This is a genomic window from Sphingobium sp. DEHP117, assembly GCF_030867385.1.
Taxonomy (GTDB): Bacteria; Pseudomonadota; Alphaproteobacteria; order Sphingomonadales; family Sphingomonadaceae; genus Sphingobium.
In genome coordinates this window covers 336205-562595 of sequence record NZ_JAPFBJ010000003.1, presented here as the reverse complement: position 1 = coordinate 562595, position 226391 = coordinate 336205, and the positions used below count along the sequence as shown (strand labels likewise).

Genomic DNA, 226391 nt, shown 5'->3' with positions numbered 1-226391 from the left:
TTCGGTCGTGAGACCTACTCCCGCGAGTGGGTCAAATACGAAATTAAGCGGAGCTACGAGCGTAAGATGGGAATCCTGGCAATCGACATCCACAACGTCAAAGACCCCCTCAGTGGCGTTGATTTGCAGGGTCGAAACCCTCTCGAGTACTGGAAAGCGGGCGAGAAACCGTTCACCGCCTTGTACCGAACATATGATTGGGTACGCGACGATGGATACAACAACATAGGCGCGTGGATTGAGCGCGCCGCACGGGATGTCGGCAGGTAGAAATGCCTGACCTGGCAAATGGAACTATCAATCAAAAAGGTCCGCGACGGGTTGCCCGACCGCAAACGGGCGAAGCTGAGGGGAGCTAAGTAGCGATGGCCTACGATGCGAAAGTGCTTGAGGTGATGATTGCATCGCCGTCGGACGTCGTGCATGAGCGAGAGATCGTTCGCGACGTCGTCGCCGAGTGGAATGCCATCCACTCCCGAAAGGACGCTCTCGTCATGTTGCCGTTGGGCTGGGATACGCATAGTTCGCCAGAGTTGGGCGGTCGACCGCAGAGCTTGATCAATGAGCGAATACTCGATCACGCAGACGTCCTGGTCGGCATCTTCTGGACTAAGCTAGGCACGCCGACCGGGGAAGCCGAAAGCGGCACAGCGGAGGAAATCCAACGCCATCATGCCGCGGGCAAGCCGGTTTTACTCTATTTTTCAGAAGTGCCGATCGTGGCAGGCAACCTCGACCTGGACCAATTCAAAGCTCTTAAGTCTTTCAAGTCCTGGGCTTACAATGAAGGCCTTGTTGAAACGTTTTCAACCAAGGAGCAATTTCGTAACGATTTTCGGCGGCACCTGCAGCTCTGCCTACAGGGAAACGAATACCTCCGCAATCTGACAAAAATCGACCCAGACACTACTGTTGAAGCTTTCCCGGGACCGCGAACTGATCGTCCGCGCTTATTAAGTGACGACGCTGTTCGCGTTCTTACGCTGACATGCGCGGACGATAGTGGAGGTCACACTGTGATGCGCCTCCGGCATCTAGGTGGCACCACCATCCAAGCCGGCAGCACAGCTCTATCTGAAGATAGCGACCGTCGGGATGTGGCGCGATGGGAGGCCGCGATTGAAGAGTTAGTCGCAGCCGACTTAATCCGCGATGTAGGCTACAAGGGTGAGATTTTCGAGCCGACCCACAAAGGCTTCCTTGCTGCTGAACACTTTAAGGGTCCGGGCTAATCTTAGGTTCGTTTACGCTAATCGACCAATATGAGGGCGCGTTGCTGCCAGACGGTTTGACGCCGACCGAGCGGCACTTGTCAGCAGTAGCCGCCGTTGGAGACCGCCCCGGCGAACGGCGCATGTCGGTCGGAACCCGCCCTTTTTCTTGAGTGCTCACTACCGTGGCAGGGGCCGCCGACAAAGCGGTCGGTCCTAATTCAATTTGGCGTTGGTAAAACCTGCTCTTCGTTTACCCGGCCATCGCATCGGAATTGATCCACCGTCAATAGTCGTCTGTTGGTCCTCACAACACCAGAGGTCCGATATTTGCTCGCACCGGCAATGCAAGCGGAGTATCATTTACCGCCCGGTTCGATCGGCGCGCGCCTTGTTGTCTGGGCGGCACTTGCCGGCAACGGCAGGTTCTTCGCGCGATCGCTGAACGGCTAGGCCGTGGTAGGAGAGGAGTGAGGGGATGCGTCAGGCGGACGAAAACCGGGAAAGTCGAAGCATCAGGGAGTTTGGCGCTTTCAGGCAATATTGGAGCCAGAGCGTTGAATATCCAGACGACAATTTCGGCAACAATCATGTCTGGATGCCGATTTCTGCTATCTATAGTTGGCCTGCAGTCCGTATGCCTCTGTCATTCCGATCGAATCTACGTGCTTATGTGGGCAGTGGCCCCGATGATGGTCAGATCGATATCGACGAAACAACGCAGGTGACAATCGACGATTTTCACATGCGCTTCCATCCACGATGGCAGGATTATCGCTTCGAGGAGAGCGACCATTCGCTGTTGATCAGCGGATCATCAGGCAAAATGGGCGGTGACTACTCAGTCAGGGTGAGGCCTATGATCGAACGGCCCCAAGACGTTTGACCGAAGGCGCTTCACCTCTCGTCGATACTGACGCTGAGCATATCGCCTGCCGCGGAGTAGATGATCAGCGAAATTGGAGATCAGTCTAGGTGCCTCACTTCGAATACGATTTCAACGATGACGGTACTATCCGCCAGGTCACAAAGGACGGTGTGCCATTAGTTCGTGAAACGACGTTGGAAATGCCGCAGGGAATAGTCCAAACATACTATATGGCGGCCTACCGTCACTTGCAGTCAATGACTTGGGAAGCGGAAGACCACGAGCTCAATCGGCATCATGGCCTCCAATGCTTCATAATGAGCCTTGTCGGCGTGGAGGCCTTCCTAACCCGGCTTATTCATCGGGCTTGGTCAGAAGGGTTGGCGGGAGTGGTGTAAGCGATTGCTTTGATGTAGGAAAATGGGTGTCTAGACCAGTCCTGCAGCGAGGCAATTTATGCCACGGGCCACACCCGCCGGGAGCGATGATAGCGCGCCGGGATTTTCGTTTCCAGCGATCGGGCGCAAGAAGATCACAGCCGCGTTCGACGGAGGTCGGCTCACCTCGGATGGCGGTGTTCTGCTGCTGGCACAGGCCGAGCGCGCGATGGGGCTTTGCCGGCGGCTTGCGGCTTGCATTGCCGATCCGCGGGACCCTGTGCGGGTGATCCATCGCCTTGATGACATCCTGCGTGCCCGGGTGTTCGCGATCGCCTGCGGCTATGAAGACGCCGATGATCTCGACGCTCTGCGCGACGATCCGGGCTTCCGCCTGGCGCTGGGCAAGCTGCCGGGATCGGGCGCGGGGCTGGCCAGCCAACCGACGATGAGCCGGTGGGAAAATGCGCCGACCACACGCGAGCTGGCCAGGATGATGGCCGCGATGATCGACATCTACTGCACCAGCTACCCCGCCGCGCCGGCGGCGGTGACGCTGGATATCGATGACACCTGTGACGTTGTTCATGGCTATCAGCAGCTCTCCTTCTGGAACGGGCATCATGGCGAGCGCTGCTTCCTGCCGATCCATGTCTACGACACTGCCACCGGCCGACCGGTGGCGATGCTGCTGCGCACCGGCAAGACACCGTCGGGCGCCGAAGCTGCCGGCCACATCCGGCGCCTGGTGCGCCATCTGCGCCGGCACTGGCCCGAAACGCACATCACCATCCGCGGCGACGGGCACTATGGCCGGCCCGAGGTCATGGCCTTCTGCGAGGCGGCCGGCGTCGACTACGTGTTCGGCCTGCCGACCAACGCCGCGCTGCGTGCTGATCCCGAAATCGTCGCTGCCGCCGATGCCTGCGCGGTTAAGCGGGCTCAGCGCCAATATCCGGTCCTGCGCAACTATGCCGAGACCCGCTACGGCGCGAAGAGCTGGAAGTGCCAGCGCCGCGTCGTCGCCCGGATCGAGGCCAGCACGCTGGGCATGGACATCCGCTATGTCGTCACCTCGCTGGCCGAAGGTTCGGCTGAGCATATCTACGACACCCTCTACTGCGCGCGCGGCAACGCCGAGAACCTGATCAAGCGCCACAAGACCCAGCTTGCCAGCGATCGTACCTCGTGCCGCTCAGCCAATGCTAACCAGATGCGCCTCATCCTGCACACCGCCGCCTACTGGCTCGTGTGGCGCATCCAGCAGGAAATCCCGAAGGCTGCCGCGCTCGCCACCGCCGAGTTCGCAACGCTGCGCCTGCGGTTGCTCAAGGTCGCCGCCCGCATCATCGAAACCGCTACGCGCATCCGCGTCGCCTTCGCGTCAGCCTGTCCCGATGCCAGCCTGTTCAGAACCATTGCCACCGGCCTCCGGCCGGCACCCACATAACCAGCGCGGCAGTGCCGCCCAAAGCCCGAGCCCTCGTCCTTCAACCTCGAAAAGCCCATCGATCCTGACGCGGTGAAAAAACCGCCGGAGGAGCTTGCTCTGATCACCCGGCGACCGACAAACCATGCTCGCACGAACCCGGAGCGGAGGCCTCATGAATAGTGCGGGCTAAACGTCTTTTTCCATCTGGTTGGGAGAGAGCGCGAGCTGTCCCGCGTCATAGAGATGGCGAACCGGACGAACATGACGATCGAGACAAAGTTAAGCAGCTTACCGCGGCATGCCTATGGAAACCCTCTACCGGCGCAAAAGCGGCTAACCAAGAAAATGCGAGAGCTATATGATCTTCGGTCGCAGATGGTGCATCCCAAATGGCAACCTTCATCGGTCGCCATCCCTGGCGTGACGATCCACGACATGGTTGAGAACGAGCAGAGACTCTTCGAAGATCGATCATTGTGCCACGACGCGTTTCGCTGGTGCCTCCTTGTCGTTGCGCGGGTAGGAAACCATGCGGCGGGCGGTGAGGTGCACCCGCAGTTCGTTTGGCAATGGACGGGGATTCACACGACGAACGTAGAATTGTCGGACGCTCTCGGAATTCCACGGAATGGTGCGTAAGCCCAAATCACAAGATTCACACGGGTCCTATGGATCCAGCAGACGCTAAAGTTGGCTGATCAAAGATAGTATGGAAAAGGTCTTCTGCGCCACAAATGGGACATTTTTCCGCTTCGGAGCGATTGGTTGCAGTGCAGCAAAGGAGTCATCAACTGTCTGGCCAGTTGGTTAGCGAGGCCGAAGTCGTAGATGCCCAGCATGACGCGCTCGTGCTGCATGTCGATATGGAGCGTTGCTATAATGCCGTCATGCCCTGACACGGATACGCTGGCGCAAGCGTTCATAGAGCGGAAGTTCCGCTTCGTGCGAAATTTCAACAGTCACTGCGAAGGACTGGTGGCCCTCATCACCGGCCCAGCCACCGGCACATCGCACCACGAGATAGTAATTGTCGCCGTAGCCCCTAATATTGCGTGAGAAGCTGATACTGGCACTTTGCAGGCTCGATTTTTCCCGCACCGTCGAACTGGGTAGCAGCTTGCAGTCGTAACGGGCTTCCATCTCGGGGAACGGAGCTTCATCGGCTGTACGCCGCCGGAAGTGCTCGAAGATCATGTCGGGTTCGCAACCCCTGATGAGCCGGAAACCCATCGATACGCCATTATAATCGAGGCGACTGTGTCGCACGGGCGGATCGAAAGCTAGGCTCACGCGGATGGTCCGGCGTCCCCGTTCGGTCTGGAACAGTTCGGGGATCGGGATCTGGTAGACCGCGAAATGATCTAACGCGAGTTCATCCTCGGCGTAGAGGATCACTCGCGAATCATCGGAAAAAGCTGCACGTTCCGGATCGACACGTCCATGGCCGAACAGCGCCCGACCAGCTGTATCTCCTAGCGAGGCCAAGCGACGGACGCTCTCGGGCGGCGCGACCGCGCTCGTAACGAGGAGGGCGCGAATGAGGTTGGCAGAAGCGTCAGGAAAGCGTGCCAGAATTCGGCTTGCTTTGAACGCAACGAGAGGCGCGGCGTGGGATGTGCCCGACCGCGCTGCGAAGAGCCGGTCGACAGGACGGTAGTGGAGCGACATCACACCAGCTTCGGGCCGCACTTCGCCGCCTTGGAGAGAGGCTGTGGGGCCATTGTAGATCAGCGTACCGCCAATGTCGGTAAAGTCGGGTTTGATCGCACCGCGCACGCCAGGTCCAGCGCGCGAGAATGGTGAAGGCTCATACGCTTCGGTGATAGGACGCACGCCGACATTGTCCTGCGCGCGGGCGCTAAGACCATTTCCGTGCGCGACAGAACCGACAGTGATGATGTTCATGCCGCCAGCCGGTTCGCACAGCCTGTTCTCCGGCTCCATGAGGTAGTCTGGATACTGGGTGACAGACTCTTCAATGCGCATTCCGCGCCGTGGCTGACGGTTGCCAGCCGCGACGATAATGACGATATCCAGTTCGCGGACCAGTTCATCGAGCGTTTGCGCCCATGGGCCAACTTTGCCGCCTTCGACAACTTTAGTGCGATCGCCCAATGAAATGACGAAAATCCGGCAACCGAAACGCTCGTGAAGACCCGTGATCGCCTCGCGCATCAGTTTTGGCGTCAGGCGGCGGTTTGGGAAATTGCCGGTGTGGTCGATCACCTTGGCTGAACATAGGCGCGCGTGCCGGACCAGTTCGCCTGCTCCCAATTGCGCTCGCAGATCGCCGAAGGTCGCGATACCCCCAACGAAGGTTCCATGCCCATGGTCGTCGGCTGTACCCATCGTATCCGGCACGGCAATCGAGCCAACGATGATATCCTCGATCAACGGATGGTCATTGATCCCGCTGTCAATGATCCCGATGAGCGGCGCATTCTCGTCGAGCTCCTCCACATCCGGGACATCCCTCAGCGAATCGTCGATGTGTTGCGCCGCGAGCAGATCCGGCTCGGGAGGCAGATCGACCTCGGCGATTTCCTCAATCGACAGAAGGGTGCGGGCAATCGCGCCATCGCACTGAAGTCGGACGAGTGTGAGGTTAGGACCGATATGCCGATCGAGTTCCTCGGCGCCCCGCGCCTCCGCGTAGCGAACAATGTCGTCAATCTTGCGCTCGCGCAAGGCCCGGGTGCCAAGATCCCAAAGCTCGATATCAACCGTGTAAGCCTCGCCGACTTGGAAATCATCGACATCGACCAAGCCCGCTTGACGGGCACGCATGCCAATCCGATCGCGCGGTGCAACTTCGGCAATCGTCTCCACATTGGCGATGAACGAGGAAAAGGCCGGGTTCTGTCGGCCAGGCTGAACACCCCGGCCATAGGCATCGAGCTTACGTTGAAACTCGGTCAGTTCATCGTTCGAGGAGAAGAGGACAAGCGTGCGATCCTCGTCGCTCGAAAGAACGGTCAGGCCGACACGATTCCATTCCTCCTCGAGCAAAGGTCCGCTCATCTTGACACGGAGGATCAACGACGGATCGACCACATCGGGTCGGCGACGCTGCCGCTGGGCGGCTACGGCCTGTCCGAGTTCCCGGCCCAGACGATCGCTGTGCCCGCGCGGATTGCGATGGGGAGGAGGCCCACCACCACCATTCTTGCGACGGGGCAAGCGCTCGGGCAGCCGCAATAGCTGCAGGTGATCATAACGCGCCACGAGGCGGGGGTCAGGCGGTCATTCGGCCGACTCTGCGCCGACGGCGGCGCTCATCGGCAATCGCATGAAGGAAATCCTGCTCCCTGACCTGTTTTCGTCTGTCGATCACGGACGCCTTGATCGCCTGGACGCAGATGCGATCCAGCTCGGCATAGGAATAGATCGAAAGTTCTCCGATATGCGCTTGCGGGTCGAAAGCCAGCGCGACATTCTTGAACTTCATCGTGAGGAAACGCGCGATCATCCGGGCATCGGGTGGATCGAACCAAATCACCTCATCGAAGCGTCGCCAGATGGCCGGATCCAGCGATTGATCGAGATTGGTGGCGGCGACCAGAAAGCCTTTGGGCTCGATACGATCAATGAAGATCAGCAGGCTGTTGACGACACGCCGCAGCTCATTGTGCTCGCCCCCGTCTTCACGGGCGCGGGCCAAGGCATCAAATTCGTCGAAAAAGAGGACCGTCGGCTGCTTTCGAGCGAACTCGAACAGCTTGCGGACATTGGTCGCTGTCTCGCCCAGATAGGAGGATATTAGGCGGTCAAGCTTGACGATGTAGAGCGGCATGCCGAGCTCGGCAGCAAATATCTCCGCGCAGAGCGTCTTGCCGCAGCCCGGAGGGCCGCAGAACAAAAGCTTGGAGCGGACCGGCAGGCCGCGACGGCGGACATCGTCGGCCCGCCGAAACTCTCGCATAAGATCAAGGAAAATACGGACATTCTCGCTTGATAGGATAATATCCTGTTTGTTGTGCGTCGGCTCTACCAATTCGATGAAGTCGCCTGCGGCTTCTGGGAAGGGAATGAGCGGGGCAAGCACCTTGGGCTTCGTCGGGCGCGAGGGCGCCGCATCCAGTGAGCGACGAAGAGAGCGCGCGAGTACGCGATTGTTTTTTTTCTCTTCCTCACTGATGATCTGCTCGGCAACGGCGCGGAACTCCTCGTCCTTGCCGTAGCTCGCCAGCAATTTCTTCATCAATTCACCGCGCGCCATGAGTCCGCATACGCCTTTCCTTGCCCTGCAAACATAACTGAATTTCCTTAATCTGCCATGATTTCCTGCATGGAAGCATGATAAATGGTGCTGTCAGTCCTATTTTAGCGACCTCGGCCATTCACTAACATGGCCGGAAGGACGGTAAGCGGTTGCTAGTCGCAGCTAAAGCCGACCTTCCTGAGCGGCAGCTATCCGCAAGTTGCGTTCTAAAACTTGCCGTTCCGGAGTGTCTTACCAGCGGACATTTCCGCTCGACTTCTGGCGCAAACCGAGCATTGGTATTCGCACTAAATCGCGCCGGGCCAGACCGGTGCCTGCTCCGACCGAGTGATCGGCGGGGCTGTGGGTGGTGGGAGCGGCATGTTGTCGCTCTGACAAGGAGACCACCACATGGATAGCATTGAACAGACCGAATCATTCTCACCGACCACTACCGCCGAGGTCGCTGCACCCAACAGCGCTCCCACCGCGTCAGCCTCCCGGTCGACAAAATCAGCGGCGGTGACCAAGCTGCTCTCGCGCAACAAGGGCGCTACGCTGGGCGAGATCATGGCGCTCACGCATTGGCAGCCGCATAGCACGCGTGCGTTTCTGACCGGTCTACGCAAGAGGGGCATCGACCTGCTGCGCGAGACGCGAAGCGGCGGCGAGACCAGCTACCGGATCGACCGCTGATGACGGGCGTGGCTGGCCAGCTTGAAACGCTGGCAGCGATGTCGCAGGCCCAGCTGCGCGCGGAGTGGCGACGCTGGCACAAGGGCCAGCTGATGCCGGTCGGGCTGGGCCGCGACCTCGCCACCCGCGCGATCGCGTGGGCGATGCAGGAGAAGGTGCACGGCGGGCTGACGCCCGCCGCCACGCGTCAGTTGCGGAGTCTTGCGAAGGAACTGGAAGAGACCGGTGATGTCGAAATCAGGAAAGGCCTCTCCCTCAAACCCGGCACGAAACTGACCCGCGAGTGGCATGGCCAGATCTATCATGTGCTGGTGCTGGAAGAGGGCTTCCAGTTTCAGGACCGGCATTACCGCTCGCTCACACCGATTGCGGGCGAGATCACCGGCGTCCACTGGTCGGGCCCGCGCTTCTTCGGCCTCAAGGAGAAGGCCAGTGTCGTCTAAAGCCAAGCGCCGCTGTGCGATCTATACCCGCAAGTCGACCGACGAGGGGCTGGATCAGGCCTTTAACAGCCTCGATGCGCAGCGTGAGGCCTGTGCCGCCTATGTGATGAGCCAATGCCATGAGGGCTGGGAGTTGCTGCCCGATCTCTATGACGATGGCGGCTATTCCGGCGGGAACATGGATCGGCCGTGTCTCAGGAATCTCCTGGATGACGTAAAGGCGGGTAGGGTCGATATCATTGTGGTCTACAAGGTGGACCGTTTGACCCGCAGCCTCGCCGACTTCGCCAAGATTGTCGAGGTGCTCGATAAGCAGGGCGCCTCATTCGTCAGTGTTACCCAGGCGTTCAATACTACCAACAGCATGGGACGTCTGACACTGAACGTGCTCCTGTCCTTCGCCCAGTTCGAACGTGAGGTGACGGGCGAGCGCATCCGCGACAAGATCGCGGCCTCCAAGGCCAGAGGTATGTGGATGGGTGGCTCGGTGCCACTGGGGTATGCGGTCAGGGATCGTAAGCTCGTCGTTGTGCCCGAGGAAGCTGACAAGGTCCGCATAATCTTCGAGCGCTATCTCGCTCTGGGTTCGGTGCTGGTGCTGGCGGAAGACCTCAAGGCGAGGGGCATCAGGAGCAAGGTACGTGTAAGCCGGACGGGTAAGCAATATGGCAACGCAGCGTTCAGTCGCGGCGCGCTTTATCTGATGCTCCAGAACCGTATCTATTTCGGTGAGGTCATGCACAAGGGAAAGGCCTATCCCGGTGAGCATGCCGCGATTATCGACACTGACCTGTTCAATCGCGCCGCCGCCTTGTTGCGGCAGAACCGCAACAATCATGTGAACGGTGTCCATGCGGAAGAGCCCAGCCTGCTCATCGGTAAGTTGCACGATGGCCTCGGCCGCATAATGTCACCCGATCACGCCACCAAACGGGGCAAGCGCTATCGCTATTATGCCAGCCGCACCGAAGGGAGCAGCAAAGAGGCGAAGGCATGGCGTGTTCCGGCAGGCGATCTCGAAGGGCTGGTGCTGAGCCAGCTATCCCGGCGCTTCGATCCCGAGACCACGTCGGCCGAAATCCGCTCGCTCTCCAATATGGCAATGAGCGAGCAGCGGGCACTGATCGGAACCCAGATCGAGCGCATCGACATCCATCTCGACCGGGTAGAAATTCGCTTCGCCAACGGTGAACACACAAGCGTCGCCGCGCCGATCATCCGTCGCGGCAAGGAAACCCGGCTTGCCATATCACCCGATCAGCGATCCCATGCACAACGGGATCCGGCGCTGATCAAGCTGGTGGTGAAAGCCCATCGCGCGCGCCACGCGGTCGAAACCAACACTGATTGCTCCATCGCGGAGCTTACCGAGGCGCATGGATACAGCCGCGACTATTTTGGCGTTCTGTTGCGTATCGCATATCTTGCGCCTGATATCGTCGCGGCGATCCTCGATGGGCGGCAGCCGGTGCAGCTCAATCGCCAACGCCTTGCCCGCACCACCAACCTGCCGCTCGACTGGCAGGCCCAGCGCGCGATGCTCGGATTTGCCTGAGCGCCCATAGCATCAAAACCGCATCTTGCTGCGCATCGCAGCGCCGTGCCGCCTTAAATGCCACTTGGAGAAAAACCCCGAAGTTGCACGCTACACGCCGCGCGAAATGCGTCTCTCGGCTCGGTGGCAGATGCTCCATCTCGCGCAAAGCCCCGGAATGTGGGGGACAATTTCGCATACCGCAAAATGTATCTAAGTTATTGTTTTTAAAGGGAAATTTGTGGTGCCCGGGGGCGGGATCGAACCACCGACACTGCGATTTTCAGTCGCATGCTCTACCAACTGAGCTACCCGGGCATCCTCGCACTTGGGGTATTCCCCGCGCGGTCAGGAGTGCGGGCTATAAGCATCAGTTGCCCTCGCTGTCCACCCCATAATCGCTGCTTTTTTGCAGCTCGTCCTCTTCGGTCGAGCGGGCGGGAATGCGATAGTCCTCGTCGATCCAGCCGATGAGGTCGCGGTCGCGGCAGCCCTTGCTGCAAAACGGCCTGAACTCCGGCACCGTGGGCGCCTTGCATATTGGGCAGCGGGTGGGGCGATGCTCAGCCGGCATGATATTCTCCCATGGCGAGCGCCGGATCGGCATGGAGTGTGACCGTGCCGCCGCGCCGCTTCTCGAGCCGGGCAATCCAGTCCGGGGCGCGGCGGATGCGCTCAATGACGGCTGGATTCGCGCTGAGCGTCACCGGCCCGCCGCCCGCCGCCTTGCCCGGGCCCTGTGCCCGTTCTGCCCGCCGCAGCAGCCCGAGGGCGGCGCTCAGTACCGGGTCTTCGCGCACCAACTCGATCAGAGAGGCGCGCTCGCGCTTGCGGATGATCTGGATGAAGCCGAATCCGTTAACGGCCGTGCGCTCGAAGGGAAGGGGCAGGATCTTGTCGATCTGCGCGGCGGCGATGGCGCGCTCATCCTTGTTGTTCAAAGTCGGCAGGTCGATGCCGATGTTGCCCGCCAAGCCCATGGCGCGGATCGCCTGCGCGGCGAGCTTCGCGCCCTTGGGGCCGAGCTGGGCGGGCGGCAGGCTGCCGTCGACATCGATCAGCACCATCGCGGGCGTGGGGAAAATGCGCAAGGCAGCGTCCTCGCCGCCCATCTCGCCGCGCATCGCGCTGTCGAGCAACTCGCTCCAGCCGTGCGCCTCCAGCCGGTCGTCCTCGTGCGCGGGGCAGGGGGTGATCGGCAGGCCGGTTTCGCGGATGCGCTGGAGCAGGCTGGGGCCGGGATGCGGCTTGGCGCCCGGCTGTGCTGCTCGGGCGAGGGCGAGCTTGTCGCGCCGTTGGCCATCCAGCCCCGCCTCGCCGATCGCCGCGCGACGAACCTCCACCAGCACCGTCCCGCCCTCGGACAGCCTGGGCGGGATCGGTTCGAGCAGCACTTCCTCGCCCGAGAGCAGGCGGACGATGCCGCGCTTTTTGGGGATGAGCACCTTGACGAGCCGCCCCTGCGCCACAGCGCCCGCGAGCGCGGCTTCGCCCTCGCGCTCGATCTGCGCCTCTATGATGCGGCCGGATTTCACCAGTGCGGCGCGGCATTCGCCGATGCCTTCCTCGTAGAGCCATTCCATCAGAGCGGATATCCAGCGGCGAGGAGCAGGGCGCGGGCCTCGTAGAGCGGTAGCCCCACGACGCCGGAATGGCTGCCGGAGAGCGCGCGGATCAGCCCCGCCGCGCGGCCCTGGATCGCGTATCCGCCGGCCTTGCCGGCCCATTCGCCGCTGGCGATGTAGAGGGCTATTTCCACGTTGGTAAGCCTTTTGAAAGTGACGATGCTGTTGGAAATTTTATTGCGCGCCAGCCCATCCGATCCAACAAGCGTGACGGCGGACCAGACATGATGCCGCCGCCCAGAAAGCAGGGCCAGGCACCGCCGCGCCGTGGCCTCGTCCTCAGCCTTGGGCAAAATCCTGCGCCCGCAGGCCACCACCGTGTCGCCCGCCAGCACCAGCGCGCCAGCGTTCCGCGCCGCCACGGCAGCCGCCTTTTCCGCAGCCATGCGCACGGCGTAATCGCGGGGCAGCTCTGCCTTCAATGGGGTTTCATCGATATCGGCGGGGTCGATAGCGTCCGCCACCACACCAATCTGCGCCAGCAGATCGACCCGGCGCGACGAGGCAGAGGCAAGGATGAGGCGCGTCACGCGCGCGCCTTCACTTAAAGCGATAGGTTATGCGACCCTTGGTCAGGTCATAGGGGGTCAGCTCGACCAGCACATCATCCCCCACCAGCACGCGAATACGGTTCTTGCGCATTTTTCCGGCGGTGTGGCCGAGTATTTCGTGGTCATTTTCAAGCTTCACGCGGAACATCGCATTGGGGAGCAACTCCACCACCGTGCCGCGCATTTCGAGCAGTTCTTCTTTAGCCATAAAGTCCTTGAATTTCGCGAATTGGCGCCGCCATAGCGACAAATACTGCAAAAGGGAAGCTTAAGCGCCCAAACGGTCGGCGGCTTCTGCAATCGCATCAAAGATGGTGCCGATCTGGTCGGCAGACGTGCAATATGGAGGCATTGCATAGATGGTGTTGCCCAGTGGGCGGAGCAAGACCCCGCGCTCAAGGCAAAAGGCGCGCAATTGGGGGGCAATGTCCGACAGATAGCCCGCCTTTTCGTTCACCCGCATATCGATCGCGGTGATCGTGCCGAGCTGGCGTGGGTTTTCGAGTGCGGGGTGAGCGGCAAGTCGATCGAGCTGGGCCGCCATATCCGCGCCCAACGCCGCGACACGCCCGCGCACGTCTTCATTCTCCCAGATCGCGATATTGGCGGCGGCGGCGGCGCAGGCGATGGGGTTGGCGGTGAAGCTGGAGGAATGATAGAACATGGTGGCGCGGTCCTCTGAACGATGCGCCTCGAATATCTTGCTTCGTGCGAGCGTGGCGGCCAGCGGGATGCTGCCCCCGGTCAGCCCCTTGGCGGCGCAGAGAATATCGGGCGTCACCCCTGCCTGTTCGCAGGCGAACACAGTCCCGGTGCGCCCCCATCCGGTCATCACCTCATCCGCTATGAACAGCACATCATGTGTGGCGCAAATCTCCGCAATGCCACGCAGCATATCCGCAGCATAAACGAGCATTCCGCCCGCCCCGAGAATGAGCGGCTCAACGATCAGCGCGGCGGGCTTTTCCGGCGCTGTGCACAGACCTTCAAGCGTATCGAGCGTGGCTTGCTCCCGCCCCGCCGCCGGATAGGGGATCGTCTCGACATCGAACAGCAGCGGCGCATAGGCGCGGTTGAACACGCCGCGCGCGCCGACCGACATCGCGCCGATCGTATCGCCATGATAGCTGTGCTCCATCACGATGATCTTGTGCCGCGCCGCGCCGATATTGTGCCAATATCCCAGCGCCATCTTGAGCGCGACCTCGACTGCCGTCGACCCGCTGTCGGAAAAGAACACATGGGCAAGTGGATCGGGCGAGGGCAGGGTGGCTTGTGTAAGGCGGATGAGGCCGCGCGCCACGTCTTCGGCGGGTTCGTGGGTGTAGCCTGCGAAGATAAGCTGATCGAGCGTGGCGGCCTGCGCCTGGATGGCGTTGACGATACGGGGGTCGCAATGGCCGTGCGTGATCACCCACCAGCTCGATATCGCGTCGATCAGTGTCGTCCCATCCGCGCAATGGAGCAACGCGCCTTCTGCCCGCGAAACGAGCGGGATCGGTTCATTCAACCCGTGCTGGGTGAAGGGATGCCAGACCGGGGAGTTTGTTTCGTTGCCGTGCTTCCTTATCGGAAAACCGGTGCCCACTTTTCCGGGAAGCACTTTTGTCACGCGAGCAGTGCCTCGATCGCGGCAATATCGACATGTGCCTGCATCGCGAGGTGCAGCCCGGCGGCGTCGATCCGTTCCAGCCGGGGCAGGCGGCCCAGCGAGGGCACATGGGCCAGCGCGGGTATGATCCGCTCATTCTCCTCATGCGCATCGCCCGAAAAGAGGATGCCGCCTATGGGAACATCGCGCGCGCGCAGGGCGGCAATCGAGAGCAGGCTGTGGTTGATGGTGCCCAGCGCCGTGCGCGCAACGAGGATCACCGGCGCACCCCACCGGGCGAACATATCGAGGTTGAGCAGATGCTCGTTCAGCGGCACCATCACGCCACCCGCCGATTCAACGATGAGCGGTGCGGTGACCTGAGGCAGGGCTAGCATTTCGGCCGCGACCTCGGTGCCGTCCAGCCGCGCGGCCAGATGCGGCGAGGCCGGGGTGGCGAGCCGATAGGCTTCGGGCAGGAAGCGTTCCTCCGGCAGCTGGGTGATGCGCTGTACCGCGTCGGTATCGGTCTGCGGTTCGGTGCCCGCCTGCACTGGTTTCCAGTATAGCGCTTTGGGCAGGCACAGCATCAGCCCGGCAGAGACGAGCGTCTTGCCGACATCGGTATCCGTGCCCGCGATCACCAGCGCGTTGCTCATGCAGCATCCTTGCCCTTGCCGATATGCAGCTTCAATGTTTCGCCGAGCGCAACAATATCCGTTTCTGCGGCATTAAGCGTGAGTGAGAGGCGCAGGCGGCTGGTCCCCGCCGGAACCGTGGGCGGGCGCACGCCACGCACGTCGAACCCGGCGCGCTGACTGGCGTTCGCCACCGCCATCGTGCGGTGGTCGTCGCCCAGTATGACGGGCAGGATCTGGCTGGCAGGAGAAGGGAGGCCCAAGGGGGCGCAGATATACGCATCCGCAACCGCGATGCGGGCACGCAACGCCGCGCGCAGAGCATCGCCATGCTCCCCCGCGATCCGCCCCAGTGCCGCGCCGACCGCCACGGCAATCAGCGGCGAGGGCGCGGTTGAGAAGATGAACGGCCGCGCCTTGTTGACGAGCGTATCTATGAGCGCCCGCGCGCCGCATACCAGCGCGCCCTCGACGCCCAGCCCCTTGCCGCAGGTGTGGAGCGTCAGCAGGTTCTCCGCGCCTTCGAGGTGTGCCGCCAGCCCGCGTCCGTCCGCGCCATAGACGCCGGTGGCGTGCGCTTCGTCCAGCAGCAGCATCGCCTCGTGCCGCTGCGCGATGTCGGCCAGCGCGGCGACGGGCGCGATGTCGCCGTCCATCGAATAAAGTGTCTCGGCGACGATCCACGGCGTGCCGGTGCCGCCGTCGGCCCGCCAGCGCGCAATCGCATCATCAAACGCCTGCGCATCGTTATGCGGCACGAACACACTGCGCGCGCGGGATTGGCGAATGCCGTCATGCATGCTGGCGTGGGCGAGTGCATCCGCGACAATCAAATCGCCCGGCCGGGGCAGGGTGGAGAGGATCGCCAGGTTGGCGGCGAAACCGTTCGCCATGAACAGCGCGGCCTCCGCGCCGAAGAAGCGCGCGGCCTGTTCCTCCAGCGCGGCATGCTCGGCCGCGTTGCCGCGCAACAGGCGCGATCCGCCCGCGCCCACCGGGACGCCGCGCGCGATTGCGTCTGTGATCGCCGCTGCAATCACAGGATCACGGCTGAGCGCAAGATAATCGTTGGAGGAAAAGTCCGCGCCCTCGGCATCGATGAGCCGCCGTGCCCGCCCACGTGCCTCCAAGGCGGAAAGTTGGCGGCGATAGGGATCGAGGAGGGTCATGGGACGAGACTATAGCGTCTCTCCCCCAAAATAAAACCGCCGGACCCTCGTTAGAAGATCCGGCGGCCAGTGGCGACCCGAAATGCTCTCCGGCTTTCGGATTCAGGCGCGCCCCCCACGATGACCTTTCGCGCCTGTTTCCGTATCGCTTACAGCCCCCCGTGAGCCAATGCCGACAAAAGCAGCAATGCGACGATATTCGTTATTTTTATCATCGGGTTCACCGCAGGGCCAGCAGTATCTTTATAGGGATCGCCCACGGTATCTCCGGTCACGGCCGCCTTGTGCGCATCCGATCCCTTGCCGCCGTGATGGCCATCCTCGATGTACTTCTTGGCGTTGTCCCACGCGCCGCCGCCGCTCGTCATCGAGATCGCGACGAACAGGCCGGATACGATCACGCCGAGCAGCATCGAGCCGAGCGCCGCAAAGCCTTCGGCCTGCCCCGCCACCGCCGTGACGATATAATAGACCGCGATCGGCGAGAGCACCGGCAGCAGGCTCGGCACGATCATTTCCTTGATCGCCGCCTTGGTGACGATATCGACCGTGCGGGCATAGTTGGGCTTGGAGGTGCCCTCCATGATCCCGGCGTTGGAGCGGAACTGCTCGCGCACGTCTTCCACCACGCTGCCTGCCGCGCGGCCCACTGCGGTCATGCCGAATGCGCCGAACAGATAGGGCAGCAGCGCGCCCAGGAGCAGGCCGACGATCACATATGGATTGCTCAGCGAGAAATCGACCGCGACATCGGGGAAATATTCCCGAAGGTCGGTCGTGTACGCGCCGAACAGCACCAGCGCGGCGAGTGCGGCGGAGCCGATGGCATAGCCCTTGGTCACGGCCTTGGTGGTGTTACCCACCGCGTCGAGCGCATCCGTGCGGGTGCGCACGTCATCGGGCAGGCCCGCCATTTCGGCGATGCCGCCTGCGTTGTCCGTCACCGGGCCATAAGCGTCCAGCGCAACAACCATGCCGGCCAGCGCCAGCAGCGAGGTTGCCGCAAAGGCAACGCCGATGATGCCCGCGATCTGGAACGTCGCCACCACGGCAACGACGATGACGAGCGTGGGCAGCGCGGTCGATTCAAGGCTGATGGCGAGGCCCTGAATGACGTTGGTGCCGTGGCCGGTCACGCTCGCCTGCGCGATGGACTTGACCGGGCGATAGTTGGTGCCGGTGTAATATTCGGTGATCCACACCAGCAGGCCGGTGACGGCAAGGCCGATCATCATGCACCAGAACAGCGCCATGCCGGTATAGCCGCCATTGCCTTCCAGATCAGCGCCCACAACGGCGTTCATGTCTCCCAGCGTGCGCCAGGTTACATAATAGATGGCGGGAACAGACAGGATCGCCGTGGTCCAGAAACCCTTGTAGAGCGCGCCCATGATGTTGTTCGATCCGCCGAGACGCACCATGTAGGTGCCGACGATCGAGGTGAGGATGCACACGCCGCCGACGATCAGCGGCAGCGACATCAGTGCCGTCAGTTCGGCCGCCGAGGCGTTCACCAGCAGCGCGATCGAGACCATGGTCAGGCCCAGGGTCACGACATAGGTTTCGAACAGGTCGGCCGCCATGCCCGCACAGTCGCCGACATTGTCGCCCACATTGTCCGCGATCACGGCGGGGTTGCGTGGGTCATCCTCCGGGATGCCCGCCTCGACCTTGCCGACAAGGTCCGCGCCGACGTCCGCCGCCTTGGTGAAGATGCCGCCGCCCAGACGCGCGAAGATCGAGATCAGGGACGCGCCGAAGGCCAGAGCGGTCAGCGCGGCGATGATCTCGCGGTCATTGGGCGCGAGGCCCGAAACCGAGGTGAGATACCAGAACAGACCGGCGATCGAGAGCAGTCCGAGGCCCGCCACCAGCATGCCGGTAATCGCGCCGGAGCGGAAAGCGAGCGTCAGGCCGCCCTGGAGCGATCCGCGCGCAGCCTCGGCCGTGCGCACATTGGCGCGCACCGAGATGTTCATGCCGACATAGCCCGCAACGCCAGAAAGCACCGCGCCGATCAGAAACGACACGGTGGAGAGCAGTCCCAGTGTGGGCGTAAGGATTACAGCAACGATAACGCCGACGATGGCGATGGTGGTATATTGCCGCCCGAGATACGCCTGTGCCCCCTCCTGGATTGCGGCGGCTATTTCCTGCATCTTTTCATTGCCGGGCGATGCCTTGAGCACCTGCTGGCTGGTAAAAGCGCCATAGAGTACGGCGATGACGCCGCACACCATGGCAATCGTAACGACTGTCATAAGATCATCCTCTCCCCCCATTCTGTTGGCATTAAGTGCGCTCCGCCGGGGTGATGCGGGCGCTGCCTATTTTTGGATTGGAACGACATAGGGAGGCGCGAATCCGCCCCGGCGCGAAAGCACCACGGCGTTCCTCTCCATCCTTCAGCGTCTTGTTGGCCATGCAAAGCCATCCTGACCAAGGCTGATTGTCGTTGGCCGAGCAACCTATCGGCGCATTTCGTCGCGTCAAGCCGGTTAATCGGGCGTTCAGGCTGGAGAGGGGGTGTGCTCGTAGCCCAGGCGAGGGGGAAGGGGCAGGGGCACACCATCGTGGCTGAGGCTAACGCCCTGGTTTGCAGTGCAGGTTCCGATCCGGGTGAGCGGAATGCCGAGGTCGGGGAGTTGCGCGATGCGCTCGGGATGGATCGAGAAAAGGAGGCGGTAATCGTCGCCGCTGGTCGCCGCGAACAGGCGGCTTTCCTGAGTGTCCTCGCGTGCGGCGACGAAGGCGGGGGAGAGCGGCACGGCATCCAGAGCCACTTCGATGCCACAGCCGCTGGCGCGCGCGATGCGCTGCGCGTCGATCAGCAGTCCGTCCGACACATCCGCCATCGCGCTGACGAGGGGGGCGAGCGCCTGCCCCAGCGCGAGGCTGGGCATCGGCCTGCGATAGGCGTCGATGAGCGCGGCGGGCTCCGCCTGCCCCGCCTGCAGCAGCGCCAGTCCCGCCCCCGCATCGCCGATCGTGCCGCTGACGTAGACGGCGTCACCCGGCTTCGCGCCGGCGCGGGATGGCGCGCCCGCTTCTGGAGCCAGCCCCAACGCGGTGAGGCCGAGGGCGCGCGGCGCGCCGTGCGGCATTGCGATCGTGTCTCCACCCAGTAGGGCTGTATCAAAATGAGACAGTGCGTTCCCCAGCCCGCCCGCAAAGCCGCGGTCCCACGCGTCATCTCCCGCCAGCGCAAAGCCGAGCAACGCCCCCAATGGCCGCGCACCCTTGGCCGCAAGGTCGGAGAGGTTCACCGCCACCAGCTTCCAGGCGACCGTTTCCGGGGGATCATCGGGCAGGAAATGCACGCCCTCCACCAGCATGTCGTGCGTGAGGACGAGCCCTTGCCCGCCAACCTCGATCACCGCCGCGTCGTCATTCAGCCCGCGTGCGCCGGGATGAGTGGCGAGGGCGCGCAGGCGCTCGATGAAGGCAGATTCGTTCACGCGCGCAGCGCTAGCACGAAATGGGGATAATGTCGGCAATGGGGTGTGGGCAGACGCTATAGCCGACTCCGTCACCCCGGGCTTGACCCGGGGTCCCGCTGCTCTTTTGGGTCAATAGATCGTACCGGAGTCACCGACAGCTTTTGACACCTGCCGCCCCGCCACCCTGTTTCTCATCTTAGCATCGCCCCGAGCACCAGAAAGCGGGACCCCGGGTCAAGCCCGGGGTGACGAAGGTGGAAATGTCCGTGAGACAGTTGCCCTAGCTCTCGCGCTTGGCGCCATCCAGCAGCTTGGCAACGCGGGTCTTTTCCAGTGCATCAGCCTGCTTCTGCGCCTTGGTGCGGCCATGGAGTGCGCGGTTGGTGGCGGCCTGCGCCTGCGCCTCCTGGCGCTTTTTCGCCTTGCGGGCCATGCGCAGGTTGACGACTTCGGCCATCTCAGCCACGCGCCGCTTTCGCCACCGCATCGAGCAGGCCGTTCACAAACCCGCTCTCGCGCTTGTCGTAAAACGCCTTGGCGACATCGACATATTCGCTGATGACAGTGCCGGTTGGCACATCCGCCCGCGCGATCAGTTCATAGGTGCCCGCGCGCAGGATCTGGCGCATCGGCTTGTCCAGTCGCTCCAGCGACCAGCCCTCGGACAGGCGCGCGACGATCAGCGCGTCGATCTCGTCCCGCCGCGCATCGACCCCGCTCACGATGTCGTCAAAGAAGCTCTGCTCCGCCGGGGCGTAGGTCACATCCTCGATCGTCGCGCCGAGGCGATGCTGGTGAAATTCATGCAGCAACTGGGCGAGCGGGGTGCTCTCCATCTCCTGCTGATAGAGCGCCTGCACCGCGGCAAGGCGCGCGGCGGAGCGAGACAGTGCGCGGTCGTTGGCCTTGGCGGTCATGCTGGCGCTTTGAGGCGCGGCACGCCGAGAAAATCGCGTTTGCCGATGTCGACGCCTTTGTGGCGCAGGATGTCGTATGCCGTTGTTGCGTGGAAATAGAAGTTTGGCAGTGAGAAGGACAGCAGGAAACTCTCGGCCGTGAAGTCCATTCGTACGTTCATCGCGGGGACCTCGAACACCATATCCCGCCCGACGAAGCTCTCGATCTCTTCAGGCGCGATGGCCTTGAGGGCGGCGATAGTGGCGGACATCTGTTCCCGGAAAGCGGAGAATGTTTCGGCAGGAGCCGAGCGCTCCGGCGAGAATTTGCCCGCGCGCACGCCTTCGATTGCGCCGAGCGAGTGGGTTGTCATCCACTTGAGCTGCATCGCGAGCGGGAGCATGTCGGCCCCGAAATGCTCAGCGAGCAATGCCTCCTCCGCCACATCATTATCGGCGCAAAAGGCCTGTGCCTTGTCGATCAGGCCCAGTCCGGCCTCAAGAATCTGAAGATAGCAAGGGATAGTGGCGTCATAGAGGAATATGGGCATCGTCAGTCTTCCTTGTGTGCAGCCTGATGGCTCAGGCGGTTCGCTACACTATTGGCATGGGCGGGCAGCCCTTCCGCATTGGCCAGCGCCACCGCCGCCGGGCCGATAGCGTTGAGCGATGCACGGTCAAGCGCGAGGAAGCTCGTCCGTTTCATGAAATCCAGCACCGAAAGGCCAGAGGAGAAGCGTGCGCGCCGCCCGGTGGGGAGTACGTGGTTTGGGCCGGCCACATAATCGCCCACGGCTTCGGGCGTCATCCGCCCCATGAAAACGGACCCGGCGTGCCGCACGTGTGCGAAAAGCGCGTCCGGATCATCGACCGCGAGTTCCAGATGCTCGGGCGCTAGGCGGTTGATGAGGGGCATCGCCGCCGCAAGGTTCGGCACGGTGATGATCGCGCCGTTCTCTTCCCAGCTTTCGCGCGCCACCGCCGACGTGGCGAGCAGCGGGATCTGCCGCTCGATCGCGGAGGCGACCTGGCCGGAAAAGCAATCGTCATCTGTAAACAGGATCGACTGGCTGGTGGGATCGTGCTCCGCCTGGCTGAGCAAATCCGCCGCGATCCATTCCGGATCGTTCTTGCCATCCGCGACCACGACGATCTCTGACGGACCCGCCACCATGTCTATGCCGACGACGCCGTAAAGCTGGCGCTTGGCCTCGGCCACCCAGGCATTGCCCGGCCCCACGATGACATCGACCGGCGCAATCCGCTCCGTGCCATAAGCTAAAGCCGCGATGGCCTGCGCCCCGCCGATGCGCCATACCTCGCTCACCCCGGCGATCTTGGCGGCTGCCAGCACCAGCGGGTTGATCTCGCCGCCGGGCGTGGGCGTGACGATGACAATGCGCTCCACGCCTGCGACCTTGGCGGGGATCGCGTTCATCAGCACGGAGGAGGGATAGGCCGCGCGCCCGCCGGGCACATAAAGGCCCGCCGCATCGACCGCGTTCCACCGCGCGCCCAGCCGAACGCCTGCGGCGTCAGTCTCGTCGCGGTCCTGCGGGCGCTGCGAGGCGTGATAGGCGGCGATGCGCTCTGCCGCGAGCTCAAGCGCGGCGCGCAGGTCAGGCGCGAGGCCGGCAAGCGCCGCGTCCATCTCCGCCGCCTCCACGCGCCAGCCGGTGGCATCGAGGTCATGCTTGTCGAACCGCGCGGTCAGATCCTTGAGGGCCGCATCGCCCTCATCCCGCACGCGTGCGATGATGGCGCGCACGGCATCCGCCACGTCGGCATCCGCCTCGCGCCGCGCGTTCACCAGCGCATCGAACCGTGCGGCGAAATCCGCCGCAGCCATGTCAAGCAGCTGCATCGTCCGCCTCCACCGCCCGGCGGAAGGCTTCGACCAGCGGCACAATCTCGCCCGCCCGCATTTTGAACGCGGCGCGGTTGACAATGAGGCGGGCCGAAATCTGCATGATCACGCTGGTTTCGACGAGGCCGTTGGCTTTCAATGTCGCGCCCGACGAGACAAGATCGACGATCCGGCGCGAGAGGCCGAGCGAAGGGGCCAGCTCCATCGCGCCGTTCAGCTTCACGCACTCTGCCTGTATGCCCTGACGCTCATAGTGGCGGCGCGTGAGGTGCGGATATTTGGTGGCGACGCGCACATGGCTCATCGCCGCCTCGTCTTCGCTCGCGGCCTCGACCGGCTCCGCCACCGACAGGCGGCAATGGCCGATATTGAGATCGACCGGGGCGTAGATCTGCGAATAGTCGAATTCCTCGATCACGTCCGAACCGACGATGCCGATCTGCGCCGCGCCATGCGCCACGAAGGTCGCGACATCGAACGCGCGCACGCGGATGATGCTGGTGCCCGCCCGGTTCGTGGCAAAGCGGAGCGCGCGGCTGCTCTTGTCGTGAAATTCCGCGTCCGGCTCAATCCCTGCGCGCGCGAGCAGCGGCAGGGCTTCGTCCAGTATGCGCCCCTTGGGCACGGCGATGATGAGCGGCGCTGTCATGACGGCCCAGCGCTTAGCTTGGGGCGCTTCAAAGGGCAAGGAGAGTCGCTTTTGCATTGCCGGTCGTTTATCGTGCGGGCGCCGGGGCCGAGAAGGAGCATGAGACGATGAAACGCCGCACCAAATGGATCGCCGCACTGGGCGTAATCGCCGCCACTGCCGCGCTGATCATCCCAAGGGCCGCCACCAGCGCCCTGCCCGTAGGTGCGAAGGCGCCCGACTTTACCACGCGCGGCGCAATCGCGGGCAAGGTGTTCACGCTCAAGCTCTCGGACTACCTGAAGAAAGGCCCAGTGGTGCTCTATTTTTTTCCGGCGGCGTTTACGCCCGGCTGCACGGCGGAAGCGCATGAATTTGCCGAGGCTACGGACGAGTTCAAGGCGGCGGGAGCGACCGTGATCGGCATGTCGGCGGATCCGGTCGACAAGCTTGCCCGCTTCTCAAGAGAGGAATGCCGCGACAAGTTTGCCGTCGCCTCGGCTGGCCCTGCCGTCGTCAAGGGTTATGACGTTGCGCTGCCTGTGCCGGGCGGGATGACCAACCGCACCTCCTATGTCATCTCGAAGACCGGGCGGATCGTCTATGTCCACAGCGCGATGAGCTATAAGGAGCATGTGAAAAACACGCTCGCCGCGGTGCGCGAGATGAAGTGAGGGGTCGTTAAAAGCTTGGCCCCTGCACCGGGCCGGACGCTGGCTTCTTGGGCTGCGCGCTCTTGAAGATATCGAGGATAGCCGGGCTGCGGCCATCGCGCACGGCATATTCCCTTGCCGAAAGGCCTGCCATCAGATCCTTCTTGTCCGGGCTCGCGCCTTTGGAGACAAGCAGGCGGACCATCGCCACGTCATTGAGGTGCACCGCGCGGATCAGCGGGGTCTCGCCGCTGCTGTTCGCCTTGTCGACCTGCGCGCCGTTTTCGAGCAGTGCCTGAGCGCCCTCGACGAACCGCAGCTGTGCCGCCAGCATCAGCGGGGTGGAGCCGGTTCCGTCGGTCAGATTGGGGTTTGCGCCCTTGGCCAGCAGGAACTGGATCCAGCTCGCGTCACGCCGGGCGGTGACGATGTGCAGCGCCGTCTGGCTGGTGCTCACGTCGCGGGTGTTGACGATGGTGGAACCGGGCTTGCCCAGAAACTCCATCACCTTGGCGCCATCCTGATCCCGTATGGCCTTGAGGAAATTATAGCTGTCCGAAAATTGCGCCTGCGCCAGCGTGGGCCACAGCAGCAGTGGCGCCAGTGCGGCAAATAGCGCGCGGCGCGATGCGGAAAGGGAAAGCCGGATGGTCATGGGTCTGTTATGCCGCTTTTGATGCACGATTGGCAATTGCCAATCGCTCCCTGCCATTGCAAGGCTGGCCCGATGATGAACAGAGTGATTTTTTCCGCCGTAGTTGCAAGTGCCCTGGCTCTGGCCGGGTGCGATAAGCCGGATACCGGCGCGAACCAGACGGTGCCCGCTGCCGCCGAGACAGACCTGCGCGGGGCAAGCATCGGCGGGCCGTTCACGCTCACCGATCAGGATGGCAAGCCGCGCAGCTGGGCGGACTTCAAGGGTCAGTATCGCATCGTCTATTTCGGCTATACCTATTGCCCCGATGTCTGCCCGCTCGATCTGCAACGGGTGGCGCAGGGGCTGAAGCTGTTCGAGAAAAAGGACGTGAAGCGCGCAGCCAGGGTGCAGCCGATCTTCATTTCGGTCGATCCTGAGCGGGACACGCCGGCAACGCTCAAGACCTATGTCGCGGCCTTCCACCCGCGCCTTGTCGGCCTCACCGGCACGCCGGACCAGATCGCCGCCGTCGCCAAGCAGTTCGTCACCGTCTATTCCAAGGAGCAGCAGAAGAGCGCGACCGACTATCTGGTGAGCCACACGCGCACGCCCGCGCTGTTCGATCCCAATGGCGCGCCGCTGATCATGCTGCCGATAGACGACAACACCACACCGCAGGCGGAAGGCACGCCGCAGCAGATCGCCGACGCGCTCGATCGCTGGGTAAAATAAAGTGGCCGACGTCCTGCGCGCGCGTTTCTGGGAGCTGCCGCTCAGCGCGCTCACCAAGGCGGAGTGGGAGGCGTTGTGCGACGGCTGCGGCAAATGCTGTCTCCACAAGGCGGAGGACGAAGAGACCGGCCGGGTCTATTTCAGCAATATCCGCTGCAAGATGCTGGATGGCGACTGCGGCGGCTGCACGGACTATAAAAACAGGCGCGTCCATGTGCCCGACTGCGTGACACTGACCCCCGAAACCGTGGGCAGTCTCGCCTGGCTGCCGCGCACCTGCGCCTATCGGCTGCGCGATGAGGGCGAGGCTCTGCCCGCGTGGCATTATCTTGTGTGCGGAGACCGCGAGGCGGTGCACGCGGCGGGGGAGTCGGTGCGCGGCTGGACCGTGCCTGAGGCGGAAGGGCAGGACATTGAGGATCATCTCGTTTCGCGCGAAATCTGAGGAGGCATCGCCGCCGCCGGTGCTGCGCGTGGCGGGGCGGGAGCTGCCCGTCATCGTGCTTCGCAATGCGCGGGCGAAGGGATACCGGCTCCGCTACGATACCGCGCGATCTGAGCTGCGCCTTTCCATCCCCGCGCGCGGGCGGCTGCGCAACGCACTCGACTGGGCAGCGACGCAGGAAGAGTGGATAGGGGCGCAGCTGGAGAAGGCGCCAGCACTCGTGCGGCTGGTGCCAGGCGCGGTTGTGCCGGTGGAGGGGCTGGAGCGCGTTATCGTCTGGGACCGAGCGGCCCCGCGCAAACCCCATCTTGAGGATGCGCGCATCGTGTTGGGCGGGCCGGAGGAGACGGTGGCTCCTCGCCTGATCCGATGGCTCAAAGCCCTTGCGCTGGAGCGGCTGCGCGCCGAAACCTATGATATGGCCGACGGGGCGGGGTTGACGGTGGCGTCCGTCTCGATCGGCGATCCACGCGGGCGCTGGGGCAGCTGCGCATCGTCGGGCGCGATCCGCTATAGCTGGCGGCTGATCCTCGCCCCTGCCGAGGTACGCCGCGCCATCGTCGCGCACGAGGTGGCGCACCGGCTGCATATGGACCACAGCCCCGCCTTCCACGCCGCGCACAAAGATATTCTGGGCGAAGACCCGGCACCCGCGCGCCAATGGCTGCGCAAGCACGGCGGCGCGCTGCACCGGTTTACGGGATAGCCTGTTTACGGCTTGGGCTGGCGGGGCCGACCCAGCACATCGTCGATCCAGCGCTGATCGAGGCGGCCCGGCGGCGGTTCGTCCCCTGATGGGTCGATACTGTCAGGATCGCGCGGATAGCGGTCTTGCGGGCCGTTGGGCAGCGGGTTGCCGTCCTCGTCCACATATTGCACATCGTCGGCATTGCCATAATAGGCTTCGTTGTCCGGCTCCAGCTGCCATTCGGGCAGCGTGACCTCAGTCTCGAACTGCTCGACCGGGCGTTTCGCCACTGCCGTGCGCATGAACTGCGCAAAGGCGCGGGCAGGGGCCGCGCCGCCCTGAAGGCCGGGGATCGCCTTCGCCTTGTCGTTGCCCATCCAGACGCCGGTGGTGATGCCGCTGGAAAAGCCGAGGAACCAGCCGTCCTTGTTGCTGCTCGTCGTGCCGGTCTTGCCCGCCACCGGGCGGCCGATCTGCGCGGCGCGGCCGGTGCCGATGTTGACGGCGGTTTGCAGCAGGTCCGTGATCCCCGCCGCCACCCATGGCGCGACGAGCACGCGGCTGGTGTCGTCCTGATGGGTGTAGAGCAGCCGCCCGTCCGCCGTCGTTACCTTGGTGATGCCATAGGGCGCCACCGCAATGCCCTTGCGCGCGACGGACGCGAAGGCGCGGGTCATGTCGATAAGCCGCGCGTCTGAGGAGCCGAGCACCATCGAGGGGTGGGTGTTGACCTCTGTGCTGATGCCGAAGCGGCGCGCCATGTCCGCGATGGTGCCGAAGCCGACCTCCTGCCCGAGCTTGGCCGCCACGGTGTTGATCGAATAGGCAAAGGCGGTGCGTACGTCGATCTCGCCCGCGTTCTTGCCGTTGCTGTTGCGCGGGGACCAGCCGTCAATCTCGACCGGCTCGTCCACAACATGCGTATCCGGGCTGTATCCGCCTTCGAGCGCAGCAAGATAGACGAACAGCTTGAAGGCGGAGCCGGGCTGGCGCACGGCGGTGGTCGCGCGGTTATAGTTGGAGCTGACATAATCCAGCCCGCCGACCATAGCGCGCACCGCGCCATCCCGGTCAAGCGCCACCAGCGCTGCCTGAGCGTTCTTCGGCGCGTTGCGGGTGAGGGACTGGGTCGCCGCGCGCTGCATAGTGAGGTCTATCGTCGTGTAAACCTCCAGCGGCTCAACCGGCTCGTCAATCAGCATATCAAGCTGCGGCAGCGCCCAGTCGGTGAAATAGCGCACGCTGTTCTGCGGCGCTTCGGGCGCGAGCGAGACATGATCGAGCTTGGCGGCTTCCAGCTCGCGCTGGGAGATGACGCCGTTCCTGCGCATGACATCGAGCACGACAGAGGCGCGGTCCACCGCCGCCTTGGCATCCGCCGTCGGGCTATAGTTGGACGGTGCCTTGACCAGCCCGGCGATGATCGCCGCCTCGGGCAGGCTCAGGGTCGTTCCGGGGTGGCCGAAGAACTTGCGGCTCGCCGCATCCACGCCGTAGGCGCCGCCGCCGAAATAGACCTTGTTGAGGTATAGCTCCAGGATCTGGCGCTTGGAGAATTTGCGCTCCATCGCCAGCGCGAGGATCATCTCGCGCGCCTTGCGGCCGAACGAATAGCTGTTGTTGAGGAAGACGTTGCGCGCAAGCTGTTGCGTGATGGTGGATGCGCCCTGCAACCGCCGCCCGGTGCCGCGATGCTGGACCGCAAACCAGCCCGCGCGCGCCATGCCGACCGGGTCGATACCGGGGTGATAGTAAAAGCGCTTGTCCTCGACGCTGACCATCGCGTCCTTCATCACCGCCGGGATCTGATCGACGGAGAGCCAGCGGCCGAAGCTGGGGCCGAGCGAGACGATGACCGTGCCGTCCGCCGCGTGCACGCGGATCATCTGGCCGTTGGGTGAGGATTTGAGGCTCTCGAAGCTGGGGAGCGACTGCATCGCCACAACCACCGCCGCGACCAGCGCGATGAAGCCGGCCGCAGCCGTAATTCCCCCGATTTTCAACAGCCGGACGAGCCAGATTTTCACAGTGTGCGCCTTCGCCATGCCCAACCGTCTCGCACTCTCATCCTGCCAGCGGCTTACCCGTTAGCGGAATCCGCCGCAAGCAGATATGGTCGGCACTATGAACGCGGCTTGAATTCGAGGGCGGCGCTGTTGATGCAATAGCGCAGGCCGTTCTCGCCCGGCCCATCCGGGAAGACATGGCCGAGATGCCCGTCGCAGCGCGAGCAGCGCACCTCCACACGGCGCATGCCGTGGCTGTTGTCCTCGTAATTATCGATCGCCTCGCCATCGACCGGGGCGGTAAAGGCGGGCCAGCCGCAGCCGCTGTTGTATTTCTCGCCGCTGGTGAACAATTCGGAGCCGCAACCGGCACACAGGTAGGTGCCATCCGCGAACAAATGGTCATATTCGCCGGTAAACGCGCGCTCCGTGCCTGCCTGGCGCAGGATGTGATATTGCTCGGCGCTGAGCTTCTCGCGCCATTCTTCGTCGGTGAGGGTGATCTTGTCCATGCGCGACAATATGGTTGCGCATAGGAGAGAGCGCAAGGGATGGCACAGGGCCAGAACACCGTCATCCCCGCGAAAGCGGGGATCCAGACTCCCACGGATAGCGCCCGCTACCCGGGATTCCCGCTTTCGCGGGAATGACACCCAGTTTTATCAGACTTATCTGCTGCGGGCGGCCTGCCGTGTTATCGTCAGCAATTCCTGCCGCACGGCGGCGTCGCCGGGGCCGGTGGAGCTGCGGGTCAGACGCTCGGCCTCCAGCAGGCGTTCGATCAGCCTGCCGGCCTTGTCGCCGCTCCAGATGCGCGCCTGTTTCTGGACCGTGCCCTTTTCTTTCCAGAATACCGCCTTGCCCTCTGTCTCCATAGCCTTGTCCATGCTGCCGCTGCGCTCGAACGCGGCGCCGATCTGCGCGACGAGTAGCGCGCGGTTGAGCAAGGGGCGGGTTACGCTGGCGAGCGGCGTCGCGCTTGCCTGAAGCTGCGCCAGTTCATGATGCAGGGCGGCAGCGTCTCCGCCGAGCACGGCATTGACCAGCGGGCCGACATCGCTCTCGCTCGCCCCGGCGGAAAGGGCGTCGAGCGCCTCGGCCGTGGCTTCGGCGGGGTGCTCGGGCGTGGCGTCGAGATAGAGCGCGATCTTCTCCACCTCGCCCGCCATCAGCGCGCGGTCGTTGCCGCAAAGGTCGGCGATGCGCCGCGCAAGTTCGGTGGAGAGGCGCAGCCCGCGTTCACGCGCCTGGGCCTGCGCGATCTGCGCCGCCTCCCGCTCGTCCGGCGCGTAGCTGGCGAAGGCGAGAGCATGGGGAGAATCGAGGCACAGCTTGGCGAGCTTCGACGTGCCCTTGATCGCGCCCGCGACCGCCACGACCGGGTTACCCGCCTGAGGAGCCTCCAGCAGCGCGGCGATGGCGGACACGCTTTCCTCGCCCGCGCCCATTACGCGCACCCAGCGCTTGTCACCGAACATCGAGAAGGACGCGGCCTCGTCCGCCAGCCGAGCGGGGTCTGATTTGAGCGTCGCGCCGTCCAGGTCTATGCGCTCCGCGCCCTCGCCCATTGCGCGCTCCAGCCGCTTGAGCAGCGCGAGGCTGCCTGCCTCGTCAGGTCCGTAGAGCAGGACGATGCGCGTTTCGGGGGAGGGAGCGTCGAGCGCCTTTTCGATCTGCGCCCGGTTGGCCTTCATGGCGTAGTGGCTTGGGGGGCCGGGGCGGAGGAAGCCGCCTGCTCATTTGCCAGCTTCTGCGCCATGCGCATGACGATCTGGTCCGCGACAATCTCGGACAGGCGTTCGAGCGCGGTGTCTTCCGCCGCGATCGTCGCAAATTCGCTGCTGGCGACATCGAGACCGGCGTCAGACCCTGCGGTTGCGTCCATCACCAGCGCGCCGGTCGCGCCGTCGAACAGCTGATAGCGTGCGCGCAGCGTGCGGCGCTCGCGCGAGACGGTGTCGCCTGCGCGCACACCAAAGCCGGTGATCTGGTCGTCCAGCTCCACATGCAGGCGATAGCTCGGCCCCTCTCCGCCCGAGATGGCGGCGAGGCGTTCATTGAGGGCGTTAGTGACAAGCCAGCCCGCCTTGCCCTCGATCGCATCGACCTGCACCGAGCCGATGGCGCGGGCGACCGTGCCCTGCGTGCCGCTGCCATAGAGCGGGCGCAGGCCGCAGGAGGCAAGCGCGGGCAGGGCGGCGAGAGCCAAGGCGAGGGCGGCGAGGCGTTTCATATCACTATGTTGACCAGCCGGTCCGGCACCACAATGATTTTCTTTGGGGCCGCGCCATCCATGATGCGCGCGACATTGGGCGCGGCAAGCGCGAGGGCTTCCAGCTGATCCTTGGGCAGCCCCTTCGCCACCGTGATCGTGTCGCGCAGCTTGCCCATCACCTGGCAGGCGATGGTCACTTCATCCTCAACGAGCAGCGCGGGGTCGACCTCGGGCCAGATGGCGTCGGCGATGAGGCCTGTCTGCCCCATGTCCGCCCAAGCTTCCTCGGCCAGATGCGGCACCATCGGCGCGACGAGCAGCGCGAGCGCGCGGATCGCGGCGGCGCGGCTGGCGGAAGGCGCGGCTTTCTCGATCGCGTTCGCCAGCTCGTAAATCTTCGCCACCGCCTTGTTGAACGACAGCGCCTCTATGTCCTTCGCCACGCCGTCGATGGTCTGGTGCAGCTTGCGGTCGAGCGCCTTGTCTTCTGCGCCGTCGCCCGTCTCATCCGCAGCGCCGAACAGTCTCCACAGCCGGTTGACGAAGCGCCAGCTGCCCTCGATGCCGCTCGCCGTCCACGGCAGATCGCGCTCGGGCGGAGAGTCGGACAGCATAAACCAGCGCACCGCGTCCGCGCCATATTGGTCGATGATGTCATCTGGATCGACGACATTCTTCTTCGACTTCGACATCTTCTCGACACGCCCCAGCGTGACCGACGCGCCACCATTGACCATCACATAGCCTTCGCCGCGCTTCTCGACCTCTTCGGGCGCGAGCCATTTGCCGTCCGGAGACTTATACGTCTCATGCGTCACCATGCCCTGGGTGAACAAGCCGGCGAACGGCTCCTTCACATCTATCTTGCCGCAGTGGTTCAGCGCGCGGGTCCAAAAGCGCGCGTAGAGCAGGTGGAGGATCGCATGTTCGATACCGCCGATATACTGGCCGACGGGCAACCACTGCTCGGCCACCGCCTTGTCGAACGGCTTGTCATCGGGCTGGCTGGCGAAGCGGATGAAATACCAGCTTGAGTCGACGAAGGTGTCGAGCGTGTCCGTCTCGCGCCGGGCGGGTTTGTCGCACTTCGGACAGGGGGCGTGCTTCCATGTCGGGTGCCGCTCCAGCGGGTTGCCGGGAATGTCGAAGCTCACATCTTCGGGCAGCACCACGGGCAACTGGTCCTTCGGCACCGGCACCACGCCGCACTCGTCGCAATGGATGAACGGGATCGGCGTGCCCCAATAGCGCTGGCGCGAAACGCCCCAGTCGCGCAGGCGCCACACGGTCGTGCCCTTGCCCCAGCCCTCGCTCTCGGCGCGCGCGATGACGGCGGCCTTGGCGACTTCGACATCCATGCCGTTGAGGAAATCCGAATTGATGAGCGTGCCCGGCCCGGTATAGGCTTCGTCACTGACCGGCGCATCCTCGCCATCGGCCGAGACGACGCGCGGCGTGGCGAGCATATATTTGCGCGCGAAATCGAGGTCGCGCTGGTCATGCGCGGGCACCGCCATCACCGCGCCGGTGCCATATTCCATCAGCACGAAATTGGCGACGAACAGCGGCAGCGTGGCTCCCGTGAAAGGGTGGATCACCGAAACGCCGGTGTCGTATCCCAGCTTTTCCTGCGTCTCGATCTCGGCGGCGGCGGTGCCGGTCTTGCGGCATTCGTCGGCAAAGGCGGCGAGGTTGGCGTCGGTCTTGGCGAGTTCGAGCGCGATCGGATGATCGGCGGCGATGGCGGCAAAGCTCGCCCCGAAGATGGTGTCGGGCCGGGTGGAGAAGACCTCAAGGCTGTTTGCATCGCCAACCGCGCGGTCCAGCTTGAACGAGAACTGCAGGCCGACCGACTTGCCGATCCAGTTCTCCTGCATCAGCTTGACCTTGTCCGGCCACTGATCGAGGCTACCCAGCCCATCGAGCAGATCGTCTGCGAACTGGGTGATCTTGAGGAACCACTGGCTGAGCTTGCGCTTCTCCACCGGCGCGCCGGAGCGCCAGCCCTTGCCGTCGATCACCTGCTCGTTCGCCAGCACGGTCATATCGACCGGGTCCCAGTTGACCGCGCTCTCCTTGCGATAGACGAGGCCCGCCTCATAGAGATCGAGGAACAGCGCCTGCTCCTGCCCGTAATAGTCCGGCTCGCAGGTCGCCAGCTCGCGGCTCCAGTCCAGCGCGAAGCCGAGGCGCTTCAGCTGCGCCTTCATGTTGGCGATGTTGGATCGGGTCCAGTCGCCGGGATGGACCTTTTTCTCCATCGCGGCATTTTCGGCCGGCATGCCGAACGCGTCCCACCCCATCGGGTGCAGCACTTCGTAGCCGCGCATGCGGCGAAAGCGCGCCAGCACGTCGCCCATCGTGTAGTTGCGGACATGGCCGATGTGGATGCGGCCGGAGGGGTAGGGGAACATCTCCAGCACGTAGGAACGCGGCTTGGGCGAAGCGTCGTCAGCGCGAAAGCTCTGTTTCTCGTCCCATATGCGCTGCCATTTGGCGTCCGCGTCCAGCGGGTTGAAGCGCCTTTGCATTGTTCGTCATGCTCCCCGCCGGGCGCATCCGCCGACGCCCCGGCTCATTGTAACACTGGTGGATGCTGGCCGATCAGTCCTGCTCGCCGATCGCCATGCGGCGCAGGTCACGCGCCTTGGTGAGGATGATCTCCTCCAGCTTCTGCACCGTGGCGGCCTGAACCGGCACCTCGACCCACTGGCCGTTCTGGTTCACCTGGCGGCTGGCGGCGACGCGCAGCGCATCGGCGCGCAGATCCTGATCGAGGATCGTCACCGTCACCTTCATGCGTTCACCCACCGCATTGGGGTTGGCGTACCAGTCCGTCACGATCACGCCGCCATTCGAATCGGTCTGCACCAGCGGCATGAACGAAAGCGTTTCGAGGCTCGCGCGCCACAGATAGGCGTTGACGCCGATCGTCGTCACCTTCGATGCCGCCAGATCCGCCTTGGGGCGCTTGTTGCCGCCCGAACAGGCGGCAAGCCCGCCGAGCGCGAGGACGATCGCGGCAGAGGCAAGGAGACGGGCGGGGAACTGCAATGTCATGGCGCACTTTCCAGTCTTGGCGGCGGACGCGACGATGCAGCCGCGGCACGGATGTCGTGCTTCTATAGCCACCCTGCGCCATTCGGCAAGATATTCAAAAATATTAGGGGTAAAGCTGGAAATTTTCACGGGAAAGGCATATGATAGCGCCATCAAAGACAATAAGAGTCGGACTGGGAATGGCCGGGTTCAGGGAGCATGTCGGATACACGCTGGTTGCGGGGCTCGCGCTTGTCGCGGCTGTGCCTGCGCTCGGCGCCGTGGGTGACTTGCTCCGTCTGCGCAGCACCGTGCCCGTGTCGCTGGGTGAGCTGGGCAGCATCGCCTCGTTCACGCCCGCGATCCACGATCCCAAGCTCTCCTCCGCTTATGCCCGCGCGGTGTTGAAGCGCGGCGGCAATCAGTTCCGCTTCACGCCGACCAGCGGCTCCTTGAGCGGCCGCCGCTCGATCACCGTGCTGGTGCGCGCGGATCAAGGCGCCGCGCGGGGCGAGGAGCGCGCCGCCGGGCCGCTCAGCATCGCGCCGCTGGCCTTCAACCTCGATGCATCGCGCGGCTGGCGCAAGTTCGCCCTGCCGGACAAGGTGGGCAGCAAGTCTCTGGACCCGGTTTTCATCGACATGCCCGTCGCAGGCAATTTTTCGCTGGAGAGCAAACCATCCCGCCTGAAGGCGGACGTACAGCTTGACGCCAAGCGCGATGCCGGCACCGCGCCGCAGACGCTTGCCGGCGAGAGCAAGCTCAGCGTCGCGATCGGCAGCAGCTATTCGCTCACCCGCAACCTCAACGTTACGGCGGGTGTACGCTATAAGGGGCCGGACAACCGCCTCGCGCCGATCACTGATGGCAAGCAGGATGATCAGGCTGTCTACGTAGGCACCAAGTTCAAATTCTAGGGATTTGGCCCAGGCCGGGCTGCAAATGGCGCCTTTCTGCGCTTCCGGTGCTCACGTACTGAAAGTACGCTCCGCGCCGGTTCTCGAAAAACACCATTTTCGCCACGCCCTGAGCCAAATCTAACACAGCGCATCTATAGCGGCCCAGCCGTGGGCGCCGAGCGGTTTGAGGCGGCGGAAGCGCGCGGGGGTCATGCCGCCAAGTGCGATGACCGGGCAGCGCGCGCGCCTTGTCAGCGTGGCGAAATGCATCGGCCCGAGTGTTTGCCCCCCGGGGTGCGAGCGGGTCGGAAAAACGGGCGAGATGAAGACGATGTCCGCGCCCGCGCGATAGGCGGCGGCAAGCTGGCGCATATCATGCACGGCTGCTGAGACGAGGCCGAGCAGGACCTTGCGGCGGGTGGCCGCGTGAGCCGGGCGGTGAACGCCATGCGCGCCTCGGCCCGGCACATCACCTGCCGCCAGCAGGAGCAGGCCATGCCGCCGCGCCAGCGTCACTACCTTGTCAAACAGGTCACGTCGCGCCTCGCGCTCCAGCCCATAATGCCTAAACACCACGCCTGCCCCGCGCGGCAGCCGGGCAATCGCGCGCAGCAAGTGGGCTTCCTCTACCCGTTCATCGGTAAACAGCCACAGTCGCGGCAGGGATGAAGGGGGCTGGCGGCGGAGCATGTCGCCCTCTATAGCGGCGCGCATGGACCAATCCACTCTCGAAACGCCCGCCCAGACCCCGCTTGCCGAGGTGCGCGGCCGCATAGCGAAAGCCGCCGCGCTCGCCGGGCGCAGCGCCGACGACGTGACGCTGATCGCCATCTCCAAGACGCATGGGGCCGACGCGATCCTGCCCTTGCTGGAGCAGGGGCAGCGCCATTTCGGCGAAAACCGGGTGCAGGAGGCGCAAGCCAAATGGCCCGATCTGCGCGCGCGCTATCCCGACGTTACGCTGCACCTCGTCGGCCAGCTTCAGAGCAACAAGGCGGCGGAGGCAGTCGGGCTGTTCGATGTGATCCATTCGCTCGATAGGCCGTCGCTGGTCGCGGCGCTGGGCAAGGCGATGGCGGCGGCGGGGCGGCAGGTGCCGTGCTTCGTCCAGGTCAATATCGGCGAGGAACCACAAAAGGGCGGCTGCGCGATTGCCGATGTACCCGCCCTGCTGGCCGCCGCGCAGGAGGCCGGTATTCCCGTCATCGGGCTGATGTGCGTGCCACCGGCCGATGTCGAGGCGGTGCCCTATTTCGCGCTGCTGGCAAAGATGGCGCGGGATGTCGGGCTCGAAGGCCTCTCCATGGGCATGTCGGGCGACTATGAGACGGCGGTGATGCTCGGCGCGACCCATGTGCGCGTCGGCTCCGCACTGTTCGGCGCGCGGGGTTAGCCGAAACCGAAAAGGCCGCCCCGATGTCGAGGCGGCCTTCCCAAATCCTAGAGCGCGCTGCGCTAAATCTGGATCGGTCAGCGCGCTCTAAGTTTTTGTTTTACCGCATCGTTTTGGCGCAAAACCGGTCCCCACTTTTGCGCACGATGCTCTATGACGTCAAGTCAGAACTTGCCGCGAATGGTGATGCCATATGTGCGCGGCTCAGCCAGATAGGCGGAGAACAGCTGCGTCGCGCTGGTCGCGCGGCCAGCCTGGACATGTGCGATGGAATTGCTGCCCTGCAACGGGGTGTTGAACGCCACCTGGGTATATTTGGTGTTGAACACGTTCTGGCCCCAGAACTCTACCGCCCAGCGCTGCTCTGGCCCGCGGATGCCGATGCGCGCGTTCCACACATCATAGCCATCCTGCGTTTTCTCGGGGAACAGGTCTGAGCCGGTATTGTAGTCGCCGGTCATACGGCCATCGAAATAGAGCAGGCCGGAAACCCCGCTGGAGCCGATGTCGGGCGTCCACGCAAAGCTCATGGTGGTAACAAATTTCGGTGCGTTGCTGTTGATGCGGCCGGGCAGCAGGAACAGCGCCGAGTCCAGCGGAGTCTGCCCATCGCCGCTGCCGACCAGCCGCTTGGCGAACTTTGCCTCGGCATAGGTCAACCCGCCGCTTACCCGGACATTACGCACCGGCGAGGCATTCAGCTCCAGCTCAATGCCCTGGCTGACGAGGCCGGGCTTCACATCGCCCTTGGCACAGGTGCCTGCCGAGAGCGTGCCGTCGCAGCCGTTGATGTTCTGCACGACGAAGCTGAAGCCGTTATAGGTGTTCAGCTGGAAGTTCTTGAACTCCTGCCTGAAGGCCGCGATGTTAACGCCCCACTGCCGGGTGCTGTATTTCATGCCGACCTCGAACGCATCGACCTTTTCCGCCGCAAAACGGAGCGAGGGGGAGTCTGCGGCGCTGCGCGGGGTGAAATATGTCGCGGGCGCGGTGTTGCCACCATTGGTGCCGTAGTTGCCCAGCTCGAACCGGTCGAGGTTATAGCCACCCGCCTTGTACCCGCGCGAATAGCTGGCGTAGATCAGCATCTCGCGCGTCGGCTTGTAAGACAGCACAGCGGTGCCGGAAAGCTCGTTGTCGCTGATGCTGTCATTAAGGGCGAGGGCATTGAGCGCCGGGCTGCCGTTACCTAGACAGCCGAGGGCGAGAATGCCTTGAGAAAGCTGGGCGGCCGAAGCGCCAAATGCGCCCGATGTCAGATCGACAAGATCATTCGGAGCGCCCGCTACCCTCGTTTGCAGGGCGGTGCACGCCGCGTTGTCATTGTTGAAAGTGGCAGAAAGTTTTTTCTTTTCATGCGTGTATCGCAAGCCGACGGTAAGATCGAGCTTGTTGGTGATATGGACGATGTTGTGTGTGAAGGCGGCGATGCTCTCGCTGTCCTGTTTGTACTGCGCATCGCGGTCTCCAGCAGTGCCTGTCGCGCCGATATTGACCAAAGTACGCAGTGCGCCATTCAATATCGGGTTAGTTGTGACTTGATCAATCACGCCGACCGTCGGTGCCAGGAAGGATGCCCGGCTGTTGCACGGCAGGCTGGCCGCCGGAAGGCTGCCTGAAAGAATTCGGCACGTCGCGAACAGGCCATAATCCGCGCCAAAGCGGATATTGTCGACCAGCGTCAGCTTCTCGTTGGAATAATAGCCACCTACCAGCCAGTCGAGCTTGTTGTCGAACGCCTGTCCCTGAAGCCGCAGCTCCTGCGTGAAGGTCTTGAACTGGCGATAGGTGTTGGGATCGCGGTACACGATGTCCGCACGGTTATAGTCATAGTCGCCATAGTCGCGGGATTTATAGTCGCGGTAAGCGGTGATGCTGGTGAGCTTCGTGTCACCGAAATCATAGTTGATTTCACCCGAAAGGCCCCAGTCCTTAAGCTTTGAAACATAGTCGCGGCCCGGGGTAATGCTGGTGGTGCGGCTATAGGGATCTATGGTGATGGGCACGCCGCTGATCGTCTGAAGGATGGTAGCGATGCGGCTTGTGGGGTTGACCGTGCCGGGCGCGGGAGCGAGCACTTCGCGCTTGGAGATATACACCGCCGCGCAACAGCTTTCATCGCGGTTGGTATAGTCGCCGATCAGGCGGATGGAGAGCGCATCGTTCGGTTCCAGCAATGCCTGCCCGCGCAGGAAATAACGGTCGCGGTCGTTGGTATCGCCCACCTTGTTGCCCGCAGCGTCTACAAGCTTCATGAAGCCGTCGCGCTGGCTCCACACGCCGTCCATCCTCAGCGCGATCTTCTCGCTCACCGGGCCGGTGACGCTGCCCGACACGCGCCAAAAATCATAGTTGCCGTAGGTGATTTCACCCTTGGCGCCGAATGTGAATTCCGGGCCCTTGGAAACGATGTTGATGAGGCCCGCCGAGGCGTTGCGGCCGAACAGCGTGCCCTGCGGCCCGCGCAGCACCTCGATCCGCTCGATCTCGCCAAGGTCGGTCAGGCCCGCGCCGGTGCGCGAGCGGTAGACGCCATCGATGAACACCGCGACCGAGCTTTCCAGGCCGGGATTGTCGCCCACCGTGCCGACGCCGCGAATGCGCGCCGCGCCATTGGCTTCGGAGCCGGTGGAGGAGACCAGCAATGAGGGAGCGAGTTGATTGAGCTGGCGAATGTCGTTCGCGCCGCTGTTCTGCAGGGAGGCGGCGGTGACGGCGGAAACGGCGATCGGCACATTGGCCAGCGGGCTGGCGCGGCGGGTGGCGGTGACGATGATGAGGCCTTCCTCCTGCGGAGCTTCATCAGCGGCGGCAGGCGCGGCCTGATCAGCAGCCGGGGCGGAGTTTGTTTCCTGTGCGTGGGCCGAAAGGCTGAAGGCAATGGCTGCCACCGCAGCGCCGGGAGTGAAAATTTCAAGGCTCTTCTTCATGATGCACCCTTCCATTTTACATGATCTCTGACGGACCGTTGGTTATGAGACAAATATGACCCATTTTAGCAGGAGTGCAACCTTGCTGTCTGAATTTTACAGCATTTTTACTCTGCATTTTCTGCGGAACGTGCAGATAAGCCACACCTGCTCAGGCCATATTGCCAGCACATGGCAATAAGCCGTAACGGAACAGGCATGACAGCAATCGATACGCCCGAAAAGCCGGTAACACCCCCTATCCGCATCGCCGCGCTCTATCGCTTCGCCCGGTTCGATGACCCCACCGCGCTGCGGGCGGAAATCAGGGTCTGGTGCGCTGAGCTGGATGTCCGGGGCACGCTGTTGCTGGCGCGGGAGGGCATCAACGGCACGGTGTCCGGCACGGAACCCGCCATCGACCTGCTGGTGACGCGGCTGCGCACCCTGCCGGATTGTTCGGATCTGGAGGTGAAATACGCCTGGGCGGATGCGCATCCGTTCGGGCGCATGAAGGTGAAGCTCAAGCGCGAGATCGTGACGATGAACGCGGGCGAGGTCGACCCTGCGCGCAATGCGGGGCTGTATGTAGAGCCGCAGGACTGGAACGCCCTGATCACCGACCCGGACACGATCCTGATCGATACGCGCAATGACTATGAAGTTGCGATCGGTTCCTTCGCGGGTGCGATAGACCCGGCTATCCGCAATTTCAGCGAATTTCCCGGCTGGCTGGCGCGCGAGCAGGCGCGCTGGGCGGAGGAGGGGCGGGCGGCGCCGAAGGTCGCCATGTTCTGCACAGGCGGCATACGATGTGAGAAGTCAACGGCGCTGGCGCGAGCCATGGGGCTGGGCGAAGTCTATCACCTCAAGGGCGGCATTTTGCGCTATCTTGAGGCAGTGCCAGAAAATCAAAGCCTTTGGCAGGGCAACTGCTTCGTGTTCGACGAGCGCGTGTCTGTTGGCCACGGGCTGGAGCCGTCGGGCGACCGTATGTGCGCCTCCTGCGGCTGGCCCTACCACATGGGCGAGACGCATCACTGCGCGCCGCAGCATGGCCAAAAAAAAGCCGCCCCGGAGGGCGGCTGAAAGTTTTTAGGAGAGGATGCCTGAAAGGCACTCTCTATGTGCGTCGGGGAGGCTTATTTCGCAAGTGCGAAACAACGCCTCGCGATTGCAAAAAATGCACTCGCCCCGATTTTCTTGCGTTTCCGTAGAGTTATCGCGGAAAAAAATGCGTAAGGCCGACTTAACAAGCCGTTAAATTTCGCACCATTTTGGGGCCGAGCTCGGCTGACACGCGGCCCCGACTCGCGAATCAATGCCCCGCCTGTGGCCCGCGCTTGATGCCCGAAAGGCCAAGCTGCTCGTCTATCTGCGCCATCAGCCGCTCAAGACCCGCCTCGTCCTTCGCCTCGGCCCGTGCGACCAGCACGTCCTGCGTGTTCGACGCGCGCAGCAGCCACCAGCCATCCGCAGTGTTGACGCGCGCGCCATCGGTGTCGTTCACTTCAGCGCCCGCCGCTTTCAAACGGGCCAGCACTTCGTCTACGGCAGCAAACTTGCGGCTTTCGTCCACCTGAAAGCGCATTTCAGGCGTGTTCACCATGGCGGGCATCTCGCCGCGCAGCTGGGTGACGCTCTTGCCGAGCGTGCCTGCCGCCCGAATGAGGCGCACGGCGGCGTAGAGCGCGTCGTCAAAGCCGTAATATTCGTGCTTGAAAAAGATGTGGCCGCTCATTTCCCCTGCGAGGGGGCTTCCAGTCTGCTTCATTTTGGACTTAATTAGGCTATGGCCCGTCTTCCACATCAGCGGTTGTCCGCCCAGCTCCGCAACGCGGTCATACAGCGCCTGGCTGGCCTTCACATCCGCGATAATCGTGGCGCCGGGCACCTCGCGCAGCACCGCCTCGGCATAGATGGCGAGCAGCTGGTCGCCCCAGATCACCCGGCCCTCGCCGTCGATCGCGCCGATCCGGTCACCGTCGCCGTCAAAAGCGACTCCGAAATCGAGTCTTTTCTCCGCGACAAGCGCCTTCAGGTCCTCCAGATTCTTCTCTTCGGTAGGATCGGGATGATGGTTAGGAAAATTGCCGTCTACATCGGTGTACAGCGTGAAATGCTCGCCGGGCAGCAGCTTGACCAGCTTCTCGACCACCGGTCCGGCCGCGCCGTTGCCGGCGTCCCAGCCGATGCGCAGCGCCTGCCCGTCAAATCCTTCGATCAGGCGGGCGACATAGCGGTCCATGATGTCGATCTGGGTCGATCCGGCGCTACCGGAGACCCAGTCTCCCTCCGCCGCCATCTTGCCAAGGCCGAGGATGTCCGCGCCGAAAAACGGGCGGCCCTGAAATACCATCTTGAAGCCATTGTAATTGGCGGGATTGTGGCTGCCGGTTATCTGGATGCCGCCATCCACCTGCTCCGTAGCCTCGCCATAATATAGCATCGGGGTCGGCCCCATGCCGACGCGCACCGCGTGAATGCCGCTGTCGTTGAGACCACGCACCAGCGCCGCCTCCAGCACCGGCGAGCTGACGCGACCGTCATATCCCACTGCCACGCTCTTGCCGCCCGCGCGGGCGATCAGCGTGCCAAAGCCCCGGCCGATGGCATAGGCGTCATCCTCGCCCAGCGTCTCGCCGATGATACCGCGGATGTCATATTCACGAAGGGTGGTGGGGTGGAAATTGTGGGTCATCGAAATCCTGCATGGTCTTGGTGAAGGTTGGCGGATGCGACTTGTCTTTATTGAATGGCGTCAAACGTCTCTCGCGGAGAGATGTTGCAGCAATATGGACCGGGCCTCGTTAATTTTCTCTGCCAAAGCCTCCGTGCCCCCGGCATCGGGGTGGATCTTGGCGATAAGGCGGCGGTGGGCGGCGCGGATATCCTCTGCGGTGGCGCCCACGCCCACCCCCAGCAATGCGCGCGCTTCGCTCACGGCCTGCGGCTCGGCGATCACGGCGCGCGGGCGGACTGCGGACCAGCGCCGCAGCGCATAGAGAGCAGCAATGCCGAGCGGGATCGCGCCCCAGAACTTGCCGCCGCGCGCAATCATCACCGCGCCGACGATGGCCAGCCCCAGCATCATGCCGTCCTTGCCGGTAAGCCGCGCCAGCCTGCCGGTGAAGATCAGCCAGCCCGCAAATCCGATCAGGACCAGCGCGAGGAAACCCATCAGGCGGCGCTCATCCCGGCTTCGGCGCGCTGCTCCACCAGCGGCAGGGCAAGGCCCGTCACCATCTCGCGCAGCTCCTGCCGCGCGGCGAGGTGGCTGAAACCCAGATCACCCAGATGTCCCTTGTCGAGCAGGGTGAGGCCCGAGGGGAACAGCTCGCGGAAGATCACGCGCTCGGACAGGCCGGGGATCACGCGGAAGCCCACGCGCTTCGAAAGTTCGATCAGCGCCTCACCCACCCGGCGCATGTTGCGCGCCTCCAAATGTTGCAGGCGGTTCCTCAGCACGACCCAGTCTATCGTCACGCCATCCGCCTTGGCGCGGGTCTTGCGCGCCTCGAAGATCAGCTCGGCATAGAAGGACAGGCGCTTCACCTTGAAGCTCTCGGCATCGACCTGGCCGATAAGGTCGAAATCGACGAAGCTGTCGTTCATCGGCGTGACGAGCGTGTTGGAGCGCGCGGCCATATATTTGGCGTAGGCGTCGTCGCGGCCCGGCGTGTCGACGATCAGAAAGTCCATGCCCTCGGCAAGGTTCTTGTAGGCCGAATCGAGGTCGTCCTCGCGCGATCCATCGAAAACGCGGAAGATCGGCGTCGGCAGGTCTATCTCGCGGCGGCGCGCGGTTTCGGTGCGGTTTTCGAGGTAGCGCGTCACCGTGCGCTGGCGCGGATCAAGGTCCAGCATCGCGACCTTGTGGCCCATGGCTGATAGCGCGACGCCGGTGTGCACGGCGGTGGTGGACTTGCCGGTGCCGCCCTTTTCATTGGCGAAAACGATGATATGCGCTTGCGGACCCGACATGCTGACTTCCGTCTCCCCCCGGTGATGGCTATGCAGTGCGACGGCACTGTGTCAGACCCTTAACGGAGGCAAATCGCCCGTGCAAATAGTCCGTGACGTTCCCGCGCTCCGCTCGGCTATTTCCGCTCTGAAGGTTGGGGGAGGGCGGGTTGCGCTGGTGCCGACCATGGGCGCGCTGCACGAAGGGCATATGAGCCTTGTACGCAGGGCGCGGGACCATGCGGACCATGTCGTCGCTTCCATCTTCGTCAACCCCATGCAGTTCGGCAAGAACGAGGATCTGGATGCCTACCCCCGGCAGGAGGCGCGCGACGCGGCGATGCTGGAGGCGGAAGGCGTTGCGATACTCTGGGCGCCCACGGTTGAGGCGATGTACCCCGCAGGCTTCGCCACCACGATTTCAGTGAGTGGCGTGAGCGAGGGGCTGTGCGGCGCGGCCCGGCCCGGCCATTTTGATGGCGTGGCAACGGTGGTGGCGAAGCTGTTCAATCAGGTGCGACCTGACGTTGCGCTGTTCGGGGAGAAGGATTTCCAGCAGCTTGCCGTGATCCGGCGGATGGCGACGGACCTCGATATGGGGCTGGGGATCATCGGCGTGGAGACGGCGCGGGCGGAGGATGGCCTCGCGCTCTCATCCCGCAATGCCTATCTGACAGCCGAGGAGCGCGCCCGGGCCGTGGCGCTGCCCGATTCGATGCGCGAAGCGGTGGCCGTGCTGGAAGCAGGGGCGGAAGTGGATGGCACGCTCGTTGGGGTGAAAAACCGGCTGGCAGCGGCGGGATTCGGGCCGATTGATTATGTCGAGCTGGTTGATGCCGGCAGCCTTCAGCCCGTCCGCAGAATCGGCGGACCTGCGCGCCTGCTGGTCGCCGCGCGGCTGGGAACAACGCGGCTTATAGACAACATGGCCGTGAGCGCGCCCGGCATTCGTTCACTTTAATGTAACACTTTCAGGTCATTGCGACGAACCGTTGGGCGTTCACCGTGTCGTTAACCTTATCTTAGCCATGATTCGCAAATCTTCACCTCAATCGGGGTCGAGGAGACGCTTGTGGCAAATAGCATAAAGTCCGCACAGTTCCTGATAGAAAGCCGTCTGGCGGAGGCGGCGCGCGGAGACGCGCAGGCATGTTATGAACTGGGTATCGCATATAGTTGCGGCACCGGGGGGGTCGATATCGACCTCATCGAGGCGCACAAATGGCTGAACCTCGCGGCGCTTGCGGGCAGCGAAGAGGGGCAGGCCATGCGTGCCGAAGTCGCCGAGGAAATGACCGCGCGGGAGATAGCCGAAGCGCAACGCCTCGCCCGCGCATGGCTGGGCGCGACATCGGCCACCCGCTACGCGGCCTGATCTTCTAATCTTCCCGCCGAAACGGCGTTCGCTCTGCCAGCCATTCCCGGTCCTGGCTGACCGCCGCGCGCTCTTGGCGCAGAAACTGCGCCACCGCCCGCCGGAAATCGGGGTGGGGGATATGATGGGCGGAAAAGGTCGGCACCGGCGCGTAGCCGCGCACCAGCTTGTGCCCGCCCTGCGCGCCTGCCTCCACCCGTTTCAGGCCCCGCGCCAGCGCGAAATCGATCGCCTGATAATAGCATAGTTCGAAATGGAGGAAGGGCACGTCCTCCACGCAGCCCCAATAGCGGCCATATAGCGCCTCCGCGCCGATGAAGTTGAGCGCGCCCGCGATCGGCTGTCCGCCGCGCAGCGCGAGGATGAGCAGGATACTCTCGCCCATGCGCGCGCCGATCAGGTCAAAGAAGCTGCGCGTGAGGTAAGGCCGCCCCCATTTGCGGGATCCGGTATCCTGATAAAAGGCCCAGAACGCGTCCCAATGCTCCGGCCGGATCGCATCGCCGGTGAGGTGCACGATGTCCAGCCCCTCCTGCGCCCGCGCCCGCTCCTTGCGCAGCGTCTTGCGCTTGGCGCTGGAAAGGCGGGCAAGAAAGTCGTCGAAATCGGCATAGCCCTCGTTGGTGAAGTGAAACTGGCTGTCTTCGCGGATCAGCCAGCCCGCCGCCTCGAACAGCGGCACTTCCTCTGGCGCGATGAAGGTGGCGTGGGCGGAGCTGAGACCCTGTTGCGCCACCAACTGCTCGGCGGCGGCGATGAGGCCGGAGGCGATGGCCGGCGCGGCGTCATCGCGCAGTAGCAGGCGGCGGCCGGTCACCGGCGTGAACGGCACGGCGATCTGGAGCTTGGGGTAATATTTGCCGCCCGCCCGCTGCCAAGCGTCCGCCCAGCCATGGTCGAACACATATTCGCCCTGGCTGTGGCCCTTGAAATAGGCGGGCAGGGCGCCGAGCGGTGCTCCGGCGGCGTCCTCGATGGCGATGGGCGAGGCTTGCCAGCCGGTGCCGGGGCCGACGCTGCTCGACTCTTCCAGCGCGGAAAGGAAGTTGTGGGAGAGGAAGGGGTCGTCTGTCTTCGCACAGGCATCCCAGAGCGCGGCGTCGAGCGCGGAAACGCCCTCCAGCGTGCGCGCGATGAGGCCGCCTTCGGGGATCGGTTCTCCCTCAGCCATGGCGTGGCTGCACCTCGCCCTCGAAGATCGCTGCGTCGGCATGCTGGCGCACCGTCTGCCACTGCTCCGCAGTGCGCACGGTCCAGCTCAGCACCGGGACGCCCTCCAGCCGGGCGCGCGTGGCGAACGGGCTGGGCAGATCGCGAATATCGTAGGCGAGGAAGTCCGGTTTCGCGTGAAGCATCGCCAGCGCGCGTTTCAGATGACCCCACCAGCCTTTGCCGCCCTCCTCGGTGACGACCAGCCCGCGCACGACCTGCGGCGCGTGGGTGGCGAACCAGCGCCCCACGCGCGGATCGAACGACATGATGGCGACCGGCCCGGCGTATCCGCGCAGATCCGCCTCCACCGCCGCGCACAAGGGGGAGACCGGCTCGACCCCGTCGATCTTGATCTCGATCAGGAGCGGCTGGCGCCCTCCGACAGTTTCCAACAGCGCGCGCAGTGTTGGAATAGTGCCGCCATTTCTGTTGAGCGATATTGCGGCCAGCTCTTGCGCTGAACACCGCCCGAAAGCACCGGTTTTCGCCGTAAGCCGATCCAGCGTTTCATCGTGGAAAACATAGACGATTCCATCCGCAGAAAGGCGCACGTCGCATTCCATTCCGAAGCCCGCATCGAGCGCGGCGGCAAAGGCGGGCAGGCTGTTTTCGATGAGGCCTTGCCCGCCGCCATGCAGCCCGCGATGGGCATAATCGCATTCGGTCAGGAACGCCGCCCGTCCGCTCATGCCGCCGCCCTGCCTTGCGCCAGCCGCTCCCTGATCCAGCCCTCTGCCGCCGCCCAGGAGTCGATCCGCGCATGGGCTGCGGGGGCCGGGGGGATATGGCGCGCCATCAGCGGCTCGCCTACCATATGCAGCCGCCAGGCCTCGGGCGCATGCTCCGCCACTGAGTCGTGATGCTGGGCAAGGTCATCAACGAAGAGCACGGCGCTTGGCGCATATTCATCGATCAGGCGGCGGGCAGGCGCGCCCTTGCCTCCCTGGTTCCAGTACACCGGATGCTCTACGCCGAGCTTGCGCAGCTGCGCGATCCGCCCCTCATGCTCCGCCTCGCCGATATTGGTGAGCACGACGATGTCTGCGATCGCAGACAGACGCGCGAGCGTCTCCAGCGCGCCATCGATCGGATATTGGCGGTGCATCTCAGAGCCGAAGAAGGCGCGCAGCATCGTCCACACTTCCCCCACCTCCAGCACCGTGCCGCAGGCCTTGCGGCGCAGCGCATCGATGAAGCTGTGGTTGGAAAGATCGAAATGGATGTCGTGCACCTCGTCCAGCCAGTCACGGAAGGGTACGACCATGTGGAGCAGCACCTCGTCGCAATCGGTGATGATGAGGGGGCGGGTCATGCCTTCAGTTCCCGCTCGAGGTTTGCCAGCCGCTCTGGCGCGACGCCCAGCTCCTGCGCGCATGCCACCAGATCCGGCTCATGCGCCCGCAGAAAGCCGATAACAGCGCGCAGCGTCGCCGGCTCGCCGGCATGGCGCCGCAGGTCTTCCGCCTCAAGGCCCGTAAGCGCCAGTAGCCGCTGCGCACGCCGATCGTCGCACAAAACCCACCCAAGGGCGCGCAATGCCAGTGTTTCGCCCTCCTCCGCATTGCCATTCCCTATTTCCGCGCGCATGAATGCCTCTCCATCGTGTGGCGTAGATCGCGGCATCGCCGCCTTAATCCGGGTGACAGGTGACGAAACGCATTCTTGTTGTCGAGGACAACGAACTTAACCTCAAGCTCTTTTGTGACCTGTTGAAGGCGCATGGGCACGAGACGCGCGCTGTGTCAGACGGACGGGCGGTGCTGGACGAGGCGCGCTCCTTTCAGCCGGACCTCGTTATCATGGACATCCATCTGCCCCACATCAGCGGGCTGGACCTGATCATCGCGCTGAAAGACGACGCGGAGCTGGCCAGCGTGCCGGTGATGGCGGTGACGGCTTATGCGGGCAAGGGCGACGAAGACCGTATCCGCGCCGCCGGGGCGGAGGCCTATGTCTCCAAGCCGATCTCAGTGATGAAGTTCGTCGACACCGTAGGCGGGCTGCTGAACCTCGTATCATGAAAAAACCCGGCGCGGCGGCCGGGCTTTCGTCGTTTGGCAAGGGGCCAATCCGTCTTACTTGATCTTGGCTTCCTTGAACTCGACATGCTTGCGCGCGACCGGATCATATTTGCGGAAGCTCAGCTTCTCGGTCTGGGTGCGCGGATTCTTCTTGGTAACATAGAAGAAGCCGGTGTCGGCGCTGCTGACAAGCCGGATCTTTACGGTGGCTGGCTTCGCCATGACCTGATTCCCTCTGATAAACCGTTCGAAAAAATAAGGCGGCAAAGCCAGCCGCCCGTTTCAGCGCGGGTCCATGCGGCAGAATCACCGTGATGTCAACCGGCAGACGCTCCGCCGCGCCGATTTGCGAGAAATATTTGCGGTGCAACGCTGCGGTAACTCTCGGACTTTACGGGCCGTTAACGCTTTGGTCGCATTCTGCGAATGGGGCAGGGAGGCAGTGGTGATGCAGCACGATGCGATGAACATGGTCCGGTCCGGCCTGATGGCGCGAATCGACGCGCTGGCGGCGCAGGGCGGGACGATCAGCCTTCCCCGCATGTGCGAGCAGATCGACATCATTCGCCATGATGCCCGCGCTTATGGGCTGGAACCTGTCGAGCGTATTGCCTCCACACTGGAAACTGCGCTGGCCCGTCATGGCCTCGGCCCGGTGGTGCTGTCTTACCTCGACATCATGCGCGACGCGGTCGAGAGCGAGGACACCAGCCCGGAAGCGAGCCAGATATTCCTCGCCGCGCTGTCGCTGCGCATCGGGCATTAACCGATCCTCCTTTCCTCGTTATAGCTGCGTGGCATGGACGCGCTGCTTTTATCCCTGATCCTGTGCGCGCTGGTAGAAGGCGCGGGCAAGGGCGCGAGGGTATATCGCGATCTTAGCGCGGGTGGGGTGCGGGAGAGCCGCCTGATCGCGGGTCTCATTCTCGCCTGTGCAGTCAATGCGCTCATCGCCGCGCTTGCAGGCTACTGGATTGCCCCGATGCTGACGCCCGAGGCGCGTATGCTGTTTTTCGCCGCGGCGCTGGGATTCGCGGGGGGAGGGCTTTTCTTGGCCCCCCGAAGCGGTGCCCGGGCTGGAAGAGCCCCCGGTTTCAGCCGGATAACGGCGGCATTTTTCGTTGCTTGTTTCGGTGGCAGTGCGCCCTTGTTGATCGCTGGCATATCGGTGCTGTTCGCGGATCCTTGGATGGCAGGCATCGGCGGGGGCATCGGCTGTGGGATAGGCTGTTGGGCGGGTAGCTCGATAAGCGAGGTTGTATGGCGCCGCCCTGTAAGCATAGGGCTGGGCAGCGTGATGCTGCTCTCTGCCTTCTTGACGACTATGGCGGGCCTGCGCCTCTTCTAATCGGCCAGAACGATTACAGATACCATTTTAACTCATTTTACCGATGAAACGGTTCGTCGCATAAGCGTGTTCACGCAACGACGCATCACCCCTCATCGCGAAAGGAAGAGCTTATGGCCAGGCAAAAGCGGGCCGCCGTCCCCGAGGCACTGAAAACCCCGACCGATCTAAGCGGCAACGATACGCTGTCAGTCGCCGACGCGCTCAACCGCGTGTTGGCAGACAGCTATGCGCTCTATCTCAAGACCAAGAATTTTCATTGGCACGTGTCAGGCCCGCATTTTCGCGATTATCATTTGCTGTTCGATGAGCAGGCTGCACAGATACTTGCCGTGACTGATCTGATTGCCGAGCGCGTGCGCAAGACCGGCAATGTCACGCTGCGTTCGATCGGGGACATAACACGCCGTCAGACAATCAGCGACAATGATGCTGAGTTCGTCAGCCCCAAGGATATGCTGGACGAGTTGCGGGCGGACAATCTGGCGCTGGTCGAAGGCTTTCGCGCTGTAAAGCAGGCAGCGACAGAAGCCGGTGACAACGCCACCGAAGGCATTGTCGATGACTGGACCGACCAGGCCGAGCAGCGCGCCTGGTTCCTGTTCGAGGCAGGGCGGGGTGCCTGATCACATTTCTTAGAGCGCGCTGCGTTAAATCTGGATCGGTCAGCGCGCTCTAAGTTTTTGTTTTACCGCATCGTTTTGGCGCAAAACCGGTTCCCACCCTTCGACAAGCTCAGGACAGGCTTTTGCGCACGATGCTCTAGTGACAAACAAAAGGGCCGGGACTTGCTTAAAGTCCCGGCCCCTGATCTTTACTTGCCCTTAGAGGCGCAAAGCCTGATTATTCCGAGCGCGCCTGAAGATTGACGGCGGCATATTTGCCGCGCTGATCGACCTCGATATCGAAGTCCAACCGGTCGCCCTCGTTGAGGCTGGAAAGGCCTGCACGCTCTACGGCGCTGATGTGCACGAACGCGTCGGGCTGGCCATCGTCGCGTTGAATGAAGCCGAAGCCCTTCATCGCGTTGAAGAACTTGACCGTGCCGCTGGAATGCTCGCCGGTGAGCTGGCGGCGTGGGCCGCGATCACCGCCGCCAAAACCACCCGGCCGAGGCTCACGCGGTTCGCGCGGGCGATCCACCACCGGGAGCGGTTCGCCGTCGATCTTGAGATCGGTCGCGGAGATCTTGCCGCCGCGATCGACCAGCGTGAAGCCCAGCGGCTGACCCTCGGCGAGGCCGGTCAGGCCCGCCTGCTCGACCGCACTGATATGCACGAACACGTCCTCGCCACCGTCATCGCGCACGATGAAGCCGAAGCCCTTCTGCCCGTTGAAGAATTTTACGACACCGGTGCCTTCGCCCACAACCTGGGCCGGCATGCCGCCACGGGCACCGCCACCGCCACCGCCGCCGCCGCGAAAACCGCCGCCAGCGCCGCGATCACCAAAACCGCCGCCGCCGCCAAACCCGCCGCGGTCACCGAAACCGCCACGGTCACCAAATCCACCGCCGAAGCGGCCACCGCCGTGATCGGGGAAACCGCCAAAATCGTCGCCGCCGAAACCGTCCCGCTTATCCTTGCCGCGTCCGCGGCGTCCCCTGTCGAAACTCATCCCTGATAGTCACTTTCGCTTCGCCCAAATAAAAGCCGGATGAACATGTCGGACGAAGAACATGCAGAATCCGCCGCACAATACGGTCAGAGAATCACTATAAACATGATTCTTGCCAAGAGCGAACTATTTTCTGCACGAAAGCGGCGAGTTATGATGAGAAGACTACGGTCTCGTCTGGCCCGTGCCTCTGACGATCCACTTATAGGTGGTCAGCCCTTCGAGCGCGACCGGGCCGCGCGCGTGCAGGCGGCCGGTGGAAATGCCTATTTCCGCGCCCAGGCCAAACTCGCCGCCGTCGGCGAACTGCGTCGAAGCGTTCCACATCACGATGGCGCTGTCGACGGCGTTGAGGAAGCGCTCGGCAGCCTGCGCGTCTTCGGCGATGATCGCATCGGTATGATGGCTGGAATGCGCGGCAATGTGGGCGAGTGCCTCATCAAGGCCGCTCACCTGCGCCGCAGAGACGATGGCGTCCAGATACTCGGTATCCCAGTCCTCCTCGCTCGCCTGGGTGACGCGCGCGTCCATCGCCTGCACGGCGGCATCTCCGCGTACGGCGCACTTCGCGTCGAGCAAAGCCGCGACGATCTCCGCGCCTTTGGCAAAGCCAGTGTCGAGCAGCACGGTCTCTGTCGCGCCGCAAATGCCGGTACGGCGCATCTTGGCGTTGAGCACGAGCGCGCGCGCCATCTCCGGATCGGCTGATGCATGGACGTAGGTTGTGTTCATGCCGTCGAGATGCGCGAGTACGGGAACACGCGCTTCCTCCTGCACGCGCGCGACGAGCGACTTGCCACCGCGCGGCACGATGAGGTCTATGAGGCCCGCCGCGCGGAGCATCGCGCCCACTGCCGCGCGGTCGGTCGTTGGGACGAGCTGGATGGCGTTTATCGGCAGGCCCGCCGCGCCGATCCCTTCCACCATGGCGGCATGGATCGCACGGTTGCTCTCTATCGCCTCGCTGCCGCCGCGCAATATTGCGGCATTGCCAGCGCGCAGAGACAAGGCGGCCGCATCCGCCGTCACATTGGGGCGGCTCTCGTATATGATGCCAATCACGCCCAGGGGCACGCGCACGCGCTGGAGCGTCATGCCATTGGGCCGCCGGGTCTCGTCGATGATCTCGCCGAGCGGATTGGGCAGATGCGCGACCTGATCCACGCCCGCCGCCGTCGCCTCCACGCGAGCGGCGTCTAGCCGCAGCCGGTCCAGCATCGCAGGGGAAAGGCCGTTGGCGGCGGCGTTTTCCATATCCTGTGCATTGGCGCGCACGATGTCTCCCGCATGATCGCGCAGCGCCTGCGCCGCCAGCTCCAGCCCGCGCGCCTTGTCCGCATCATCCGCGAGGGCGAGGGCTGCCCCTGCCTCCCGCGCACGCGCGGCCATCGTGCCGATCAACATTTCCGGGGTTTGTGTCAGGTCGTTCATGGTGCGCTCGTAATCCTTATGTGGATGCCGCTCTACCATGTCCCGTCCCCAACCGAAAGAGCGCAACGGATGGACATTGTCCCGTTGAGTCTTTCCCTTTGGGCGGATAAGGGGATGGGATGACAGTCCATTTCCACGAAGAAGATCTGCCCGCAGGCGTGCTGGCGGACGGCCCGGTCGCCATCGATACCGAGACGATGGGCCTCATCACCCCGCGCGACCGGCTCTGTGTAGTACAGATCAGCGACGGCAAGGGAGATGAGCATCTGGTGCGGTTCGCGCCGGGTAGCGCTTATGACGCGCCGAACCTCAAGGCGATTATCGCGGATCCCACACGTCTGAAGATTTTCCACTTCGGTCGCTTCGATATCGCCGCAATTCGGCATTATCTCGGTATCGAAGTGGCGCCGGTCTATTGCACCAAGATCGCGTCGCGTCTGTGCCGCACCTATACCGACCGGCACGGCCTCAAGGAAATCGTCAAGGAGCTGCTGGGGCAGGAGATCAGCAAGCAGCAGCAAAGCTCCGACTGGGGTGGGCCGGTGCTGTCCGATGCACAGCGGGATTATGCGGCCTCGGACGTGCGCTATCTCCATGCGCTTCGGGAAGAGCTGGACCGCCGTCTGGTGCGCGAGGGGCGGATGGAACTGGCGCAGGCATGTTTCGATTTTCTCCCCGCGCGTGCACAGCTCGATCTCGCCGGATGGCCAGAGATCGACATCTTCTCGCACATCTGATCCGGTCGTGTCGCGCCTAGCCGATAGCCAGCGCACGATCCGCCAGCAATGGGCGCTGCCCGGCGGATCGCACGACAAGACGGTGCGGCTGCTCAAGAGCGCGCTGCCGATTGCGGTGGGCGTGCTGGCCGCCTTCCTCGTTTCTGCGCCATTTGCGATGCAGGGCGAGGTCAGTTTCCTGCTCGACAAGCGCGAGGTCGATCTGGCGGGTGAGCGCCTGAAGGTGAACGAGGCGCTCTATCGCGGGCAGGACAGCAGGGGCCGTCCGTTTTCGCTCCGCGCCGGGTCCGCCGTTCAGAAAACCTCTCGCGAGCCGGTGGTGGAGATGAAAGACCTCTCGGCCCGTATATTGATGAGCGACGGCCCGGCGGTGATGACGGCCGGGACTGGACGCTATTTTATGGACACGGAGCAGGTCGGTGTTGTCGGCCCGGTGCAGATCGACTCCGCAGGCGGGTATCGGCTGACCACGCGTGATGTGGACATTGACCTCAAGCAGCGGACGATGAACAGCCAGGGCGCGGTCAACGGTCGCATGCCACTCGGTACCTTCAGCGCCAACCATCTCCAGGCCGATCTTGAGGGGCGAACCGTGACGCTAAACGGCAATGCCCGCTTGCGTATAGAGCAAATTCGCCGCAAAGGGCGTTGATCATGCTCAGGTCATTCTCGATCGCCTCTGTCTCGCTTGTGCTCGCTGGCGCCCTGTGGATCGGCCCCGGCGGTGCAGGTAACAACGCCGCGCAGGCGCAGCTCATGCGCGGACATGACAGCAGCGCGCCGGTCGATTTCTCGGCGGACCGCATCGAGGTGCAGGACAGGGCGGACCGGGCTATCGTTTCCGGCAACGTGCATGTGACGCAGGGCAATCTTGTGCTGGATGCCGCGCGCATGACGATCGCCTACACCAACGCGGGCGGGGTCGAAATCCAGCGCATTGACGCGTCCGGTAATGTGCGCGTCACGCGCGGGCAGGACCGCGCGACGGGAGATGTCGGCATCTATGATCTCAACCGCCGCATCATCACCCTCTTGGGCAATGTGCACCTTTATCAGGGCACGAACAATCTCGCGGGCAGCAGGCTGGTGATGGACCTCAATACCGGCCTCTCCAAGGTCGATGGGCGGGCGGCGGGCAGCGGCGGCGCAGGTGGCGGCGGCCGCGTGACCGGCACCTTCACCGTCCCCAAGCGTCAGGAAAACGCACCCAAATAAGCGGCTTCTGTGTCATCTGGCCGCATTCTTTCCTGTGAATCGGGGCGGCGGGGTTGACTGGCTGGCTCAGCCATGCACAAAGCTTGCCAGTTTTCTCAAAGTCCGCAGATTTTTATTTTTCCTTTACCAACTTTATGCGAACAGAGACGCGCCATGGATGATGTTGCAGTGATTGACAGGCTGAGCCAGACGGGTGCGCAGGCGGACGCAGCACTGAAGGCGCGCGGTGGGCTTGAGGTCGTTTCGCTCGCCAAAAGCTATGACCGGCGCCCGGTGCTCGCCGACGTGTCACTAACCGTCGCGAAGGGTGAAGTCGTAGGCCTGCTCGGCCCCAATGGCGCGGGCAAGACCACCTGTTTCTATTCGATCATGGGCCTTGTGCGGCCGGACAGTGGGCGCATAGCACTGGACGGGCACGACATCACCGGCCTGCCGATGTATCGCCGCGCCATTCTGGGGTTGGGCTATCTGCCCCAGGAAACCTCGATCTTTCGCGGCATGACGGTGGCGCAGAACATATTGGCGGTGCTTGAGCTTGCCGAACCGGATGAGGCGGAGCGCGCCCGCAGGCTGGAGGAGCTGCTAGGAGAATTCGGCCTTATCCGCCTGCGCGATTCCGCCGCGATGGCGCTGTCCGGCGGGGAACGCCGCCGTTGCGAGATCGCCCGCGCGCTTGCCGCCAATCCTTCGATCGTGTTGCTTGACGAACCTTTCGCGGGCATTGATCCGCTGTCCATTTCCGACATTCGCGATCTGGTGAAGCAGTTGCGCACCCGCGGCATTGGCGTGCTCATCACCGATCACAATGTGCGCGAGACGCTGGAGATCGTCGATCGCGCCTGCATCATCTATGATGGCAAGGTGCTGTTCGCGGGCAGTCCCGAAGAGCTGGTTGCCAATGCCGACGTCCGCCGCCTGTATCTGGGCGAAAGCTTTTCGATGTAATATGGCGGCGGGGGGCGCTGACCGATGGCTTTGACCCCCCGCCTGGACCTGCGGCAGAGCCAGTCGCTGGTGATGACGCCGCAGCTGCAGCAGGCGATCCGCTTGCTCGCGCTGTCGAACATCGAGATCGAGGCCTATATTGCGGGCGAGCTCGAGAAAAACCCGTTGTTGGAACTGGCGCGCGCCGGCGCAGGCCAGGAAGGCGAGGCGACTCCCGGGTCGGAATCGATCCCGGATCCTGCGCCGTTGAACGCGGAGGCCGCCAGCGACGCGATGATGCGCGACGACGCCGTTTCCGCCGACAATCCGCTCGACAATGACGGCGCCTTCGAGGGTCGGGGCGATAGTGGCGAGCCGCCTGTTCCTGCGCGCGGAGAGGGCGGAGGCATCTCCGCCGCGGGGATGGATGGCGCGTCCCAAGGGTTCAGTGAGGATGGCCCGGACTTCGAGAATTTCGCGGGTGGCGGCATCGGGCTGCACGAGCATTTGATGGATCAGGCGCGGCTGCGGCTTTCCGGCGCCGACCTGCTGATCGCCGGTCAGCTCATCGGCCAGATCGACGAGGCGGGCTATCTGGAGGCAGAGCTGTTGCCGCTGGCCTACGCGCTTCAGGTCCCGCTGGCGCAGGTGGAGGCGGTGCTGGGTGTGATCCAGAGTTTCGACCCCATTGGCGTGGGTGCGCGCTCGCTGGCGGAATGCCTTGCGCTCCAGGCGAAGGAGGCGGACCGGCATGACCCTGCGATGGCGGCGCTGCTCGCCAATCTCGATCTGCTGGCCAAGGGGGCTTTGCCTCAGTTGCGGCGTATCTGCGGCGTGGACGAGGAGGATCTGGCGGACATGATCCGCGAGCTGCGTGGCTATGACCCCAAGCCCGGCCTGCGCTTCGCTTCAGACGAAACTCACGCGGTGGTGCCCGATATCTTCGTAACGCCACAGGGCAAGGGCTGGGCGATCGAGATCAACAGCGCCACCTTGCCGCGTGTGCTCATCAACCGGAACTATTACACCGAGCTTGCGGGCGGGGTGCAGGACAAGGCGTCCAAGGCCTGGCTTTCCGACTGCCTGACCAGCGCCAACTGGCTCGTGAAGGCGCTCGATCAGCGGCAGAAGACCATCATCAAGGTCGCGACCGAGATCGTGCGAAGCCAGGAGGATTTTTTGCGCCATGGCGTCGCGCACCTGAAGCCGCTGACCCTGCGCGCAGTGGCAGAGGCGGTCGGCATGCACGAGTCCACGATCAGCCGGGTCACCAGCAACAAATATCTCGCCTGCCCGCGCGGCCTGTATGAGCTGAAATATTTCTTCTCCAGCGGTATCGCCTCCGCCAGCGGCGGTGAAGCGGTATCGGCCGAGGCGGTGAAGAGCCGGATCAAGGCGCTGATCGGCGCGGAGGACCCGCGCAAGATCCTGTCCGATGACACGCTGGTCGATATGCTGCGCGCCGAAGGCTTTGACCTCGCCCGCCGCACAGTCGCCAAATATCGTGAAGGGATGGGCATCGGTTCCTCGGTGCAGCGGCGGCGGCAAAAGGCGCTGGCGGGGTAGCCCAGATTGAGAGTGCGGGAAAAAGCCCGCCGCGAGGTGACCTGCCGCTTGCCAGCACGCCGTTCACCCGTTAGACGCGCCACTTCCAGTGCGATTTGATGATCGCCTGATTCCTGCCTCTTGCCCTCCGGTACGAAGCAGTCAGGCAATATGCGGAGCGGTGGCCGAGTGGTCGAAGGCGCTCGCCTGGAAAGTGAGTATACGTCAAAAGCGTATCGAGGGTTCGAATCCCTCCCGCTCCGCCAACATCTCAATACGAATCAATGAGATGGGCCTCAAGGCGCCAGAAAATCCCCAGCTTCCGCGCCGTTTTGCCGATGGCATATAAACCCCGGAGACTGGCGGGACCGCCAAAATCAGTCTCCGATCGGCTTTTGTCTCTTTTCACCTAAACCTCGCCCGAAAAGGTTCAGGTCCAGAAAATGGCTGATTTTCAATACTTTTCCGGATCGCCCCACCTAAACATTTTCGGCCATATCCCGGCAGTCAACGCGCCCGGAGAATCCGAGGTTTACGTTCTGGAGCGCAGTTGAGCGGTGGCCTATCTGAACGTGGAATACACGGTGCTCGAAGGCCCCTTGGCCGGTATCACCAATGCCTCGATCACACGACATTCGGCCACGCGGCCGCGGCCGCACTCGCTGACCATGCGACGCAGTTCTTCACGCAATTTGATTAAGCGGGCAATCCGGCTTTCAACTGCTTCAAGCTGACCCTGTGCAATTCGACTTGCGTCATCGCAGGATGCCTCGGTCTGTTCCTGCAAGGCCAGCAACACTTGAATACTCTTCAGGTCAAAACCAAGGTCGCGGGCGTGCCGGATGAAGCCAAGACGGTCTGCGTCGACTGAACCATAAGTGCGCCGCCCGTTCGACTGGCGGGCAGGTTTCGGCAGAACCCCGATGCGCTCATAGTAGCGGATCGTTTCGATGTTCACGCCCGACTGTCGAGATAAATCGCCAATCTGCATTTCTCGTATTGCTCCTGTAGTCGCTACAGGTTGTAACATGGCGGCAATAGGATTTCGAGGATCGATAAATGGCCGCCGCCGCAACCGACACAATTCGCTATCAAGTTACCGGCATGGACTGCTCATCCTGCGCGGCGAAGATCGAGGGTGCAGCCCGCAAGATCGAGGGCATCAACAGCGTGAAGGTGTCGATTGCCTCGCAGATCATGACGCTCGAAGTCGATGATCCCGGGCTGCGTCTTCCCGCCCTGGAATCCGCCGTGACAGGCCTCGGCTATCAACTCGACCGCGTAGGCGCACCGAAAGCTGCGAGCGCTGACAGTGACGACGACCATCATATCCCCGATCTGTCGCATGTGAGCCCTGCCTATAAGCGGGCGCTCTGGATCGTCGTGCTGCTCAATGCCGGCTACGGTATCATCCAGACTGGCGGCTCGATTCTGTCGGGATCGCAAGCCCTACAGGCTGATGCCCTCGATTTCATCGGGGATGGCCTGATTTCCTTTCTCGGCCTGATTGCTGTTGGCTGGGGTCTTGCGGCCCGCGCCAAAGCAGCCTTGCTTCAAGGCATCTTTTTGGCCCTGCTCGGCCTTGGCGTGATCGGCACCACGACCTACCGCGTCTTCGTCGAACATGAGCCGCAAACCCTGCTCATGGGCGGCTTCGCCCTTGTCGCCTTCTTCGTCAATGTGCTGGCTGCCGTGGTGCTTGTTCCGCACCGTAAGGGCGATGCCAACATGCGAGCCGTCTGGCTGTTCTCTCGCAATGACGCCATCGGCAATCTGGCCGTGGTCGCCGCTGCTGTCCTCGTCTGGTGGCTCAACAATCCGTGGCCGGATTTGCTGATGGCTTTTGTCGTGGCGGCCCTGTTCCTGCACTCGGCGTGGTCGATTATAAAAGACGCGCGGCAAGACCTCGCACAGGCTCGCCGTTCGTGAGGGGGCAGCCGCACTGGTCGCCAAGATTGAAGTCAGGTTATGGTCCAAACACAGTCGCAGGCTGCTCTGCCCATGGGAGGTCAGCGATGCGCGCGAGGTCCTTCACCGACACCGCCGGCGCCACGCGATCGATCAGCAGCTTTTCCAGCACGGCCGGTGCCAGCCAGGCCAGCCTCAGCATGCGGCCGACATAGGCTGACGACACATCCTCGGCCTTGGCAATGTCGGAAACGGTCCCCACCGCGCCGCTCTCCATCTTCCGCCGCCAGCTCCACGCCTTGGCGATCGCCTTCAGCACATGCGGATCCACGCCGCCGGCTTCGGGTGCCATGTCGGCGGGCGGCACGATCTTCGGCCGCCCGTTGCGCTTGCGGATGGTGAGCGGGATGAACACCCGCATGATGGTGGGGGCGCTCATGCTGCCAACTCCTGCTTCGGGGTGACCATTTCCCGGATGACCGATCCGAGGCCCTCGGTGCGCAGGTCGACCGCAAGACCGTCGGCGCTGACAGTGACCCGTTCAATCAGCAGCCGGGCGATGCGGGCCTGCTCGGCCGGGAACAGCGATTCCCACAGTCCGTCAAAGCCAGCCAGTGCGGTGACAACATCCTGCTCATCGATGTCCGGTGCCGTTCGGCGGGTCGCTTCCATCGCCCGTGCCGCGATTTCCGGGGTGCGCAGCAGCGACCGGATGTGCTGGACGACAGCGCCCTCGACCATCCCGGCATTGAGCCGGACGAAGCTGTCGCGACCTTCGCAGGTGCGGTTCCGGATCGCATCCATCGAGGTGTAGTAGCGGTAATGCCGGCTGCCCTTTTTCGTCACCGTCGGCGTCATGGCGATGCCCCGATCGGTGAAGATGAGCCCCTTCAGGAGTGCCGGGGTCTGGGTGCGGGTGTTCGCCGCGCGCTGCCGTGGGCTCTCCTGCAGGATGGCATGGACCTGATCCCACAGCGGCTGGTCAATGATGGCCTGATGCTCGCCGGGATAGCTGATGCCCTTGTGCACGGCCTCGCCAAGATAGAGCCGGTTGCGCAGCAGCTTGTAGAGGAACCCCTTGTCGATCGGCTTGCCACGCTTGTTCAGGGTGCCTTTGGCCACCAACTCCCGGGTCAGCAGGGTCGCCGATCCCAGTTCGACAAATCGCTGGAACATATGCCTGACCGTGGCGGCCTCGGCCTCGTTGATGACCAGCTTGCGGTCAACCACATCGTAGCCCATCGGCACGAACCCGCCCATCCACATACCCTTGGCGCGGCTGGCAGCGAACTTGTCACGGATGCGTTCGCCGGTGACCTCGCGCTCGAACTGGGCGAACGACAGCAGGATGTTCAGCGTGAGCCGACCCATGCTGGTCGTGGTGTTGAACGCCTGCGTCACCGACACGAAGGTCACGTTGTTCCGGTCGAAGGCCTCGACCAGCTTGGCGAAGTCCATCAGCGAGCGCGACAGGCGATCGATCTTGTAGACTACGATCACGTCGACCAGACCGGCCTCGACATCTTCGAGCAGGGCCTTGAGCCCGGGCCGTTCGAGCGATCCGCCGGAATACCCGCCGTCGTCGTAACGTTCGCGCATGCAGACCCAGCCCTCGGCGCGCTGGCTGGCGATATAGGCCTCGCAGGACTCGCGCTGGGCATCGAGGCTGTTGAACTCCATGTCCAACCCTTCCTCGCTGGATTTGCGGGTGTAGACGGCGCAGCGCAGGCGGCGCCGGGGTGCCGTATCGGTCATGCCGCGTCCTTCCGTTCCCGCAGGCCAAAGAAGCGGTAGCCGTTCCACTGGGTGCCGGTGATGTCGCGGGCGATGGCCGACAGCGACTTGTAGCGGCGCCCCTGCCAGTCGAACCCGTCCTTCAGCACGGTGATGACGTGCTCCGCCCCGTTCCATTCGCGCACCAACCGGGTGCCGATCACCGGGTTGCGCGGGTCGCTGATCACCGATTTGCGCACCTTCTTGCCCTCGACCTCGTCGGCAAGGGCATCGAGCAGCTGGCGTGCCGGTTTCGACAAGCCGCCGAAGGTCAGCTCCTGGATCCGGTAGGTCAGCCGCTGCTCGAGGAACGAGCGGCTGTTGTTGGGCGCCTCGCTGCTGAACAGCTTCTCCCATTCGGCCTTCAGTTCCCTGACCGTCATCTCCTTCAGCGCCGCCAGCCTGGCCAGCACCTGCGCATTGTCATCCTGTTTGTGCATCATTGTCCTCCATTCCGGGCTCGTGCCCGGGGACGACTGACGCTCCTGGTGGGCAGGATTGCGAGTGAACTATCTCCGCTCGCGGCAGATAAAGGACTGGACTGTTCGCGCATGCGCAGCATGCCGGCGGCGACGATGCGACCCAGTTCTGAAAGCCGGGCGTCTGACGACATCTTGGAGGGGCAGAGCCCATTTGGACTGGATGTATCGCAGGACATGGAGACCGTTCGCAGTAAAGTTGGATTGGCGCGACGGTAAGCGAGGGAATCTCATATAAACAAGCATTATCAAGTAGTTGTAGTATAGGAGCGAAATCATTAGAAAGCGCGAGCCTTCTCGCGTTACGCTTCCGCTTGATTCTTTTGATTTCGTGAACGAAATCAGAACATCTGTGTGTGATCCGATAAAGCGAGGCTGGGAGGTCCGCGCGGTCGCTACCTGTGCGAGGGAGCAGGACGTGATTAAGCTGTTTAGAGCGGACGAAATTTCTTGGTCGAATGTTTGTTTGCAACCAGCGCAATCTGCTGGAGGCTAGGTGCGCGGTGGGACATCAGCGGCTTGGAAAGCTTCCAGCACACCGCCTTCTGCCGGACATCGTCAAGTTTCTGGTTGATGGTGGCACTCCTACCGATGACCTGGTCGACCAGGTGACCGAAGTCGGGCGCGACGCATTGAAACTCGCGCTGAAAGACGACGTCTTCATTGAGGCCCTTTGGCTTCTTGTCAGAATGCCTCAGGCGGTGGCCTCCGACGATTTTCCAGCCAGTCTTGGAGAACTCGGCATGGCGGACATGGCGCCGACCTCGCAATCAAATGTGCTTGTCGGTTACGACCGAGCTTTGGAGACGGTCCAGAGACGACTTCATTCGGGAGCCACAGACCTTGGCGAAATAGCGCGCCGTGCCGGCCTGTCGGCTCTGGGCGAGGCGATGCGAGCATCATTGCCAACACTATGGACGCCCACGGCGATCGATGTGCGTACATCGGTCGCGGCGCTTAAAGGAACCGAACAATTCGCGGCGCTGGCCCATCGTTTTTACGCGAACTTCGTCGAACGCGTGATCCACTATTATGTCGACCGCAATCTCCACAACATGGTCGGTGCCGGTCGGGTCGCCAAATCGGTGCACGATCTCCGGGCTTTCAACGATGCGATCCGGCGCCACTGTGACGAGTCGGCACTCATCATGCGCGCCTTCGCTAAAGATTGGCTGGGTAAGAACCACTACAGGGACGGCAAGCAGGTGTCGAAGGCTGACGTCCGTCGGTTCTCAGCCCATGCGGTCGAAAAAATGCGGATTGAGCTTGAAATGAGGAAGGGGGCACCGTGAAACGGTTTCTGATCGAATGCGGAGTGTCTCAGCCCTCAACTCAAGAGGCTATCGCCCTGGACGTCCATGGCCCATCCAAGAACGTCAATCTACGCATCGACTATATCAGCCGGACAATGCTCGGGAATGTGCCCGATCTGCTGATCGATCTCCTCGAGGTTGCGGCTTACGTTTATTGCGCGGATCAGCGTCTGATCCGTGGGTCTGACAAGCTGACGAATTTCGGGGAGAACTGGCGCCGAAGCCTGCGGTTTTCTATCCCGGTGCGCGAGATCGAGGTCTGGCAGGACCCAGAGGTTCACAAGATCCTAGCGGATACCTTGGGCTTCCTGTCGGATGACAGTTACGAGTTTGATTTTCGAAAGACGGAAGCTCCGTTCCAGCCGGGGGAACTGTACTTTTCCGACCTCATCGACGCATCCGCGGAGCACGACGAGGTCGCCTTATTCTCTGGGGGTGTCGACTCGTTTGCGGGAACCGTCAACGACATCATAACGCGCGGGAACTCGGTCACGCTCGTTGGACACTACTCTTCCACCAAGATACGCGCCGTTCAGGAAAACCTGATCGAAGGCCTGAAACAGAGGGGTTTTGGTCAGAAGGTTTCGTACATACCGGTTTGGGTCAGCAACGAGAATGTACGGGCGCGTGAATTCACGCAGCGGACACGGTCGTTCCTATTTGCCTGCCTCGGACTTGTGGTAGCGAGGATGACCGGCAAGGACAGCTTCAGCTTTTACGAGAACGGTGTTGTCAGCATCAATCCGCCTTTGTCGGGCGATGTTGTGGGTGGTCGCGCCACGCGTACTACACACCCGAAAGTGCTGCGTGGACTGGAGTCGCTGTTTTCACTGCTCTTAGACCGACAGATCGAGATCCAGACCCCTCTGCAATGGTTGACGAAGGAGGAGGTGACCCGGAAAATCGCCGAAGCGGGGGTCGCCGACATGCTCGAGCAGACCGTGAGCTGTACGAGGCCGCGGATCTGGACCGAAAAGCAGAAGCACTGCGGGGTCTGTTCGCAATGCATCGACCGACGCTTTGCGGTTCTTGCCGCCGGCATGGCTGACTATGAGCCATCTGAAAATTACATGCGCGACCTCCTTTTGGCCGATCGCAGCGCAGACGACGATCTGCGGATGGCCTTGGGCTATGTTTCGACATTTCAGCGAATTGCCACGACAACCAAAGAGCGGTTTCTCGTAGACTTTCCAGAGGTCGTGTCCTCGTTGGACTACTTTCCCGGTCTGACGACCGGTGATGCTGGTGATCGGATTTTCGACCTTTTCCAACGCCACGCGAAGGCGGTCGAGGACGTGATCACCGCTGCAGTTTCGTCCCACATCGGGCCGTTGTACCGAAACGAGCTTCCGCCAGGTTCTCTGCTGGCAACCTGCTTCAGTCGAGGACACATAGAAGCGGTCGCGGCTTCCGACTACGATGCACAGGCCAAGGCGTTCATGGATCGCCTTGGCACCCCAGTTCTTGAATTTGCGTTGGATGAAAACAGCCAGCACATCGTGTTCCAGGGCGGCCATCATCTGGACGGTGCAAATTTTCGCGTGGTCGAGGTGCTAATCGAGAACTTTCGGAACGCAAAGAGACAAAGAGCGGATGTTCCGTTCCTGCCGGCAACCGAATTGGCAGACCGGCTTAGCATCAGCGAGCAATCGATGCGCCAACAACTGGGGCGGTTACGCAAGGCCCTCGATCCGCTCGCCGTGATGCTCGGCATCCCAGTGGATCAGGACACCTTCATCGAGACGAAAGAGCGCGCTGGCTATCGCCTGAATCCGGAATGCCGAGAAATCTCGTTGGGCGATATTCAGGCCGAGGGCGCGGCTACATCACAAGCCTGAGTCTTTCGCGTCACGCCATACGCCGCCAGACGTCACAATCAGCCTAGTGTTAGCCCCGGAATCCGGGGCTTTTTCGTTGGCGCATGTCACAAGAAAGATCGGGGCTGATTATATCGAAGTCAGCGTAACCCGTTGAAAATGCGCGCATCCCCAAGGGCCAGCAGGAAGCTGGATGATGGGGAAAGCGCATCAACGGAGTTACGCTCATGTCACTCAGGCATTTGAACCAGATCGATCTCGCTGATCGCTGGAATATCTCCCATCGCACGCTCGAGCGCTGGCGGTGGACGGGCGAAGGCCCGCAATTCATCAAGCTCGGCGGTCGCGTCGTTTATCGCCTCGAAGATGTCGAGGCGTTCGAAGCTGCCCAGGCCCGGCACAACACCGCCCGCGCTGATGCGCAGGCCGTGGCGTGAGGGCGGCCGACATGATCATCCCCAACCACATCAGCGTGGACGACTTCGTTCACATGGCCGTGGGCGAGATCGTCGCCCTGCCGGCCGAGGTGCTCGCCCATCTCCAGCAGGAGATCGAGGAGCGCCTGCGTTTTGCCAAGATGGCCAGCGACTGGCTCAATGGCGCGCTTGCCCTCAAATATGCCGATCGTGCTTCGCAAGCGCGCGGCGATGCCGGTAAGGATTTTGGCGCCGCGCGCTTCGCTGACGGTGACGTGACGATCGTCGCCGACCTGCCGAAGAAGGTCGACTGGGATCAGTTCGAACTGGCCCAGCTGGTCGAGCGCATCAAGGCGGACGGCGAAGATCCCCGCGAATACGTCGACATCAGCTTCAAGGTCTCCGAGCGCAAGTTCGCAGCCTGGCCCAGCCATATTCGCAGCGCCTTCACTACCGCCCGGACGGTGCGCAGCGGCTCCCCCAGCTTCAAGCTCAAGCTGGAGGGCGCAGCATGACTCTCCCGATCATTTCGGCGGATCAGCGTCTCGCGGAAAACCGCGGCATCAAGGGCGTGATCTTCGGCAAATCCGGCATCGGCAAGACCAGTCTGCTCTGGACTCTTCCTGCAACGACGACCCTGTTCTTCGACCTCGAGGCGGGTGACCTCGCCATCGAAGGGTGGACCGGCGACAGCATCCGTCCCCGCACCTGGGAGGAATGCCGGGACTTTGCGGTGTTCATCGGCGGGCCGAACCCGGCGCTGCGCGACGATCAGGTCTACAGCCAGGCGCATTACAATGCGGTGTGCGCCCGGTTCGGCGATGCCGCGGCGATCGACCGGTACGAGACAGTCTTCATCGACTCGATCACGGTTGCCGGGCGCCTATGCTTCCAATGGTGCAAGGGGCAGCCCGAGGCATTTTCCGACAAGACCGGTAAGCCTGACATGCGCGGTGCCTATGGTCTGCACGGCCGGGAAATGATCGCCTGGCTGACCCATCTCCAGCACACCCGGACGAAGAATGTCTGGTTCGTCGGCATCCTCGACGAGAAGCTGGACGACTTCAATCGCAAGGTTTTTCAGCCGCAGATCGACGGTTCCAAGACCGGACTCGAGCTGCCGGGCATCGTCGATGAAGTCCTGACGATGGCCGAGGTGAAGGACGAGGCCGGAAACGCTTCGCGTGCCTTCATCTGCCAGACGATCAACCCGTGGTCCTACCCGGCCAAGGACCGGTCTGGCCGCCTCGCGTTGGTCGAGGAACCGCACCTGGGCCGGCTCATGGCCAAGATCCGTGGTCCCGTCACGCCCGCCAGCGACCGGCTGGAATTCGGCCTGCCCGACGTGCCGGCAGCCAACACCCAATCCCCCCAAAACTGACCTGAACAAGGAGACCCATCATGGGTAGCTGGAACGATTTCAACGACGCCAAACAGACCTCGAACATCATCCCCAAGGGCACTCTCGCCAAGGTCCGCATGACCATCCGGCCGGGCGGCCATGACGATCCCAGCCAGGGCTGGACTGGTGGTTATGCCACCCGTGGCACCACCGGTTCGGTCTATCTGAACATCGAATATACGGTGCTCGAAGGTCCCTTCGCCAAGCGCAAGGTGTTCGGCATGATCGGGCTCTACAGTCCGAAGGGGCCTGACTGGGCCAATATGGGGCGCGGTCTGGTGCGCTCGATGCTGAACTCGGCGCGCGGGATTTCCGACAAGGACAACAGCCCGCAGGCCCAGGCGGCACGCCGCATCAGCGGCTTCGGCGACCTCGACGGACTGGAGTTCGTCGCCCGCATCGATGTCGGCACCGACAGCAACGGCGATGACAAGAATGACATCCGCACCGCCGTCACCCCGGACCACCGCGAGTACTCGGCGCTGATGGGTTCGGTCGCGGCCACGCCGGCGGCTGCATCGCCCCAGTTCTCCTCAGCGCCTGCAACCGGCGGTCGCCCCGCCTGGGCACAGTGAGGAGCACGCCATGATCCTTCGTCCCCGACAGTCCCTTTTCGTCGAGCGCAGCCTGTCTGCGCTCGACACTCACGGCAACACGCTCGGTGTGGCTCCGACCGGCACGGGCAAGACGATTATCCTGTCCGCGGTCGCGGGCCAGATGATCGGCGACAGCCGCGCCAAGGCCTGTGTCCTGGCCCACCGCGATGAACTGACAGATCAGAACCGGGATAAATTCGCCCGGGTCAATCCGGGCATGACCACCTCGGTTGTCGATGCTGGCACGAAGAACTGGAGTGGCCAGGTCACCTTCGCGATGGTGCCGACCCTTTCCCGGCCGGCCAATCTGGATGCCATGCCAGCGGTCGATCTGCTGGTAATCGACGAGGCGCATCATGCGGTCGCCGACAGCTACCGTCGTATCATCGATCGCGTTCTCCACCTCAATCCGATGGCGCGCATCTTCGGAGTCACCGCCACGCCCAATCGCGGTGACCGCAAGGGACTGCGCGAAGTATTCACCAACGTGGCGGACCAGATCCGCATGGGGGAACTGATCGCCTCGGGCCATCTCGTGCGGCCGCGCACCTTCGTCATCGACGTCGGGGTTCGCGAAGATCTCGGCAAGGTTCGCAAGACGGCTGCCGATTTCGACATGGGCCAGGTCGACGCCATCATGAACAAGGCGCCTGTGACCGACCAGGTCATTGCGCATTGGCGGGAGAAGGCCGGCGACCGCCAGACGGTCGCGTTCTGCTCGACCGTCAGTCATGCCGAGAATGTCGCGGACGCCTTCAATGCAAACGGCATTCCCGCAGCAGTCGTACATGGCGATCTGGATGACGCGACACGTCGTGCCACCCTGGCCGCCTATGACGCCGGTGACATTCAGGTGGTCGTCAATGTCGCAGTGCTGACCGAAGGCTGGGATCACCCCCCGACCTCCTGCGTCGTCCTGCTGCGCCCCAGCTCGTTCAAATCGACCATGATCCAGATGATCGGTCGTGGCCTGCGCACCGTGAACCCGGAAGAATATCCCGGCATCGTCAAGACGGACTGCATCGTCCTCGACTTCGGAACGTCGACCTTGATCCATGGCTCGCTCGAGCAGGACGTCGATCTGGATGGCAAGCAGGCCAGCGGTGATGCACCGACCAAGGAATGTCCTGAATGCGGTGCGGTCGTACCGGCCGCCGTTACCGAATGCCCGCTGTGCGGCCATATTTGGGAAGGTAGCGGGCGTGACCCAGCCGAACCGCTCGGCCAGTTCATCATGGCCGAAATTGATCTGTTGAAGCGGTCGAGCTTCGAGTGGGTGGATCTGTTCGGGGACGATGCTGCGCTCGTCGCCAACGGTTTTCACGCATGGGCCGGCGTCTTTTTCCTGAACGGTCGCTGGTATGGCATCGGTGGTCAGCCCAAAAAGCCCGCACATCTGCTGGCCATGGGTGAGCGCAGCATCTGCCTCGCTGCCGCAGACGACTGGCTCAACACCCATGAGAGCGACGAGTCGGCCCACAAGAGCCGTGGCTGGCTGCGGCAACCGCCAACCGACAAGCAGCTGGCCTTCCTGCCGCCGTCTTATCGGACCGACTACGGCCTGACGCGTTACCACGCCTCCGCGCTGCTCTCCTTCCGCTTCAACCAGTCAGCCATCCGCGGCCTCGTGATGGGCGCGGATCCGCATGCTTTGCGGGAGGCGGCGTGATGGATACCGCCCATGGAAAAATCGCCCTCTGCCGAAAAGCGACTGCGGTGCTGGCATCCACGCGGATTGCTGTGTGCAGTCTGCCTTCGTCCAACCTCTGGCTTCGGCTGGTCGGGCCCGCAACGTACGAAACGATCGGGCCCCTCTGTGTGGTTCTGCTCAATCAGCTGCCAGCGCTTCTTCTGGCTGCGGGCGCGCAAGGTGCAGGACATGGTTGATCTGACCGCCCAGGAAGAGGCCGCAATCCGCGTCGCGCTGGAACCTGTCGCAGCCCTGATCGACACGATCGGCTGGCACTCCCCGCCCAGCGAATGGTCGCAGGAGCAGATGCTCCAGCTGATCACCGTCGCGATCGATGGCTTCCAGACCGCGATGCATCAGGCAGCCGTGGATGACTCCATGGAGGTGCCGTTCTGATGTTGGACTTCAATCACCGTCCCGCATTCGGCGAACGTCTGAACGCCCTCGTGGATAGCCATCTCGTGGCAGACAACGCCGCGCGCAGCCCCCGGGATTATCTCGGCGGTTCGCGGGTGGGCGTTTCCTGCGAGCGCGCGCTCCAGTTCGAGTTCACGGCCACGCCCAAGGACGAAAATGCGGAATTCTCGGGCCGAACCCTGCGGATTTTCGCAATGGGTCACGCCCTGGAAGATCTGGCCATAGCCTGGCTGCGCGGTGCCGGCCTCGATCTGTTCACCCGCAAAGGCAATCGTCCGGACGGCGAGCAGTTCGGCTTCTCTGCCGCTGGGGGGCGACTGCGCGGTCACGTCGACGGGATCATCGCCGGTGCTCCTGCGGCGCTTGGACTTCGTGTCCCCGCGCTCTGGGAATGCAAGACCATGAACGCGAAGAACTGGCGGGAGACAGCGTCGAAGGGCGTTGTGCTGTCGAAGCCGGTCTATGCCGCCCAGATCGCGCTCTACCAGGCCTATATGGAAGTCAGCGTGCCGGGCATCTCGGCCGCCCCAGCGCTGCTTACCGCGATCAACAAGGACACGGCCGAACTCCACCACGAACTGGTCCCGTTCGATGCGGAGCTGGCCCAGCGCATGAGCGACAAGGCCGTGCGGATCCTGTCAGCCACCGATGCCGGGGAATTGCTGCCGCGCTTCACCCGGACACGTGAGCATTTTGAGTGCCGCTTCTGCTCGTGGGCTACCCGTTGCTGGGAGATGCCCCAGTGACCGAAGACAATGTCGTCCACTTCAACCCCTGGCGGGATTTCAATGATGCCGCATCGCTGGAAGAGCTGTTCCTGGAGCCAGATCCGGCCCAGATCGTTGCCTTCTTCGACGTCGTCTTCGATTATTGCGACGGCCTGATCCCGGTCCGCAGCTTCATCGACAAGGGTCAGGGCATCGAGGGCAAGCCCCATAACATCTGGATCGATGCGGATGCGTCCGCACCGGAAAAGCTCACGACCTTTGCCCATTGGGCAGGCCGCGAAGGCGCGGCAGTTTACGTGATCCCCGGCACGGTGGCGGAGAGCGGTCAGGCAAAGTCTGCCGACATCACCGCGATGCAGGCGATCGTCGTCGACATCGACACCGGCGATATCGGTGCCAAGGTCGCCCATCTCACCCGGCATCTGGGCGACCCCACTCTGATCGTGGAAAGCGGTGGGCGAACGCCTGAGGGTGCGCACAAGCTCCATGTCTGGTGGAAACTCTCGGAGCCTGCGACCGATGCCGACGTCGAGCAGGTTTGCGCTCTGCGCGGTGCCATTGCCGCCAAGGTGGCCGGCGACACCCATTTCCGCTCCGCGCACCAGCCTATCCGTGTCCCTGGCACCATTTATCACAAGGGTGGCAGCCAGCGCATGGTGCAGATCCTGCAGCACGCCGCCAAACGTGAAGTGGACCTTGCTGATTTTGCCGAGATGGTTTCGGCCATGCCGCCCATGCCGGGGATTGGCGCGGCTTCTGCCTCATCGCCCGAAAAGCCTGCTCTCGCCGATGTGCTGACGACGCCGGTCCATGAAGGCGGGGCTGATGCCTGGTCCCGGTTCGAAGGCGCGAGCGCTGCCATCGGACACTATATCCGCCAGGTCCATGATGGTCGCATCAGCCTGGACGAAGGCTGGGAAGCGATCTGCCAGTACAATGCCGCAATGCTGCGGCCGAGCTGGCCGCTCGATCGCCTGAAGGCGGAATCCGATCGGCTGTGGCGCTTGCATGTCGAGCGCAATGGCCCGCCGCTGCTCCGTTCTGCTGAAACCGCACGCAGGGCAGACATGCCCGCCTTCACCTTTGGCGCGTTGTTGGATGACGCCAGCCCGATGCCCGCTGACATCGTCGCACCCCGGCTTTTGACACCCGGCGGTCTGCTCGTGCTCGGCGGCGCACCCAAGGTCGGCAAGAGCGATTTCCTGATCTGCTTTCTCGCGCACATGGCTGCGGGCGTGGCGTTTCTTGGCTTCACACCGCCGCGCCCCCTGCGGATCTTCTACCTCCAGGCAGAGATCCAGTACCATTATCTGCGCGAGCGGTTGCAGGCCATCCGGCTCGATCCTGCCGTCATTGCCGCCGCCCGCGACAACCTGGTGGTCACTCCCAAGCTGCGTCTTCTGCTCGACGAGCGCGGCGTGGCGCTGGCGGTCGATGCCATCAAATCCCATTTCCCGGACGATCCGCCGGACATCATCTGCATCGATCCGATCCGCAACGTGTTTGACGGCGGGCCCGACGGCGGCGGCGAAAACGACAACAGCGCCATGATGTTCTTCCTGCAGCAGCGGGTCGAGCAGCTGCGCGACGCCGTCGCCCCTGATGCCGGCTTGATCCTCGCTCACCACACCAAGAAGCTGAACAAGAAGCAGGTCGCCGAGGACCCGTTCCAGGCGCTTTCCGGTGCCAGTGCGCTGCGTGGTTTCTATACGTCCGGCATCATCATGTACCGGCCCGAGGAGGACATGCCGGCGCGCAAGCTCGAGATCGAGCTGCGCAATGGTCCAGCGATCGGCCCGATGCTGGTGGACAAACGCAGCGGGCAATGGGTCGAGCTCGACGCAAGCAGCGAACGGCTGATCCGCAAGGACGTCGGCGCCAGACTCGATGCTGAGCGGGTGCGCAAGCATGATGTCATTCTCGGGATCCTGCTCGACGAGGCCGCTGCCGGGCGGCTCTATACGTCACTGCAGTTCGCGGAGAAGTTCGAGAACAAATGCGGCCTTGGCGGGACCTATACCATCAGGGACCGCATCTCGGTCCTGGCGACCAAGGGCTACATCAAGTTTGTCCGCGATGGCTCGCCCTACGGCATGGCCAGAACGACATCGAAGTTCGGCTACCTCTGCACCGAAGGCATGGTCATTCCCGGGAACGGCGAAACGGCGGATCCCGACACCGGCGAAATATCCCCCACGATGCTGGAGGTGCTGCCCAGCCACTTCAAATGCCCCCAGTCAGGCGGGTCCCTGCCGGTCGAGAACCCCCGGGTCTGGGTCTATCCGGAGGACGAGCAATGATCCTCGGGCCGGCCATTCCGGGCTACGCATGGGCACGCACAATCCAGTTGGGGAAGCTGCGGACGATTTCCGCAACTGGGTCCGCACAAACACCCGTGCGCCCGCGTGGATACGCACAATCCAGTTGCGGACGATTTTCCCAACTACCCCCGCATGACTTCGCACGGGCACGCTGTGCCACCCGCAATCCAGTTGCGGAGGGATCGACCATTCCCAACTGCCACAACTTGAATTTCTGGAAGTTTTCCAAGGCGTTGAGATCCACCCCAAGTTGTGGGTGTGAAACCCCCATCCTAAAGGATGGGGACGCACCCCGTGGGGTGTGCGTCCACCTTCAGCATGGGAACCCGCGGGCCGTCGCTCCAAGGCAGCAGCGCGCACCACCCTGATCCCTGATCCCGATCTTCCGCAAACATCATTCAGACATTTCCGAACGGAGACCATCATGGCTTCGAATACCCTCGCTTTGCCTTCAGGTATTGCACCCCCTGCAACAACTCCGGGGCTGATCGCCCCGTCTGCCACCATGCTTGCGCTGGATCTGGGGACCACCACCGGTTGGGCCATGCGCCCGACAGCAGGTCCGATCGTCAGTGGCACCCTCAGCCTCAAGCCTTCCCGCTACGACGGTGGCGGCATGCGGTTCGTCCGGTTTCGCAAATGGCTCGATCAACTGGATGTTGATGCCGGGCCGATTGCGACCGTCCACTTCGAGGAGGTTCGACGCCACCTCGGGACCGATGCTGCCCACGTCTATGGCGGCCTGCTTGCAGTGCTTACTGCCTGGGGCGAGGAATTGGGAATTGCCTACCAGGGCGTGCCAGTTGGCACGATCAAGCGGTTCATTGCCGGCAAGGGCAATGCCGACAAGGCAGCCGTGATCGCGGCCGTTCGCGCCAAGGGTTTTGCGCCTGCCGATGACAACGAAGCTGATGCCATCGCCATCCTGCTTTGGGCTATCGAGACCCGTGGAGGCGTGAAATGAGCGCGGCCAATTTCCTGAAGCGCGTGGCGCAGGTTCTGGAAGATCGCGGTGCTGCCTACGGCGATCCCAAGACCCAGATGGAGGCTATTGCCCGGCGCTGGTCGATCACCCTGGGAACGCCAGTGACGGCGCAGCAGGTTGCGCTGTGCATGATCGACCTGAAGTTGGCTCGGCTCGCCCACGACCCCAATTATGCTGACGGTCCGATCGACGTGATCGGCTACGCGGCGCTCATTCCGGAGATCATCCGTGGCCCGCGGTCGTAAGCGCAAGGCGGGCCGCCGCCACCCCTGCGGCAAGCTGGTCCCTGCCAGCGTGGGCGAGACCCAGCGTGAAGTCGTGGCAACTGTGCTAGAAGCCCGGCAGCGCCATTACGGCGTGACGGCCCGGCAGGCGAAGGACGACCGGTTGGGCACGGCGCTTGGCCGGGTCGCCTTTGCGGGCAAGATCACAGCAGACCAATATGCGGCAGGCGAGATGTACGGTGAAATCATGGCCCGCAATCGTGCGGTCATGGGCCTGCCCATGGATCAGCCGCGCTCTGTCACAGCCCTGCTTATCAACGAGGGTATCTTCGGTGGTAGCGCGCCTGACCATGACCCGGACCTGGTCGAGAAGGTTCGTCGTCGCGCTGCCGCAGCAATCATGATGCTGCGCGCAGCCGACCACGATGCGCCCGGTGCGGTTGGTCGCGAGCCCAGCGTCCTGGTTCATGCAGTGGTTTGCCACGAGGTCGAAGCATCGAACTGGTCGGCAGCAGACCTCGTCAACCTTGGCCATGGTCTGGATGCCCTGTGCCGTCTTTTCCGTATTGGCAGCGACAGTTCGTGACCAGATTCACTCGCCCATCAAGTGAAGTAACGAACTGAATCTATTGTATTATTGCTGAATTTCGCATTGACCGGACTTGCCCGATGCTGTAGACCTTCCGAAATAGAGGATTGAGAACTGCGCCCGGAGCCCACCAGCTTCCGGGCGTTGTTCGTTTCAGGCGTTGCGCATGGCTGAACGGCAACGGGGACGTCGGGCAGTTGCGCAGCGTCTGCGACGATTACGGGCCGAACCGCTCTGCCGGGATTGCGCCGCCAAGGGCATCGTTCGCGAGGCCACCGTCCCCGACCACATCGTGCCGCTCACCAAGGGTGGCAGCGATGACGACAGCAACATCCGCTGCCTGTGCGCCGACTGCCACCAGGCCCGCACGGCCGAGCAGTTCGGGCTTCGCCGGAGGGTCGGCACCGGCCCCGATGGCTGGCCGATCGGCTGATCCCCCGGGGGCGGGTCGAAACTCTGGGGCCTTGGGAGGGGAAACCGCGCCTGGCCCAAACTTTTCACGACCGCGAGTTAGCAACCGGGGGTCATATGATGGATTGGCCGGCAGACAAGGTCGAGCGCAAGAGCGTCTCGGCACTGGTGCCCTATGCCCGCAATGCTCGGACCCACAGCGAGGAACAGGTGGCCCAGATCGCCGCCTCGATCCGCGAATGGGGCTGGACGGTGCCGGTGCTCGTCGATGAAGATGGCGGCCTGATCGCAGGCCACGGACGAGTGCTTGCGGCGCGCAAGCTGGGCCTGACCGAGATCCCCGTCATGGTCGCGGCCGGTTGGACCGAAGCCCAGAAGCGGGCCTATGTGCTGGCCGACAACAAACTGGCGCTAAACGCTGGCTGGGACGCGGAATTGCTGCGTGTCGAACTGACCGACTTGCAGGCCTTCGACTTCGACCTGGGGCTCACCGGCTTCTCCGATGACGAACTGGCTGCGCTGACCGCGGTGAAAACCGAGGGCCTGACCGATCCCGACGAGGCTCCCAACCCTCCGGAAATTCCGGTGAGTTGCCCGGGCGACGTCTGGTTGCTCGGCAAACACCGGCTGATGTGCGGCGACAGCACCAGCGTCGATGACATGGAAAAGCTGACCGCCGGGCAGATGGTCGACATGTGGCTTACCGATCCACCCTACAATGTCGCCTATGAGGGCGGCACCAAGGACAAGCTGACCATCCAGAACGACAACATGGCGGACGACGAGTTCCGCCAGTTCCTGCGCGATGCCTATGTAACCGCCAGCACGGTGATGAAGCCGGGCGCGGTGTTCTACATCTGGCATGCGGACAGCGAGGGCTACAATTTCCGGGGTGCGGCGCGCGATGCGGGTTGGAAGATCCGCCAGTGCCTGATCTGGGAAAAGTCATCGCTGGCCCTAGGCAAACAGGATTACCACTGGCAGCACGAACCCTGCCTCTATGGCTGGAAGGACGGCGCCGGGCACCTGTGGGCCAGCGACCGCAAGCAGACGACCATCCTCAAGTTCGACAAGCCGTCGCGCAATGGCGAACACCCGACCATGAAACCGGTCGCCCTGTTCGAATATCAGATGCTCAACAACACCAAGGGCGGCGACATCGTGCTCGACAGCTTCGGCGGATCGGGCACCACCCTGATTGCCGCCGAGAAGAACGGCCGCATTGCGCGGCTGATGGAACTCGATCCGCGCTATTGCGACGTGATCATCAAGCGCTGGCAGGACTTTACCGGCCAGGCCGCCACCCTCGAAGCCGACGGGCGAACCTTCGCCGACGTAAGCGAACAACCGCGGTAACAACGTGCATGACCTGGCTCTATCTCCCCCCGGATACGATCCGGGGCGCGATGACGCATGCCTGCACGGACTTTCCCTATGCGCCGGCGCTGGCGGGCTCGACCTCGGACTCCACATCGCCTGTCCCGGATACAGGACTGTGGGTTACGTCGAGCGGGAAGCCTTCGCAGCAGCCACTCTCGTGGCGCGGATGGAAGACAAGGCCCTGGATCCGGCACCTGTCTGGGACGACCTTAACACCTTCGACGGCCGACCATGGCGCGGACTCGTGGATATCCTCACTGCGGGCTACCCGTGCCAGCCATTCTCGGTTGCCGGGCGGCGTCTCGGCGAAGCTGATCCGCGCCATCTCTGGCCCCATGTCGCGCGCATCATCCGGGAATGCGATCCCCCGATCGTTTTCCTCGAAAATGTCGCCAATCATCTGCGCCTCGGGTTTCCCGAGGTCGCCCGAGAGCTGGTCGGCATGGGCTACGTCGTTGCGGCAGGACTGTTTACGGCGGCGGAAGTCGGCGCCCCGCACCGGCGCGAGCGCCTGTTCATCCTTGCAATGCGCGAGGGTGACGAGCTGGCCGACGCCGCAGACCGACAGCTTTCGCAGTCGGGGCGGCAACCGGAAACACGAACTGGGTCTGGACCGCATGGCGCGGGACTGGCCGACTCCCAAGGCAATCACGGGCGGAGCGAATTCGAAACGGGCGGAACGTGGTGCGGGCGGCCCGGACCTGCAGGAGGTTGCGGCCCAGTGGCCGACGCCGATGGCCAGCGACGGGAGCAAACCGAGTGCGGGCAACCGCAGGACGGCGGACCTTACCCATGTGGCGGCCATATGGATGACCCCGACGGCCCGGGACTACAAGGATGGGTCGACCAGTCTTGCCAATGTGCCGGTGAACGGCCTGCTTGGCCGCCAGGTCCTGACGACACCGCCGCGTGGGACAGATACCTCGGATACGCGCCGGACCTTGAACCCGCTGTTCGTCGAGGCGCTGATGGGCTGGCCCACCGGGTGGACCGGCTTCGACTTTGCGGAAACGGAGTGGTCCCCCTGGTTGCGGCGCATGCGCTACGAACTCTCGCGTCTGAACTCGTCCGGCATCGGGAAACCCAAGGTATGACGGATGAAACCCGGAACGAAACCAAAACCAACCCATCTGAAGCTGATTGAGGGCAACCGCGGCAAGCGCCCGCTCAACCGCAAGGAGGCCGCTGTGCCTGCGGCACTGCCGGCCCCGCCGCCCCACCTGACCGCCGATGCGCTCGAGGAATGGAACCGGGTCGCCCACTGGCTGCACCGGATCGGCCTCCTGTCCGAGGTCGATCGGGCCGCCCTCGCTGCCTACGCCCAGGCCTATGGCCGCTGGGTCCAGGCCGAGCGCGCGATCGCCAAGATGGCCGAGAAGGACCAGCTGACCGGCGGCCTGATGATCAAGACGTCCAACGGCAACGCCATCCAGAACCCGCTGGTCGGCACCGCCAACAAGGCCGCTGCGGACATGATGCGTTACGCTGCAGAATTCGGGATGACGCCCAGTGCCAGAAGCAGGATCTCAGCCGAGGCGACGTCGGAAGGCGCCGACCCCGCCGACCGCTTCTTCAGCTGACCGGACGACCGATTACGCCCGGGCCGTCATTGCTGGCGAGATTGTTACCGGGCCGCATGTGCGCAATGCCTGTCGCCGGCATCTTGATGACCTGAAACGCACCGACGGCATCCGCTTCGATCTCGAGGCGGCAAACCACGCCTTCGGGTTCTTCGAGGAGGTGCTGAAGCTTTCCGAAGGCCAGTTCGAGGGCCAGCCCTTCCGGCTGGAGCCGAGCCAGGCCTTCATCATCGGCAGCCTGTTCGGCTGGAAACGCGCCGATGGCCGCCGGCGTTTCCGCCGGGCCTACATCGAACAGGGCAAAGGCAACGGCAAATCGCCGGTCGCTGGCGGCATCGGCCTGTTCGGGATGACGGCGGCCGAGGAAGCCGGCGCCCAGATCTATGCGGCGGCGGCCAAGCGCGAACAGGCGGGCATTCTCTTCGCCGACGCGGTGAAGATGGTCCGCCAGTCGCCGGCATTGGCGCGGCGGCTGGAGTTCTCGGGCGGTCCGGGACGCGAATTCAACATCGCGCATCTGTCCTCGGGCAGCTTTTTCCGACCGGTGTCCCGCGATACGGGGAAAACCGGCTCGGGACCGCGGCCGTACTTCGTGCTGGCGGACGAGGTCCACGAGCTGCCCGACCGCTCGATCATCGAGATGCTGGAGCGTGGCTTCAAGTTCCGCCGCGATCCGCTGCTGTTCATGATCACGAACTCTGGCTCTGACCGCAATTCCGTTGCCTGGGAGGAACACGAACACGCCATCCGGGTCGCAGCTGGCAATCCCGACGCGGTGACCGACCCGACTTTTTTGGGCCAAGTCATCGACGACACGACCTTCAGCTACGTCTGCGCGCTCGATGATGGCGACGACCCGCTGACGGATCCCAGCTGCTGGATCAAGGCGAACCCGCTGCTCGGCGTCACGATCACCGAGCAATACCTCTCGGAAGTCGTGGCGCAGGCCAAGGCTATCCCGGGACAATTGAACGGTATCCTGCGGCTGCACTTCTGTGTGTGGACGGATGCCGAGACCGCTTGGATGGCGCGGGCAACGCTGGAACCGCTGCTAGCGGAGTTCGAGCCAAAAGCAGGTGCCAGCACCTGGCTCGGGCTCGACCTAAGCCAGAACCGCGACCTGACCGCGCTGGCAGCCGTCCAGCGCAGCGGCGAGAAGGACGGCAAGCCCTGCTTTGACGCATGGGTCGAAGTCTGGACGCCGGGCGACACACTGGCTGCCCGGGTACTGCGCGACAAACAGCCCTACGACCTCTGGGTCGCAGACGGATTTCTGAATGCGCCAGCGGGCGAGAACATCAGTTTTCGCCACGTGGCGCAGGCGCTGGCCGAAATGGTGTCCGACTACCGCGTCGAGGCCGTGGCCTACGACCGCTATGCCTTCCGCCGGTTCGAGGAGGAGGTCGCCGAACTCGGGCTCGACCTTGCCTTTGTCGAACACCCGCAGGGTGGCACCAAGCGGGCCAAACCTGCGGGCGAGATGACCGAAGGCCTCTGGATGCCGGGTTCGCTCCGGCACCTGGAAGAACTGATCCTCGAGGGCCGGATCCGGCTCAAACGTAACCCGGTCCTTATTTCGGCAATGATGTCAGCGGTCACCGAGACCGACCGCTGGGACAACAAGTGGCTCTCCAAGCAGCGAGCCATCAACAAGATCGACGCAGCCGTGGCGCTGTGCATGGCAGTGGGGGCGGCAATGGCGGGCGACACCACCGGCTCCATCGATGACTGGCTGAAGAGCCTGGCCACATGAACCTCTTCCAGAAGGCATTCGGCTACATCGCGCGCTCCATCGGCCTCACCGACCCGCGGCTGGTGCAGGCCGTCGGCGGCCGTACGGCGACGACCGGCGAAGTGGTCTCGACCAGCTCGGTACTGGGGCTCGCCTCAGCATGGGCCTGTGTCAATCTGCTGGCCGGCACGATCGCCTCACTCCCGCTCATGGTCTACCGGACCCGGGGCGGAGCGCGGACGGTCGCGACCGATCATCCGCTTTACCGGATACTGCACGACAGCCCGAATGCTGACCAGACCGCGGTCGACTTCTGGGAGTTCATCTGCGCGAGCATTGAATTGAACGGCAACGCCTATGCCGAGATCATCCGGGGCAGCAACGGCCGGGTCGTGGCGCTCAGCGTTCCGATCGCGCCGGAATTGATGACGGTTCGCCGTCTGCGCGACGGCAGTCTTGAATACGAATGGTCGGATGACGGCATTCGCAGCATCGTCAGCCAGGACAACATGCTCCACATCCGGGGCTTCGGCGGCAACCCTCTTGGCGGGCTCTCGACCCTCTCGTTCGGCCGCCAAACGTTCGGCCTCGCACAGGCGATCGAGCGCGCTTCGGGCGATACCTTCCGTAATGGGGTGCGGCCTTCGGGACTTCTGAAGACTGCCGACAGCCTGACCCTCGACCAGCGCAAGCAGGCCGAGGAACTGCTGCAGGAGAAGTTTGCCGGTGCGATCAACGCCGGGCGGCCAATGCTGCTCGACCGGGGCATGGACTGGGTCCAGCTATCGATCAGCCCGGAAGATGCACAGATGCTTCAGAGCCGGGCATTCTCGGTCGAAGAGGTCTGCCGCTTCTTCGGCGTGCCGCCGTTCATGGTCGGCCACACCGAGAAGACGACCAGCTGGGGCACCGGGCTCGAACAGCAGACCCTTGGGTTCCAGAAGTTCACGTTGCGTCGGCGCCTGAAGCGCATCGAACAGGCACTGGCCAAACAACTGCTCTCGCCCGCCGACAGGCAGGCAGGGCTTGTTATCGAGTTCAACCTTGAAGGCCTGCTGCGCGGTGACAGCGCTGCGCGGGCCTCCTTCTACCAGCAGATGCTGACCAATGGCGTGATGACCATCAACGAGGTCCGCGCCCTTGAAAACCTGCCGCCGGTCGAAGGCGGCGATGTCCCCCGCATGCAGATGCAGAACGTACCCATCGCGCAGGCCGGTGCCCCTGCTGGAATTCTGCCGCCAACCGGAGCGAATGCCCCATCGGAGCCCCTTAAATGAAACATCTCACCCTGACCCTCAAATCCAGTGACCTTCAGGACACCGGGCAGTTCGAGGGCTACGCCTCGACCTTCGGCAATGTCGACCAGGGCGGCGATCTCATCGAACCGGGCGCTTTCCGGGAGAGTGTCGCCAAGGCCCGTGCCGAAGGCTGGGGCATCCCGATGCTATGGCAGCACGACCAACGCGAGCCGATCGGTGTCTGGCGCGACATCTTCGAGGATGATCGCGGCCTATTCGTCCGCGGCCAGCTGATCCTCGACGGCGATCCGGTCGCCCAGCGTGCCTATGGCAAGCTGAAGCACGGCGCGCTTGGCGGCCTTTCGATCGGCTACACCATCCCCAAGGGCGGTGCCGCTCCCGACCCCTACAAGGCTGGCGTCCTGCGCCTCAAGAAGATCGATCTTCGCGAAATCAGCCTCGTCACCATGCCCATGAACACTGAGGCGAAGGTGACGGCGGTCAAGACCGTCACCGACGGGCAGACGATGCCGACGCTATCCGATTTTGAGAATTTCCTGCGCGAGGCAGGGTTCTCGAAAAGCCAGGCCACCGCAATCGCGGGGAAAGGCCTCAAATCGCTGCTCCGGAGTGAGTCCGGCAGTGAGTCCAACACCGACTTTCTGTCGGCTCTTGCCGCGCAAATCCGCGGCTGAACCCACCTCCTACGGAGCAATCCCATGACCGAGACCAAGAGCGCCGATCAGTTGGCGCAAGAAGTGAAGGCTGCGTTCGATACGCGCCATGACCAGGTAAAAGCCATCGCCGAAGAGGCGCTGGGCAAGGCTGCCAAGGGTGAAGAGCTCTCGGCCGCGACCAAGCAACTGGCCGACGAGGCGCTGACCGCGCTCAATGAAGCCAAGGCTCGCCTCGACGAGGTCGAGCAGAAGCTCGCCCGCAAGAAGCAGGACGACGAACGCTCCGACTATCGGACCATCGGTGAACGCGTCGTTTCGTCCGACACCATCAAGCCGTTCCTGAACAGCAAGACCGCCCGCGGCCGCGCCAGTGTCGAGGTCAAGGCGATCGTCTCTGCCCTCACGACCGATGCCAACGGCTCGGCCGGCGACCTCATCGTGCCCGATCGTCAGCCGGGGATCATCACCCCTGGCCAGCGCCGCTTGACGGTCCGCGACCTGCTGACCCCGGGCCGCACCAACAGCAACGCCGTCCAGTATGTGAAGGAAACCGGCTTCACCAATGCAGCGGCGACCGTTTCGGAAACGGCAGGCGCCACCAAGCCGCAGACCGACATCAAGTTCGATGTCGTGACCAGCAGCGTCACCACCATTGCCCACTGGGTTCTGGCGACCCGGCAGATCCTCGACGACGTGCCGATGCTGCAGTCCTACATCGACGGCCGCCTGACCTATGGTCTGGCGCTCGTTGAAGAGAACCAGCTGCTGAACGGCGGCGGCACAGGCACCGACCTGCACGGCGTTTACACTCAGGCGACCGCCTTTGCGCCGCCGATCACGATCCCAGCGCCTGTCACCCGGATCGATGTCCTGCGCCTCGCCATGCTGCAGACGGCTCTTTCCGAGCTGATGTCGACGGGCGTCGTGCTGCATCCGTCCGACTGGGCGGCGATCGAGCTGCTCAAGGACACGACCGGCCAGTTCATCATCGGCAATCCGCAGGGCAATCTGTCGCCGACGCTGTGGGGGCAGCCGGTAGTGGCAACGCAGTCGATGGCGACGGGCAAGTTCCTGACCGGTGCCTTCCAGCTTGGTGCGCAGATCTTCGACCGCATGGACGCCATGGTCGAGATCTCGACCGAGGACGACCAGAACTTCCGCAAGAACCTGGTGACGGTGCTGGCCGAAGAGCGCCTCGCGCTCGCGGTTTACCGGCCCGAGGCTTTCGTGAAGGGCGACTTCGCGGCAGCTGCCACCGCGGCAACGGCCGCCTGATGATGATGGGGCCGGCTCGTTCCGGCCCCTCTCATCCACCGGAAGGGATAACCCATGATCCTCAAAGCCCTTGATACCCTGCACATCAGCTCGGTCAGCTCCAACAACATTCTGGCCGGCCAGAGCTTCGAGCTCGACGACCACTTCGGCCGCCAGCTGATCGAACGCGGGCTCGCGGTGGAAGTTGCATCCGACGAACCTGCACCGACGGTCACGCGCAAATCGGGATCCACGCACCGCACCAAGGCGGAATAATGTCCGAGATTGCAACGATCGAGCCGCCCCAGGACCGTCCCGTGACGCTTGAGGAAGCACGCCAGCAGCTGCGTCTCGACGCGCATGACGAGGACATGCTGCTGGCTGTCCACCTCGACGCAGCCCAAGCCGAACTCGAACGGCTCGCGGATGTCAGACTTTGTCCGCAGACGCTCGCCATGGTGCTGGAGGACTGGCCTGAGGAATTCACGGTGCCGGTCCGGCCGGTGACGATTGCGGCCATCACCTACACTGCCACCGGCGGTGCGACGGTCACCTTGCCCGAGGCTGCTTATGTTGCCCGGGCACGTCATGGATTCGTGCGCATTCGGCCAGCTGCCGGCACATCATGGCCCACGCTGGCGCCCGATGGGCAGATCACCATCACCTTGTCGGCCGGTTTTGCCGAAGATCACCCGGACCTGGCGATCGCTCGGGCCGCGATCCTCGTGAAAACGGCCTCCCTGTTCGAAAACCGCGAGGGTGCAGGCTGTCTCGCCTTCGATACCCTCGTCAACCAGCTGGCCGCGCGATGGGTCTAGCTTCCCGGCTCGACACCCGGATCCGGATCGAGCGCAAATCCGTCACCTCTGACCCTCTCTATGGGACGGAGACCATAACCTGGGTGGAATTCGCCACGGTGTGGGCGGAAGTGCAAGACGTCCTGCCAAGCCGGGCTGAACGCCTGGCGGACAGCATTGTCGTCGCCAACCGCCCGGCACGGATCCGCATGAGGCATCTGGCCGGGGTCACCCCGGACATGCGGGTGATCATCGGGACCCGCACCCTGCAGATCGTGTCGGGACCGGCGGAAATCGGCCGCCGGGAAGGCACAGAACTCATTGTCGAGCAGCACAGCAGCGAAGGAGCCGCGCCATGACGATCCGGCTCAAGGGCGGCCCTGAACTGCTGCGCCTGCTCGATGAACTGCCCAAGAACCTCGAGCGCAACGTCATCCGCGGCGGGCTGCGCGCCGGGGCCAAGGTCATCCAGCAGCAGGCCAAGGCCAACGTGCCGGTCCGCACCGGCCAGCTCAAGAAGGCGATCGGGATCGGCACCCGGACGGCCGGCAGCAGGCTCAGTTCCTACGTCAAGCTGCGCGGGTCTGGCTCCTATCTCGGCCTGTTCATTGAATACGGCGTCGCGCCGCACCTGATCTCGGTCGCCGAGGCGGACAAGCCGGTGCGCAATACCCGCCGTGGCCCGCGCAAGGTCAGCATTGGCACGATCAACAGGATGGTGAAGCGCGGCAGCCTGAAGATCGGCGAGAACTTCGTCGGTCCAGTCATCATGCATCCGGGCCATGCGGCCAAGCCGTTCCTGCGTCCGGCGCTGGACCAGAAGGCCCAGGAAGCCGTGAACGCCGTGGGCGCTTACATCGCGCACCGGGTCCAGATTGGGAACCTGAAGGCGCCGACACTCGAGGTCGATGACGAATGAACGGAGTGATTGCGGTCCGCAGTCTCTTGGTGGCTGACACCGGGGTGACAGTACTCGTCCCTGCGGTGCGGATTGTCGCTGGAATGCTGCCGCAGGGCACATTGCTCCCGGCGATCTCGCTCATGTCGGTCAGCAGCACCGACCGCAATATCGCCGCGCCCGGTCCGAAACGCAGGGTGACCGAGCGGGTGCAGGTGACGGTGCTCGCCGCCAGCTATCCGGCCGCCAAGGCCATTATCCGCGCGGTCCGGGCAGCAGCGGCTGACCGCATGCCCGCAATCGACGGGCTCACCGACGTCACCGTCCACACCGACTCCGCCGGGCCTGATTTCCTCGACGAGGAGACCGGCATCCACATGCAGACGCAGGATTTCCGCGTCTCATTCAACGAGGCGCGCTGAGGCCTCACCTTCAATAAGGAACCACTGCCATGACCGTTCGGACTTCCGCCGGCACCACGTTGAAGGTGTCGGCCTCTACCCCTGCGACCTTCGATCCTACCGGCTACAATGCGCTGACCATGACGCTGGTCGGCGAGGTGTCGGACCTTGGCGAGTTCGGCCGGGAATACAATCTCGTCACCTTCAATCCGGTCGGCAGCCGCGGCGTCGTCAAGAAGAAGGGCAGCTTCAACCAGGGCACCATGACCATCCAGCTCGGTCTCGATACCGACGATGCTGGCCAGATCCTGCTGAAATCCGCCTCCACCTCGGACAGCGATCACAGCTTCCTCGTGACCACCCAGAATGGCGACAAGTACTATTTCCAGGCCCAGGTCATGAGTTTCAAGGTGAACGTTGGCTCGGTCGACCAGATCACCACCGCCACCGTGACGCTGGAACTGACGACCAATTCCGCCGGGGTCGGCGTGGTTGAAGTTCTGGCTCCCTGATCCCTGCCACGTCCCTGACGGAGACCACTCATGTTTGACATTACCAAGCTTGCCGCGACCGAAACCTCGATCGTCGAACTGGTCGGCGGCGATGACGCCCCGCTGTACGACGACAAGGGCCAGCGCCTCTCCATCACCGTCTATGGCCCGGGCACCAAGGCCTATCAGCGCGCGCAGTCGCGCCAGCAGAACCTGCTGGTCGACAAGATCAAGAAGCGGGGGAAAATGGACCAGACGGCTGAGGAAAAGCTCGCCGAACAGGCCGAGTTTCTCGCGGCCTGTACGGTCAGCTTCAACCATTTCACCTATCCGCCGGCCGAGGGGCAGGAAGGCGCTGCCCTGTTCCGCAAGGCTTATGAAGATCCCTCGATCGGCTTCATCGCGGCTCAGGTCGCAGCGCATATCAATGACTGGGCAAATTTTACGACGAGCTCGGCCGCGAGCTGAGCCTCTTTGTCCGGCAGCTGGCCTGGCTCGGCACAGCGCCGAAGCCGCGCCAGTCTTCGACCAAGACAACGGAAGAGTCTGACCCGCAAACCCGTCTGCAGCGCATGACGGCGGACGGCATCGTTCCCGACATGCCGCCGATCCGGGCTCCATGGATCATCGACACTCTGATGGACATCGGCGCATCCGAGCCGGGCGCCATGGGACCGGTGCCGTTGTCATGGGCGACCATCGCCCAATGGCAGTCGTGCATGGGCGTTGACCTCGCGCCCTGGCTCTGCCGGCTGCTCCGCCGCCTGTCGGTCGAATTTGTTGCCGAAAGCCAGAATGCCCGGGAGCCCGATTGCCCGGCGCCCTGGACTGCCGTCACTGACGGCACCAATCGCCCCACTATATCCCGTAAAGTCTCCCAAGCTTTCCGCGCGCTGATCAACTCGAAGGAGTGAACCGATGAAAGCCGGCACCCTCGAGATCGAGATGATCACCAACATCGCCCGTCTCCAGAAGGAGATGGCCGATATGAAGCGGACCGTGGGCGGCGCGATGAATGATATCGCCGCGACCGCCGGGCGTGCAGACCGGGCCATCGAGGCGGTCGGCACGCGCGGCATCACCCGGATGGGCGGTTCGGCAAAGCTTGCCGGGCACCAGATGCAGAACCTTGTCTACCAGCTGAACGACGTGGTGGTGAGTCTCGCCTCAGGCCAGAAGCCGATGACCGTGTTCATGCAGCAGGGCTCGCAGATCGGCCAGATCGCGATGCAGGCTGGCGTCGGCATCGGCGGCATGGCCCGGGCGGTATTGGGGCTCGCAGCCAGTGCAGCGGCTGCCGCGCTCACCAATCCCTATCTGCTGGCGGCAGCGGCTGCGGCCGGGATCGCCTTCGGCGCGTTCAAGCTGTTCCAGTCGAGCGTGAAGCAGTCAGGCGAACTCGATCGCTATGCCCAGAGCCTTGGCCTCACCGCCAAGGAGATGGAGAAGCTGGGCCCGGTCGGGATCACGGCCGGCGACGTCATGCGCGGGCTGTGGCGCACGATCAGCGACGGGCTCAACCTCGGCCCGGTCTTCTCCAGCCTCAAGGACTGGGCGGTCTGGGCGTTCCAGAAGGTGCTCGAGGTCGGCAAGATCAGCATCGCGGTGATCTATGCCGGCTGGGTCGGCGGGTTCAGTGCGATCCGCACCGTCTGGCAGGCGCTCCCCGGCGTGATCGGCGAGGCCGCCGTTGGTGCCGCCAATCTTGCCATCAGCGGGATCGAGTATCTCGCCAACAAGGCCATCGCCGCGCTCAACTGGCTGGCAAGCTGGGTCAACCCGGTGCTCGATCGGGTCGGCCTCGCCACCATCAGCCAGATCGAAACGGTCGCCTTGCCGCGGATGGAGAACAGCTTTGCCGGCTCGACCGCCCGCATGGGCGCAACGGTGCGCGACGAGTTCACCTCGGCCTTTGGCGATGCCATGGGCATGATGGATGCGTTCTCCGCCCAGTGGCGCGAGAACACCCTACAGGCTGCCCGCGATCGGCTCGCCGCCGACGCTGCCGGCATCCGCGCTGATCGTTCGGACCGGGCGGGCCGCGCCGGAACTGGCCGCAACAGCCGTGAGGAAACCGAAGCCGAGCGCGCCTTGCAGGCTGCGCAGGAGTTTGCGGCCAATCTTGCGCTGGAAACCGCGAAGATCGGCAAGACGCCGATCGAGATCAAGCGGATGGAAGTAGCCATGGCGGCGCTCAAGGCTCCGACTGATGAAGCGCGTATTGCCATTCTCGAAGCTGGCGAGGCCTGGGAGCAGGCCACCCGCGCCTTCGCGACCTCGGAGTTCCTGCGCCAGACGGTCGCCCCGCTGGAACTGCAGGTCTCGCTGCTCGGCCAGTCGGCCCGGGCACAGGCGCTGGCCAATCTCGAGGCCGAACGCGAGCAGATCGTGCTCGAGCGCGGGGTCGAGGCCTGGGAACGCTATCGCGCCGCGCGCACCCAGCTGATCGAGCATGATTTTGGCCTGAAAGAACAGGAGCAGTATCTCGATACGCTCCAGGAAATGGCGGACCAGACCCAGACCGCGGCGCAGGGCATGGCCGAAGCCTTCGGGAGTGTCGGCGGCGCGATCGGGGCAGTCGCCGCCGAGTTTGCCCGCTATGCCGCTGACCAGGAGGCTACCACCCGGCGCATCGCCGAAGCCGAGCGCGAATATGGTCGGTCTTCGTTCCAGTATGCTGCTGCGCGTACTGCGCAGGCGGCGGCCGAGATCAACCACTACGGCAATCTCGCCAGTGCGGCTAAGGGCTTCTTCAAGGCGGGCTCGAAGGGCTTCCAGGCGCTGGAGGCGGCCGAGAAGGCTTTCCGGGCTTATGAACTGGCCGTCGCGATCAAGAATGCCGCGGTAAAAATCGGGCTGATCGGCGCGCAGACGACCGCCAAGGTCGCCTCGGACACCGCCATGGCCGCTTCCGATACGGCGCGCGCCGGTGTCGAACAGGGCAACTCGATCATCACCACCGGCATCAAGGCGGTGGAAGCGGTCGTGAACGCCATCCGTTCGCTGCCGTTCCCGCTCAACATTGCTGCTGGCGCAGTCACGGCCGGTGTCATTGCCTCGCTCGGCGTCGCGATCGGCGGGGCGTTTGGCGGTGGCGGAGCCAAACCCGAACCTGCCAATGAAGGTGGCGGCACGGTGTTCGGCGATACGGAAGCCAAGTCCGAGAGCATCGCCAGGGCCATCGATCACCTGCGCGAGGTCGACACCCTGACCATGCGCTATTCGGCGGCCATGCTGGCATCACTGCGCAGCATCGAAGCCAATATTGGCGGTCTCACTAATCTCATCATCCGCACCAATGGCGCCGAGGATCTCGCTGCCGGCGTGCAGACCGGGTTCAAGCCGACTGGCGTCACCGCCATTCTGGGCGGCGCGATGCAGAAGGTGGGCTCGGTCCTCGACAAGATCCCGGTGATCGGCGGCATTCTTGGCGGTGTGGTGGGCGCAGTCGGCAAGCTGATCGGATCGCTGTTCGGCACCAAGACCAGCGTCGTCGGCCAGGGCATTTACGGCGGCGCCCAGTCTCTCGGCGGCATCATGTCTGGCGGGTTCGAGGGTCAGTATTACACCGACATCCAGAAAAAGAAGAAGTTCCTCGGGATCACCACCAGCACCCGCTACAGCACGCAATATTCCGAGGCGAGCGGCGAGCTCGAGCGTCAGTTCAGCCTGATCTTCACTGGCTTCTACGATGCCATCTCGGCCGCTGCCGGACCGCTGGGTCTGTCGCTGGACGAGGTGCAGGCCCGGCTCGACAGCTTCGTCATCAATATCGGCAAGATCGACCTCAAGGGCCTGACCGGCGCACAGATCCAGGAGAAGCTGGCGGCCGTGTTCGGCGCCGCAGCCGACAATCTCGCCCGCTACGCCATTGCGGGGCTCGACCAGTTCCAGAAGGTCGGCGAAGGCTACTTCGAGACCCTGATCCGGGTCGCCTCCAGCGTCGAGGCGGTCACCAGCGCCATGAGCATGCTGGGCCGCTCCACCAATCTGACGATCGCCGCGTCCATGAACCTCGTCGAGCTGTTCGGCACGGTCAGCGACATGACCGCGGCGACCGGCGAATATTTTGCGCTCTATTACACTGGCACCGAACAGGCCGCCGCGCGCACGGCGCAGATGACCTCTGCGCTCGCCGGCATGGGTCTCGCCATGCCCGACAGCATCGCGGGCTTCCGAGCGCTGGTCGAAGCCCAGGACCTCACCACCGAGGCCGGCCGTGCCGCCTATGTCGCGCTGATCCAGCTGGCCCCGGCCTTCGCGGACTTGGTGGGTGCAGCGCAGGATGCGGCCAGCGCGGCTGCCATTGCGGACGAACGCGCCTCGCTCGAGCGGCGTCTGCTGGAACTGCAGGGTGATACGACGGCTCTTCGCGCGCTCGACCTTGCCCAGCTTGACGCCTCCAACCGCGCGCTGCAGCAGCAGATCTGGGCGCTCGAAGATCAACGGCAGGCGGCCGAAGCGGCAGCCAGTGCCGCCGAGAAGCTGCGCTCGGCCTGGGCAGCGATCACTGATGCACTGATTGCCGAGATCGAGCGGATCCGCGGCGTGATGGGCACGAGGTCAGGCAGCTACGCCGAGGCACTGGCGAAGTTCAACAATGCCTCCATGCTGGCCCGCGGCGGTGACCAGGAAGCCGCCAAGACGCTGCCGGGTCTCAGCCAGGCGCTGCTGTCGCAGGCTGCCGAAACTGCCCGCTCGTCGGAAGATCTGGCGCGACTGCAGGGCCTGACCGCGGCCAGCCTCGAGCAGACGCTGGCGATCATCGCACAGGCTGCCGGCACCAGTGTAGATGCAGGAACGACTGCGACCGCATCCACCGCAAACGACTGGTGGGAGCAGTTCGCCGCCAACCAGATGGGCACGGCGACCATTCCGGCCAATGATGACCAGTCGGCGCTGCTCGATGAGCTACGGGCTCTGCGGCAGGAAGTGGCGGACCTGCGCGGTGAACAGCGGATTGCTTCGGCCGCCATTGCTTCGGGTACCACCAAGACCGCGCGGATCCTCGAGCGGGTGACCCCGGACGGCGACGCCCTGTCGACGAGGACTGCGGCATGAAACTGCTGCGGCCCGTCACGATCACCGACGCCATGCTGACCAGCAGCACCGTGCCTGAAAACGATCATCCGGCCTGGAGTGCGGGCACCGCCTATGTGACCGGCAACCGCGTGATCCTTGCCTCAACCCACCGGCGCTACGAGGCACTGGCGGCCTCGACCGGGGTCAACCCGGCGACCGATCCGACGAAGTGGCTCGATCTAGGACCCACAAATCGCTGGGCGATGTTCGATGCGCGGGTTGGCACGGCCAGCACCCGGGCGGCGTCACTCCAGGCCGTGCTGGCGCCGGGTGCGGTCGATGCCGTGGCGCTGATCGACACCGATGCCGAAAGCGCCACCGTCACGCTGACCGTTGATGGCGTCACCAACTACACGAGCACGCAGAGCTTCAACCTCGGCGGCAATGCCATCGACAACTGGTTTTCGTGGTTCTTCGAGCCGATCGGCCGCAAGTCGACGCTGCTGTTCCTCGACGTGCCGGTCTACGCCAATGGTGTCGTCACCGTCACCATCGCCCGCGACAACCCGGCGGATATCGTGGCGTGCGGGTCGCTGCTGCTGGGACGTCAGCTTTCGCTGGGAGACACCGAGCACGGCGTGGACATCGGCATCATTGATTACAGCCGCAAAGAAGCCGACCAGTTCGGCGTGATCTCGGTGGTCGAGCGCGCCTTTGCCAAGCGCATGACCGCCCGCGTCGTCATGCAGACCGATGCGGTCGACGACATTCATCGCAACCTTGCCGCGCTCCGTGCCACGCCGGTCCTGTGGATCGGCTCCGAGACCTTTGAAAGCCTGACCGTCTACGGCTTCTACAAGGAGTTCTCGATCGACCTTGCCTACCCGACGGTCAGCTACTGCAGCCTGACCATCGAGGGGCTCACCTGATTTTTCTGGCCTAAACCCTTCCGAGGGAGCTCCCATGCCCATCACAGATCTGCCCACGCCGCCGTCCCGGACGGACGCGGCGAACTTCAACGTGCGCGCCGAATCCTTTCTGGGCGCGCTGCCGACTTTCGTCACCCAGGCCAATGCACTCGCCACCGAGACCAATGGCTATGCCGCGAGCGCCGCTGCCAGTGCTGCCACCGCCATCAACGCGCCCGGCACCAATGCCACCAGCACGACCAGCCTCGCGATTGGCACCGGCTCGAAGTCGCTGACGATCCAGACCGGCAAGGCCTTCGTGATCGGCCACTGGGTGACGATTACCAGCACGGCGTCGCCTGCCAACTGGATGCATGGCCAGATCACCGCCTACACCAGCGGCACCGGCGCGCTCGTCGTCAATGTCGGCATGACCGGCGGCAGCGGCACGATCGCGGCCTGGACCGTGGGTCTCGCTGCACCATCGCAGGGTACAAACGCGCTGCTCGCCACTGGCAGCTATGCCGATCCTGCGTGGATCACCTCGCTGGCGGCCGCGAAGATTACCGGCTCCATCGGCATCGCCAGTGGCGGTACCGGCGCCCCGGATGCGGCGACGGCGCGCACCAACCTTGGTCTTGCCATCGGTACCGACGTTCAGGCGTATAATGTGACGCTGACCTCCTGGGCCGGCAAAGCCGTGCCTTCTGGCGTAGTGGTCGGTACGACCGATACGCAGACCCTCACCAACAAGACGCTGACCAGCCCGGCGATCAATGGCGGCACCTTCAATGCGGCCTCGACCGTCAGCGACAGCGGCACGATTGCGACCGGCAGCGTCGGCTTCCGGGGCGTTCCCCAGAACAGCAGGACCGCTGCCTATACCCTGGCGCTGACCGACAACGGCAAGCACATCAGCATCACCACCGGCGGGGTCGTCATCCCGGCCAATGCCTCGGTCGCGTTTCCGATCGGAGCGACCATCGTCATCTACAATGACAGCGCCACGGCCCAGACCATATCGATCACCACCGACACGCTGCGCCAGGCCAGCACGGCCAATACCGGCAGCCGCACGCTCGATGGCTACGGTCTGGCGACCCTCGTCAAGGTCGCCGCCACCACTTGGGTCATCACCGGGGCGGGTCTCAACTGATGGCTGGCGTGCTCATGACCCTGCTGGGCGCTGGCAGCGGCGGGCTGCAGGTCGCGCTGCCGGTCAACTATTACCAGTGGGCCGACAAATACAGCGCGGTCGAGCAGTACGGCGCTGATGGTGGCTTCTTCTCCAACCTGTCCGGTGGGAACTTCGCGCCCGCCAGCTGGCAGGGCCGCGCCATCCGCGCGCTGGTTCACAGCTACGACTTCTACGCCGGGACCTCGACCACGCTGATCGGCATCGACGGTTACAATGCGACGCCGGCCCCGCAGCGCCTGCGCATCAATGGCACGAACTTCACCCTCGGTGCGGGCTCCGTCTCCTGGCTCACCAACGTCACCGGGATCACCTTCAGCCCTTCGCCGACCAACAACATCAACTGGACCTCGCACGGTCTGGCCGTTGGCGATCCGGTCCAGTTCTACTGCACCGGCGGCATGCCCACCGGGATCACGGCGTTCACCATTTACTTCGTACAGTCGGTGGTGAGCGCCAGCGCGTTCAAGATCGCGGCCACTCCGGGCGGCGCGGCGATCAGCTTCACCGGTTCCGGATCCGGCACGCGCTACGGCTACAAGAACCCGATCTCGTCTTACCAGGCTTATGGCGCGCTGAGTGGCAACCCGTTTGCCAGCATGTTGCCACGCGCGGCGACCATCACCATTGCCAGCCCGGCAACGGTCACCGCAACCGGGCACGGCCTCACCAACGGCAAGCGGGTTCAGTTCACGACCAGCGGCGCGCTGCCAACCGGGATTCTCGCCAACACCACCTACTTCGTCATCAACGCCGCGACCGACACGTTCAACCTCTCCGCTACGCAGGGTGGCGGCGCGATCGGCACCTCGGGCGGCCAGTCGGGCAGCCATGTTGTGCGCGAAGTCGTGTCGGTCACGGTCAGCTAGAAGGAAAACTGCTATGCAGGCAGATCGCCGGCCCACGGTCACCGACGAGGTGATCGCCATCAACGACGACCTCGACATCAACTACGGGGTGTTCAGGAACGGGTTCACCTTCCGCCGGGCGGCCAACTCCTGGCGGCTTTGGCCGATGTTGGAGTTCGTGGCCCCGAGGCTGAACCCCACCATCGCCGAGATGTACGATGCGGGCGTCGCCTGGACCCTGTACGAGCATGTCTCGGTCGTGATCAACGGGTGGGCTGATTACGTGTTCGAAGGGCCCAAGGGGCCCATTACCCAGCGCTGGATGCACGGATTGCACAATGTCGAGAACGGGGGCGGCTACCTTCCGGCCGGCGAGTTTACCCGGCGCTTCCATGACGACTTCACGCTGTGCTGCGTGGTGCAGAAGTTCCGGCGGACGCCCGGTGTGCAGTACCACTTCGAGGTGCTGACCGGGCCGGCTGTTCTCGATCGCGAGGCGCTGTTCGTCCATTACGCGACTGGCGCCCGGCAGCGGCAGACGGACTTCGATCTGCCGCCCGGGCACACCCTCGACTTAGCCGCGGGCGACATCGCCATCATCGGGAGGCTCCGCTGATGGCAGACAATCCTGATCGCGATTCCGCCGTGGAGATCGCCCTGATCCGGGCTGATCTCGAGGCCATGCAGGAGGACCTGAAGGCCGTCCGCAAGGAGCTGAAGGATCTGCTCGAGGCCTGGAACACCGCAACCGGCATGGTCCGGTTCGTGAAGTGGCTGTCGACCTTCGCGACCGCGCTCGCCGTCCTCTATGCCACCATCAAAGGCCTGTCCGGCCGCTAACTTCCCGGGAGACATCCATGAAACCGCTGCCACCGGCCTATGGCTGGATCGATGACCTGCGTCCGCTGCCCAGGATGCTGGAAGAGGCCCGGAAGCTCTACGGCACCTTCGAGGTGGCCGGGCCCGCCGACAATCCCGTGATCCTCGGCTGGGCGAAGGAGACGGGACTCGCCAAGTCCTACAATGACGACGCTATTCCATGGTGCGGGCTGTTCATGGCGGTGGTTGCCAAACGCGCGGGCAAGCCGGTCGTCGAGGGTCCCCTCTGGGCGCGCAACTGGGCGAAGTTCGGGAAACCGGCAGAGAGGGCCCAGCTGGGCGATATCCTGGTGTTCCGCCGCGCGCAGGGTTCCGGCCATGTCGGGCTCTATGTTGGCGAGGATTACGGCGCCTACCATGTTCTGGGCGGCAACCAGTCCGACGGCGTGACCATCACCCGGATCGCCCGGGACCGCTGCATTGCCATTCGCCGACCGGCCTATCGCAAGGCGCCTGCAAGCGCGAAGTCGGTCCAGCTCGCGGCCAACGGCGTGCTGTCCACCAACGAGGCCTGACCGGCCACCACCATCAAGAACCGTCCGCCCGCAACTTTCGCGGGCTTTTTTGTGGAGAAACGACATGGAAGATCTGAAACCCTGGTGGGCATCGAAGGCCATCTGGACCGGCGTCATCGGCAGCCTGTGGGGCATCGCCGCTGCGCTCGGCATTCTACCCGAAGGGCTGACCCAGGCTGATGTCCTGACCGTCGTGCTAGCACTGACCGGCATCGGCAGCGTGGTGTTCCGGAAGACGGCCAAGGCGCGGATCGGCTAGCACTCCGGTTCTGGATTGAGCGGAGGAGCGCTGTTTTCAGCCTCCTCCCATTCCGCAAAGGTTCTGCCGTCCGGCAGTCGCCAAAGGATCCGGCCATTTGCTGCGGCCCCGGTCACCGTAGCTGCAGCGGCCGAAACCGATGAAAAGATGTAATCCGAGGTGAACAGAAGCCCTCCGTCCTGCTCTACCAAGATGCCCTTGGCCAGCAGATCGGAGCGCAAGCCGACAGTCCCCTTGGGAATCGTGTTCGTCGTTTTGATACGGGCAACGGATCCCTTCTTCACTACGAACTCGCCGCTGGCCGTGATCGACATCTGGGCGGCGAAGCCCTGACCACGATACGCGAAAACAACATTCGGCGCTGAGACCGAAGCAGGGATTTCCAGCTTGTTACCGTTGGTCAGATCGCCAGATACGACCTTGAAAAGATCACAGCCAAGTGCGCCAACCAGCGTCTTGGTCTGGTCGATGAACTCTTCCATGGCTGCCCGGTCCGGCAACGGGAGCTTGCCCACCTCGCTTGCCTTCTGGGAATTGAGCAGGGTCCAGCGTGGGTTCAGTCCTGCATCCGCGATCAGTCTGGCTTCAACATAGCGGGCATGGGATTTGGTGAGGTTCTCGTCCTTGCTCACCAAAACAATTGTCTCAGTCCAGAAGGGCTTGCTGTCCACGCCCTTGTCGTTCCCGGCATGATATTGCAGCCGGCTGGCCACACCCTCGGACTCCCCGATATAGGCCATGAGGCGGTCGGGCTGCGCCTCATCGAAGCCCAACAACAGGTACACGCCCGGCCGCCCAAGCTCTGGAAATGTCGCCCGCACCTGCTTCATCTGAAGCTTTCGGAACGCGATCGCCTGGATCGTCGACATCGAGATTTGGGCCACCCGGATGCCATCAGGATCACCATCGAGCAGGAAAATGTTGATGGAGCGAGGGCGCATGGAAAATCGCTTTGCATTTGTGGCCACTTTGGCCAAAAGTAGCAGATCGATAGCGGGCGTCAAACCATGCAAACAATATCAGCCAAAGAAGCGAAATATCACTTCGGTAAGCTTATCGACATAGCGCGGGCGGAGCCTGTTACTGTCGAGAAGCATGGGCGAGCAGTTGTCGTGGTTCTGGCGGTTGAAGAATATGAGCGCTTGAAAGCGATCGAAGCGGGGCAGAATGGTTGATCAGGCGGACAAGGACAGGTTTCTGGAAGTGCTGGCCGAGCTTGGCGGCTCTGCGGGCAATGTGCGTCTGCGCGAGACCCTGCAATGGGACGAGGATGCCTATGCTGCCGTAAAGAACGCGCACATAGAGGCAGGCGTCATCCTGACTGGTCGTGGCCGTGGTGGCTCCGTCTTGCTGGCATCCGGTGGAACCGAGCCGCCTCAGGAACGCCCTGCATCCGCGCCCAAGCAGGCAAAGGCAAAAGCTGCCAAGGCAAGCGGCAACACCGGTGGCGACCTTGGCTTCGAGGCGGACCTGTTCAAGGCTGCTGACAAGCTGCGCGGCAATCTTGAGCCTTCGGAATACAAGCATGTCGCGCTTGGGCTGATCTTCCTCAAATACATCTCCGAAGCCTTCGAGGCCCAGCATGCACGGCTGGAGGCTGAGGATTATGCCGATCCGGAAGATCCGGAAGAGTATCTTGCTGCCAACGTATTCTGGGTGCCCCCCGAAGCACGCTGGGCGCACCTGCAGGCCAATGCCAAGCGGCCGGAAATCACTTTCGTCGATGTCACCACCGGTCGCGAAAAGAAGGGCGACATCGGCGGCCTGATCGACAACGCCATGGAGGCGATTGAGCAGGCCAACATCAAGGTCTTGAAAGACGTTCTGCCCAAGAACTATTCGCGCCCCCAGCTCGACAAGACAATGCTGGGGGAGCTAATCGATCTGTTCTCCAACGTCGATATGCGCGGCGATCATGGGCAAGCGCGCGACCGGCTGGGCCGTGCCTATGAATATTTCATCTCGCAGTTCGCGGGCGCCGAAGGCCGACGCGGCGGCGAATTCTACACGCCGCGTTCGGTCGTGCAGACCATCGTCGAGATGCTCGAGCCGACGCAGGGCCGCGTTTATGATCCCTGCTGCGGATCAGGCGGCATGTTCGTGCAGTCCGAACGGTTCATCGAGAGCCACCAAGGCCGCCGGTCAGACATTGCCATCTATGGGCAGGAGCGCAACCACACCACCTGGCGCCTGTGCCGCATGAACCTGGCGGTGCGCGGGATCGACGCCGACATCCGCTGGAACAATGAAGGCAGCTTCCTGCGCGACGAGTTTGCCCAGACGAAATTCGACTTCATCATGGCCAACCCGCCGTTCAACATTTCCGACTGGTGGCAGCCGCAGTTGGACGGTGACGCGCGCTGGACGCATGGCACGCCGCCGCAGGGCAATGCCAATTTCGCGTGGTTGCAGCATATCATCCACCACTTGGCCCCGCGCGGCACGGCGGGCGTGGTGCTGGCCAATGGCTCGATGTCATCACAGCAATCGGGCGAAGGCGAGATCCGCAAGGCCTTGATAGAGGCGGATCATGTCGATTGCATGGTCGCCCTGCCGGGACAGCTGTTCTACTCCACCCAGATCCCGGCCTGCCTGTGGTTCCTCGCCCGCGACAAGAGCGCCAATGGCCTGCGCGATCGCAGGGGTGAAATCCTGTTCATCGATGCGCGCAAGCTGGGCCATTTGGTGGACCGCACCCGGCGGGAGTTCTCGGACGAGGACATTGCCCTGATCGCGGACACCTACCATCGCTGGCGTGGCAGACCGGAAGCGGTCGCGGCGGCGGGCCTGGAACCTTATGCCGACGAGCCGGGCTTTTGCCGTTCGGCGACACTGGCTGAGGTGCGCGGCCATGGTCACGTTCTGACGCCGGGCCGCTACGTCGGCGCAGCGGATGTGGAGGATGACGGCGTAAGCTTCGAAGAGCGGTTCGGTGGTCTGAAGGCTAAGTTGGCGGAGCAATTTGCCGAGAACATTACGCGGCAAGAGATGATTTCCAGTCTTCTGGGATTGGTGTCTGCCAATGATTGAGCGCGTCCGATTCACAGATCTGCTATCGAAGATAGTGGATAATCGGGGCAGGACTTGCCCGACAGCAGATCAAGGCATGCCGCTCATTGCGACAAATTGCGTAAAGAACTCGACGCTGTACCCCGTCTTAGAAAAGGTTAGGTATGTCGATCGGCATACCTACGAGACGTGGTTTCGCGGCCATCCGGAGCCAGGAGACTTGATCTTTGTATGCAAAGGCTCGCCAGGCCAAGTTTGTCTGGCACCTGATCCTGTTTCATTCTGCATAGCTCAAGACATGGTCGCCATACGCGCGGACCCCAAGCGCGTTTATCCCGCGTATCTCTTTGCTGCCCTTAGATCCCCGGAAGTGCAGTTCGACATTGGTAATATGCATGTGGGGACACTGATCCCGCACTTCAAAAAAGGTGATTTCGATAAGCTTTCGATACCGCTGCCCCCTCCTGCGCAGCAGCGTATAATCGGCGATTGGCACCTCGCAATTGAAAGTAAGATCGATCTCAACCGGCGAATGAACGAGACTCTGGAGGCGATGGCGCAGGCGATCTTCCGCGACTGGTTCGTCGATTTCGGCCCCGTCCGTCGCAAGATGGCCGGCGCGACAGACCCGGTCGCGATCATGGGCGGCCTGACCCCCGATCCCACCCGCGCGGCGGAACTCGCGGCTCTGTTCTCGGATGCACTTGGTGACGATGACTTGCCGGTTGGCTGGAGCGATGCTCCACTATCGGCTCATCTTCAGATTATCGGTGGCGGCACGCCCAAAACGAACGTCCCCGAATTTTGGGACGGAGACATACCTTGGTTCTCGGTGGTTGATACGCCTCCTGGAAGTGACGTGTTCGTTTTTGACACAGAGAAGTCCATAACTCCTGAAGGAGTTGCCGGAAGCTCTGCCCGGCTCATTGCGGCTGGCACCACGATCATTTCTGCTCGTGGAACTGTTGGCAATCTAGCGATGGCAGCGCGTGAGATGACCTTCAATCAGTCATGTTACGCGCTTCAATCATCGCGTGGAGACCATGCCTGCTTTGTTTATCTGCTTGCGGCTCATGCTGTTGAGCAGCTTCGGGCCATGGCGCATGGCTCTGTGTTTTCAACGATTACCCGCCAGACCTTTGATGCGATGTCGTTCCCTACCGCGCCATCAACGGTATTATCAGCTGTCGAGTCCCTGCTTAGGACGCTGTTCGATCGTGTAAAGGCGGCCGTCGACGAAAACCGTACTCTCGCTGAAACCCGCGACTACCTGCTGCCCCGCCTGATGTCGGGCGAAGTGCGCGTGGGCGATGCCGCGCTGGAGATTGCCGCATGACCGAGCAGAGCATCGTTTCCCAGGACATGACGCTGAAGCGCCTGTTTCAGGACTTTTATCGCGTGCCCGATTATCAGCGCGAATATGTCTGGGGCGAAAGCGATCCCAAGGGTGATGGCGGCGATCAGGTCAACCAGTTCCTCGCCGATATCCATACAGAATATGAAGGGGCGACCCAGCATTTCGCGCCGGAATATTTCATCGGCACGATCGTGGTATGCGCCGGGCAGGATCAGGTGTTCGAGCTGATCGACGGGCAGCAGCGCACCACCACATCCTATCTCACGCTGTGCGCTATCCGCGATGCTCTGCAGGAGCTTGGCGGCAATCTGCCGGACGATCTCTCCAGCCAGATCGCGGCCAGTTCCACCGACTGGCAGGGTGTGACCACCCACCGCTTCCGGTTGGAGGTCCAGTATGACGATGCCGGCGGCGTGCTGGCCGAATATGCGCAGGGCAATGCCGCGCAGACCGTTAGGGATGGCTCCCGGTCAATCCGCAATCTGGGCGGCGCCTATGACACGATCCGGGAATTTCTTACCACTACGTTCGGAACCGACAGGGCCGCGCTGCTGCGCTTCTATGGCTATCTGACCAACAAGGTGAAGGTGATCCGGATCGAGACGCCGACGATCACCAAGGCACTGAAGATCTTTGAGACGATCAACGATCGCGGCGCCGGGCTTGATGCCATGGACCTGCTGAAGAACCTCTTGTTCATGAACGCCAAGGGGCATGAGTTTGCCGAACTCAAGAGCGTCTGGAAATCTCTGACCGATGAAATCTATGCGGTCGGCGAAAAGCCGCTGCGTTTCCTGCGCTATTATCTGCTGGCGACGTTCGATCTCGATAATCGCCTGCGTGAAGATGCGATCTATGACTGGTTCCAAAAGAACCCCGGCCTGACCGGCCACACCACTGAGCCACTGGCCTTCGCCAAGCGCCTGCAGGCCGCGGCAAAGGCCTATGCCCACTTTGCAAAGGGCAAGAATGCGGCGGGCAGCCCGGAGCCTGGAATCGAAAATACGCGCCTCTTGGGTGGCCAGTCGATCAAGCAGCACTTCATGTTGCTATTGGCCGGGCGCCACCTTCCGGCGCCGCTGTTTTCGCGGCTGGCCGCGGAAATCGAGAAGATCATGTTCGTCTGGCTGATCACCGGAACGCCGGGCAAGGATTATGAGCGCAAACTGGTGGATGCGGCCCACAGGCTCAGGACTGTCAGTCAGGACAATTTCGATGGATTTGTCGACGACGTCTTCGCCAAGGAACGCGCGGAACTGGCGCGCAGCTTCTTCCGCGCCCTCAAGGAGCTACGGGCGAATGATCTGAGGCAGTTCCGACTGCGTTACCTGATCGCCAAGATTACCCAATATGTCGATCTGCAGGCCTACGGTTCCAGCGATTCTCGCGACCGCCTGATGGACTATACTTCTGGCGGCAACGACATCGAGCACATCTTAGCCGATAATGCGGATGCCGACGCGCAGCAGGAGTTCGGTGATCGCGCGCAAGATCAGGAAGTGATCCAGAGCCTGGGTAACCTGCTGCTGATCGAGAAGTCGATCAATCGTTCCATCTCAAACACCCGATATTCGGAAAAGATCAAGGGCTACGGACAGTCCAAGTTCCTTCTGACCCGCTGCCAGGCTGACACGCAGGCCCAGCTTGTCGGGGTGGCAGATCAGATCACCAGGACGGTGCAGGCGCTTGAATGCTGGCCCAACTGGACCGTGACGGATGTGGAAGCGCGTCAGCTTTTCCTGACCAGGCTTGCATGCCGCGTCTGGGACGTCCCGGTGGTTGAAGAGGCCGTCCCTGCATGAGCAGCTTCTCAGAGGATGTGGTTGAACAAGCCAGTATCGAGATCCTGCAGGATCTGGGTTGGAACTACCTGCACGGCACGGTCATTGCGCCAGACGGCGTGGCGGCTGAACGGCAGGCTTTTTCCGATGTTATCCTGCTGCCGCGCCTAGAAAAGGCCGTTGCCGATCTCAACCCAACGTTGCCCGAAGCGGCGCGGTCGGAAGCCATCCGTCGGCTGCTGACAAGCGAGACCGGTTCGCTTGTCGAGGAAAACCGCCGCATCCATCGCTTGCTGACCGATGGAGTCCCGGTGGAATACCGCAATACCGATGGGCGCATTGTCGGCGACAAAGTCTGGCTGCTCGATCTCGATAAGGTAGAGGCCAACGACTGGCTGGCGGTCAACCAGTTCACCGTCGTGGAAGGCAGCCAGAACAGGCGGCCCGATGTGATCCTGTTCGTCAACGGCTTGCCGCTGGCGGTGCTGGAACTGAAGAATGCAGCGGCAGAAAACGCAACGATCGTTGACGCCTTCCATCAGCTGCAGACCTATCTCGCCCAGATCCCCAGCCTGTTTCGCACCAATGCTGTGCTAGTCACATCGGACGGTATCGAAGCTAGGATTGGCTCACTGACGGCTGATCAGGAACGTTTCATGCCGTGGCGGACAGTGACGGGCGAGGACTTTGCCCATCGCGGCCAGCCCGAACTGGAAACTCTACTGCGCGGCGTTTTTACCCGCGAAAACATCCTCGCCCTGATCCGCGATTTCATCGTGTTTGGTGATGCAGGCGCAGGACCATTCAAGATCGTTGCCGGCTATCACCAGTTCCATGGCGCCCGCAAAGCCATCCGCGAGGCCGTCGATGCGAGCGGCCCGTGCGGCGACCGCAAAATCGGCGTCATCTGGCACACGCAAGGCTCGGGCAAAAGCTTCCTGATGGCGTTCTTTGCCGGGCTGGCAGTCAAGTCACCAGAGCTTGAAAATCCAACTATCGTTGTTCTGACCGACCGCAACGACCTGGACGACCAGCTCGCTTCCACCTTCAGCCTCTGCAAGGATCTGCTCAGGCAGAATCCCGAGCAGGCCGAGAGCCGCGAAGACCTGCAACGTCTGCTTGCCCGCAGTTCCGGCGGCGTCATCTTCACCACCGTGCAGAAGTTCTCGCCCGAGCGCGGCGAAGAGAGCTTCCCCATGCTGACGGATCGCCGAAACGTGATCGTCATGGCCGACGAAGCCCATCGCAGCCAGTATGGCTTCGATGCCAAGCTGGACGCGAAAACCGGCGCGCGGCGCTATGGCTATGCCCATTATATCCGCCAGGCCATGCCGAACGCATCGTTCATCGGCTTCACTGGAACCCCAATCGAAGCTGCCGACGTCAACACGCCAGCGATCTTCGGTCAGTACATCGACATCTATGACATCAGCCGCGCCGTCGAGGATGGTGCGACGGTACCGATCTACTACGAAAGCCGTCTCGCCCGCATCGAGCTGGACGAAGACGAGAAGCCGCTGATCGACGCCGAGATCGAGGCATTGGTCGAGGATGACACTCTGACCGAGGCGGAAAAGGCAAAAGCCAAATGGTCAACCGTGGAATCTCTGGTCGGCTCGAAAAAGCGCCTTAAGCAGATCGCCGCCGACATGGTGACGCACCTTGAGGCGCGCACTGACGGCACCGAATACAAGGCGATGGCCGTCTGCATGAGCCGACGGATCTGTGTCGACCTTTACAACGAGATTATCGACCTGCGCCCGGACTGGCACTCTGACAATGATGCAGCCGGCGTCATCAAGATTGTCATGACCGGGGCAGCGTCAGACCCGCTCGACTGGCAACAGCACATCGGGAACAAGCGTCGTCGCGACGGGCTCGCTAAACGGGCCCGTGATCCCAAAGACCCTCTGCGGCTGGTGCTGGTGCGCGACATGTGGCTGACAGGCTTCGATGCGCCGTGCATGAACACCATGTACATCGACAAGCCTATGCGCGGCCATGGCCTGATGCAGGCAATCGCCCGAGTGAACCGGGTGTTCCGGGACAAACCCGGCGGCCTGATCGTCGATTACATCGGAATCGCGCAGAACCTGAAGAAGGCGCTCAGCGACTACACCGACTCCGATCAGGAAAAGACCGGCATCGATGAAGCTGAGGCCGTTGCCGTCCTGCTGGAGCGGTACGAGATCGTCAGCGGAATATTCCACGGTTTCGACTACAAGCCCGGGATCCACGGGGCGCCGATGGAGCGGCTGACATGCCTTGCTGGCGCTATCGATTGGGTCTTGAAATGGGCCGAGGCCCAAGCCAGCAAAGCCCAGTCCCCTGAAGATAAGAAGAAGGCGCATCGGCGCTATCTCGATCTGGTCCTTGAATTGACCAAGGCCTATGCGCTGGCCTCCGCCAGCGACGAAGCCCGCGAGATCCGCGACGAGATTGGGTTCTTCCAGGCAGTCCGTGCTGCCATCGCCAAGAAGACCGCCACGGGCAAGCTCAGCCAGGCTGACAAGACGCTGGCCGTGCAGCAGCTGATCGACCGCGCGGTCGCCTCGGCTGAGATCGTCGACATCCTCAAGGTGGCGGGCATAGACTCGCCTGATATCTCCATCCTGTCCGAAGAGTTCCTGTTGGAAATCCAGGGTATGGAGAAAAAGAACCTCGCTCTGGAGGCCCTGAAAAAGCTTCTGGCTGGAGAGATCACCAGCCGGATGCGGACCAACGTAGTTGAGAGCCGAGCATTCTCCAGGCGGCTGGAAGATGCAGTGGCCCGCTACCATGCAGGCGCTTTGTCGGCTGTTGAGATGATCAATGAACTGATCGCACTCGCAAAGGACATGAAGGCGGCGCAGCAACGCGGCGAGGATCAAGGCCTCTCGCCAGAAGAGGTCGCATTCTATGATGCCCTTGCCGAGAACGAGAGTGCTGTGGAAGCCATGGGCAGCGAACAGCTGCGGCTTATCGCACACGAGCTGCTGGAACAGCTCCGTCAGAACGTCACCGTCGATTGGCACCACCGGGAAAGCGCACGTGCCCGGATGCGGGTTCTGGTAAAGCGCATACTAAAGCGGTTTGGCTACCCACCCGATCTTGCTGACGAGGCGGTCCAAACGGTGCTGGCCCAGGCCGAAGTTCTGCTCAGGGAAGTCGCTCAATGACAAATCAAAGGCGACCCCTCGGGCCACTCGACAGCTTGGATCAGACGCTGGGCTGCCGGCACTCCAACCCAAACATCTGCAAGAATAATGCGACCCCGAACAAATGTGCTTTTGTGCGTGAAGATGGCGTCTGCCTCACACCGCCGAAATCATGGAAGCGGATCTTTCAGGAACTCGGCGGACATCTGGAATAACAGCCTCAGGGGGCAGATCGGATAAGACGCTGATAACTTGCACTCCACCTATAGATTTGGTCAATACTCCGCGGCATCGGGCATTCCGTGTCAATAATTCCCCGGCGGGACATATGTGACGGTGCATTGCCGTTTAGGGTTGTACAGCGCCTCTAGACCTCGTCCGATCGTCAGTTCATGGCGCTTCACCGCACCGCCTGAGTGCCTCACGTCCACCTCGATGAAGCGATCATGGAAATCGTCATCGCGTGCGCGCTTGCTCCGGCGAGCAAGAACGAGCTTGGGCAGTGCGCCGGCGAACTCCGTGGCAAAGGCCGAGCCGAACTCTCTCCTGCAAGCGAGTTCTTCGAGATCGCCGTCGATCTCCGGAGCATATTCGATCAACACATTATCAAGAGCGATGGTGCATTTCTGCAAGTCTTGGAGGAATTGTAGCTGAGATCGCCGGGCTTCGTAGGTGCCCAAGGCATACGGATCACGGATCGAGACCTGAACCAAATGCCGCCCGGAGAAGAGCGCGAGGATTTCCTCAGTTGGGCGCGGCTCTCCAGCTGACCGGCGCCAAATCCTTACCTGAGCTTCAGCCGCGACTTTCGGTAGCGAAAGTCGCGGCCGTTCACGCTTATCCCTTGAGGTTGCTTCCGAAGGCTCTGCACCGCTCGTCGCAACGATCAGATTTTCAGTGTCGGCTGGAGAATCCTTGCTGCCAGCTGCAGGTGTTGCTGCCTCGTCAGTAGCAGGCGCGGTCGGTTCCGGACGGCTCTCGGCTGCTTCTGCATCGTCAGCATCGTCAGCCTCGACCGGCTCAATTGGGCTTTCCAGCGAGACTTCCCTGAACAGCTCCCCGATTTCGCCATCGCTGGCATCGGGCGGGAAGAACAGGTCGCGAGTCAACTTGCGCTTCCGCTCGATGAGGGCGTTTAGGCGCAAATCGAAGCTAGAGGAGGCGAGGTCCGGATCGGGATGGACCGCCATGGGCAGATAAACGTGGACGTCGCGCGTCTGGCCAATGCGGAATACGCGGTCCGTCGCCTGATCCTCGACAGCAGGATTCCACCACCGTGAAAGATGGATGACGTGATTGGCCGCCGTCAGCGTCAATCCAACGCCGCCCGCTCGCGGCGACAGGATCATGACATCGAAGCTTCCGGGCCGGGATTGGAAGGTATCAACCAGTGCCTGGCGCTTATGACCGGGTATCCCGCCATTGATGCGTGTGGGACGTGAGGACAAATCAAAGTGCTGCTGGATGAGCCCAGCCAAGCGGTCCTGCATCGCCAGATCTTCAACGAAGATCAGCGCCTTCTCCTTGGCGTCGGCTATCTTCTGGAGGATCGCCAACGTTTGTGACAGACGTGCCGAGTCCCGCGCATAGGAATCGAGCTCGTTAGGAGCTTCGCGCGGGTCAAGTGGATGAAGCGAGACACCCCGCATATTTGCGAGTGTGCTCAACATCCCACCCTTGCCCAAGGTCCCAGCCGCACCCGCAGCAGCCGCGCGGACAACAAGGTCACGATAGGCGCTCGCCTGGGCCGGAGGCATGGTCATCTCAAGCGGATGCACGTGCTTGACTGGCATGCCGTCAAGTACGTCGCCCTTCATGCGCCGCAGCATATAGGGTGGCCGACCCTTTATCGGATCGGTGAGCTGTGCTTTCAGGTGCGCTAAAGCTTCGACGTTATCGGCAGGATGGCGTTTCTCGAAGTCACGGCTGGCGCCCAAGAAACCTGGCGCGACCACGTCCATGATCGACCAGAGGTCCTGCAGCCGGTTCTCGACCGGTGTCCCGGTCATGCCGAGGGTGAACTCGGCATTCAGCGCCTTTGCCGCTCGGGTCATCTGGCTGCCGGGATTCTTCAGCTTCTGAATTTCGTCGAAGATGATCAGCCCGAAGCGCGTCCTGGCGAAGCTGAAATGGTAGTCGCGAAGGGTTTCATAGGTGGTGAGGACAACGCCAGCATCCCGCCAGTTGGCGGCATCCAGCGATGCTTTCCCGGTTTCGATATCGCGCGCGCCAAAAGTGTCCTCGTCCTTAAGGAGGCGCAGGTTTCCGCCAAATGCCGGGACCAGGGGGCCAAGTTGTGGATCGTGGAGGTGCTTCTCGATTTCGGCACGCCAGGTACCCAGCAGCCCAGTTGGGGCGACGATCAGAAATGGGGTGCGATGACGCCTTCCTGCGTTGGCCTCATCCTGGAGCCATGCCATGAAGGCGATCGCCTGTAGCGTCTTGCCCAGGCCCATATCGTCGGCAAGCAATGCGCCCGGACGTCCGACAAGAGCGTTCTGGGCGAGCCAATTCAGACCATCGACCTGATGTAGCTTGAGCGAGGTGTTGAGCCGCTCCGGCGCAGAAATGGCTTCATAGGGTTCGCCATCGAGAGATTCTGTCAGGCCAAGCGGCGCAAACTCAACCTCTTCGAAATTGTCTCGAACAACGAGGAACAACTTGCCCTGGGTAGCAGCATCCCATGCTTGCTCAGTTTCTTCTGCCTCGTCCGCACCCTCCTCGATCGGGCCCTGGGCAAAAGGCTCAAGACTGGCCAGGGCCGCCCGGCTTTGCTCATTGACGGGAATTCTGTCTGGAGGCGGCGGACCATCATCGTCGATGGGGTCTAATAGCCCTGAGACATCGGCATCGCGCTCGCCAGCGTCAGCTGCCTTATCAACCCGTTTGATGACCTCAGCGATGTTAGGGCTGGAAATCCCGTAGTAGTCTTCGCCCACCCGAAGCCCGAATTTCTCGGGAATCCACTTGTTCTTTTCGGACGGGACGATCCAAGGCATCACGGGTGCACGCCATACGTCCACCCCAGCAACGCGGTCGGAAAACTGCTCGGTTTCGATGAAGAGCTCTTCAAGACCTATCCGCTCAGACGCCTCCTCGCCGATGGTCTCCCGCAACACTTTTCGTGGATTGAGGACGAAGGCGCGTCTTTCTGACTCCGGCGCATCCTGGAGGTGACGCACGGCGCTCAGCGCGGGCCGCAGCGCCTGGTCGATGAACAGGTACTCGCCGTTTCTGAGCACATAAACCGGTCGTGCCTCGCTCTCGCGGCGGAACCGATCGGTGGCAAACAGCTTTTGCGTGGATGGCGACAGGATGCTGTCGGCATCTTCATCGACCGCCTGGCCGCTTTCCCCGGCTTCAGCAATCGCGCGCGCACTGAACAGGACCGGATCAAATTCTGTTCGATCAGGCGTCAGAGTCTTCAGCTTGAGCGACAAGCTCGATGCATAGTGAACCCGAATGTCCTGCAGATAGCCTTCGCTCTCGACGGCAAGCCTCGGGTCCTCAGGCCAGTGCTCCTTCAGCCTGGCGAGTGCCTCGAAGCGCTCCGGTTTCTCGAGCGCGCGTGTCAGGGGTTGCGCCGACGAATAGAGCGACCACAACGGTTCGGGAACGCGCCGTGGGCCTGCGTCCGTCAGCAGCATCGCGCCCCTCATCTGCGCACGCACGGGCTGTCCGCCAGGGCGCACCCAGCGAACGGTCAGACGAAAGTCATCCTGATCGATCCGGTTTTGCGCCCGGAGATCGAGCGCCAAGGGCGTGGGGGCCGGTAGTCCCAGCAATGCAGCCGTGGCCGTATCGAGGCCTGCCAACACCCTCGGCGCAAGCCGGAGATGATCATCCCCGATGGCGAGCGGTTGATCGGCTGGATCGTCATCCAGGTCGTTTGCCGCGCAAAGTTCGCTCAAGGCATGGGCAGCGTCCGGTCTGGCAGTCGCCCAACTGCTGAAGGGCAGTTCTTTGCCTGACTGCGCAAGAGTAATGATGAGATGATCGCCATCCTCTCGCCATGCGAACGTGGGCTGATCCGCTTTGCCGAAGAGACGCTTAAGCACGCTTGGGTTTCCACGTTGATTTGGGGGAGTAGAACGCACGTCCCTCGATTATCTGAGCTAGCCGCTTCTGCCAGGTGTAGGTCGATGGTGACGAATGGCTTTCCTGGATCGGCGCGCAGTAGAGGGCACCATAGGAGTAGCTTGGCCTGAAGAGCTCTGGAATGCGTGGATCGCCGCGTTTCCATACCTGGTATTTTGCCGAGTGGCTCCAATCGACGATCGTGAGATCACCCATTTGCAGGATCAGGGCAGCGTGCTGCGGAGATTTGTCATGTTGCTTGCCGAAGGCAGCAAACGAGCTGTCCCCACTTTCTCTGGCAGCACGTTTGGCCAGCCGCTCGCCTTCGTCGCCGAAGGCAACCCATGCGGCGTCAATTCCCGGCGCGTTGCCATCACTGAGCAAGTAGGACATCCAGAAAGCTCGTCGGTACGCCCACATGAGCTTGGCTGCGGAATCGGGCATCAGACGATCGACGATATCAAGGAATTGCAGGACTGAAGCGCGCGTGAGCCAGCGCATTAGCACCGCATAAGCGCCCGGGGCCTTGTCCATCACCGTGCGCCAGCGCGCCGGTTTGGCGCGCGGGTCTCCCTCGCCAAAACGCTGGAGCATCTCGAGAAGTGCGGACTTGTGTGCCTCGCTGGGCTCGACCACCTCCCACGGGACAAGGCTGGCTTCAACAAATTCGGGCCACGCCCGCTGATAGGCGAACTTACCCGCGTCATCCGCAGCCCATGCGATCAGCGTTCTCTGGCCATCGACTGCCTGCTGCCCTTTCATTCCCATGACGAGACGACATGCGAAACGGAACGCTGCTTCTGCCAAGCCCCCGAAACGGCGTCCGGGGGTATCCAGGCCTGCTTCCCTGAAAACGTCCCGAGGGTGGCTCCCGCTATCGAGTATCCGCCGCGCCAGTAGTTGCGGTGCACGGGTCGGATCAAGGAGCGCAAACTCGCCAATTTTTGCAGGCCAGTGGTCTGCCTCACGCCACGGCCAGGTCGCGGCCATTGTCTCAAGCTTCTTGGCTAGCGAAAGGATCGTTTCATCCTCAGACGCGAACCCATCGAGATAGGCATCGATAACAGCAAAGAACGCCGCTCGCCGCTTGTTTCGTGCAACTACGGCCAATAGCCCGTTCCGAGTAGCTTCGTTGGCTGCCGGTGGATGGGGCGGATGGAGGATCGCCTTGCAGCCAGCGCGCAGGTCTCGGCGGCTGAGGCCGTCTAAGGCATCTTCTGACACAAGGCTTGCAATGCGCTGCTGGAGTTCGGCGACATCCGGGTCCGTGCTTGTTCCTTCAGTTCCCTCCCGCATGTCCAGGGCGGCAACGGCACGGCGAAGCGCAACTGGCTCAACCTGGCCCACCCGCATTCGCGCAGTGAGGGACTTGGGGTCCGCTGCAAGCCTTGCCAGGAAGGTCATTTGCGATTGATCCGATTGGCAACCGCGCGCTCGGCCTCCCCGGAGTCTGGCGTCATCATGATCAGCCGCAGGTCGATGCGCCGATTTTGCTGCTTGCGCTCCTCCTCTGTTCCCTGCCCATCCGGGACTGGTCGTTGCGGACCGTAGCCACTGACACTGAGGATCGGGTCGCACCTTCCCTGCTTGGGAGCACACAGACTGCTCAGACCCGGTTGATACTCGATCAGGGTTCGATAGGTGTTCGTCGCGCGCACTACTGACAGGTCCCAGTTATCCTTGAGGCCACCACTTCCGGCATAGCGATCGCTGTCTGTATGCCCTTCGATATAGACCGATTCGAGCTTGTGCTTGCTTTGGGGGCAAGATGCTGGCTTCGCGATACCGTCGCTGTAGCATGGCAGGATATCGATCAACGCTGCAGCAAGATGCTCGACGTTTGTTCGCCCCTGGGGCTTTAGCTCGCGCTGCCCGCTGTCGAACAGGACTGAGTCGGGCAAACGCAGGACACCATTTTCGCTATCGATGATGACGGGTACGCCCTGTTCCTTGAGCTTGCGCTGAAGTTGCTCAAGGATTTCTGTGCGCGTCTTGTTCGCCCCGGTCAGCTCCTCGGTAACATCCTGAAACTGCAAGGCGAAGTACATGAGAAGGATGATGAAAACGAAAACCAGACCGACCATGAGATCGGTCATGGAGACGAAGTAGTTCTCCTCTTCAGCGACGAGCTCCTGCGCCTCTTCGAGGATCATTCAGCGGCCTCCCGCTGGTTGCGCGTTTGTTCGACGTACTCGTCAAGCGACTCCGCATACTCTTCGATCTGCGTCATGGTGTTGCCGAGCCGGCCAACTGCTGCGGCCATTTCGCGGTCCACATTCTGGGCGAATTCGCGGAACTCAGTGAGGCTGTCGGCCAGCGTCTGGGCCAGCTTTTCCGTGGCCTCGGAAAGCGCTCTGTCCACACCTTCGAAACGCGCGCGATAATCGTGCCAGGCCTGTCCAGCCGCGTCCTGGGTTGCGCGAACCCCTTCAGCCAGCGATTTCATTTCGCCGAGCGCCTGCGTGCCGGCCGCACGATCGGCGGTTATTGTCTGAGCGAGTTGGTTTGCGGCCTGATTGACCGAGCGTGCAGCATCGGCAACCGGTCCAGCCGCTTGGCTAAATCCTTGGGCAGCATCACCGAGCGACGTGGCCACAACGCGGGCGTTGTCGGTAACCGATCGAATAGCCTCGGCGGTGCGCTCGGCGTTGTCGCCGGTCCGGGCAAGTCCGCTTGCAGCTCTCTCGACTTGCTGTGCAGCTTCTCCGACTGCCTGGCTTAGGCTGATGGTCGTGTCCTTAAGCGCTTGCCCCGACTCTTGGATCGCAATCCGGAAGGTCTCCTGACTGGCTTCCACGCCGGACTTGAGCACGCTGCCCACCTCTTCCTGCATCTTGCCTGCAGCACTAACGCTGCCATTTTTGAGGGCTTCCAGGATCTCCGTTACCATGGTGACAGACCTCGTTTGCGCGACCTCAATGCTGCCAAGGATGGTCTCAAGCGCTTCCTTCTGCGCTGCGTTGGCCGCCTCGCCCCGTTCAGCCATACCTTGGCCGATCCCATCGACCTGGGTGGTCAAATTGACGAAGGCATCGCGGATATCACTGGCCGCCTTGGCAAAATCTTCACCAGCCAGACGAATCTGCCGGGCAGCGTCGTCACTCGAACTCCCCACAGCCTGGCCAATCGCATCGAGACGCCCGCGAAGATCGCCCAAGGTTTCGCTGAGGCCGCGCAACTGCTCGCCACTGACCTTCTCGATGGCTTCGCGCGCACCAGCCCCGATTCCTTGCGTTACAGAGGCCATGTTGTCGTTCAGTGCCGTCAGCGATGCCGTCACCGGCGCGATTGCCTGCGTGAACTGAGCTCCGATCCGTTCGGACAACTGCAAGGCCACGTCGGTGTTGAAAAACTTGAGCTGATCGCGTTGTTCGCGCAGCACCTCGAGTTGTTCAACCGCCAAGCGCTGAGGCGAGACGTAGAGCAGTCCGCGTTCGAGAAATTCGCAAATGAGGTCGGTCTCGCGGCGCACTTTGAGACTGAGGCTGTGCTCGGCAAAACGAAGCCATATGGAGGCGCCAAGGCCCGCGACCGACGTGAAGAACTTGGCGCCTGCGACCACCAAGAGCTCCTGGAGCGACTGCTTCGCAACAGACACGTCCTGTCCCGCCATGCCATTGGCAGCCGTATTGAGCGCGACAATCAGCCCCAGAAAGGTGAGAATGAGACCTGCACCGACAAAGATGTTGGAAGCAAATGTCAGCATCGTCAACTTCGGTGCCGCGCGGTTGAAGAAGGCAGCAGGCCGGTTGGTGTTGCGAACCGGGGAAGTGCTCTCATCCACCATAGATTCCTGGAATTCCCGCCATGCGAGAACGAGACTGTGCGCCCCCTTTTGATCATCGCTCATCACGGCTGATACAGGTATGTAATTCTCGGCAAACGCCGAGCGTTCGGCGACAGGGTCACTATCGCTTCCCAGCGCATCCTTGAGTGTCTGAACTCGCCGGCGGGCTGCATCGAGATAGGGCCTGGTGGTGACGATGGCGCGATGGCGCACATAAGCCGCAAGAGCGAACATGATCGGAAGCAGGACGAACGGCGCGACCCAGCGTTCTCCGTATATAATATTGAGTGCGCCGAGGATCAGGTCGAGTATGTCGTTCATCTAGCCCCCTAGAAGGTATTTCGTTCGCAATCGCGCTTCACTGAATCGGAAGATCAGTTCAATCTCCGCGTAGTGAGATTGGATTAATATGCCTCCCAAGAACAGGTCGATTCGTCGCAGGGGTCATCTGGTTTTCGATTCATCGGCCTGAGAGCCGTAAATCCGCTGCTCCACAGATGGCATTTTTATCAATGGGGGGCATTGATCACCTCCAATTTAGGTGATTTGCGGTGCTTCGGACAAGGGTCAATCTCGTCCGCCTTCGAATCTCGCACATCCTGGTCAAACCTGGCCCGGAAGACTAACAATATCGAATGTCTGAAGCCTGGAGCGAAACCGAGATCGATCTGGTCGTCGCTGACTATTTCGCGATGCTCGGCGCGGAGATTGAGGGGCGCCCTTTCAACAAGGCGGAACGGAACCGTGCGCTGCAAGAGCTCCTCCCTCGCAGTCGGGGCTCAATCGAATTCAAACACCAGAACATCAGCGCCGTCATGCTCGGCCTCGGACAACCGTGGATCACCGGTTACAAACCGGCAGCCAATTTCCAGAATGCCTTGGTAGACGGGGTCCTCCGATGGCTCGACGCCCATCCGGATTGGCTGGCGCCCTCTAATCGACCATCGCGGACCGTGCCGCAAAATGCGCTACTCCTGCAGTTCGGTCCGCCGCCAACCCAGCGCAACGAACCATATCCTGTCGATCCTGAATTCATTGCAGCGATGGGGCGGAAGTTCGATGTCGCGGAACGCGACGCGCGCAACCGAGCACTTGGCAAAGCTGGTGAAGAACTCGTCCTGCACAGCGAAAGGCAGGCATTGCAATTGGCTGGCCGGGAGGATCTGGCAGGCAGGGTACGTTGGACATCGGTTCAGGATGGCGACGGCTACGGTTTCGACATTTCCAGCTTCGAACCTGACGGCCGTGAACGCCTGATCGAAGTCAAGACGACCAATGGCTGGGAACGCACCCCTTTCCATATTTCCCGAAATGAACTGGCCGTCGCCGATGCTCGCCGTGACGAATGGCATCTCATTCGGGTCTGGAGCTTTGCCCGTGTGCCACATGCCTATATGCTGCGTCCTCCGCTCGAGGCGCATCTCGAGCTGACCGCTACAAGTTTTCTGGCGGGGCTGCGATAGAAGGCGGCGAGATCGCCTTGGGCGGTTGGGCGTGCCGACAGTCCCGAATATGTCGACACGCCCTTGCCTGACATGCGCAATACTGCGGCATGCAGCCGGTCCATATGACGGCCGGCCTAGTGGGCTACATGCGGGTTCGCCGCCATTCCCACCACCATGCTCGATCCGCCCCACAGTGCGGCTTCTCCCATGGTCCCCGCGCTTATCGGGTCCGGGTCCCCATCATATTCATTCCTGCCCCAGTGCGGGCGGTGACACTGGCGCGATCGTTTCGATCTCGGCGATGCGCTGGAATTCGCCGAGGTATTCGTGTCGGTTCTGAGAGAGCCATCGGACAATCAGGGCGTTACCCAGCAACTTGGCGATGTAGCCCCGGGCTACCGTGAGATGCAGGTTGTCGATGCCGTAGCTGTCCTCGACCGATTTCACCTGGGTCTGCAGCGCCGCCAGTTCGCGCTCCATACGGGCAATCTGCTGGGTGGTCGGGCCATTCGCGTCACCCTTGCGGCCCTTCCTCGGCTGCTTGACGAGCTGATCATCTGGCGTTGCAGCCAGGAGGGCCTTCGCAAACATCAGGGAGAAGTTGTTTTGCCCAACCATGAGGTCGGCGGCCTCAATCTGGCGCATCGTCGACATGCGACGCAGCACCTCGAACACGTTCATCGGGCAGGTGGTGTCTTTGAGAATATCCACCGCTTCCGGACAGATTCCGTCCAGCAGACGAAACTTGCGGTGCACCGAGCCGACCTCCAGCCCCAAGGCTTCGGCGATGACAGCCGGAGCCACCCCTCGCTCTACAGCCCGCGCAATCATGCGATGCTCCTGCACCGGCGGCAGGCGGTTGACCCGCTTGTTGTAGGTGTAGGTCTCGTCGTCCGTTGCAACCAGGCAATCGACGGTCTCGGTCCCGAGCTGTTTCAGGGCCTCGATGCGCAGATGGCCATCGAGCAGGAAATACTGCCCGGGATGCTGGGTGTCGGCGATGACGACCGGCGCCTCGACTAGTCCGATCGCCTCGATGGAACTGACAATCTGGGCGTACTTCTTGCTCTCGCGCACGCCCTCGCGAAGTGATTTCAGAGGGACGAGAGCCGATATCGCAATCGTGATGGTCTGGCGCTCGAAGGCCAGATGAACGTGCGGATCGCCACCCGGTTCGATTGCGTGCTCGGGTTGCCAGTCAGCCATCCAGGCCTCCGGCGATCTTGATCGCGAGGGCACGCGGCATGGTTTCCAACCCCTCGGCCCGCAGCAGGGTGACGAACCCTTCGTCGCCAAGGAGGTCCTTAATCGCCTCGACAACGAACAGCAGGCGCGTCTGGGTAAAATCCGACTTCTTGACAAGGATGCGCTGTTTCTCCGCCTCGCGTTGATAGACCTGCAGCAGGTCGTTTGCCGTGATGCGGCGATTGCCCGCGCGAGGTCCCATGCGGCTGGAGCCGATGCCCTTACTGCGGCTGCGAAGGCGATGATCGAGCAGGCGGCGGACGGAGGCGAGCTTCTTTCCCTTCAGCTTACCGGTCTCGTAAGCCTCCAGCAGCAGGTTCTGGGCTTCCTCGGTTTCGGCGCGAGCGACCTCGATGGCCATGGTGACGGGGATCAGGCCGGTTTCGACTGCGGCCAACAGCCGTTCCTCGCCGCGTTCGAGCAACGACACCACCATGCTGACCCACGAGTTATGGACACCGATCTTCCGCGCGATGTCCGCCTCACTGTACCCGCGCTTCCGGAGCTCACCGATCTCGCGCATGACATCGATGGGGCGCTGCACCCGGCGGGCAATATTCTCGACCAGGCTCATGACCAGGCATTCGTCCTCGGCCGCCTCAATCACAACGGCCGGGATCTCCGTCTGCCCGAGCATCTGAAAGGCCTCGAGGCGTCCTTGCCCGCATACCAGGTCGTACCGGGGGCCGCCGGGCCCCTGGCGCCGGCTTACGGTAATTGGGCGCTTGAGGCCGATCGCCTCGATGTTGTTCACGATCTCCCGGTGCTGACGCTTGTTGCGCGAACGCGGGTTGAGCACGGTGATCCGTGATATCGGGATCATTTCGATCTGCTGGGGGCGTGATTCCGTCATCAGGCGGCCTCCGCGATGCGCACTGGGGCGGCGATGTCATAGAGGTAGTCGAGGGTGTCGAAGCGGTAGGCGTCGAGACTGAGGCCATTGTCTTCGGCCAGTCGCACCCGGTCGGACGCGACATCGAGGCGGGGGAACAGGTAGAAATCGAGCGGCGCCCGGTTTTCGGTGTCCATGCGTACCACGATGGTAATGTCGGGCATGACCGAAGTGTCGAACCGCAGCTTCCAGCGCAGCAGACCCGTCGGCGTGGTCAAACAACGCACGATGACCACCGACAGGCTGAACTCGCCGTTGACGATCACCTGATCGGTCTCGAGATCCTGCCAGGCTTCGCTGCCCTGTTCGCGCAAACCGTCGAGCACTTGCCGCAGGACATCGGGATGCAGATCTCGCAGGGCTCTGTTGATCGCGACGTAACGGTAGTCCCGGTCGGGCGTGAACCCCACCAGGCTGTAGGCGCGCAGGAGGCTGCCGAACCGGGAACTGTATGCGCTGCTCGACGGCAGGCCATCGCATTCATCGATGATGATGCCGGACAGCAGGCCCTTGCTGGCGTAAAGGCCCCGAAGCGCTTCCAGCATTTCCTCGTCGGACAGGCGGAACGAGCGCGCCGTGATGATCGAATGGGCCGCCTCGAACAGGTCCCGCTCGACGATCCCCTCGAATGCGCCCTGTGACCGGATCCACATGTCCGGGGCGTTGCGTACCCGCTTCTTCTTCAGCTTGAACGAGCGGCGGTTCCAGACATTGTCGCCGACATACTTCTCGTTGATCAGGAGCTGGTGGACGGTCCCGCGCGTCCATGGGCGTTCAAGATCGGTGAGAATGCCGCGGGCGTTGAGTGCCTCGGCGATCTCGCGCTCGGTCTGCCCATCATGGACGAAGGCTCGGTAGACCTCCTGCACGACGGCAATTTCCTCGTCCGGCCCGGGAGTCAGGATCACGCGGTCGGTCTGCAGGCACTTTTGCTCTCCGCGGCCGAGCACCGCCTTGGTCGCGCCGTGTTCATCGATCAGCGTCCGGCGCAGGCCGAAGCCGGCGGGGCCGCCCTGGCGGTAGCCTTTCTCGATGAGCCGCCCTTGGCCGGCAAAAACCTTGACCGAGAGCTCTCGGCTGTATTCGCCAGCCATGGCCCGCTTGAAGCCCTTGAACATGGTGCTCATCGGTGAGCCGTCGTTCTCGAACTGCTCGGCGCAATAGGCGATCTGGATCCCGGCCCGGCGGCAGATGTATTCGTAATAGGCGCTTTCGTCGGCGTCCTGGAAGCGGCCCCACCGGCTGACATCGTAGACCAGGATCATCTCGAAATCGGCAGCGCCGGATTCGACGTCGGCAATCAGGCGCTGCAGCGAAGCACGTCCGTCGATCGACAGGCCGCTTTTGCCGTCGTCAGCATAGGTGCTGACGATCTCAATGCCCCGCGAGGATGCATAATGGCGGATCGCATCGGCCTGGTTCTCGGTCGAGTATTTCTGGTGATCGGTGGACATGCGGACGTATTCGGCGGCCCGCACGACGCGGGCTGTCGGGTCATGGTTGGGTTGGTCCTTTTCGTTCTGCCAATCCTTCAAGCGTCGCCCTTTCCGGTTCAGCCGCTGCAGCAGTCCAGGGCATCCACCAACTGCAGCCCGAAGAGCACCTCTGCCTACCGTTCCGCTCGCACGTGAATGTAGCGGTGGAAGGAGCGGAGGATGTTGCCGAAAAAGGGCAGAATGTTGCACCCATGGAACGGGCTGGCGAAGTCGGCGAAGGACTATGCGGAACTCATCGCGGATGCCTTGCGCCGCGAGCATGATGAGACCCACCGAACGGTCAAGACCGTCATGCGCTGGACCGGTGCCAGCGAGCGCAGCGTAAAGAACTGGGTGAGCGGGGTTTCCGGTCCAAGCGGTTATTTTCTAATGAGACTTTGCATGAAGTCTCCGGCTGTTCGCGAGCTGGTTCGGCAGTTCCTGGCTGATATGGATCCATCAACGGCACCGGCTGAGGCACTCCCGAATGGCACGGCTGCGTCTTTCGCGCACGGCCCGGCCGGGTCCGGATCGGGAGCGCAATTGGGCCTCTTCAACGGCGTTAATGGTGACACGAATGGTGACATTAATGGTGACATCCATGTCACCATTAATTTGCCGCTGAACGAGCGTCAGGAGTGGCTGCTGGCGCGAGTCGCGCAGGGCGACCGATGCACCGTTGAAGACGTCGTCGTGCACTGGCAGGTCAGCAGCCGCACCGCGAAACGCGACATTGCCAACCTGAAGGACAGAGGGCTGATACGATATTTGGGCCGCCATCGGCGGGGATTCTATGTGGCAAGCCGACAAACCTAGCCGCGCGCGAACACCGGCGGGCTGACGGAATCGGCACTCTTGAAAAAACACCACAGTGGTGTTATCAAGGGCAATGACCGAGAAGCGAAAGCCGACCTATGACATTGAAGCGGTCAAAGCCGTTTTCTCAACGGTCGAGAAGCTCAATGTCACAGGTTCCGCTCTGAGAGGAGCGGCTTCGCTTGGTTTTGGCCGAAACGAGATCGTTGCAACCATCCAGACGATCGAGCGACGCCATTTTTATAAGTCCATGACATCCTTTGCCGATCATCGGGTCTGGCAGGATGTCTACCACGTTCCCTCGGAACAGGGGGCTTTGTACGTCAAGTTCACGGCCGATGCCGTGACCGAGTTTTTGCTTCTGTCGTTCAAGGAGAAGGGCAATGACTAACCCCACCTGCCCGGAAACGGGCCAGCCGATGTTCCGCGACGTTCGGCCGATGACCATCACCTACAAGGGACACGAGTCCACCTTCGACATGCCCGGCTGGTATTGTGATGCAAGCGACGAGAGCATTCACACCGGCGACGACATGAAGATTTCCGATCGGGCTCTGAACCGGCTCAAGGCCCAGGTGGAGGGCTTGCTCGATCCCGAGGCGGTGCGCCGCATCAGGAAGCGCCTGCACCTCACGCAGAAGGATGCTGGTCGTCTCATTGGCGGTGGGCCCAACGCTTTCCAGAAATACGAGAGCGGCGATGTGGTTGTCAGCCATGCGGTGATGAGCGCCCTGCTGCTGCTCGACAGGGATCCGTCCGGGCTCTCGGTTCTGAAGCAGCGGGTGCACCGGAAGGAAGCCGCATAGGCCTGTTGCGATTGCTTATCCGCAATAGCCGACCGCAACTTTTCGCAGGCTCACTGCCTGTTTAGATGCCCTTCGATGAGAGAGTTCGTCCGCAGGCTCTCTCCCACCGCCATTTAACCCATTGGAATCTTTCTATTCCTTGGGTTTGGCGCCAAAAATCCGGTGTGTTTCAAGGGTTATCGGCAGCAACCTCTCCACTGCTTGTCAGCGAGGTAAGCCAAATTCCGCCCTCTTGCGGCCAATATTCTCTGAAGCTCTCGACCGCACCGCGTTTGGTGGATGAACATATGTACTTGTTTTAGTAGTATTTATTCTACGGAAGGCTATCAGTTCGATGCAGGTCACATCAATCGCAAATGTTCCATCAGCCAACTCGGGTTAGCGCAGGCACTTCAACGTTGGGGCAGATTAGAACTTCCCTATTCCATATCCGGAACGGCCTCAAACTTTCCTGCAAAAGATTGGAAGGGAATAAGAACGCTTTGCCAAATTCCGGCACCACAATCCTTTGCCACGTGCGCATCGATCTCGTCGAGGTGAACAACGGCTAGCAGAACAGCATTCGGGGTTAGAGACCAAAGGTGGAATTGATGAGACAGTGATGAAGTTGCAGTCTCCCACTCGTTTCGGGTTAGATAAAAAGAGGCATGCTCAACGCGACGCTCGCTTGCCTTGACTTCAATTGTCAATCTTCGGCTATCTGACATTGAGATGCGAGACAGCACGTCATAGCCATCTGACGAGCTGTCCAATGCAACCCATTTAGGTTCAAAGCCTGTGCGATTGCGCTCATACCGCAGAGTATGCCGCTCGCCCTGACGGCCAATTTCGGTCAAAACTCCATCCCGCATGCCTCGTGCTCGCGCCGCAAGCCCATCCCAAAAGCGAACAGTTTCGTCATCGTCTCCGTATGCAAGTCCGGCTTCAACGAAAACTTGGCGGATGCTGGGCGGAGCTTGAAGGAGGGTCTCCCTTCGTCCGTATGGAACCAATTGCAGCCATGGAGGCTGATCTATCTCAATATAATCGTTTAGCATCACGCGGAGCCCCGCCTGGGGACTGCCGGCCTGCGTGGCTCGTTCTCCTCGAACTGTTACAGCTAAAAGCCCGTTTTCTCGAACCTCGAGCCAGGACAGATCGTGACATGCTCGATAGATCAAAGCAGATGAAACGGAGCCGAGTGATAAGGAGTGGACCCCGCTCGGCGTCAGCTCGTTCCGGTGGATTACGGCAAGAAGCTCAATGCAACCGAATGCTAGGCCTGGAGAAAGAGGTTGCAAGGCTAACCTCCAAGAGCATCAAGAAGCGCCTGCACATCGCCTTCGTCGAGAGTGCCAGCGCCGTAACCTTCATCTTCTTCATCGGCAGCGATCTGCACAGGAGAAATTCGCAGGCCGGAATCATTCAGCGCGGCCCCCATCTGGCCCACCTTGAACTCCAACCTTTGACGGACGGCCTCATCTACGCTCCCTGCACATTCGACAATCTCGATAGTGGTGTCTTGGTCCTGTGAAAGGCCGAGCCGATGAATACGATCTTCAGACTGGAGATACTGAGCAGCATTAAAATTACGATCTAGATAGATTGCATGATGACAAACGGTATGGAGACTGATTCCTTCCCCTGCCGCCGCAGGATTTGCTACCATGACCATTACGTTGGGATCGTCGTGGAAGAGGCGAATCTGTTGATTGTCGCTGAGAGTTGACCCGGGAGGGTTATAAATTTCCACTGAGATTTGACCCATGTTGAACTCATCCCTGGCTTTGATGAGCGAGGGATCATGGAGTGTTGGACATGGCGTTATTGAGCATTATTCGGCGCTGGCATTTGCGCGATCATTTACCGATCCGGGAGATAGCGCGACGCACGGGACTATCCCGTAATACCATCCGTAAATATCTGCGTGCAGGGACTGTGGAGCCCCGGTTCAAGGTGCCGGAGCGGCCGAGCAAGCTGGATCCGTTTGCCGAACGATTATCGGCATGGCTGAAGCGGGAGATGGGACGCCCGCGCAAGCAGAAGCGCACGATGAAGCAGTTGCACGCCGATCTGGTCGCGCTGGGTTATGACGGTTCCTATGGCCGGGTTGCTGCCTTTGCACGAGCCTGGCGCGACGATTACCGGCAAGCGCAGCAGATGAGCGGTCGCGGCACCTATGTGCCGTTGGCGTTCGCGCCGGGAGAAGCGTTCCAGTTCGACTGGAGCGAGGACTGGGCGATCATCGACGGGGTACGCACCAAGTTGCAGGTGGCGCACTTCAAGCTCAGCCACAGCCGGGCCTTTCTGGTGCGGGCCTATTTGTTGCAGACGCACGAGATGCTCTTCGACGCCCATAATCACGCGTTCCGTGTGCTGGGTGGCGTTCCGCGCCGGGGCATTTACGACAATATGCGCACCGCCGTCGACAAGGTCGGGCGCGGCAAAGAGCGGACCGTCAATGCCCGCTTTCTGGCGATGGTCAGCCACTACCTGTTCGAGGCCGAGTTCTGCAACCCGGCAGCAGGATGGGAGAAAGGCCAGGTCGAGAAGAACGTTCAGGACGCCCGCCATCGCCTGTGGCAACCTGTCCCTCAGGCTGAGAGCCTTGATGCGCTCAACCTGTGGCTCGAACAGCGCTGCAGGGCCTTGTGGCAGGAGATACCGCACGGGATCGAGCCGGGTTCGGTCGCGGACGCGTGGGCCGACGAAGTGCAAAGCCTGATGCCGATGGGCAGGCTGTTCGATGGCTTTGTGGAACTGGGCAAGCGCGTCTCGCCGACCTGCCTCGTCCATCTGGACCGGAACCGCTACAGCGTACCGGCATCCTTCGCCAATCGGCCCGTGTCATTGCGGATTTACCCTGACCGTATTCTGGTCGCTGCCGAAGGTCAGGTGATATGCGAGCACCAGCGCATCATCGATCGGTCGCATCATCTGCCGGGCCATACTGTCTATGACTGGCGCCATTATCTCGCCGTCGTCCAGCGCAAGCCCGGAGCGTTGCGCAACGGTGCGCCGTTCCTCGAGATGCCCGATGCCTTCCGGCGGTTGCAGACGCATCTGCTGCGCACCCCTGGTGGCGACAGAGAGATGGTCGAGATCCTGTCACTGGTGCTCCATCATGACGAACAGGCCGTGCTGACTGCGGTCGAACGGGCACTGGAGGCTGGCGTCCCGACCAAGACCCATATCCTCAACCTGCTGCATCGGCTGCTCGACGGAAAGCCCACCGCTACGCCGCCGGTGACGGCACCGCAGGCATTGAGGCTGGTCAGTGAACCAATGGCCAATGTCGAACGCTATGATGCGCTGCGTCGGGAGACACGCCATGCGTCATGATCCTGCCAGTGGCGCTATCGTCGTGATGCTCCGAAGCCTTAAGATGCACGGTATGGCACAGGCCGTTACCGATCTCATGGCACAGGGATCGCCGGCGTTCGAAGCCGCCGTGCCCATGCTCTCACAGTTGCTCAAAGCCGAGACGGCCGAACGGGAGGTGCGCTCCGTCGCCTATCAACTCAAGGTCGCGCGGTTCCCGGCCTATCGCGATCTTGCCGGCTTCGACTTTGCCAGTAGCGAGATCAACGAGGCGCTGGTTCGTCAGCTCCATCGTTGCGATTTTATCGACGTTGCCGACAATGTCGTGCTGGTTGGCGGCCCGGGCACCGGAAAGACCCATGTCGCCACCGCGCTCGGTGTGCAGGCCATCGAACATCACAGGAAGCGGGTGCGGTTCTTCTCCACTGTCGAACTGGTCAACGCCCTCGAACAGGAAAAAGCGCAAGGCAGGGCCGGACAGATCGCTAATCGGCTCGTGCACTCCGATCTCGTGATCCTCGATGAGCTGGGCTATCTGCCGTTCAGTGCATCAGGCGGCGCATTGCTGTTCCACCTGCTCAGCAAACTCTATGAGCGCACCAGCGTCGTCATCACCACCAACCTCAGCTTCAGTGAATGGGCCAGCGTGTTCGGCGATGCCAAAATGACCACCGCTCTCCTCGATCGCCTCACCCATCACTGCCACATCCTCGAAACCGGAAACGACAGCTTCCGCTTCAAAAATAGCTCTGCCCAGCAGGCAAAACCAGAAAAGGAGAAAACATCATCTTGACCCACAGGACGTAACCGAAACATATATCCGAGACGGGTCACTTCTCAGTGAAAATCCCGGGTCAACTCTCAGCGACCATCAACAGTGTCTCCGCTTACTGGGCCCAGAACGGCGCGCCGCCGTTCGAGGGAGCCATGGCCGGCGCGCTGGCGGCAGGCGCGTATGCGCCGGGCGTGGTGCCCATCAGGGCTGCGTATTCAGGATGCTGGGGGCCGATGGCGGCGACGATAACGTTGCGGCCCTGGTCGCTGGGATCGTTCTTGTCGCGCTCGATCCCGATCTTGGCGATGAAGGTCAGGCCGCTCATATCCCCGAAGCTGCGGATCGTGCGCTTTGCACGGGCCTGGTCCGAGGTGTCGTCGGAGCGGACGCCATGCGCGGACTCGAGGATGCCGCGCAGGAGGGCCCTGCCGCGGTTAGCATAGGTGTCCTCGGCCCCGGTATCAGCGTTGCGACCGCGGAAGCCGATGCGCGTATAGATGCGACGGCGCGCATGCGGGCCTTCTTCGATGACGCCTTCGGTGTTGAGGTAAAGGGCGGAGCTGCTCTTGCTCTGGGTGAGCCAGCCTTCGGGGCCAGCGCCACCAGGGCGGATGGTCAGGTGAATGCGGACCAGCGTGTTGGCGGGAATAAGGGCAAAGGCCGAATCCTGAGTGTCGGCGCTGTTGAAATCCATGTCGATCATGTTGTTACGCTCCAGCTTGCGCGGTGTTGGTGTCGGGAAGTTCGAAGTCGAGGCGGTTCGCCGGCGGCGCGGAGAGCGGGCCGCGGATCTTGTCCATCAGGCGCCCGAGATGAGCGGGTTCGATGGTGGTGAGACGACCGGACCGGTCCTTGGCGGGGAAACCGAACTCGTTGAGGGTCGTGCAGATGAAGGCGCGGTACGGAGCCCCTTCGGCCGGACGGATGTCAGCGAGGGTCACGATCTCATCGACGATGCCGGGGAGCTCGAGACCGGTCTTGCTGCCCTCGATCTGCAGGGAGAAGAACGGACGGTTGAAATCGTCCAGCCGCTTGTCGAGCAGCCCAACCAGCCACACGTTCTTGTCCGGGGTGTGCTGCAGATGGGTCAACCAGCCGATCATCTCCTGACCGAGCAGGCCATAGGCCCCGCGCATGTCAGCCTTGCCGCTGCGATCGGAAGTCGCCTGCGGCTGGCCCTTGGCCCACTGCAGGCAAAGACGCGACGCCACGGTGATCGAGTCCACGAAGATCGTGTCGTACTTGGCGAGGACGTTGGGCGGGCCGAAGGCATTGCACACCCGCGCGTAATCGGCGCGGCTGTAGCTCTGGTCGTCACGCATGGCCGGATTAGGGCCTCCGATCCAGCAGGCCAGGTCGCGTGCACGGTCCCAGTCGCGGATACGGATTTCATCGCCCGGCCAGCCTTGGACGGCGAGTTCGCCGGCTTCGAGGTTCAGGAAAAGCGTCTTGTCCGGGTCGAGCGTCCAGAGCTGCGACGTCTTGCCGATACCGGAGGTGCCCGTAAGCACCCCCTTGATACCGCGACGTTCCTTGAGGCGTTCGTCGGCCGTGATGATCTGGAGCGGCCCGCTGCTGAAGGCGGCGCTCACTTGCCGCTCTCCAGTTCACGCAGCGCCGCCGCGACCGCATTGTCGTAGCCATGAGCCCCCTGGCGACGCGCGAGTTTGATGATCTCGTTAAGTGCGGCAGAGATGCGGTTGAGAGCGGATGCCTGACGGGCCACTGCCACTTCCGCGAATGCCACTTCGTCGAGCGTGGCCTCCTCGGTCGAGACGTATGCTGCGGGTTCGTCACCGATCGCAGGCACGTTCAGAATATCGGGCACGTCGTGAAGCCACATGGACTTGCGAAGGCGCTTGAGAGGCGAAGTCGTAATCATTTCGAGGGTCTCCCCGTTTCGTCGGTGGGACCAGGGTTCGTCAGGCAAACATCTGCCGGGCCCGACGCCGCCCTGGAGCACGCGGTCGGGTTGTTCCCCACTGGGGGTGTTCTATTCGCCCGAAGGCCCGGCATGATTTGGCGAGGTTGCGAGCGGCGCTGCCGTCGTCCTCTGCTGGTCATCTACCGGGGGCGATTCCGAACTGTCGGGATGAGGCCGAGATAATCCGCGAGACCCCAGTCCTCGGCGGCGCGGCGGATCTGTTCCTTCCGTTCGTAGATTGTCGACCGGTGCAGTCCGGCCTCACGCGCGGCCTCGCAGACGTTGTCCGCAGCCAGGATTGCGACGTAGCGCTGCAACACCGGCGGCAGGTCGCCGAGGAAACGAGCGACATCGCGGGCGAGCCCGATCTTCAGTTCGTCGAGGGCACAGGGGTTTTCGAGGTCGTCCAGCTTGTCGATCAGGCTGGCTCCCTCATCCTCTTCGTCATTGGCGACCACGAAATCGAGGGAGATGGTAATGCGTTCGGCACGCAGCTTGTGCGTCGATGCGGTGAGGCTGGCGACGCGGTTGGTGATGACGCGGTCAGCGAAAGTGTCGAAGGATGCACGGTCAGGATCGAACCTGTCACGACGACGCAGAAGGTCGAGCATCAGCTCCTGCTCGATGTCCTCTTTGTCCATGCCGGGCAGCGAGCTGCTGCGTGCCAGCCTCGCGGCCTTGTATTTGATGTTGCGCACGACGCGCGATGGCATTCCGGTGTAACGGTTTTCGAACTCCATGTGTTTTCGCCCAATCCATGTTGGCGGGCACGACGGCCCGGACATGGCGGCGGGTGAAATTTCACGATGAAGCGCTCGGCTGGACGTGGCGCAAACAAGACGCCCCCGGAAAACAGCCGTTTTCCGGGGGCGTCACTGCGAAAAAAATTTTCGTAGTTGTTCTTTTCTAAAGGTGAAATTTCACCAGTTCTGGTCCTCGCGCCCCTGCCGAAGGGCATCCGATCGGACAACGAAGAGTGGACGGTAGACCTTTTCGCGATAGTCGTACTGGAAAGGGTCGCCGGGGATCGGGACGACCTCTTGAAGCGCCTCTTTCAGTTGCTTTTTTGTTTGCTTGAATGCCTCATGGCTTTGCCTGCGAGCTTTGTCATTCAAGGGTCTCAAGATGCCGCCGTTCTCGGGGATTTTGGTGAGCACTTCCCAGCCTGCTTTAGGGCGACCTGATTCAAAATCCCAAAGCCGCAGGTCCTGAGGCGCAATTCTTTTAGGCTTCACGCCGTTATACTGAAGCTCAATTTCTTGCAGTTCACGGAACTCTATGGTGACCTTGGACCAAGTCGCGTCGGCGGGCAGTCGCCACTGCTTGTTGTTATCAGAAGCTTCAAATTCGGCTCGCAAGGCTCCGAGTATCTGTTCCGCTGGGGCAAGTGGTACCAGGCCATTAGCATTGACGCCGACAATGTTGTCGAGATGCATGACGACGGCACCTATCTTGGCAAGGTAGGTCATTGCCGCCGGCCCCAGACTCGCTTCAGTCAGTGTGAGAACAAGCTTGGCCCCCTTATAGGCCTCTACGTCTGTGAAGAGCGCCGCTGCGTCGTGGAATCTGCCGTCGCTCAGCAGCAAAAACACCGGAAAGCCAAGACCCGCATGAACATAGTGATGGCCAAGATTTATTAGGTTTTGTGACGCCGGCGGAAGCTTGCCGTTGGTGAGTTGGAGGGCACCCGCCAGTCCCTGAGCCAGCTTTACCCGATCAACAGCGAGGGCGTCGGTTTCCGCCGCAGTGAGTTTCTCACTTTTGCATAGCGAATCCGTGTCCCCGCAAACCGCGCGGACGTTGTCGACCGAATGCCGGACAATTCGACGAATACAACCGCCTGGTTGAACCTTGAAGCAGGGGATGGTTTCCGCTTCCAGGCCCGTTGCGCGGAGCAGCGGCGAAAGCGCTGACCAGTCAGCGCCTGACATAACCTCCCAGTGCTTCCGGGTAGCCCCAGCCGTGGGGATTGCCTCAATCGCGCGCCAGATCTTCGTCGCCATCATCTTCCCCGCCGGCCGCTTCAGAAATGTCGAAACCACGCTTCTTAAGCCATTCCTCAACAGCCGGACTGTCTCCCTTCTGCGTGTAGCGTGCGACACTGGATGGGAGAATGTTCAATGTTCGTGGATTCTTAGTGTACCTGAACTTCATCTTGAAGCTGGCCCTCGTGAAAGGTGCGCCAGTCGCAAGCATCGCGCTGATGAATGCAGATTCCGTGCTAAATACGTCGTCATGTTTGTAGATCAGGAATCCGCCGCCATGGGGGATTTGGATCTCCGTAAGGCGGACCCACTCAAGTCCATCTACGTCCCCACAGGCTAGAGCACTCGGCCCAAGAGACGCCAAGGGTGCCAAGGTATATTTCTTGGCTGTGTCGAAATAGTACCTGTCACCGAACAGAACCTCACCCATCACCTCGAGGTAGTGGTCCCGCAAAGGACGTGAGCTGCAGTTCACGCCCATTTCATCGTGCTTCCGGTCATAGACCAGAACATCGTGTTCCTGAGGACGATAGAAGGCGATCCCGGTGGTGCCATCCTCGTTATGACTGCCCTCGCGCTGCATGGGCTTCCCGTGCCGGATAACGATCCAGACCTTCTTGTCGTTCTTGAAGAAGAAAACCCTGCTTCCACGCCCCCGACGCTTTTGGGCAAACCAGTCATCGACCTTCGACTGGATAGCCAAATCCTCCTGAGGGGTATGCTTCATCAGGTCGCGACGGTTCGTCTTCTTCCCGGCATAGTACATGAAACTCTGCTGCTTCAGCGCCAGCGTTTCCGCATGGACCTCAATCAAGAGGTCGGGGTTCGCTTGCCAGACCTGGATGGCAGCGTCGGCAGGAGAGCTGTCTTCGGTGACGGTGATTGTGTGGCCGTCATCCTCAGCCCGCTCAAGCAATGCGTCGATTGCGTCATCTCGCGCCATTTCGTCGATGTAGTGGAGCGCATCCACCATATCAGCCGGCATGGTACCGTCAGACGCCAACAGGACTTCAGCCACTTTTTCATAATGCGGCTTGCTGGAAGTCAGGGGCGTCAGGTCAAACGACTTTCCGTCAAAGAATGACTGCCACTTACTCAGGAACTGAAACAGAAGATCCGGAGAAATCGTGCTAAGCCGATCCGGGTTAAGAAAGGTGCGAGGATTGAAAGTAGACATACCGTTGGCCCCCCAGGTCGACGAACAATAGGATCAGCCTATCGCCCCTAATGGACTTGCCAAGGGGATAAGTTCCTTTTCTGTTCTCCCGACAGTCCGGCGCCCCCGCCGGTAAGTGACAGGACCATCTGGAGTCCTGTCAAATGCCCCACTTTTCCGAGCTTTTCAGCAAGCTGCGGGCCCGCACACGGGTCGCAGGCTACCGTCTTGCAATCCACATAAATCGATCCACAGACCCCACCATCATCGTGGTCGGCACCGTCGCGGCGGCGAATCACCTGCCGGCTCTGACGCTGGTCGTCCTGACCGGAGTCGCCGGTCATGGATAATACCGCCGAACGCGAACGCGCGGCCAAGGTGGCTGCGCTCAAATCCATGGCTTCCGTGCTGGGCCAGATCGGCTGGCACCGGCGCTTCAACGAACTCACCGATCAACAGGCGGCGGCCCTCGCTGAGGCTGCGGTCGCCGGTTTCCAGAAGTCGATGTGGGAGAGCGCGCCGGAGGTGCCGTTCTGATGCACGGCCCGCTCGACTTCAATCACAGGGACAAGCCCAACACCTTTGCCGATGTCGTGAATACGCGCATCGACGATGCACTCACCAAGGCCAACGGCGAGCGCGAGCCCCGCTCCTATCTGGGCGGCAGTCGTCTGGGCGAGAGCTGCTCCCGCAAGCTGCAGTATGAGTTCCTGAAGGCCCCGCGCGACCCCGGTGAGGAGTTCTCCGGCAAGACGCTGCGCATTTTCGCGGTCGGTCATATCTTCGAAGACCTGGCAGTCGATTGGCTGCTCAAGGCCGGTTACGATCTGCGGACCCGCAATCGCGACGGCGACCAGTTTGGCTTCTCTGTCGCCAACGGCCGGGTGCGCGGACATATCGACGGCGTCATTGTAGCCGGGCCTGAAACACTGGCCGTTCCCGCCCTCTGGGAGTGCAAGTCAGCCAACGCGAAGAACTGGCGCGACATCGTCAAGCGCGGTGTGACAGTTTCGAAGCCCGTCTATGCGGCCCAGATCGCACTTTATCAGGCCTACCTCGGCCTGACCGAAAACCCGGCCGTCTTCACCGCCATCAATAAGGACACCTGCGAGCTCTGGCACGAACTGGTGCCGTTCAATGGCGCGCTTGCGCAGGCCTGCAGCGACAAGGCGGTCAGGATCCTTCAGGCCTGCGACGCCAACGAGTGGTTGCCTCGCGTGTCGGCTGATCCCGATCACTTCGAGTGCGCATGGTGCCCCTGGAAACAGCGGTGCTGGGCATGATTTCGGCTGAACCGGAAGCGCCGAGCGCACCTGTAACCCCCGATCACGCGATGCTCGCAACCTACGCTGATATCGTTTTCGGCTACTGCGACCACCTCGTGCCCGTCCGCGCCCTCGCCGAAAAGGGCGGCGCCGATCAGGTCCCTCACACCCCATTCATGGAGAACGACGCCGAATTCCCGGCGAAGTTGGCGGTGCAAGCTGGCTGGGCTGCGGACAACGGCATGGCGCTGTTCGTAGTTCCCGGCACCGTCATTGCAGCGGGTGAGGCCAAGGCAGATCAGATTGTTCAGACCCAGGTGATCCTTGTGGATCTGGATCACGGGGACATCACGGCCAAACGTGATCATCTGGCAACCCACCTTGGTGAACCCACGCTCGAAGTCGCCTCGGGCGGGGTGACCGCCGAAGGGCAGCGCAAGCTGCACCTGTACTGGCGCCTGTCTGAGCCTGCCGAGGGAGATGACATCACGACCGTCTGCCGGGCGCGGTATATGATAGCCTGCAAGGTCGGCGGCGACACCTCGTTCCGTTCGGCCCACCAGCCGATCCGTGTTGCAGGGTCTGTTCACGCAAAGTCAGGCCACCGGCGGCTCGTCGAAATCCTCCAGCACCGCGAAAAGGATCATGACCTCGGCGATCTGGTCGAGGCTGTGATGGCCATGCCCCCGATGGAGGGCGAGGTCCCCGATGCTCTGGACTTCAACGATGCCGGTTCCGGGCATGGTGCAGTAACCGAATTGTTCGGGCGGGTTGTCCGGGAAGGCGGAATAGACGGCACCACCCGCTTCGAGGCCCTGACACGGATCATCGGCTACTGGATCCGCCGTTGCCGAGAAGGTCATGTCACCGCGCAGCAGGCGTGGCAGGAAATCGTCGATTACAACAACGCCCGGATCGATCCGCCTTGGGGGGAAGCGCGCCTTCGCTCGGAAGCTGAGAAGATCTGGAAACTGGACGCTACCCGTTACGGCGAGGACTATCTCGATGCGGCTGGAGGTGGAGCCCCGCCTGCAGGCGGCGGTCAGAGCGGAGGCAGCTCAGCACCGGTCCAACTGACCGAGGACGCGCTAGCTGAGACCTATACCAAGCAGCATTCAAATGACTGGCGATACGTCGCGCCGTGGGGGCAATGGCTGACCTGGACAGGTTCTGTCTGGCGCAAGGAAGAAACGCTGCAGGCGTTTGAATTGTCGCGGCAGGTTTGCCGGGCAGCGGCGCGGCAGGCCGCCAGCGCCAAGCTCAAGGCCAAGCTTTCGTCCGCATCTACCATTGCGGCCGTCGAGCGCATCGCCCGTGCTGACCGACGGCATGCCGAAACGACCGAGGTCTGGGATCGCAACCCGTGGCTGCTGAACACACCGGCCGGGATTGTCGACCTGCAAACTGCGGCCGTCGGGGCCCACGATCGCCCTGCCTACATGACGAAGATAGCGGCTGCGTCCCCGCGGGGCGATTGCCCGGTCTGGCTCGCATTCCTCGACACGGTCACCGGAGGTGACTTCGAGTTGCAACGCTACCTTCAGCGGATGGCGGGCTACTGCCTGACAGGCGTTACCACCGAACACGCCCTGTTCTTCCTCTACGGCACCGGTGCGAACGGCAAATCGGTCTTCGCCAACACACTGACCGCCATCGTGGGCGACTACGCGACGGTCGCGGCCATGGACATGTTCATGGCAAGTCACGGGGATCGCCATCCGACCGACATGGCCGGGTTGCGGGGCGCACGGGTCGTTTCCGCGATCGAGACCGAACAGGGCAGCCGCTGGGCTGAGAGCAAGCTCAAGGCGCTGACGGGCGGTGACAAGATAACGGCCCGCTTCATGCGGCAGGACTTCTTCGAGTTCATCCCGCAGTTCAAGCTGCTGGTAGTCGGCAACCACAAGCCCTCGATCCGCAATGTCGACGAGGCCATGCGGCGACGTCTGCACATGATCCCGTTCACGGTCACCATCCCGCCCCACAAGCGGGACAAGCGACTGGCTGACCGGCTGCTGGCAGAGCGCGACGGCATTCTCGCCTGGGCGCTTCGGGGATGCCTTGAGTGGCAGCGCATAGGCCTCAAGCCCCCGGCGTCGGTTGTGGCTGCCACCGAGGAATATTTCGAAGCCGAGGACGCCATGGGGCGCTGGCTTGAAGAGCGCTGCGATCAGGCCGCTCACCTCCAGGAAACGTCCCAGCGGCTCTACGCAGACTGGAAGAACTGGGCCGATGCCAACGGCGAATTCGCCGGCTCGAACAAGCGGTTCTCCGAGACCCTCGCGAACCGCGGATTTGAGCGCGCCAACACCAACAAAGCCCGGGGTTTCCGGGGTCTCGCCCTGCGTCAGGCCCAACCCCAGACCAGCCCGATGGAGTTTTGAAAAATGTCTGCAAAATCAACATCGGTGACGGATGTGACGGATAGTCCCCTTATAGGCGTTACACGCGCACACGCGCGCGCCTCTGGGAGTGATAACGGACAACCCGTCACATCCGTCACCATCCGTCACGGCGCTGTCCTGGCCCTCGATCTCGGCACCAGTGCTGGCTGGGCCCTCCAGTCCCCCGGCGGCCAGATCACGACCGGCACAGTCTCGCTGAAGCACACCCGCTACGACGGCGGCGGCATGCGCTACCTCCGATTCCGGCGCTGGCTCGAACAGCTCGATCTTGATGCCGGGCCGGTTGAGGCGATCTACTTTGAAGAGGTCCGTCGTCACGTCGGCACCGATGCAGCGCACGTCTATGGCGGCCTGCTGGGGATGCTGACCTCGTGGTGCGAAGAGCATCTGGTCGCCTACCAGGGCGTACCCGTCGGCACGATCAAGCGGTTTATTGCCGGCAAGGGCAATGCCGACAAGGCAGCTGTCATCGCGGCCGTTCAGACAAAAGGATTTGCCCCCGCCGACGATAACGAGGCCGACGCCATCGCCATCCTGCTCTGGGCCATCGAGACCCGTGGAGGTGTCCGGTGAGCGCGGTCGGTTTCTTGAAGCGCGTTGCGCAGGTGCTCGAAGATCGCGGCGCTGCCTACGGCGATCCCAAAGCTCAGATGGAGGCCATTGCCCAGCGCTGGTCGATCACCCTGGGAACACCCGTCACGGCACAGCAGGTCGCTCTGTGCATGATCGACCTGAAGCTGGCCCGGCTTGCCCACGACCCGAATTATGCCGACGGCCCGATCGATGTGATTGGCTATGCGGCGCTGATCCCGGAGATCATCCGTGGTTCGCGGTCGTAAGCGCAAGGCGGGCCGCCGCCACCCCTGCGGCAAGCTGGTCCGGCCGGGCAAGGCTGAGACCCTGCGCGAAGTGACCGCGACCGTACTTGAGGCACGCCAACGCCAATATGGGGTGAGCGCGCGGCAGGCGAAGGACGAGCGCCTCGGTTCCGCAATCGGGCGGCTGGCGTTCGCCGGCAAGATCACCCCGGAGCAGCTGGCAGCAGCGGAGCTCTATGGTGACCTCATGGCCCGCAACCGGGCGGTCATGGGGCTACCGCCACTCCACCCGCATTCAGCGGGAGGTCTGCTGCTGGATGAAGGGATCTTCGGGCGCAGCGTCACGGAATACGACCCGGACTATGTGGCGAAGATCCGTAAACGGGCGACAGCGACGATCCTGATGCTCCGGACTGCCGACAGCGATGCCGTAGCTGCGACGGGTCGGCGCCCGAGTGTCCTGGTTCATGCTGTGGTTTGTTACGAAGCCGACGCTTCGGCTTGGGGCGATGCCGATGTGCGCAATCTGGGGCACGGTCTCGAGGCGCTGGTTTCCCTGTTCGGGATCCGCGCTTCTTGCAAGATTTAGTGGTTTGCACTAAATTGGTCCTCATGGAACGCGCAATCAGTGCCAGCGACGCCAATCAGCACTTTTCGGAGATGCTCCGCGATGTGCAGGAAGGCGAGAGTTATGTGGTCATGTCCCGGGGACGTCCTGTCGCCCGGGTCGTGCCTATCGACCGTGACCGTCAGCGCCGATCAGTCGGCGCGCTGCTGGAGTTCGTCCAGAAGCTTCCCCACCGTCATGCCGGTGCCTGGACCCGCGACGACCTCTACAGCTGATGTTTCGTATCGCGCTCGATACCAACGTCCTCGCCTATCTCGCAGGCGTGGACCGTTCGCCGCAGGACGGCGCGAAGATCGACGCAACGCGCGATCTGATCACCCGGCTCAACGATCAGGCAACGCTGATCGCACCAGTGCAGGCGCTGGGTGAACTGTTCGTGGTGCTCTCCCGCGCCGGTGTCAGTGCTGACGAGGCACGCACCATCCTGCTCGAATACAGCCAGTCGCTTGAGACGGCCGACAGCAGCACGGTGATCATGGCGTCGGCCCTCGACCTCGTTGTCGACCACCGCCTGCAATATTGGGATGCGCTGATCCTGTCGGCATCCGCCGAGGCAGGCGCGACGCTCGTGCTAAGCGAGGACATGCAGGACGGATTTGTCTGGCGTGGTCTGACAGTCGTGAACCCTTATGCGGCGACCATGCACCGTAAGCTGGCGGCGGTAATCCAACCCGCCAAATAACGGAATGTTCGATGCCAGTATCTCCCGCCTATCATCTGAATAACAAACTGTTATTAAAAGATAAAAGATCAATTTTGCATTGACGAGAGCCTTGCTCTCATGTAGATGTTTCCGAAATGTAGAGATGCGAGTTGCGCCCGGGGCCGACAGGCTTTCCGGGCGTTTCTCGTTGCAGGCGCTACGCGATGGCTGAACGACTTCGGGGACGCCAAGGCATGGCGCAGCGCCTGCGTCGATTAAAGGCCGAACCACTTTGCCGCGATTGTGCCTCCGCCGGGATTGTCCGCGAGGCGACCGTACCTGACCACATTGTGCCGCTGGTCCATGGCGGATCGGACGAGGACAGCAACATTCGCTGCCTGTGTGCCGAGTGCCATGCCAGGCGGACTGCCGAACAATTCGGCAAACGCAGGACGGTCGCCGTCGGCCCCGATGGGTGGCCGATCGGCTAACCAGGCCGGGGGCGGCTCGAAAGTCTGGGCCCTCGGCGAGGGACACCGCGCTTGGCCCAAAATTCGCGCAACCGCGAGTTAGCGACCGGGGGTCAAACCTCATCAAGGACACTTATGGATCAGGACTGGCCGGCCCAGAGCAGCGAGCTCTGGCCGATAGAGAAAATCACGCCCTATGCGCGCAATTCCCGTACACACTCGGACGAACAGATCGCGCAGATAGCGGCATCGATCCGTGAGTGGGGTTGGACCAATCCGATCCTCGTTGACGACGAAGGTGGCCTGATTGCTGGCCATGGACGTCTGCTCGCTGCCCGCAAGCTGGGCCTGACCCAGATCCCGACCATGGTCGCCAAAGGCTGGAGCAAGGCTCAGAAAAAGGCCTACGTCATCGCCGACAACAAGCTGGCGCTGAACGCCGGCTGGGACCTCGAGCTGCTCGCGGTCGAACTTGGCGATCTGCAGGGCTTCGAGTTCGACCTGATGCTGACCGGGTTCTCTGACGACGAACTCTCGAAGCTGCTGGCTGAGAAGACTGAAGGCAACACCGATCCCGATGAGATCCCGGAAGCACCGATCGACCCCATCGCCAAGCCCGGCGATGTCTGGCTGCTTGGCAAACACCGGCTGGTCTGCGGTGACAGTACCGATGCCGATACTGTCGCCAAGGCTCTGAACGGCGTCTCGCCGCATCTGATGGTCACCGATCCGCCCTACGGCGTCGAGTACGATCCTGCCTGGCGTGAGAAGGCTGGCGTCGCCGCTTCGGGCACTGCCAAAGGCAAGGTGCTGAACGACGATAAGGCCGACTGGCGCGAAGCTTGGGCCCTGTTCCCGGGCGATGTCGCCTACGTCTGGCACGCCGGGCTCTACGCGGGCGTTGTCGGCGATAGTCTTGCCGCCTGTGATCTTATGCTCCGCTCCCAGATCATCTGGGACAAGGGGCAGCTAGTGCTCTCGCGTGGCGATTATCACTGGGAGCATGAGCCCTGCTGGTACGCCGTGAAGAAGGGCGCGAAAGGCCACTGGGCCGGCGATCGCAAGCAGACCACTGTCTGGCACATCGCCAAGCCCAAGAAGAATGAAACGGGCCACGGCACCCAGAAACCGGTCGAGTGCATGAAGCGTCCGATCGAAAATAACTCCAGCCCGGGTCAGGCCGTCTACGAGCCGTTCTCGGGTTCGGGCACCACCATCATTGCCGGTGAGATGACCGGCCGCTCGATCCACGCGATCGAGCTCAACCCGGCCTACGTCGATGTGGCGGTGAAGCGCTGGCAGGATTTCACCGGCCAGGCGGCCACCCTTGAAGGCGATGGCCGGACCTTTGCCGAAATCAGCGAACAGCAGCGGTAACAACGTGCATGACATGGCTCTATCTTCCCCCGGGGGCGAACCGGGGACCGACGACGCATGCCTCCATGGCATCTCCCTATGCGCAGGCGCAGGCGGCCTCGACCTTGGCCTCCACATTGCCTGCCCCGGATATCGCACTGTGGGTTACGTCGAGCGGGAAGCCTTCGCAGCAGCCACTCTCGTGGCGCGGATGGAAGACAAAGCCCTGGATCCGGCGCCTGTCTGGGACGACCTTACAACCTTCGATGGCCGACCGTGGCGCGGCTTCGTGGATATCCTCACTGCGGGCTACCCGTGCCAGCCATTCTCGGTCGCTGGCCGCCGTCTCGGTGAGGCAGATCCCCGCCACCTCTGGCCGCACGTCGCTCGCGTCATCCGTGAGTGCAAAGCTCCCATCGTCTTCCTCGAAAATGTCTCCAATCATCTGCGCATCGGATTTCCCGAAGTCGCCCGAGAGCTGGTCGGCATGGGCTACGTCCTTGCGGCAGGACTGTTTACGGCGGCGGAAGTCGGCGCACCGCATCGGCGCGAACGCCTGTTCATCCTCGCCATTCGCAAGGGTGACGAACTGGCCGATCCCGCGCGCCTGCTCGGGGGCGAGATCGAGTGGCTGCAACCGGACCGAGTTTTTGAGGCTCTGGCCGACGCCGCAGACAGACAGCTTCCGATCCAGGGGTGGCGAGAGGAAGGACGAGAAAGGTCTGGACCGGCTGGCCCGGGACTGGCCGACCCCAAAGGCGATAACCGGCGGGGCGAATTCGAAACGTGCGGAGCGCGGGGCCGGTGGCCCCGATCTGCAGGAGATGGCGGCCCACTGGCCGACACCGATGGCGAGCGATGGAGCGAAGCCGAGTGCGGGCAACCGCAAGACTGCGGATCTGACCAATGCCAGCAGGATGTGGATGACCCCGACGGCACGGGATCACAAGGACGGTGCGACCAGCCTTGCCAATGTGCCGGTGAACGGCCTGCTTGGCCGCCAGGTCCTGACGATTCCGACGGCTGGGTCCGATACCTCGGACACGCGCCGGACCTTGAACCCGCTGTTCGTCGAGGCTCTGATGGGCTGGCCCACAGGGTGGACCGGCTTCAACTTTGCGGCAACGGAGTGGTCCCCCTGGTTGCGGCGCATGCGCTGCGAACTCTCGCGTCTGAACTCGTCCGGCATCGGGAAACCCAAGGTATGACGGATGAAACCCGGAACCAAACCCAAGCCGACCCATCTGAAACTGGTAACGGGTAATCCCGGCAAGCGGACACTGAACCGCAAGGAGGCCAAGACCAGGGCGGCGATCCCGGCACCGCCGCCCCATCTCACGGCTGACGCGGTTGAGGAATGGAACCGGGTCGCAACCGAGCTCTACAACCTCGGGATCCTCTCCGAGATCGATCGGGCAGCGCTCGCTGCCTACGCCATGGCCTATGGCCGCTGGGTTCAAGCTGAACGAGCCATCGCCAAGATGGCCGAGAAGGACCAGCTGACCGGCGGTCTCATGATCAAGACATCAAACGGCAACGCGATCCAGAACCCGCTGGTGGGTACTGCCAACAAGGCGGCGGCGGACATGATGCGTTACGCCGCAGAATTCGGGATGACGCCCAGTGCCAGGAGCAGGATCTCGGCCGAGCCGCCGCAAGAAAGTGGCGACCCCGCCGACCGGTTCTTCGCCTGACCGCACGCTGGCCTATGCCAAGGCCGTGGTGTCGGGCGAGATCGTCGCCGGGCCGCACGTTCGCAATGCCTGCAAACGGCACATTGCGGATCTCGCGCGCAAAGATGGCATCTGGTTCGACCACGAGGCCGCAAACCACGCCTTCGCCTTTTTCGAGGAGGTGCTGAAGCTTTCGGAAGGCCAGTTCGAGGGGCAGCCCTTCGAGCTCCAGCCCAGCCAGGCCTTCATCATCGGCTCGTTGTTCGGCTGGAAGCGCAAGGACGGACGTCGCCGGTTCCGCCGGGCTTACATCGAACAAGGCAAGGGCAACGGGAAATCGCCGGTTGCTGGCGGTATCGGCATTTACGGGATGACCGCCTGCAAGGAGGCTGGCGCACAGATCTATGCGGCCGCGGCCAAGAAGGAGCAGGCGAACATCCTGTTTCGCGACGCGGTGCGGATGGTCCGCCAATCACCGGCCTTGGACAAGCGGCTCAACTTCTCAGGCGGCCCGGGGCGCGAGTTCAACATCGCGCATCTGGCGAGCGGAAGCTTCTTTCGCCCAGTGTCGCGCGATACCGGCAAGACCGGCTCGGGGCCTCGGCCCTACTTTGTGCTGGCAGATGAGATCCACGAGCTGCCCGACCGCTCGATCATCGAGATGCTGGAGCGCGGCTTCAAGTTCCGCCGCGATCCACTGCTGTTCATGATCACCAATTCGGGCTCGGACCGTAACTCGGTTGCCTGGGAGGAACACGAACACGCCGTCCGGGTGGCGGCTGGTAATCCGGATGCGGTGACTGATCCGACATTTCTCGGGCAGGTCATCGACGACACCACGTTCAGCTACGTCTGCGCGCTCGACGAGGGCGACGACCCGCTGACCGATCCGAGCTGCTGGATCAAGGCCAACCCTCTGCTGGGCGTCACGATCACCGAGCAATACCTCACCGAGGTTGTAGCCCAGGCCAAGGCGATCCCGGGACAGCTCAACGGGATCCTCCGGCTCCACTTCTGCGTGTGGACCGATGCCGAAACCGCCTGGATGGCGCGGGCCACGCTCGAACCGCTCTTGGCGGAGTTCGAACCGAAGGCCGGCCAGTCGGTCTGGCTCGGGCTCGACCTCAGCCAGAACCGGGATTTGACCGCACTCGCGGCGGTCCAGCGCAATGGCGAGAAGGATGGCAAACCCTGCTTTGATGCCTGGGTCGAAGTCTGGACGCCGGGGGATACGCTTAGCGCACGCGTGCTGCGGGACAAACAGCCCTACGACCTCTGGGTTGCCGACGGTTTCCTAAACGCGCCGGCCGGCGAAAACATCAGCTTTCGCCATGTGGCGCAGGCGATGGCGGAGTTGGCCTCGGACTACCGGGTCGAGGCGGTGGCTTACGACCGCTACGCCTTCCGCCGGTTCGAAGAGGAAGTCGCCGAACTCGGCCTCGACCTGACCTTTGTCGAGCACCCGCAAGGCGGCACCAAGCGGGCCAAGCCGGCGGGCGAGATGACAGAGGGCCTGTGGATGCCGGGTTCGCTTCGGCACCTCGAAGAACTGATCCTTGAGGGCCGGATCCGCCTGAAGCGTAATCCGGTTCTGATTTCGGCAATGATGTCGGCGGTCACCGAGACCGACCGCTGGGACAACAAGTGGCTCTCCAAGCAGCGGGCCATCAACAAGATCGACGCAGCCGTTGCGCTGTGCATGGCAGTGGGGGCGGCAATGGCGGGCGATACCAGCGGCTCCATCGATGACTGGCTGAAGAGCCTCGCGCCGTGAACCTTTTCCAAAAGGCGATCGGCTACATCGCGCGCTCCATCGGCCTCACCGATCCGCGGCTGGTGCAGGCGGTGGGCGGGCGCACGACGACGACCGGTGAGCTGGTCTCGACGACCTCAGTGCTGGGGCTCGCCTCGGCCTGGGCCTGCGTCAATCTGCTGGCCGGCACGATCGCCTCGTTGCCGCTCATGGTCTACCGGACCCGGGGCGGCGCACGGACGGTTGCGAGTGATCACCCGCTCTACCGCATCCTGCATGACAGCCCCAATGCCGACCAGACCGCGGTCGACTTCTGGGAGTTCATCTGCGCCTGCATTGAACTGAACGGCAATGCCTATGCCGAGATCATCCGGGGCAGCAATGGCCGGGTGGTGGCGCTCAGCGTGCCGATCGCGCCGGAACTGATGACGGTGCGCCGCCTTCGTGATGGGAGCCTGGAATATGAGTGGTCCGATAATGGCGTCCGGTCCATGGTCGGCCAGGACAATATGCTCCACATCCGGGGCTTCGGCGGCAATCCGCTTGGCGGGCTTTCTACCCTCTCGTTCGGCCGCCAAACCTTTGGCCTCGCGCAGGCGATCGAGCGGGCCTCGGGCGACACGTTCCGAAACGGGGTGCGTCCCTCAGGCCTTCTCAAAACTGCCGACACCTTGACCCTCGACCAGCGCAAAATGGCCGAGGAACTGCTGCAGGAGAAGTTTGCGGGAGCTATCAATGCTGGACGCCCCATGCTGCTCGATCGCGGGATGGACTGGGTCCAGCTCTCGATCAGCCCTGAAGATGCGCAGATGTTGCAGAGCCGGGCATTCTCGGTCGAGGAAGTCTGCCGCTTCTTCGGTGTGCCGCCATTCATGGTCGGTCACACCGAAAAGACCACCAGCTGGGGCACGGGCCTCGAACAGCAGACGCTGGGGTTCCAGAAGTTCACGTTGCGGCGGCGTTTGAAGCGCATTGAGCAGGCACTCGCCAAGCAGCTGCTCTCTCCAGCGGATCGTCAGGCAGGGCTCGTCATTGAATTTAACCTCGAAGGCCTGCTGCGCGGCGACAGCGGCGCGCGCGCGTCCTTCTACCAGCAGATGCTCTCGAACGGAGTGATGACCATCAACGAGGTCCGCGCCCTTGAAAACCTGCCGCCTGTCGAAGGCGGCGATGTCCCCCGCATGCAGATGCAGAACGTACCCATTACGCAGGCTGGAAATGGCGCTCCGCCAGCAACGCTCCCGCCTGCCGATCCCGGAGCTAATCCATGAACCATCTCGACTTCGTCCTCGATACCAAGGCCGTCACCGAAGACGGACAGATCGAGGGCCTCGCGGCTGGCTACGGCAATATCGATGCGGGCGGCGATGTCATCGTGCCCGGCGCGCTCGCCCGGTCATTGAAGGGCCGTAAGTCAGTGCCGATGCTGATGTACCACGACCAGACCCGTCCGGCTGGTGTGTGGACTGACTTTGCCGAGAGCCGCGAAGGGCTGGTGGTCAAAGGCCAGCTCTCGCTCTCCTCCCGGATTGGCCAGGAAGCACACGGACTGGTGCGCGATGGCGCGATCGGCGGCCTCTCGATTGGCTACCGGACTATCCGCGAGCAGCTGGTCGGCAAAACCCGTCAGCTTCTCGAACTTGCCCTTTACGAGGTGAGCCTGGTCACCATCCCGATGAACGAGCGCGCGGTGATTACCAGCGTGAAGTCGATCGTCGAGGATGGACGGCTCCCGACGCTTCCCGAATTTGAGAATTTCCTGCGCGAGGCAGGGTTCTCGAAAAGCCAGGCCTCCGCAATCGCGGGCAAAGGCCTGGCACCGCTGTTCCGGAGTGAGTCTGGCAGCACCCCTTCCGACTTCCTGTCGGCTTTGCAGGCGCAGCTTCGCGTCTGAACCCACTCCCACACAGGACAACTACCATGAGCGATACCAAGACCGCCGAGCAGCTTGCCGGCGAAGTGAAAGGCGCGCTCGATGCGCGTCTTGGCGAAGTCAAATCGACCATTGATGCCAAGCAGGCTGAACTGCGCGGTATTCTCGATGCCCGCCACGACGAGATCAGATCCGATCTCGAGGGCAAGCACGACAAGGTGAAGGCTCTTGCCGAAGAAGCCCTAGGCAAGGCGCAGCGCGGCGAAGACCTCTCCAACGCCACCAAGCAACTGGCCGATGAAGCTCTCACCGCGCTGAATGAAGCCAAAGCTCGGCTCGATGAGGTCGAGCAGAAGCTCGCCCGCCGCGTGACTGATGAGGCATCGCCGGAGTTCAAGACCATCGGCGAACAGGTCGTGGCTGACGAAGCGATCAAGGCCTTCCTTGGCAACAACACCGTTCGCGGCCGCGCCAGCGTGGAGGTGAAAGCGATCATTTCTGCGCTCACCACCGATGCTAATGGTTCGGCCGGCGACCTTATTGTCCCTGACCGCGCCCCTGGCATTATCATGCCCGGCCAGCGCCGTCTGACTGTGCGTGATCTGCTGACCCCGGGGCGGACGGCCAGCAATTCGGTGCAGTACGTCAAGGAAACGGGCTACGCCAATTCGGCCGCGACCGTTTCGGAAACCACGGGCCCGGCCAAACCGCAGTCCGACATCAAGTTTGATGTTCTGACCAGCAACGTCACCACCATCGCCCACTGGGTTCTGGCGACCCGCCAGATCCTCGACGATGTGCCGATGCTCCAGTCCTATATCGACGGTCGCCTGCGCTACGGTCTGGCACTGGTTGAAGAAAACCAGCTGCTTAATGGCAGCGGCACCGGCACGGATCTTGCCGGCATTTACACGCAGGCTACCGCGTTCACCCCACCGATCACCATCCCGGCGACGGTGACCCGGATCGATGTGCTGCGCCTTGCCATGCTGCAGACCGCCCTGTCCGAACTCATGTCGACCGGCGTGGTGCTGCACCCGGCAGACTGGGCCGCGATCGAGCTGATCAAGGATGAACAGGGCCAGTTCATCGTGGGCAACCCGCAGGGGACGATTACACCCACGCTCTGGGGCCAGCCGGTGGTGTCGACCCAGTCGATGGCGACGGGCAAGTTCCTGACCGGTGCCTTCCAGCTTGGCGCGCAGATCTTCGACCGGATGGACGCGGTGGTCGAGATCTCGACCGAGGATGACCAGAACTTCCGCAAGAACCTGGTCACGGTGCTCGCCGAAGAGCGTCTCGCCCTCGCGGTCTATCGCCCTGAGGCCTTCGTGAAGGGTGACTTCGCGGCGGCAGCAACGGCAGCCACCAAGGTCTGATTAATGAGAAGGGCGGCCGGCTTCGGTCCGCCCTTCCTTTATTCTGACGTGCTTGCAGCAACTTGGGATCACCTGCATGATCCTTTACGAAATGCTCGTGTCACTCAGAGCCTGGGCGAAAAACCTGAAGCAAGACGTCATCGCCTTGTGGCTGGCTGCGCGTGACCCTCGTGTTCCGCGGCTTGCAAAGTTTTTGGCGGGAGCTGTGGCAGCCTATGCTCTCAGCCCCATAGACCTGATACCCGACTTTATCCCGGTGCTTGGTCTTCTCGACGATCTCCTGATTGTCCCGCTCGGCATTTGGCTCGCGGTACGACTGGTAGAGCCAGGCCTTATGACCGAACTGCGCAGCAAGGCGGCGGGGATGATGGTCACAAGGAGCTGGCGCGCGGCCATAGTGGTCGTGCTGTTATGGCTGGCAGCTCTCGGTGCTGTTGCCCTTCTCCTGTCGCGCGCAGGCTGAACCTTTCCCTTTTTTCCGGAGGTGAGCGATGTTCCTTCGTGCACTCGATACCATTCACGTTAGCTCGGTGAGCTCCGACAACATCACTACCGGCGAGATCTTCGGGATCGATGATCTTGCGGGCAAAAGCCTGATTGAGCGCGGACTTGCCATTGAAGTCGATGGGGCGCCGACCACCAAGTCTAAGCCGGCTGCAGCACCTGAGTCTGAGGCTCCGGAAACCGCTGAACCTGCCCAGCAGCCGCCGATTGCCAACAAGGCCGGCGCCAACCCCCGCACCAAGGCCGAATAATGTCCGAGATTGTCACGCTCGAGCCGCCTCAGGACCGGGCCGTGACGCTCGAGGAAGCGCGCCAGCAGCTGCGCCTTGATGCCCATGACGAGGACCTGCTGCTGGGCGCGAAGCTTGATGCCGCCCAGGCCGAGCTTGAGCAGCAGACGGGCCTGAAGCTGTGCGAACAGACTCTCGAACTGCAGCTCGAAGGCTGGAAAGACGAGATCACCGTGCCGGTCCGGCCCTGCACGGTGGCAGAAATACGTTACATGGCAGCCAGCGGGGCAATGGTTACACTCCCAGAAACGGTCTATGTCACCCGCCGGCGGCATAGGTTCACCCGTATCCGCCCGGCATTCGGAAAATCATGGCCGGAACTGCGCGCAGACAGCCTGATACGGATCACGCTGTCGGCTGGATTTAGCGAGAACGACCCTGATTTGGCGATCGCCCGCGCCGCGATCCTGGTCAAAACCGCCGCGATGTTCGAAAACCGGGAAGGCGGTCCCTGTCTCGCCTTCGATACGCTGGTGGGTCAGCTAAAATGTCGCTGGATCTAGCCTCCAGGCTCGACACCCGGATCCGGATTGAGCGGAAGCTAGTCGCCCACGATCCGCAATACGGCACTGAAACTGTCACTTGGACCGAATTTGCCTGCGTATGGGCCGAGGTGAAGGACATTCTGCCCTCACGGGCTGAGCGATTGGCGGACAACATCCAGATCGGACGCCGGCCTGTCCGCATCCGCATCCGCTATCTCGCCGGTCTTTCGGCGGACATGCGAATTATCATCACTAACCGCACCCATCAGATCATTTCTGGCCCGGCCACACTGGGTCGGCGGAAGGCCATGGAGATCTTGGCCGAAGAACTCTCCAGTGAAGGAGCAGCCCCATGACCATCAGCCTCAAGGGCGGCCCGGAACTGCTGCGTCTGCTCGACGAACTGCCCAAAAACCTGGAGCGCAACGTCATCCGTGGCGGTCTTAGAGCCGGGGCCAAGGTGATCCAGCAGCAGGCCAAGGCCAATGTCCCGGTCCGCACCGGCAAGCTCAAGAAGGCGATTGGGATCGGTACCCGAACAGACGGATCCAAGCTCTCGTCCTACGTCAAATTGCGCGGGAGCGGCTCTTATCTCGGCCTCTTCGTCGAATATGGCGTCGCGCCCCACCTGATCTCGGTGTCCGATGTCGACAAGCCGGTCCGTCAGACCCGGCATGGTCCCCGCGCGGTCTCGATCGGCACGATGAACAAGATGCTGAAGCGCGGCAGCCTCAAGATCGGCGAGAACTTTGTCGGGCCCGTCGTTATGCACCCCGGGCATGCTGCCAGACCTTTCCTGCGCCCCGCGCTCGACCAAAAGGCGGAAGAAGCCGTCAACGCGATGGGGGCCTATATCGCCCACCGCGTCCAGATCGGCGACCTTCGTGCCCCGACCCTTGAGGTCGATGACGAATGAACGGGGTTATTGCCGTCCGCTCGCTCCTGGTGGTCGACACCGGGCTGACGGCGCTCGTGCCGGAGGTGCGGATTGCGGCCGGTAGCCTGCCGCAAGGCACAGTGTTCCCCGCAATCTCGCTGATGTCGGTCAGCAGCGTTGATCGCAACATCCCCGCGCCGGGCCCCAAGCGCCGCGTGACCGAACGGGTCCAGGTGACTGTGCTGGCGCGCACTTATCCTGAAACCAAGGCCATTCTTGCCGCGATCCGCAAGGCGGCCGCCGACAAGATGCCCCAGATCGATGGGTTGAGCGACGTCACCGTGCACACCGATTCCGCCGGACCTGATTTCCTCGACGAGGAGACCGGCATCCACATGCAGACGCAGGACTTCCGCGTCTCATTCAACGAGGCCCGCCCGTAGCCTCACCTTCATAAGGACCCATTGCCATGACCGTTCGGACTTCCGCTGGCACCACGCTAAAGGTGTCGGCCTCTACCCCTGCGACCTTCGATGCCACCGGCTACAACGCGCTCACCATGACAGTGGTCGGCGAAGTGTCCGACCTGGGCGAGTTCGGCCGCGAGTTCAATCTTGTGACCTTCAACCCTGTCGGCAGCCGCGGCGTCGTCAAGAAGAAGGGCAGCTTCAATCAGGGGACGATGCAGATTCAGCTCGGCCTCGACACCGATGACGCGGGCCAGATCCTGCTGAAATCTGCCTCGATCTCGGATGCCGATCACAGCTTCCTCGTCACCACCCAGAACGGGGACAAGTACTACTTCCAGGCTCAGGTGATGAGCTTCAAGGTCAACGTGGGCTCGGTCGACCAGATCACAACCGCCACGGTGGCGCTGGAACTCACAACCAATTCCGCCGGTGTGGGCATCGTGGAAGTGTTGGCGCCTTAAGGTTTCTTGGCTTCAGGCTGCTCGCGGCGCGAAAAGAATGATTGCGGCACCGGCCAGACAAACCAGCGCCCCCATCAGATCCCATCGATCCGGCCTCGCGCCTTCGACAATCCAAAGCCACAAGAGCGAAGATACAATATAGACCCCGCCATAAGCAGCGAAGGCACGACCCGCATAATCACTTTCGACGTGGGTCAGCAGGTAGGCAAACAGACACAACGATGCCACGCCCGGAATGACCCATAGCGGTGATTTGTCCAGCCGCAGCCATGCCCAAAAGGCAAAGCAGCCTGCAATTTCAGCGAAGGCGGCCAGAAAATAGATAGCGGCTGTCATCCTGCAACTCTCTGCCAGAGGTGATGACTGCCCGCAATTGCAGGGCACAACCCGGGATAAAACCAACAGGCAAAGGAACACCAATGTTTGACATCACCACGCTTGCCGCGACCGACACCTCGACCCTGGAACTGGTCGGCGGCGACGATGCCCCGCTGTTCGACGACAAGGGCAAGCGCCTCTCGATCACGGTCTATGGTCCGGGCTCGAAGGTCTACCAGCGCGCCCAGGCCCGCCAGCAGAACCAGCTGATGGACAAGATCAAGAAGCGCGGGAAGATGGACCAGTCGGCCGAGGAAAAGCTCGCCGAACAGGCCGATTTCCTCGCCGCCTGCACGGTGAGTTTCAACGGCTTCACCTATCCGCCAGCAAACGGCCTCGACGGTCAGGAACTGTTCCGCAAGGCCTATGCCGATCCCTCGATCGGGTTCATCGCCACTCAGGTTGCCGCGCACATCAATGACTGGGCAAATTTTACGAAGAGCTCAGGTCTGAGCTGAGCCTTTACGTCCGCCAACTGGCGTGGCTTGGCACGGCGCCCAAGCCGCGCGCTACCAAGCACACCAGGCCGGAGACAGACGCTGAGCCGCTGACCCGGCTGCAGCGGATGGCAATCGACGATCTTGCTCCCGACTTTCCACCGATCCGTACCCCATGGGTAATCGACTGGCTCATGGAGGTCGGGCCAACCGATCCCGGCGGCATGGGCGCAGTTCCCATTTCATGGGGCTCCATCGAGCACTGGCAGCGCTGCATTGGGCACGACCTACCGCCATGGATCGCCAGGCTGCTGCGCCGTCTGTCAGTCGAGTTCGTCGCAGAAACCGTCCGGGCCCGCGAGCCTGACTGTCCGCCGCCCTGGACTGCCACATCCAGTCTCAACCGTGATGAAGTCTCTCGGAAGGTCACCAATGCCTTCCGAGCGATGACGCTGTCGAAGGGAGAACAGCCTTGAAGGCAGGAACCCTTGAGATTGAGATGATCACCAATGTCGCCCGTCTTCAGAAGGAGATGGCCGACATGAAGCGCACGGTGGCTGGCGCGATGGGCGATGTCGCGGATTCCGCTGCCCGGGCAGACAAGGCGCTGAATGCGGTCGGCGGCGGCGGTGTCACCCGTATGGGAGGCTCTGCCAAGCTTGCCGGACATCACGTCCAGAACCTCGTCTATCAGCTCAATGACATGGTTGTCGGCCTGTTCTCGGGGCAGAAGCCGATGACCGTGTTCATGCAGCAGGGCACGCAGATCGGTCAGATCGCCATGCAGGCGGGTGTCGGGATCGGCGGCATGGCCCGGGCGCTGGTGGGCCTTGCGGCAAGTTCGGCCGCGGCTGCGCTGACCAATCCCTATCTGCTGGCAGCTGCCGCGGCTGCGGCGCTGGCATCCGGCGCATTCAAGATGTTCCAGTCGAGCGTGAAGCAGTCGGGCGAGCTCGACAAATACGCCCAGAGCCTCGGTCTCACCAAGAAGGAGATGGAGAAGCTGGGCCCAGTCGGCATCACCGTCGGTGATACCATGAAGGGTCTCTGGAAGACGGTGTTGGATGGTCTGGGCCTCGGCTCGGTGTTCTCGACCCTCAAGGACTGGGCGGTGACCGCCTTCGATGCCGTGATGACGGTCGGCAAACACGCCATCGCCTTCATCTATGCCGGCTGGGTCGGCGGGTTCAATGCGATCAGGATTATCTGGTCCTCGCTGCCGGGCGTGATCAGCGAGGCCGCTGTAGGCGCCGCCAATCTCACGATCAGCGGCGTCGAATTCATGGCGAACAAGGCGATCGCCGCGATCAACTGGTTGGTCGACCGGGTAAACCCGCTGCTCGATCGGGTCGGGCTCTCCTCCATCTCGCGGATCGAGAGCGTTGCTCTGCCGCGCATGGAAAACAGCTTCGCCGGTTCCACTGCGCGCATGGGTGCCCAGGTGCGGGGCGAGTTTGCCTCCGCGTTTGGTGATGCCATGTCGATGATGGACAGCTTCTCTGCCAAGTGGCGCGAGAACAGCATCGCGGCTGCCAAAGCCCGGCTTGCTGCGAAGGCGGACGAGATCCGGGGCGACAAGACTGACAAGGCCGCCAAGGGATCCAAGACCACCGAGGCTGAAAAGGCCCTGAAGGCCGCACAAGACTTTGCCCGCAATCTCGAGATGGAGACTGCCAAGATCGGCAAGACCCCGATCGAGATCAAGCGCATGGAAGTTGCTTTGGCCGCACTCAAGGCGCCGACCGACGAGGCACGGCTTGCCATCCTTCAGGCTGGCGAAGCGTGGGAACAGGCGACCAGGGCGCAGGCTGAGAAGGAGTTCATCCGTAATTCCGTTGCCCCGCTCGAGCTGCAGGTCGCGATGCTGGACAAGTCGACGAAGGCACAGGCGCTCGCCAATCTCGAAGCCGAGAAAGAGCAGATCGTGCTCGAACGCGGGGCCGCTGCCTGGGAGCGATACCGGGAAGCCAAGACCGCACTTATCGAGGCGGATTTCGCGCGGAAGGGCCAGGAGGACTACCTCAAGAGCCTCGAGGACATGGTCTCGGCAACGGAAGTAGCTGCGCGCGGCATGGCCGATGCCTTTGGCGCGGTCGGCGGCGCAATCGGTGGCATCACGGTCGAGATCACCCGCTTTGCCTCCGAGCAGGCGGCGGCCGCCAAGCGCGTGGCCGATGCGGAGCGCGAATACGGCAAGACCTCGTTCCAATATGCCGACGCGCGCACAGCGCAGGCCTCGGCCGAGATCAACCACTATGGCAACCTCGCGTCCGCCGCGAAGGGCTTTTTCAAGGAAGGGTCCGACGGCTACAAGGCGTTGCTCGCCGCCGAGAAGGTGTTCCGCGCCTTCGAATTGGCCATCGCCATGAAGAATGCGGCAGTGAAGATCGGGCTGATTGGCGCGCAGACCGCAGCCAAGGTCACCAGCGACACCGCCATGGCGGCATCCGACACGGCACGCGCCGGGGTCGAACAGGGCAACTCGATTATCACGACCGGAATCAAGGCGGTTGAAGCGGTGGTGAACGCCATCCGCTCGCTCCCATTCCCGCTCAACATTGCCGCAGGCGCCATCACGGCAGGTGTCATCGCCTCGCTGGGTGTTGCGATCAGCGGCGCCTTTGGCGGCTCACAAAAGCTACCGGCGGCCAATGAAGGCACCGGCACGGTGTTCGGCGATGCCAGCGCCAAGTCCGAGAGCATCGCAAACGCCATCGACCATCTGCGCGAGGTCGATACGCTGACCATGCGCTATTCCGCCGCAATGCTGGCGGCGCTCAAGAATATCGAGGCCAATATTGGCGGGCTCACCAATCTCATTATCCGCACTGGCGGGATCGAAGCATCTGCCGCCGGGATCCAGACCGGCACGAAGCTGACAGGCCTGCTGGGAGCGACCAATTCGGTCCTGACCGGCGTCTCGAACTTCCTGGGCTCCAAGACCGGATCGCTGATCGGTGCTGGCATTGGCATGGCCATTGCCGGACCCATTGGCGCGGCAATCGGGTTCCTTGGCGCCAAACTGCTTGGCGGTCTCGGCAAGGTTCTCGGCAGCGTGGTCAATGCGCTGTTCGGTACGAAGACCAGCATTGTCGGTCAGGGCATCTACAGCGGCGCGCAGTCGCTGGGCTCGATCCTCTCGGGAGGGTTTGACGCAAGCTATTACAGCGACATCAAAAAGACGAAGAAGTTCTTCGGGATCAGTGTCGGCTCCAGTTATTCGACCCAGTATTCTGCGGCGAGCGCAGAGCTCGAGCAGCAGTTCGGCCTCATCTTCCGGGGCTTCTATGATGCCATCTCGGCGGCGGCCGGTCCTCTGGGGCTATCGCTTGATCAGGTGCAGACGCGGCTCAACGGCTTTGTCATCAACATCGGCAAGATTGATCTGAAGGGCCTGACCGGCGACCAGATCCAGGAGAAGCTGACAGCGATATTTGGCGCGGCGGCTGATAATCTCGCCCGCTACGCCGTGCCCGGCCTCGAGCAGTTCCAGAAGGTCGGCGAAGGCTACTTCGAAACGGTGGTCCGCGTGGCCTCCAGCATCGAGGCGGTAACCTCGTCGCTGAGCCTGCTTGGCACCTCGGTCGAGGGCCTGTCACTCTCGGCCAGGATGAACCTGTTCGACATGTTCGGTTCGGCCAGCGACATGGCGTCGGCCACCGGAGACTATTTCTCACTGTTTTACACCAAGGCCGAACAGTCTGCTGTCCAGACGGCGCAGATGGCGAGGATCTTCGAAAGCCTGGGACTGACCCTGCCTGACAGCATCACGGGTTTCCGCTCGCTCGTCGAAGCGCAGGATCTCACCACCGAGGCGGGCCGTGCAGCCTATGTCGCGCTGATCCAGCTCGCGCCTGCCTTTGCCGATGTGATCGGCGCGGCGCAGGATGCGGCAAGTGCTGCGGCCATTGCCGATGAACGTCTGTCGCTCGAACGCCAACTGCTCGAACTTCAGGGCGATACGGCCGCGCTGCGGGCGTTGGATCTGGCTCAGCTTGATGCGTCCAACCAGGCGTTGCAACAGCAGATCTGGGCACTGCAGGACCAGCAAAAGGCGGCAGATGAAGCAGCGGCTGCGGCTGAGAAGCTCCGCTCCGCATGGTCGCAGATCACCGACAGCCTGCTTTCGGAAGTCGCGCGAATTCGCGGGACCATGGATGGCGGGACGAAGAGCTACGCCCAGGCGCTCTCCGAGTTCAATACAGCGACGATCGCGGCGCGGGCTGGCGATCAGGAGGCGGCCAAGTCGCTGCCGGGCCTCAGCCAGAGCCTGCTCACAGCGGCCGCAGATGCCGCAACCTCCGCGCAGGATCTGGCCCTTATTCAGGGGCAGACGGCGGCCAGCCTTGAGCAGACCGTGGCGATCATCAACGCCATGGCAGGTCTCAGCACGGACACGGCAACCGCTGCGGCCGCCACTTCCGCCACGCCCTCTTGGTGGGAGCAGTTTGCGAGTACCCAGACCGCGACAGCGACGTCTGCCGCCAATGACAGCGCGACCGTGCTGATCGATGGACTGGCGGCGCTCAAACAGGAACTGTCGGATCTGCGTGATGAGCAGCGGATTGCGTCCGCGACCATTGCCTCGGGCACGAGCAAGACCGCCCGCATTCTCGAACGGGTTACACCGGATGGTGATGCGCTGGCGGTGAGGACTGCCGCATGAAGCTGATCCGTCCGACCACGCTGACGGATGCCATGCTCACCACCAGCACGGCTCCGGAGAACGATTATGTGGTGTGGAATTCGGGCACGGCCTATGCGGTGGGCGCCCGGGTTATCCTGACCACGACGCACCGCAAATATGAGGCCTTGGCAGCTTCGACCGGCGTGAACCCGGCAAGTGATCCGACCAAATGGCTGGATCTCGGGCCGACCAACCGCTGGGCCATGTTCGATGCGCGCGTGGGCACGGCCACGACACGAGCCGGAAGTTTGCAGGTCGTCCTGGCACCCGGTGCAACCGACGGTGTGGCGCTGATCGATACCGATGCCGAAAGCGCGACCGTTTCTCTCACGGTCTCGGGCACGCAGCTCTATTCGAAGACCCAGAGCTTCAATGTCGGCGGGACCGCGATTGATAACTGGTTCAGCTGGTTCTTCGAGCCAGTGGGCCGCAAGTCCAGCCTGCTGTTCCTTGATGTGCCGGTCTACGAGGCTGGCGTCCTCACCGTCACCGTTTCCCGTGACAATCCAGCCGATGTGGTCTCTTGCGGAACGCTGCTGGTTGGCCGCCAGTTCACGATCGGCGAGACCGAGCACGGCGCGGACATCGGGATCATCGATTACTCCCGCAAGGAGACCGATCAGTTCGGCGTCACCTCGGTGGTCGAGCGGGCCTTTGCCAAGCGCATGACCGCCCGAGTGGTCATGCAGACCAGCGCCATTGACGACGTCCACCGCAACCTTGCCGCGCTTCGCGCGAGCCCGGTGTTGTGGATCGGCTCGGAGAGCTTCGAGAGCCTCACCGTCTACGGCTTCTACAAAGAATTCTCGATCGACCTTGCCTACCCGACGGTCAGCTACTGCAGCCTGACCATCGAAGGGCTCACCTGATCCACCCCGAGGGGTAATTTCATGCCGATCACAGCACTGCCCACGCCGCCGTCCCGGACGGATGCGGCGAACTTTTCCGCGCGCGCGGACGCCTTCCTCGGTGCGCTGCCGACCTTCGGCACCGAGGCCAATGCTCTGGCGGTCGAGGTCAACGGCTATGCGACCAACGCTGCCGCCAGCGCCTCCACCGCCGTCAACGCTCCCGGCACCAGCGCCACCAGCACGACTTCGCTTGCGATTGGCACCGGCGCGAAATCGCTGACCGTCCAGACCGGCAAGGCCTTTGTCGTCGGGCAATGGGTGACCATCACCAGCACGGCGACGCCGACAAACTGGATGCATGGCCAGATCACGGCCTACACCACTGGCACCGGCGCGCTGACGGTCACCGTCGGCATGGTCGGTGGCAGCGGCACCATTGCCGCGTGGACTATCGCCCTGTCGGCCCCCTCGGTATCCGGCAATGCCGTGCTGACGACCAGCACCTATGTTGATCCTGCCTGGATCACCTCGCTGGGCGGCTCGAAGATTACCGGCACCGTTGCTGTTGCCAACGGCGGAACCGGTGCAGGCGATGCCCTGACGGCCCGCACGAACCTTGGTCTCGCCATCGGTACCGATGTTCAGGCTTACAGCGCCAACCTTGCCTCTTGGTCCGGCAAGTCCGCACCGTCCGGTGCGGCGGTGGGCACAACTGATACCCAGACGCTTTCCAACAAGACGATCTCGGGCGCGGCGACCGGTTCGAGCGTCAACGACGCCGGTGGCTCAGCCTGGGCGATCGGCTTCCGGGAAGTGCCGCAGAACGCCCAAAGCGCGTCCTACCAGTTGGTCGCAGCTGACAATGGCAAACACATCTATTCGCTCAATTCCGCGTCCCAGACCATCACCGTGCCCCCCAATGGCACGGTCAGTTTCCCGCTTGGGACGACCGTCACCATCGTCAACAATGGTGGTGCAGCCATCACGATCGCTCAGGGCTCCGGCGTGACCCTCTGCCAGGCAGGCACCACCAGCACTGGCAACCGGACACTCGCCGTGCGAGGCCTTGCCACGCTGATCAAGGTCGAGACCAACGTCTGGTTCGTCTCCGGCACCGGGATCAGCTGATGTCGGGCGTGCTGGGCATCCTGCTCGGATCGGGAGGTGCAAGCCGCTACCAGATGGCGGTTGGCCAGTATTCTGACGGCTTCAAAGGTGCCTGGTGGACCTACTACGGGTTTGGCATTGCCAGCGCATACTATCCGATCGGCGGGGCGCTGAGTCCCACGACGTTTAAAGGCCAGACGATCCAGGGCGTCTACTCGGTCGAGGATAATGTGGGCTCGACCTGGCCTGTTACCCTCCAGCTACAGGGCGACCAACCGGCAGGGTTCGCCGCTGCTCTCACAATGGGCGGCACCAAGTACAGCTTCGACACCTGGGCGCAGGACTATGCATCAAGCCTGACCGTAACCATCGCTATCGCGACTGCTACATTCACGGTGAGCTCAACCAGCAGCATTACCAACGGCACACCTGTCCAGTTCACAACCGGAGGGACATTGCCGTCAGGCCTTGTCGCCAGCACCAAGTATTATGCCCGTGATGTAACCGCGACCACGTTCCGGGTCGCCGCCACGCCTGGTGGCGCGGCCATCACTTTGACCGGCAGCCAGTCGGGAACGCACACCGTCTACTTTGCGATCTTCACGAAGTTTTCTGCCGCGACGCCAACACCGAGCAACAAGACCGGCGCGCGAATACCGTTCTATCCCACAATCAACATCGCGAGTCCGGCAACCATCACCAGCAGTGGGCATGGTCTCACCAATGGCCGGCGCGTGCTGTTCCAGACGAGCGGCGCCCTGCCGTCCGGCATTGCGGCAAACACCATCTATTTTATCGTCAACGCAGCCACGAACTCGTTCCAGGTTGCGGCCACTTCAGGGGGCGCGGCGATCGGCACCTCAGGCACACAATCGGGCACACACACCTGCTTCGAGGTGGTCGATGTGACTGTGGAGTAAGCAGATGAATCAGCACATCAACCCGACAGCACGCGAGGACGTGCTGCCGATCAACGACGACCTCGAGATCCGCTACAGCCTGTTCCTCGACGGCACCACCTATGTGCGTCCCTTGGGAAGCTGGCGGCTCTGGACGCCGCAGATGTTCGTGCCGCCGGACACCAACCGTGTGATCGGTGCCATGTATGATGCCGGGGTCGAGTGGGACCTCTATGAGCATGTCTCACTCGCGGTGGCTGGCACGGCCGACTACATTTTCACGGGCTCCGCCGGTGAGATCAGCCAGACATGGCAAGCGGGCTACCACAATGTGGAGAACGGCGGCGGCTATCTTCCGCGCGGCAGCTTCACCCGGCATTTCCGCAACGACTTCGAGCTGTGCTGCGTCATCCGCAGGTTCGGCCGGTCGAGCGGCACCAACTACCGGTTCGACGTCATCACCGAACCGACAGCGCTTTCCGAAGCCGCGCTGTTCGTCCACTATGCGGCCGGCCCCCGGCAGCGGCAGACCGACCTGAATACGATGCCCGGTTACGCCGTCGATCTGGCGGCCGGCGGCATCGCCATCATCTGCACCACGCGCTGAGGCCTGCCATGTCGGAACAGGATCCCGCCATCGAAATGGCGCTCATTCGCGCTGACCTTGAAGCCGTCCAGGAGGAGCTGAAGGCCGTGCGCAAGGAACTCAAAGACCTCCTTGACGCCTGGAACACCGCCACGGGTGTGGTCCGCTTCGTCAAATGGCTCTCAACCCTGGTCGCAGCAATCGCCGTGATCACGGCTGCCTTCAAAGGCTTTGCAGGCCGCTAACCTCCCAGAGGAGAAAATCCATGAACCCGCTACCGCCAGCCTATCGCTGGCTCGATGACCTGCAGCCGCTGCCCAGGATGGTGGCGGAAGCTCGAAAGCTCTTTGGCACTGTCGAAGCGCAGGGCTCAGCAGATAACCCCGTGATCCTTGGCTGGGCCAAGGAACTGGGCCTCGCCAAGGTTTACAACCATGACGAGATTCCCTGGTGCGGACTGTTCGCTGCCATTGTCGCCAAGCGTGCTGGCAAGGCGCTCCCGAACCAGCCGCTTTGGGCGAGGAGCTGGGTAAACTTCGGCAAGGACGGGAGCGCAAAGCCGCAGCTCGGCGATGTGCTCGTTTTCCGCCGCGGTGAGGTCTCTGGCCATGTCGGGCTCTACATCGGCGAGGACTATGGCGCCTTCCATGTGCTGGGCGGAAACCAGTCCGATGGTGTGACCATCACCCGGATTGCACGGGAGCGCTGCATCGCCGTCCGCCGCCCCGTCTACAAGGCTGCGCCCGCGAGCGCGAAGCCGGTCGAACTCGCTGCAACCGGTGCACTCTCCACCAACGAAGCCTGACCCACCCATCCATTGCGCATCGCCGCTGGATCATCCCGCCCGCCTTTTGGCGGGTTTTTTTGGAGAAATGACATGGAAGACCTCAAACCCTGGTGGACCTCGAAGGCTATCTGGACCGGCCTCATCGGCAGCCTCTGGGGCGTTGCCGGCACGCTTGGCGTTCTGCCCGACGGGCTCGATCAGACAGACGTCCTGACCGTGGTCCTGGCGCTGACCGGCATCGGCGGCGTCCTGTTCCGCAAGACGGCCACGGCCCGCATCGGCTGATGCCCCAGGGCGGGGGCTGCGGCTCCCGCCACCCTCTTTTCCAATCAGGTGCAGGCATGACCAGGCTGACCATTCGCCGGGGCGGCACCAAGCGCGTGCGCGCCACCTTCTTTGTCGACCAGAGCGCAGGGGTGGCCCGGGATCTTACCGGGCTTGCGCTCATGGTCATCGACCAGAGTCCGAACATTGCGCCGCCAGCGCTTACCATTCTTTCACCGGCAACGGGTGGACAGATCGAGGTTCTATGGACCGACGAGCAGACTGCTCCGCTTGCACCCGGTGCTGGCCGGGTTTGGCTGACGCTGGGCTTCGAGAATGACACCGGGGAGCGTGAGGTGCTGCCGACCCTCACGTTCGATGTCGAATGACGGCCGCGATCCAGATCGTCGAGGCGGTCCAGACCATCCTCGTCGAGAGCGATGGGGCCAGCTTCGTCCTTGATATCGCCAGCGCGGGCATTGCCGGCCCGCGCGGATTTACCGGGCCTCAAGGGCCGCCGGGACCGCCTGGACCACTCAGTGCTCTGAAGGACCTGTCCGATGTGGCGCTCAGCCTTCCCGAGGGCGGCGACGTCCTCACGTACTCATCCCCCACCAACACATGGATCAACGAGAAAGCGGCCAGACTGGTCGACGGAGGTAATTTCTGATGGCCAATACCCTGCGTATCAAGCGCCGGGCCGCAGGCGGTGCGGCCGGTGCTCCTGCATCGCTTGCCAATGCCGAGCTCGCGTTCAACGAGCAGGACAACACCCTCTACTACGGCACCGGCACGGGAGGCGCTGGCGGCACGGCCACCTCAGTAATTGCTATTGGCGGTTCCGGTGCTTTTGTGGCGACGACCGGCACACAGACCATCGCCGGGGCCAAGACTTTCACCTCGACGATCTCGGGCTCGATCGACGGCAATGCCGGAACCGCGACCAGGCTTGCGACAGTGCGGACCTTTTCGATCACGGGCGACGGCACGGGCTCTGCGACTTTTGATGGCTCTGCCAATGCTGCAATCGCGCTGACTCTCGCCAATAGTGGCGCCACCGCCGGGACTTATGGCTCCGCTACGCAAGTCGGTCAGGTCACGGTCGATGCCAAGGGACGCATTACGACCGCCAGCAATGTCGCGATCACGTTCCCGGTGACCTCGGTTGCTGGCCGGACGGGCGCAATCACGCTCTCGACCAGCGATATCGCGGAAGGTACTAACCTCTACTTCACCGATGCCCGTGTGCGCGCCAACCGGCTCGATCAACTGGCCGCGCCCACCGCAGCGGTGGACTTCAACAGCCAGCGCATCACCGGGTTGGCGGATCCAACCGCTGCGCAGGATGCCGCCACCAAGAACTACGTCGATCTGACTGTTCAGGGGCTCGATCCCAAGGCCTCGGTCAAGGCAGCATCCACTGCCAATATTGCTTCGCTTTCCGGGACCATGACGATCGACGGGGTCGCGCTTGCCGTCGGCGACCGTGTGCTGGTGAAAGACCAGACCACAACTTCGGCAAATGGCGTCTATGTCGTTGCCTCTGGCGCCTGGTCCCGGGCCATCGATCTCTCGACCTGGGACGAGCATGTCTCAGCCTACCTGTTTGTCGAACAGGGCACGGTGAACGCCGACATCGGCTATCTCTGCACGGTTGATACCGGCGGTACGCTCGGCACGACTGCGATCACCTTCGTCCAGTTCAATGGCGCAGGCCAGATCGTTGCCGGCAATGGCCTCACCAAGACTGGCAACACGATCGACGTCGGTGCCGGGACTGGCATTGCTGTGGCTGCCGACGCTGTTGCGCTGAGCGGTCAGGCGCTCGCACTCCATAACCTTGCCGCCAACGGGATCATCGCCCGGACAGCTGCAGGAACTGTGGCAGCACGCACCCTGACGGCCGGCTCGACCAAGGTCGCCATTACCAATGGTGATGGTGTCGCGGGCAACCCCACCTTGGATGTCAACGAAGCCAATCTGACCCTCGGCAATATCGGCGGAACGCTCGGCGTGGCCAAGGGCGGCTCGGGTGCGACGACGCTGACCGGCTACCTCAAGGGCAACGGAACTGCCGCGTTCACCGCCTCGGCCACCATCCCCAACACCGATATCTCGGGGCTCGGTACCATGTCGACACAGGCTGCCAGCAGCGTTGCCATCACCGGTGGCTCGATTGATGGCGTGACGCTGGATGGTGGAACCTTCTGATGCCGAGCACCATCCTGCTTAAACGGTCCTCGACCGCAGCCAGCATCCCTGCCGCCGCTTCGCTGCAGGCGGGTGAACTCGCGGTCAATCTGGCCGACCAGAAGCTCTATTCGAAAACGGCAGGCGGCACCGTCGTGCAGGTAGGCTTTGGCAATCTGACCTCGGCGATGGTGACGACCGCGCTCGGCTTCACGCCCTACAATTCAACCAATCCCAACGGCTACATCACCAGCAGTGGATCGATCACCGGCTCATCCGGCTCCTGTACCGGCAATGCCGCGACAGCGACCAGGTGGGCGACCGGGCGGACCATTGCGCTGACCGGAGACGTAACCGGCACCAGCGCGGCATTCGACGGATCCGCTGCCCTGTCCTTTGCCGCGACGCTGGCAAACTCGGGCGTGGTTGCCGGGACCTACGCCAAGGTGACGGTCGATGCCAAAGGCCGGGTGACGACGGGCGCATCGCTCGCATCCGGAGATGTGACCGGGGCGCTGGGCTTTACCCCTGCCAACAAGGCGGGCGATAGCTTCACTGGCAGCATTTCGGTGTCGGGATCGATCACCGCGACAGGCGACATAACCGCCTATTCCGATGCCCGCCTCAAGACGGATGTTGAGACAATCGCCGGTGCTCTGGACCGGGTCCGCAGCCTGCGCGGAGTTACCTTTACCCGGCGCGACACGGGCAGCCGAGGCCTCGGCCTTATTGCCCAGGAACTGGCGCCAATCGTTCCCGAGGCAGTCATGGCCCACGACGACGGGCTGCTGTCTGTCGCCTATGGCAATCTCGTCGGCGTGCTCATAGAGGCGGTGAAAGATCTGGCGGACAAGGTCGATCGCCTTGAGGCCCGCACATGACCCTTCAGAGCTCAGGGCCGATCTCGCTTGGCAATGTCGCGGTCGAACTCGGGCGGACATCGACCACCACAACTTCCCTTGGCGAGGCTGCCGTCCGGACGCTGGCTGGCGTCGCATCGGGTCCAATCTCGCTCTCGAACCTCTACGGCAAGTCGAACGAGAGCTTTTGGTATGCGACCTTCGGCTCGACCGTGGTCAATTTCCAGATCCTGGGCACTGACAGCAGCGGCAACATCTACGCCAGCGCCTCGGGCGCGGTGTTCAAATGGAACCGGGATGGCGCGCTGATCTGGGCACAGAACGTGTCTGGCCCTTTCATCAACGGCGGCTGGGTCGATACCAGCGGCAATGTCTATCTCGCCGGGGCCTACTACTCGAGCAACTACTATGCCTGGCTGACCAAGCTCGACACCTCGGGAACCCTGCAATGGCAGCGCAGCCTCAACAGTTCGGGTCAGGAACTCTGGTACAATGCGGCAGTCGATGCTGCCGGCAACATCTATGTCGCCGGCTACTCTACCTCGAGTGGCGGTTCCGGCAATGCCGACGCGCTGATCGCCAAGTACAACAGCCTGGGCACCTTGCAGTGGCAACGGTCGATCGGCGGCTCCGGTAACGAATATGCCAACCAGATGGCCCTCAGCCCGGATGGTAGCCTGCTGGTCCTGTCGGGCAACACCTCGACGTCGACAGCCGGCAACACCGATGCCCTGATCACTGTCATCAATACTGCGACCCCGTCCGTCAGCTGGCAGCGCTCGATCGGGAGCACAGGCTACGATTACGGCTATGGCGTTACAATCGACAGCAGCAACACCATTTACTGGCTGGCCGGTATCAATGGCACGCTCAGTCTGCTCAAGATCAGTTCGGGCGCTGTTATCCAGTGGCAGCTGTCACTGCCACCAAGCAATGGCAGTGGGACAGTGAATCTGGGGCCGGACGGTAATCTCCGGGTCTTTGCGCGGATCTATGCCGGGGCGGACATCTATCAGTTTTCGACCGATGGCACCTTGCTCCTGGCACGATCCATAAGCCTCGACACGAGCAATGGGGCAAATTCGTTCAGCCTTACCGGTCTCGCGGTCAGCTCTACGGCCATGACGTTCTCGATCTACACGATGATGGACTTCTCGCCCTACGGGTACACGGATCTGTGCGGCGCCATCTTCAAAGTGCCGATCGATGGCTCGAGGACCGGTACATGGTCTGTGGGCGGTGCCTCGGCCCAGGGCGTGACCTACAGCGCATCCTCGCCGAGCATCAGCTCCTCCTTCTGGTCACTCACCCTCCGCAGCTTCTCGCTGCTGAGCCGAACCCTGTCCGCTGGCACACCGTCCTACGCCCCTGCGGCCGGGTCTTACGCCAATACTACCACCGGGATCTGACCCATGATCATTTCGCATGACCGCCAGACGCTGTTTATCGGCGTACCGAAGAACGGGTCACAGACTGTACGCGCCGTCCTGGGGCAGATTGGGGTAGATCTGGTTGGCGAGATGGGGCGGCATCCAACCGTGCCGGAAGCGATCAGGCTGGCTGAGGCGCGATTTCCCGGAGAAGCAATTGCGCCGACGGCTATCTATGCCTTCAGGCGGGGTCCGGTTGAGCGGTTTTGCTCGGCCTTGGAATTCCACAAGCGGTGCCTACCGAACTCGTTCATTCAGCTGTTCCCGGAGCGGTTCGTCGGTATCGAGCCCCATCCGCGATGGTTTGAGCCTGATCCCGAAGCCATCGCTCCAGCTTTGCGTGCAGTGATCAAGAGCATCCCGCCACTAGATATCATTTCGGCATTGCCTCCGCCGCGCGTTCCCGGTGCATCGTTCCATCCGCGGGGTGGCAATCTCAGCTTTTATCGGTCGCAGTCGCAATGGCTGGATGGCGCTACTGTAACCATGCTGCCGTTTGCCGACTACGTGGCTGGGCTGCGCGAGGTTGTCGATCAGTTTGGCGGCAATGGGGCGTCAGTGGAAATCCCGCAGATCAATGCAGCAACCAGCCCGTTGCCCGTGCTGAGCCTTGATGACGCCGAATTGGTTCAGGCGTACTATCAGAGGGACTTGGCGCTTTAGTGCGGCCATGTTGAAATTTCAGCTAACCCGTTTATCTGGAGTGAGCGGGCCGGGCCCCTCTGGCGACATGGTGTCGTGATGTCGGACCGCATCGGGTGAGCCCGATGCCGGAACTAGAAAGCATACCCGGCGGGCCCACCCGTTTCGATCAAGGAACGGGATATGCCTCCAGTAGTCACTGCCACACCGATCAAGACCGTGATGCTCTATGCGACCGTCGACGCATTCGAATTGTCTCGTGGCCCGGGAGCGCTCGCACTGGCCATTACGGAGACTATCGGCGGGGCACTGACAGGTGTCCTGGCCAACCTCGATGCGAATGTTCCCCCCAGCAAGGAAGGGCGCAGTTATGCGCAGATGGAAGAGGACTTCCGCCTTCGGGAGCAAACCAACCATCGCAATGCGCAGGACATGCAGCTTGAGGCGGAACGTCGCGGCTTAGATTTTGAAGCGGTGACCGAATTTGATCACTCCCGCGGCTTTCTTGCCTGCATTGCCGATCGCGCCCGGCTGCACGATCTGGTTGTCGTCGGCGCTGATGGTGCGGGCATGATGAGCGATCGCATCATTGCACAAAATCTCTTGTTCGAAATAGGCCGGCCTATGCTGGTCACGCCGTCAGATTGGGCGGGCGCATTTCGCTGTACCCGGATCGCCGTGGCCTGGGATAACAGCCGGGTCGCGGCCCGTGCTCTGGCGGATGCATTAGCGCTTTTTCCTTCAGTCGAAGAAGTCGTCCTGCTCACGATTGGCGGCGAAAAGGCCATCAGATCATCCCTGGAAGACGACACCACTACCAGGATCCTTTCGCGCAAGGGCATCGCGACGCAGGTGGTACATCGCGAACTGGACGGACGCTCGATTGGCGATGCCTTGCAGCAGGAGGCCAAGGCGCTCGACACCGACATGTTGGTCATGGGTGGTTACGGGCACTCGCGGCTGCGGGATTTCATTCTTGGAGGAGCAACCCTCGGAGTGGTCGACAAACCGCAGATGCCAGTCCTGCTTTCTCATTGACGACAACCGGGAGGTTTCGCGTTTCGTGTCTGTTCTGTGGCCAGCCTCGACATGCTGGCCACAACAGGATCAATGAACCATCAGGGTCGCCGTCCCGGGTTCATTTAATACGGTCCTGGTGGCCCCGCCCAATACAAACTCGCGCACCCTGGAATGTCCGTACCCTCCCATGACGAGCAGGCTGGCACCATTTTCCTTGGCCCGTTCAAGGAGGACATCGCCCGCATTCCGGCCCGCCGACGGTATCTCCTCGATCGAGCTGATAACCGAGTGATATTCGAGATGGCGTTGGGCTTGCGAAAGGGCAGCGATCGGATCGAATGCCTTGTCCCCCGACACGGCAACGAGCCGCACAGTCTGCGCCATACGGCAGAAAGGCAATGCGCCGGCAAGTGCCCGGCTGGCAGACCGGCTTCCATCCCAACCGATAATTATATCGTCGAACCGGGTCTGCTCCGAATTCGATTGAGGGAGTAGCAAAACGGGCCTGCCGGAATCGAAGACAAGACCTTGTGCCGCTAGTTGCCACGCGAATTCCGGCCAGACCGGCATTACGGTAAGATCATGCGTCCGCGCCAGATGCGCGGGCTCGATCGGGTCGCCGATAGGGCCGTGGTCTATCAGGAACTGCTCCCCAAGCCGGCACGCAGGCAAGATTCCGGCGATCTCCTGGAAAAGTGCCAGGCCTGCTTCCCGGCTTCGCGCATTTTCAGATGCAATCAGGTCATCCGCATGAACAAGCTTGCTGGCCAACCAGTTGCTGACCGGTGGGATATGGGTTTGGCTCAGGACAGTCGACAGGCGAGCATCGCACCATTCCGCGAGATCCCTGGATGCCCGGAGCGCCCAGGAAGGCGTAGGCTCGGGATGGCTGACCATGTACAGAAGTATGTCGCAAATACCGCAAGTCATGGTTCGCTTGTCCCGGGCATTCTATTGATCGTCTCCGGGTGCGGCACCCGTCCAGGTGCGGTAGCCGACACTGCCGGTCGAATTTCAATGTCCATCTCTGACAATGACCGGAGAATCTTGCGCCGCCGAAGCAAGGGCTGCCGTTCGTAAAGAAAGAAGTGAATCGGTTTCCAGTTGGCTACCCAGCCGATGATTAGAAACCCCTCCCGAAAGAAATCGCCGTACGGCTCCGGGACGAAATCCATCGCTATGAGACCTAGACCCCAACAGGCTAAAAGGAACAATACCCCGGTGAGAAGCGATCTCCGCCCATCCTGCATCGCAAGCCGCAGATGCATTTCATAGACTTCGAGTTTGTAGTGGAAATACTGACGAATGGCGTCAGGGATCTGCGCCACTTCAGGGGCGTCAATGGTCCCTGACGGCGCATGCAGCACAAGCTGATAATGGGAACGCGGCGCCTCCAGCGCGCTCTCCAGAATATATTGCTCGACCTCATCGTTGAGATCGCGGCTGACCAGCGGCGAGGGATCGAAGGCGTGAAACAGCTCGGACGGGTTTGCAATATTGAGGCCGATCAGCCCAGGCTCCGGTCTTGGTGGCGGTTTTCGCATCTCCATGTGTTCCCACTGGTGCCCGTGGCACCTCCTACTCAACTTCATCGCATTTGAAACGACAGCTAGCGTCCGACATTGACCGTTGTCACTTACGTTTCGCTCCGATGACGTATAGCTTCCTTATGCAATGCCAGTGCGAGAATCGCATGCACTCGCCGGCAATCATCAGGAGCACGCCATGGCCAGGATGAAAGCAGCGATTTTCGTCGAACCCGGTCGAATCGTTCTCGACGAAAAACCCATTCCCGATGTCGGTCCCCTCGACGCACTGGTGCGTATTACCACGACCACAATATGCGGGACCGATGTGCATATTCTCAAGGGCGAGTATCCAGTCGCCAGGGGACTGACCATCGGGCACGAGCCGGTCGGCATCATCGAGAAGCTGGGCTCTGCAGTGCAAGGTTTCGCGGAGGGACAGCGGGTCATTGCCGGAGCAATCTGTACGTCCGGGCACAGCAATGCTGCCCTTTGCGGTTGTCATTCTCAGGATGGACCGGGCACCCCGCATGGCTGGAAGCCGCTCGGTGGGTGGAGATTTGGCAATACCATCGATGGCACACAGGCCGAATACGTCCTGGTGCCCGACGCCATGGCCAACCTGGCGGCTGTACCCGACGGGTTGTCGGACGAACAGGTCCTGATGTGCCCCGACATCATGTCGACCGGCTTTTCCGGCGCGGAGAGCGGTGCAGTGCGAATCGGCGATACCGTTGCCGTCTTTGCGCAGGGGCCAATTGGGCTGTGCGCGACAGCAGGTGCGCGACTGATGGGCGCCACCACCATCATAGCTGTCGACAGCGTTCCGGCGCGCATGGAGATGGCGCGCAAGATGGGTGCCGATCATGTGATAGATTTCAGCCGGGGCGATCCGGTGGAGGAGATCATGCGTCTCACCGCAGGTCGGGGTGTCGATGTCGCAATCGAAGCGCTGGGCGGGCAGGCAACCTTCGAGGGAGCGCTGCGGATATTGCGGCCTGGGGGCACGTTGTCTTCGTTGGGGGTCTATTCCGACGATTTGAAGATACCGCTCGGTGCGTTTCATGCCGGGCTGGGCGACCATACGATCCGAACAACGCTGTGTCCCGGAGGCAAGGAGCGCATGCGGCGATTGATGGAAGTCATCGCGTCCGGGCGGGTCGACACCCGTCCCCTCGTAACTCATCGGTTCAAGCTCGATGACATCGAGGCAGCCTATGACCTTTTCGCGAACCAGCGAGATGGAGTGCTCAAGGTCGCTATCACACCGTGAACGTTGATACAGGCGACAGCCACGAAAGCTGGAGAGTGCAAGCCAGTCTGGCGGCGCCGAGCCACGCATTGCCCCTCGACCAGATTATCGATGGCTTGTCAGCATCTCCGACCCTGGGCCTGACCGCAGCGGAGGCTGCGCGCCGGCTGGAGCTGGCTGGACACAACACACTGGATGAAGCGCCGCCGCGCGCGGCGCTGTCCGTGCTACTGGCGCAGTTCCGCAGTGTCTTTACCGCAATCCTGCTGATTGCCGCGAGTGTCGCATGGATCACCGGCGATCTGAAGAATGCGCTGGTCATCCTCGCTGTCGTGGTTCTCAATGCCGCGCTCGGTTTCTATCAGGAATATCGCGCGGAACACAGCCTGGCGGCGCTGCGCCAGATGCTGCCGAGAACCGCGCGTGTGCGCCGCGAGGGGCGCATCCAGGAAATACCGGCGCACCGGATCGTGCCCGGGGACATCCTCATGGTGGAGGCCGGGGAGCGCATTGCCGCCGATACGCGTATTGTGGCAGCGCATGGTCTCGAGATCGACGAATCCGGCCTTACTGGCGAATCCGTACCTGTCCGCAAGGACGAAAACGCCCACCTCGTTGCCGAAACGCCGATCGCGGACCGCATCAACGCCGCTTTCATGAATACGGTGGCGACGCGCGGGCGTGGAGAACTGCTGGTCACCGCGACGGGCATGGCTTCGGTGATGGGCCAGCTCTCCCGCTCACTCGAGCAAACCAAGGAGGCACGCAGTCCGCTCCAACGCCAGCTGGACGACGCTGGCCGCCGCCTTGGAATAGTCGCCATCGTACTCGTCGCTGTGCTTTTCACGTTTTCGATTATGCGCGGTGAAGCATTGGCCCACGTAGTCCTGGAATCAATCTCGCTGGCAGTTGCGGCGATCCCCGAGGGTCTCCCTGCGGTGGTTACCGTAACACTGGCCATCGGAATGCGGCGCATGGCGCGCCAACAGGCGCTGATCAAGCGGCTCGCCAGTGTCGAGACGTTGGGATGCACGACGGTCATCTGTTCTGACAAGACAGGAACCCTGACGGTCAACGAGATGACAGTCCGCGCCTTCACCCTCGGTGCGGAACAATTCAGGGTTTCGGGCGAAGGTTATGCCACAGTGGGCGAGATCGCGCCTGCGCCCCGCGCCGACCAGATTGAAGCGTTCGATGCATTTCTGATGGCCGGTGTATTGTGCAATGACAGTCAGCTGCACGACGGGCATTTCACGGGCGATCCCACCGAGGTGTCGCTGCTGGTCCTCGCTCAAAAGGCCGGACGCGACCCAGCTGCCATTCGGGCCCGGTTTCCGCGAATTGGCGAACTGCCGTTCGACTCCGCGCACAAGTACATGGCAACGGCTCACCGCGACGGCGCTGCAATTCACGTGTTCATCAAGGGGGCGCCCGATGTCGTGCTGCCCTGCTGCGCCGGGGAAATTGCGCAGCAACAGGGCCTTTCCGAGCAATACGCCGAGATCGCAGCGCAGGGCATGCGCGGCCTTCTGCTTGCTCATGCAACGCTGAGCGGAGAACAATTCCAGGTCGAGCGTCTGAGAATAGAGCATCTGCCAAACCTTCGGACACTCGGACTGGTTGGCATTGTCGATCCGCCGAGGCCAGAAGCACGCGACGCCATCGCACGCTGCCGGGATGCCGGGATCGAGGTCAAAATGATCACGGGCGATCATCCCGATACGGCCGCCGCCATAGCCCGCGACCTGGGCCTTGCAGGCGGCGTTCTGGCTGGTGGCGACCTCGCACGCCTCTCTGCGGAGGAGCTTGACCGGGCGACCAGCGAAACTGCCGTCTTTGCCCGCGTGGCGCCCGAGCACAAGGTAGCCATCGTGCGCGCCTTGCAGGACAGAGGCCATGTGGTTGCCATGACGGGCGACGGGGTGAACGATGCACCTGCCCTGAAGGCGGCCGACATCGGCGTCGCAATGGGCCGCAAGGGATCGGATGTCGCCAAGGAAGCGGCTGCGATGATCCTGACGGACGACAACTTTGCAACGATCGTTCGTGCGGTACGCGAAGGCCGGGCACTTTACGACAACATCATCAAGTTCGTACGTTTCCAGCTGTCAACGACCATCGGCGCGATCATGACAGTCTTCCTCGCGCCGCTGCTGGGATTGCCGGATCCCTTGACCCCGGTTCAGATTCTCTGGGTGGCCATGATCATGGACGGGCCGCCTGCGGTTGCTCTCGCCCTTGACGCCCCGCGCCCGGGGCTGATGCTCGAGCGTCCCCGCAAAGCGGATGAACCTATCCTTTCACTGCGCCGAATGGGCAGGCTGCTGGGTTACGGCGTAGTCATGACGGCGGGCACTTTGGGAATGCTGCAGTACGGGCTGGCCAAGGGCGGAACCGCCTATGGGCTGACGCTCGCTTTCACCACGTTCGTGCTGTTCCAGGTGTTCAATGTGTTCAATGCGCGGGTCGAGAACAGCACCACGTTCAACCGCAGGTTCTTCAGCAACCGGCTGCTGTGGTCATCCCTTGGGGGCGTGCTGCTTCTCCAGTCGCTTGCGGTCTATTGGCCGCCGGTTTCGATGATTTTCGGCACTGTTGCCCTGGACGGGCGCGATTTCCTTGCCGCAGTCGGTATGGCCTCGCTGATCCTGATCCTTGAGGAAGGGCGCAAGCTTCTTGTCGGATTTGCGTCGCGTTAGTGTTCAAGCGGTTGGGATCAGCCCGGACACTCAGGGTGCGAGTGAGCCAGGAGCAGCATTTGCACCTTACAGCCTGTTTGCGCGGCTCACCAACCCGGCTCCAGAAGCCCCAGCCATGCCACTACGGCGAGGATTGCCAATCCGCCAAATAATTCCAGACTCAGGCTCATTCTGAGCTTGCGACGGGCCGCCCGGATCTGTCCAGATTCCACGGCCGCTTCGAGCCCGGGAGCGAGCCGGAACCGGTGCAGCGCCGCGAGGCCCAACATCATTGCAAAGACGACCAATTTTGCGGCGAGCAGCAAAAGCCAGCGGGATTGCTCAGGCTCCTCGGGATCGGCGGCGACGAGAAGCGCTCCGGTATTGACTGCCCCGGTCAGGACAAGAAGTGCTACCAGCCAGGTTCCAACCGGGGCGAATTCGACCAGGCTTTTGCGTGCCGCAGATAGATCGGCATGGGTGATCCACTGCCGTGTCACGAGAGCGAGCAGGCAAGCAATTGCTCCGAGCCAGGCGCCAGCGGTGAGGAGGTGTACTACGTCGGCGATCAAATGCGGCCACGCCATCCACCCTTCGCTGGCGGCACCATGGCCGTTCCAGGCAAGTGAGCCCAAAGCGGCTCCGGTCAATCCGGTTGTCGCCAGTTTTGCAGCGCTGCTGGTGCACTCGGTTGCGACAACCACCACGGTTGCCAAGCCGAGCGCGGCCATTCGCACGAGGAAGGCTTGGCCGACTGACGTATCTCGCAGGATGGAACGAGCTAGTTCACGATCTATGTCACTGACGGTAGTCCCGGCCATCCCGGCGACCATCAGCGCAAAGCCCGCCATACTGAACGCTAAGGCGAAGAGCGCCATCACTACGAGTAGCCTCTTCGCGTTCCGGACCTGCCGTGCCGGCGAAGAGTAAAGGTTGAACCCCGCAATCCCGAAGAACAGCCCAAGCGAACTGTAAATGCCCCAGCGGACCGCGACGAACGACCAATCTTCCACTTCGTGGCTACCTTACCACGAATTCAAACTGCCCCTGCACGCGGTGCGTGTCAGCGGCCACCGCGTGCCACTTCAGCAGGTACGTTCCGGTCGGCAGTGGAGATGCGAAGACCGCGATGAGCGTCTTGCCATCCCGCGAGTAGCTGGTCCTCACGGAAGGTGTGGGCATGTGATGCCCTGAATGTTCGGCACCGTTGCGCCGGTTCTGCGCCACCGGCGCAACCTCGATGCCGGTGAGCTGTGGCAAGAGGCGTTCAGAAAAGCGCAAGACGACCTGACCCGTAGGCGCTGCGGTAGCCTTTGGTGCTGGCGTCGAGGATAGGAGCCTTGGATGAGCGAATGCGGTTGTGGCGTGTGCCGCCAGTAGCGCCGCAAGGCCGAAGGTCACTGTTTTGTACGGTTGCACGGTCAACTCCGTATTTGTGTTGCTTGATGATACGCAGCGGGAGGCGGTCACCCTCATTCGCCGAGGCTCTAAAATTTTGAGGGCGAGGGCATGATTCCCGCGTATGTGCACGCAGGGGCAGTAAGTAATGGGACAGGAGTGGAGATCTGTAATGGCTGATATCGATGCGCGCCTCGCTGAGTTGCGCGAACTGTCGGTTCCACCGGCTCTAGGAATGATCGACGGTCTCGTACTGGATAAGCTGGACGAGAAGTTGGCGCAAACCAGCGCGAAAGCAGGCGGCGTTTATGCATTCGCAGCGGGTCTGGCGCTTCTAACGGGCTTTCTTGGGGCCGCATTACCGAGTGCAACGGCGCAGGCCGCCTCTACAATGGTCTCGCTGGGTGATGCCGCGAACCTGACACCTTCCGCATTGCTGGTTGGCGCGGAATGAAAAGTGCGAAATTGCCTTTGGTTGCGTTGATAGCGTTTGCTGCGGCGTTGGCCGGGTTGTTTATCGGCAGACATTTCATTCTGCCGGCGCCGCCCGTTGAGTCCGAGTTGCACGAGTTCCTCCATGAGGAATTGCACCTCGATGAGGCTCAGGAAGCGAAAGTCGAGGCGCTTGAGGCCCAGTTCGCTATTCAGAAGCGCGCACTCGAACTGGAACTGCGGTCGGACAACGCGCGATTGGCGCAGGCTATTCAGGCCGAGCATGGCTACGGCCCACAGGTCGCTGCGGCGATTGACGCCTCGCACGCGGTGATGGGACGACTTCAAAAAGCAACGTTGGAACATGTCTTCGCGATGCGCGGTGTGCTCAGGCCCGATCAGACCGCTCGCTTCGATGCCGCGGTGGTCAAGGCTCTTACGTCCGAGCCAAAATGAGTTTCGAGCTTGGCGATTGCACCGACGGAGAGCTTGCTGCCTTGGCCATTGCTGGACGTCAGACGGCCTATGGCGAGCTGATGAAAAGGCATCGCGCAGCCGTCTTCCGCGTGGCGCGTCTGCATACTGCTGACGATGACACCGCCCTTGATATTACCCAGCAGACCTTCATCGCTGCCTTTACTGCCATTGCCCGGTTCGATGTCAGTCGCCCGTTCAGGCACTGGGTGCTCCGGATCGCATTGAACAAATGCCGCGACGAGGCTCGTCGGCGAAAGGTCCGGACCCTGTTCGCCGTCGCCATGCCGCTGGATAGTGCAGCTGAACCCGCCGACCCCCAGGTGAACATCGAACGTGAGGTCGCCAGCCGCGAGGAACTGCTGAGAACCCTGAATGCAATGAAGGCCTTGCCGGTGCGGCTGCGTGAAGTGCTCTTGCTCAGAACAGTCGAAGGCACGTCACAATCGGAAACGGCGGCAATTTTGGGGGTAACCGAGAAAGCCGTTGAAACCCGGCTGCGCCGTGCGCGTAACAAATTGCGGGAAATTTTGAGGTCGATGGAGCGCTGATGCGTATCACCTGAAGTATTGCAGAGGATCCATCCATGACCGTTGAATTTGCCAGTCCTTCCGCACTTGATCGACGCACCTTGCTGCGCGGAGCGGGATTGGCAGGCGGGGCGCTTGGGCTTTCGGCATGGCTGCCGGCCTGGGCCCGGCCAGTTTCGGCCGGAATTGCTCGACCTTTGCCCCAACTGTCCGGCGAAGCGATAACGCTGCGGGTTGCGCACGAAACGATAACGGTCGATGGACGGCCTGCAAAAGCCATCGCCATGAACGGGACGGTCCCTGCGCCGCTGCTGCGCCTGCGCGAAGGACAGACTGTCAGGATTGCCGTTGAAAATGCACTGGACGAGGAAACGTCGGTCCATTGGCATGGCCTTTTGGTGCCCTTCCAGATGGATGGCGTTCCGGGGGTAAGCTTTCCGGGGATCAAGCCGCGCTCGACCTTCACTTACGAATTTGCCCTCGAGCAGTCGGGAACCTACTGGTATCACAGCCACTCCGGTTTGCAGGAGGCGATGGGCCATTATGGTCCAATCGTGATCGACCCGAAGGGTGTCGATCCAATTGCCTACGATCGCGAGCACGTGGTGGTGCTGTCCGATCATAGCTTCATCCATCCCCATAAACTGTTCACGAAACTCAAGCAGGAATCCGGATACTTCAATCGCCAGAAGCAAACGCTGGCAGGATTGGCTGCGGGCAAAGACCAAAGTCATGCGGAACGCCTGGAATGGGCGCGGATGCGTATGGATCCGACAGATATTCTTGACGTCACAGGGTCGGTCTACACCTACGTTACTAACGGACATGGACCTCGCGACAACTGGACGGCGCTGTTCAATCCTGGCGAGCGGGTGCGATTGAGGTTCATCAATGCCTCCGCCATGACAATTTTCAACGTCCGGATACCCGGGTTACGGATGACGGTCGTCGCAGCCGATGGATTGCCGGTGCGACCGATCTCCGTAGACGAATTCCAGATGACGATCGCCGAGACCTATGACGTGATTGTCACGCCAGGGGATGATCGGGCCTACTCCATCATCGGGGAGGCGGCCGACCGCTCCGGGCTCGCACGGGCCACCTTGGCCCCCCGGCCCGGGATGGTCGCGCCGGTGCCCGCGCTACGCGAACGCCCCCTCCTGACGATGAAGGACATGGGCATGGGCGGCATGGGTGACGAGGCGGCAACATCTGCGTCTTCATCTGCCGCAGCCAACCAAGGCGGAGCCCATGGTGGACACGAGATGGCGGGTATGAACATGCCCCATTCAAGTGGTTCAACGGAGCATGGCGGGACGACGCATGGTGAAGCGGCCCGCCATGCAATGGCGATGCGGGACGGTGCTAACGCGCCGCAGGTCAAGCTTGGGCCCGGTGTCCAGTCGATCGCCCCGATGCCCGTGGACCGTACCGGCGAGCCGGGAGTGGGCCTCGAGAATGTCGGCCATAAGGTTCTGGTCTACCGAGACCTGGTCGCACTGGAGCGAAATCCCGACACGCGCGGGCCCGCGCGCGAAATCGAAGTCCACCTGACCGGAAACATGGAGCGATACATGTGGTCGATGGATGGCCAGACCTTGTCTGAAGCAAGGACGCCAATTCCGTTGCGAACCGGCGAGCGGGTGCGTGTCACCCTGGTGAATGACACCATGATGAGCCACCCGATCCACCTGCATGGGCATTTCTTCGAACTCGTAACCGGGCATGGCGCGCACAGTCCGCGCAAGCACACGGTGAATGTCGCCCCGGGTGGAAAGGTCAGTTTCGATGTCACCGGAATTCATGGAGACTGGGCATTCCACTGCCACATGTTCTTCCACATGCATGCCGGGATGATGCGGGTTGTCCAGGTGCGTGACAGTGGAGACCTGGCATGATCCGGCTTGCGCTTCTGGGAGTGTCCCCTTTCGTGCTGGCTGCGCCTGCTCTCGCACAAAACGGGGCCATGGATCACGGGATGCATCACGGCCATTCGATGCCCGCAATGCCAGACGTCGCTCCTCCACCGCAAACTGTGCCGCAGCCTGAACCCGCGCAATCTCCATCAGTGGATGATCCGCATGCCGGGCATGACATGTCGGACATGCCAAACATGGAGACTGCCGCGTCCGAGCCGCAAAACAACGCGGACAAGATGGGAACAGATATCGGGCCTGGATACGCGTCTGTACCGCCGGTTGCCAATGATCGAGCCGCTGATGCGTATTACGACCCTGCGGCCATGGCAGAGGCGCAAGCCACCCTGATGGGCGAGCATGGCGGAATGACCTTTCACAAGGTTCTCTTCAACATTGCCGAATACCAAGTGCGGAACGGCAGAGACGGCTATCGCTGGGATGCCAGCGCGTGGTTCGGTGGCGATATCGACCGTCTGGCCCTCGAATCCGAAGGCGAAGGCAGCTTCGGCGAAAAAAGCCATCATGGCGAAATCCAAGCCCTCTGGTCCCATGCGGTTGATCCTTACTGGAACCTGCAGGCCGGCGTTCGTCAGGATCTGGGGAAAGGGCCGGATCGCACTTATGCCACGATCGGTATCGAGGGGCTGGCTCCGTACTGGTTCGAGGTCGAGGCGGCGACGTTCCTCTCCACCAAGGGCGACGTGCTGTTTCGGCTGAAGGGAGATGTGGACCAACGCATCACCCAGAAGCTGATCCTGCAGCCCCGCCTGGAAGCCAATTTTGCTGCGCAGGATGTCCCGGAAAGCCTGATCGGCTCCGGATTGTCGAACCTCGAGTTAGGGCTGCGCCTGCGTTACGAATGGCGCAAGGAATTTGCGCCTTACGTGGGCGTCTCCTGGGAACGGAAGTTCGGCGATACGGCCAGATATGCGCGCATGGCAGGAGATGATGTGCAATCCACAAGTCTGGTTGCCGGAATCCGCTTTTGGTTCTGAAACACCCATATGGATAGCGCCTCCTGCGCAAGAGGAACGAGCGCTGGTCTGTAATCGCCTTTTAGAAAAGGAAAGGAGGATGAATACATCCTCCTCTGAGGCAGAAGAATAAGAAACGCCGTCGCTCACGCTTGCTCTGGGGCTCGAAACTGCGAATGCCGCCAGATTGCGTAGGCGGCGGGAATGACCAGAAGCGTCAGGAACATGCAGAACCAGAGCCCCCCCACCACAGGGGCGGCTGTACGGGCGGAAAGATCGGCGCCTACGCCTGACTCCCAAAGGAGGGGCATCAGGCCGAACACGGTGGTCGCGACCGTCATCAGCATCGGGCGCAGACACCGTGCGGTCCCCTCCATGATAGCCGTGTCGATCTCCCCGATAGAGCCAAGACGTCCTTGCGCGGAGGCTTCTGAATAGGCCTGGTCGAGATAGACAACCACAACTGTGCCGGTCTGCGCAGCAACACCGCCGACGGCGATCAGGCCCACCCAAACGGCCGTCGACAGGTTGTAATCAAGTAATGCGAGCAGCCAGATGCTGCCCGCGATGGCGAAGGGCAGGCTCAGCATGACCAGCAGAGTTTGCTGCCATCCACCCATCGACAGGTACAGCAACAGGCCAACAAGAACGATCGTCAGCGGAACGACGGTGCGCAGACGCGATGTCAGCTCAGCCATGAACTCGTACTGACCGGTCCATTGCAGTTGATAGCCAGGCGGGACAGTGATCTGATCAGCAACGACTTTTTTCGCGTCATCAACCCACCCGCCCAAATCGCGCTGCGAGGAATCGATATCGGCGAAGACATAGCCTACCAGAGTGCCGTTCTCGTTCTTGATCATTGGTGGTCCGGTAACGACCTTGATGTCAGCCAGGGCGCCGAGCGGGACCACCGAGCCCGCCTGTTGACCGCTGTTCCATTTCTCGTCGCTGGGCGCTGACCCACTCATCGGAACTGCTGCAGAGGCCATGGCGCCACCCGTGCCGCCGCTTCCGCCCCCACCCATCGAATCCATTCCACCGCCGTCACCGGATTGCATCTGGCTGGGCGCATCCGCCGAGGCTCCTGCGCCCGCAGTGCGAGCGTCGGTAAAGGACAAGGTTTTCGGCGCCGGAATAGGCACAAGGAGCTTGCTCAGCGCCTCTGGATCGTTGCGGAAATCAGCTGCGTAGCGAACATTGACGGAATATCGCGCCCGCCCATCAATCACAGTCGAGACCGGCATCCCGCCGATTGCGGCCTCGACCAGGTCCTGAACGTCGCGGACTGTCAGGCCGTAGCGGGCAATCTCGTCTCGTCGCGGTACTATATCGATATATTCGCGCCCACTTTGCCGCTCGGCGAAAGTGCTGCGGGTACCTGGCACGGTCCGCAACTGCCCCTCCAGTTCAACGCTGAGACGCTCGATCCCTTCCAGGTCGGGGCCGAACACCTTGATGCCCACGGGCGTGCGGACCCCGGTCGTCAGCATGTCGATCCGGGTGCGGATCGGGGGAGCAATGGCCATCTGGTAGCCCGGCATGCGCAAGGCTGCATCCAGGTCGCGCGAGAGCTCCCCGACCGTCCGTTGCTGGCGATCCGGCCAGATCGGTCTCAGTCCGGCCTTCAACCAGTCTGGCGCCCAGCTGCTGTACCAGCGGCTAACCGGGATGGCAGGCCACTCGTCGTGAGGCTTGAGCGTGATCACGGACTCGCTCATGTCGAGCTGTGCCGGATCGGTCGCAGTTTCCGCCCGTCCAGCCTTCCCATGCACCATCGCAACTTCACCGAAGCTCATGATAATCTGGTGCTGGGTATTCAGCGCTCTTCTGGCTTCTTCGATGGAAATGCCCGGGAAGGTGGTGGGCATCACCAGCAATGCCCCCTCGTCAAGCGGCGGCATGAATTCCGAGCCGAGGCGGGTGAAGACTGGCACTGTCCCCACCATCACCAGCGCGGCGATGCTGACCACAACGATCCGCCATCGGATGATGAAGCGGACGATGGGGCGGTAGAAATTGGCCAGCCAGCGGTTAAGCGGATTTTCCGCCTCGGTACGGAACCGGCCGCGCAGCAGCCAGATCATCAGTGGCGGCGCGAGGGTAATCGAGAGGATCGCCGCGAAGAACATTGCGAGCGTCTTGGTGTAAGCCAGCGGCATGAACAATTTGCCCGCCTGCCCGGTCAGCGTGAAGATCGGCAGGAAGCTGACCGTGATCAGGAGGAGCGAGAAGAAGATCGGCTTGCCGACCTCCTTGGACGATTCCACGATCACCCGAATGCGGTCGTCCGGGTTTGTGTTCTCGGCAAGCCGCTTGTGCGCGTTCTCGATCATGACGATTGCGGCATCGCTGAGTTCGCCCACTGCGATCGCGATTCCGCCTAGCGACATGATATTGGCGGAAATACCCAGATAACGCATCCCGATAAACGACAAGAGCACCGATGTGGGCAGGATGATGAGTGCGACCAGCGCCGAGCCACCATGCAACAGGAAAACGAGGCAAATTACGGCGATGATCGCCCCTTCGATAATCAGGGTGTCCTTGAGGGTCTTGATCGAACCGGTAATCAGTTCGGATCGGTCGTGCGTCGTGATGATGCGGACGCCGGGAGGCAGCGCCAGCTGACCCATCTGCTTTTTCAGCGCCTCAATCACTTCCTGGGCATTTGAGTCAAGGCGCATGACCACGATGCCACCAACCGCCTCTCCTTTACCGTTGAGGTCGGCTGTGCCGCGGCGAATTTCGGGTCCAAACTGTACGCTCGCAACGTCGCGCACGCGGATCGGCGTCCCACCATCGGCAACCGTGATGACGCTTTGCTCGAGGTCCTGGAGGGTCTTGGCATATCCACGCCCGCGCAGGACATATTCCCGCCCACTCATCTCCAGAACGCGGGCGCCTACTTCGGAATTCGCATCACGCACAGCACGAGACACGTCCGAGGGTGTGATCCCGAAGGCCGCCAATTTGTTGGGATCCAGCGAAATCTGGTACTGCCGCTCGAACCCGCCCATCGTTGCGACTTCGGCGACGCCTTTGACGCCTTGGAGCGCAGGCCGCACGGTGAAGTCCTGCAGCGCACGCAGCTCGGCATCGTTCATCCGACCGGTGGTGTCTTCGAGGACGTATTGGTAGATCCAGCCTACGCCGCTTGCATCCGGGCCGAGGGTCGGGACGACGCCGGGCGGCAATTGCTGCTGGACCCGTCCGATCTGCTCGAACACCCTGGTGCGCGCCCAGTAGATATCCGTGTCATCACCGAAGATCGCGTAGACGAAACTCATTCCGAACATCGAATATCCGCGAACGGTTCTGACGCCGGGCGTGCTTTGCAGAGCCCTGACCAGCGGATAGGTGATCTGGTCTTCCACCAGGTTGGGGCTGCGTCCCATCCAGTCCGTGAACACGATCACTTGCGGATCGGAAAGATCTGGAAGTGCGTCGAGCGGCGTCTTGCGCATCGAATCGATCGCCCAAGCCGCAAGGACCAGCGTAATCGCCAGCACCAGCCAGCGCCGGCGAGCGCACCACTCAATAATGCGCTCGATCACCGCTGATGTCCGCTATGCGCGCCAGCCGAGGCGCCAGGCGAACCTTCACGTGGCGCCTCGCTCGGCATGGCCTTGCCATCTTTCTCTCCGGAAGCGCCACCGCCATGACCGCCGTGGCCAGTGGCTCCGGACGCCCAAAGGCGGCTCTCGGAATCGAGCAGAAACACCCCGGCGGAGACCACCTGCTCACCTGCAGCGAGGCCTTGTAGAATTTCGACGCAATCGGCCGTCTTCGCGCCAAGCTTGACCTGCCGGGGCTCGAAGCGATTGGCTCCAGTTCGCACGAACACGTGTTGGGAGAGCCCTGTATCGATCACTGCATCGCGACCAACGGTAATGGCTTCACGCGGCGCTGCGGAAATCTGCGCGGTCCCATACATGCCCGGACGGAGCGCCCCACCAATGTTGGGCACGGACATGCGGACCCTTATCGACCTGGTTCGCTCGGTCAGGGTCGGGTAAATAAAGTCCACTCTCGCAATGAACGGGGGGCGACCCGAGAGTGGAAACGAGAGGGAGGCGGTCGAGCCAAGCCGCACCCGGCCAGCGTCAGCTTCCGCGATCTCGGCAATCACCCAAAGCTGTCCCGCGTCCGCGATGGACAGGATATTGGTCGAAGGATCGACAGAAATGCCCTGCGTGACACCCCGATCGAGGACAAAGCCGCTTTTCGGCGCAGTAATAGTGACCAGACGGTTGGGGCGCCCCGTGTTTTCAAGACGCCTTATTTCGCCCTCACTCATGCCCAGCACCCGGAGTCGGGTCTTGCCCGCTGCCAGGACAACACTGGCGGGCGCGGTGTTTTTCCGCCGCAGCGCAGCCAGATACTCCAGCTGAGAGGCATAGAGTTCCTGCGAGAATACTGCGCCAAGAGCCTGTCCGGCGCGAACGGTCTGACCGGTAGTGCGCACGTACAGCTGCTCTAGCCATCCCGACACGCGCGGATGGACTTCGACTATCCGGGACTCGTCGATGACAGCGGCCGCGACGCCCGAGACCGTTTCGTCGAATTGCCGCACTTCGGCCGTTTCAAACTTGATCCCAAGCATTTCGGCCTGCTTGCCTGTCAACTCGACGGTCGTCCGCACGGCGCTGCGGTCGGTGGCCTGGCTGCCGGGCGCATGGGATTTGGAATCCAGATCGCTATTGCCAACCGAATGTGTCGGCGCAAATGGCCACTTCTCCCGCTGAGCCTGGATGGCCAGAATTCCCACCAGCAATCCGACAGGAATGACGGCGCTCGCAATCAGTGCGCGCCTCGAATAGGTCTTCATGAGCGCCCCCCGGTTGCTCGTTCCAGCTTTGCCCAAGCCTCACCCAAGGCCGATTCGGCCATGACTTCGTCCCCCTGTGCCTGCCACAGTGCCTGTGCGGCATCGATCACCGTGAAAAGCGTTCCCTGGCCTGACGAATAGCTGCCAAGCGCAGCATCGAATGCGACTTTCGCGCGCGGGAGCACGTCCTGACGGAGCAGATTGACCTGCACCTGGGCGGATACGACTTCTTCACGGGCTGCGAGTGCTTCGCCGGCGACCATTCTGCGCATCGCGGCAAGGTCGGCATCAGCCATGCGCTCCATGGCTTGCGCCTCTGCTACGCCGCTGCTCAGTCGCTTCCGCCAGATCGGAATGCTGACCCCCACCATCAGCATTGCGCCCGGTCCCTCAGCCATGGTCTCGGCATAGCCTGCCTTTACGGTCGCCATCGGCTTGTACATCGATCGCATCACCCGCGATTCTGCACTTGCGCGCCGAACTTCCGCAGTTCCTGCCGCCAGTTCTGGCCGGCCCTCTGCAAGTTCAAGCACCTCGGCAATCGACCCTGGGCCATCCAGGCTTGCGCGATACGCCAGCTCTGGAATTTCAGCGGCGATCGGACGACCGAGCGCTGCATTGAGCATAGCTTCTGCACCCCGGATCTGGGCATCCAAGGCCTGCCGCTTCGACTTGATTCGGGCGAGCTCGGCTTCTGCTCTCAGAACGTCAGCCTGTGTCCCACGGCCACTTGCATAACGACTAGCCGCGACATCAACCAGCAGAGCGGCCAGGTCGATCTGCTCGTCGATAACTGGTTTCATGCGTCTGCGCTCCAGCAGCATGAAAAATGCGCGCTGTGCGCCGAGCACCACATCCAGTTCAGTAACCGCTGTGAGCGCGTTTGCCCTGTCGGCGTCCGCTACGGCTGCGGATCGCCGGTGTGACAAGACGCCCGACAGCGGGAATTTCTGTTCGACGCTGATGCTGCGATCATAGCGACGTCCACCTTCCATCATTCCCTGGAAGGGATAGTGATCAACGGAAACAGAGACCATTGGGTCTTCAAGCGCTGACACGATTGAAGGGCGCTGCGCCAGCGCGTCGGCACGCGCTTTTGCCGCGGTTATTTCTGCGCGATTTTCCAACGCGATTGTGGTGACATCGGAAAGCCGCAACGGGGAGCGCAGGCGGGTTGTAGCGTCATTTGTCGCGGACTGATCCGTGGTCTGGGCAACGGCATCGAGCGGAATGGTCTGCGAAAGCGCGATCGCTATCACTATCGAGAGCCGAAGGAGCGAGGGGGCACAATGTCTGGTCACTTTGGTCTGTACGTTGCTCGCCAAACGCCCAAGACCAGTTGATTTTTTCGAACCGGCCTGCCTCATTGCCCCCCTCCTTCGACAGAAGGGATACGCAAGCATTCGCGGCATCCCTCATTTTCAAGCGCATGCCTTGGAAGATAACAAGAAAGCAGTCGCTGGCATCACGAAATTGCGGCCACCCAACGGCGCAGGGTTGTATGGCCTCGATCGCACCGCTACGTAGACGGCGGACCCTCATTGTGTTTTCTGAATTCAAGCCGGCTCCAGACCGGCCACGTTCGCAGGAGTGAACACTTTGAGAAAGGTGCGACAAATGAAGAAAATCTCGGTTCTGGGTATTGTCCCGGTAATCTTTCTTGGTGCCTGCGCGACGGTTCCGCCAACCAGTGCGGAAATTGAAAGCTGCCGCAAAATGGAGAGCGAGATGGGTGTCGGTCAGGTCCATGATCACAACGAAATGAAAGGTCGCGGGCTCAACCCGATGAACCTCTCGCATGCGCGCTGCATGGAGATCTTGAAGAATTAACTTGGAGCTCGTCGCCGGATTGGAAGTGCACTTGCCATCCCTTCCGGCGACAGGTTTGCTGAACATCCGGCGGCTCGAGGCTCAGCCGACGAACGTCGGACGGCCCAAGCACAGCAGATGTTTCAATCCCGGGCCGGACGTCGGAGTTCTACGATGTCGTGCTTCTTGGGCCGTCCATCAAGCACGCGTACGTGGGCGAAATGATCGTCAAAGACATGCTCGATCTGGACATGTCCCACGAGGTCACGCCGGAAATTGCTCGCGCCCTTGGAGGGGCCGGGCCGCTGGGTCACCCGGTAGACGTCAAGCGTCTGGCCTACTTCGGCGCCGTCTGCACGGCCGATGCACACGACAGTGCCACTTGAATCATTCGCGACAATCGATCCGCGCATGAAAAAAGTATGGCCGATGCCTTGGGCATGAGCATTCACCGATGTTATCAGTGCGGCAGCTGCGAGTGATGCCAGCATGGTTCTTCTCAACATATCGTACACCCCTTCTACGGTTGCTCAGTTAGTGACGCGAATAAATTGCAGGCGCGTTGCTGCCAAACGACAGTACTGCGAAGTTGTGCGGTGCCATTCCAGGAACCTCCATGCCAGGTGACCCGAGCGGCATCCCTGGAACGGCCAGACCACGGACGCCGCGCGGCTTGGTCGCCAGCAAGCGCTTGACGTCAGCGAACGGAACATGACCCTCAAACGCCAGACCGTCTATCAAAGCAGTATGACATGAGGCGAGGTTGGCAGGCATCCCGATCTGGCGATGTAGCGCGGCTCGGTTTGGATCTTCGATTACTCGTATCGGTCGACCGAGTATGCGCCGGGCCATTCCGGTCCATTTTTCGCAGCACCCGCATCCAGGGTCGCGGTGCACAATGATTGGCGATGCAGCTTGCGCCGGGACGGCGACCAGCGCGAGACCAGCCAAAAGGTGCCGACGCGATAATTCAAACCCCATGAAACAGCCTCCGACACATGATCTCACCCTTCCGATACGCGTCAAAAGGCAAAGGCCCTCAAAAAGGTTTCACCGCCCGCCGGGTGCCAGTCGGCCTTTCGAGATTGGGCGGGGAAAAACGGGAGTGATCAGCCAATAGCTCGGGGATCGGATTTTGGTGCCGCGAGTGAGGGGGAACGCATTGCGCCGCGTATCGTCACTGAACGCCTTTCTTTTCAGTGGAGGTTCTTTATGAAAACCGCTCTTTCGACTGCGACCGTAATTCTGCTGGTCGGACTTGCCAGCCCGGCTTTTGCCCAAGCTGCGCCTGACCCCCATGCCGGGCATAGCCATGGCTCCGCTCCTGCGGTTGCTGCGCCTACGGTAACGCCTTCGCCATCCGCCAGCCAGGATGCGAAAGGCTGCGATCCCGCGAAGCCAATGGCGGGCATGGCCAATATGCAGGGGAAAGATGGAAAGCAGATGGACCACCAACACATGTCTGACTGCAAGATGCCTTGCTGTGAGCACATGAAGCACGGTGCCACTCCTTCGACACCGGCACCAACAAAGCCATAGCCTGAGTCACTGCCGGGATGCGGGTCCTGCAGGGTTAAGGTGACAATCGAAGGGGTAATCTCATGTCAGCAAAGCTCGATATGTTTGTGAGGTTCCTGATCGGGGCACTGCTTTCAGCGCTCGCCTTCTGGGTGCTTGAAAATCACTGGCAGCATGCACTTGGTCTTCTTCCTTACGCGCTTTTTCTGACCTGTCCCCTAATGCACTTGTTCATGCATCACGGTCATCATGGCCATCACGAACATAGCGACAGAGCAGGGAAGCCATGAATATGGCCGTGCGCTCAGATGGCGAACGCTTTGACCGCATCCTGCGCCATCATTCTGACGCACCAACGGGCATAAAACCGGCCAGCAATCAGTCCGAGCGGGCGGAACGGCCAGCGCGGCAATTCATAGTCTATGAAAATCGTCAGCAGCGAGCGAGTTCTGTCTGGCTTGATCTCGAAGCCCATGCGGTAGGCTCCGATGACCCAAAGGCGCGGCGTTCCCCGCGTCGTCCAGGTTTTAAGGCGGGGCGGCTCACGCTTGGTCACGACTTCATCGACCTCGATTTCAAGACCAAGAATTCTTCCACGCATGCTGATCCTGGAACCATGCTCACGGCCCCGTCCGGCATCAAAGGTCACGTTCATTGCGCTCCAGCCCATCATGGCCGACGGCTTCATCATGTGCGTGGCAAGGCGGTCGTGGTCGTCGAGCAGTGCGAACAGGGCCGTTGGTGTTGTTGCCACGGCCACGGTCTCGGACATGTGATGGCGGTAGGTCTGCGGGAGCTCGTTAACCATCTCAGCGTCTCCTCACCAGCTTTGACAGGCTCGCCCCTGTTACGCAAACCGGCAATCTATCCCTCTCTTCGCCACTCGCGCCTTCGGGCAAATCCGGGAAGCTCTCGATGAATGACACCCATGTGCATCATCATGACCACGGCCATGCCGACGGCTCAATAGTGGCCACTGACCCGGTTTGCGGGATGAAGGTGAATCCAGCGACAACTCCGCACCATGCCACCCATGAGGGTCGTGAATGGCACTTCTGTAGCGCAAAGTGCCAGGCCAAGTTCGTCGCAGACCCTGAACACTATCTGGTACCGGCGGAACCGATAGATGCACCGCCGGGAACGATCTGGACCTGTCCCATGCATCCGGAAGTGCGGCAGGATCATCCGGGAGCTTGTCCGATTTGCGGTATGGCACTCGAACCGGCGGAAGTAAGCCTGGAGGATGGGCCGAGCCCCGAACTCGCCGATATGTCCCGCCGGTTCTGGATCGGCCTGGTCCTTTCCGTGCCGGTCCTCGTGCTCGAAATGGGCGGGCACATCTTCCCGGTCATTCACAACGTCGTGTCAATGCGGCTGTCAATCTGGATCCAGCTGGTTCTCGCGACTCCCGTCGTGCTCTGGGCTGGCTGGCCATTCTTTTTGCGAGGATGGGCTTCGCTCAAGAGCCGCAACCTCAATATGTTCACGCTGATCGCGATGGGCACGGGGGTGGCTTGGATCTACAGTATGGTCGCCGCGCTTGCGCCCGCTCTGTTCCCGCCCGCGTTTCGTGATGCCGATGGCAGCGTCGCGGTCTATTTCGAGGCTGCCGCTGTTATCACCGTGTTGGTCCTACTCGGACAAGTCCTTGAACTGCGGGCACGCGAGCGCACATCCGGTGCTATCAAGGCGCTCCTGGGTCTCGCGCCCAAGACCGCGCGCCGGCTTCTCGCTGACGGCAGCGATGAAGAGGTCAGCCTCGAGGTAATTAACGTCGGAGATCGCCTGCGCGTTCGCCCTGGCGAGAAGGTGCCGGTGGACGGCAACGTCGAAGATGGACGCTCCTCGCTCGATGAGTCGATGGTTACCGGCGAGTCGATGCCCGTTACCAAGTCGATCGGCGATACCGTAATAGGCGGTACGCTTAATCAGACGGGTGCGCTGATCATTATCGCAACCAAAGTCGGCCGTGACACGATGCTCGCGCGCATCGTCCAGATGGTCGCCGAGGCGCAGCGTTCGCGGGCACCGATCCAACGAATGGCCGATCAGGTCTCGGGCTGGTTTGTGCCAGTCGTCATCGCCATCGCGGTCCTTGCGTTCGCCGCATGGGGCATCTGGGGACCGGAGCCCCGATTTGCTTATGGCCTTGTTGCCGCAGTTGCGGTCCTCATCATCGCCTGCCCATGCGCCCTTGGACTGGCCACCCCAATGTCGATTATGGTCGGTGTTGGCCGCGGAGCCGGCCTTGGCGTGCTCATCAAGAACGCCGAGGCGCTCGAGCATATGGAAAAGGTCGATACGCTCGTCGTCGATAAGACCGGAACTCTGACGCAAGGGCACCCGGCGGTTACAGCCATCATCCCTGCGCAAGGTCAGACTGAAGAAAATATCCTGCGTCTCGCCGCTGCAGTCGAACAGTCGTCGGAACATCCGCTTGCCCTAGCCATTGTCGAAGGCGCGAAGGCACGCAGCCTCACGCTGGCTCCCGTCAGCGAGTTTGACTCTCCTACTGGTCGCGGCGCTCTTGGCACGGTTGAGGGTAAACGCATCGTTCTTGGAAACGCCCGGTTTCTGTCGGAGCAATCCGTCGACACGGTATCACTCGCGTCTGCGTCGGATGAGCTGCGCCGCGAGGGCGCAACGGCAATCTTTGTCGGCATCGACGGGCAGGTCGGCGGCGCAATCGCTATTGCCGATCCGGTAAAGCAGACGACACCCGAAGCTCTCAATGCCCTGCGGAGCGAAGGCATTCGGGTAGTGATGCTTACCGGCGATAATCGCACGACCGCGGAGGCTGTTGCGCGCCGGCTCGGGATCGATGAGGTGGAGGCCGATGTCCTGCCTGATCAGAAAAGCGCGGTGGTGGCGCGGTTGAAGCGCGAAGGACGGGTCGTGGCCATGGCGGGCGACGGCGTCAATGATGCCCCCGCGCTTGCTGCGGCTGACGTTGGCATCGCCATGGGCTCTGGCACGGACGTCGCCATCGAGAGCGCAGGCGTCACGTTGCTGAAGGGCGACCTGACCGGTATAGTGCGTGCCCGCCGGCTTAGTCAGGCGACCATGCGCAACATCCGGCAAAACCTCGTCTTCGCCTTTATATACAACGTTGCTGGGGTGCCGGTCGCAGCTGGGTTGCTCTATCCCTGGTTCGGCATTCTGCTCTCGCCAATGATTGCAGCGGCGGCGATGGCCTTGTCGTCGGTTAGCGTGGTAACCAATGCCCTGCGTTTAAACCGGCAGATACTCTGATGGCCGAAGGTCAGGCTGTAGCGCAAACAGCCCGACCTTCGAAGTGCCGTATTGGTCAGAGCAGTCCGGCAGTCCATCCGGCCGTTTGGGCAAGCACCCACAAGCCGATCAACAGGAACAGACCAGCCGCGATTAGGCGCACAATGTTCAGCGGAACGTACTTCAGCACCTCGTGTCCAAGGAATACCGCCGGCACATTCGCGAGCATCATACCAAGAGTGGTGCCCATGGTGACCGAGAACACATCATGGAACCGTGCGCCCAGCGCGATAGTGGCGACCTGGGTCTTGTCGCCCATCTCCACCAGGAAAAAAGCAATCAGGGTGGTGATGAATGCGCCGAAGCGCGCTGGCTTGTGCTCGTCGTCGTCAAGCTTGTCAGGAATCAGGGTCCACGCGGCCATGGCAATGAAGCTGGCTGCGATGGCATAGCGGAACCATTGGCCGTCAAGGATCGAGGCCACCTGTGAGCCTACGAGCGCCGCGAGGAAATGATTCGCTATGGTAGCGGCAAAGATGCCGGCGACGATCGGCACGGGCTTGCGAAATCGGGTGGCAAGCACGATCGCCAGTAATTGTGTCTTGTCGCCGATCTCGGCCAAGGTGACGACCGCTGTCGACGTGAGCAATGCTTCGAACATGGAAACCTCCGGGGCCGGGCGCAGATCAAAACCAACAGACACCGATCCTGCCGCCCGGCCCGGGCGCAGGTTCGATGCCATTGGTCTCGCCCAAGCGGGTGCCCCGCTTCCTGCGCGCCACGGCCTCTCGACCGAGTGTGTTGACGCGGAGGCTCGTCCTTGCGGACGACTGGCTACTCCCCAGATGACGTTGGCTGGCTAGCCGGATGAAACAGCCGGTGCAAGCACGAACTGCCCCCGCCATTAGGAAATGGCGGGGGAAGCTGGATCAGAACTTGATCCGGGCGGACAAGCGTGCGTTCAGCGGCGCACCCGTCGAGATGTTGTTGTTGTTATGGGCATCGGCGAAATAGGTGGTGTCGAGCAGGTTCTCGACATTGACCTGGAATTGCACCTTTTCACTCGCATTGAAGAACAGCGCAGCATCGACACGGGTAAAGCCCGGCAGGCGCGTGACCGACGCGGTGGTGCGGTTGGCTGCGAACTGGCTGGACTGGTGGATCACACCAATACCGGCACCGACGAAGCGATTGAAATCGTATCGGTTCCACAGGGCGAACTGGTGTTCCGGCACCTGTCCCAGTCGAACGAAGTCGTTACCGCGCAGCTTGGCGTCCTGGTAGGTGTAGCCGCCGCTCATCTGCCACTTGTCGGTCAGGCGACCCGTCAGGGCCAGTTCGATGCCGCGTGTGCGCGTCTCGCCGGCGTTGATAGTCGTTGCCGGGTTAAGCGGATCAGGCGTTGTGGCGTTGGTGCGATCGAGCTGGAACAACGCCACCGTGGCCGACAGGCCGGGGTGGATGTCCCACTTGGCGCCGATCTCGTAGTTGGTGAACTTCTCAGGTGCGAGGTTCTCCTGCGTCGTGGTCATGGTCAGGAACTGGTCGCCCGAGCGTGGCAGGAATGACTGGCTGTAGCTCGCGTAGGCGGAGATGTTCTCGCGCGGTTTGAAGATCAGGCCGATGCGCGGACTGACCTTCTCGTCGACGCGCGCGAAGGGGCGGTCGGGGGTGACGGCAAAGTCGGTGCCCTTGATATCGAAGCGGTCGAAGCGCAGGCCGACGACGAGGTCGACATGCTCGCCGATGCCGATCTGGTCCTGGGCGTAGGCCGAGAAGAACTTGACCTTCGAGGCCGTGTCGCGATTGACTGCCGGGAAGGTAACCGTCGGATAGACGATGTTGGCGAGGTTCAGCGTCGAACTGCTGAGCACAGCATTGCGGCGCTGGTTGGTCGAATCCTGCTCGCCGTACTCGAGGCCGAGCAGGATCTTGTTTTCGATAGCGCCGAGGGCGACGTCCCAGACGAGATTGGTCTGGGCGATGAAGTTCTCGCGCTTGGTCGGATCGATGTAGCCAGCCAGCGCCACGGTGCCGCTGGGCGCGGTGGCGCCGCCGTTTGCATAGACGTTGGTGTAGTACTTGTCGTAATCGCCATAAAGAACTGTGCTCGACCAGTTCAGATTGTCGGTCAGCTGGCCGTCGAGCCGCGCCTTTACGATATGGGCTTCGAGGCCCGTGCGATTGACGCCGGGGACGCCGAAGAAGGTGTCGCGGTGTCCCGGCAGCGGTCCCGGCGTGCAAGGCTGGGTGCAAGCCAGCGAAGGGATGCCCCGGTCTGTCACGCGGTCATCCTTGACGTATTCGTAGGACAGACCGGCCTTCCACCCGCCGCCGAGATCGAAGGCGAGGTAGGGGTTGATCGCATAGCGCTCGCCGTCGAAGTGATCGCGGTGGTTGGCGAGGTTCTCGTAGAAGCCGTTGACCCGCAGCGCGCCGCCAGCGGAGACGGGCAGGTTAACGTCGGCGGAAGCGTCCCACGCGCCGAAGCTGTTCACACTCCCACCGGCCGAGGCGAAGAAGCGCTCATTGCTTGGCGCCTTCTGCACGCGGTTGATGATGCCACCGCCGCCGCCGCGACCGAAGATCAGGGCATAGGGGCCCTTCAGAATCTCGACCCGCTCGATGTTGTAGAGACTGCGGTAGTACTGGACGTCGTCGCGCACCCCATCAAGGAAGAAGTCCGAGGTGGAATTCTGGCCGCGGATGGTGATCTGGTCGCGGTTGCCTTCGCCCTGGCCGACGGTCGTGCCCGGGATGTAGCGCAGGACATCGGCGATCGAGTGCTGGGCCTGGTCGTCGAGTTGCTGGCGGGTGACGACGCTGATCGTCTGCGGCACATCGATCAGCGGGGTGTCAGTCTTGGTCGCGGTGACGGAATCGGTCGCGGCGTAGCCCACGGACTTACCGATCACCAGGATCGTATTGGTATCGTCTCCTGCCGCTTCCTCTGCGGCCGCCATGGTAGGAAACGCCAAGAGGGCTGTGCTGAGCAAAAGTGCGAACTTCATAATTTTCCCCTGTCTGCGGTTTCAGGTTCGGCCGGATTCGGCCGTTAACCTCGCCGGTATCGAGGGATAACCGCTATTGCAAGTCATTCGCAGCTAATTTGATGCAGATCAAATGGGCGCGTCACGCCCCCCGCAATCGTCGAAGCAGGACGCGACAGAGGGTAAAGCGGCCAAGCCCTGACCGCTCAGATGCAAGGGTAGACGTCAAGCTCCCTGCTGTGCTCTGAGGGGTGCAATCTCGTGTACCTAGCGGAGCGCGGGCGCGCGCTATGTCGCTTGCGATTCTTCTTCCGCGACGCTTGGATCGGAACCAACCGCCAGCGACACACTATCATTCCAAACAAAAATGCCGATCAGGCTTGGAACGCCTGAACATCGCCGGGCTTGCGAAGCATCTTGTCCACTTCGTCGAGGTGCATTTCCTCAAGCATGATCATTTCCCGGGCATATTCCTCAAGCAGGACGGAACGATCTGCTGCCAGTTTGAGCAACTCATAATAAAGGCCAAGCGTCATTTTCTCGTGCTCAAGGCTTTCGCGCAGGATGTCACCGATATCGTGCTTCGCCGTTTCAAGAAGCGGCCCGATCTGCAAGGACGGGTGTCCGCCCAGCAGGGTGACAAGTTCACCCGCTTTGCGTGCATGCGCCAGACCTTCTGAAGCATTGCCTTCGAGCCAGGACACGATCGGAATGCGGTTGTAGCCGTAGACCATCAGCGAATAATGCGTGTAGCGGACGACTCCCGCCAGTTCCGCCTCCATGATCCGGTTCAGAACTGCGATAGCCGATTTCTTCTCTTCGTCGGTCATGTGAGCCTCCTGTGTCTGCCGAGGCATGCAACGCCTTCACCGCCACCTTGGCACTGCAGACCATAGCTGAAATGCCCGTGCGAAGCCATTACGATGTCGAAATGCGTGTCTATTTGCGTCAGGGAACGGTCAGTCAGTCCACCGGGTTCAGGATGGCGGCGCTGGCCTCCAATGCGCCAATGATGGCATCCATGACGGCGCGGGCCCGGGGCATGTGGCGCATGTCGCTGTGCACCCCCAACCAGATATCGCGCACCAGCGGTGGCTGGTCTGGGCACAGCCGCACCAGTCCTGGTTCTGTGTCTGCGCGGTAACGCGCAAGTGCGGCGATTCCGCCGCCAGCGAGTGCTGTCTGGAGCTGCACCTCCCGGCTGTTTGACCGGAAGCCAATGGCAGCGTCGGGAAATATCTCGAGCAGCCATTTCGCTTCAGGCAAGTGGGCCTGATCGTCCAGTGTAGAAATCAGTCGAACCTTCTCCTTGCCAATGCGCTCGCGCCAGTCAGGGGTTGCGTATATGCCCATGGCAAGGCGGCCGGCTCGCCGTGCAACGACCTCATTGCCCTCGAACCGCGACATGCGCAGCGCAATGTCCGCCTCGCGTCGTGACAGGCTGAGCGACCGGGTATCCGGCACCAGTTCGATGACAATGCCCGGATGCCTGCGCTGCAGAGCGGCGAGCGCGGGGGCCACAATCCGGGCAGCGAGCGTGTCCACCGTGGTCAACCGCACGACGCCTTCCAAGGCGGCGTCGCGACCGGTAATCGCGCGCTCGGCCGCGAAAACTTCGGCTTCTATCCGTTCGGCATTTCCAAGGACTGCTTCGCCCAAAGGAGTAAGCGCGAAGCGACCCGGATGGCGCTGAAGCAGGCGCGCGCCAATGCGCTCCTCCATCACCGCCAGCCTGCGGCCCATCGTAGGCTGGGACACCCCGAGTGCGCGAGCGGCGGCCGACAGAGTGCCGTGGCGGGCAATCACCAGAAAAGTGCGCAGATCATCCCAGTCCATCTCAGGAATATGCATAAACGCATGGGCGTTCGTCAAGTTTGGAGAATTCCATACATCGATGCGCCAGCCTAAGGTGTGGCCAACGAACAAAGGAACCCGCCATGAACACCATCGACCGAACTGCCATTGCCACCACGGTGCTGCGCGTCACCAGCGGTGGCTTGCTCCTCACACACGGGCTTATCAAGCTCATCGTCTTCACCCCCGCCGGCACAGCCGGTTTCTTTGAAAGCATCGGCTTTCCCGGCATTGCCGCCTATCCGGTACTGGTCGGCGAGATTGGCCTTGGCTTGGCGATGATCCTGGGGATCTACTCACGCCTCGCTGCGCTTGCCGCACTGCCAATCCTGCTTGGCTCGATCATTCCGCACGCCGCCAACGGCTTTACCTTCTCGAACCCCGGTGGTGGCTGGGAATACCCGGTCTTCTGGTCGCTGGTGCTGGTGGTGCAGGCGCTCCTAGGCGATGGCGTCTATGCCCTCCGTCCCCACCCAGCCAAGGACTGAACGTCATGCTGCGCCCGATCTTCCTGTCACACGGGGCGCCGACCTTGCCTTTCGAGGACGTGCCCGCCCGGCACTTCCTCGAAGGCTTGGCCGCTTCAATCGATCGGCCGCGCGCGATCCTGACGGTTTCTGCCCATTGGGAAACGCGCCTGCCTACGGTCAACGCCGTTGCCCGTAACGCCACGATCCACGATTTTGGCGGGTTTGCGCCTGAGCTTTATCAACTATCCTACCCCGCGCCGGGTGATCCGGAACTGGCGACCCGCGTTGTGGAACTGCTTGGCGATGCGGGCCTTGCCGCGGCAACGGACACCGCGCGCGGGCTCGACCACGGTGCATGGGTGCCGCTGATGATCGCCTGGCCGCAGGCCGACATCCCGGTTGTCCAGCTTTCGGTCCAGCGCCACCTTGGCCCGGGTCACCATCTCGAAGTCGGGCGCGCGCTCGCTCCGCTTGCGCATGAAGGCGTGCTGGTGGTCGGCAGTGGCAGTTTCACGCACGATCTGTCGAGCTGGCGCGGCCAGCAAGGCATGGCAGAACCAGAGTGGGTGAGCGACTTTGCCGACTGGTTTGACCGCGCGCTGACCGAACAACGCACCTGCGACCTGCTGGCTTATCGCCACCTTGCGCCCAATGCCGAGCGCAATCATCCGACCGAGGAACACCTGCTGCCTCTGTTCGTAGCGCTTGGCGCAGCGGGAACGGACACGAAGGCGACACGGTTGCACAGCAGCACCACTTACGGCGTCCTGCGTATGGATGCCTACGCCTTCGGTACCTGATTCCGTATCCCCCAAGAAGGAGACACCACATGAGCAAAGTTCTCGTCCTCTACTATTCGACCTATGGGCACATTGAAGCTATGGCCGAAGCCGTGGCGGAAGGCGCACGGCAGGCCGGTGCTACTGTGGACATCAAACGAGTTCCGGAAACCGTTCCCGAGGATGTCGCCCGCGCCAATCACTTCAAGCTCGACCAGCCCGCGCCGGTGGCCGCGATTGCCGATCTGGAGAACTACGACGCGATCGTCGTCGGAACCGGTACCCGCTTTGGGCGGATCTCGTCGCAGATGGCGGCGTTCCTCGACCAGGCGGGCGGCCTGTGGGCGCGCGGCGCGCTCAACGGTAAAGTCGGGGCCGCCTTCACCTCGACAGGCACCCAGCATGGCGGACAGGAAACCACACTGTTTTCCGTGATTACCAACCTGCTGCATTTCGGGATGACGATCGTCGGCCTCGACTACGGCTTTGCGGGTCAATCAGGACACGACAAGGTACGCGGCGGTGCTCCTTATGGTGCGACGACCATTGCCGGGGCGGACGGCAGCCGCCAGCCTGATGAAGACGAGCTCGCCGGCGCCCGCTATCTCGGCGCGCGGGTCGCCAAGACTGCGCAAAAGCTGTTCGGCTAATCACGCGGATCCAGGTGAAGCGCGGGTTGGCTGTGCCGGCCCGCGCTTCGTGGATTTCAGCGCCGTCGCTTCATTGACTGATGCTCAGCTTCGGGCTGGAGCGCATCGCCTGGGCGAGCTCGCTGATGGAACAGACGAGGTCACCAACCCATCCCTCTTCGACCAGGCATTCGAGCGTGCCAGGCAAAGACCTTTCGCAACGAAGCCCTGATGCGATCACTCCAAGAATTATGGCTTCGCCTTCTGCGATGTGATTGCACCCGAGTTTGCAGAATTCGAGATTTGTCAGACCATGGCGGTTCAAGAGTGCCATGATGCGAAGAAATGGATGGAGTCCCCGTAGCATTCCCCAGCGGGCAAATCCCTCGGCTATGCGGCTGCCGGGGCACTGGCGTTCGGCGCAGGCAGCAACCCAGTTCCGCATCGACCAGACCAGAAAGCGGCTACCATTGTCCAAGCTGGTGACCGGCCGGTCGACAAATTCGTACATGGCAAGCCGCTCCTCGTTGGTGTTTCTCTGCTGAATTTTACCTGGTTCGCGCCTCACATATCGAGGCGCAGGGTCGCCATGACCGTCCGTGGTGCCCCCGGCAGGTTGAGGTTCGGGGAAGTCCCGTGCCCGGAGACGATATAGCGTCGGTCGAACAGGTTATAGGCGTTGAGTTGCAGGCGGGCCTTACCGAGCTTGACCCAGGCAAGGGCGTCAATCGTCACATAGGAAGGCAGTGTCACCGTATTTCCGGGGTTGGCGAAACGGTCGCCTACGTAATTGCCGCCGATTCCGAGGCCAAACTGATCAGCGAAGGACTTGGTAATGAACAGGTTGGCGCTGTGCCGCGGTGTGATAGTGGCTCGCTTGCCCTCGACCGGTTGCCCATCGTCAACGGCGACGGAGCGGATAACGCGCGCGTCCAGATACGAATAGCCCGCCACTGCCCGCCACCCGGAAGGAAGATCAAGGTTGGCAGTGAGTTCCAGACCGCGCGTCCGCTGCGTGCCAATCGGAATCAGCGTCGTCGTGCCGGGGACCGCCGACTTGATGCCCGTCCGTTCGAGCTCGAACAGCGAAATTGTTGTGTTCAAATGACCGTCCAGGAACGTGTACTTGGCGCCGACCTCCTTGTTGGTGGTTTTTTCCGGTTCGATCCCGGCGTTGTTGGTTGCAAGGGCAAAGCCTTCACCAGAAGGCTGGAAGGACTTGCTCCAGGATGCATAGTAACTTTGCGTTTCGTCCGGCTGGAACACGACGCCGGCCCGTGGACTCCATTCACTGTCCCTGCGCGCAAGGTTGGGAAGCGCAAGATGCTGGATGGTGCGTTGCTCAAACCAGTCATGGCGAATTCCGACCAGCGCCTTGAAGCCCGATCCGAAGTCGATCATGTCCTGGAGGTAGAGCCCTTCATTCTTGAAGCGGCCTTCATTATCGGTGGCTGGCGAGCCGCCGAGGTCGACAGGCACGGTTGGAAGGACCGGTGCGTACAGATCGACCGTGGCAATGGCGCTTCGCGAATAAAGCAGTTGGCGCTTGATCTGACGGGCAATCTCGAAGCCATAGAGCAGGGTGTGCTTTGTGCCGCCCACTTCGACCAGATGGGTGAGTTCCAGTTGATTCGACCAGCCGGTTTCGTCGCGGAAAAAGTTTGACCGGTTCAACGACACCAGCGGCTTGGGCCGCGTCGCCGTGACCGGAAGGACTGCGCCAGGCAGCGTGTTGCGGCGGTCGAGGTCGTAGTCGTACCGGCGGAAGCCATTGCGTAGGGTCAGATTGTCCGAGAAATGATGGATCAGGCTCACGGCTTGAGATGAAACCTTCGACCGGCTGGTATCGGCATCCTTGGCGTTGGCCGCGCCGTAGTAGGTTTCGGGAGCCACATCGACTGGGCGACCCTGGTAGGCGGGAATGCCGAAGTCCGTGACACGTTCGTCGCGCAGATAGTCGGCCTGGATCAGGATTTCGGTCTGCGCGCCCGGCCGCAGGAGCACGGACGGCGCGATGGTCTCCCGATCGAGGAATTGGTATTGTCGAAAACTGCCACTGCGCTCGAGCGCTCCGGTGAGCCGGAAAGCCACCGCACCATCGCTGATGACGCGGCCCACATCGAACTCACCGCGCTTGGTGTCCCAACTTCCCGCTGTCAGCACGACCGAAGCGACATTCTCGCCCGGCTTACGGGTTACCCGGTTGATCAGTCCGCCCGAGGAGCCGCGACCGTAAAGAACGGCAGCGGGTCCCTTGATAACCTCGATCCGGGCGATGTTCGAAAGGTCGCGGAAGTAGAGAGCATCGTCCCGAAAGCCATCGACAAACTGATCCGAAATCGCGCTGAACCCACGAATGGTGACCTGGTCCCGCTGCCCGTCACCGTGGCTCAGGCCGACGCCGGGCACGTTCTTCAACGCATCCTGAATGGAAAGAGCGCGCTGGTCGCGCAGTATCGCTTCCGGGACAACGTCGACCGTCTGCGGAATGTCGCGCAATTCTGCCGGAATCTTCGCAGCGCCGGTCGATGCGGGGGCATATCCCGACTCCCGGACGCCGGTAACGACAATGGTGCGGCTCTGCTCTTCGGTATCGGACCCGCTGCTCTCGGCTTCATTCGCATGTGCCCCGGTGCTTATCGCGCAGGCAATGCCAATGACGGCGGCGGCGGTCGGTATTCTGATTCGCATGAGGGTCCTTCCTGAGATGTGGGCCCCAGCTATCGATAATGCGAGTGACTCGCAATAGCGTTTTACAGCTTTTGATTTTCCGCTAGGAGATCCGCCTCAAACATGAGGAACGTCCATGGACCAGACTACCCACAAGGGCACCGACCAAGGCATTTGGTTGCGCAAACTCCTGAAAAACGGCCATCTTTGGTTTGGTCTCACGCTTGGTCTTGTCTGGGCATTGCAGGGTCTGACCGGCGCAATCCTCGTCTTTCACCGCGAATTGGATCGCGCGATGCTGGCTTCGTCCGGAGCGGAAACCGTTGGTTCGTCGAAATACCTCCCCCTGAACCAAATTGTCGCGACTGCGCGGAAAAGCCTCTCGGTCGACCCGGAGTCGATCGGGGTGATAGATGGTGATCCGTCGATCCTGGCGCTTAACTACATCGATGCAGGAGGAGCCCGGCGCGGCCTCCTTATCGAGGTATCAGGCGGTCTGATCCTGCACGACCGCAACTGGCGACCAAAGCTCCCCACCGACGGCGATCTGACGCGCTGGATATATGACCTCCATCACCACCTTCTGCTGGGAGAAACTGGTGGCCTTCTGCTTGGCCTGTCGGGTCTGTTCCTTGCTCTGAGTGCCGGATGGGGCGTCTACCTCGGCTGGCCGCGACGCGCGCGATGGAACGAGATATTTGCATTGCACAAATTGCGGAGCTTGCGCCAACGCATGTGGGGCTGGCACCGCTCCACCGGCCTTGTTGTCGGTTGTGTGCTGATCCTCCTGGCCCTTTCCGGAGCAAGTATGGATTTCGGTAAGGAGCTTCGGGCATTCAGCTCCTCATACCTCCCTTATCGCGAGGCGTATGAAGCTGTTCCGGTTAAAAAGATGCCTTCCCCGATCACCCCGCAACGGGCGTTGGAGATTGCCAGCGCGCAATTACCCCGCGCCGCCTTCGTCACGCTCACGCTACCCAGCGAAAAATCGCCGGTTTTCCGTGTGCGGCTCCGTCAGCCCGGCGAATGGAGAAGCTGGTCCGGCACCAGCGTCGTGACAATCGCCCCTGAAGGAAAAGTGCTCGACGTATACGATGCGGCTGCCGCACCCTGGACGAATCGCATCCTTGAAAGTGCATTTGCGATCCATAGCGGAGAAGTGGGCAACATGCCGGGCCGCGTGCTGGTTGCGGTCGCGGGAATTGCGTTGCCGGTGCTGTATGTCACCGGTTTGTGGACATGGCTGCTGCGCCGAAAAAGACGCAATCCAAATTTTCCGAAAGATGCATAGGTGGCTTTCCCGCGCGCCGGGGCTGTTAGCCTCAGCCTCATAAAATCTACGACCGTTATTTTAATATACGCGGCGGGCTTGACTGCCACCGTAATTGCCTGAAATCTGGGCCACTTTATTCTCGGAAGAGCCGCAAAGTCGTCCACCATCGAGTGGCTAATCTCCTGATTGAGCGAGGGGCACATGCAGCATCTAACGACGTTTGACGCGACGCGTTGGGGCCGCACCCCTTTCCAGCGCTCAGTCGTGCAGCTTCTGTTCGGGGTTGGTTGCGCCGCCGTGATGATCATGGTCCGCGCCTTGTTGGATGAAATCGCCCCTACCGCGGGTCCCTTCGCGCTGGTCTATCCTGCCGTGATTGTAGCAACTTTATACGGAAGATTGCATGCTGGACTGGTTGCCCTTGCCATTTCCGTCCTTTGGGCGTGGTGGTGGGTACTTCCGCCCGTGCGATCCTTCGAGACGCCAAGTGCGACAGAGCTCTGGCGGGTGGCCATTAATGTTGCCTCAGCGCTGCTGGTAATGGTTCTGGCAGAAAGTTTTCGCGGCGCCGTGGAACAGGCCGCCCATCAAAAGGGAGAGGAAATTGCCAGGCGGAAGTTGATTTTCGCCGAGTTCGAGCACCGGACCCGGAACAATTTCTCGCTGGTTCTCTCGCTTCTGGAGATACAACGCCGCCGGGAGACTCCGGATGGTATCCGTGCACTTGATGAGGCGAAAGGCCGCATCAGTTGTTTTGGCGACATCTACAGCCATGTATTGCTTGATACAGATGCAGAACAACTGGTCGCTATCAAGCCTTATCTTGAAAACCTTGTCGAGCGCATATCAACGGCGATGTTTTCGCCGGAGGTTCAGATCACAACAGAAATTGAAGAACTTCATCTGGGAGCAAACGTCGCTGCCTCGATGGGTCTTTGGCTGAACGAGGCACTTACCAACTGCGCGAAGTATGCGTTTCCGGAACAAGCCGATGGCAAAATCGCGGTTTCCTTAGTCGCCCGGGACGGGCGGTGGATCCTGACAGTCAAGGACAATGGCATAGGCGACGGGGGTCAACCGATGGCAAAGCCATCTTCCGGCCAAGGCCGGCGGATTATGGACGCTTTTGCGCAGCGCGCTGGCGCCAGCCACCAGATCGCTCTGTCTCCGTCAGGTTGTAGCGCCGAACTTGCCGGTGCGCTTTAAGTAATCCGCAAAAATATGACGCTCAGCCAGAGACTTATAGCGTTTCGCGCGAGAGCGCGTTGACCGCAGGCCCATTAAGCACCTGCCCTTCGGTAGAAAACTGCGAGCCATGACACGGGCAATCCCAGCATTTTTCGAAGGGGTTCCAGTGCACGATGCAGCCAATGTGCGTGCAAAGTGCAGAGCAGACCGAGAGTGCGCCGTTTTCATCCTTGTAGATGGCCAGCTTCTTCGCAGAGCCGTGCCGCATGATCGCACCGCTTCCTGCCGGTATTTCCTCTACCGATTCGACTTCGCTCGGCCCCAGATGTTCGGCAAGGTTTTTGAGCGCTCCCGCCTGACCGGAGGCGAACTCCGACAGAGCGGGTACCCCAAGAGGCTTGCGGTCTGGTCGGACGATATCTGCAAATCGCGCCTCCTGGCCGCAGATCAGGGGCGCTATGACCAGACCGGCAAGGACGCCGTTGGTAATACCCTGACCGGAGTCCCCGGTATGGACATAGATATTGTGGTCACCGGGGTTGCGGCCCGTAAATGGCATGAAGTCGATCGGTTCGAGAACCTGACCCGACCACCGATAGTCGATTTGCATCAGCGACGGGTAGCGTTCGCGAGCCCACGCTTCGATGGCAGCGAGGCGCTTGTCCATGTCCGCCGCTTCGCCCGAGCGGTGATCTTCCCCGCCGACAATCAGCCAATCATGTGCTTCATCTGCCGGCTGGAGGCGGACATAGTGATAGTATTCCAGCGTATCCCACACCAGCGCATCGGCAACGGAACCCTTGGGCACCTTTCCCGCAAGCGCATAAGTGCGGAACGGAACCTGCTTGGTGTGCAGCGCAACCTTGTCGTTGACCGGAGAATTGGTGGCAAACACGGCGTGTGCTGCGCGGATCGTCTGTCCGCCTTCCGTCTTGATCAGGACAAGTTCGCCCGACTTCTCGTGGCCGACATATGCGGTATCGGCAAACAGCCGGCCCCCACGCGCGCTGATGCAGCGGGCAAGGCCAGCCATGTACCTGGCTGGATGCATCCGGGCCTGACGCGGAAAGCAAAGCGAGCGGCCCGGGGTGGCAATTGGGGGCAAATCGGTCCATTCAACATCAACGCCAATTCGGCGGCAGGCGTCGAACTCCCGGGCCAGTTCGGACTGGTGATCCGGTGAAGCCGGGATCAGGAAGCCGTCCAGCCGCGCAAAATCGGCATCGATGCCCTCCTCCTCGCAAATGGCGGCGATCCGGTTGATCGCGGCGACCTGGCTTTCATGATATCTGCGGGCCGTGTCCTCATCATGGGTCCGGATAAGTTCGCTGTAGTAGTCGTCCAGTGCGGAGGCCAGGTGCGCTGTCGTGCGCGAGGTCATACCGCCGCCGATCCGGCCCCGATCGATCACGGCGGTTGAATAGCCGAAACGGGTCAGTTCGTAAGCGCAGGACAGGCCCGCGACGCCGCCGCCAATGACGACCACGTCGCACTCGATGTTTTCCCGCAGGGGAGGCGCCGGGATGTCCGGACCTAAATCCATCCAGATGGAATGGCTGCGCTCCTGACTGACGTTGGACATGCTGGTGGCTCCTTTGAAGAAGAAACAGCAAGCCCGACTTTGTGGTTCCTCCCGTAGGCACTTGGGCAACCATATTAGGATTGTCGCATCAGCTCTTGACCCGGTAGCGTCTACAGAGTGCGGGGCCCCATAGTGCCGTTCCGTAACGGTCGGGGCCTGAACTGGGTGATTCGAGAAGCTGCTTCAACCGCAGAAGGCTTTATGCTGAATGCTGAGGCGCGCTTTCACTGTGGCGGGCACTGGCCAATTCCTGCCTTGCATGCGCGATAATCTGAATCCCGCCGCTGATCCCGAGACCCGAGAGGATCAGGGCGACAATCAGATCTGGCCACAACGTCCCGGTTCCAAACACCCCGAGCGCAGCCAGCATGACGGCGACATTACCAATTGCGTCGTTGCGCGAACATATCCAGACAGACCGGCGGTTGGCATCCCCCCCACGATGGCGCCAGAGCATAACGGCACAGGCCAGATTAGCGACAAGCGCCATTACTCCAACCACGCCCATCGTCTCCGCTGTCGGTACCCGCCCGGCAAGAGCAAGAATTAACGCACTTCCCAGCGCCCAAAGCCCAAGCACCAGAAGTGAAAGGCCCTTCACAAGCGCAGCTCTGGACCGCCAGACCAAGGCCATTCCCGCGACGCCGAGACTGATCGCATAATTGGCAGTGTCCCCAAGAAAGTCGATTGCGTCGGCACGTAGCGACGCAGAGTGCGCCGTGACGCCAGCTGTGATCTCGACCAGGAACATCCCGGCATTAATCAACAGCGCAATCCAAAGAACCCGCCGCCATGTCCGGTCAGTGCTTACAGCGGCCCCGTTGTGATCACCGCAACATCCGCCAGCCATTTAACCTCCTCGATTCTTCAACCATCCAAGCCCATATGGGGCCTGTAGCAACTACAGGGTCAAGGTCATGGGACTGACAATCGGCGATCTGGGCAAGGCAACGTCTACCAAAGTGGAGACCATTCGTTATTACGAACGGATTGGACTTCTGCCGAAACCGGTCCGAACGGCAGGAAACTATCGCGCCTACAGTGAGGCTGACCTTGATCGGCTCTCATTCATTCGCCGCGCTCGCGATCTCGGGTTTCCGCTGGAACAGGTACGGGAACTGCTCAGTCTTTCGGACGACAAAAGTCAGCCCTGTGCGGCAGTTGATCGAATCACCAGCGCGCATCTGCGTGATATCGACCGCAAGATCGGCGATCTCCTCGCCCTTCGCAGCGAGCTGTCGCGAATGCTGACCACTTGTCGTCAGGGCACTATAGCGGACTGCCGGATCATCGAGACGCTCGGTCCGGCACTTCCGTAAAAATCGCTATGACTGAATTGGCTACAGGCTTATTCCGCCGTTGCGCCCGAGGCTCCGCACGCGAAACATCGCTGGCATAGCTAGAGCGCGAAAAAATCAGCTTCTCGCGGCACGATACCGCGCATCCACCACAGTCCAGTCGAGATTGCGCATGAAGGCGTCGATATATTTTGCCGCGGCTGTGCCGTAGTCCATTGCGAAAGCATGTTCGTACATGTCGAGCACAAGCAAGGGCGAGCCGGTTATCGGCCCGTTGGTGTGGTCCCAGGCCCAATAGTTGTGAAGTGAGCGAGTGTACTGGTTCCAGGCGAGGATAGCCCAGCCCGATCCACCCGCAAGCGCCATCGCTGTGCGGCGGAACTCTGCCTCCCATGCCTCAAACGAACCGTGACTTGCGGTGAGCGCATCGCGGATGCTCCCCGAGGGCTGGCCGTTACCACCAAGTTGGTCGAAATAAAGCTCGTGCAGGATCACCGAGCCAGTGCGGTGCAGCTCCTCGCGCTTGAGCCCGCCATAGACCACCGGCGGCAGGTCCTTGTCGGCCATCGCGAGGGCAAGGCGCCCCTCGATCATATTGAGGGCCTTCACGGAACCTTGGTAATTGTTTTCCCAGTGCGAGCGGATCAGCTTTTCGGTGAGACCGGCTAGCTTCGTGGGATCGAACCCGAGCGGTTTGACAGCGTGCCCGCCAGCGAAGGCGGGAACTGGCTCGTTCATCGCGGAACGTCCGGATGCCGGTGCTGCTGCAGTCGCGGCGCCCGGAGCTGCAGTGGCTGCCACACCAAGTGCGATGCTGCCGAGGGCATGGCGGCGAGATATGTCGTTCATGGGATCGAACTCCTTTTAAACGAACTGACCAAGGACGAGGCCCCCAACGGCGCAAACCGTCAGCACGCGAATGACGTTCCATTTCAGCCGGAAGATCAATGTGGCCGCAGTCACCGCCAGAAGCGCTGCGCGCCAATCGAAACTGGCGAGATCGGGGACCGTCAGAGTGAGACCGCCAAAGCGTTGCTCCAGCACTCGCGAGAAGAGCACGTGAAGGGCGAACCAGGCGGACAGATTGGCGATAACCCCCACCACAGCCGCGGTTACCGCAGCAAGGCCGCCCTTCAGGCGATGGGCGTGTTCCAGTCGCTCCACCCACGGCGCGAGTGCAAAGATCCATAGAAAGCACGGAACAAAGGTGACCCAGGTGGTCAAGAGTGCGCCGAGCACCCCTGCGAGAAGCGGGAAAAACGGATCCGGCGCGCGGAATGCAGCGAGGTAGCCCACGAACTGGGTGACCATGATCAAAGGACCCGGGGTCGTTTCTGCCAATCCCAATCCATCGGCCATTTCACGTGCACTGAGCCACCCAAAAAGGTCAACTGCTTGCTGGGCCATATAGGCGAGGACGGCGTATGCGCCTCCGAAGGTCACCACCGCGAGCTTGGAGAAGAACAAGCCAACATCCCAGAGGACATGATCCGGGCCGAGCAGGGCGAGCACTGCCCCCATAGGTGCGACCCACACAATCAGACCGATGCCGACCGCGCGGAAGCTCGCGCCCCAAGGTCTGGGCGCGGTAGGAGGCGGACTATCGTTCTGCCTGAGCGCAAACAGTTCCGGCCGGGTTGCCGCAATCACCGTGCCGATTACACCTGCGCCCAGCACCACCAGAGGAAACGGGAGATTGAAGAGGAACAGCGCCACAAAGGCAGCGACTGCCAGGGCTTTCTTGGATGGCGTGTTAAGGGCTCGCCCCGCTACGCGCAGCAAGGCCTGAACGACAATCGCGAGTACTGCAGCCTTGATGCCGAGGAATATGGCCGCGAACCAGGGAAGCTCAGCCGCATAGCCGTACAAAATCGACAAGGCGAGGATGACCAGAGCCCCGGGAATGACGAACAGTAGCCCGGCCGCAAGGCCCCCGCGCAGGCCATGAAGCTTCCAGCCAATCCAGATTGCGAGCTGCTGGGCCTCTGGTCCTGGCAGAAGGTGACAGAGATTGAGTGCGTGGAGGTACTGGTCCTCCGTTACCCACTGGCGTTCCTCCACCAGTTCGCGATGCATAAGCGCGATCTGACCGACTGGTCCGCCAAAACTCAGGCAGCCAATACGGGCGGAAATCCGCACCAGTTCGCTAAAGCTCGGGTGATTACCTTCATTCGGCACAGCCAATATACACCTTTCCATCCGCAACGCGGACCAAGAAAGGCAACACTTGGGCTGGCGCCTGACCGGGAGGTTGCTCGATCCCGATCAGTTCATAATGCCGCAAGCGCTGATCCCCTGCAACCCGCTTTGCCAAGATGCCAGCGAAGACAGGAGGCAAGCCCCTGGCCCTCGCCAGTATCATTTCTCAGCTTGGAGCGTCGCCTGCGATCTCAGACTACTCGTTTGATCGCAGAATAGGCACCTGATGTTCGGAGCGTGATGACCACGGTGGCACCGGAGCGGTTGCGCCAGTACCAGCCATGCTTGCCGTCGAATGCAGCGGTCAGCGTGCCGCGCTCGCCCTGTGATTCCTTACCTTTGCCATAGCCATGGTATTCAATCCCCGGCGCATCAGCATGAGTGTCGTAGTTGACGTGACCACCGGCGACAGACCAATCGAAGTTGATCTTCGCGCCTTTTGAGGCGGCCAATTTGATCTCGGATGCCTCCCCGGGCTCAAGCGTGACCGTTGTGGTGTCGCTGCGCTCGCCTTGGGGCACGGTGTCGGTGATCGGTTGTGCAGCTTGGGCGGCAACTTCCGTGGGTTTGTCTGCCCCGTCGGCCACCCCATCAGCAGCGATATTCTGTTCGTTCTCGCTGGCCAACTGAACCTTGATCTTGCCCATGTCGGTCAAGCCAAGGACGTGCCCGACACCTGTCGGATCAACCCCGTATTCGGACGGCAGGACTACCGTCGTCAGCAAGGCAGCAGCGACGCCAGCCGCGATCAGAGTGGAACGGACAAGCTGGCGCGATGTTGGCAGCTCTGAGAGCGGCGGCAATTGTGAATTGAACATGCTTCAAGCTCCTTGAGCAATAACGAATCCGGTGAGTTGGTAGCCGACCAGCAGGAACCCGGCGGTCATCAGCGCGACGTTGGCCGCGAAGGCATGGCGTCCGAAGCTTTTGGTCCGGCGCCAGAACCCCATCAGGATGAGGATCGCACTCAGAGCGAGGATCTGGCCGATCTCGACCCCGAGGTTGAACGCGATCAGGTTGGGCAGCAGCCCATCGCGCGACATTTCGAATTCAAGCACCTTCGTGGCCAGGCCGAAGCCGTGAAACAGCCCGAAGACCAGCGTCGCCGCCTTGGTGTTGGGTTGAACACCAAACCACCGACGAAACGCTCCGAGATTGTCGAGCGCCTTGTAGACGACCGACAAGCCAATGATCGCGTCAATCAAGTAGGCGTTTGCCGAGACTCCGGTCAGCACACCGAACAACATGGTCGTCGAATGGCCAATCGCGAACAGCGTCACATAAGTGGCAATGTGCTTGAGGCGATAGAGAAAGAAAATTACCCCAAACAGAAAGAGCAGATGGTCGTACCCGGTGATCATATGCTTTGCCCCCAGGTACATGAACGGGATGAACTGCACCCCGCTCACTTCCTGCACGTAACCTTGGTCGCCTTCCGCGACGCCGTGGGCCTGAGCAACAGAGGAAATGATCAGTGCGAACATGATCGCGCAAAGAGCCATGACTGGACGGGTCCAGGTCTGGCGTTGTGCCAATGTCAGGATGGTCATTCTATTTTCTCATTGCGAAGAGGGGGCAGCGTACGCCGTTTCAATCGGGTCGGCGGACTGAGAGCGACGACCGTGGACCAGCCGGTAAAGCGCGGGCAGGACGAGCAGCGTGAGGATGGTCGAGGAAATAATTCCTCCGATCACCACCGTTGCCAGCGGACGCTGCACTTCAGACCCGGCCCCGACGTTGAGCGCCATCGGCACAAAGCCGAGGGAGGCGACCAGCGCGGTCATCATCACTGGCCTTAGCCGCGTCAGCGCGCCTTCCCGGATCGCTGCGTCGAGCGCCATGCCCCGTTCGCGCAGGTCACGGATGAACGACAGCATCACGACACCATTCAGCACAGCGACCCCGGACAGGGCGATGAAGCCTACTCCTGCCGAGATCGACATCGGGATCCCGCGCAGGGCCAGAGCCGCAACGCCGCCGGTCAAGGCCAGAGGCACGCCCGAGAACACGACGGCCGCATCCCGGGCAGAGCCGAACAGGGCAAAGAGCAGGCCGAAGATCAGCAGCAATGCCAGCGGCACCACCAGCTGCAGCCGCGCGGAAGCCGACTGAAGCTGCTCGAAGGTCCCGCCATAGACGACATAATAGCCCTCCGGCACGGTCACCTGGGCACGGACCTTTTCCCGCAATTCCTCGATGAACGAGCCGAGGTCGCGGCCGCGTACGTTGGCGGTGATCACCGCCCGCCGCTTGCCGTTTTCGCGGCTGATCTGGTTCGGCCCCATCGCCATTTCGATGTCGGCGATTTCGGACAGAGGCACGAAGCCCGCACCTTCCCCGGGGAGCCCGATCGGCAGGTTGGCCAGAGCATCGAGATTGGTTCGGTTGACCTCGGGCAGGCGGACAACCACGTCGAACCGGCGATCACCCTCGAATACTTCGCCCGCCTTGCGGCCGCCCATCGCCGTTGCAACCGCGTCCTGCACGGCAGAAACGTTGATGCCATAGCGGGCCAGCATCTCACGCTTTGGCGTGACCGAAAGCACCGGCAGGCCCGTGACCTGTTCCAGCTTGACGTCCTCGGCTCCCTCGATCGACTTGGCGACCTTCTCGATGGCCTTGCCGCTTTCCAGCAGCTGGTCGAGGTCATCACCGAACAGCTTGATGGCAACGTCTGCCCGAACACCGGCAATCAGTTCGTTCATCCGCATCTGAACAGGCTGGGTGAACTCGTAATTGTTGCCGGGTATCTGCCGGACAGCTGCGTTCAGTTCCTCGACCAGCTGCTCACGCGGCTTTCTGGGGTCCGGCCATTCGCTGCGATCCTTCAGGATAATGTAGTTGTCGGCCACTGAGGGCGGCATCGGATCGGTTGCAATGTCGGCGGTGCCGATCTTGGCAAATACGCGCTCGACCTCAGGGAACTTGCGGAGCCGGTTCTCCAGCCCCTCCTGCATGCTTATCGCCTGGCTGAGGCTGGTGCCTGGAATGCGCAGCGCATGGAGCGCAATATCGCCTTCCTCAAGGTTGGGGATGAATTCCGAGCCAAGCCGCGTCGCGCCGATGGCGCTGATCGCCACCAGCGCCATAGCCCCGCCGATCACCAGCTTGCCGCGCGCCATGACCCAGTCGAGCGCCGGGGCATAGCGGGCGTTGAGCCAGCTCATCACCCGGTTTTCCTTTTCCTCGACCTTGCCCGTGACGAACATCGCGACCGCTGCGGGCACGAAAGTGAGCGAGAGGATCATCGCGGCGGTGAGCGCGAGGACAACGGTGATCGCCATCGGGTGGAAGGTCTTCCCCTCGATGCCGGTCAGCGCGAAGATGGGCAGGTAGACGACCGTGATGATGACGATGCCGAACAGGCTGGGGCGGATTACCTCGGCGCTGGCCTTGGCGACGAGCCCGAAGCGTTCGTCCCGATCAAGCAGCCGTCCCATGCGGTGCTGAGCTTCGCCAAGGCGCCGCAAACAATTCTCGACGATGATAACCGCACCGTCGACGATCAGGCCGAAATCGAGCGCGCCAAGGCTCATCAGGTTGGCCGAGACCCGCCCCTGGACCATGCCGGTCAGCGTCATCAGCATCGAGAACGGAATGACCGCCGCCGTGATCAGCGCCGCGCGGATATTGCCGAGCAGCAGGAACAGCACGGCGATGACAAGGATGGCCCCTTCGACCAGGTTCTTCTCGACTGTGGCGATGGTGCGATCGACCAGTTCGGTGCGGTCGTACAGTGGTTGGGCAATGATGCCCGAAGGCAACGACGCTTGCACCTGTTTCAGGCGTTCGGCGGCTGCTTGCGCGACAACGCGGGGATTCTCTCCCGTGAGCATGACAATCGTGCCCAGCACGATTTCCTTGCCATTCTGGGTAGCTGCCCCGTTGCGCAATTCAGAACCGATGACGACATCGGCAACGTCGCCGACCCGGATCGGTAAGCCTCCCCGCGTGGCAACGATGATCTGCGCAATGTCCGTTTCATTCGCGGCCCGGCCCGGCACGCGGATCAGGATCTGTTCTCCTGCCCGTTCAACATAGCCAGCGCCTCGATTGGCGTTGTTGGCCTCAAGCGCCTCAACGACTTCGGTAAGTGAGATGCCAATAGCAGCGAGCCTGCCGGCATCCGGGGTAACATGGTACTGGCGTGAATAGCCACCAATCGAGTTCACCTCGGCAACGCCCGGAATGGTCCGCATTTGTGGGCGGACCACCCAATCGTTGAGCGTGCGCAGATCTGTTGGGGTCCATTCGCTACCATCGGGCTTCCTGGCACCGACACGGGATTCGACGGAGTAGATGAAAATCTCGCCCAGCCCCGTGGCGATTGGACCCATCGTGGGCTCCAACCCAGGCGGAAGCTGCGACTTCACCGCCTGGATTCGCTCGTTCACAAGCTGGCGGGCGAAGTAGATGTCGGTGCCGTCCTTGAACACCACCGTCACCTGACTGAGACCGTAGCGCGAGACGGAACGGGTATAATCAAGCCCCGGAATACCGGCGATCGCGGTTTCGACCGGGAAGGTCACGCGCTGCTCGGCCTCAAGCGGGGAATAGCCCTCGGCCTCGGTATTGATCTGTACCTGGACGTTGGTGATGTCGGGAACGGCGTCGATGGGCAGGCGCGTTGCGCTCCAGATGCCGAGGGAGGCGAGCATGGCGACAAGCGCCAGCACCATCCAGCGCTGCCGGATGGAGAAGCCTATGATGCGGGCAAGCATGGTTCAGATCCTTCCCGTATCAGTGATCGTGGCTCGCGCCGGACTTTTCGATGTCGGCGCGAATGAGGAAGGAGCCCTTGGAGGCATAGCGCGTGCCCGACTTCAGCCCGCCGAGAACTTCGGTCCATTCCGGCGACCTGCGGCCCAGCTCAAGCATCCGCACTTCGTACGTGTCACCAAAATTGGCGAAGACCACGGTGAAGTCGCGGAACGGTTGCAGTGCCTCGGTCCGGACCGCCAGCGGCACGGTCACGGCATTCACCGTAACCTTTCCGCGCAGCGCCATGCCCGGGCGATAGCGGCCATCCCGGTTGGGCAGGTTGGCACGAAGCAGAGCGGTGCCGGCTGCGGCATTCCCTTCGGGCAGATAGTCGCCCAGGACCGAATCCGCGACAGGCTGTCCGTCTGCCGTTTCGATCGTGACACGCTGGCCCGGGCGAACCGCGGCAAGATCGCGCGGGAACACGTTGAACACCACCGTCGTCTGTGCCGGGTCCGTGATCACGTAAAGCGGTCGATCGAAGGTGACATCGCCGGGGTTGCCGTTGCGTTCGGCGACCATGCCGCTGACGGTCGCATAGACCGGATAGACCTGCAGGCTTTCGCTGGATTCGATACGCGCCAGCAATTCACCCCGGCGGACATAATCGCCCACCGCCTTGGTTACGCTGACAACTCGGCCGGGGAATTGACCCCGGATTTCAGAGCGCGCCGTGCTGGCGAGCTGGACCGTGCCGTAAAGCTCCCGGGTTTCGCCTATCACTGCGGGACCTGCGGTTTCGATCACCACGCCGTTGGCCTTGGCGGTTTCGGTTGGGATCTTCGTTTGTCCTTCCGGATTGGCGTATTTCCACTGGTGTCGTTTGCCATCCACCAGGGCCACTACCTCAACGTTGAAGCTGTGCGGCTCGACAACAGTTCCTTGCCCGTCGAGCGCTTCGCCATTGGGCTTGAACTTGAACACATTCACCTCGCCGTCGAGGCGGCGCAGGGTGACAGTGAGGTCAACCTTGGCCGGATCAAGCTTCTCGCCGGCCATCGTCGGAAAGACGCGGAACATCGGCGGCACGCCATCCTCGAATACGGTCATCTCCAGCGCAAAGTCGCCATCGCGGAGCATCCGGCCATTGTGCGGGCCCTTTTCGGGCACAGCGGCCTCGCCATGTTCACCGGCAGGCTGCTCGGCTCCGCCACCACAGGCGGCCAGAGGCATCACCGCCAGCAAGGCGGTCAGAACAGGGATAAGTGAACTCTTGCGGGTCATTGATCGGTCTCCCCCCGGGCGGGCGCATCGAAGCGTCCCGACAGCCGGTCAATTTCGGTCTGCAGATCGCGCCAGCGGTTGGCGGCGGCGATCCATTGTTCCTGAACTTCGATGATGGCGTCGGCCGCATCCTGCACGTCGCGGAATGTAAATCCGCCGCGCCGGTAACCATCGCGGACCTGATCCAGCGTTCGCACCGTTCGCGGCAGAACCTCGGCTTTGATGGCATCAGCCCGCAAACGTGCTGCATCGGCATCCGCTCTTAGCGCTGCCAAGCGGCGGAGCCGCTCAAGCCTGTCCGCCTCGGCCTCGAATTCGAGACGCCGGCGTTCTGCCTGCGCCCGCTCGATATTGCCCTGGTTCCGGTCGAAGCGACCGAGCGGAATAGTAATTCCGGTTACCACCGCGACATCGCCCGTATCTCGCAGATACCGGACCCCCCCGGATACCGTGTAGTCCTGGACACCACGGGATTGCTCGACCGTGACGGCCGCCTTCGCTCGGGCGACCCTTGCTTCCTCGTAAGCCTCGTCGGCAGGGGCAATGACCAGAGGTTGCCCCGCTTCGATCAGGACATTGCCGCTGACTTCCAGCCCTTCGCCGGTCCCACCCCAGAAAGAAGCAAGGATATTGCGTGCCGAGACCTGCTTTCGCTTGGCTTCCGCCAGATAGATTTCGGCCTGAGCGACCCGGGCAGCCGCGCGTGTTTCGACGAACAGCGGGTCTTTATACCCGCGCACCCGCCGCAGGGCCTCAGCCTGCATCTGGCGCTCGGTCTTGAGGCGGTACTCTGCCGCCCATGCGATCTCATCGGCGATGATAACATCGTAATACGCGCGCTCAACTTGCGCCGCCAGATCCAGCCTGGCCACTTGGGCCGATGCAGATGCAACGCCAATATCGCGCTCAGCCAAGGCGGTACGTGCTTCACGCTTTCCCCCGCGTTCAAGCGTCTGGCTATAGGAGGCAGTGACTTCCGACTGAGACAGAACGTTATAGCGCCCGCTCCCGGCGAGATTTTCACCGGTGACCGTGACGGTCGGATTGGGGCGTACGGCTGCCTGTATGCGGGCTGCGCGCGCAGCGTCTATCGCGGCATCGCCTGCCTGAAGCCGGGGAGCGCCTTCGCTCGCCCGTTGGATAGCCTGCTCGAGCGTCAACGGCTCGGCCAGCACCGGCATCGCCGGCAAATACAGCGCGCCCGCCAACAGGGCCGCTGTCATCAATCGTGACATGGATAATCTCCTGATCGAAACGCGTATGGCGCGCCCCACGGGGGACGCGTCACAAGACGTCGATCAGGCGGCCGGAGGTTCGGGCGGTGGGGCCGCCGACCAAGAGCCCAAGGCGTCTGCATTGCTCAGGCGGTAGGTGCTTGAGACATACTCCATCGGCATGTCCACGTAGGGTGCCGCGACGGTCATGGCAGTCGGCCCATGATGATCGTGGGCGAGCGTCCCACGGTCCATATCAGTCCCACGGTCCATATCGTGGGTCTGGTCGCTGGCCTGCTTCTCGTGATCTGAGTCCGCAGCTTCGCCATGATGGCTGTGCTCTGTCTCTTGCGCATGCAACATCGATGGCGAATGCAAATTGCCAATCGCCAGGGTGAATATCATGCAAAGATGCAGAACTATCCGCTTCATCAGCCGCCGGTTACCATCGGACGTGTCGAAACACAATCTTGCAGCATCTGATCGGGGCCTGATCGAACTGGGCTATCTTGCCCGAGCAATTGAACAGGCGCATCTCGACTAAATGTTATCGATTCTGCGCAACCGAACTTACCGCCATCTGCTGACGGCCCAGATTATCGCGTTGGTCGGGACGGGCCTCGCGACAGTCGCTCTAGGTCTTCTGGCCTATGACATAGCTGGCGGAAATGCAGGGGCGGTGCTGGGAACGGCACTGGCGATCAAGATGATCGCCTATATCGTAGTCGCGCCCATTGTTGGCGCTTTTGCTGACAGGTTGCCCCGGCGAGCATTTCTCGTCGCGATGGACCTGGTCCGGTGCGGGGTTGCCGTCCTGTTACCCTTTGTCACGCAGGTCTGGCAGGTCTACCTGCTCATCTTTCTGCTTCAATCCGCTTCCGCCGCCTTCACGCCGACCTTTCAAGCCACGATACCCGACGTCCTGCCTGATGAACGGGACTATACCCGCGCCCTATCCCTTTCGCGGTTGGCTTACGATCTCGAGAGCCTTCTGAGCCCACTGCTGGCTGCAGCCCTGCTGAGCGTGATGAACTTCCATTGGCTGTTCTCCGGAACGGCGATGGGCTTCATCGGATCGGCACTGATGGTCCTGTCGGTCAGGCTGCCGGCGTCGCCCGCCAAACCCCGCGCAGGTGGAATTTACGCGCACACCACGCGCGGTATCAGGTTCTATCTCAAGACACCGCGCCTGCGCGGCTTGCTGGCGGTAAATCTCGCAGCCGCCGCCGCAAGCGCGATGGTGATTGTGAATACCGTCGTGATCGTGCGCGAACTTCTAGGCTTTGGGCAGCGCGAGGTTGCCTGGGCACTCGCGGCCTACGGCGGTGGCTCTATGCTGGTGGCCTTTGTTCTTCCTCGCATTCTGGATCGTATCGCGGATCGATCGGTAATGCTTGCCGCTTCCGTGATGCTGACGGTTCTGCTTGCAGTGAGCAGTTTCGGATTGTCGCAGGTTGGCGCCAACTTATGGGCTTTCCTTCTTGTTGTGTGGTTCCTGCTTGGGGCGGCCTATTCGATGAGCGTCACGCCTTCCGGGCGCCTGTTGCGGCGCTCGGCGGCGGAAAGCGACCGGCCGGCAATCTTCGCCGCCCAGTTTGCCCTCAGTCATGTCTGCTGGCTGATCGCCTACCCTGTCGCGGGACAGATTGGAGCCGGTTGGGGCCAGAGCGCAGCGTTCGGCGTTCTGGCAGTTCTAGCTGCAATAGGCGTGGTTGCGGCTTACTCGACATGGCCGGTAGAGGATCCAGACGCGCTGGCACATGACCATGCAGATCTGGAGAATGGTCACCCGCATCTTCAGGATCATGGGGCGGGCAGCGAGCACAACCATCCCTATTTCATTGATGACTTGCATCAGAGATGGCCCTCCAACTGAGAGAAAAGGCGGAATTGGGCCTGTGTTGCTGAGGTAGACGGCGCGGGTTGTTGCAAACATCCAAACCATAATAAGTGACACGGGTGGGATTCGACCTCGTCGCGATTACATAGTAATCAAATGCTTACGACCCAGAGAAGGTTCGATGCGGGTCGACTTCCCACCGCCAGCCAGTCCGTGGCGTTCCCATTCTCTGTTGAAAGTGCCTTAAAAGTGGTTCAGTTCTGCGCCGTTCGAAGGGTGTTGTCAGGGTAAATTTTCGAGTGCGCGGTTTTCCTCCGACTGGCGAATTCATGCTGCTGCGACGGACGCGGCGTTCCACTCCGCCATGGCGGCGGTTCGCATGTCTCGCATTGTGTTTCTGGAAGTGAGATGACGCTGGATATTGAAGGTGTTGTATATTGCTGAGTGGGTGGAAACGAAACGTTGGGCCTGACCCTGGGATTTGAAACGCTGCATCTTCCGCTCTCGTCGTCGGACGGGAAGATGTGAGTTTTTGACCCGGTTGTTATCTCGCAATCGACCGGGTTGATGAAGGTGTTGGCAACCTAGGATCTTCAGTGCTGCCTTGTATGATGCAAGACCATCAGTCACAATTTGCTCACGAACTGCATCTTGGTTCTTCAATAGTTTCCGCAGCAATTTCAAAGCTGCGGCTTTGGTTCGGCGCTTCTGGACCAGCACATTTAGAACCTCGCCTTCCTTGTCTACAGCACGCCACATATACATGCGCTCGCCTTTGATGCGCACCACCATTTCATCCAGATGCCATACACGATCTGCTCGTGCACGACGTCGGCGAATGCCGGACCAAACTTGTTTACCCAGCATCGAACCGTCTCATAGCTCACCGAATGTCCGCGTTCCGCGAAGCATATCTTCAACGTCACGAAGACTCGCCGTGAAACGGAAATAGAGCCAAACTGCCAGCCGGATCAGGTCGGGTGTGATGGATGACGCTTGAATGAAATGGGTTTCATGCGGCTCCTTCTATGCAGCAAAATGCCGCATGTGGAGACAAGTTTGCACTAGACCGACAGCACCCATGGCATGTTATCGCGCTTTCGAGGCCTTGTTTCCGTCTACCTGGCGCTTGGCTTCGCTGGCGACATACGCGCGGATGCTTTCCGCAGTCGCTTCATCGAAGTACTTTGCGAACGACACCATACCCAAGTCTGCCAGCGCTCCGCCGATCACTACGGATTTCCAGCCGTCTCGACTACCGAGATATGCAGAGCGTTTGAGGTCCGGGAATATGCCCGCGCTGTAGGTTCCGAACCCGTGACACGCGGCGCAATATTTGCCGAAGCTCTTCTCGCCCTTGGCGATTTGCGCCGCGCTGAAGCTGTTGTCGGGCACCACGATAGAGGCGAGTGTGCGATCCGTCTTTGGCAACGTGCTTTTGGCGCCGAGCGCAAAGACCAGCAAGCGGCCCGGTGGGTGGGCTACGGGTCCGTCAAGCCGACCCATTGCGGGGGTGCCCGCCGAGCCGCCGACCGTCACCGCAACATACTGCGTATCGCCGACCGAATAGGTGATGGCGCCGGCCAGGATCGTGTTCTGCGCGTCAAAGCGCCACAGTTCCTTGCCATTTTCCGAAGCATAGGCGCGAAAGGTGCCATCGGCCAGACCCTGGAAAACGAGGCCGCTGGCGGTCGAAAGCACACCGCCGTTCCACGCGCTTGTGTGCTCTACGGTCCATCGCGGTTTGCGCTTCACCGGATCCCACGCGACCAGCGAGCCCTTGCTCGCGGACTTGGCCGCCGCGATCTGTTCCTTGGTCTCGGGCATGCCGCCATAGGTCGGGTCAATGCCCAGATTCCACAGACCCTCTGTGAATGCGAAATTGGGGTCGCGGGCGTAGTATTGGGGCACCTCCTGCGCGGGCAGAAACACAAGGCCGCGCTCGGGATCGAATGACATCGGGTGCCAATTGTGGGCGCCCGTCGACCCTACGGTGGCCAAAAAGGGCTTGTCGATATAGCGTGCGTCGGGGTTTTCGACCGGGCGACCGGTATCGAGGTCGACTCTTTCCGTCCAGTTGGCGTTGGCAAACTTGTCGGCAGAAAGCACCTTGCCGTCGCGACGATCGATTACATAGAAAAAGCCGTTCTTCGGCGCATGCAGCGCGACCGGCCGCTGTTTGCCGTCTATCTCCATATGGCTGAGCGAAATTTGCTGGGTCGAGGTAAAGTCCCACGAGTCGCCCGGCGTTTCCTGATAGTGCCACTTGTAGGCACCCGTGTCGGGATCAAGCGCCAGGACGGAACCAAGGAACAGATTGTCGCCCTTGTTCTCGGAGCGATAGAACCGATCCCAGGGCCCGCCATTGCCGACGCCGACGATCAGCTGGTCGAGTTCCTTGTCATAGACGATCGAATCCCAAACGGTGCCGCCACCGCCGGCCTTCCAGTAAACGTTGCCGTGCCATGTCGGGCGGGCCAGCTTCTCCAGTATGCCGTCCGATGCGGCCCGGTCGCGTTTGCCCGGCTCCCCGGGGACGGTGTAGAACCGCCAGACCATCTTGCCCGATGACTGATCGTAGGCCGAGACATAGCCGCGCACGCCATATTCCGCGCCGCCATTGCCGATGAAAACCTTGCCCTTGGCTACGCGTGGGGCACCGGTAATGGTGTAGGGTTTGGACTGATCGACCGTGACCTCCGACCACAGCTGCCTGCCGTTCTTCGCATCTACCGCGATCAGCCGACCGTCTAGCGTGGCGAAGAAGATGCGGCCCTTGTCATACGCGATGCCCCGCGTCACAGCGTCACAACAGGCAGAGAGCTGGGTATCGCGCGGAACCTTGGGGTCGAAGCTCCACAGCTGCTTGCCGGTCGCGGCATCAAGAGCGTAAAGCTTGTTCCACGCGCTGGCCACGTACATTATCCCGTCGATCACGAGGGGTGTCGCCTCCTGCGCGTGGGAATTGTCGAAATCGAACGACCATGCCAGCCCGAGCTCGCCGACGTTGCTGGGATCGATCCGGGTCAGCGGCGAATGACGGGTTTCGTCGGCATCGCGGTTGTACGATGGCCAGTCGCCAGCGGAGATACCGTCCGAACTCGAGCCACCGCCTTGTCCGCCGCAGGCGGCCAGCGTGAAGGTTGCAAGGGCGGCCAGTACCGCGGCAAAACCCGATAGTCGTGCCATTATTGGCCCACCGGGCTGCTCAGTGCGACGAATACCGATTTCTTTTCGGTATATGCGTCGAGCACGTCACTGCTCATTTCCCGACCCCAGCCCGATTCTTTCATTCCACCAAAGGGCATGGCCGGGTGCGTGATGCCGTAGGTGTTGACCCAGACGTTGCCTGCGTCGATCCGGCCGGCCAGCCAGTGTACCTTGTTCACATCGCGCGTAAACACGCCCGAACCCAGGCCATAGCGAGTATCGTTGGCCAGACCCACGACGACGTCAAGATCGTCAAACGGGGTGGCGACCAGAACCGGGCCGAAGATTTCCTCGCGTGCGATCTCGCGGTCTTGCGCAACGTTGGCGAAGACGGTCGGTTCAACAAAGAATCCAGGTCCCGTCGGAGCGGTGCCGCCTGTCACGATCTGCCCGCCGCTTGTGCGGCCGCTTTCCAGATATCTTGTCACCTGGTCGCGTTGTTTCCCCGAGATGAGCGGCCCTAGGTTTGTCGATGGATCGAAACCGTTGCCGATCTTGAGACCCTTGGCGAACTCGGCGACCCCCTCGATCACCTTGTCATAGACCCGCGAGTGCACGAACAGGCGCGAACCGGCAAAACAGATCTGGCCGGAATTGGCGAAGATGGCATTCGCGACCGCCGGTATAGCCAGGTCGAGGTCGGCGTCGTCGCACACGATCACAGGCGACTTTCCGCCGAGTTCGAGCGTGACGCGCTTGAGATTGCCGGCAGCGGCGGCGACGATGGCCTTGCCGGTCGCGGTCGAGCCTGTGAACGATACCTTGTCGACGCCGGGATGCGCTGCGAGGCGTGCGCCTGCCTCGCGCCCGGTACCAACAACCACGTTGACCACGCCTTCGGGCACACCCGCTTCCAGGCACAGCTGTGCGATGATGGTCGAGGTGAGGGGGGTCTCTTCGGCCGGCTTGATGATAACAGAGCAACCCGTGGCCAGCGCCGGGGCAAGCTTGATCATCATGTTACCGGTCGGTGCGTTCCACGGCACGATCAGCGCCGCGACACCCACCGGCTGTACACTGGTATAAGCGTGAATGTCGGTGCCGCCGCCGCTAAGCGCCGCAGAAGCATTGATGCCATGTATCTGTGCCGCCTGGCCCGCGAAGTGGCGCAGCCATTCGGTGCAGGCACTCATCTCCCACTTGGCAAAGGCCAGCGGCATTCCATTGTCGAGCACATCCAGCTCGGCCAGTTCATTTGCGCGCGCCGCGATAAGATCGCCCAGCTTCCACAATATATCCCGCCGGGCCTGCGGCGCGAGGCCGCGCCAGCGCCTGTCATCGAAGCTGCGACGCGCCGCCGCGACCGCGGCATCTACTTCCTTGGCGCCCGCAGCCTCGATCGAAGCCAGCTCCTCCTCGGTTGCGGGATCGATGACGACGATCGTTTCACCGGCGGTGCCGCGAACAGCTTTTCCGTCGATGAAAGACCCTGGCTCGCTCATAAGGAAGGCGTCGACCGCTGCGCTGCGCTGCGTAAAAGGCATATTCTCTCCTGTCATAGTCACCGGCGTACAGACACATTCGGCAAAGACGTGTCAGCTAGCTCCAATTTAGCTGTTGATTAATATAATGATCATAGATATGAAGGCAACTGTCGTTGTGATCAAACACAGAAAAATCAGGAGAGATGAAGATGACAGGGGCTGAATTCCAAGATTCGTTGATCAATGAACGTGTGTCCGCTGCCGAAAAGGGCGCGCGCTTCACGAAATTTCGGGCCAGTGCCCTCTGCGGTGCCGCCCTTGCGATGTTTCTTCCGGTTGCGGCCATGGGGCAGAGCGCCGTTGAGGCTGATACGAATCCGGCTGCGCGCACCGGAGGTCTGGAGGAAATCATTGTTACAGCGCGCAAGAAAGAAGAAAGCATCCAGAACATTCCGATCGCTGCAGAAGTCTTGTCGGCAGAGCAGGTCGCGAATTACAAGGTCGACTCGATCGAAGCAGTTTCTACGCTGGCCCCGCAGCTGATCGTCGGCCGAGCCGGGGCGGGCAATGGTGCAAGCATCGGCCTGCGCGGTGTCAGTGTTCCAAATACCTCCGTCAGCCTTGAACAGTCGGTCGCTACGATCGTCGACGGGGTTTATATCTCGGGTGGCCACGCGATCAACGAAGGCCTGTTCGACATTGCCCGGATCGAGGTTCTGAAGGGCCCGCAGGCGTTGTTCTACGGTAAGAACACGACCGCCGGTGCCATCTCCATCACTACGGCAGACCCGGCCCGAACCACCGAAGGCATGATCCGGGCCGGCTACGAATTCAATGGCAGTGCGCCCTCTATCGAGGGTAACCTCTCACTGCCGCTCAGCGATACGCTGGCGGTGCGCTTCGCTGGCTTTTACAGCAAGCAGTTCGGTTCGCTGTTCCGCAATCAGTCCGTCGATCATATCGACAGCACGTTCGATATTGCGACAGGCCAGACGACGCAGCGGCTGGTGCCCGCCGAAGACGGTGACTCGCCGGGCGAGCGCAACATCATGGCGCGCACCACCTTGCTGTTCGAGCCCAGCAGCGATCTCACCGCGCGCGTCAAATTCACCTTCACAGATTTCCACAACCTGTCGCCCGCAGCCAATCTGGTGACTTATTTCTGCCCTGTCGGCGGTGTGGCGCAAAACGATCCGACCCTGTCGTGCGGGAAGAAGTTCAAGATCTCCCAGAGTCCGATGGCCGCTGCCGAGGCAAGGACGAACCCTCTGTTCGGTCGTCACGGAGGTTCGACCTATCAGGACTACAAGTCCTACAACGTCAGCGGCGATCTGGAGTGGAAGGGGGATGCCGTGACGCTGAGCATCGTTCCCGCCTACGTTCGCTGGGACAACTGGTTCATGGGCGACTTCGATTATACATCGAACTTCCTGTCGCCCGGCGGCAAGGGCAACCATAGCGCCGAACACACCACACTCAGCGCCTTTTCGACCGAAGCGCGCCTGCAGTCCGACTTTGACGGTCCGCTCAATTTCATGATCGGCGGCTATTTCCAGGACCAAAAACTCGACTTCTATCAGGAAGTTCTGTTTCCTGGCGGCCCATCGGACAGTTCGGTCCTCGATCCGACAGCAGAATTCGTGACGGTTCGCAAGGAAAGTTTCTCGAACGGCAAAACCTACGCCGGCTTTGCTCAGCTGCAGTTCGACGTGACCGACCAGCTGAATATCACAGGTGGCGCGCGCTATACGCATGAGAAGAAGGAATCCGAGTTCGCTCAGAGCTACGTCAACGCGGCGTACCAGGCTGTTTTCCTGCCGACGTCGATCGGCGCGAAGCAGTCGTTCAACAACTTCTCTCCTGAAGTGACGTTGACATACCGGCCCAGTACCAACGTGACCGCCTACGCCAGCTTTCGTACGGCCTACAAATCGGGCGGCTTCGACATCTCGGGCTTGATCACGCCGGGCACCACGCCCCAGGGTGCGTCCTACAGGCCTGAAAAGGTCAAGGGTTTCGAAGGTGGCGTGAAATCCATCCTAATGGATAACCAGCTGCGCCTGAACGCCGACGTGTTCTGGTATACCTACAACGACCAGCAGATCAATTTCCTGGACGCAGCGTCGCTCCGCTACTTCACGCTCAACGCAGCCCGTCTGCGGACGCGCGGTGCGGAACTTCTGTTCGAATACGCGCCCCGGTCCGCCAGCGGCCTGACCGTGAACGGGTCAATCGCCTACACCGATGCGAAATACACGAAGTTCCCATTTGCACCGTGCTTCACCGGCCAGTCGATCGCCGAGGGCTGCACCGTCGGGCAGACCGATACGATCGTGCGTCCTTACCAGAATCTGGCGGGCCAGCGCCCGGCCCAGGCACCGGAATGGACCGCGAACCTGCAGGTGAATAAGGAGTTCGAGGTTGGCAACGATCTTCTGCTCACGCTCTCAGCCAACGGTCGCTACAGCTCCAGCTACTTTGGCAACGGGTTCGTTTCGCTTTCGGGGAACGAATATAAGCAGAGCGCATTTGCCACGATCGACGCCGGTGTCCGCTTCGGCCCAGCCGACAAAAGCTGGCAGATCGGTTTGCTCGGAAAGAACCTCACCAACAAGTTTGTGTTCACCGATGCGCAGGCCGTTCCTTTCAACGGCGGTGGAGAGGGAACGCTCGCGGCCGCCCCGGCTGACGTCTACGGCGCAGTCAACGATCCCCGCACGGTTGAAGCGCAGGTTACCTTCCGCTTCTAAAGGTTGCGCATAAGGAATAGCCCCGTCACCCGGCTTCGGGCCGAACCTCCCATGGTGACGGGGCACCTGCCGATCGAGGGAGAAGCGATGTCATGAATGTCGAGAACCAGCCACGTGGACTTCATCCGGTCGCCAGCGCGTTCAGGGCCATACTGCTCGATTCGGACATGGCATTTGAAAACATGTCGATCGGCGAGGCCAGGCAAGCGGCCAAGGCCTTTGCAGATGCCTTTCCCGCACCGCGCGAGGAAGTCGGCAAGGTAATCGATGAAACAATCGATACAGGCGAAGCATCGCTCGCGCTGCGCTGGTACCATCCGGCAACGCCGGACCCGGAGGTAGACGGAGCGGTTATCCTGCACCTGCATGGCGGTGGCTGGGTGATGTGCGATCTCGAAAGTCACGATGCGATCTGCCGCGCGCTGGCCAATGCCAGCGGGGCGACGGTGCTGGCTGCGACTTATCGGCTCGCGCCCGAATATCCGTTTCCCGCAGCGCATAACGATGCCGCCGCTGTTCTCGATTGGCTTGCGAGCCAAGCAGACGCCCGCAGGATTGATCCAAACCGGATCGCAGTGGCGGGCGATAGTGCCGGGGCCAATTTGGCGGCTTCCTTGGCGCTTGCGGGTGCGGTCAGGGCTGGGCCGGCGATTGCCTGTCAGGCCCTGTTCTACCCGGTTACCGACCTGTCGGGAGAGAGCCCATCCTATGCGCGCTGCGAAAGCGGGCTGCAACTCACGGCGCCGGCGATGCGCTGGATGCGGAACTTGTACGTAGCTGGCGAAGCCGACCGCGCGGACCCGCGCGTGTCGCTGCTGCACGCAGAAGGAATGTCCGGAATGCCGCCGACCTTCATCCTGACTTTGGAGCACGATCCGCTGGCCGACGAAGGCAAGACATTGGCGGAGCGGCTTTCGCAGGAAGCCGGGGCGGTGACTCATGTGCACATGTCCGGACACATGCACGGTTTTCTTAATTATGGCCCCGCCTGGGCGGAAGGGCGCGCAGTCATCGCGATGGCTGCCGCGTTTCTCAAGGCATGGTTGCATAAGAACGACTAAGGAGTACCAACAGGATGGCGCGGCAAGAAAAGTTCGATGCGGTGGTAGTGGGTGCGGGCTTTTCAGGCCTCTACATGCTGCATCTGCTTCGCCAACAGGGCCTTAAGGTCGTCCTGCTCGAAACGGCGCCCGAGGTGGGCGGTACCTGGTATTGGAACCGCTATCCGGGTCTGCGCTGCGATATCGAAAGCATGCAGTATTGCTACACCTTCGATAAGGGACTGGACGAGAAGTGGCGGTGGAGCGAGCGTTTCCCCCGTCAGCCCGAGATTCTCGAATATCTCAAGTTCGCGGCCGATCATCTCGACCTGCGCCGAGATATCCGATTCGAAACCCGCCTTTCAGCCGCGACCTGGATTGAAGACGAAGGCGTCTGGCGGCTCGAATCCGAAAACGGTGACACGATCGAATGCCGCTATTGTGCGATGGCGACCGGGCTTCTGGCCGAACCGGTCCTACCCGATATTCCAGGGGTGGGGGATTTCGAGGGTCAGTCAATCCATTCGGCGCGCTGGCCCGAGGGACTGAACGACTTCACCGGCAAGCGCGTCGGCCTTGTCGGGACGGGATCTTCCGGCGTCCAGCTTGTGCCCGAGCTGGCCAAGACAGCGAAGTCGTTGCACGTACTCATCCGCACGCCACCATTCGCGCAGGAATCGCACAATCGCTCCCTTGAAGAAGAGGAAATCGCATCGGTCCGCGCCGAGATCGATGTGCTGCGCGAGCGTGCCCGTCACAATGCGACCGGGGTGTGGTTTCGCCGGTTCAGCGACGCCTATCCCTACAGATCTGTCCCTCTAGAAGAGCGCCAGGCCGAATTGAGCCGTTGCTGGGGCGAAGGTGGGAACTCGGTTCTCAATCGGTTCAACGACGTATTGATAGATCCTGATGCGAACGCGGAAATCGCCCAGTTCATGCGCGACCGCATTGCCGAAATTGTCGACGATCCCGAAACTGCCCGCCTGCTGAGTCCGCACGGGGTGTTCGCGGCCAAGCGCTTGCCGATCGGTACCGGGTATCATGCGGCGTTCAATCGCGACAACGTGCATGTCGTCGCGTTGAAGGAAGAGCCGATCGAGACGATCCATGCGGGCGGTGTACGCACGACCAAGGCGGATTATCCGTTCGACGTGCTGGTCTATGCCACCGGTTACGATGCCGGCACAGGTGCGCTGTCGAAAATTAAGATCAGCGGCCGAAATGGCGCGGACATAAACCAACGCTGGGCTGATGACGGTCCAGGCGCCTTCATGGGCATTATCGCCGCAGATTTCCCGAACTTCTTCATCCTCACCGGGCCGGGAAGCCCCGGCGTTCTATCCAACGTCGTCGTGATGATCGAGATGCACTGCGAGTGGACCGCCGAATGCATCGACTGGATGGAAAGGAACAACGTCCGCACCATCGACGCCCGGCAGGAAGACCAGGACGCGTGGATGGATGACATCCACAGCATGGCCGAGGGGACGCTCGTGATGAAAGAGGACAACTGGTATACGGGGTCCAACATTGCCGGGAAGAAGCGGGGCATGATGTTTTACATGGCTGGCCTCGGCACATATCGTAAGGCAATCTACGACGAGGCGGCGAAAGGTTACTCGGACTTCGTGCTCGAACGCGGCGAGAGCTGATCGGGCCGGAAACCGCCATCCTCATCAAACAGGAAGAGCCGCGCCGATCCATTTTGAACGGCGCGGCCTTTTGTGCATTTGGTATACTGGAGGGAGCGGAACAGTTCAGGCGAGCTTGCGCTTTAGGGTATTCGCCATTGCACGTGCTGCGGCTCCAGATATTCCATTAGCCCGAAATCGCCGTATTCGCGGCCAATACCGCTCTGCCCAAGGCCGCCCATCGGCGCATCCATTCGGATCGTGCCGCCGCCGTTGACGTAGACGGTGCCGACGCGCAGATCCCGGGCGACTGCCATCGCCTGCTCGTGCGGGCCGAACACAAAGCCAGACAGACCCAGTTCACTCTCGTTGGCCATGGCCACCGCTTCGTCGGGCGTGTCGTAGGGGATGACCATCGCGACCGGCGCGAAGAGTTCCTCGCGCGCAAGTTCGGAATGGTTGTCCGCGCCGATCAGCAGCGTCGGGTTCACATAGTGCCCTGTGGCATGATCGGGGGCGCCGCCGCCAGCGGCGATTTGGGCGCCATCAGCTACGGCGCGTTCGATACAGGCCAGCACGCGCTTCTTGTGCGCTTGGGTGATCAGGGGACCGACCAACGTGCCTGGGCTGGCCGGATCGCCGGTTTGCACGCGTGCGAAATACGCTTGCGTCGCGGCGACAAAATCGTCGACTCGCGACCTGTGCACGAAGATGCGCGTGGGCGAGGCGCAGCCTTGTCCGGCATTGCGCAGATAGCGGATGTGGCAAGCCTCGATCTCGTCCTCAAACCGGAATTCGGGCAGGAGGATCATGGCATTCTTGCCGCCCAGTTCCAGCGTTACGCCCTTGATGCCCGCCGCTGCCTGACGCATCACCAGCTTGCCGATGTTGACCGATCCGGTGAAACTGACCTTGTCGACCTGCGGATGTTCAGTCAGCGCCCTAGCTGCCGCGGCATCGCCGGTTAGGATGTTAACCGCCCCGGCGGGAGTGCCCGCCTCATCAAGGATTTCGCCCAGCAGTAGCGTTGCAAGAGGGGTCAGCGGAGACGTAAAGGCGACGACCGTGCAGCCTGCGGCAAGCGCCGGGGCTACCTTCAGCGCGAAAAGAAGCAGCGGATAGTTGTAGGCCGTGATCGCAGCGATGACCCCGGCGGGCAGGAATCGGACCAAGCTCTCGCTGGGGGCGAGCGCATTGTTGTCTGGGCCGAGTGAGATCGTACGATCCTTGCGGGCGCGTGCCGCATAGTCGCGAAACAGGGCGATGGGAGCGCCGACCTGAAGCGGATCGACGAGATCGACGGGCGTGCCAACCTCTGCCACCAGCAGGGCGCCGAGTCGTTTGCGATGTGCCTCGATCCGGTCGGCAATATGGTCGAGCAGGTTAGCCCGCAAGTCGGCATCTGCCCACGACCGGTCGGCGAATGCCTTGCGCGCTGCGGCCACCGCAGCGTCGACCTGTTCCGCAGTCGCTCCGTTCAGGCTGGCGATGACTTCTTCTGTCGCCGGGTTCTCAACTTCGAAGCGCTCACCCCCGCCGGTAACGTAGCGACCGTCGATGAAGAGCTCGGTCCTGCCAGTATCCATCATGTCGCCATCCGTCATGCGGAGGCCGGCTCCCGAGCCGCACGGAACGCGATGTAGCTTTCCTGCTGGTCGGGTACGTCGGCCCTCTGCCAGTTGCCGTTACGGAACACCCGCTCGCTTGATGAGAGAGCCTCGCTGAGCCGCGCAATGGGCAGGAAGTACATAAATTCGATGAACCGGCGCGCGAACTTCCATTCGTCCGCGACGCGGCGATACGTGTCGGTATAGCGAAGCGCGGTGATCCACGTCTGGTCATCGATCGCCATCTCGCAGTGCCCCTGTACGATGCCGGTGGCCAGATTGTGATCGTTTTCATCCACGTTGATCATTCGATCGTGCGACCAGTGATAGGTCGCGCCCATTTTGGTGAGCGTGGTGTTGAAATGCTTGAACAGGCCTACGCTACCTTCGATCGTCGGGACACCGTTCATCTCGATTGTCGCATCTTCCGTGAACAGCGATGCCAGCTCGTCGAGCTTGCGATCATCGCACGCCATGCAATAGCGGGTAATGAGGTTTTCGATTTCGTGGCGCGCCGAAAGGCGCACCCAGGTCGCTTCATCCAGTTTCATTGGGCTATCTCCTATGGGGCCGCCCCGTGGGGGCCAGTAGTGTTGCGCTCCAGAATTAGGTCGGAGCCTTTTTCCGCAATCATCATGGTTGTCGCGGCGGTGTTGGCGGAAACTATGGTGGGCATGATGGAGGAATCGATCACCCGGAGGGCCTCTAGGCCGTGAACGCGCAGCTCCGGGTCGACGACCGCCATCGTGTCACCCTTGGGCCCCATCTTGCAGGTGCCGACGAGATGGTAGCTGGTCGCGCCTTTTTCGCGGGCGAACTGCAGCAGCTCCTCATCAGTTTCGCAACCGCGGCCGGGGAATATCTCGTCATCGATCAACGAGGCAAGCGGATCGGTCGCATAGATATTGCGCGCAGCCCGCAGCGCCGCAAGCACGACCTGCTGGTCGCGCTGCGCGCTGAGCCAGCGGGGGTTGACGCGCGGGACGCTGTCGAAGCTGGGCCCGGTGATGCGAACATAGCCAGTGCTTTCGGGTCGCTGCTGCCACACGCCGCAGGTCATCCCTGGAAAGTCGTCGAGGACGCCGACCAAGCCAGCCTTGAAGCTCGCGGGTGCGAACATCATCGCATAGTCCGGGTGGGACATGGCTGGATCGCTCTTGCCGAACAGATGGATGCGCGCCGGGCTTGTGGCCAGCACGCTTGGCCTACCCAACAACCACAGCGCCAGTTGTTTCAACAGCGGAACGCCGGTGACATGCAGGTTGATCGAGTTCACGCCCTTTTTCGCGCGCGCGACAATGCGCGGGCTGTAGTGGTCGCGGAAATTTTCACCGACACCGGGCAGCTCATGAGATACCGGGACACCCGCCTCCTGCAGCACTTTGCCGGGACCGATCCCGCTCGATTGCAGTAGACGCGGCGAGTTGACCGCACCGGCACACAGGATCACCTCGCGGCCGGCCTGGACGGCATATTCCGTTTCGCCCCGGCGATAGCGGACGCCGGTAGCGCGCCCGTTCTCGACTACGATGCGGTTGACGGTGGCGCCCGTCATGATCTTCACGTCGAACTGGCGGCTCGCAGGGTGCAGAAACGCGGTAGCGGTGCTGACGCGTCGTCCATTGCGAATCGCGCTCTGATACTGACCGACACCTTCCTGTGTTGCGCCATTGTAGTCGTCGTTGCGCAGGTGTCCGGCGTTGACGGCGGATTCGATGAACGCGGTTTCCAGCTCATTGGGCCAGGGTGCGTTGGTTACCGTCAGCCTTCCGCCAGAGCCGCGATATTGCGGGTCTGGCGCAACAGTGGGCGCGATTCGGTGCTCGGTCTTGCGGAAATACGGAAGGACTTCGTCGAAGCTCCACCCGCGGTTGCCCATCTGGGCCCAGCTGTCGAAATCCTGCGGTTGGCCACGGTTGTAGATCATCCCGTTGATAGAACTCGACCCACCCAGCGTTCTGCCCTGCGAATAGGGTGCCGAACGATTGCCGGTGGCCGGGTCCGGATCGGTCTTGAACTGCCAGGTCAAGGTGGGATGAAATAGTGTCTTGCTGAACCCAGCGGGAATGTGGATGTAAGGGTGGCGGTCGGACGGCCCGGCCTCCAGCACGCAGACGCTGTGCCCGGCCTCGCCCAAGCGGTAGGCGACGATCCCGGCGGCGGTGCCGCCGCCCACAATTACATAGTCAAATCTCTCGGCCATAACATCGCCTCTGAATTTGCAACTGATAGGCGAACGAGCTGTCCGTCTGACGGGCCCGAAACTCTCAGACCACTTCGGCCCGCCTTAGCATCATGCCATTGCGCACTGCGGTCATGATCACCTCGTTGCGCTGATTATATCCGACGTGGCGGAACGTCACGATGCCTGCTTCGGGGCGCGACTTGCTTTCTCGGCTGGCGACGATCTCGGTTTCGCCATGCAGGGTATCGCCGATCAGCACCGGACGGGGGAAGCGTACCTCCTCAAACCCGAGGTTGCCCAGGGTCGTGCCCGATACAATGTCGTGCGTCTGCAGCGCGAGGATGAAGTTCATCGTCCACATCGAATTGACGATGCGTTCCCCATAGATCGTGTTCTTGCAGAATTCCATATCGAGGTGGAGCGGTTGCATGTTGCAGCCCAGCGCCGTGAACAGGAGATTGTCCGTTTCGGTGACCGTGCGGGTGATGTCGTGTTTGAACACCATTCCGGGCTGCAGGTCTTCGAAGTATTTGCCAGCCATCCGGCATCATCCTCTGTATATATTACTATCATGAGCATAGATGAGCGTCTCGCTTTGTCGAGTCAAGTGTGATAATCATATGCTCGGGGCGTGTTGACGCCCGTGTGGCACGGATCGCTGAGAGGACAATGGAAGTAAGTGCGTAAACTGAAACGTGGGGCAAAGATTGCGGAGGATGTCGCGCGAGATATCCTTTCGCAGATCTGTGAACAGGGGCTCGAAGTCGGTACGCAGTTGCCGAGCGAAGCTGCAATGCTTGCCGAATATGGCGTTGGCCGCGGATCGCTTCGTGAGGCGCTGCGGTTGCTGGAAAGCCACGGTATCATTCGCATCAAGGCGGGGCCGCGCGGCGGACCTGTGATCGTCGGCGCGACGACGCAGGATTTCGGTCGCATGGCGACCCTTTTCTTCCAGGCTGGCGGCATGACTTTCCGCGAAGTGATCGAGGCGCGGCTGCTGTTGGAACCGATGATGGCACGCCTGGCCGCGAACAGGCGAGACCCGAAACTGATCGACGAACTGATGCAGGTGCAGACGCTGACTGACAGCGATGCATCTTATCTGAAGAGCAGTTCGAACTTTCATTACCAGGTCGGATCGATGTCGGGCAATCGCATCCTGAACCTGATCAGCCATGCGTTGGAGGACATTTTCCACGCCCGCGTTGTTGGCCTTCTTTTCCCGCCCGAACGGCGCGACGAGGTAGTCAAGGCGCACGATGCGATAGCGGAAGCGATTGCCGCAGGCGACGGCGACCTTGCCGAAAAGTTGATGCACGGACACATGGTGGAATACGCCCGTTATGTCGAGGAACGTCACCCTGCGTTGATCGACGAAGTGGTGGAGTGGCATTAGAGGGCGCTGCGTTAATCTGACGCGAGACGCGCTCTCGATCTTATTTTGGTGTCGCGTTGTTTTTGCCAAAAAACTAGTTCCCACTTTTTTGGCACGATGCTCGAGGCACGTGCTTCACGTGCCGCTGACCTGACCGGTTTCCCAATATGTACCGACACCACCGGCACACGTCTGCCGGAACGAGTGCTTGCGACCTTTCAAATTAGATGATAACTATACGCATATTAAGGAATCGATCTGCATTGGCAGAACGGCCCGGTGATAAAAAGCAATGCGGAGAGTTGTTCTGTGAAAGATGGGGCTGTGAGCCTGGAACCGGTTCCAAATTGGGCGACCAGAAGCACACCAGCCACCATCGGCAGGCGCTCGCTCGTTACGTATTCTCCTAAGGTTTTCATCCCTTTAACCAGGCTGTGTCGCGACGTCTGCTCGTACTGCACATTCGCGCATCCGCCTCGCAAGGGCGAGCGTTGCTTCATGCATCTTGAGGAGGTGCGCGCGGTCGCGCGCGCGGGTGCGCTTGCGGGGTGCAAAGAGGCATTGTTTACGTTGGGAGACCGGCCCGAGAAGCGCTATCGGCTCGCCCGCGAGGAGCTAAAGTCGCTGGGATGTGAAACAACAGTTGATTACCTTGACAAGGCTTGCCGCGTCGTTTTGGAAGAGACCGGGCTGCTTCCCCATATCAACGCCGGTGTGCTGACCTACGATGAAATGGCCCGATTGCGCGCAGTTTCTGCGTCTCAGGGTTTGATGCTGGAATCGCTATCGATGCGTCTGTGCGCAAAGGGCGGTCCGCACTACGGCTCGCCTGATAAGAATCCTGAAGTGCGGCTGCGCTGCCTTGAGGATGCGGGGCGGCTGGCGATCCCGTTCACCACCGGAATCCTGATCGGCATTGGCGAAACGCGCCACGAACGCTTGGAGGCACTTGTCGCGATCAACGAAAGTCATCGCCGGTACGGGCATGTGCAGGAAGTCATCATCCAGAACTTCCGCGCCAAGCCCGGAACGCGGATGGCCGATGCGCCTGAGCCGGATGCGGAAGACCTGCTGTGGACAGTGGCCGAGGCACGTCGCATCCTTGACGACGATGTGGCGATCCAAGTGCCGCCCAATCTCAATCCCGATGTCCTTGTCGAGCTCATCGGTCAGGGTGTGACCGACTGGGGCGGCGTGTCGCCCGTTACCCCCGACCACGTCAATCCTGAGGCACCCTGGCCCGAGCGCGAGCGTCTTCGCGAGGTGACCGGCAAAGCGGGACATGTTCTGCTCGAACGGCTAACACTGCACCCCCGCTACGCCCGCGATCCTGAACGCTGGGTCGATCCGGTGATGCAGCCTTTCGTGCTGCGCCTTTCGGATGCCGAGGGCTATGCGCGAAAGGGCGCGTGGACCCCAGGCAAGCCGATCGCCTTCCCTGGCATCGGTGACCGGTACGGCGGTATTGGTGCCGACCTGCGCGAGATCGTCGATCGTGCGTGGGATGGAGAGCGGCTCAACGAAGCCTCTATCACGCGCCTGTTCGGGTCACGGGGCGACGAGTTTGCCTACGTCTGTGCGACCGCCGACGAAATGCGCGCCCGTATAGCGGGCGAGGCGGTGTCGTGGGTGGTGACCCGTAATATCAACTATACCAACATCTGCGCTCACCGCTGTACTTTCTGCGCCTTTTCCAAAGGTCGGGGGCGTACCTCGCTGCGCGGCCCGGCCTATGATCTCGACCGCGAAGAAATTGAGCGCCGCGCAGCCGAGGCTTGGGCGCGCGGGGCAACCGAAGTGTGTATGCAGGGCGGCATCCACCCTGCCTACACTGGCGACACGTATCTCGACATCGTGCGCGCTGTGAAGTCGGCTGCGCCGGAGATGCACGTCCACGCATTCTCGCCGCTTGAAGTTGCGCATGGCGCGCGGAGCATGGGCCTGTCGGTAGCGCATTATCTGGAACGTCTGCAGCAAGCGGGGCTGGGCAGTTTACCGGGTACAGCGGCGGAAATTCTTGACGAGCGGATCCGCCCGCAGCTTTGTCCCGACAAGCTGACGACTGCCGAATGGATCGATGTTATCGAAACCGCCCACCGGGTGGGCCTGCGCACCACATCGACCATCATGTTCGGCCATCTCGATCGGCCAGTCCACTGGGCCAGCCACCTGCTGGCTCTGCGCGATCTGCAGGAACGCACAGGCGGAATCACAGAATTCGTGCCGCTGCCCTTCATCCATGACGAGGCGCCGCTTTATCGCCAGGGACTGGCCCGACGCGGGCCGACCGCGCGGGAGGCGATTCTGATGCACGCGGTGGCGCGGATCGTGTTCGGGGCGCTGATTCCCAACATACAGGTGTCGTGGGTGAAGCTGGGTCCCGACGGCGCGGCACGGGCCTTGCGCGCCGGGGCCAATGACCTGGGGGGGACCTTGATGAACGAGAGCATCTCGGCCGCCGCAGGCGCGGCCCACGGGCAGGAAATGAATCCTGCCGGTATGCAGGCGATAATCGCCTCACTCGGTCGGCCGTCGCGTCAGCGTACGACGCTCTATGGCGATGTCACCAGCGAGAGGGCAAGGGCAGGCACGATTGCCGATCCGCTCGAACCCCTGCGGTTCGGCTTGCAACGAGAATCCAGAAGTATCGACCTGAGAGAGGCATTCGCATGAGCGAGACTATGATTATTGGCGTAATCGGCGGCACTGGGAATGAAGGCGGCGGCCTTGCCATGCGCTGGGCCGCAGCCGGTCACAGCGTCCTCATCGGCAGCCGCGACGCCGCCCGTGCGCGGGAAGTTGCTGCTGAGATGAATGCGGAGTTGGGGAGCGCCAAGGTGTCTGGCGGGGACAATGC

At 62.0% G+C, this 226391-nt stretch carries 226 protein-coding genes, 2 tRNA genes, 3 pseudogenes and 1 riboswitch (2 of these 232 only partly in view); of the genes and pseudogenes, 140 read left to right on the top strand and 91 right to left on the bottom strand.

Going from position 1 to position 226391, the window contains the following annotated elements; all coding sequences use genetic code 11:
- The 4 genes from OOT33_RS15305 to OOT33_RS15290 all read left to right on the top strand — a co-directional run.
- Nucleotides 1–270, top strand: the 3' portion of a protein-coding gene (locus OOT33_RS15305; RefSeq protein ID WP_307750899.1) for a TIR domain-containing protein. The gene continues 204 nt to the left of window position 1, outside the view; the window shows 270 of its 474 coding nt (coding positions 205–474); the start codon falls outside the window, past its left edge; it ends in the stop codon at nt 268–270.
- A gap of 95 nt (nt 271–365) precedes the next feature.
- On the top strand, nt 366–1232 hold the full coding sequence (locus OOT33_RS15300) for a hypothetical protein (RefSeq protein WP_307750897.1): 867 nt from the start codon (nt 366–368) through the stop codon (nt 1230–1232).
- A gap of 457 nt (nt 1233–1689) precedes the next feature.
- A complete protein-coding gene (locus OOT33_RS15295; protein WP_307750895.1) occupies nt 1690–2097 on the top strand; it encodes a hypothetical protein in 408 nt (135 codons plus the stop codon).
- Between the two features lie 438 nt (nt 2098–2535).
- Nucleotides 2536–3906, top strand: a complete 1371-nt coding sequence (locus OOT33_RS15290) for an IS1380 family transposase (RefSeq protein ID WP_307748129.1) — start codon at nt 2536–2538, stop codon at nt 3904–3906.
- 867 nt (nt 3907–4773) lie between these two features.
- Here the strand turns inward: OOT33_RS15290 and OOT33_RS15285 are convergent.
- On the bottom strand, nt 4774–7113 hold the full coding sequence (locus tag OOT33_RS15285; RefSeq protein ID WP_307750894.1) for a S8 family serine peptidase: 2340 nt from the start codon (nt 7111–7113) through the stop codon (nt 4774–4776).
- 10 nt (nt 7114–7123) lie between these two features.
- The gene (locus OOT33_RS15280) at nt 7124–8107 is read right to left on the bottom strand and encodes an AAA family ATPase (RefSeq protein ID WP_307750892.1); all 984 of its coding nucleotides are present in this window, start codon (nt 8105–8107) and stop codon (nt 7124–7126) included.
- A 393-nt stretch (nt 8108–8500) separates the two neighbouring features.
- Here OOT33_RS15280 and OOT33_RS15275 point away from each other — a divergent pair, with 393 nt between their 5' ends.
- The 3 genes from OOT33_RS15275 to OOT33_RS15265 are packed head-to-tail and all read left to right on the top strand — an operon-like array spanning nt 8501 to nt 10783.
- Nucleotides 8501–8785, top strand: coding sequence for a DUF3489 domain-containing protein (locus OOT33_RS15275; RefSeq protein WP_307750891.1), 285 nt, complete (start codon nt 8501–8503; stop codon nt 8783–8785).
- Complete coding sequence (locus OOT33_RS15270; RefSeq protein ID WP_307750890.1) at nt 8785–9228, top strand: DUF2924 domain-containing protein; 444 nt, start codon at nt 8785–8787, stop codon at nt 9226–9228. Before OOT33_RS15275 ends, OOT33_RS15270 begins: the two co-directional genes overlap by 1 nt.
- Complete coding sequence (locus OOT33_RS15265) at nt 9218–10783, top strand: recombinase family protein (RefSeq protein WP_307750889.1); 1566 nt, start codon at nt 9218–9220, stop codon at nt 10781–10783. Before OOT33_RS15270 ends, OOT33_RS15265 begins: the two co-directional genes overlap by 11 nt.
- 221 nt (nt 10784–11004) lie before the next feature.
- Here the strand turns inward: OOT33_RS15265 and OOT33_RS15260 are convergent.
- The 16 genes from OOT33_RS15260 to hisG form a co-directional block, all read right to left on the bottom strand.
- Nucleotides 11005–11080, bottom strand: a tRNA-Phe gene (locus tag OOT33_RS15260).
- Between the two features lie 52 nt (nt 11081–11132).
- Complete coding sequence (locus OOT33_RS15255; RefSeq protein ID WP_307750888.1) at nt 11133–11336, bottom strand: DNA gyrase inhibitor YacG; 204 nt, start codon at nt 11334–11336, stop codon at nt 11133–11135.
- Nucleotides 11326–12348 carry a ribonuclease gene (locus tag OOT33_RS15250; protein WP_307751017.1) on the bottom strand — a complete coding sequence of 341 codons (1023 nt, stop codon included), beginning with the start codon at nt 12346–12348 and terminating at the stop codon, nt 11326–11328. The genes OOT33_RS15255 and OOT33_RS15250 overlap by 11 nt, the downstream gene beginning before the upstream one ends.
- Nucleotides 12345–12917: a Maf family nucleotide pyrophosphatase gene (locus tag OOT33_RS15245; protein ID WP_307750886.1), complete on the bottom strand. Its 573-nt coding sequence runs from the start codon at nt 12915–12917 to the stop codon at nt 12345–12347. Before OOT33_RS15245 ends, OOT33_RS15250 begins: the two co-directional genes overlap by 4 nt.
- Nucleotides 12918–12927: 10 nt before the next feature.
- On the bottom strand, nt 12928–13146 hold the full coding sequence (gene infA / locus OOT33_RS15240; protein ID WP_123152747.1) for a translation initiation factor IF-1: 219 nt from the start codon (nt 13144–13146) through the stop codon (nt 12928–12930).
- A 60-nt stretch (nt 13147–13206) separates the two neighbouring features.
- Nucleotides 13207–14541, bottom strand: coding sequence for an adenosylmethionine--8-amino-7-oxononanoate transaminase (locus OOT33_RS15235; RefSeq protein WP_307751016.1), 1335 nt, complete (start codon nt 14539–14541; stop codon nt 13207–13209).
- A gap of 5 nt (nt 14542–14546) precedes the next feature.
- Complete coding sequence (gene bioD / locus OOT33_RS15230) at nt 14547–15188, bottom strand: dethiobiotin synthase (RefSeq protein WP_307750884.1); 642 nt, start codon at nt 15186–15188, stop codon at nt 14547–14549.
- On the bottom strand, nt 15185–16336 hold the full coding sequence (locus OOT33_RS15225; RefSeq protein ID WP_307750883.1) for an aminotransferase class I/II-fold pyridoxal phosphate-dependent enzyme: 1152 nt from the start codon (nt 16334–16336) through the stop codon (nt 15185–15187). Before OOT33_RS15225 ends, bioD begins: the two co-directional genes overlap by 4 nt.
- Before the next feature lie 149 nt (nt 16337–16485).
- Complete coding sequence (locus tag OOT33_RS15220; RefSeq protein ID WP_307750882.1) at nt 16486–18597, bottom strand: sodium-translocating pyrophosphatase; 2112 nt, start codon at nt 18595–18597, stop codon at nt 16486–16488.
- Nucleotides 18598–18628: 31 nt separating this feature from the next.
- Nucleotides 18629–18760 carry a hypothetical protein gene (locus tag OOT33_RS15215; RefSeq protein ID WP_307750881.1) on the bottom strand — a complete coding sequence of 44 codons (132 nt, stop codon included), beginning with the start codon at nt 18758–18760 and terminating at the stop codon, nt 18629–18631.
- Nucleotides 18761–18846: 86 nt separating this feature from the next.
- Nucleotides 18847–19794, bottom strand: coding sequence for a thiamine-phosphate kinase (thiL, locus tag OOT33_RS15210; RefSeq protein WP_307750880.1), 948 nt, complete (start codon nt 19792–19794; stop codon nt 18847–18849).
- 262 nt (nt 19795–20056) lie between these two features.
- The gene (locus OOT33_RS15205) at nt 20057–20233 is read right to left on the bottom strand and encodes a DUF4169 family protein (RefSeq protein ID WP_307751015.1); all 177 of its coding nucleotides are present in this window, start codon (nt 20231–20233) and stop codon (nt 20057–20059) included.
- 1 nt (nt 20234) lies between these two features.
- Entirely contained in the window at nt 20235–20693 is a 459-nt protein-coding gene (nusB, locus tag OOT33_RS15200; RefSeq protein WP_307750879.1) for a transcription antitermination factor NusB, read from the bottom strand.
- Nucleotides 20690–21223: a DUF1993 family protein gene (locus tag OOT33_RS15195; RefSeq protein ID WP_307750878.1), complete on the bottom strand. Its 534-nt coding sequence runs from the start codon at nt 21221–21223 to the stop codon at nt 20690–20692. The genes nusB and OOT33_RS15195 overlap by 4 nt, the downstream gene beginning before the upstream one ends.
- A gap of 2 nt (nt 21224–21225) precedes the next feature.
- Nucleotides 21226–22536, bottom strand: a complete 1311-nt coding sequence (hisD, locus tag OOT33_RS15190) for a histidinol dehydrogenase (protein ID WP_307750876.1) — start codon at nt 22534–22536, stop codon at nt 21226–21228.
- Nucleotides 22523–23188, bottom strand: coding sequence for an ATP phosphoribosyltransferase (gene hisG / locus OOT33_RS15185; RefSeq protein WP_307750875.1), 666 nt, complete (start codon nt 23186–23188; stop codon nt 22523–22525). The genes hisD and hisG overlap by 14 nt, the downstream gene beginning before the upstream one ends.
- Before the next feature lie 107 nt (nt 23189–23295).
- Between hisG and OOT33_RS15180 the strand changes: the two genes are divergently transcribed.
- Entirely contained in the window at nt 23296–23841 is a 546-nt protein-coding gene (locus tag OOT33_RS15180) for a redoxin domain-containing protein (RefSeq protein WP_307750873.1), read from the top strand.
- Nucleotides 23842–23848: 7 nt separating this feature from the next.
- Here OOT33_RS15180 and OOT33_RS15175 read toward each other — a convergent pair whose 3' ends face one another.
- Nucleotides 23849–24475 (bottom strand): ankyrin repeat domain-containing protein, encoded by a 627-nt coding sequence (locus OOT33_RS15175; protein ID WP_307750872.1) that lies wholly within the window; start codon nt 24473–24475, stop codon nt 23849–23851.
- Nucleotides 24476–24550: 75 nt separating this feature from the next.
- Here OOT33_RS15175 and OOT33_RS15170 point away from each other — a divergent pair, with 75 nt between their 5' ends.
- The 3 genes from OOT33_RS15170 to OOT33_RS15160 are packed head-to-tail and all read left to right on the top strand — an operon-like array spanning nt 24551 to nt 26340.
- A complete protein-coding gene (locus OOT33_RS15170; protein ID WP_373690588.1) occupies nt 24551–25189 on the top strand; it encodes an SCO family protein in 639 nt (212 codons plus the stop codon).
- Between the two features lies 1 nt (nt 25190).
- Nucleotides 25191–25634, top strand: a complete 444-nt coding sequence (locus tag OOT33_RS15165; protein WP_307750870.1) for a YcgN family cysteine cluster protein — start codon at nt 25191–25193, stop codon at nt 25632–25634.
- Complete coding sequence (locus OOT33_RS15160) at nt 25603–26340, top strand: M48 family metallopeptidase (protein WP_373690587.1); 738 nt, start codon at nt 25603–25605, stop codon at nt 26338–26340. Before OOT33_RS15165 ends, OOT33_RS15160 begins: the two co-directional genes overlap by 32 nt.
- A 5-nt stretch (nt 26341–26345) precedes the next feature.
- Here OOT33_RS15160 and OOT33_RS15155 read toward each other — a convergent pair whose 3' ends face one another.
- From OOT33_RS15155 to OOT33_RS15130, 6 genes are all read right to left on the bottom strand, one after another.
- Nucleotides 26346–28367 (bottom strand): PBP1A family penicillin-binding protein, encoded by a 2022-nt coding sequence (locus OOT33_RS15155; RefSeq protein ID WP_307750869.1) that lies wholly within the window; start codon nt 28365–28367, stop codon nt 26346–26348.
- Between the two features lie 77 nt (nt 28368–28444).
- Nucleotides 28445–28840, bottom strand: coding sequence for a peptide-methionine (R)-S-oxide reductase MsrB (msrB, locus tag OOT33_RS15150; protein WP_307750868.1), 396 nt, complete (start codon nt 28838–28840; stop codon nt 28445–28447).
- Between the two features lie 156 nt (nt 28841–28996).
- A complete protein-coding gene (gene holA, locus OOT33_RS15145) occupies nt 28997–30022 on the bottom strand; it encodes a DNA polymerase III subunit delta (RefSeq protein WP_307750867.1) in 1026 nt (341 codons plus the stop codon).
- On the bottom strand, nt 30019–30561 hold the full coding sequence (gene lptE / locus OOT33_RS15140; protein WP_307750866.1) for an LPS assembly lipoprotein LptE: 543 nt from the start codon (nt 30559–30561) through the stop codon (nt 30019–30021). Before lptE ends, holA begins: the two co-directional genes overlap by 4 nt.
- Complete coding sequence (gene leuS / locus OOT33_RS15135) at nt 30558–33074, bottom strand: leucine--tRNA ligase (RefSeq protein ID WP_307750865.1); 2517 nt, start codon at nt 33072–33074, stop codon at nt 30558–30560. The genes lptE and leuS overlap by 4 nt, the downstream gene beginning before the upstream one ends.
- A 73-nt stretch (nt 33075–33147) precedes the next feature.
- Nucleotides 33148–33603, bottom strand: coding sequence for a DUF3576 domain-containing protein (locus tag OOT33_RS15130; RefSeq protein WP_307750864.1), 456 nt, complete (start codon nt 33601–33603; stop codon nt 33148–33150).
- A 179-nt stretch (nt 33604–33782) separates the two neighbouring features.
- Between OOT33_RS15130 and OOT33_RS15125 the strand changes: the two genes are divergently transcribed.
- A complete protein-coding gene (locus tag OOT33_RS15125) occupies nt 33783–34499 on the top strand; it encodes a hypothetical protein (RefSeq protein WP_307750862.1) in 717 nt (238 codons plus the stop codon).
- A 120-nt stretch (nt 34500–34619) separates the two neighbouring features.
- Here the strand turns inward: OOT33_RS15125 and OOT33_RS15120 are convergent, their stop codons facing one another.
- Nucleotides 34620–35195: a thiamine phosphate synthase gene (locus OOT33_RS15120; protein ID WP_307750861.1), complete on the bottom strand. Its 576-nt coding sequence runs from the start codon at nt 35193–35195 to the stop codon at nt 34620–34622.
- Between OOT33_RS15120 and OOT33_RS15115 the strand changes: the two genes are divergently transcribed.
- The gene (locus OOT33_RS15115; RefSeq protein ID WP_307750860.1) at nt 35194–35874 is read left to right on the top strand and encodes a YggS family pyridoxal phosphate-dependent enzyme; all 681 of its coding nucleotides are present in this window, start codon (nt 35194–35196) and stop codon (nt 35872–35874) included. The two genes, OOT33_RS15120 and OOT33_RS15115, sit on opposite strands and share 2 nt — an antisense overlap.
- A gap of 164 nt (nt 35875–36038) precedes the next feature.
- Here OOT33_RS15115 and OOT33_RS15110 read toward each other — a convergent pair whose 3' ends face one another.
- Nucleotides 36039–38804: a TonB-dependent receptor domain-containing protein gene (locus tag OOT33_RS15110; RefSeq protein ID WP_307750859.1), complete on the bottom strand. Its 2766-nt coding sequence runs from the start codon at nt 38802–38804 to the stop codon at nt 36039–36041.
- Nucleotides 38805–39002: 198 nt separating this feature from the next.
- Between OOT33_RS15110 and OOT33_RS15105 the strand changes: the two genes are divergently transcribed.
- Nucleotides 39003–39872 (top strand): rhodanese-related sulfurtransferase, encoded by an 870-nt coding sequence (locus OOT33_RS15105; RefSeq protein WP_307750858.1) that lies wholly within the window; start codon nt 39003–39005, stop codon nt 39870–39872.
- Between the two features lie 229 nt (nt 39873–40101).
- On the opposite strand, the gene pgmG is transcribed toward OOT33_RS15105, so the two are convergent.
- The 3 genes from pgmG to OOT33_RS15090 are packed head-to-tail and all read right to left on the bottom strand — an operon-like array spanning nt 40102 to nt 42767.
- Nucleotides 40102–41484, bottom strand: a complete 1383-nt coding sequence (gene pgmG / locus OOT33_RS15100) for a phosphoglucomutase/phosphomannomutase PgmG (RefSeq protein ID WP_307750857.1) — start codon at nt 41482–41484, stop codon at nt 40102–40104.
- A gap of 60 nt (nt 41485–41544) precedes the next feature.
- Nucleotides 41545–41964, bottom strand: a complete 420-nt coding sequence (locus OOT33_RS15095) for a DnaJ domain-containing protein (RefSeq protein ID WP_307750855.1) — start codon at nt 41962–41964, stop codon at nt 41545–41547.
- Nucleotides 41964–42767, bottom strand: coding sequence for a division plane positioning ATPase MipZ (locus OOT33_RS15090; RefSeq protein ID WP_307750853.1), 804 nt, complete (start codon nt 42765–42767; stop codon nt 41964–41966). The genes OOT33_RS15095 and OOT33_RS15090 overlap by 1 nt, the downstream gene beginning before the upstream one ends.
- A 79-nt stretch (nt 42768–42846) precedes the next feature.
- On the opposite strand from OOT33_RS15090, the gene panC reads away from it, so the two are divergent.
- Entirely contained in the window at nt 42847–43707 is an 861-nt protein-coding gene (panC, locus tag OOT33_RS15085; RefSeq protein WP_307750852.1) for a pantoate--beta-alanine ligase, read from the top strand.
- Between the two features lie 111 nt (nt 43708–43818).
- Nucleotides 43819–44121, top strand: a complete 303-nt coding sequence (locus OOT33_RS15080; RefSeq protein WP_307750851.1) for an SEL1-like repeat protein — start codon at nt 43819–43821, stop codon at nt 44119–44121.
- 4 nt (nt 44122–44125) lie between these two features.
- Here the strand turns inward: OOT33_RS15080 and OOT33_RS15075 are convergent, their stop codons facing one another.
- Genes OOT33_RS15075 through OOT33_RS15060 form a run of 4 tightly spaced genes read right to left on the bottom strand, consistent with a single transcriptional unit; the run spans nt 44126 to nt 46920 of the window.
- Nucleotides 44126–45292: a GNAT family N-acetyltransferase gene (locus OOT33_RS15075; RefSeq protein WP_307750849.1), complete on the bottom strand. Its 1167-nt coding sequence runs from the start codon at nt 45290–45292 to the stop codon at nt 44126–44128.
- On the bottom strand, nt 45285–46022 hold the full coding sequence (locus OOT33_RS15070; protein WP_307750848.1) for a glycerophosphodiester phosphodiesterase family protein: 738 nt from the start codon (nt 46020–46022) through the stop codon (nt 45285–45287). Before OOT33_RS15070 ends, OOT33_RS15075 begins: the two co-directional genes overlap by 8 nt.
- Nucleotides 46019–46645: an HAD family hydrolase gene (locus OOT33_RS15065; protein WP_307750846.1), complete on the bottom strand. Its 627-nt coding sequence runs from the start codon at nt 46643–46645 to the stop codon at nt 46019–46021. The genes OOT33_RS15070 and OOT33_RS15065 overlap by 4 nt, the downstream gene beginning before the upstream one ends.
- Entirely contained in the window at nt 46642–46920 is a 279-nt protein-coding gene (locus tag OOT33_RS15060; protein ID WP_307750845.1) for a DUF3572 family protein, read from the bottom strand. Before OOT33_RS15060 ends, OOT33_RS15065 begins: the two co-directional genes overlap by 4 nt.
- A gap of 59 nt (nt 46921–46979) precedes the next feature.
- Between OOT33_RS15060 and OOT33_RS15055 the strand changes: the two genes are divergently transcribed.
- Nucleotides 46980–47354: a response regulator gene (locus OOT33_RS15055; RefSeq protein WP_307750843.1), complete on the top strand. Its 375-nt coding sequence runs from the start codon at nt 46980–46982 to the stop codon at nt 47352–47354.
- 54 nt (nt 47355–47408) lie between these two features.
- Here the strand turns inward: OOT33_RS15055 and rpmG are convergent, their stop codons facing one another.
- Nucleotides 47409–47576 carry a 50S ribosomal protein L33 gene (gene rpmG / locus OOT33_RS15050; protein WP_307750842.1) on the bottom strand — a complete coding sequence of 56 codons (168 nt, stop codon included), beginning with the start codon at nt 47574–47576 and terminating at the stop codon, nt 47409–47411.
- 226 nt (nt 47577–47802) lie between these two features.
- Between rpmG and OOT33_RS15045 the strand changes: the two genes are divergently transcribed.
- The 3 genes from OOT33_RS15045 to OOT33_RS15035 all read left to right on the top strand — a co-directional run bounded on the left by OOT33_RS15045 (nt 47803) and on the right by OOT33_RS15035 (nt 49328).
- Nucleotides 47803–48120, top strand: coding sequence for a hypothetical protein (locus OOT33_RS15045; protein ID WP_373690594.1), 318 nt, complete (start codon nt 47803–47805; stop codon nt 48118–48120).
- A 33-nt stretch (nt 48121–48153) separates the two neighbouring features.
- Nucleotides 48154–48702 carry a hypothetical protein gene (locus OOT33_RS15040; RefSeq protein ID WP_307750839.1) on the top strand — a complete coding sequence of 183 codons (549 nt, stop codon included), beginning with the start codon at nt 48154–48156 and terminating at the stop codon, nt 48700–48702.
- Nucleotides 48703–48815: 113 nt separating this feature from the next.
- Nucleotides 48816–49328, top strand: coding sequence for a ferritin-like domain-containing protein (locus tag OOT33_RS15035; protein ID WP_307750838.1), 513 nt, complete (start codon nt 48816–48818; stop codon nt 49326–49328).
- Between the two features lie 217 nt (nt 49329–49545).
- Here OOT33_RS15035 and OOT33_RS15030 read toward each other — a convergent pair whose 3' ends face one another.
- Nucleotides 49546–50319: a cold shock domain-containing protein gene (locus tag OOT33_RS15030; protein WP_307750835.1), complete on the bottom strand. Its 774-nt coding sequence runs from the start codon at nt 50317–50319 to the stop codon at nt 49546–49548.
- 165 nt (nt 50320–50484) lie between these two features.
- The gene (locus OOT33_RS15025) at nt 50485–51750 is read right to left on the bottom strand and encodes a glutamate-5-semialdehyde dehydrogenase (RefSeq protein ID WP_307750834.1); all 1266 of its coding nucleotides are present in this window, start codon (nt 51748–51750) and stop codon (nt 50485–50487) included.
- Nucleotides 51751–51869: 119 nt separating this feature from the next.
- Here OOT33_RS15025 and OOT33_RS15020 point away from each other — a divergent pair, with 119 nt between their 5' ends.
- From OOT33_RS15020 to OOT33_RS14995, 6 genes are all read left to right on the top strand, one after another.
- The gene (locus tag OOT33_RS15020) at nt 51870–52487 is read left to right on the top strand and encodes a ribonuclease D (RefSeq protein WP_307750832.1); all 618 of its coding nucleotides are present in this window, start codon (nt 51870–51872) and stop codon (nt 52485–52487) included.
- A 7-nt stretch (nt 52488–52494) separates the two neighbouring features.
- A complete protein-coding gene (gene lptC, locus OOT33_RS15015; protein WP_307750831.1) occupies nt 52495–53139 on the top strand; it encodes an LPS export ABC transporter periplasmic protein LptC in 645 nt (214 codons plus the stop codon).
- Between the two features lie 2 nt (nt 53140–53141).
- A complete protein-coding gene (locus OOT33_RS15010) occupies nt 53142–53702 on the top strand; it encodes an LptA/OstA family protein (RefSeq protein WP_307750830.1) in 561 nt (186 codons plus the stop codon).
- A 153-nt stretch (nt 53703–53855) separates the two neighbouring features.
- Nucleotides 53856–54647, top strand: coding sequence for an LPS export ABC transporter ATP-binding protein (gene lptB / locus OOT33_RS15005; protein ID WP_307750829.1), 792 nt, complete (start codon nt 53856–53858; stop codon nt 54645–54647).
- 24 nt (nt 54648–54671) lie between these two features.
- The gene (gene rpoN, locus OOT33_RS15000; RefSeq protein ID WP_307750828.1) at nt 54672–56192 is read left to right on the top strand and encodes an RNA polymerase factor sigma-54; all 1521 of its coding nucleotides are present in this window, start codon (nt 54672–54674) and stop codon (nt 56190–56192) included.
- Nucleotides 56193–56346: 154 nt separating this feature from the next.
- A tRNA-Ser gene (locus OOT33_RS14995) sits at nt 56347–56437 on the top strand.
- Nucleotides 56438–56733: 296 nt separating this feature from the next.
- Here the strand turns inward: OOT33_RS14995 and OOT33_RS14990 are convergent.
- The gene (locus OOT33_RS14990; RefSeq protein WP_307750827.1) at nt 56734–57162 is read right to left on the bottom strand and encodes a MerR family transcriptional regulator; all 429 of its coding nucleotides are present in this window, start codon (nt 57160–57162) and stop codon (nt 56734–56736) included.
- Nucleotides 57163–57230: 68 nt separating this feature from the next.
- On the opposite strand from OOT33_RS14990, the gene OOT33_RS14985 reads away from it, so the two are divergent.
- Nucleotides 57231–58100, top strand: a complete 870-nt coding sequence (locus tag OOT33_RS14985) for a cation transporter (RefSeq protein WP_307750826.1) — start codon at nt 57231–57233, stop codon at nt 58098–58100.
- A gap of 37 nt (nt 58101–58137) precedes the next feature.
- Here the strand turns inward: OOT33_RS14985 and OOT33_RS14980 are convergent, their stop codons facing one another.
- Genes OOT33_RS14980 through OOT33_RS14970 form a run of 3 tightly spaced genes read right to left on the bottom strand, consistent with a single transcriptional unit; the run spans nt 58138 to nt 60292 of the window.
- Nucleotides 58138–58518 carry a hypothetical protein gene (locus tag OOT33_RS14980; protein ID WP_307750825.1) on the bottom strand — a complete coding sequence of 127 codons (381 nt, stop codon included), beginning with the start codon at nt 58516–58518 and terminating at the stop codon, nt 58138–58140.
- Nucleotides 58515–59834, bottom strand: coding sequence for a recombinase family protein (locus OOT33_RS14975; RefSeq protein WP_307750824.1), 1320 nt, complete (start codon nt 59832–59834; stop codon nt 58515–58517). The genes OOT33_RS14980 and OOT33_RS14975 overlap by 4 nt, the downstream gene beginning before the upstream one ends.
- Nucleotides 59831–60292 (bottom strand): DUF2924 domain-containing protein, encoded by a 462-nt coding sequence (locus tag OOT33_RS14970; protein ID WP_307750823.1) that lies wholly within the window; start codon nt 60290–60292, stop codon nt 59831–59833. Before OOT33_RS14970 ends, OOT33_RS14975 begins: the two co-directional genes overlap by 4 nt.
- A gap of 542 nt (nt 60293–60834) precedes the next feature.
- Here OOT33_RS14970 and OOT33_RS14965 point away from each other — a divergent pair.
- From OOT33_RS14965 to OOT33_RS14780, 38 genes and pseudogenes are all read left to right on the top strand, one after another.
- On the top strand, nt 60835–61623 hold the full coding sequence (locus OOT33_RS14965; protein ID WP_307750822.1) for a hypothetical protein: 789 nt from the start codon (nt 60835–60837) through the stop codon (nt 61621–61623).
- Nucleotides 61620–63482 (top strand): 7-cyano-7-deazaguanine synthase, encoded by a 1863-nt coding sequence (locus tag OOT33_RS14960; RefSeq protein ID WP_307750821.1) that lies wholly within the window; start codon nt 61620–61622, stop codon nt 63480–63482. Before OOT33_RS14965 ends, OOT33_RS14960 begins: the two co-directional genes overlap by 4 nt.
- A gap of 206 nt (nt 63483–63688) precedes the next feature.
- Entirely contained in the window at nt 63689–63898 is a 210-nt protein-coding gene (locus OOT33_RS14955; protein WP_307750820.1) for a helix-turn-helix domain-containing protein, read from the top strand.
- Between the two features lie 11 nt (nt 63899–63909).
- Nucleotides 63910–64392 carry a hypothetical protein gene (locus tag OOT33_RS14950; protein ID WP_307750819.1) on the top strand — a complete coding sequence of 161 codons (483 nt, stop codon included), beginning with the start codon at nt 63910–63912 and terminating at the stop codon, nt 64390–64392.
- Nucleotides 64389–65258 carry an AAA family ATPase gene (locus tag OOT33_RS14945; RefSeq protein WP_307750817.1) on the top strand — a complete coding sequence of 290 codons (870 nt, stop codon included), beginning with the start codon at nt 64389–64391 and terminating at the stop codon, nt 65256–65258. The genes OOT33_RS14950 and OOT33_RS14945 overlap by 4 nt, the downstream gene beginning before the upstream one ends.
- Nucleotides 65259–65278: 20 nt before the next feature.
- A complete protein-coding gene (locus tag OOT33_RS14940; protein WP_307750815.1) occupies nt 65279–65854 on the top strand; it encodes a hypothetical protein in 576 nt (191 codons plus the stop codon).
- 10 nt (nt 65855–65864) lie between these two features.
- Nucleotides 65865–67544 carry a DEAD/DEAH box helicase family protein gene (locus tag OOT33_RS14935; protein ID WP_307750814.1) on the top strand — a complete coding sequence of 560 codons (1680 nt, stop codon included), beginning with the start codon at nt 65865–65867 and terminating at the stop codon, nt 67542–67544.
- Nucleotides 67545–67754: 210 nt separating this feature from the next.
- Nucleotides 67755–67961 (top strand): DUF6511 domain-containing protein, encoded by a 207-nt coding sequence (locus tag OOT33_RS14930; RefSeq protein WP_307750812.1) that lies wholly within the window; start codon nt 67755–67757, stop codon nt 67959–67961.
- Complete coding sequence (locus OOT33_RS14925) at nt 67961–68728, top strand: hypothetical protein (protein WP_307750811.1); 768 nt, start codon at nt 67961–67963, stop codon at nt 68726–68728. The genes OOT33_RS14930 and OOT33_RS14925 overlap by 1 nt, the downstream gene beginning before the upstream one ends.
- A complete protein-coding gene (locus tag OOT33_RS14920) occupies nt 68725–71010 on the top strand; it encodes an AAA family ATPase (RefSeq protein ID WP_307750810.1) in 2286 nt (761 codons plus the stop codon). The genes OOT33_RS14925 and OOT33_RS14920 overlap by 4 nt, the downstream gene beginning before the upstream one ends.
- A 445-nt stretch (nt 71011–71455) precedes the next feature.
- Nucleotides 71456–71995, top strand: a complete 540-nt coding sequence (locus OOT33_RS14915) for a hypothetical protein (protein WP_307750809.1) — start codon at nt 71456–71458, stop codon at nt 71993–71995.
- Entirely contained in the window at nt 71992–72261 is a 270-nt protein-coding gene (locus OOT33_RS14910; protein WP_307750808.1) for a DUF6378 domain-containing protein, read from the top strand. Before OOT33_RS14915 ends, OOT33_RS14910 begins: the two co-directional genes overlap by 4 nt.
- Nucleotides 72245–72826, top strand: coding sequence for a hypothetical protein (locus OOT33_RS14905; RefSeq protein ID WP_307750807.1), 582 nt, complete (start codon nt 72245–72247; stop codon nt 72824–72826). The genes OOT33_RS14910 and OOT33_RS14905 overlap by 17 nt, the downstream gene beginning before the upstream one ends.
- 169 nt (nt 72827–72995) lie before the next feature.
- On the top strand, nt 72996–73262 hold the full coding sequence (locus tag OOT33_RS14900; protein WP_307750806.1) for an HNH endonuclease: 267 nt from the start codon (nt 72996–72998) through the stop codon (nt 73260–73262).
- A 95-nt stretch (nt 73263–73357) separates the two neighbouring features.
- Complete coding sequence (locus OOT33_RS14895) at nt 73358–74596, top strand: DNA methyltransferase (RefSeq protein ID WP_307750805.1); 1239 nt, start codon at nt 73358–73360, stop codon at nt 74594–74596.
- Nucleotides 74597–74600: 4 nt separating this feature from the next.
- Nucleotides 74601–75110: pseudogene (locus OOT33_RS17945) on the top strand (DNA cytosine methyltransferase); the annotation flags it as partial.
- 46 nt (nt 75111–75156) lie between these two features.
- Nucleotides 75157–75714: a hypothetical protein gene (locus OOT33_RS14885; RefSeq protein ID WP_307750803.1), complete on the top strand. Its 558-nt coding sequence runs from the start codon at nt 75157–75159 to the stop codon at nt 75712–75714.
- 3 nt (nt 75715–75717) lie between these two features.
- Nucleotides 75718–76200 carry a phage terminase small subunit P27 family gene (locus OOT33_RS14880; RefSeq protein ID WP_307750802.1) on the top strand — a complete coding sequence of 161 codons (483 nt, stop codon included), beginning with the start codon at nt 75718–75720 and terminating at the stop codon, nt 76198–76200.
- Nucleotides 76201–76258: 58 nt separating this feature from the next.
- Entirely contained in the window at nt 76259–77953 is a 1695-nt protein-coding gene (locus OOT33_RS14875) for a terminase TerL endonuclease subunit (protein WP_307750801.1), read from the top strand.
- Complete coding sequence (locus tag OOT33_RS14870) at nt 77950–79209, top strand: phage portal protein (RefSeq protein WP_307750800.1); 1260 nt, start codon at nt 77950–77952, stop codon at nt 79207–79209. The genes OOT33_RS14875 and OOT33_RS14870 overlap by 4 nt, the downstream gene beginning before the upstream one ends.
- Complete coding sequence (locus OOT33_RS14865; RefSeq protein WP_307750799.1) at nt 79206–79865, top strand: HK97 family phage prohead protease; 660 nt, start codon at nt 79206–79208, stop codon at nt 79863–79865. Before OOT33_RS14870 ends, OOT33_RS14865 begins: the two co-directional genes overlap by 4 nt.
- Before the next feature lie 24 nt (nt 79866–79889).
- Nucleotides 79890–81122, top strand: a complete 1233-nt coding sequence (locus OOT33_RS14860) for a phage major capsid protein (protein WP_307750798.1) — start codon at nt 79890–79892, stop codon at nt 81120–81122.
- A 54-nt stretch (nt 81123–81176) separates the two neighbouring features.
- Nucleotides 81177–81377 (top strand): hypothetical protein, encoded by a 201-nt coding sequence (locus OOT33_RS14855; RefSeq protein WP_307750797.1) that lies wholly within the window; start codon nt 81177–81179, stop codon nt 81375–81377.
- Entirely contained in the window at nt 81377–81919 is a 543-nt protein-coding gene (locus tag OOT33_RS14850; RefSeq protein WP_307750796.1) for a hypothetical protein, read from the top strand. Before OOT33_RS14855 ends, OOT33_RS14850 begins: the two co-directional genes overlap by 1 nt.
- Nucleotides 81910–82257, top strand: coding sequence for a phage head closure protein (locus tag OOT33_RS14845; RefSeq protein WP_307750795.1), 348 nt, complete (start codon nt 81910–81912; stop codon nt 82255–82257). The genes OOT33_RS14850 and OOT33_RS14845 overlap by 10 nt, the downstream gene beginning before the upstream one ends.
- Nucleotides 82254–82817 carry an HK97 gp10 family phage protein gene (locus tag OOT33_RS14840; protein ID WP_307750794.1) on the top strand — a complete coding sequence of 188 codons (564 nt, stop codon included), beginning with the start codon at nt 82254–82256 and terminating at the stop codon, nt 82815–82817. The genes OOT33_RS14845 and OOT33_RS14840 overlap by 4 nt, the downstream gene beginning before the upstream one ends.
- Complete coding sequence (locus OOT33_RS14835; RefSeq protein WP_307750793.1) at nt 82814–83218, top strand: DUF3168 domain-containing protein; 405 nt, start codon at nt 82814–82816, stop codon at nt 83216–83218. The genes OOT33_RS14840 and OOT33_RS14835 overlap by 4 nt, the downstream gene beginning before the upstream one ends.
- 29 nt (nt 83219–83247) lie before the next feature.
- Complete coding sequence (locus OOT33_RS14830) at nt 83248–83709, top strand: hypothetical protein (protein WP_021245860.1); 462 nt, start codon at nt 83248–83250, stop codon at nt 83707–83709.
- Between the two features lie 30 nt (nt 83710–83739).
- Nucleotides 83740–84156 (top strand): hypothetical protein, encoded by a 417-nt coding sequence (locus OOT33_RS14825; protein WP_307750791.1) that lies wholly within the window; start codon nt 83740–83742, stop codon nt 84154–84156.
- Nucleotides 84157–84260: 104 nt separating this feature from the next.
- Nucleotides 84261–84602: a hypothetical protein gene (locus OOT33_RS14820; protein ID WP_307750790.1), complete on the top strand. Its 342-nt coding sequence runs from the start codon at nt 84261–84263 to the stop codon at nt 84600–84602.
- A gap of 4 nt (nt 84603–84606) precedes the next feature.
- On the top strand, nt 84607–88749 hold the full coding sequence (locus OOT33_RS14815) for a phage tail length tape measure family protein (RefSeq protein ID WP_307750788.1): 4143 nt from the start codon (nt 84607–84609) through the stop codon (nt 88747–88749).
- Entirely contained in the window at nt 88746–89639 is an 894-nt protein-coding gene (locus OOT33_RS14810) for a hypothetical protein (protein ID WP_307750787.1), read from the top strand. Before OOT33_RS14815 ends, OOT33_RS14810 begins: the two co-directional genes overlap by 4 nt.
- A gap of 34 nt (nt 89640–89673) precedes the next feature.
- Nucleotides 89674–90774 (top strand): hypothetical protein, encoded by a 1101-nt coding sequence (locus tag OOT33_RS14805; protein WP_307750785.1) that lies wholly within the window; start codon nt 89674–89676, stop codon nt 90772–90774.
- Nucleotides 90744–91682, top strand: coding sequence for a hypothetical protein (locus OOT33_RS14800; RefSeq protein ID WP_307750784.1), 939 nt, complete (start codon nt 90744–90746; stop codon nt 91680–91682). The genes OOT33_RS14805 and OOT33_RS14800 overlap by 31 nt, the downstream gene beginning before the upstream one ends.
- A 13-nt stretch (nt 91683–91695) precedes the next feature.
- Entirely contained in the window at nt 91696–92277 is a 582-nt protein-coding gene (locus OOT33_RS14795) for a hypothetical protein (protein ID WP_021245867.1), read from the top strand.
- Nucleotides 92277–92501, top strand: coding sequence for a hypothetical protein (locus OOT33_RS14790; protein ID WP_021245868.1), 225 nt, complete (start codon nt 92277–92279; stop codon nt 92499–92501). Before OOT33_RS14795 ends, OOT33_RS14790 begins: the two co-directional genes overlap by 1 nt.
- A 17-nt stretch (nt 92502–92518) precedes the next feature.
- On the top strand, nt 92519–93055 hold the full coding sequence (locus OOT33_RS14785; protein WP_021245869.1) for a TIGR02594 family protein: 537 nt from the start codon (nt 92519–92521) through the stop codon (nt 93053–93055).
- 64 nt (nt 93056–93119) lie between these two features.
- On the top strand, nt 93120–93314 hold the full coding sequence (locus OOT33_RS14780; protein ID WP_021245870.1) for a hypothetical protein: 195 nt from the start codon (nt 93120–93122) through the stop codon (nt 93312–93314).
- Here the strand turns inward: OOT33_RS14780 and OOT33_RS14775 are convergent.
- Nucleotides 93311–94255: a DUF4357 domain-containing protein gene (locus OOT33_RS14775; protein WP_021245871.1), complete on the bottom strand. Its 945-nt coding sequence runs from the start codon at nt 94253–94255 to the stop codon at nt 93311–93313. The genes OOT33_RS14780 and OOT33_RS14775 overlap by 4 nt on opposite strands.
- 66 nt (nt 94256–94321) lie before the next feature.
- Between OOT33_RS14775 and OOT33_RS14770 the strand changes: the two genes are divergently transcribed.
- The 5 genes from OOT33_RS14770 (at nt 94322) to OOT33_RS14750 (ending at nt 102619) form a co-directional block, all read left to right on the top strand.
- A complete protein-coding gene (locus OOT33_RS14770) occupies nt 94322–94489 on the top strand; it encodes a type II toxin-antitoxin system Phd/YefM family antitoxin (RefSeq protein WP_081659755.1) in 168 nt (55 codons plus the stop codon).
- Nucleotides 94482–96344: an N-6 DNA methylase gene (locus tag OOT33_RS14765; RefSeq protein ID WP_307750782.1), complete on the top strand. Its 1863-nt coding sequence runs from the start codon at nt 94482–94484 to the stop codon at nt 96342–96344. The genes OOT33_RS14770 and OOT33_RS14765 overlap by 8 nt, the downstream gene beginning before the upstream one ends.
- A gap of 76 nt (nt 96345–96420) precedes the next feature.
- Nucleotides 96421–97659, top strand: coding sequence for a restriction endonuclease subunit S (locus OOT33_RS14760; protein ID WP_307750781.1), 1239 nt, complete (start codon nt 96421–96423; stop codon nt 97657–97659).
- Nucleotides 97656–99482 carry a DUF262 domain-containing protein gene (locus OOT33_RS14755; protein WP_307750779.1) on the top strand — a complete coding sequence of 609 codons (1827 nt, stop codon included), beginning with the start codon at nt 97656–97658 and terminating at the stop codon, nt 99480–99482. Before OOT33_RS14760 ends, OOT33_RS14755 begins: the two co-directional genes overlap by 4 nt.
- Entirely contained in the window at nt 99479–102619 is a 3141-nt protein-coding gene (locus tag OOT33_RS14750) for an HsdR family type I site-specific deoxyribonuclease (protein ID WP_307750778.1), read from the top strand. Before OOT33_RS14755 ends, OOT33_RS14750 begins: the two co-directional genes overlap by 4 nt.
- 284 nt (nt 102620–102903) lie before the next feature.
- Here OOT33_RS14750 and OOT33_RS14745 read toward each other — a convergent pair whose 3' ends face one another.
- From OOT33_RS14745 to zorA, 4 genes are read right to left on the bottom strand one after another with little or no spacing between them, the layout of a single operon-like run.
- A complete protein-coding gene (locus OOT33_RS14745) occupies nt 102904–106656 on the bottom strand; it encodes a DEAD/DEAH box helicase (RefSeq protein ID WP_021245876.1) in 3753 nt (1250 codons plus the stop codon).
- Nucleotides 106649–108079 (bottom strand): EH signature domain-containing protein, encoded by a 1431-nt coding sequence (locus tag OOT33_RS14740; RefSeq protein ID WP_021245877.1) that lies wholly within the window; start codon nt 108077–108079, stop codon nt 106649–106651. The genes OOT33_RS14745 and OOT33_RS14740 overlap by 8 nt, the downstream gene beginning before the upstream one ends.
- Entirely contained in the window at nt 108076–108828 is a 753-nt protein-coding gene (locus tag OOT33_RS14735; protein WP_021245878.1) for an OmpA family protein, read from the bottom strand. Before OOT33_RS14735 ends, OOT33_RS14740 begins: the two co-directional genes overlap by 4 nt.
- Nucleotides 108825–110783, bottom strand: coding sequence for an anti-phage ZorAB system protein ZorA (gene zorA / locus OOT33_RS14730; protein WP_307750777.1), 1959 nt, complete (start codon nt 110781–110783; stop codon nt 108825–108827). The genes OOT33_RS14735 and zorA overlap by 4 nt, the downstream gene beginning before the upstream one ends.
- A 314-nt stretch (nt 110784–111097) precedes the next feature.
- On the opposite strand from zorA, the gene OOT33_RS14725 reads away from it, so the two are divergent.
- Nucleotides 111098–111925 carry a DUF3883 domain-containing protein gene (locus OOT33_RS14725; protein ID WP_307750776.1) on the top strand — a complete coding sequence of 276 codons (828 nt, stop codon included), beginning with the start codon at nt 111098–111100 and terminating at the stop codon, nt 111923–111925.
- Nucleotides 111926–112153: 228 nt separating this feature from the next.
- Here the strand turns inward: OOT33_RS14725 and OOT33_RS14720 are convergent, their stop codons facing one another.
- From OOT33_RS14720 to OOT33_RS14710, 3 genes are read right to left on the bottom strand one after another with little or no spacing between them, the layout of a single operon-like run.
- The gene (locus OOT33_RS14720; protein ID WP_307750775.1) at nt 112154–113113 is read right to left on the bottom strand and encodes a plasmid partitioning protein RepB C-terminal domain-containing protein; all 960 of its coding nucleotides are present in this window, start codon (nt 113111–113113) and stop codon (nt 112154–112156) included.
- The gene (locus tag OOT33_RS14715) at nt 113106–114005 is read right to left on the bottom strand and encodes a plasmid partitioning protein RepB C-terminal domain-containing protein (RefSeq protein WP_307750774.1); all 900 of its coding nucleotides are present in this window, start codon (nt 114003–114005) and stop codon (nt 113106–113108) included. Before OOT33_RS14715 ends, OOT33_RS14720 begins: the two co-directional genes overlap by 8 nt.
- Entirely contained in the window at nt 114005–115522 is a 1518-nt protein-coding gene (locus tag OOT33_RS14710; RefSeq protein WP_307751012.1) for a recombinase family protein, read from the bottom strand. The genes OOT33_RS14715 and OOT33_RS14710 overlap by 1 nt, the downstream gene beginning before the upstream one ends.
- A 177-nt stretch (nt 115523–115699) precedes the next feature.
- Between OOT33_RS14710 and OOT33_RS14705 the strand changes: the two genes are divergently transcribed.
- The 3 genes from OOT33_RS14705 (at nt 115700) to OOT33_RS14695 (ending at nt 117141) form a co-directional block, all read left to right on the top strand.
- Entirely contained in the window at nt 115700–116335 is a 636-nt protein-coding gene (locus OOT33_RS14705; protein ID WP_307750773.1) for a DeoR family transcriptional regulator, read from the top strand.
- A 73-nt stretch (nt 116336–116408) separates the two neighbouring features.
- Entirely contained in the window at nt 116409–116726 is a 318-nt protein-coding gene (locus OOT33_RS14700; RefSeq protein ID WP_307750772.1) for a type II toxin-antitoxin system MqsR family toxin, read from the top strand.
- Nucleotides 116719–117141, top strand: a complete 423-nt coding sequence (locus OOT33_RS14695; protein WP_307750771.1) for a type II toxin-antitoxin system MqsA family antitoxin — start codon at nt 116719–116721, stop codon at nt 117139–117141. Before OOT33_RS14700 ends, OOT33_RS14695 begins: the two co-directional genes overlap by 8 nt.
- 419 nt (nt 117142–117560) lie before the next feature.
- Here OOT33_RS14695 and OOT33_RS14690 read toward each other — a convergent pair whose 3' ends face one another.
- Both OOT33_RS14690 and OOT33_RS14685 read right to left on the bottom strand, forming a co-directional pair.
- Nucleotides 117561–118178 carry a protein NO VEIN domain-containing protein gene (locus OOT33_RS14690; protein ID WP_307750770.1) on the bottom strand — a complete coding sequence of 206 codons (618 nt, stop codon included), beginning with the start codon at nt 118176–118178 and terminating at the stop codon, nt 117561–117563.
- Nucleotides 118179–118423: 245 nt separating this feature from the next.
- Complete coding sequence (locus tag OOT33_RS14685; RefSeq protein WP_307750769.1) at nt 118424–118888, bottom strand: DEAD/DEAH box helicase; 465 nt, start codon at nt 118886–118888, stop codon at nt 118424–118426.
- A gap of 50 nt (nt 118889–118938) precedes the next feature.
- On the opposite strand from OOT33_RS14685, the gene istA reads away from it, so the two are divergent.
- Together istA and istB are read left to right on the top strand one after the other, a co-directional pair.
- Nucleotides 118939–120462: an IS21 family transposase gene (gene istA, locus OOT33_RS14680; RefSeq protein WP_307748224.1), complete on the top strand. Its 1524-nt coding sequence runs from the start codon at nt 118939–118941 to the stop codon at nt 120460–120462.
- Nucleotides 120452–121234, top strand: a complete 783-nt coding sequence (gene istB / locus OOT33_RS14675) for an IS21-like element helper ATPase IstB (protein WP_307748225.1) — start codon at nt 120452–120454, stop codon at nt 121232–121234. The genes istA and istB overlap by 11 nt, the downstream gene beginning before the upstream one ends.
- Nucleotides 121235–121328: 94 nt before the next feature.
- On the opposite strand, the gene OOT33_RS14670 is transcribed toward istB, so the two are convergent.
- The 6 genes from OOT33_RS14670 to OOT33_RS14645 all read right to left on the bottom strand — a co-directional run bounded on the left by OOT33_RS14670 (nt 121329) and on the right by OOT33_RS14645 (nt 126302).
- On the bottom strand, nt 121329–121919 hold the full coding sequence (locus OOT33_RS14670) for a hypothetical protein (RefSeq protein ID WP_307750768.1): 591 nt from the start codon (nt 121917–121919) through the stop codon (nt 121329–121331).
- A gap of 4 nt (nt 121920–121923) precedes the next feature.
- A complete protein-coding gene (locus tag OOT33_RS14665; RefSeq protein WP_307750767.1) occupies nt 121924–122808 on the bottom strand; it encodes an AAA family ATPase in 885 nt (294 codons plus the stop codon).
- Nucleotides 122805–123098 (bottom strand): hypothetical protein, encoded by a 294-nt coding sequence (locus OOT33_RS14660; protein WP_307750766.1) that lies wholly within the window; start codon nt 123096–123098, stop codon nt 122805–122807. Before OOT33_RS14660 ends, OOT33_RS14665 begins: the two co-directional genes overlap by 4 nt.
- Before the next feature lie 182 nt (nt 123099–123280).
- Nucleotides 123281–123880: a sigma factor gene (locus OOT33_RS14655; protein ID WP_307750765.1), complete on the bottom strand. Its 600-nt coding sequence runs from the start codon at nt 123878–123880 to the stop codon at nt 123281–123283.
- 180 nt (nt 123881–124060) lie between these two features.
- Nucleotides 124061–125146 (bottom strand): hypothetical protein, encoded by a 1086-nt coding sequence (locus tag OOT33_RS14650; RefSeq protein ID WP_307750764.1) that lies wholly within the window; start codon nt 125144–125146, stop codon nt 124061–124063.
- Nucleotides 125115–126302, bottom strand: a complete 1188-nt coding sequence (locus tag OOT33_RS14645; protein ID WP_307750763.1) for a hypothetical protein — start codon at nt 126300–126302, stop codon at nt 125115–125117. The genes OOT33_RS14650 and OOT33_RS14645 overlap by 32 nt, the downstream gene beginning before the upstream one ends.
- Before the next feature lie 321 nt (nt 126303–126623).
- On the opposite strand from OOT33_RS14645, the gene OOT33_RS14640 reads away from it, so the two are divergent.
- From OOT33_RS14640 to OOT33_RS14525, 24 genes and pseudogenes are all read left to right on the top strand, one after another.
- A complete protein-coding gene (locus tag OOT33_RS14640) occupies nt 126624–126818 on the top strand; it encodes a DUF6511 domain-containing protein (RefSeq protein WP_307750762.1) in 195 nt (64 codons plus the stop codon).
- Nucleotides 126818–127564, top strand: a complete 747-nt coding sequence (locus OOT33_RS14635; RefSeq protein WP_307750761.1) for a hypothetical protein — start codon at nt 126818–126820, stop codon at nt 127562–127564. Before OOT33_RS14640 ends, OOT33_RS14635 begins: the two co-directional genes overlap by 1 nt.
- Nucleotides 127531–129930, top strand: coding sequence for a phage/plasmid primase, P4 family (locus tag OOT33_RS14630; protein ID WP_307750760.1), 2400 nt, complete (start codon nt 127531–127533; stop codon nt 129928–129930). Before OOT33_RS14635 ends, OOT33_RS14630 begins: the two co-directional genes overlap by 34 nt.
- A gap of 3 nt (nt 129931–129933) precedes the next feature.
- Entirely contained in the window at nt 129934–130524 is a 591-nt protein-coding gene (locus OOT33_RS14625) for a hypothetical protein (protein WP_307750759.1), read from the top strand.
- On the top strand, nt 130521–130790 hold the full coding sequence (locus OOT33_RS14620; protein WP_307750758.1) for a DUF6378 domain-containing protein: 270 nt from the start codon (nt 130521–130523) through the stop codon (nt 130788–130790). Before OOT33_RS14625 ends, OOT33_RS14620 begins: the two co-directional genes overlap by 4 nt.
- Nucleotides 130774–131358, top strand: coding sequence for a hypothetical protein (locus OOT33_RS14615; protein WP_307750757.1), 585 nt, complete (start codon nt 130774–130776; stop codon nt 131356–131358). The genes OOT33_RS14620 and OOT33_RS14615 overlap by 17 nt, the downstream gene beginning before the upstream one ends.
- A gap of 23 nt (nt 131359–131381) precedes the next feature.
- The gene (locus OOT33_RS14610; RefSeq protein WP_307750756.1) at nt 131382–131612 is read left to right on the top strand and encodes a type II toxin-antitoxin system prevent-host-death family antitoxin; all 231 of its coding nucleotides are present in this window, start codon (nt 131382–131384) and stop codon (nt 131610–131612) included.
- Nucleotides 131612–132079 carry a PIN domain-containing protein gene (locus OOT33_RS14605; protein WP_307750755.1) on the top strand — a complete coding sequence of 156 codons (468 nt, stop codon included), beginning with the start codon at nt 131612–131614 and terminating at the stop codon, nt 132077–132079. Before OOT33_RS14610 ends, OOT33_RS14605 begins: the two co-directional genes overlap by 1 nt.
- A 185-nt stretch (nt 132080–132264) precedes the next feature.
- Entirely contained in the window at nt 132265–132531 is a 267-nt protein-coding gene (locus tag OOT33_RS14600; RefSeq protein ID WP_307750754.1) for an HNH endonuclease, read from the top strand.
- A gap of 114 nt (nt 132532–132645) precedes the next feature.
- Nucleotides 132646–133887, top strand: a complete 1242-nt coding sequence (locus tag OOT33_RS14595; protein WP_307750753.1) for a DNA methyltransferase — start codon at nt 132646–132648, stop codon at nt 133885–133887.
- A pseudogene (locus OOT33_RS17940) lies at nt 133847–134398 on the top strand (DNA cytosine methyltransferase); the annotation flags it as partial. The gene OOT33_RS14595 and the pseudogene OOT33_RS17940, both read left to right, overlap by 41 nt.
- Nucleotides 134399–134516: 118 nt before the next feature.
- Nucleotides 134517–135074: a hypothetical protein gene (locus OOT33_RS14585; RefSeq protein WP_307750751.1), complete on the top strand. Its 558-nt coding sequence runs from the start codon at nt 134517–134519 to the stop codon at nt 135072–135074.
- Between the two features lie 3 nt (nt 135075–135077).
- Entirely contained in the window at nt 135078–135560 is a 483-nt protein-coding gene (locus OOT33_RS14580; RefSeq protein WP_307750750.1) for a phage terminase small subunit P27 family, read from the top strand.
- Nucleotides 135529–137313 carry a terminase TerL endonuclease subunit gene (locus tag OOT33_RS14575; protein WP_307750749.1) on the top strand — a complete coding sequence of 595 codons (1785 nt, stop codon included), beginning with the start codon at nt 135529–135531 and terminating at the stop codon, nt 137311–137313. Before OOT33_RS14580 ends, OOT33_RS14575 begins: the two co-directional genes overlap by 32 nt.
- Nucleotides 137310–138563, top strand: coding sequence for a phage portal protein (locus OOT33_RS14570; RefSeq protein WP_307750748.1), 1254 nt, complete (start codon nt 137310–137312; stop codon nt 138561–138563). Before OOT33_RS14575 ends, OOT33_RS14570 begins: the two co-directional genes overlap by 4 nt.
- Nucleotides 138560–139186 carry an HK97 family phage prohead protease gene (locus OOT33_RS14565; protein WP_307750747.1) on the top strand — a complete coding sequence of 209 codons (627 nt, stop codon included), beginning with the start codon at nt 138560–138562 and terminating at the stop codon, nt 139184–139186. Before OOT33_RS14570 ends, OOT33_RS14565 begins: the two co-directional genes overlap by 4 nt.
- Before the next feature lie 26 nt (nt 139187–139212).
- Nucleotides 139213–140544 (top strand): phage major capsid protein, encoded by a 1332-nt coding sequence (locus tag OOT33_RS14560; protein WP_307750746.1) that lies wholly within the window; start codon nt 139213–139215, stop codon nt 140542–140544.
- A 91-nt stretch (nt 140545–140635) separates the two neighbouring features.
- Entirely contained in the window at nt 140636–141007 is a 372-nt protein-coding gene (locus tag OOT33_RS14555; RefSeq protein WP_307751011.1) for a DUF1232 domain-containing protein, read from the top strand.
- A 28-nt stretch (nt 141008–141035) separates the two neighbouring features.
- A complete protein-coding gene (locus OOT33_RS14550) occupies nt 141036–141299 on the top strand; it encodes a hypothetical protein (protein WP_307750745.1) in 264 nt (87 codons plus the stop codon).
- On the top strand, nt 141299–141841 hold the full coding sequence (locus OOT33_RS14545) for a phage head-tail connector protein (protein ID WP_307750744.1): 543 nt from the start codon (nt 141299–141301) through the stop codon (nt 141839–141841). The genes OOT33_RS14550 and OOT33_RS14545 overlap by 1 nt, the downstream gene beginning before the upstream one ends.
- Entirely contained in the window at nt 141826–142179 is a 354-nt protein-coding gene (locus OOT33_RS14540) for a phage head closure protein (protein WP_307750743.1), read from the top strand. Before OOT33_RS14545 ends, OOT33_RS14540 begins: the two co-directional genes overlap by 16 nt.
- Complete coding sequence (locus OOT33_RS14535) at nt 142176–142739, top strand: HK97-gp10 family putative phage morphogenesis protein (protein WP_307750742.1); 564 nt, start codon at nt 142176–142178, stop codon at nt 142737–142739. Before OOT33_RS14540 ends, OOT33_RS14535 begins: the two co-directional genes overlap by 4 nt.
- Nucleotides 142736–143143, top strand: a complete 408-nt coding sequence (locus OOT33_RS14530; protein ID WP_307750741.1) for a DUF3168 domain-containing protein — start codon at nt 142736–142738, stop codon at nt 143141–143143. Before OOT33_RS14535 ends, OOT33_RS14530 begins: the two co-directional genes overlap by 4 nt.
- A gap of 26 nt (nt 143144–143169) precedes the next feature.
- Nucleotides 143170–143631 (top strand): hypothetical protein, encoded by a 462-nt coding sequence (locus OOT33_RS14525; protein WP_307750740.1) that lies wholly within the window; start codon nt 143170–143172, stop codon nt 143629–143631.
- A 12-nt stretch (nt 143632–143643) separates the two neighbouring features.
- On the opposite strand, the gene OOT33_RS14520 is transcribed toward OOT33_RS14525, so the two are convergent.
- Entirely contained in the window at nt 143644–143967 is a 324-nt protein-coding gene (locus OOT33_RS14520) for a YnfA family protein (protein WP_307750739.1), read from the bottom strand.
- A gap of 83 nt (nt 143968–144050) precedes the next feature.
- Between OOT33_RS14520 and OOT33_RS14515 the strand changes: the two genes are divergently transcribed.
- From OOT33_RS14515 to OOT33_RS14435, 17 genes are all read left to right on the top strand, one after another.
- Entirely contained in the window at nt 144051–144467 is a 417-nt protein-coding gene (locus tag OOT33_RS14515; RefSeq protein ID WP_307750738.1) for a hypothetical protein, read from the top strand.
- A 107-nt stretch (nt 144468–144574) separates the two neighbouring features.
- Nucleotides 144575–144922 (top strand): hypothetical protein, encoded by a 348-nt coding sequence (locus OOT33_RS14510; RefSeq protein WP_307750737.1) that lies wholly within the window; start codon nt 144575–144577, stop codon nt 144920–144922.
- A complete protein-coding gene (locus tag OOT33_RS14505) occupies nt 144919–149112 on the top strand; it encodes a phage tail length tape measure family protein (protein ID WP_307750736.1) in 4194 nt (1397 codons plus the stop codon). Before OOT33_RS14510 ends, OOT33_RS14505 begins: the two co-directional genes overlap by 4 nt.
- Nucleotides 149109–150002 carry a hypothetical protein gene (locus OOT33_RS14500; protein ID WP_307750735.1) on the top strand — a complete coding sequence of 298 codons (894 nt, stop codon included), beginning with the start codon at nt 149109–149111 and terminating at the stop codon, nt 150000–150002. The genes OOT33_RS14505 and OOT33_RS14500 overlap by 4 nt, the downstream gene beginning before the upstream one ends.
- Nucleotides 150003–150023: 21 nt before the next feature.
- The gene (locus OOT33_RS14495) at nt 150024–151112 is read left to right on the top strand and encodes a hypothetical protein (protein WP_307750734.1); all 1089 of its coding nucleotides are present in this window, start codon (nt 150024–150026) and stop codon (nt 151110–151112) included.
- Nucleotides 151112–152011, top strand: coding sequence for a hypothetical protein (locus OOT33_RS14490; protein WP_307750733.1), 900 nt, complete (start codon nt 151112–151114; stop codon nt 152009–152011). Before OOT33_RS14495 ends, OOT33_RS14490 begins: the two co-directional genes overlap by 1 nt.
- Before the next feature lie 4 nt (nt 152012–152015).
- Nucleotides 152016–152597 carry a hypothetical protein gene (locus tag OOT33_RS14485; RefSeq protein WP_307750732.1) on the top strand — a complete coding sequence of 194 codons (582 nt, stop codon included), beginning with the start codon at nt 152016–152018 and terminating at the stop codon, nt 152595–152597.
- 8 nt (nt 152598–152605) lie between these two features.
- Nucleotides 152606–152821, top strand: coding sequence for a hypothetical protein (locus OOT33_RS14480; protein ID WP_307750731.1), 216 nt, complete (start codon nt 152606–152608; stop codon nt 152819–152821).
- 20 nt (nt 152822–152841) lie between these two features.
- Nucleotides 152842–153381 carry a TIGR02594 family protein gene (locus OOT33_RS14475; protein WP_307750730.1) on the top strand — a complete coding sequence of 180 codons (540 nt, stop codon included), beginning with the start codon at nt 152842–152844 and terminating at the stop codon, nt 153379–153381.
- A gap of 72 nt (nt 153382–153453) precedes the next feature.
- A complete protein-coding gene (locus OOT33_RS14470) occupies nt 153454–153648 on the top strand; it encodes a hypothetical protein (RefSeq protein WP_307750729.1) in 195 nt (64 codons plus the stop codon).
- Between the two features lie 56 nt (nt 153649–153704).
- Nucleotides 153705–154016: a hypothetical protein gene (locus OOT33_RS14465; protein ID WP_307750728.1), complete on the top strand. Its 312-nt coding sequence runs from the start codon at nt 153705–153707 to the stop codon at nt 154014–154016.
- Nucleotides 154013–154297, top strand: coding sequence for a hypothetical protein (locus OOT33_RS14460; RefSeq protein WP_307750727.1), 285 nt, complete (start codon nt 154013–154015; stop codon nt 154295–154297). The genes OOT33_RS14465 and OOT33_RS14460 overlap by 4 nt, the downstream gene beginning before the upstream one ends.
- Nucleotides 154297–155838 carry a hypothetical protein gene (locus tag OOT33_RS14455; protein ID WP_307750726.1) on the top strand — a complete coding sequence of 514 codons (1542 nt, stop codon included), beginning with the start codon at nt 154297–154299 and terminating at the stop codon, nt 155836–155838. The genes OOT33_RS14460 and OOT33_RS14455 overlap by 1 nt, the downstream gene beginning before the upstream one ends.
- Entirely contained in the window at nt 155838–156698 is an 861-nt protein-coding gene (locus OOT33_RS14450) for a tail fiber domain-containing protein (RefSeq protein ID WP_307750725.1), read from the top strand. Before OOT33_RS14455 ends, OOT33_RS14450 begins: the two co-directional genes overlap by 1 nt.
- Nucleotides 156695–158086 (top strand): hypothetical protein, encoded by a 1392-nt coding sequence (locus OOT33_RS14445; protein WP_307750724.1) that lies wholly within the window; start codon nt 156695–156697, stop codon nt 158084–158086. The genes OOT33_RS14450 and OOT33_RS14445 overlap by 4 nt, the downstream gene beginning before the upstream one ends.
- Nucleotides 158087–158089: 3 nt before the next feature.
- A complete protein-coding gene (locus OOT33_RS14440) occupies nt 158090–158770 on the top strand; it encodes a hypothetical protein (RefSeq protein ID WP_307750723.1) in 681 nt (226 codons plus the stop codon).
- A gap of 162 nt (nt 158771–158932) precedes the next feature.
- On the top strand, nt 158933–159787 hold the full coding sequence (locus OOT33_RS14435; RefSeq protein ID WP_307750722.1) for a universal stress protein: 855 nt from the start codon (nt 158933–158935) through the stop codon (nt 159785–159787).
- A 69-nt stretch (nt 159788–159856) separates the two neighbouring features.
- Here OOT33_RS14435 and OOT33_RS14430 read toward each other — a convergent pair whose 3' ends face one another.
- Both OOT33_RS14430 and OOT33_RS14425 read right to left on the bottom strand, forming a co-directional pair.
- A complete protein-coding gene (locus tag OOT33_RS14430; protein WP_307750721.1) occupies nt 159857–160666 on the bottom strand; it encodes a universal stress protein in 810 nt (269 codons plus the stop codon).
- 29 nt (nt 160667–160695) lie between these two features.
- Nucleotides 160696–161319, bottom strand: a complete 624-nt coding sequence (locus OOT33_RS14425) for a hypothetical protein (RefSeq protein ID WP_307750720.1) — start codon at nt 161317–161319, stop codon at nt 160696–160698.
- Between the two features lie 175 nt (nt 161320–161494).
- Between OOT33_RS14425 and OOT33_RS14420 the strand changes: the two genes are divergently transcribed.
- Nucleotides 161495–162568: a zinc-binding dehydrogenase gene (locus OOT33_RS14420; RefSeq protein WP_307750719.1), complete on the top strand. Its 1074-nt coding sequence runs from the start codon at nt 161495–161497 to the stop codon at nt 162566–162568.
- On the top strand, nt 162565–165246 hold the full coding sequence (locus OOT33_RS14415) for an HAD-IC family P-type ATPase (RefSeq protein ID WP_307750718.1): 2682 nt from the start codon (nt 162565–162567) through the stop codon (nt 165244–165246). Before OOT33_RS14420 ends, OOT33_RS14415 begins: the two co-directional genes overlap by 4 nt.
- Nucleotides 165247–165332: 86 nt before the next feature.
- On the opposite strand, the gene copD is transcribed toward OOT33_RS14415, so the two are convergent.
- Both copD and OOT33_RS14405 read right to left on the bottom strand, forming a co-directional pair.
- Entirely contained in the window at nt 165333–166238 is a 906-nt protein-coding gene (gene copD, locus OOT33_RS14410; protein ID WP_307750717.1) for a copper homeostasis membrane protein CopD, read from the bottom strand.
- A gap of 7 nt (nt 166239–166245) precedes the next feature.
- Entirely contained in the window at nt 166246–166644 is a 399-nt protein-coding gene (locus OOT33_RS14405; protein ID WP_307750716.1) for a copper resistance protein CopC, read from the bottom strand.
- Nucleotides 166645–166795: 151 nt separating this feature from the next.
- Between OOT33_RS14405 and OOT33_RS14400 the strand changes: the two genes are divergently transcribed.
- The 5 genes from OOT33_RS14400 to OOT33_RS14380 are packed head-to-tail and all read left to right on the top strand — an operon-like array spanning nt 166796 to nt 170973.
- Nucleotides 166796–167077: a hypothetical protein gene (locus OOT33_RS14400; protein ID WP_307750715.1), complete on the top strand. Its 282-nt coding sequence runs from the start codon at nt 166796–166798 to the stop codon at nt 167075–167077.
- Entirely contained in the window at nt 167074–167511 is a 438-nt protein-coding gene (locus tag OOT33_RS14395; protein WP_307750714.1) for a periplasmic heavy metal sensor, read from the top strand. The genes OOT33_RS14400 and OOT33_RS14395 overlap by 4 nt, the downstream gene beginning before the upstream one ends.
- Entirely contained in the window at nt 167508–168080 is a 573-nt protein-coding gene (locus OOT33_RS14390) for a sigma-70 family RNA polymerase sigma factor (RefSeq protein WP_307750713.1), read from the top strand. Before OOT33_RS14395 ends, OOT33_RS14390 begins: the two co-directional genes overlap by 4 nt.
- A gap of 35 nt (nt 168081–168115) precedes the next feature.
- Entirely contained in the window at nt 168116–169957 is a 1842-nt protein-coding gene (locus tag OOT33_RS14385) for a copper resistance system multicopper oxidase (RefSeq protein WP_307750712.1), read from the top strand.
- Nucleotides 169954–170973: a copper resistance protein B gene (locus tag OOT33_RS14380; RefSeq protein WP_307750711.1), complete on the top strand. Its 1020-nt coding sequence runs from the start codon at nt 169954–169956 to the stop codon at nt 170971–170973. Before OOT33_RS14385 ends, OOT33_RS14380 begins: the two co-directional genes overlap by 4 nt.
- Nucleotides 170974–171098: 125 nt before the next feature.
- Here OOT33_RS14380 and OOT33_RS14375 read toward each other — a convergent pair whose 3' ends face one another.
- The 3 genes from OOT33_RS14375 to OOT33_RS14365 are packed head-to-tail and all read right to left on the bottom strand — an operon-like array spanning nt 171099 to nt 177150.
- The gene (locus OOT33_RS14375) at nt 171099–174509 is read right to left on the bottom strand and encodes an efflux RND transporter permease subunit (RefSeq protein WP_307750710.1); all 3411 of its coding nucleotides are present in this window, start codon (nt 174507–174509) and stop codon (nt 171099–171101) included.
- A complete protein-coding gene (locus OOT33_RS14370) occupies nt 174506–175783 on the bottom strand; it encodes an efflux RND transporter periplasmic adaptor subunit (RefSeq protein ID WP_307750709.1) in 1278 nt (425 codons plus the stop codon). The genes OOT33_RS14375 and OOT33_RS14370 overlap by 4 nt, the downstream gene beginning before the upstream one ends.
- Nucleotides 175780–177150, bottom strand: coding sequence for a TolC family protein (locus tag OOT33_RS14365; protein WP_307750708.1), 1371 nt, complete (start codon nt 177148–177150; stop codon nt 175780–175782). Before OOT33_RS14365 ends, OOT33_RS14370 begins: the two co-directional genes overlap by 4 nt.
- Before the next feature lie 250 nt (nt 177151–177400).
- On the opposite strand from OOT33_RS14365, the gene OOT33_RS14360 reads away from it, so the two are divergent.
- Nucleotides 177401–177613, top strand: a complete 213-nt coding sequence (locus OOT33_RS14360; RefSeq protein ID WP_307750707.1) for a hypothetical protein — start codon at nt 177401–177403, stop codon at nt 177611–177613.
- 122 nt (nt 177614–177735) lie between these two features.
- Here OOT33_RS14360 and OOT33_RS14355 read toward each other — a convergent pair whose 3' ends face one another.
- Nucleotides 177736–178083 carry a hypothetical protein gene (locus OOT33_RS14355; protein WP_373690584.1) on the bottom strand — a complete coding sequence of 116 codons (348 nt, stop codon included), beginning with the start codon at nt 178081–178083 and terminating at the stop codon, nt 177736–177738.
- A gap of 43 nt (nt 178084–178126) precedes the next feature.
- A complete protein-coding gene (locus OOT33_RS17935; protein ID WP_373690583.1) occupies nt 178127–178366 on the bottom strand; it encodes a DUF411 domain-containing protein in 240 nt (79 codons plus the stop codon).
- Nucleotides 178367–179193: 827 nt separating this feature from the next.
- Here OOT33_RS17935 and OOT33_RS14345 point away from each other — a divergent pair.
- Nucleotides 179194–179400 carry a DUF2933 domain-containing protein gene (locus tag OOT33_RS14345; RefSeq protein ID WP_307750704.1) on the top strand — a complete coding sequence of 69 codons (207 nt, stop codon included), beginning with the start codon at nt 179194–179196 and terminating at the stop codon, nt 179398–179400.
- Between the two features lie 14 nt (nt 179401–179414).
- Here the strand turns inward: OOT33_RS14345 and OOT33_RS14340 are convergent, their stop codons facing one another.
- Nucleotides 179415–179918: an SRPBCC family protein gene (locus OOT33_RS14340; protein ID WP_307750703.1), complete on the bottom strand. Its 504-nt coding sequence runs from the start codon at nt 179916–179918 to the stop codon at nt 179415–179417.
- A 107-nt stretch (nt 179919–180025) separates the two neighbouring features.
- Between OOT33_RS14340 and OOT33_RS14335 the strand changes: the two genes are divergently transcribed.
- Complete coding sequence (locus OOT33_RS14335; RefSeq protein ID WP_307750702.1) at nt 180026–182362, top strand: heavy metal translocating P-type ATPase; 2337 nt, start codon at nt 180026–180028, stop codon at nt 182360–182362.
- Nucleotides 182363–182417: 55 nt separating this feature from the next.
- On the opposite strand, the gene OOT33_RS14330 is transcribed toward OOT33_RS14335, so the two are convergent.
- The 4 genes from OOT33_RS14330 to OOT33_RS14315 form a co-directional block, all read right to left on the bottom strand.
- Entirely contained in the window at nt 182418–183002 is a 585-nt protein-coding gene (locus OOT33_RS14330; protein ID WP_307750701.1) for a TMEM165/GDT1 family protein, read from the bottom strand.
- 12 nt (nt 183003–183014) lie between these two features.
- A riboswitch (yybP-ykoY riboswitch) is annotated at nt 183015–183200 on the bottom strand.
- Nucleotides 183201–183270: 70 nt separating this feature from the next.
- A complete protein-coding gene (locus OOT33_RS14325; RefSeq protein WP_307750700.1) occupies nt 183271–185352 on the bottom strand; it encodes a TonB-dependent siderophore receptor in 2082 nt (693 codons plus the stop codon).
- A 353-nt stretch (nt 185353–185705) separates the two neighbouring features.
- On the bottom strand, nt 185706–186161 hold the full coding sequence (locus OOT33_RS14320) for a ferritin-like domain-containing protein (protein ID WP_307750699.1): 456 nt from the start codon (nt 186159–186161) through the stop codon (nt 185706–185708).
- Nucleotides 186162–186294: 133 nt separating this feature from the next.
- Nucleotides 186295–187203, bottom strand: a complete 909-nt coding sequence (locus tag OOT33_RS14315; protein ID WP_307750698.1) for a LysR substrate-binding domain-containing protein — start codon at nt 187201–187203, stop codon at nt 186295–186297.
- Nucleotides 187204–187268: 65 nt separating this feature from the next.
- On the opposite strand from OOT33_RS14315, the gene OOT33_RS14310 reads away from it, so the two are divergent.
- From OOT33_RS14310 to wrbA, 3 genes are read left to right on the top strand one after another with little or no spacing between them, the layout of a single operon-like run.
- A complete protein-coding gene (locus tag OOT33_RS14310) occupies nt 187269–187673 on the top strand; it encodes a DoxX family membrane protein (protein WP_307750697.1) in 405 nt (134 codons plus the stop codon).
- A gap of 5 nt (nt 187674–187678) precedes the next feature.
- Entirely contained in the window at nt 187679–188455 is a 777-nt protein-coding gene (locus OOT33_RS14305; RefSeq protein WP_307750696.1) for a class III extradiol ring-cleavage dioxygenase, read from the top strand.
- A gap of 29 nt (nt 188456–188484) precedes the next feature.
- On the top strand, nt 188485–189084 hold the full coding sequence (gene wrbA / locus OOT33_RS14300) for an NAD(P)H:quinone oxidoreductase (RefSeq protein WP_307750695.1): 600 nt from the start codon (nt 188485–188487) through the stop codon (nt 189082–189084).
- Between the two features lie 70 nt (nt 189085–189154).
- Here the strand turns inward: wrbA and OOT33_RS14295 are convergent, their stop codons facing one another.
- Both OOT33_RS14295 and OOT33_RS14290 read right to left on the bottom strand, forming a co-directional pair.
- Nucleotides 189155–189574: a hypothetical protein gene (locus OOT33_RS14295; protein WP_307750694.1), complete on the bottom strand. Its 420-nt coding sequence runs from the start codon at nt 189572–189574 to the stop codon at nt 189155–189157.
- 53 nt (nt 189575–189627) lie between these two features.
- Nucleotides 189628–191754, bottom strand: a complete 2127-nt coding sequence (locus tag OOT33_RS14290) for a TonB-dependent siderophore receptor (RefSeq protein ID WP_307750693.1) — start codon at nt 191752–191754, stop codon at nt 189628–189630.
- A gap of 115 nt (nt 191755–191869) precedes the next feature.
- On the opposite strand from OOT33_RS14290, the gene OOT33_RS14285 reads away from it, so the two are divergent.
- Nucleotides 191870–193024, top strand: coding sequence for a PepSY domain-containing protein (locus tag OOT33_RS14285; protein WP_307750692.1), 1155 nt, complete (start codon nt 191870–191872; stop codon nt 193022–193024).
- A gap of 183 nt (nt 193025–193207) precedes the next feature.
- Complete coding sequence (locus OOT33_RS14280) at nt 193208–194212, top strand: DUF4118 domain-containing protein (RefSeq protein WP_307750691.1); 1005 nt, start codon at nt 193208–193210, stop codon at nt 194210–194212.
- Nucleotides 194213–194246: 34 nt separating this feature from the next.
- Here OOT33_RS14280 and OOT33_RS14275 read toward each other — a convergent pair whose 3' ends face one another.
- Together OOT33_RS14275 and OOT33_RS14270 are read right to left on the bottom strand one after the other, a co-directional pair.
- Nucleotides 194247–195776 (bottom strand): FAD-dependent oxidoreductase, encoded by a 1530-nt coding sequence (locus OOT33_RS14275; protein ID WP_307750689.1) that lies wholly within the window; start codon nt 195774–195776, stop codon nt 194247–194249.
- A gap of 199 nt (nt 195777–195975) precedes the next feature.
- Nucleotides 195976–196626, bottom strand: coding sequence for a cation transporter (locus OOT33_RS14270; RefSeq protein WP_307750688.1), 651 nt, complete (start codon nt 196624–196626; stop codon nt 195976–195978).
- A gap of 67 nt (nt 196627–196693) precedes the next feature.
- Here OOT33_RS14270 and OOT33_RS14265 point away from each other — a divergent pair, with 67 nt between their 5' ends.
- Entirely contained in the window at nt 196694–197095 is a 402-nt protein-coding gene (locus tag OOT33_RS14265) for a MerR family DNA-binding protein (protein ID WP_307750687.1), read from the top strand.
- A 96-nt stretch (nt 197096–197191) separates the two neighbouring features.
- On the opposite strand, the gene OOT33_RS14260 is transcribed toward OOT33_RS14265, so the two are convergent.
- The 8 genes from OOT33_RS14260 to OOT33_RS14225 form a co-directional block, all read right to left on the bottom strand.
- Nucleotides 197192–197923: a Fe-Mn family superoxide dismutase gene (locus tag OOT33_RS14260; RefSeq protein WP_307750686.1), complete on the bottom strand. Its 732-nt coding sequence runs from the start codon at nt 197921–197923 to the stop codon at nt 197192–197194.
- 15 nt (nt 197924–197938) lie between these two features.
- Nucleotides 197939–199273: a chromate efflux transporter gene (gene chrA / locus OOT33_RS14255; protein WP_373690582.1), complete on the bottom strand. Its 1335-nt coding sequence runs from the start codon at nt 199271–199273 to the stop codon at nt 197939–197941.
- Between the two features lie 191 nt (nt 199274–199464).
- Nucleotides 199465–200091, bottom strand: a complete 627-nt coding sequence (locus tag OOT33_RS14250) for a transmembrane anchor protein (RefSeq protein WP_307750684.1) — start codon at nt 200089–200091, stop codon at nt 199465–199467.
- A gap of 3 nt (nt 200092–200094) precedes the next feature.
- A complete protein-coding gene (locus OOT33_RS14245) occupies nt 200095–200775 on the bottom strand; it encodes a HupE/UreJ family protein (RefSeq protein WP_307751010.1) in 681 nt (226 codons plus the stop codon).
- A gap of 57 nt (nt 200776–200832) precedes the next feature.
- Complete coding sequence (locus OOT33_RS14240) at nt 200833–203994, bottom strand: CusA/CzcA family heavy metal efflux RND transporter (RefSeq protein WP_307750683.1); 3162 nt, start codon at nt 203992–203994, stop codon at nt 200833–200835.
- A 19-nt stretch (nt 203995–204013) separates the two neighbouring features.
- A complete protein-coding gene (locus tag OOT33_RS14235; RefSeq protein ID WP_307750682.1) occupies nt 204014–205258 on the bottom strand; it encodes an efflux RND transporter periplasmic adaptor subunit in 1245 nt (414 codons plus the stop codon).
- Nucleotides 205255–206493 (bottom strand): TolC family protein, encoded by a 1239-nt coding sequence (locus OOT33_RS14230; RefSeq protein ID WP_307750681.1) that lies wholly within the window; start codon nt 206491–206493, stop codon nt 205255–205257. Before OOT33_RS14230 ends, OOT33_RS14235 begins: the two co-directional genes overlap by 4 nt.
- A gap of 63 nt (nt 206494–206556) precedes the next feature.
- On the bottom strand, nt 206557–206877 hold the full coding sequence (locus tag OOT33_RS14225) for a hypothetical protein (protein WP_307750680.1): 321 nt from the start codon (nt 206875–206877) through the stop codon (nt 206557–206559).
- A 139-nt stretch (nt 206878–207016) separates the two neighbouring features.
- Between OOT33_RS14225 and OOT33_RS14220 the strand changes: the two genes are divergently transcribed.
- Nucleotides 207017–208348 carry an MFS transporter gene (locus OOT33_RS14220; protein ID WP_307750679.1) on the top strand — a complete coding sequence of 444 codons (1332 nt, stop codon included), beginning with the start codon at nt 207017–207019 and terminating at the stop codon, nt 208346–208348.
- A 291-nt stretch (nt 208349–208639) separates the two neighbouring features.
- Here OOT33_RS14220 and OOT33_RS14215 read toward each other — a convergent pair.
- From OOT33_RS14215 to OOT33_RS14205, 3 genes and pseudogenes are all read right to left on the bottom strand, one after another.
- A pseudogene (locus tag OOT33_RS14215) lies at nt 208640–209328 on the bottom strand (IS6 family transposase).
- A 73-nt stretch (nt 209329–209401) separates the two neighbouring features.
- Entirely contained in the window at nt 209402–211501 is a 2100-nt protein-coding gene (locus OOT33_RS14210) for a PQQ-dependent dehydrogenase, methanol/ethanol family (RefSeq protein ID WP_307750678.1), read from the bottom strand.
- Nucleotides 211501–213006: an aldehyde dehydrogenase family protein gene (locus OOT33_RS14205; protein WP_307750677.1), complete on the bottom strand. Its 1506-nt coding sequence runs from the start codon at nt 213004–213006 to the stop codon at nt 211501–211503. Before OOT33_RS14205 ends, OOT33_RS14210 begins: the two co-directional genes overlap by 1 nt.
- A gap of 149 nt (nt 213007–213155) precedes the next feature.
- On the opposite strand from OOT33_RS14205, the gene OOT33_RS14200 reads away from it, so the two are divergent.
- The 3 genes from OOT33_RS14200 to OOT33_RS14190 all read left to right on the top strand — a co-directional run bounded on the left by OOT33_RS14200 (nt 213156) and on the right by OOT33_RS14190 (nt 218388).
- Nucleotides 213156–215696, top strand: coding sequence for a TonB-dependent receptor domain-containing protein (locus OOT33_RS14200; protein ID WP_307750676.1), 2541 nt, complete (start codon nt 213156–213158; stop codon nt 215694–215696).
- 92 nt (nt 215697–215788) lie between these two features.
- Entirely contained in the window at nt 215789–216757 is a 969-nt protein-coding gene (locus OOT33_RS14195) for an alpha/beta hydrolase fold domain-containing protein (RefSeq protein WP_307750675.1), read from the top strand.
- Nucleotides 216758–216771: 14 nt separating this feature from the next.
- Nucleotides 216772–218388 carry an NAD(P)-binding domain-containing protein gene (locus tag OOT33_RS14190; RefSeq protein WP_307750674.1) on the top strand — a complete coding sequence of 539 codons (1617 nt, stop codon included), beginning with the start codon at nt 216772–216774 and terminating at the stop codon, nt 218386–218388.
- Nucleotides 218389–218510: 122 nt separating this feature from the next.
- Here OOT33_RS14190 and OOT33_RS14185 read toward each other — a convergent pair whose 3' ends face one another.
- The 4 genes from OOT33_RS14185 to OOT33_RS14170 all read right to left on the bottom strand — a co-directional run bounded on the left by OOT33_RS14185 (nt 218511) and on the right by OOT33_RS14170 (nt 222700).
- The gene (locus tag OOT33_RS14185) at nt 218511–219971 is read right to left on the bottom strand and encodes an aldehyde dehydrogenase family protein (RefSeq protein ID WP_307750673.1); all 1461 of its coding nucleotides are present in this window, start codon (nt 219969–219971) and stop codon (nt 218511–218513) included.
- Entirely contained in the window at nt 219968–220525 is a 558-nt protein-coding gene (locus tag OOT33_RS14180) for a nuclear transport factor 2 family protein (RefSeq protein ID WP_307750672.1), read from the bottom strand. The genes OOT33_RS14185 and OOT33_RS14180 overlap by 4 nt, the downstream gene beginning before the upstream one ends.
- A gap of 11 nt (nt 220526–220536) precedes the next feature.
- A complete protein-coding gene (locus tag OOT33_RS14175) occupies nt 220537–222177 on the bottom strand; it encodes a GMC family oxidoreductase N-terminal domain-containing protein (RefSeq protein ID WP_307750671.1) in 1641 nt (546 codons plus the stop codon).
- Between the two features lie 64 nt (nt 222178–222241).
- A complete protein-coding gene (locus tag OOT33_RS14170) occupies nt 222242–222700 on the bottom strand; it encodes a MaoC/PaaZ C-terminal domain-containing protein (protein ID WP_307750670.1) in 459 nt (152 codons plus the stop codon).
- Nucleotides 222701–222838: 138 nt separating this feature from the next.
- Between OOT33_RS14170 and OOT33_RS14165 the strand changes: the two genes are divergently transcribed.
- The 3 genes from OOT33_RS14165 to npdG form a co-directional block, all read left to right on the top strand.
- Nucleotides 222839–223555: an FCD domain-containing protein gene (locus OOT33_RS14165; protein WP_307750669.1), complete on the top strand. Its 717-nt coding sequence runs from the start codon at nt 222839–222841 to the stop codon at nt 223553–223555.
- A 303-nt stretch (nt 223556–223858) separates the two neighbouring features.
- Nucleotides 223859–226207: a 5-amino-6-(D-ribitylamino)uracil--L-tyrosine 4-hydroxyphenyl transferase CofH gene (gene cofH / locus OOT33_RS14160; protein ID WP_373690581.1), complete on the top strand. Its 2349-nt coding sequence runs from the start codon at nt 223859–223861 to the stop codon at nt 226205–226207.
- A protein-coding gene (gene npdG / locus OOT33_RS14155) for an NADPH-dependent F420 reductase (protein ID WP_307750667.1) crosses the window boundary here: on the top strand, nt 226204–226391 show its start. Its footprint extends 490 nt past the window's final position; the window shows 188 of its 678 coding nt (coding positions 1–188); it begins with the start codon at nt 226204–226206; the stop codon falls past the right edge of the window. The genes cofH and npdG overlap by 4 nt, the downstream gene beginning before the upstream one ends.

Bases quoted from the DNA above. Each gene is read 5' to 3' on its own strand.
- OOT33_RS15125 (WP_307750862.1), top strand. From the start codon at position 33,783: ATGGCCGGGTTCAGGGAGCATGTCGGATACACGCTGGTTGCGGGGCTC.
- OOT33_RS14540 (WP_307750743.1), top strand. From the start codon at position 141,826: ATGTCGCTGGATCTAGCCTCCAGGCTCGACACCCGGATCCGGATTGAG.
- OOT33_RS15095 (WP_307750855.1), bottom strand. From the start codon at position 41,964: ATGGGTTTCCTCGCGCTGGTCCTGATCGGATTTGCGGGCTGGCTGATC.
- OOT33_RS14865 (WP_307750799.1), top strand. From the start codon at position 79,206: ATGAAACATCTCACCCTGACCCTCAAATCCAGTGACCTTCAGGACACC.
- istB (WP_307748225.1), top strand. From the start codon at position 120,452: ATGCGTCATGATCCTGCCAGTGGCGCTATCGTCGTGATGCTCCGAAGC.
- OOT33_RS14830 (WP_021245860.1), top strand. From the start codon at position 83,248: ATGACCGTTCGGACTTCCGCCGGCACCACGTTGAAGGTGTCGGCCTCT.
- OOT33_RS14240 (WP_307750683.1), bottom strand. From the start codon at position 203,994: ATGCTTGCCCGCATCATAGGCTTCTCCATCCGGCAGCGCTGGATGGTG.
- OOT33_RS14880 (WP_307750802.1), top strand. From the start codon at position 75,718: ATGAAACCCGGAACGAAACCAAAACCAACCCATCTGAAGCTGATTGAG.
- OOT33_RS15035 (WP_307750838.1), top strand. From the start codon at position 48,816: ATGGCCAGGCAAAAGCGGGCCGCCGTCCCCGAGGCACTGAAAACCCCG.
- OOT33_RS15290 (WP_307748129.1), top strand. From the start codon at position 2,536: ATGCCACGGGCCACACCCGCCGGGAGCGATGATAGCGCGCCGGGATTT.
- OOT33_RS14810 (WP_307750787.1), top strand. From the start codon at position 88,746: ATGAAACTGCTGCGGCCCGTCACGATCACCGACGCCATGCTGACCAGC.
- OOT33_RS14910 (WP_307750808.1), top strand. From the start codon at position 71,992: ATGAGCGCGGCCAATTTCCTGAAGCGCGTGGCGCAGGTTCTGGAAGAT.
- hisD (WP_307750876.1), bottom strand. From the start codon at position 22,536: ATGCAGCTGCTTGACATGGCTGCGGCGGATTTCGCCGCACGGTTCGAT.
- OOT33_RS15155 (WP_307750869.1), bottom strand. From the start codon at position 28,367: ATGGCGAAGGCGCACACTGTGAAAATCTGGCTCGTCCGGCTGTTGAAA.
- OOT33_RS15180 (WP_307750873.1), top strand. From the start codon at position 23,296: ATGAAACGCCGCACCAAATGGATCGCCGCACTGGGCGTAATCGCCGCC.
- OOT33_RS14310 (WP_307750697.1), top strand. From the start codon at position 187,269: ATGAACACCATCGACCGAACTGCCATTGCCACCACGGTGCTGCGCGTC.
- OOT33_RS14490 (WP_307750733.1), top strand. From the start codon at position 151,112: ATGTCGGGCGTGCTGGGCATCCTGCTCGGATCGGGAGGTGCAAGCCGC.
- OOT33_RS15045 (WP_373690594.1), top strand. From the start codon at position 47,803: ATGCAGCACGATGCGATGAACATGGTCCGGTCCGGCCTGATGGCGCGA.
- OOT33_RS14470 (WP_307750729.1), top strand. From the start codon at position 153,454: ATGGAAGACCTCAAACCCTGGTGGACCTCGAAGGCTATCTGGACCGGC.
- OOT33_RS14655 (WP_307750765.1), bottom strand. From the start codon at position 123,880: ATGGAGTTCGAAAACCGTTACACCGGAATGCCATCGCGCGTCGTGCGC.
- OOT33_RS14850 (WP_307750796.1), top strand. From the start codon at position 81,377: ATGTCCGAGATTGCAACGATCGAGCCGCCCCAGGACCGTCCCGTGACG.
- OOT33_RS14345 (WP_307750704.1), top strand. From the start codon at position 179,194: ATGTCAGCAAAGCTCGATATGTTTGTGAGGTTCCTGATCGGGGCACTG.
- OOT33_RS15020 (WP_307750832.1), top strand. From the start codon at position 51,870: ATGACAGTCCATTTCCACGAAGAAGATCTGCCCGCAGGCGTGCTGGCG.
- pgmG (WP_307750857.1), bottom strand. From the start codon at position 41,484: ATGACCCACAATTTCCACCCCACCACCCTTCGTGAATATGACATCCGC.
- OOT33_RS14225 (WP_307750680.1), bottom strand. From the start codon at position 206,877: ATGATATTCACCCTGGCGATTGGCAATTTGCATTCGCCATCGATGTTG.
- OOT33_RS15300 (WP_307750897.1), top strand. From the start codon at position 366: ATGGCCTACGATGCGAAAGTGCTTGAGGTGATGATTGCATCGCCGTCG.
- OOT33_RS14285 (WP_307750692.1), top strand. From the start codon at position 191,870: ATGGACCAGACTACCCACAAGGGCACCGACCAAGGCATTTGGTTGCGC.
- wrbA (WP_307750695.1), top strand. From the start codon at position 188,485: ATGAGCAAAGTTCTCGTCCTCTACTATTCGACCTATGGGCACATTGAA.
- OOT33_RS14775 (WP_021245871.1), bottom strand. From the start codon at position 94,255: ATGCGCCCTCGCTCCATCAACATTTTCCTGCTCGATGGTGATCCTGAT.
- OOT33_RS14750 (WP_307750778.1), top strand. From the start codon at position 99,479: ATGAGCAGCTTCTCAGAGGATGTGGTTGAACAAGCCAGTATCGAGATC.
- OOT33_RS14915 (WP_307750809.1), top strand. From the start codon at position 71,456: ATGGCTTCGAATACCCTCGCTTTGCCTTCAGGTATTGCACCCCCTGCA.
- OOT33_RS14690 (WP_307750770.1), bottom strand. From the start codon at position 118,178: ATGCTAAACGATTATATTGAGATAGATCAGCCTCCATGGCTGCAATTG.
- OOT33_RS14660 (WP_307750766.1), bottom strand. From the start codon at position 123,098: ATGATTACGACTTCGCCTCTCAAGCGCCTTCGCAAGTCCATGTGGCTT.
- infA (WP_123152747.1), bottom strand. From the start codon at position 13,146: ATGGCTAAAGAAGAACTGCTCGAAATGCGCGGCACGGTGGTGGAGTTG.
- OOT33_RS14465 (WP_307750728.1), top strand. From the start codon at position 153,705: ATGACCAGGCTGACCATTCGCCGGGGCGGCACCAAGCGCGTGCGCGCC.
- OOT33_RS14565 (WP_307750747.1), top strand. From the start codon at position 138,560: ATGAACCATCTCGACTTCGTCCTCGATACCAAGGCCGTCACCGAAGAC.
- OOT33_RS14475 (WP_307750730.1), top strand. From the start codon at position 152,842: ATGAACCCGCTACCGCCAGCCTATCGCTGGCTCGATGACCTGCAGCCG.
- OOT33_RS14950 (WP_307750819.1), top strand. From the start codon at position 63,910: ATGATCATCCCCAACCACATCAGCGTGGACGACTTCGTTCACATGGCC.
- OOT33_RS15115 (WP_307750860.1), top strand. From the start codon at position 35,194: ATGGACCAATCCACTCTCGAAACGCCCGCCCAGACCCCGCTTGCCGAG.
- OOT33_RS14325 (WP_307750700.1), bottom strand. From the start codon at position 185,352: ATGAAGTTCGCACTTTTGCTCAGCACAGCCCTCTTGGCGTTTCCTACC.
- OOT33_RS14420 (WP_307750719.1), top strand. From the start codon at position 161,495: ATGGCCAGGATGAAAGCAGCGATTTTCGTCGAACCCGGTCGAATCGTT.
- OOT33_RS14185 (WP_307750673.1), bottom strand. From the start codon at position 219,971: ATGACGGATGGCGACATGATGGATACTGGCAGGACCGAGCTCTTCATC.
- msrB (WP_307750868.1), bottom strand. From the start codon at position 28,840: ATGGACAAGATCACCCTCACCGACGAAGAATGGCGCGAGAAGCTCAGC.
- OOT33_RS14280 (WP_307750691.1), top strand. From the start codon at position 193,208: ATGCAGCATCTAACGACGTTTGACGCGACGCGTTGGGGCCGCACCCCT.
- OOT33_RS15065 (WP_307750846.1), bottom strand. From the start codon at position 46,645: ATGACCCGCCCCCTCATCATCACCGATTGCGACGAGGTGCTGCTCCAC.
- OOT33_RS14275 (WP_307750689.1), bottom strand. From the start codon at position 195,776: ATGTCCAACGTCAGTCAGGAGCGCAGCCATTCCATCTGGATGGATTTA.
- OOT33_RS14360 (WP_307750707.1), top strand. From the start codon at position 177,401: ATGAAGAAAATCTCGGTTCTGGGTATTGTCCCGGTAATCTTTCTTGGT.
- OOT33_RS15060 (WP_307750845.1), bottom strand. From the start codon at position 46,920: ATGCGCGCGGAAATAGGGAATGGCAATGCGGAGGAGGGCGAAACACTG.
- OOT33_RS14630 (WP_307750760.1), top strand. From the start codon at position 127,531: ATGGTGCCCCTGGAAACAGCGGTGCTGGGCATGATTTCGGCTGAACCG.
- OOT33_RS14170 (WP_307750670.1), bottom strand. From the start codon at position 222,700: ATGGCTGGCAAATACTTCGAAGACCTGCAGCCCGGAATGGTGTTCAAA.
- zorA (WP_307750777.1), bottom strand. From the start codon at position 110,783: ATGAACGACATACTCGACCTGATCCTCGGCGCACTCAATATTATATAC.
- OOT33_RS14380 (WP_307750711.1), top strand. From the start codon at position 169,954: ATGATCCGGCTTGCGCTTCTGGGAGTGTCCCCTTTCGTGCTGGCTGCG.
- OOT33_RS14980 (WP_307750825.1), bottom strand. From the start codon at position 58,518: ATGAGCGCCCCCACCATCATGCGGGTGTTCATCCCGCTCACCATCCGC.
- OOT33_RS14785 (WP_021245869.1), top strand. From the start codon at position 92,519: ATGAAACCGCTGCCACCGGCCTATGGCTGGATCGATGACCTGCGTCCG.
- OOT33_RS14595 (WP_307750753.1), top strand. From the start codon at position 132,646: ATGGATCAGGACTGGCCGGCCCAGAGCAGCGAGCTCTGGCCGATAGAG.
- OOT33_RS14900 (WP_307750806.1), top strand. From the start codon at position 72,996: ATGGCTGAACGGCAACGGGGACGTCGGGCAGTTGCGCAGCGTCTGCGA.
- OOT33_RS14245 (WP_307751010.1), bottom strand. From the start codon at position 200,775: ATGGCTCTTTGCGCGATCATGTTCGCACTGATCATTTCCTCTGTTGCT.
- OOT33_RS14500 (WP_307750735.1), top strand. From the start codon at position 149,109: ATGAAGCTGATCCGTCCGACCACGCTGACGGATGCCATGCTCACCACC.
- OOT33_RS14870 (WP_307750800.1), top strand. From the start codon at position 77,950: ATGAACCTCTTCCAGAAGGCATTCGGCTACATCGCGCGCTCCATCGGC.
- lptE (WP_307750866.1), bottom strand. From the start codon at position 30,561: ATGAAACGCCTCGCCGCCCTCGCCTTGGCTCTCGCCGCCCTGCCCGCG.
- OOT33_RS15195 (WP_307750878.1), bottom strand. From the start codon at position 21,223: ATGCCCATATTCCTCTATGACGCCACTATCCCTTGCTATCTTCAGATT.
- OOT33_RS14270 (WP_307750688.1), bottom strand. From the start codon at position 196,626: ATGGCTGGCGGATGTTGCGGTGATCACAACGGGGCCGCTGTAAGCACT.
- OOT33_RS15215 (WP_307750881.1), bottom strand. From the start codon at position 18,760: ATGGCCAACAAGACGCTGAAGGATGGAGAGGAACGCCGTGGTGCTTTC.
- OOT33_RS14295 (WP_307750694.1), bottom strand. From the start codon at position 189,574: ATGTACGAATTTGTCGACCGGCCGGTCACCAGCTTGGACAATGGTAGC.
- OOT33_RS14440 (WP_307750723.1), top strand. From the start codon at position 158,090: ATGATCATTTCGCATGACCGCCAGACGCTGTTTATCGGCGTACCGAAG.
- OOT33_RS14290 (WP_307750693.1), bottom strand. From the start codon at position 191,754: ATGCGAATCAGAATACCGACCGCCGCCGCCGTCATTGGCATTGCCTGC.
- OOT33_RS14555 (WP_307751011.1), top strand. From the start codon at position 140,636: ATGCTCGTGTCACTCAGAGCCTGGGCGAAAAACCTGAAGCAAGACGTC.
- OOT33_RS14455 (WP_307750726.1), top strand. From the start codon at position 154,297: ATGGCCAATACCCTGCGTATCAAGCGCCGGGCCGCAGGCGGTGCGGCC.
- holA (WP_307750867.1), bottom strand. From the start codon at position 30,022: ATGAAGGCCAACCGGGCGCAGATCGAAAAGGCGCTCGACGCTCCCTCC.
- OOT33_RS14840 (WP_307750794.1), top strand. From the start codon at position 82,254: ATGACGATCCGGCTCAAGGGCGGCCCTGAACTGCTGCGCCTGCTCGAT.
- OOT33_RS14480 (WP_307750731.1), top strand. From the start codon at position 152,606: ATGTCGGAACAGGATCCCGCCATCGAAATGGCGCTCATTCGCGCTGAC.
- OOT33_RS14485 (WP_307750732.1), top strand. From the start codon at position 152,016: ATGAATCAGCACATCAACCCGACAGCACGCGAGGACGTGCTGCCGATC.
- OOT33_RS14860 (WP_307750798.1), top strand. From the start codon at position 79,890: ATGACCGAGACCAAGAGCGCCGATCAGTTGGCGCAAGAAGTGAAGGCT.
- OOT33_RS14825 (WP_307750791.1), top strand. From the start codon at position 83,740: ATGTTTGACATTACCAAGCTTGCCGCGACCGAAACCTCGATCGTCGAA.
- OOT33_RS14640 (WP_307750762.1), top strand. From the start codon at position 126,624: ATGGATAATACCGCCGAACGCGAACGCGCGGCCAAGGTGGCTGCGCTC.
- OOT33_RS14760 (WP_307750781.1), top strand. From the start codon at position 96,421: ATGCCGCTCATTGCGACAAATTGCGTAAAGAACTCGACGCTGTACCCC.
- OOT33_RS15170 (WP_373690588.1), top strand. From the start codon at position 24,551: ATGAACAGAGTGATTTTTTCCGCCGTAGTTGCAAGTGCCCTGGCTCTG.
- OOT33_RS14340 (WP_307750703.1), bottom strand. From the start codon at position 179,918: ATGGTTAACGAGCTCCCGCAGACCTACCGCCATCACATGTCCGAGACC.
- OOT33_RS14935 (WP_307750814.1), top strand. From the start codon at position 65,865: ATGATCCTTCGTCCCCGACAGTCCCTTTTCGTCGAGCGCAGCCTGTCT.
- OOT33_RS15070 (WP_307750848.1), bottom strand. From the start codon at position 46,022: ATGAGCGGACGGGCGGCGTTCCTGACCGAATGCGATTATGCCCATCGC.
- OOT33_RS14445 (WP_307750724.1), top strand. From the start codon at position 156,695: ATGACCCTTCAGAGCTCAGGGCCGATCTCGCTTGGCAATGTCGCGGTC.
- OOT33_RS14520 (WP_307750739.1), bottom strand. From the start codon at position 143,967: ATGACAGCCGCTATCTATTTTCTGGCCGCCTTCGCTGAAATTGCAGGC.
- OOT33_RS14260 (WP_307750686.1), bottom strand. From the start codon at position 197,923: ATGAACGACATATCTCGCCGCCATGCCCTCGGCAGCATCGCACTTGGT.
- OOT33_RS14220 (WP_307750679.1), top strand. From the start codon at position 207,017: ATGTTATCGATTCTGCGCAACCGAACTTACCGCCATCTGCTGACGGCC.
- OOT33_RS14545 (WP_307750744.1), top strand. From the start codon at position 141,299: ATGTCCGAGATTGTCACGCTCGAGCCGCCTCAGGACCGGGCCGTGACG.
- OOT33_RS14650 (WP_307750764.1), bottom strand. From the start codon at position 125,146: ATGATGGCGACGAAGATCTGGCGCGCGATTGAGGCAATCCCCACGGCT.
- OOT33_RS14180 (WP_307750672.1), bottom strand. From the start codon at position 220,525: ATGAAACTGGATGAAGCGACCTGGGTGCGCCTTTCGGCGCGCCACGAA.
- OOT33_RS14175 (WP_307750671.1), bottom strand. From the start codon at position 222,177: ATGGCCGAGAGATTTGACTATGTAATTGTGGGCGGCGGCACCGCCGCC.
- OOT33_RS14970 (WP_307750823.1), bottom strand. From the start codon at position 60,292: ATGCACAAACAGGATGACAATGCGCAGGTGCTGGCCAGGCTGGCGGCG.
- OOT33_RS14715 (WP_307750774.1), bottom strand. From the start codon at position 114,005: ATGACGGAATCACGCCCCCAGCAGATCGAAATGATCCCGATATCACGG.
- OOT33_RS14550 (WP_307750745.1), top strand. From the start codon at position 141,036: ATGTTCCTTCGTGCACTCGATACCATTCACGTTAGCTCGGTGAGCTCC.
- leuS (WP_307750865.1), bottom strand. From the start codon at position 33,074: ATGCAAAGGCGCTTCAACCCGCTGGACGCGGACGCCAAATGGCAGCGC.
- OOT33_RS14985 (WP_307750826.1), top strand. From the start codon at position 57,231: ATGGCCGCCGCCGCAACCGACACAATTCGCTATCAAGTTACCGGCATG.
- OOT33_RS14670 (WP_307750768.1), bottom strand. From the start codon at position 121,919: ATGATCGACATGGATTTCAACAGCGCCGACACTCAGGATTCGGCCTTT.
- OOT33_RS14335 (WP_307750702.1), top strand. From the start codon at position 180,026: ATGAATGACACCCATGTGCATCATCATGACCACGGCCATGCCGACGGC.
- OOT33_RS15030 (WP_307750835.1), bottom strand. From the start codon at position 50,319: ATGAGTTTCGACAGGGGACGCCGCGGACGCGGCAAGGATAAGCGGGAC.
- OOT33_RS14400 (WP_307750715.1), top strand. From the start codon at position 166,796: ATGGCTGATATCGATGCGCGCCTCGCTGAGTTGCGCGAACTGTCGGTT.
- OOT33_RS14925 (WP_307750811.1), top strand. From the start codon at position 67,961: ATGTTGGACTTCAATCACCGTCCCGCATTCGGCGAACGTCTGAACGCC.
- OOT33_RS14365 (WP_307750708.1), bottom strand. From the start codon at position 177,150: ATGAGGCAGGCCGGTTCGAAAAAATCAACTGGTCTTGGGCGTTTGGCG.
- OOT33_RS14230 (WP_307750681.1), bottom strand. From the start codon at position 206,493: ATGTCACGATTGATGACAGCGGCCCTGTTGGCGGGCGCGCTGTATTTG.
- OOT33_RS14805 (WP_307750785.1), top strand. From the start codon at position 89,674: ATGCCCATCACAGATCTGCCCACGCCGCCGTCCCGGACGGACGCGGCG.
- OOT33_RS14735 (WP_021245878.1), bottom strand. From the start codon at position 108,828: ATGATCCTCGAAGAGGCGCAGGAGCTCGTCGCTGAAGAGGAGAACTAC.
- OOT33_RS15090 (WP_307750853.1), bottom strand. From the start codon at position 42,767: ATGTCGGGTCCGCAAGCGCATATCATCGTTTTCGCCAATGAAAAGGGC.
- OOT33_RS14645 (WP_307750763.1), bottom strand. From the start codon at position 126,302: ATGTCTACTTTCAATCCTCGCACCTTTCTTAACCCGGATCGGCTTAGC.
- OOT33_RS14210 (WP_307750678.1), bottom strand. From the start codon at position 211,501: ATGGCACGACTATCGGGTTTTGCCGCGGTACTGGCCGCCCTTGCAACC.
- OOT33_RS14705 (WP_307750773.1), top strand. From the start codon at position 115,700: ATGTTGCCGAAAAAGGGCAGAATGTTGCACCCATGGAACGGGCTGGCG.
- OOT33_RS14895 (WP_307750805.1), top strand. From the start codon at position 73,358: ATGATGGATTGGCCGGCAGACAAGGTCGAGCGCAAGAGCGTCTCGGCA.
- OOT33_RS14530 (WP_307750741.1), top strand. From the start codon at position 142,736: ATGAACGGGGTTATTGCCGTCCGCTCGCTCCTGGTGGTCGACACCGGG.
- OOT33_RS15025 (WP_307750834.1), bottom strand. From the start codon at position 51,750: ATGAACGACCTGACACAAACCCCGGAAATGTTGATCGGCACGATGGCC.
- OOT33_RS14930 (WP_307750812.1), top strand. From the start codon at position 67,755: ATGGTTGATCTGACCGCCCAGGAAGAGGCCGCAATCCGCGTCGCGCTG.
- OOT33_RS14945 (WP_307750817.1), top strand. From the start codon at position 64,389: ATGACTCTCCCGATCATTTCGGCGGATCAGCGTCTCGCGGAAAACCGC.
- OOT33_RS14235 (WP_307750682.1), bottom strand. From the start codon at position 205,258: ATGACCCGCAAGAGTTCACTTATCCCTGTTCTGACCGCCTTGCTGGCG.
- OOT33_RS14780 (WP_021245870.1), top strand. From the start codon at position 93,120: ATGGAAGATCTGAAACCCTGGTGGGCATCGAAGGCCATCTGGACCGGC.
- OOT33_RS15275 (WP_307750891.1), top strand. From the start codon at position 8,501: ATGGATAGCATTGAACAGACCGAATCATTCTCACCGACCACTACCGCC.
- OOT33_RS14610 (WP_307750756.1), top strand. From the start codon at position 131,382: ATGGAACGCGCAATCAGTGCCAGCGACGCCAATCAGCACTTTTCGGAG.
- OOT33_RS14940 (WP_307750815.1), top strand. From the start codon at position 65,279: ATGGGTAGCTGGAACGATTTCAACGACGCCAAACAGACCTCGAACATC.
- OOT33_RS14330 (WP_307750701.1), bottom strand. From the start codon at position 183,002: ATGTTCGAAGCATTGCTCACGTCGACAGCGGTCGTCACCTTGGCCGAG.
- OOT33_RS14990 (WP_307750827.1), bottom strand. From the start codon at position 57,162: ATGCAGATTGGCGATTTATCTCGACAGTCGGGCGTGAACATCGAAACG.
- OOT33_RS14770 (WP_081659755.1), top strand. From the start codon at position 94,322: ATGCAAACAATATCAGCCAAAGAAGCGAAATATCACTTCGGTAAGCTT.
- OOT33_RS14320 (WP_307750699.1), bottom strand. From the start codon at position 186,161: ATGACCGACGAAGAGAAGAAATCGGCTATCGCAGTTCTGAACCGGATC.
- OOT33_RS14450 (WP_307750725.1), top strand. From the start codon at position 155,838: ATGCCGAGCACCATCCTGCTTAAACGGTCCTCGACCGCAGCCAGCATC.
- OOT33_RS15255 (WP_307750888.1), bottom strand. From the start codon at position 11,336: ATGCCGGCTGAGCATCGCCCCACCCGCTGCCCAATATGCAAGGCGCCC.
- OOT33_RS14820 (WP_307750790.1), top strand. From the start codon at position 84,261: ATGACGGCGGACGGCATCGTTCCCGACATGCCGCCGATCCGGGCTCCA.
- OOT33_RS14265 (WP_307750687.1), top strand. From the start codon at position 196,694: ATGGGACTGACAATCGGCGATCTGGGCAAGGCAACGTCTACCAAAGTG.
- OOT33_RS14725 (WP_307750776.1), top strand. From the start codon at position 111,098: ATGTCTGAAGCCTGGAGCGAAACCGAGATCGATCTGGTCGTCGCTGAC.
- OOT33_RS14700 (WP_307750772.1), top strand. From the start codon at position 116,409: ATGACCGAGAAGCGAAAGCCGACCTATGACATTGAAGCGGTCAAAGCC.
- istA (WP_307748224.1), top strand. From the start codon at position 118,939: ATGGCGTTATTGAGCATTATTCGGCGCTGGCATTTGCGCGATCATTTA.
- OOT33_RS15120 (WP_307750861.1), bottom strand. From the start codon at position 35,195: ATGCGCGCCGCTATAGAGGGCGACATGCTCCGCCGCCAGCCCCCTTCA.
- OOT33_RS14975 (WP_307750824.1), bottom strand. From the start codon at position 59,834: ATGACCGATACGGCACCCCGGCGCCGCCTGCGCTGCGCCGTCTACACC.
- OOT33_RS14605 (WP_307750755.1), top strand. From the start codon at position 131,612: ATGTTTCGTATCGCGCTCGATACCAACGTCCTCGCCTATCTCGCAGGC.
- OOT33_RS15280 (WP_307750892.1), bottom strand. From the start codon at position 8,107: ATGGCGCGCGGTGAATTGATGAAGAAATTGCTGGCGAGCTACGGCAAG.
- OOT33_RS14600 (WP_307750754.1), top strand. From the start codon at position 132,265: ATGGCTGAACGACTTCGGGGACGCCAAGGCATGGCGCAGCGCCTGCGT.
- OOT33_RS15130 (WP_307750864.1), bottom strand. From the start codon at position 33,603: ATGACATTGCAGTTCCCCGCCCGTCTCCTTGCCTCTGCCGCGATCGTC.
- OOT33_RS14390 (WP_307750713.1), top strand. From the start codon at position 167,508: ATGAGTTTCGAGCTTGGCGATTGCACCGACGGAGAGCTTGCTGCCTTG.
- OOT33_RS14525 (WP_307750740.1), top strand. From the start codon at position 143,170: ATGACCGTTCGGACTTCCGCTGGCACCACGCTAAAGGTGTCGGCCTCT.
- OOT33_RS14580 (WP_307750750.1), top strand. From the start codon at position 135,078: ATGAAACCCGGAACCAAACCCAAGCCGACCCATCTGAAACTGGTAACG.
- OOT33_RS14855 (WP_307750797.1), top strand. From the start codon at position 81,177: ATGATCCTCAAAGCCCTTGATACCCTGCACATCAGCTCGGTCAGCTCC.
- OOT33_RS15010 (WP_307750830.1), top strand. From the start codon at position 53,142: ATGCTCAGGTCATTCTCGATCGCCTCTGTCTCGCTTGTGCTCGCTGGC.
- OOT33_RS14635 (WP_307750761.1), top strand. From the start codon at position 126,818: ATGCACGGCCCGCTCGACTTCAATCACAGGGACAAGCCCAACACCTTT.
- OOT33_RS14515 (WP_307750738.1), top strand. From the start codon at position 144,051: ATGTTTGACATCACCACGCTTGCCGCGACCGACACCTCGACCCTGGAA.
- bioD (WP_307750884.1), bottom strand. From the start codon at position 15,188: ATGAGCAACGCGCTGGTGATCGCGGGCACGGATACCGATGTCGGCAAG.
- OOT33_RS14845 (WP_307750795.1), top strand. From the start codon at position 81,910: ATGGGTCTAGCTTCCCGGCTCGACACCCGGATCCGGATCGAGCGCAAA.
- OOT33_RS14395 (WP_307750714.1), top strand. From the start codon at position 167,074: ATGAAAAGTGCGAAATTGCCTTTGGTTGCGTTGATAGCGTTTGCTGCG.
- OOT33_RS14355 (WP_373690584.1), bottom strand. From the start codon at position 178,083: ATGCTGGCATCACTCGCAGCTGCCGCACTGATAACATCGGTGAATGCT.
- OOT33_RS14385 (WP_307750712.1), top strand. From the start codon at position 168,116: ATGACCGTTGAATTTGCCAGTCCTTCCGCACTTGATCGACGCACCTTG.
- OOT33_RS15175 (WP_307750872.1), bottom strand. From the start codon at position 24,475: ATGACCATCCGGCTTTCCCTTTCCGCATCGCGCCGCGCGCTATTTGCC.
- OOT33_RS14955 (WP_307750820.1), top strand. From the start codon at position 63,689: ATGTCACTCAGGCATTTGAACCAGATCGATCTCGCTGATCGCTGGAAT.
- OOT33_RS14720 (WP_307750775.1), bottom strand. From the start codon at position 113,113: ATGGCTGACTGGCAACCCGAGCACGCAATCGAACCGGGTGGCGATCCG.
- OOT33_RS14685 (WP_307750769.1), bottom strand. From the start codon at position 118,888: ATGGGTCAAATCTCAGTGGAAATTTATAACCCTCCCGGGTCAACTCTC.
- OOT33_RS14435 (WP_307750722.1), top strand. From the start codon at position 158,933: ATGCCTCCAGTAGTCACTGCCACACCGATCAAGACCGTGATGCTCTAT.
- rpoN (WP_307750828.1), top strand. From the start codon at position 54,672: ATGGCTTTGACCCCCCGCCTGGACCTGCGGCAGAGCCAGTCGCTGGTG.
- nusB (WP_307750879.1), bottom strand. From the start codon at position 20,693: ATGACCGCCAAGGCCAACGACCGCGCACTGTCTCGCTCCGCCGCGCGC.
- OOT33_RS14815 (WP_307750788.1), top strand. From the start codon at position 84,607: ATGAAAGCCGGCACCCTCGAGATCGAGATGATCACCAACATCGCCCGT.
- OOT33_RS15205 (WP_307751015.1), bottom strand. From the start codon at position 20,233: ATGGCCGAAGTCGTCAACCTGCGCATGGCCCGCAAGGCGAAAAAGCGC.
- OOT33_RS14205 (WP_307750677.1), bottom strand. From the start codon at position 213,006: ATGCCTTTTACGCAGCGCAGCGCAGCGGTCGACGCCTTCCTTATGAGC.
- OOT33_RS14190 (WP_307750674.1), top strand. From the start codon at position 216,772: ATGGCGCGGCAAGAAAAGTTCGATGCGGTGGTAGTGGGTGCGGGCTTT.
- OOT33_RS14430 (WP_307750721.1), bottom strand. From the start codon at position 160,666: ATGGTCAGCCATCCCGAGCCTACGCCTTCCTGGGCGCTCCGGGCATCC.
- OOT33_RS14835 (WP_307750793.1), top strand. From the start codon at position 82,814: ATGAACGGAGTGATTGCGGTCCGCAGTCTCTTGGTGGCTGACACCGGG.
- OOT33_RS14460 (WP_307750727.1), top strand. From the start codon at position 154,013: ATGACGGCCGCGATCCAGATCGTCGAGGCGGTCCAGACCATCCTCGTC.
- OOT33_RS15075 (WP_307750849.1), bottom strand. From the start codon at position 45,292: ATGGCTGAGGGAGAACCGATCCCCGAAGGCGGCCTCATCGCGCGCACG.
- lptB (WP_307750829.1), top strand. From the start codon at position 53,856: ATGGATGATGTTGCAGTGATTGACAGGCTGAGCCAGACGGGTGCGCAG.
- OOT33_RS17935 (WP_373690583.1), bottom strand. From the start codon at position 178,366: ATGCCTGCCAACCTCGCCTCATGTCATACTGCTTTGATAGACGGTCTG.
- OOT33_RS15270 (WP_307750890.1), top strand. From the start codon at position 8,785: ATGACGGGCGTGGCTGGCCAGCTTGAAACGCTGGCAGCGATGTCGCAG.
- OOT33_RS14755 (WP_307750779.1), top strand. From the start codon at position 97,656: ATGACCGAGCAGAGCATCGTTTCCCAGGACATGACGCTGAAGCGCCTG.
- OOT33_RS14795 (WP_021245867.1), top strand. From the start codon at position 91,696: ATGCAGGCAGATCGCCGGCCCACGGTCACCGACGAGGTGATCGCCATC.
- OOT33_RS14305 (WP_307750696.1), top strand. From the start codon at position 187,679: ATGCTGCGCCCGATCTTCCTGTCACACGGGGCGCCGACCTTGCCTTTC.
- OOT33_RS14370 (WP_307750709.1), bottom strand. From the start codon at position 175,783: ATGAAGACCTATTCGAGGCGCGCACTGATTGCGAGCGCCGTCATTCCT.
- OOT33_RS15295 (WP_307750895.1), top strand. From the start codon at position 1,690: ATGCGTCAGGCGGACGAAAACCGGGAAAGTCGAAGCATCAGGGAGTTT.
- OOT33_RS14250 (WP_307750684.1), bottom strand. From the start codon at position 200,091: ATGTTCAATTCACAATTGCCGCCGCTCTCAGAGCTGCCAACATCGCGC.
- OOT33_RS15225 (WP_307750883.1), bottom strand. From the start codon at position 16,336: ATGACCCTCCTCGATCCCTATCGCCGCCAACTTTCCGCCTTGGAGGCA.
- OOT33_RS15110 (WP_307750859.1), bottom strand. From the start codon at position 38,804: ATGAAGAAGAGCCTTGAAATTTTCACTCCCGGCGCTGCGGTGGCAGCC.
- OOT33_RS14425 (WP_307750720.1), bottom strand. From the start codon at position 161,319: ATGGAGATGCGAAAACCGCCACCAAGACCGGAGCCTGGGCTGATCGGC.
- rpmG (WP_307750842.1), bottom strand. From the start codon at position 47,576: ATGGCGAAGCCAGCCACCGTAAAGATCCGGCTTGTCAGCAGCGCCGAC.
- OOT33_RS14765 (WP_307750782.1), top strand. From the start codon at position 94,482: ATGGTTGATCAGGCGGACAAGGACAGGTTTCTGGAAGTGCTGGCCGAG.
- OOT33_RS15105 (WP_307750858.1), top strand. From the start codon at position 39,003: ATGACAGCAATCGATACGCCCGAAAAGCCGGTAACACCCCCTATCCGC.
- OOT33_RS14200 (WP_307750676.1), top strand. From the start codon at position 213,156: ATGACAGGGGCTGAATTCCAAGATTCGTTGATCAATGAACGTGTGTCC.
- OOT33_RS14790 (WP_021245868.1), top strand. From the start codon at position 92,277: ATGGCAGACAATCCTGATCGCGATTCCGCCGTGGAGATCGCCCTGATC.
- OOT33_RS14560 (WP_307750746.1), top strand. From the start codon at position 139,213: ATGAGCGATACCAAGACCGCCGAGCAGCTTGCCGGCGAAGTGAAAGGC.
- OOT33_RS14535 (WP_307750742.1), top strand. From the start codon at position 142,176: ATGACCATCAGCCTCAAGGGCGGCCCGGAACTGCTGCGTCTGCTCGAC.
- OOT33_RS14495 (WP_307750734.1), top strand. From the start codon at position 150,024: ATGCCGATCACAGCACTGCCCACGCCGCCGTCCCGGACGGATGCGGCG.
- OOT33_RS14510 (WP_307750737.1), top strand. From the start codon at position 144,575: ATGGCAATCGACGATCTTGCTCCCGACTTTCCACCGATCCGTACCCCA.
- OOT33_RS14195 (WP_307750675.1), top strand. From the start codon at position 215,789: ATGAATGTCGAGAACCAGCCACGTGGACTTCATCCGGTCGCCAGCGCG.
- chrA (WP_373690582.1), bottom strand. From the start codon at position 199,273: ATGGAAAGGTGTATATTGGCTGTGCCGAATGAAGGTAATCACCCGAGC.
- OOT33_RS14740 (WP_021245877.1), bottom strand. From the start codon at position 108,079: ATGACCTTCCTGGCAAGGCTTGCAGCGGACCCCAAGTCCCTCACTGCG.
- OOT33_RS14695 (WP_307750771.1), top strand. From the start codon at position 116,719: ATGACTAACCCCACCTGCCCGGAAACGGGCCAGCCGATGTTCCGCGAC.
- OOT33_RS15220 (WP_307750882.1), bottom strand. From the start codon at position 18,597: ATGACAGTCGTTACGATTGCCATGGTGTGCGGCGTCATCGCCGTACTC.
- OOT33_RS15040 (WP_307750839.1), top strand. From the start codon at position 48,154: ATGGACGCGCTGCTTTTATCCCTGATCCTGTGCGCGCTGGTAGAAGGC.
- OOT33_RS14625 (WP_307750759.1), top strand. From the start codon at position 129,934: ATGTCTGCAAAATCAACATCGGTGACGGATGTGACGGATAGTCCCCTT.
- hisG (WP_307750875.1), bottom strand. From the start codon at position 23,188: ATGACAGCGCCGCTCATCATCGCCGTGCCCAAGGGGCGCATACTGGAC.